Origin of the sequence: Providencia sp. SP181, assembly GCF_050446505.1 — a bacterium.
Taxonomy (GTDB): Bacteria; Pseudomonadota; Gammaproteobacteria; order Enterobacterales; family Enterobacteriaceae; genus Providencia; species Providencia vermicola.
The window spans coordinates 115,343-326,142 of sequence record NZ_JBBPXM010000006.1; the positions used below are offsets into that span (position 1 = coordinate 115,343).

The 210,800-nt window shown below is 40.5% G+C and carries 176 protein-coding genes, 1 tRNA gene and 2 pseudogenes (1 of these 179 cut by a window edge); 76 read left to right on the top strand and 103 right to left on the bottom strand.

Going from position 1 to position 210,800, the window contains the following annotated elements; all coding sequences use genetic code 11:
* The 3 genes in view from napA to napF are tightly spaced (each overlapping or abutting the next) and all read right to left on the bottom strand, a layout consistent with a single transcriptional unit that may run on beyond the window.
* On the bottom strand, window positions 1-1,406 hold the 5' portion of the coding sequence (napA, locus tag AABS66_RS12065; RefSeq protein WP_206082773.1) for a nitrate reductase catalytic subunit NapA. It extends 1,081 nt beyond the left edge of the window; 1,406 of the gene's 2,487 nt are visible here — the first part of the coding sequence; its start codon is at window positions 1,404-1,406; its stop codon lies off the left edge, out of view.
* A complete protein-coding gene (gene napD, locus AABS66_RS12070; protein ID WP_206082774.1) occupies window positions 1,387-1,665 on the bottom strand; it encodes a chaperone NapD in 279 nt (92 codons plus the stop codon). Before napD ends, napA begins: the two co-directional genes overlap by 20 nt.
* Entirely contained in the window at window positions 1,655-2,146 is a 492-nt protein-coding gene (gene napF, locus AABS66_RS12075) for a ferredoxin-type protein NapF (RefSeq protein ID WP_206082775.1), read from the bottom strand. Before napF ends, napD begins: the two co-directional genes overlap by 11 nt.
* 813 nt (window positions 2,147-2,959) lie before the next feature.
* On the opposite strand from napF, the gene nrfA reads away from it, so the two are divergent.
* From nrfA to AABS66_RS12110, 7 genes are all read left to right on the top strand, one after another.
* Entirely contained in the window at window positions 2,960-4,399 is a 1,440-nt protein-coding gene (nrfA, locus tag AABS66_RS12080) for an ammonia-forming nitrite reductase cytochrome c552 subunit (protein WP_206082776.1), read from the top strand.
* Between the two features lie 48 nt (window positions 4,400-4,447).
* The gene (gene nrfB / locus AABS66_RS12085; RefSeq protein WP_206082777.1) at window positions 4,448-5,017 is read left to right on the top strand and encodes a cytochrome c nitrite reductase pentaheme subunit; all 570 of its coding nucleotides are present in this window, start codon (window positions 4,448-4,450) and stop codon (window positions 5,015-5,017) included.
* Entirely contained in the window at window positions 5,014-5,685 is a 672-nt protein-coding gene (gene nrfC / locus AABS66_RS12090; protein ID WP_430224960.1) for a cytochrome c nitrite reductase Fe-S protein, read from the top strand. Before nrfB ends, nrfC begins: the two co-directional genes overlap by 4 nt.
* Entirely contained in the window at window positions 5,682-6,638 is a 957-nt protein-coding gene (gene nrfD, locus AABS66_RS12095; RefSeq protein WP_206082779.1) for a cytochrome c nitrite reductase subunit NrfD, read from the top strand. The genes nrfC and nrfD overlap by 4 nt, the downstream gene beginning before the upstream one ends.
* A gap of 24 nt (window positions 6,639-6,662) precedes the next feature.
* Window positions 6,663-8,522, top strand: coding sequence for a heme lyase CcmF/NrfE family subunit (locus AABS66_RS12100; RefSeq protein ID WP_206082780.1), 1,860 nt, complete (start codon window positions 6,663-6,665; stop codon window positions 8,520-8,522).
* Complete coding sequence (nrfF, locus tag AABS66_RS12105) at window positions 8,515-9,558, top strand: heme lyase NrfEFG subunit NrfF (protein ID WP_206082781.1); 1,044 nt, start codon at window positions 8,515-8,517, stop codon at window positions 9,556-9,558. The genes AABS66_RS12100 and nrfF overlap by 8 nt, the downstream gene beginning before the upstream one ends.
* Window positions 9,559-9,873: 315 nt before the next feature.
* Window positions 9,874-10,272, top strand: coding sequence for a hypothetical protein (locus AABS66_RS12110; protein ID WP_206082782.1), 399 nt, complete (start codon window positions 9,874-9,876; stop codon window positions 10,270-10,272).
* Window positions 10,273-10,421: 149 nt separating this feature from the next.
* Here AABS66_RS12110 and AABS66_RS12115 read toward each other — a convergent pair whose 3' ends face one another.
* Entirely contained in the window at window positions 10,422-10,688 is a 267-nt protein-coding gene (locus AABS66_RS12115; RefSeq protein WP_206082783.1) for a GDCCVxC domain-containing (seleno)protein, read from the bottom strand.
* Window positions 10,689-10,861: 173 nt separating this feature from the next.
* Between AABS66_RS12115 and yegD the strand changes: the two genes are divergently transcribed.
* Window positions 10,862-12,214 (top strand): molecular chaperone, encoded by a 1,353-nt coding sequence (yegD, locus tag AABS66_RS12120; protein WP_430224961.1) that lies wholly within the window; start codon window positions 10,862-10,864, stop codon window positions 12,212-12,214.
* Window positions 12,215-12,267: 53 nt separating this feature from the next.
* Here yegD and AABS66_RS12125 read toward each other — a convergent pair whose 3' ends face one another.
* Window positions 12,268-12,747, bottom strand: coding sequence for a DUF4822 domain-containing protein (locus AABS66_RS12125; RefSeq protein WP_206082785.1), 480 nt, complete (start codon window positions 12,745-12,747; stop codon window positions 12,268-12,270).
* A gap of 182 nt (window positions 12,748-12,929) precedes the next feature.
* Window positions 12,930-13,790: a LysR family transcriptional regulator gene (locus AABS66_RS12130; RefSeq protein ID WP_430224962.1), complete on the bottom strand. Its 861-nt coding sequence runs from the start codon at window positions 13,788-13,790 to the stop codon at window positions 12,930-12,932.
* A 110-nt stretch (window positions 13,791-13,900) separates the two neighbouring features.
* Between AABS66_RS12130 and AABS66_RS12135 the strand changes: the two genes are divergently transcribed.
* The 6 genes from AABS66_RS12135 to dmsD all read left to right on the top strand — a co-directional run bounded on the left by AABS66_RS12135 (window position 13,901) and on the right by dmsD (window position 20,424).
* Window positions 13,901-14,371, top strand: a complete 471-nt coding sequence (locus AABS66_RS12135) for a multidrug/biocide efflux PACE transporter (protein ID WP_206082787.1) — start codon at window positions 13,901-13,903, stop codon at window positions 14,369-14,371.
* A gap of 253 nt (window positions 14,372-14,624) precedes the next feature.
* Window positions 14,625-15,092 carry a hypothetical protein gene (locus tag AABS66_RS12140; protein ID WP_272681197.1) on the top strand — a complete coding sequence of 156 codons (468 nt, stop codon included), beginning with the start codon at window positions 14,625-14,627 and terminating at the stop codon, window positions 15,090-15,092.
* Between the two features lie 617 nt (window positions 15,093-15,709).
* A complete protein-coding gene (gene ynfF / locus AABS66_RS12145) occupies window positions 15,710-18,136 on the top strand; it encodes a selenate/tellurate reductase subunit YnfF (RefSeq protein WP_430224963.1) in 2,427 nt (808 codons plus the stop codon).
* Window positions 18,137-18,146: 10 nt separating this feature from the next.
* Window positions 18,147-18,764: a DMSO/selenate family reductase complex B subunit gene (locus AABS66_RS12150; protein ID WP_206082790.1), complete on the top strand. Its 618-nt coding sequence runs from the start codon at window positions 18,147-18,149 to the stop codon at window positions 18,762-18,764.
* A 1-nt stretch (window position 18,765) separates the two neighbouring features.
* Entirely contained in the window at window positions 18,766-19,623 is an 858-nt protein-coding gene (locus tag AABS66_RS12155; protein WP_206082791.1) for a DmsC/YnfH family molybdoenzyme membrane anchor subunit, read from the top strand.
* Window positions 19,624-19,806: 183 nt separating this feature from the next.
* Window positions 19,807-20,424, top strand: coding sequence for a Tat proofreading chaperone DmsD (dmsD, locus tag AABS66_RS12160; protein ID WP_430224964.1), 618 nt, complete (start codon window positions 19,807-19,809; stop codon window positions 20,422-20,424).
* 57 nt (window positions 20,425-20,481) lie between these two features.
* On the opposite strand, the gene AABS66_RS12165 is transcribed toward dmsD, so the two are convergent.
* From AABS66_RS12165 to AABS66_RS12185, 5 genes are all read right to left on the bottom strand, one after another.
* The gene (locus AABS66_RS12165) at window positions 20,482-20,742 is read right to left on the bottom strand and encodes a DUF3088 family protein (RefSeq protein ID WP_430224965.1); all 261 of its coding nucleotides are present in this window, start codon (window positions 20,740-20,742) and stop codon (window positions 20,482-20,484) included.
* Window positions 20,743-20,874: 132 nt separating this feature from the next.
* Window positions 20,875-22,014, bottom strand: a complete 1,140-nt coding sequence (locus AABS66_RS12170; RefSeq protein ID WP_206082794.1) for a trans-sulfuration enzyme family protein — start codon at window positions 22,012-22,014, stop codon at window positions 20,875-20,877.
* A gap of 26 nt (window positions 22,015-22,040) precedes the next feature.
* Window positions 22,041-23,036, bottom strand: coding sequence for a D-cysteine desulfhydrase (locus AABS66_RS12175; RefSeq protein ID WP_430224966.1), 996 nt, complete (start codon window positions 23,034-23,036; stop codon window positions 22,041-22,043).
* A 16-nt stretch (window positions 23,037-23,052) separates the two neighbouring features.
* Window positions 23,053-24,477 (bottom strand): Na+/H+ antiporter NhaC family protein, encoded by a 1,425-nt coding sequence (locus AABS66_RS12180; RefSeq protein ID WP_206082796.1) that lies wholly within the window; start codon window positions 24,475-24,477, stop codon window positions 23,053-23,055.
* Between the two features lie 36 nt (window positions 24,478-24,513).
* Window positions 24,514-25,659, bottom strand: coding sequence for a trans-sulfuration enzyme family protein (locus AABS66_RS12185; protein WP_206082797.1), 1,146 nt, complete (start codon window positions 25,657-25,659; stop codon window positions 24,514-24,516).
* Between the two features lie 1,339 nt (window positions 25,660-26,998).
* Between AABS66_RS12185 and AABS66_RS12190 the strand changes: the two genes are divergently transcribed.
* Both AABS66_RS12190 and AABS66_RS12195 read left to right on the top strand, forming a co-directional pair.
* Window positions 26,999-28,129: a M20 family metallopeptidase gene (locus AABS66_RS12190; protein ID WP_272539075.1), complete on the top strand. Its 1,131-nt coding sequence runs from the start codon at window positions 26,999-27,001 to the stop codon at window positions 28,127-28,129.
* Between the two features lie 24 nt (window positions 28,130-28,153).
* A complete protein-coding gene (locus AABS66_RS12195; RefSeq protein WP_206082799.1) occupies window positions 28,154-29,593 on the top strand; it encodes a YfcC family protein in 1,440 nt (479 codons plus the stop codon).
* 66 nt (window positions 29,594-29,659) lie between these two features.
* Here AABS66_RS12195 and AABS66_RS12200 read toward each other — a convergent pair whose 3' ends face one another.
* A complete protein-coding gene (locus AABS66_RS12200; protein WP_430224967.1) occupies window positions 29,660-30,151 on the bottom strand; it encodes a DUF7000 family protein in 492 nt (163 codons plus the stop codon).
* A 144-nt stretch (window positions 30,152-30,295) separates the two neighbouring features.
* Between AABS66_RS12200 and dbpA the strand changes: the two genes are divergently transcribed.
* From dbpA to cfa, 6 genes are all read left to right on the top strand, one after another.
* Window positions 30,296-31,669, top strand: coding sequence for an ATP-dependent RNA helicase DbpA (dbpA, locus tag AABS66_RS12205; protein ID WP_430224968.1), 1,374 nt, complete (start codon window positions 30,296-30,298; stop codon window positions 31,667-31,669).
* A gap of 165 nt (window positions 31,670-31,834) precedes the next feature.
* Entirely contained in the window at window positions 31,835-32,878 is a 1,044-nt protein-coding gene (locus AABS66_RS12210) for an ABC transporter substrate-binding protein (RefSeq protein WP_272539073.1), read from the top strand.
* Window positions 32,878-33,591 (top strand): substrate-binding domain-containing protein, encoded by a 714-nt coding sequence (locus AABS66_RS12215; RefSeq protein WP_272539072.1) that lies wholly within the window; start codon window positions 32,878-32,880, stop codon window positions 33,589-33,591. The genes AABS66_RS12210 and AABS66_RS12215 overlap by 1 nt, the downstream gene beginning before the upstream one ends.
* A gap of 134 nt (window positions 33,592-33,725) precedes the next feature.
* Window positions 33,726-34,973 (top strand): cytosine permease, encoded by a 1,248-nt coding sequence (gene codB, locus AABS66_RS12220; RefSeq protein WP_206082804.1) that lies wholly within the window; start codon window positions 33,726-33,728, stop codon window positions 34,971-34,973.
* A complete protein-coding gene (locus AABS66_RS12225; protein ID WP_430224969.1) occupies window positions 34,966-36,258 on the top strand; it encodes a cytosine deaminase in 1,293 nt (430 codons plus the stop codon). The genes codB and AABS66_RS12225 overlap by 8 nt, the downstream gene beginning before the upstream one ends.
* A gap of 445 nt (window positions 36,259-36,703) precedes the next feature.
* The gene (cfa, locus tag AABS66_RS12230; RefSeq protein ID WP_206082806.1) at window positions 36,704-37,867 is read left to right on the top strand and encodes a cyclopropane fatty acyl phospholipid synthase; all 1,164 of its coding nucleotides are present in this window, start codon (window positions 36,704-36,706) and stop codon (window positions 37,865-37,867) included.
* Window positions 37,868-37,925: 58 nt separating this feature from the next.
* Here the strand turns inward: cfa and torS are convergent, their stop codons facing one another.
* Window positions 37,926-40,688, bottom strand: coding sequence for a TMAO reductase system sensor histidine kinase/response regulator TorS (gene torS, locus AABS66_RS12235; RefSeq protein ID WP_430224970.1), 2,763 nt, complete (start codon window positions 40,686-40,688; stop codon window positions 37,926-37,928).
* An 84-nt stretch (window positions 40,689-40,772) separates the two neighbouring features.
* Between torS and torT the strand changes: the two genes are divergently transcribed.
* Window positions 40,773-41,804, top strand: coding sequence for a TMAO reductase system periplasmic protein TorT (torT, locus tag AABS66_RS12240; RefSeq protein ID WP_430225001.1), 1,032 nt, complete (start codon window positions 40,773-40,775; stop codon window positions 41,802-41,804).
* On the opposite strand, the gene torR is transcribed toward torT, so the two are convergent.
* Window positions 41,777-42,478, bottom strand: coding sequence for a two-component system response regulator TorR (gene torR / locus AABS66_RS12245; RefSeq protein ID WP_272539068.1), 702 nt, complete (start codon window positions 42,476-42,478; stop codon window positions 41,777-41,779). The two genes, torT and torR, sit on opposite strands and share 28 nt — an antisense overlap.
* A gap of 136 nt (window positions 42,479-42,614) precedes the next feature.
* On the opposite strand from torR, the gene torC reads away from it, so the two are divergent.
* From torC to AABS66_RS12265, 4 genes and pseudogenes are all read left to right on the top strand, one after another.
* The gene (gene torC, locus AABS66_RS12250) at window positions 42,615-43,784 is read left to right on the top strand and encodes a pentaheme c-type cytochrome TorC (protein WP_206082809.1); all 1,170 of its coding nucleotides are present in this window, start codon (window positions 42,615-42,617) and stop codon (window positions 43,782-43,784) included.
* Window positions 43,784-46,330 carry a trimethylamine-N-oxide reductase TorA gene (gene torA / locus AABS66_RS12255; RefSeq protein WP_371007049.1) on the top strand — a complete coding sequence of 849 codons (2,547 nt, stop codon included), beginning with the start codon at window positions 43,784-43,786 and terminating at the stop codon, window positions 46,328-46,330. The genes torC and torA overlap by 1 nt, the downstream gene beginning before the upstream one ends.
* The gene (gene torD / locus AABS66_RS12260) at window positions 46,327-46,944 is read left to right on the top strand and encodes a molecular chaperone TorD (RefSeq protein WP_349422148.1); all 618 of its coding nucleotides are present in this window, start codon (window positions 46,327-46,329) and stop codon (window positions 46,942-46,944) included. Before torA ends, torD begins: the two co-directional genes overlap by 4 nt.
* Window positions 46,945-47,110: 166 nt before the next feature.
* Window positions 47,111-47,404 (top strand): annotated as a pseudogene (locus tag AABS66_RS12265) (GNAT family N-acetyltransferase); the annotation flags it as partial.
* A gap of 24 nt (window positions 47,405-47,428) precedes the next feature.
* On the opposite strand, the gene AABS66_RS12270 reads toward AABS66_RS12265, so the two are convergent.
* From AABS66_RS12270 to AABS66_RS12290, 5 genes are all read right to left on the bottom strand, one after another.
* On the bottom strand, window positions 47,429-48,055 hold the full coding sequence (locus AABS66_RS12270) for an SDR family oxidoreductase (protein WP_206083031.1): 627 nt from the start codon (window positions 48,053-48,055) through the stop codon (window positions 47,429-47,431).
* A 319-nt stretch (window positions 48,056-48,374) separates the two neighbouring features.
* Window positions 48,375-49,550: an ROK family protein gene (locus AABS66_RS12275; RefSeq protein WP_430224971.1), complete on the bottom strand. Its 1,176-nt coding sequence runs from the start codon at window positions 49,548-49,550 to the stop codon at window positions 48,375-48,377.
* A gap of 318 nt (window positions 49,551-49,868) precedes the next feature.
* Entirely contained in the window at window positions 49,869-50,900 is a 1,032-nt protein-coding gene (locus AABS66_RS12280) for an N-acetylglucosamine-6-phosphate deacetylase (protein WP_206082815.1), read from the bottom strand.
* A 24-nt stretch (window positions 50,901-50,924) separates the two neighbouring features.
* Window positions 50,925-51,668: a glucosamine-6-phosphate deaminase gene (locus tag AABS66_RS12285; protein ID WP_430224972.1), complete on the bottom strand. Its 744-nt coding sequence runs from the start codon at window positions 51,666-51,668 to the stop codon at window positions 50,925-50,927.
* 41 nt (window positions 51,669-51,709) lie between these two features.
* A complete protein-coding gene (locus tag AABS66_RS12290; RefSeq protein WP_430224973.1) occupies window positions 51,710-53,047 on the bottom strand; it encodes an MFS transporter in 1,338 nt (445 codons plus the stop codon).
* Between the two features lie 427 nt (window positions 53,048-53,474).
* Here AABS66_RS12290 and AABS66_RS12295 point away from each other — a divergent pair, with 427 nt between their 5' ends.
* The 5 genes from AABS66_RS12295 (at window position 53,475) to AABS66_RS12315 (ending at window position 59,995) form a co-directional block, all read left to right on the top strand.
* Window positions 53,475-54,914 carry a mannitol dehydrogenase family protein gene (locus AABS66_RS12295; protein ID WP_430224974.1) on the top strand — a complete coding sequence of 480 codons (1,440 nt, stop codon included), beginning with the start codon at window positions 53,475-53,477 and terminating at the stop codon, window positions 54,912-54,914.
* A gap of 704 nt (window positions 54,915-55,618) precedes the next feature.
* Window positions 55,619-56,407 carry a DUF3100 domain-containing protein gene (locus AABS66_RS12300; RefSeq protein WP_206082819.1) on the top strand — a complete coding sequence of 263 codons (789 nt, stop codon included), beginning with the start codon at window positions 55,619-55,621 and terminating at the stop codon, window positions 56,405-56,407.
* 12 nt (window positions 56,408-56,419) lie between these two features.
* Complete coding sequence (locus AABS66_RS12305) at window positions 56,420-56,896, top strand: hypothetical protein (RefSeq protein ID WP_219246199.1); 477 nt, start codon at window positions 56,420-56,422, stop codon at window positions 56,894-56,896.
* Window positions 56,897-56,915: 19 nt separating this feature from the next.
* The gene (locus AABS66_RS12310) at window positions 56,916-58,241 is read left to right on the top strand and encodes an amidohydrolase (RefSeq protein WP_206082821.1); all 1,326 of its coding nucleotides are present in this window, start codon (window positions 56,916-56,918) and stop codon (window positions 58,239-58,241) included.
* A 575-nt stretch (window positions 58,242-58,816) separates the two neighbouring features.
* Window positions 58,817-59,995: a M20 metallopeptidase family protein gene (locus AABS66_RS12315; RefSeq protein ID WP_206082822.1), complete on the top strand. Its 1,179-nt coding sequence runs from the start codon at window positions 58,817-58,819 to the stop codon at window positions 59,993-59,995.
* Window positions 59,996-60,055: 60 nt separating this feature from the next.
* Here the strand turns inward: AABS66_RS12315 and AABS66_RS12320 are convergent, their stop codons facing one another.
* Window positions 60,056-61,033, bottom strand: coding sequence for a LysR substrate-binding domain-containing protein (locus AABS66_RS12320; RefSeq protein ID WP_206082823.1), 978 nt, complete (start codon window positions 61,031-61,033; stop codon window positions 60,056-60,058).
* A 227-nt stretch (window positions 61,034-61,260) separates the two neighbouring features.
* Between AABS66_RS12320 and focA the strand changes: the two genes are divergently transcribed.
* The gene (gene focA, locus AABS66_RS12325; protein WP_272539063.1) at window positions 61,261-62,118 is read left to right on the top strand and encodes a formate transporter FocA; all 858 of its coding nucleotides are present in this window, start codon (window positions 61,261-61,263) and stop codon (window positions 62,116-62,118) included.
* Between the two features lie 94 nt (window positions 62,119-62,212).
* On the opposite strand, the gene AABS66_RS12330 is transcribed toward focA, so the two are convergent.
* The 21 genes from AABS66_RS12330 to AABS66_RS12430 all read right to left on the bottom strand — a co-directional run bounded on the left by AABS66_RS12330 (window position 62,213) and on the right by AABS66_RS12430 (window position 83,987).
* Entirely contained in the window at window positions 62,213-62,953 is a 741-nt protein-coding gene (locus AABS66_RS12330) for an SDR family oxidoreductase (protein WP_206082825.1), read from the bottom strand.
* Window positions 62,954-63,205, bottom strand: coding sequence for an acyl carrier protein (locus AABS66_RS12335; RefSeq protein ID WP_206082826.1), 252 nt, complete (start codon window positions 63,203-63,205; stop codon window positions 62,954-62,956).
* A gap of 21 nt (window positions 63,206-63,226) precedes the next feature.
* Complete coding sequence (locus AABS66_RS12340) at window positions 63,227-64,033, bottom strand: protein dehydratase (RefSeq protein WP_430224975.1); 807 nt, start codon at window positions 64,031-64,033, stop codon at window positions 63,227-63,229.
* The gene (locus AABS66_RS12345; RefSeq protein ID WP_430224976.1) at window positions 64,030-65,283 is read right to left on the bottom strand and encodes a beta-ketoacyl-[acyl-carrier-protein] synthase family protein; all 1,254 of its coding nucleotides are present in this window, start codon (window positions 65,281-65,283) and stop codon (window positions 64,030-64,032) included. Before AABS66_RS12345 ends, AABS66_RS12340 begins: the two co-directional genes overlap by 4 nt.
* Window positions 65,280-66,710, bottom strand: a complete 1,431-nt coding sequence (locus AABS66_RS12350) for an efflux transporter outer membrane subunit (protein WP_206082829.1) — start codon at window positions 66,708-66,710, stop codon at window positions 65,280-65,282. Before AABS66_RS12350 ends, AABS66_RS12345 begins: the two co-directional genes overlap by 4 nt.
* Window positions 66,707-68,680 carry an ABC transporter permease gene (locus AABS66_RS12355; protein ID WP_430224977.1) on the bottom strand — a complete coding sequence of 658 codons (1,974 nt, stop codon included), beginning with the start codon at window positions 68,678-68,680 and terminating at the stop codon, window positions 66,707-66,709. The genes AABS66_RS12350 and AABS66_RS12355 overlap by 4 nt, the downstream gene beginning before the upstream one ends.
* Before the next feature lie 2 nt (window positions 68,681-68,682).
* A complete protein-coding gene (locus tag AABS66_RS12360) occupies window positions 68,683-69,861 on the bottom strand; it encodes an efflux RND transporter periplasmic adaptor subunit (RefSeq protein ID WP_430224978.1) in 1,179 nt (392 codons plus the stop codon).
* Between the two features lie 2 nt (window positions 69,862-69,863).
* Window positions 69,864-72,059, bottom strand: coding sequence for a peptidase domain-containing ABC transporter (locus AABS66_RS12365; protein WP_430224979.1), 2,196 nt, complete (start codon window positions 72,057-72,059; stop codon window positions 69,864-69,866).
* A gap of 5 nt (window positions 72,060-72,064) precedes the next feature.
* The gene (locus AABS66_RS12370; protein WP_430224980.1) at window positions 72,065-73,021 is read right to left on the bottom strand and encodes an ABC transporter; all 957 of its coding nucleotides are present in this window, start codon (window positions 73,019-73,021) and stop codon (window positions 72,065-72,067) included.
* Window positions 73,018-73,704 (bottom strand): DsbA family protein, encoded by a 687-nt coding sequence (locus AABS66_RS12375; protein ID WP_206082833.1) that lies wholly within the window; start codon window positions 73,702-73,704, stop codon window positions 73,018-73,020. Before AABS66_RS12375 ends, AABS66_RS12370 begins: the two co-directional genes overlap by 4 nt.
* A gap of 78 nt (window positions 73,705-73,782) precedes the next feature.
* Complete coding sequence (locus AABS66_RS12380; protein ID WP_206082834.1) at window positions 73,783-73,983, bottom strand: DUF4762 family protein; 201 nt, start codon at window positions 73,981-73,983, stop codon at window positions 73,783-73,785.
* A gap of 115 nt (window positions 73,984-74,098) precedes the next feature.
* Window positions 74,099-75,796, bottom strand: coding sequence for an O-antigen ligase family protein (locus AABS66_RS12385; RefSeq protein ID WP_430224981.1), 1,698 nt, complete (start codon window positions 75,794-75,796; stop codon window positions 74,099-74,101).
* A gap of 17 nt (window positions 75,797-75,813) precedes the next feature.
* Window positions 75,814-76,377, bottom strand: coding sequence for a fimbrial protein (locus AABS66_RS12390; RefSeq protein ID WP_430224982.1), 564 nt, complete (start codon window positions 76,375-76,377; stop codon window positions 75,814-75,816).
* Window positions 76,378-76,385: 8 nt separating this feature from the next.
* Window positions 76,386-77,507, bottom strand: a complete 1,122-nt coding sequence (locus AABS66_RS12395; protein WP_349415668.1) for a fimbrial protein — start codon at window positions 77,505-77,507, stop codon at window positions 76,386-76,388.
* Window positions 77,508-77,509: 2 nt separating this feature from the next.
* A complete protein-coding gene (locus AABS66_RS12400) occupies window positions 77,510-78,124 on the bottom strand; it encodes a fimbrial protein (RefSeq protein ID WP_206082838.1) in 615 nt (204 codons plus the stop codon).
* A 10-nt stretch (window positions 78,125-78,134) separates the two neighbouring features.
* A complete protein-coding gene (locus AABS66_RS12405) occupies window positions 78,135-78,842 on the bottom strand; it encodes a fimbrial biogenesis chaperone (protein WP_371007075.1) in 708 nt (235 codons plus the stop codon).
* Between the two features lie 87 nt (window positions 78,843-78,929).
* Window positions 78,930-81,398, bottom strand: a complete 2,469-nt coding sequence (locus AABS66_RS12410) for a fimbria/pilus outer membrane usher protein (RefSeq protein ID WP_371007061.1) — start codon at window positions 81,396-81,398, stop codon at window positions 78,930-78,932.
* Window positions 81,399-81,478: 80 nt separating this feature from the next.
* Complete coding sequence (locus AABS66_RS12415) at window positions 81,479-82,018, bottom strand: fimbrial protein (RefSeq protein WP_206082841.1); 540 nt, start codon at window positions 82,016-82,018, stop codon at window positions 81,479-81,481.
* 85 nt (window positions 82,019-82,103) lie between these two features.
* Complete coding sequence (locus AABS66_RS12420; RefSeq protein ID WP_206082842.1) at window positions 82,104-82,646, bottom strand: fimbrial protein; 543 nt, start codon at window positions 82,644-82,646, stop codon at window positions 82,104-82,106.
* 182 nt (window positions 82,647-82,828) lie between these two features.
* Window positions 82,829-83,149 (bottom strand): helix-turn-helix domain-containing protein, encoded by a 321-nt coding sequence (locus AABS66_RS12425; protein WP_206082843.1) that lies wholly within the window; start codon window positions 83,147-83,149, stop codon window positions 82,829-82,831.
* 520 nt (window positions 83,150-83,669) lie between these two features.
* The gene (locus tag AABS66_RS12430; protein ID WP_206082844.1) at window positions 83,670-83,987 is read right to left on the bottom strand and encodes an MGMT family protein; all 318 of its coding nucleotides are present in this window, start codon (window positions 83,985-83,987) and stop codon (window positions 83,670-83,672) included.
* Between the two features lie 226 nt (window positions 83,988-84,213).
* Between AABS66_RS12430 and AABS66_RS12435 the strand changes: the two genes are divergently transcribed.
* From AABS66_RS12435 to AABS66_RS12455, 5 genes are all read left to right on the top strand, one after another.
* On the top strand, window positions 84,214-84,885 hold the full coding sequence (locus AABS66_RS12435) for a heavy metal response regulator transcription factor (RefSeq protein ID WP_206082845.1): 672 nt from the start codon (window positions 84,214-84,216) through the stop codon (window positions 84,883-84,885).
* Window positions 84,882-86,246 carry a heavy metal sensor histidine kinase gene (locus tag AABS66_RS12440; protein WP_430224983.1) on the top strand — a complete coding sequence of 455 codons (1,365 nt, stop codon included), beginning with the start codon at window positions 84,882-84,884 and terminating at the stop codon, window positions 86,244-86,246. The genes AABS66_RS12435 and AABS66_RS12440 overlap by 4 nt, the downstream gene beginning before the upstream one ends.
* 89 nt (window positions 86,247-86,335) lie before the next feature.
* Entirely contained in the window at window positions 86,336-87,343 is a 1,008-nt protein-coding gene (msrP, locus tag AABS66_RS12445) for a protein-methionine-sulfoxide reductase catalytic subunit MsrP (RefSeq protein ID WP_206082847.1), read from the top strand.
* A complete protein-coding gene (locus AABS66_RS12450) occupies window positions 87,343-87,951 on the top strand; it encodes a sulfite oxidase heme-binding subunit YedZ (protein ID WP_206082848.1) in 609 nt (202 codons plus the stop codon). Before msrP ends, AABS66_RS12450 begins: the two co-directional genes overlap by 1 nt.
* 237 nt (window positions 87,952-88,188) lie before the next feature.
* Window positions 88,189-89,193: an FUSC family protein gene (locus AABS66_RS12455; protein ID WP_430224984.1), complete on the top strand. Its 1,005-nt coding sequence runs from the start codon at window positions 88,189-88,191 to the stop codon at window positions 89,191-89,193.
* 134 nt (window positions 89,194-89,327) lie between these two features.
* Here AABS66_RS12455 and AABS66_RS12460 read toward each other — a convergent pair whose 3' ends face one another.
* From AABS66_RS12460 to AABS66_RS12565, 22 genes are all read right to left on the bottom strand, one after another.
* The gene (locus AABS66_RS12460; protein WP_430224985.1) at window positions 89,328-89,561 is read right to left on the bottom strand and encodes a hypothetical protein; all 234 of its coding nucleotides are present in this window, start codon (window positions 89,559-89,561) and stop codon (window positions 89,328-89,330) included.
* A 48-nt stretch (window positions 89,562-89,609) separates the two neighbouring features.
* The gene (locus AABS66_RS12465) at window positions 89,610-89,987 is read right to left on the bottom strand and encodes a CrcB family protein (RefSeq protein ID WP_272539051.1); all 378 of its coding nucleotides are present in this window, start codon (window positions 89,985-89,987) and stop codon (window positions 89,610-89,612) included.
* A 12-nt stretch (window positions 89,988-89,999) separates the two neighbouring features.
* Window positions 90,000-90,380: a fluoride efflux transporter CrcB gene (gene crcB, locus AABS66_RS12470; protein ID WP_206082852.1), complete on the bottom strand. Its 381-nt coding sequence runs from the start codon at window positions 90,378-90,380 to the stop codon at window positions 90,000-90,002.
* A 146-nt stretch (window positions 90,381-90,526) separates the two neighbouring features.
* Complete coding sequence (locus tag AABS66_RS12475) at window positions 90,527-91,126, bottom strand: ATP-binding cassette domain-containing protein (protein WP_430224986.1); 600 nt, start codon at window positions 91,124-91,126, stop codon at window positions 90,527-90,529.
* An 18-nt stretch (window positions 91,127-91,144) separates the two neighbouring features.
* Window positions 91,145-92,380, bottom strand: a complete 1,236-nt coding sequence (locus tag AABS66_RS12480) for an SLC13 family permease (protein ID WP_272539050.1) — start codon at window positions 92,378-92,380, stop codon at window positions 91,145-91,147.
* Between the two features lie 100 nt (window positions 92,381-92,480).
* Window positions 92,481-93,656 (bottom strand): ion channel, encoded by a 1,176-nt coding sequence (locus AABS66_RS12485; protein WP_206082855.1) that lies wholly within the window; start codon window positions 93,654-93,656, stop codon window positions 92,481-92,483.
* A gap of 31 nt (window positions 93,657-93,687) precedes the next feature.
* Window positions 93,688-94,680 carry an urea transporter gene (gene yut, locus AABS66_RS12490; protein WP_206082856.1) on the bottom strand — a complete coding sequence of 331 codons (993 nt, stop codon included), beginning with the start codon at window positions 94,678-94,680 and terminating at the stop codon, window positions 93,688-93,690.
* A 167-nt stretch (window positions 94,681-94,847) separates the two neighbouring features.
* Complete coding sequence (locus AABS66_RS12495; RefSeq protein WP_206082857.1) at window positions 94,848-95,813, bottom strand: urease accessory protein UreD; 966 nt, start codon at window positions 95,811-95,813, stop codon at window positions 94,848-94,850.
* Window positions 95,814-95,815: 2 nt separating this feature from the next.
* Window positions 95,816-96,448 carry an urease accessory protein UreG gene (gene ureG, locus AABS66_RS12500; protein WP_225819749.1) on the bottom strand — a complete coding sequence of 211 codons (633 nt, stop codon included), beginning with the start codon at window positions 96,446-96,448 and terminating at the stop codon, window positions 95,816-95,818.
* Between the two features lie 29 nt (window positions 96,449-96,477).
* Window positions 96,478-97,164 carry an urease accessory protein UreF gene (locus AABS66_RS12505; RefSeq protein ID WP_206082859.1) on the bottom strand — a complete coding sequence of 229 codons (687 nt, stop codon included), beginning with the start codon at window positions 97,162-97,164 and terminating at the stop codon, window positions 96,478-96,480.
* Window positions 97,165-97,193: 29 nt separating this feature from the next.
* Window positions 97,194-97,856, bottom strand: coding sequence for an urease accessory protein UreE (gene ureE, locus AABS66_RS12510; protein WP_206082860.1), 663 nt, complete (start codon window positions 97,854-97,856; stop codon window positions 97,194-97,196).
* Window positions 97,857-97,918: 62 nt separating this feature from the next.
* The gene (locus AABS66_RS12515) at window positions 97,919-99,637 is read right to left on the bottom strand and encodes an urease subunit alpha (RefSeq protein ID WP_042848772.1); all 1,719 of its coding nucleotides are present in this window, start codon (window positions 99,635-99,637) and stop codon (window positions 97,919-97,921) included.
* Window positions 99,638-99,699: 62 nt separating this feature from the next.
* Entirely contained in the window at window positions 99,700-100,125 is a 426-nt protein-coding gene (locus AABS66_RS12520) for an urease subunit beta (protein WP_206082861.1), read from the bottom strand.
* Window positions 100,126-100,144: 19 nt separating this feature from the next.
* A complete protein-coding gene (locus tag AABS66_RS12525) occupies window positions 100,145-100,447 on the bottom strand; it encodes an urease subunit gamma (protein ID WP_206082862.1) in 303 nt (100 codons plus the stop codon).
* Between the two features lie 226 nt (window positions 100,448-100,673).
* A complete protein-coding gene (locus tag AABS66_RS12530; protein WP_206082863.1) occupies window positions 100,674-101,453 on the bottom strand; it encodes an ATP-binding cassette domain-containing protein in 780 nt (259 codons plus the stop codon).
* On the bottom strand, window positions 101,453-102,259 hold the full coding sequence (locus tag AABS66_RS12535) for an ABC transporter permease (protein ID WP_206082864.1): 807 nt from the start codon (window positions 102,257-102,259) through the stop codon (window positions 101,453-101,455). The genes AABS66_RS12530 and AABS66_RS12535 overlap by 1 nt, the downstream gene beginning before the upstream one ends.
* A complete protein-coding gene (locus AABS66_RS12540; RefSeq protein ID WP_430224987.1) occupies window positions 102,256-103,224 on the bottom strand; it encodes an ABC transporter permease in 969 nt (322 codons plus the stop codon). The genes AABS66_RS12535 and AABS66_RS12540 overlap by 4 nt, the downstream gene beginning before the upstream one ends.
* Window positions 103,224-104,813, bottom strand: coding sequence for an ABC transporter substrate-binding protein (locus tag AABS66_RS12545; RefSeq protein WP_430224988.1), 1,590 nt, complete (start codon window positions 104,811-104,813; stop codon window positions 103,224-103,226). Before AABS66_RS12545 ends, AABS66_RS12540 begins: the two co-directional genes overlap by 1 nt.
* 103 nt (window positions 104,814-104,916) lie before the next feature.
* Window positions 104,917-106,161 (bottom strand): ammonium transporter, encoded by a 1,245-nt coding sequence (locus AABS66_RS12550; protein WP_206082867.1) that lies wholly within the window; start codon window positions 106,159-106,161, stop codon window positions 104,917-104,919.
* An 858-nt stretch (window positions 106,162-107,019) separates the two neighbouring features.
* On the bottom strand, window positions 107,020-107,472 hold the full coding sequence (gene arsC / locus AABS66_RS12555; RefSeq protein ID WP_430224989.1) for a glutaredoxin-dependent arsenate reductase: 453 nt from the start codon (window positions 107,470-107,472) through the stop codon (window positions 107,020-107,022).
* A 10-nt stretch (window positions 107,473-107,482) separates the two neighbouring features.
* Window positions 107,483-108,772 (bottom strand): arsenic transporter, encoded by a 1,290-nt coding sequence (locus AABS66_RS12560; RefSeq protein WP_206082869.1) that lies wholly within the window; start codon window positions 108,770-108,772, stop codon window positions 107,483-107,485.
* A gap of 63 nt (window positions 108,773-108,835) precedes the next feature.
* Complete coding sequence (locus tag AABS66_RS12565; protein ID WP_206082870.1) at window positions 108,836-109,171, bottom strand: metalloregulator ArsR/SmtB family transcription factor; 336 nt, start codon at window positions 109,169-109,171, stop codon at window positions 108,836-108,838.
* Between the two features lie 363 nt (window positions 109,172-109,534).
* Between AABS66_RS12565 and AABS66_RS12570 the strand changes: the two genes are divergently transcribed.
* Complete coding sequence (locus tag AABS66_RS12570; protein ID WP_206082871.1) at window positions 109,535-110,071, top strand: MarR family winged helix-turn-helix transcriptional regulator; 537 nt, start codon at window positions 109,535-109,537, stop codon at window positions 110,069-110,071.
* 78 nt (window positions 110,072-110,149) lie between these two features.
* Here AABS66_RS12570 and AABS66_RS12575 read toward each other — a convergent pair whose 3' ends face one another.
* The gene (locus AABS66_RS12575) at window positions 110,150-111,082 is read right to left on the bottom strand and encodes a DMT family transporter (RefSeq protein ID WP_430224990.1); all 933 of its coding nucleotides are present in this window, start codon (window positions 111,080-111,082) and stop codon (window positions 110,150-110,152) included.
* A gap of 220 nt (window positions 111,083-111,302) precedes the next feature.
* Here AABS66_RS12575 and dcuC point away from each other — a divergent pair, with 220 nt between their 5' ends.
* The 3 genes from dcuC (at window position 111,303) to AABS66_RS12590 (ending at window position 115,090) form a co-directional block, all read left to right on the top strand.
* Entirely contained in the window at window positions 111,303-112,667 is a 1,365-nt protein-coding gene (gene dcuC, locus AABS66_RS12580; protein ID WP_206082873.1) for a C4-dicarboxylate transporter DcuC, read from the top strand.
* Window positions 112,668-112,693: 26 nt separating this feature from the next.
* Window positions 112,694-113,968, top strand: coding sequence for an amidohydrolase (locus AABS66_RS12585; protein WP_206082874.1), 1,275 nt, complete (start codon window positions 112,694-112,696; stop codon window positions 113,966-113,968).
* A gap of 72 nt (window positions 113,969-114,040) precedes the next feature.
* Window positions 114,041-115,090 carry an asparaginase gene (locus AABS66_RS12590; RefSeq protein ID WP_404462689.1) on the top strand — a complete coding sequence of 350 codons (1,050 nt, stop codon included), beginning with the start codon at window positions 114,041-114,043 and terminating at the stop codon, window positions 115,088-115,090.
* A gap of 181 nt (window positions 115,091-115,271) precedes the next feature.
* On the opposite strand, the gene AABS66_RS12595 is transcribed toward AABS66_RS12590, so the two are convergent.
* From AABS66_RS12595 to dpaL, 5 genes are all read right to left on the bottom strand, one after another.
* Complete coding sequence (locus tag AABS66_RS12595) at window positions 115,272-116,618, bottom strand: cytosine permease (protein WP_206082876.1); 1,347 nt, start codon at window positions 116,616-116,618, stop codon at window positions 115,272-115,274.
* Window positions 116,619-116,645: 27 nt separating this feature from the next.
* The gene (hydA, locus tag AABS66_RS12600; protein ID WP_404462686.1) at window positions 116,646-118,052 is read right to left on the bottom strand and encodes a dihydropyrimidinase; all 1,407 of its coding nucleotides are present in this window, start codon (window positions 118,050-118,052) and stop codon (window positions 116,646-116,648) included.
* A gap of 70 nt (window positions 118,053-118,122) precedes the next feature.
* Complete coding sequence (locus tag AABS66_RS12605) at window positions 118,123-119,721, bottom strand: N-acyl-D-amino-acid deacylase family protein (protein WP_430224991.1); 1,599 nt, start codon at window positions 119,719-119,721, stop codon at window positions 118,123-118,125.
* A 52-nt stretch (window positions 119,722-119,773) separates the two neighbouring features.
* Entirely contained in the window at window positions 119,774-120,964 is a 1,191-nt protein-coding gene (locus AABS66_RS12610) for a YgeY family selenium metabolism-linked hydrolase (protein ID WP_430224992.1), read from the bottom strand.
* Between the two features lie 14 nt (window positions 120,965-120,978).
* Window positions 120,979-122,196 carry a diaminopropionate ammonia-lyase gene (gene dpaL / locus AABS66_RS12615; RefSeq protein ID WP_272573367.1) on the bottom strand — a complete coding sequence of 406 codons (1,218 nt, stop codon included), beginning with the start codon at window positions 122,194-122,196 and terminating at the stop codon, window positions 120,979-120,981.
* A 347-nt stretch (window positions 122,197-122,543) separates the two neighbouring features.
* Here dpaL and AABS66_RS12620 point away from each other — a divergent pair, with 347 nt between their 5' ends.
* Both AABS66_RS12620 and AABS66_RS12625 read left to right on the top strand, forming a co-directional pair.
* Entirely contained in the window at window positions 122,544-124,298 is a 1,755-nt protein-coding gene (locus AABS66_RS12620; RefSeq protein ID WP_206082881.1) for a sigma 54-interacting transcriptional regulator, read from the top strand.
* Window positions 124,299-124,569: 271 nt separating this feature from the next.
* Window positions 124,570-125,910 (top strand): 2-carboxy-D-arabinitol-1-phosphatase, encoded by a 1,341-nt coding sequence (locus AABS66_RS12625; protein WP_349415657.1) that lies wholly within the window; start codon window positions 124,570-124,572, stop codon window positions 125,908-125,910.
* Window positions 125,911-125,991: 81 nt separating this feature from the next.
* Here AABS66_RS12625 and AABS66_RS12630 read toward each other — a convergent pair whose 3' ends face one another.
* The gene (locus tag AABS66_RS12630) at window positions 125,992-126,207 is read right to left on the bottom strand and encodes a YccJ family protein (RefSeq protein ID WP_047756975.1); all 216 of its coding nucleotides are present in this window, start codon (window positions 126,205-126,207) and stop codon (window positions 125,992-125,994) included.
* Window positions 126,208-126,389: 182 nt separating this feature from the next.
* Between AABS66_RS12630 and rhaB the strand changes: the two genes are divergently transcribed.
* The 6 genes from rhaB (at window position 126,390) to rhaM (ending at window position 132,591) form a co-directional block, all read left to right on the top strand.
* Window positions 126,390-127,838: a rhamnulokinase gene (rhaB, locus tag AABS66_RS12635; RefSeq protein ID WP_349422126.1), complete on the top strand. Its 1,449-nt coding sequence runs from the start codon at window positions 126,390-126,392 to the stop codon at window positions 127,836-127,838.
* Between the two features lie 44 nt (window positions 127,839-127,882).
* Entirely contained in the window at window positions 127,883-129,133 is a 1,251-nt protein-coding gene (locus AABS66_RS12640) for an L-rhamnose isomerase (RefSeq protein ID WP_272573365.1), read from the top strand.
* Between the two features lie 10 nt (window positions 129,134-129,143).
* Window positions 129,144-129,965: a rhamnulose-1-phosphate aldolase gene (rhaD, locus tag AABS66_RS12645; protein WP_206082885.1), complete on the top strand. Its 822-nt coding sequence runs from the start codon at window positions 129,144-129,146 to the stop codon at window positions 129,963-129,965.
* A gap of 74 nt (window positions 129,966-130,039) precedes the next feature.
* Complete coding sequence (gene rhaT / locus AABS66_RS12650) at window positions 130,040-131,074, top strand: L-rhamnose/proton symporter RhaT (protein ID WP_206082886.1); 1,035 nt, start codon at window positions 130,040-130,042, stop codon at window positions 131,072-131,074.
* A gap of 39 nt (window positions 131,075-131,113) precedes the next feature.
* Window positions 131,114-132,265 carry a lactaldehyde reductase gene (fucO, locus tag AABS66_RS12655; protein ID WP_349422124.1) on the top strand — a complete coding sequence of 384 codons (1,152 nt, stop codon included), beginning with the start codon at window positions 131,114-131,116 and terminating at the stop codon, window positions 132,263-132,265.
* An 11-nt stretch (window positions 132,266-132,276) separates the two neighbouring features.
* On the top strand, window positions 132,277-132,591 hold the full coding sequence (gene rhaM / locus AABS66_RS12660; RefSeq protein ID WP_206082888.1) for an L-rhamnose mutarotase: 315 nt from the start codon (window positions 132,277-132,279) through the stop codon (window positions 132,589-132,591).
* A gap of 33 nt (window positions 132,592-132,624) precedes the next feature.
* Here the strand turns inward: rhaM and AABS66_RS12665 are convergent, their stop codons facing one another.
* The 3 genes from AABS66_RS12665 to AABS66_RS12675 all read right to left on the bottom strand — a co-directional run bounded on the left by AABS66_RS12665 (window position 132,625) and on the right by AABS66_RS12675 (window position 136,361).
* Window positions 132,625-133,482, bottom strand: coding sequence for a helix-turn-helix domain-containing protein (locus tag AABS66_RS12665; protein WP_206082889.1), 858 nt, complete (start codon window positions 133,480-133,482; stop codon window positions 132,625-132,627).
* Between the two features lie 42 nt (window positions 133,483-133,524).
* Window positions 133,525-134,331, bottom strand: a complete 807-nt coding sequence (gene rhaS / locus AABS66_RS12670) for an HTH-type transcriptional activator RhaS (RefSeq protein ID WP_206082890.1) — start codon at window positions 134,329-134,331, stop codon at window positions 133,525-133,527.
* An 839-nt stretch (window positions 134,332-135,170) separates the two neighbouring features.
* The gene (locus tag AABS66_RS12675) at window positions 135,171-136,361 is read right to left on the bottom strand and encodes a hypothetical protein (protein ID WP_206082891.1); all 1,191 of its coding nucleotides are present in this window, start codon (window positions 136,359-136,361) and stop codon (window positions 135,171-135,173) included.
* 622 nt (window positions 136,362-136,983) lie between these two features.
* Between AABS66_RS12675 and AABS66_RS12680 the strand changes: the two are divergent.
* Window positions 136,984-137,181: pseudogene (locus AABS66_RS12680) on the top strand (tyrosine-type recombinase/integrase); the annotation flags it as partial.
* A 21-nt stretch (window positions 137,182-137,202) separates the two neighbouring features.
* Here AABS66_RS12680 and AABS66_RS12685 read toward each other — a convergent pair.
* Window positions 137,203-137,279 (bottom strand) — tRNA-Arg (locus AABS66_RS12685).
* A 187-nt stretch (window positions 137,280-137,466) separates the two neighbouring features.
* Between AABS66_RS12685 and folD the strand changes: the two genes are divergently transcribed.
* Both folD and ybcJ read left to right on the top strand, forming a co-directional pair.
* Entirely contained in the window at window positions 137,467-138,324 is an 858-nt protein-coding gene (gene folD, locus AABS66_RS12690) for a bifunctional methylenetetrahydrofolate dehydrogenase/methenyltetrahydrofolate cyclohydrolase FolD (RefSeq protein WP_206082892.1), read from the top strand.
* Between the two features lie 18 nt (window positions 138,325-138,342).
* Entirely contained in the window at window positions 138,343-138,555 is a 213-nt protein-coding gene (gene ybcJ, locus AABS66_RS12695; protein ID WP_206082893.1) for a ribosome-associated protein YbcJ, read from the top strand.
* Between the two features lie 47 nt (window positions 138,556-138,602).
* On the opposite strand, the gene AABS66_RS12700 is transcribed toward ybcJ, so the two are convergent.
* Together AABS66_RS12700 and cysS are read right to left on the bottom strand one after the other, a co-directional pair.
* Complete coding sequence (locus AABS66_RS12700) at window positions 138,603-139,352, bottom strand: hypothetical protein (RefSeq protein WP_430224993.1); 750 nt, start codon at window positions 139,350-139,352, stop codon at window positions 138,603-138,605.
* A 334-nt stretch (window positions 139,353-139,686) separates the two neighbouring features.
* Window positions 139,687-141,075, bottom strand: a complete 1,389-nt coding sequence (gene cysS / locus AABS66_RS12705) for a cysteine--tRNA ligase (RefSeq protein WP_206082895.1) — start codon at window positions 141,073-141,075, stop codon at window positions 139,687-139,689.
* Between the two features lie 268 nt (window positions 141,076-141,343).
* On the opposite strand from cysS, the gene ppiB reads away from it, so the two are divergent.
* From ppiB to AABS66_RS12730, 5 genes are all read left to right on the top strand, one after another.
* Entirely contained in the window at window positions 141,344-141,838 is a 495-nt protein-coding gene (ppiB, locus tag AABS66_RS12710; RefSeq protein WP_047756161.1) for a peptidylprolyl isomerase B, read from the top strand.
* A gap of 10 nt (window positions 141,839-141,848) precedes the next feature.
* A complete protein-coding gene (gene lpxH / locus AABS66_RS12715) occupies window positions 141,849-142,574 on the top strand; it encodes a UDP-2,3-diacylglucosamine diphosphatase (protein ID WP_430224994.1) in 726 nt (241 codons plus the stop codon).
* A 149-nt stretch (window positions 142,575-142,723) separates the two neighbouring features.
* Window positions 142,724-143,239 (top strand): 5-(carboxyamino)imidazole ribonucleotide mutase, encoded by a 516-nt coding sequence (purE, locus tag AABS66_RS12720; protein ID WP_206082897.1) that lies wholly within the window; start codon window positions 142,724-142,726, stop codon window positions 143,237-143,239.
* Window positions 143,239-144,321, top strand: a complete 1,083-nt coding sequence (purK, locus tag AABS66_RS12725; RefSeq protein ID WP_206082898.1) for a 5-(carboxyamino)imidazole ribonucleotide synthase — start codon at window positions 143,239-143,241, stop codon at window positions 144,319-144,321. Before purE ends, purK begins: the two co-directional genes overlap by 1 nt.
* Window positions 144,322-144,437: 116 nt before the next feature.
* On the top strand, window positions 144,438-145,676 hold the full coding sequence (locus AABS66_RS12730) for a CynX/NimT family MFS transporter (protein ID WP_430225002.1): 1,239 nt from the start codon (window positions 144,438-144,440) through the stop codon (window positions 145,674-145,676).
* Between the two features lie 128 nt (window positions 145,677-145,804).
* On the opposite strand, the gene AABS66_RS12735 is transcribed toward AABS66_RS12730, so the two are convergent.
* The 3 genes from AABS66_RS12735 to ybbA form a co-directional block, all read right to left on the bottom strand.
* On the bottom strand, window positions 145,805-147,187 hold the full coding sequence (locus AABS66_RS12735; protein WP_349415649.1) for an esterase-like activity of phytase family protein: 1,383 nt from the start codon (window positions 147,185-147,187) through the stop codon (window positions 145,805-145,807).
* A 140-nt stretch (window positions 147,188-147,327) separates the two neighbouring features.
* Window positions 147,328-149,775 carry a putative ABC transporter permease subunit YbbP gene (gene ybbP / locus AABS66_RS12740; RefSeq protein ID WP_272539451.1) on the bottom strand — a complete coding sequence of 816 codons (2,448 nt, stop codon included), beginning with the start codon at window positions 149,773-149,775 and terminating at the stop codon, window positions 147,328-147,330.
* A complete protein-coding gene (gene ybbA, locus AABS66_RS12745; protein ID WP_206082905.1) occupies window positions 149,772-150,458 on the bottom strand; it encodes a putative ABC transporter ATP-binding protein YbbA in 687 nt (228 codons plus the stop codon). The genes ybbP and ybbA overlap by 4 nt, the downstream gene beginning before the upstream one ends.
* Between ybbA and tesA the strand changes: the two genes are divergently transcribed.
* The 5 genes from tesA to AABS66_RS12770 all read left to right on the top strand — a co-directional run bounded on the left by tesA (window position 150,426) and on the right by AABS66_RS12770 (window position 154,293).
* The gene (gene tesA / locus AABS66_RS12750; protein WP_430224995.1) at window positions 150,426-151,067 is read left to right on the top strand and encodes a multifunctional acyl-CoA thioesterase I/protease I/lysophospholipase L1; all 642 of its coding nucleotides are present in this window, start codon (window positions 150,426-150,428) and stop codon (window positions 151,065-151,067) included. The two genes, ybbA and tesA, sit on opposite strands and share 33 nt — an antisense overlap.
* A 77-nt stretch (window positions 151,068-151,144) precedes the next feature.
* The gene (locus AABS66_RS12755; protein ID WP_272539452.1) at window positions 151,145-151,948 is read left to right on the top strand and encodes an SDR family oxidoreductase; all 804 of its coding nucleotides are present in this window, start codon (window positions 151,145-151,147) and stop codon (window positions 151,946-151,948) included.
* Between the two features lie 59 nt (window positions 151,949-152,007).
* Entirely contained in the window at window positions 152,008-152,868 is an 861-nt protein-coding gene (locus tag AABS66_RS12760; protein ID WP_206082908.1) for a co-chaperone YbbN, read from the top strand.
* A 13-nt stretch (window positions 152,869-152,881) separates the two neighbouring features.
* Entirely contained in the window at window positions 152,882-153,817 is a 936-nt protein-coding gene (locus AABS66_RS12765; RefSeq protein WP_206082909.1) for an SPFH domain-containing protein, read from the top strand.
* Window positions 153,814-154,293 (top strand): NfeD family protein, encoded by a 480-nt coding sequence (locus tag AABS66_RS12770; protein WP_272681247.1) that lies wholly within the window; start codon window positions 153,814-153,816, stop codon window positions 154,291-154,293. Before AABS66_RS12765 ends, AABS66_RS12770 begins: the two co-directional genes overlap by 4 nt.
* Here AABS66_RS12770 and cueR read toward each other — a convergent pair.
* Entirely contained in the window at window positions 154,247-154,657 is a 411-nt protein-coding gene (cueR, locus tag AABS66_RS12775; protein WP_206082911.1) for a Cu(I)-responsive transcriptional regulator, read from the bottom strand. The genes AABS66_RS12770 and cueR overlap by 47 nt on opposite strands.
* A 119-nt stretch (window positions 154,658-154,776) precedes the next feature.
* Here cueR and copA point away from each other — a divergent pair, with 119 nt between their 5' ends.
* Both copA and AABS66_RS12785 read left to right on the top strand, forming a co-directional pair.
* Window positions 154,777-157,710 carry a copper-exporting P-type ATPase CopA gene (copA, locus tag AABS66_RS12780; RefSeq protein ID WP_430224996.1) on the top strand — a complete coding sequence of 978 codons (2,934 nt, stop codon included), beginning with the start codon at window positions 154,777-154,779 and terminating at the stop codon, window positions 157,708-157,710.
* 344 nt (window positions 157,711-158,054) lie between these two features.
* The gene (locus AABS66_RS12785) at window positions 158,055-158,636 is read left to right on the top strand and encodes an HdeD family acid-resistance protein (RefSeq protein ID WP_206082913.1); all 582 of its coding nucleotides are present in this window, start codon (window positions 158,055-158,057) and stop codon (window positions 158,634-158,636) included.
* A gap of 32 nt (window positions 158,637-158,668) precedes the next feature.
* Here AABS66_RS12785 and AABS66_RS12790 read toward each other — a convergent pair whose 3' ends face one another.
* Window positions 158,669-161,461 (bottom strand): RHS repeat-associated core domain-containing protein, encoded by a 2,793-nt coding sequence (locus tag AABS66_RS12790; RefSeq protein ID WP_430224997.1) that lies wholly within the window; start codon window positions 161,459-161,461, stop codon window positions 158,669-158,671.
* A gap of 206 nt (window positions 161,462-161,667) precedes the next feature.
* Between AABS66_RS12790 and AABS66_RS12795 the strand changes: the two genes are divergently transcribed.
* On the top strand, window positions 161,668-162,483 hold the full coding sequence (locus tag AABS66_RS12795) for a TraB/GumN family protein (RefSeq protein ID WP_272539511.1): 816 nt from the start codon (window positions 161,668-161,670) through the stop codon (window positions 162,481-162,483).
* A gap of 11 nt (window positions 162,484-162,494) precedes the next feature.
* Window positions 162,495-162,968 (top strand): Cys-tRNA(Pro)/Cys-tRNA(Cys) deacylase YbaK, encoded by a 474-nt coding sequence (gene ybaK, locus AABS66_RS12800; RefSeq protein ID WP_206082916.1) that lies wholly within the window; start codon window positions 162,495-162,497, stop codon window positions 162,966-162,968.
* 59 nt (window positions 162,969-163,027) lie between these two features.
* Here the strand turns inward: ybaK and ushA are convergent, their stop codons facing one another.
* Window positions 163,028-164,698 carry a bifunctional UDP-sugar hydrolase/5'-nucleotidase UshA gene (gene ushA / locus AABS66_RS12805; protein ID WP_206082917.1) on the bottom strand — a complete coding sequence of 557 codons (1,671 nt, stop codon included), beginning with the start codon at window positions 164,696-164,698 and terminating at the stop codon, window positions 163,028-163,030.
* A 255-nt stretch (window positions 164,699-164,953) separates the two neighbouring features.
* Here ushA and AABS66_RS12810 point away from each other — a divergent pair, with 255 nt between their 5' ends.
* Window positions 164,954-166,177, top strand: coding sequence for an MFS transporter (locus AABS66_RS12810; RefSeq protein ID WP_241016788.1), 1,224 nt, complete (start codon window positions 164,954-164,956; stop codon window positions 166,175-166,177).
* Between the two features lie 286 nt (window positions 166,178-166,463).
* On the top strand, window positions 166,464-168,215 hold the full coding sequence (gene ybaL / locus AABS66_RS12815; protein ID WP_206082918.1) for a YbaL family putative K(+) efflux transporter: 1,752 nt from the start codon (window positions 166,464-166,466) through the stop codon (window positions 168,213-168,215).
* Between the two features lie 214 nt (window positions 168,216-168,429).
* On the opposite strand, the gene AABS66_RS12820 is transcribed toward ybaL, so the two are convergent.
* The 4 genes from AABS66_RS12820 to AABS66_RS12835 all read right to left on the bottom strand — a co-directional run bounded on the left by AABS66_RS12820 (window position 168,430) and on the right by AABS66_RS12835 (window position 172,323).
* Window positions 168,430-168,777 (bottom strand): DUF1937 family protein, encoded by a 348-nt coding sequence (locus AABS66_RS12820; RefSeq protein WP_206082919.1) that lies wholly within the window; start codon window positions 168,775-168,777, stop codon window positions 168,430-168,432.
* Between the two features lie 106 nt (window positions 168,778-168,883).
* Window positions 168,884-169,660: a DeoR/GlpR family DNA-binding transcription regulator gene (locus tag AABS66_RS12825; protein ID WP_206082920.1), complete on the bottom strand. Its 777-nt coding sequence runs from the start codon at window positions 169,658-169,660 to the stop codon at window positions 168,884-168,886.
* A gap of 36 nt (window positions 169,661-169,696) precedes the next feature.
* Window positions 169,697-170,926, bottom strand: a complete 1,230-nt coding sequence (locus tag AABS66_RS12830; RefSeq protein ID WP_430224998.1) for an NAD(P)/FAD-dependent oxidoreductase — start codon at window positions 170,924-170,926, stop codon at window positions 169,697-169,699.
* Complete coding sequence (locus tag AABS66_RS12835) at window positions 170,923-172,323, bottom strand: NAD(P)/FAD-dependent oxidoreductase (RefSeq protein WP_272681251.1); 1,401 nt, start codon at window positions 172,321-172,323, stop codon at window positions 170,923-170,925. The genes AABS66_RS12830 and AABS66_RS12835 overlap by 4 nt, the downstream gene beginning before the upstream one ends.
* Window positions 172,324-172,565: 242 nt before the next feature.
* On the opposite strand from AABS66_RS12835, the gene AABS66_RS12840 reads away from it, so the two are divergent.
* On the top strand, window positions 172,566-174,005 hold the full coding sequence (locus AABS66_RS12840; protein ID WP_206082923.1) for an FGGY family carbohydrate kinase: 1,440 nt from the start codon (window positions 172,566-172,568) through the stop codon (window positions 174,003-174,005).
* Window positions 174,006-174,027: 22 nt separating this feature from the next.
* Window positions 174,028-175,278, top strand: coding sequence for an ethanolamine utilization protein EutH (gene eutH / locus AABS66_RS12845; protein ID WP_206082924.1), 1,251 nt, complete (start codon window positions 174,028-174,030; stop codon window positions 175,276-175,278).
* A 319-nt stretch (window positions 175,279-175,597) separates the two neighbouring features.
* Here the strand turns inward: eutH and AABS66_RS12850 are convergent, their stop codons facing one another.
* From AABS66_RS12850 to apt, 9 genes are all read right to left on the bottom strand, one after another.
* On the bottom strand, window positions 175,598-176,911 hold the full coding sequence (locus AABS66_RS12850; protein WP_206082925.1) for an inosine/guanosine kinase: 1,314 nt from the start codon (window positions 176,909-176,911) through the stop codon (window positions 175,598-175,600).
* Window positions 176,912-177,019: 108 nt separating this feature from the next.
* Entirely contained in the window at window positions 177,020-178,138 is a 1,119-nt protein-coding gene (gene wzz(fepE), locus AABS66_RS12855; protein WP_241016789.1) for an LPS O-antigen length regulator Wzz(fepE), read from the bottom strand.
* A gap of 119 nt (window positions 178,139-178,257) precedes the next feature.
* A complete protein-coding gene (gene hemH / locus AABS66_RS12860) occupies window positions 178,258-179,226 on the bottom strand; it encodes a ferrochelatase (RefSeq protein WP_206082927.1) in 969 nt (322 codons plus the stop codon).
* Window positions 179,227-179,408: 182 nt separating this feature from the next.
* The gene (gene adk, locus AABS66_RS12865; RefSeq protein ID WP_206082928.1) at window positions 179,409-180,053 is read right to left on the bottom strand and encodes an adenylate kinase; all 645 of its coding nucleotides are present in this window, start codon (window positions 180,051-180,053) and stop codon (window positions 179,409-179,411) included.
* A gap of 192 nt (window positions 180,054-180,245) precedes the next feature.
* The gene (gene htpG, locus AABS66_RS12870; protein WP_206082929.1) at window positions 180,246-182,120 is read right to left on the bottom strand and encodes a molecular chaperone HtpG; all 1,875 of its coding nucleotides are present in this window, start codon (window positions 182,118-182,120) and stop codon (window positions 180,246-180,248) included.
* Window positions 182,121-182,667: 547 nt separating this feature from the next.
* Complete coding sequence (recR, locus tag AABS66_RS12875; protein WP_206082930.1) at window positions 182,668-183,267, bottom strand: recombination mediator RecR; 600 nt, start codon at window positions 183,265-183,267, stop codon at window positions 182,668-182,670.
* Window positions 183,267-183,596 carry a YbaB/EbfC family nucleoid-associated protein gene (locus AABS66_RS12880; protein ID WP_004260403.1) on the bottom strand — a complete coding sequence of 110 codons (330 nt, stop codon included), beginning with the start codon at window positions 183,594-183,596 and terminating at the stop codon, window positions 183,267-183,269. Before AABS66_RS12880 ends, recR begins: the two co-directional genes overlap by 1 nt.
* 47 nt (window positions 183,597-183,643) lie before the next feature.
* Window positions 183,644-185,575 carry a DNA polymerase III subunit gamma/tau gene (gene dnaX / locus AABS66_RS12885; protein ID WP_206082931.1) on the bottom strand — a complete coding sequence of 644 codons (1,932 nt, stop codon included), beginning with the start codon at window positions 185,573-185,575 and terminating at the stop codon, window positions 183,644-183,646.
* A 112-nt stretch (window positions 185,576-185,687) separates the two neighbouring features.
* Window positions 185,688-186,239: an adenine phosphoribosyltransferase gene (gene apt / locus AABS66_RS12890; RefSeq protein ID WP_206082932.1), complete on the bottom strand. Its 552-nt coding sequence runs from the start codon at window positions 186,237-186,239 to the stop codon at window positions 185,688-185,690.
* Between the two features lie 142 nt (window positions 186,240-186,381).
* On the opposite strand from apt, the gene priC reads away from it, so the two are divergent.
* Both priC and AABS66_RS12900 read left to right on the top strand, forming a co-directional pair.
* Window positions 186,382-186,930, top strand: coding sequence for a primosomal replication protein PriC (priC, locus tag AABS66_RS12895; protein ID WP_206082933.1), 549 nt, complete (start codon window positions 186,382-186,384; stop codon window positions 186,928-186,930).
* Between the two features lie 29 nt (window positions 186,931-186,959).
* Complete coding sequence (locus AABS66_RS12900) at window positions 186,960-187,139, top strand: DUF2496 domain-containing protein (RefSeq protein ID WP_206082934.1); 180 nt, start codon at window positions 186,960-186,962, stop codon at window positions 187,137-187,139.
* On the opposite strand, the gene mscK is transcribed toward AABS66_RS12900, so the two are convergent.
* From mscK to acrR, 3 genes are all read right to left on the bottom strand, one after another.
* Complete coding sequence (mscK, locus tag AABS66_RS12905; RefSeq protein ID WP_430225003.1) at window positions 187,140-190,538, bottom strand: mechanosensitive channel MscK; 3,399 nt, start codon at window positions 190,536-190,538, stop codon at window positions 187,140-187,142. It lies immediately after the preceding gene.
* A 118-nt stretch (window positions 190,539-190,656) separates the two neighbouring features.
* Window positions 190,657-191,010 carry a DsrE/DsrF/TusD sulfur relay family protein gene (locus tag AABS66_RS12910; protein WP_206082936.1) on the bottom strand — a complete coding sequence of 118 codons (354 nt, stop codon included), beginning with the start codon at window positions 191,008-191,010 and terminating at the stop codon, window positions 190,657-190,659.
* Between the two features lie 16 nt (window positions 191,011-191,026).
* Window positions 191,027-191,674: a multidrug efflux transporter transcriptional repressor AcrR gene (acrR, locus tag AABS66_RS12915; RefSeq protein ID WP_349415638.1), complete on the bottom strand. Its 648-nt coding sequence runs from the start codon at window positions 191,672-191,674 to the stop codon at window positions 191,027-191,029.
* 134 nt (window positions 191,675-191,808) lie between these two features.
* Between acrR and AABS66_RS12920 the strand changes: the two genes are divergently transcribed.
* The 3 genes from AABS66_RS12920 to AABS66_RS12930 all read left to right on the top strand — a co-directional run bounded on the left by AABS66_RS12920 (window position 191,809) and on the right by AABS66_RS12930 (window position 197,460).
* Window positions 191,809-192,996 carry an efflux RND transporter periplasmic adaptor subunit gene (locus AABS66_RS12920; RefSeq protein ID WP_430224999.1) on the top strand — a complete coding sequence of 396 codons (1,188 nt, stop codon included), beginning with the start codon at window positions 191,809-191,811 and terminating at the stop codon, window positions 192,994-192,996.
* Between the two features lie 15 nt (window positions 192,997-193,011).
* Complete coding sequence (locus AABS66_RS12925; RefSeq protein WP_206082939.1) at window positions 193,012-196,170, top strand: efflux RND transporter permease subunit; 3,159 nt, start codon at window positions 193,012-193,014, stop codon at window positions 196,168-196,170.
* Between the two features lie 351 nt (window positions 196,171-196,521).
* Window positions 196,522-197,460 carry a filamentous hemagglutinin N-terminal domain-containing protein gene (locus tag AABS66_RS12930; RefSeq protein ID WP_272681752.1) on the top strand — a complete coding sequence of 313 codons (939 nt, stop codon included), beginning with the start codon at window positions 196,522-196,524 and terminating at the stop codon, window positions 197,458-197,460.
* Window positions 197,461-197,526: 66 nt separating this feature from the next.
* Here the strand turns inward: AABS66_RS12930 and AABS66_RS12935 are convergent, their stop codons facing one another.
* The 5 genes from AABS66_RS12935 to mazG form a co-directional block, all read right to left on the bottom strand.
* Complete coding sequence (locus AABS66_RS12935) at window positions 197,527-198,912, bottom strand: SLC13 family permease (protein ID WP_206082941.1); 1,386 nt, start codon at window positions 198,910-198,912, stop codon at window positions 197,527-197,529.
* Window positions 198,913-199,263: 351 nt separating this feature from the next.
* Window positions 199,264-206,064, bottom strand: a complete 6,801-nt coding sequence (locus tag AABS66_RS12940; RefSeq protein ID WP_430225000.1) for a TcdA/TcdB pore-forming domain-containing protein — start codon at window positions 206,062-206,064, stop codon at window positions 199,264-199,266.
* Between the two features lie 220 nt (window positions 206,065-206,284).
* Window positions 206,285-207,586 carry a phosphopyruvate hydratase gene (eno, locus tag AABS66_RS12945; protein ID WP_206082943.1) on the bottom strand — a complete coding sequence of 434 codons (1,302 nt, stop codon included), beginning with the start codon at window positions 207,584-207,586 and terminating at the stop codon, window positions 206,285-206,287.
* A 65-nt stretch (window positions 207,587-207,651) separates the two neighbouring features.
* Window positions 207,652-209,289, bottom strand: coding sequence for a glutamine hydrolyzing CTP synthase (gene pyrG, locus AABS66_RS12950; protein WP_206082944.1), 1,638 nt, complete (start codon window positions 209,287-209,289; stop codon window positions 207,652-207,654).
* Window positions 209,290-209,857: 568 nt separating this feature from the next.
* Window positions 209,858-210,652 (bottom strand): nucleoside triphosphate pyrophosphohydrolase, encoded by a 795-nt coding sequence (gene mazG / locus AABS66_RS12955; protein WP_272574417.1) that lies wholly within the window; start codon window positions 210,650-210,652, stop codon window positions 209,858-209,860.
* Window positions 210,653-210,800 lie beyond the last annotated feature (148 nt).

Sequence of the window (210,800 nt, forward strand, 5' to 3'; positions counted from 1 at the left end):
TTTAAGGCGCGGTCTTGTGCAACGGCGTGTAAACCAACTTTTTCTGGGATGGTGCCCGCAGGTAATCCCCAAACACCTTCCACTTTTTCACGGTGTTTTTCGTTAGTGACCACCATGTCCGCAGGTAAGCGGTGTGAGAACGTCCCCACTTCACGCGCGGTACCACAGGCTGATGGCTGGCCTGTTAAGGAGAAAGGACCACAGCCTGGTTGAGAAATTTTGCCCGTTAATAAATGCAGATTGTACGCAAGATTATTTGCCCAAACTCCGCGGGTGTGCTGGTTAAAGCCCATAGTCCAGTAAGAAACTACTTTGGTTTTCGGGTCTGCATACAGCTTCGCTAACTCTTCTAACTGGTCTTTTGGTACCCCGGTCATTTCCGCGGTTTTATCTAAGGTATATTCCGCAACAAAGGCTTTATATTCGTCCCATGTCATTGGTTCAGAGGCATCAGAACCTGCATTTTTCGCGCTTTTTTCTAATGGGTGAGTTGGGCGTAAGCCATAACCGATATCTGTTGCACCGCGGCGTAGGTTAACGTGTTTATCCAGGAAGTCCTGATTAACTGCATTATTTTGAATAATATAATTCGCAATATAGTTCAGGATCACCAAATCAGACTGCGGCGTAAATACAATGCCGTTATCGGCAAGTTCAAAGCTACGGTGTTTAAACGTAGACAACACTGCAACACGTACATCTGGGTTAGATAAACGGCGGTTAGTAATGCGAGACCACAAAATAGGGTGCATTTCAGCCATGTTTGAACCCCACAGAACAAAAGCATCTGCGTGCTCAATATCATCATAACAACCCATCGGTTCATCCATACCAAAAGTACGCATAAAACCCACTACTGCTGACGCCATACAGTGACGCGCGTTCGGATCTAAGTTGTTAGAACGAAAACCACCTTTAAACAGTTTAGAAGCTGCATAACCTTCCCAAACAGTCCATTGGCCTGAACCGAACATGCCGATCCCTTCTGGCCCTTTTTCTTTTAAAGTGGTTTTGACTTTTTCTTCCATGACATCAAACGCTTGTTCCCACGTGATCGGTGTGAACTCACCATTTTTGTCATATTCGCCATCTTTCATGCGCAACATTGGCTGCGTTAAACGGTCTTTTCCGTACATGATTTTCGGTAAAAAATAGCCTTTGATGCAGTTCAGGCCACGGTTTACAGGGGCTTCAGGATCACCTTGGCTCGCAACAATACGGCCATTTTGAGTGCCAACAAGAACGCCACAACCTGTACCACAAAAACGGCAAGGGGCTTTGTCCCATTTAATACTTTCTTGTTGACCGACGACCGCTTTGGCAATACTGGGAGTGCCAATACCTGCCGCCGCAGCAGCGGCCGCTATCGCATTGGCTTTCATAAAGCTACGACGACTGAGTTTCATAATCTTCCTCACCTTGCTCATCCTGCTGGTGATACACCAGCGAAACATCTAGCACGCCTTCGATATCGCGTACTAAATCAATAGTATCTAACAACGTTTTACTGCCTTGCCCTTCAACAACGACAATCAGTTTTCCATTTTCAGGGGCGCTAATCGCCACTTCACAGTTCGGAAACTGATTTATTTTTTCGGTCACAGCAGACATTCGTTCGCTTTTTATTTGTACAATCAAACTGCACACTTGATATTTACTGTGCATGTTCATGCTCCACGGTAATGGCTGATACAGGGCAGCCTGCAACACAGGCACCACAGCCTGTACAGCCTTGTGTTTCTATTTTTGGCTGGTAAATACCTGCCAGTGACGGACGAAAAGAGATAACTTCAGGCTCACAACTGTCTTGGCAACGGCGACATTCGATAGATTTAAACGCAAGGCAGTTCTGACCGATAGAAACGGTGATATCCCAAGGTTGGGTTTGTTGTGGCAGAAAAATAGGTTCAGGGCAGGCGGTCGCACACGCGTAGCAAAAGGTGCATTCGCCACGTTTAAAATCGACAACAGGGTACCCACCTGCGCCAGCGTATAAAATTGTTGTTTCACAACTTTCTACACAAGCATTGCAGCGGGTACACTTTTCAATAAAGTGCGCTTCACTACCACTCCATGGCGGTCGAACCACTGGAGCGGCATTACGCCACGCACCAGTTAATACTCCCCGACGGGTGAGATCAACCATGTTGATTTCCTTTACATTGCCAACAAAATCGTAAAAAAGTACTGATAAACCGCAGTTTTTATATGTGTATTATTTATGAGAAATATTAACGATAGAGGTTAGAAAAATACATACTACCAAGTAGGTAAAAGGAGTAATAACACCACTTACAACGGAAAATCACCGCATTCGAATTCTTGATAACTTTTGAACATCAGAATGACTCAAAACAGGGAATACCGACAGTTTTTTAATTATTTTTTAACAATCATTCAATATAGATATTTAATTTAATCGTGAGTTTTAATGTTGCAAGTTTAAATTAACACCAAGAACTACCACTAAAGTGGTAGATACAATGTCATTTTAGAAAAAAATAATTGCAAGTTTTTTGATATTACGCACGATTTATTTCTTATTTTAATTTACGAAATATAAAAAGGATTACACCTAAAAATATTATTCTTAAAAATCAAATAACTAAATAAAACAAATTGTGTTGGTAAAAATAAGAATCATTACTAAATTATTATCCTAAGTGATCAGTTTAAAACCAGTCATTAATAACTATAGCAGTTTCTTTAATACTCCGTATTTATTATTTATCTGCATTCTATTTCTTTAATCCAAATTATATTTTGATCAAAAACAATATTTTTTGTGTGGTTTTTTGTTACACATATAAGTTGGCAATGTCTTGATAGCATCCATCTGCTTGCTATCAAACCTATATAACAAAAAATACCCAAAATCGTTCGAGCTGATATACCCCCCCTAAAATAGTCGCTCGAAAAATGAAGGGATGGTTGGCTCACATTACTCGAGGCCCTTTTTATGGCAAACATAAGAAATAATGTACTGTGCTTACTGAGTCTAGTGGCAGGAATATTTCTCTTTACCTCTGTTCATGCACAAACCCCTACTCCGACTAAGGATGGTACCTCCACAATAAATACACGAAATGAAACTTTCGAAGCCGCTCATCCAGACCAATATCACTCTTGGCGAGCAACTTCTGAACAAGCGAACCGCGAAGATGCCCTCGCAGAAGACCCGCGTTTAGTCGTTCTTTGGGCGGGATACCCATTCTCCCGTGACTATAACAAACCGCGGGGTCATGCGTATGCCATCATTGATGTACGCGAAACATTGCGCACAGGTGCACCAAAAGATGCACAAGATGGCCCATTACCAATGGCTTGCTGGAGCTGTAAAAGCCCCGATGTTGCAAGGCTTATCCAAGAACATGGTGAAGATGGCTATTTTGAAGGCAAATGGGCAAAAGGTGGCCCAGAAGTCGTTAACGTTCTCGGTTGCGGTGACTGCCACAAAACTGATTCTCCTGACTTTGCGAAAGGAAAACCCGAGCTAACTCTGACACGCCCTTATGCAGAGCGCGCGATGGAAACCATAGGCAAGCCTTTCGATAAAGCCAGTCGTTTCGACCAACAATCCATGGTGTGTGGTCAATGCCACGTTGAGTACTATTTCTCTGGCGATAAAAAAGCCGTTAAATTCCCATGGGATAACGGAACCAAAGTCGAAGAGATGGAAGTGTACTATGACAACATTGGTTTTTCTGATTGGACAAACACACTATCCAAAGCACCAATGTTAAAGGCACAGCACCCTGAATATGAAACCTGGAGTGCAGGTATTCATGGCAAAAATAATGTGACCTGTATTGATTGCCACATGCCGAAACTACAAAACGAAAAAGGCGAACTGTATACCAGTCATAAAATTGGTAATCCGTTCGATAATTTCGAGCAAACCTGTAGTAACTGCCACACACAAAGCAAACAACAGCTGCAAGATGTCGTCGCAGAGCGTAAACACGCTATCCAAGAAATGAAAATCAAAGTGGAAGATCAGTTAGTTCGTGCTCACTTTGAGGCGAAAGCCGCATGGGATGCAGGTGCAACCGAAGACGAAATGAAACCAATCTTAACCGACATTCGTCATGCACAATGGCGCTGGGACTTAGCGATTGCGTCTCACGGTATCCATATGCATGCGCCTGATGAAGGTTTGCGTATGTTAGGTGGCGCAATGGATAAAGCCGCTGATGCGCGTACCAAACTTGCTCGTTTGCTCGGTTCGAAAGGCATCACCCATGAAATTGCCATCCCAGACATTTCCACCAAAGAAAAAGCGCAACAAGCCATTGGTTTAGATATGCAAAAAATCAATGCTGAGAAACAAGAGTTCTTAAAAACTGTTGTACCTCAATGGGATGAACAAGCTCGTAAAAATGACCTATTAGCCAAATAACCGTCATTTGCCCCGATGATAAGGGGCAATACAACCAATGGAGTAATTATGAGCGTACTACGTTCGTTATTCACTGCTGGGGTGCTGGCAACAGGCTTATTATGGGCAACTGCCGCCTCCGCTACACCTCAACTTGCTGAGGAAAATGCTAATGGCCGTTGGGTTGTCACACAGCAACGCAGCGCTGATGGCGCATGCTTGGATTGCCACAAACCAGACAAAGAAGGCATGCACGGCACGCACTCAGAAGTGGTCAATCCAAACAATAACTTACCAGTGACTTGCACCAACTGCCACGGTAATCCTGGGCCTGATCACCGCGAAGGCGTAAAAGATGTTATGCGCTTCAACAACCCAATGTACACCGTGGAACAACAAAACAGCGTCTGTTTATCCTGTCACTTACCAGAGCAACTGCAAAAAGCGTTCTGGCCCCATGATGTCCACGTGACAAAAGTGGCCTGTGCCAGTTGCCATGACCTCCATCCAAAACAAGATACGATGAAGGTCCTGACCGATAAAGGCAAGGTGAAGATTTGTGTTGATTGCCACTCTGAGCAGCGCGATAACCCTGCTTTCAACCCAGCAGCGGTGAAATTGCGTAAGGAGCAGCCATGAGTTGTTCTCGTCGTCAATTCATTATTTATTCAGGAGCACTGGCGGCGGTAGGAGGAATAGCTGGCCAAACTCTAGCGAATACCATGAAAATAGACGGCGTTCGCTACGGCATGATCCACGATGAAAATTTGTGTATCGGCTGTACGGCATGCATGGATGCGTGCCGTGAGGTTAACCAAGTCCCAGAGGGAGTTTCACGGTTAACCATTATTCGTAGTGAACCCATCGGACAGTTCCCAGATATCAAATATCGCTTCTTTCGCCATTCATGCCAACACTGCGAAAGTGCACCTTGTGTTGACGTCTGCCCAACAGGCGCTTCTTTTATCGATAAAACGACAGGCATTGTTGATGTCAATCCTGACTTATGCGTGGGCTGCCAATACTGTATCGCGGCATGCCCTTACCGTGTGCGGTTTATTCATCCTATCAATAAAACAGCGGATAAATGCGATTTTTGTCGAAAAACCAATCTAAAAAATGGCAAGCAACCTGCTTGTGTTGAATCTTGCCCAACCAAAGCACTTACATTTGGTAATTTAGATGATCCTAAGAGTGATATTTCCTTGATGCTAAAGGAAAAACCCACTTATCGATTCAAAATCGCACTCGGTACTCACCCCAAAATGTACCGAGTCCCATTCAAATATGGGGAGGTTAGCCAATGACAACCGCTTCTGCTTTCCATTTTGAATCACTGGTTTGGGACTGGCCTATTGCGGTATACCTATTTTTAATCGGTATTTCTGCAGGTCTAGTTGTATTGGCCGTGTTACTGCGCCAGTACTACCCTAATGCTGCTGGTAGTAACAGTACTCTAATGCGTACTACGCTAATTTTAGCACCAACCACCATTGTACTGGGCTTGTTAATTTTGATTTTCCATTTAACACGTCCATGGACGTTTTGGAAATTGATGTTTCATTACAGTCCAACTTCCGTCATGTCGATGGGGGTAATGCTATTCCAAGTATATATGGCGGTCTTAGTGGTATGGCTGGCTAAAATCTATGAGACAGAACTGATTAGCCTGCAACAAAAATGGCTACCGAAACTCAGCATAATTCCTCGTGTACTCGCGATGCTTACTCAAGCTATGCGCTTTCTCGATATTATCATGCTGGTTTTAGCAGTATTACTGGGCGCCTATACGGGGTTCTTACTGTCTGCCTTAAAGTCCTATCCATTCTTAAACAATCCATTATTACCCGCTTTATTCCTATTTTCTGGAATATCGTCAGGAATTGCCGTGTCATTAATAGCATTAGCGTTACGCTACCGCAAAAATATTCATAATCCAGAATCAACCTTTTTACACCGTGTAGAAGGGTTTGTGATTTGGTTAGAGATATTCCTACTGGCGGCCTTTTTTGTCGGCTTAGCCTTAGGTGATGACGGTAAAATTCGTTCATTAATTGCTGCACTAGGCGGTGGTTTCTGGACATGGTGGTTCTGGATTGGTGTGGTTGGCTTCGGCTTTATTATCCCATTAGGCTTAAAAAAATGGGTAGATAAAAGCCATCGTGCAACAAGAATTTTGCTGGTCAGTGGTTCGAGTTTATTCGGCGTATTTTGCCTGCGTTTCTTTGTGCTATACGCAGGGCAATTAACGGTTGCATAATTTATTCAAGATTAAAGGTGATAATTGGAACTAATACTCCCAGAAGTGGGTTTCATCTGCCTTGTGCTGGCTCTGGGTCTCACCAGTTTTCAAGCACTATTTGGGTTTATTGGTCACTTCAGACACGTTCCGAGGCAAATGCCTCAGAACGTGTTTTGGACATCTTTGCAGTTTATCCTATTACTCAGTGCATATATTTGTTTAACCATCAGTTTTGTTAACAGTGATTTTTCGGTGGTTTATGTTGCTCAACATAGCCACCGACTCTCTCCGTTATCCATTAAAATTGCCGCCGTTTGGGGCGGGCACGAAGGGTCATTATTCCTCTGGTTATTGTTTATCTCAGCTTGGAGCACCTTATTTGCGTGGCGCTATCGCCAGCAAAAACACCCATTATTTTCATTAACACTCACCCTAATTGCGGTCATTAATGCGGCTTTATTGCTGTTTATCGTCCTGTACTCCGACCCTTTTGCTCGTATTTTTCCACCTGCAATTGAAGGGCGAGATCTCAACCCAATGCTGCAACATTGGGGGTTAATCTTGCATCCTCCGCTGCTTTATTTAGGTTATAGCGGTTTAATTATTGTTTGTGCTTTAGTCATTGGCTCACTGTTATCAGATGCATTTAATACAACAACAGCTTGGTTGTGCTGGCGCTTTCTAGTACCAAGTTGGTGCATACTCACTCTCGGTATCATTCTAGGTTCTTGGTGGGCTTATAGCGAATTAGGCTGGGGCGGGTGGTGGTTTTGGGACCCAGTCGAAAATGCTTCTTTACTACCGTGGCTCAGTGCCACCGCACTGCTTCATAGCTTAGCTGCATCACGAAAAAATGGGCTTTATCGCCACTGGTCTATGTTATTGGCAATCGCCACATTTATTCTCTCTTTATTAGGAACCCTGATTGTTCGTTCTGGTATTTTAATGTCTGTACATGCCTTCGCATTAGATAATGTGAGAGCCGTCCCCCTCTTTATATTATTCAGTTTTTTAAGCCTAACCTGCTTACTTATCTACGGATGGAAAGCCAAAACTACTGACAATGCAACACAAAGCAAAACACAGCGTGACGTTTATTTATTACTCACATTAATCCTATTTGTCGCTGTGTTATTTATTGTGCTTACAGGCACATTGTACCCGATGATTTATACGTTATTTGGTTGGGGGAAAATTTCGGTTGGTGCTCCTTACTTCAACCAGACCTTGTTGCCCTTTGGCATTTTAATGTTGCTGGTAATTACATTAAGTGCATTTAATCCAAATCCAAAAAAACGTCGTATTCTTTATATTGCATTTTTCGGCTTACTACTTGGCCTAGTTTTAGCGGCACATGGTATTATTATTGCTACGGCGTGTAGTTTATTAACTGTTGTTTTATTGGTTTTATGGTTAAAACCTTTCTACATTATCCGACAACAACTCCCTGCTTTATTAGCACATACTGGCGTAGTTATTTTTGCTGCGGGTATTGCATTTTCAATCGGTAGCCGCCAAGAAACTAGTGTTAATCTGGCGGTTGGACAAACTATCACATTAGCAGGCTATCAATTCAAATTTGCCGATTTACAACTCGCGGCACAGCCTAATTACACCACTGAAAAAGCTATTATTCACATTACTCAAGAGAGCCAATTTCAACATAATTTAATTACTGAACGCCGTTTTTATCTTGCTCGTCAGCAATTAATGATTGAACCAGGCATTAACTGGGGATGGTTACGTAATTGGTATGTGGTGCTTGGTGAAAAGACCGGTGATCAACATTATGCAATGCGCTTTTATGTGCAAGATGGCATTCAATGGATATGGGGCGGCGGCATATTAATGTGCCTAGGACTCTTATTTGGCTGGATACGAGGGCGAAAAAAATATGCTTAATCTCTTACGTGCCCTATTTTTATTATGTATTTCAACCGTAGCGAATGCGCAAATTGTCGATACATGGCAATTTAACAGTGCTGAGGAACAAGAGTATTCTTTACAGATTGCTGCACAACTACGCTGCCCTCAGTGTCAAAATCAAAACCTATTAGAGTCTAACGCCCCTACCGCCGTCAGTATGCGCCATCAAGTCTATAAAATGGTATCCGAAGGGAAAAACCAACCCCAAATAGTGCAATATATGAGAGAACGTTATGGCGATTTTGTTCTGTACAACCCACCCGTCAATTTTACTACCGCCATTCTTTGGTTATTGCCTTTTTTTGCATTTTGTCTGACTTCTTACTACCTGATACGCGCTCTCCGCACACAGAGAAAACAGGCGTCGACACAATCATCAATAACCCCATCAGAACAATTACTGACGATGCCTAAAATAAACCCAAACCTTAATACATGGAATCGTAAGCTCAATGCTTTACTCATCGTATTGGTCGTAGGGATCACCGCAAGCTATTTTTTATTACCCCGTTTTCAATTAGCTTATAATGAATATCAACGCATTTCAGATCCTATAAATGCCTTCACACCATTAGAACAAGAACAAAGTGACCTATTACGCTTACAAAATGATATTCGCCAATCACCTAAAAACGGTGAACTTTGGGCCGTACTTGGGGAGTATTATTTATACCAGAATAGTTATGACAATTCGTTAATTGCCTACCAGAGAGCACTAAAATACACGGGGGAAAATGCACAACTGTACTCCGCTATCGCCACTGTTTTATATTATCAAGCGGGCCAGCACCTCACTGATGAGACATTAGCCGTTATCAACAAGGCACTTAGCCTTGATAATAATGAAGTCACTGCGTTGATGTTAATTGCTTCCGATGCGTTTATGAATGCAAACTATGATAAAGCTATTCAAATTTGGCAAACTCTACTCGATAGTAATAGTCCACGAATTAATCGAGCACAACTTATTGAAGCAATTCAAATGGCAAATATCATGAATAATAAACAATAATAAATTTATTCTAATATTACTAACGCTAGGTATTAATACATGGCAATCTATCACTAAGTAAAATTGTCACTAGCAAAATAATGACAATCTATTTAAATATGTAATTTTTCGTTTCTTATTGATTGTCATTATTTCCTTTCTATATTACTTAAAAAAAATTTATGCTAGATTTAATAAAATCAGCATTTCTTAATACACATACGTACAAAACCGTAATTAATATAGTCATATAGCTACATATACTGCTTATATGCATTTTCCTGTTTGTGTGTTTATTAAGGATAATTAAAATAACTACATATAGAAATAAATACTATGAGAAATAAAATATTTTCATTTTTAGTCGTAGGCCTTATTGCTGGCGTCTCCTTTATTGGCGGCGTTGCGAGTAATTATACTCCTGATTTAGATATTGTCTCTAAATCACAAAAAGCAGTAGAGGACTTTTTAGCATTCCCGAAGACAGCAAAGTATAAAAACGTTAAATATCATGAAATAAGAGAAACACTAGATCATGGCATGCTCGGGTATGTTTGTGGTGAAGTTCTTATCTTCACGACCCAAAACTCATACAGTTTTAAGCGATTTATTGTCAAAACATACCTACATCAAGATGGACGTAATGTCGTTTCTATTCCATTAATCGATAGTGATGAAAAAGAATTTCCAAACGATGAATTTAATATCATTTGGAATAAATACTGCAATAGTTAACAAAACGTAAATATCTAATTCTATTTATTATAAATTTAACTTAAAAGAAAAAATGAAATAGATATAAATTAAATATAGGATTTATATCTAATGTCAATAACTGCACTTCATTTATATGATAGTTGATAACAAATTAGAGTCCCATATTTTCATATGGGCTTTTTATTGGTCAGCTTAACGGTTGAGCAACAACAAGAAGACGAGCCATTAATTTCGGCCTCTTGAATCGGTGGACACTTAACTGAACCATAAGAGCAAAAAACACAACAATCCCCTTTTAATGGCTTCAATAAAACACCACAGTGCTTGCATTCATAAAACCATTGGCATGCATTTGTTGGCATTTCTTCCGCTTCAGATTTCCTACACTCAGGGCACGTGATCACTGATATTAATTCTATCTGTTTATGACTCATTTTAGCTCCATAACATCCGCGTTTTATTTTCATAAGAATAGCCCTTCTTCATTACAAATTCCTTGAGCTAAGAACAGATCAAGCTAAAAACTACTATTCTGATAGTAATTCTAATCTGCTTGATATAAAGTCTTCCCCCTTTTTTCTTTGGTCACTTAATTTTTGGAGATGAGATGTTTATTGGTTTTGATTATGGAACATCCAACTGCGCTGTCGCGATAATGGAAAATGGCGTACCTAAATTGCTGCCTTTAGAAGGTGAGCAGGCTTATATTCCATCGACTCTTTGCGCGCCAACGAGAGAGTCCGTTTCTGAACATTTATTTCGCCATTGCAAGATTGCACCTTCCGATGATATTGGACAACAAATTTTAAGAAGATCAATGGCATTTAACCAAGAAGAAGGTGTTGAGTTAGTACCTGAAGACATTGTATTCGGTCAAGCTGCGTTAGATTTATATTTACGGGATCCTCGTGATGTCTATTACGTCAAATCACCAAAGTCATTTTTAGGGGCTTCTGGTTTACATGAAACACAAATAAGTTTTTTTGAAGATCTTGTCTGCGCCATGATGCGCAATATAAAAGACACCGCCGAAATAAGTACACACAATCCAATTACAGATACCGTTATTGGACGCCCTATTAACTTCCATGGCCGTGGTGGTGAAACAGCCAATCAACAAGCAGAAGCCATTTTATACCGCGCGGCAAAACGTGCAGGTTTTCATAATATTGCTTTTCAATTCGAACCCGTTGCGGCAGGTTTAGAATATGAGTCAACGTTAAATAATGACCAAATAATCTTAGTCGTTGATATCGGTGGCGGAACAACAGATTGCTCATTAATTCAAATGGGGCCAAGTTACCGTGGTTCAGAAGACAGAACCCAATCATTATTAGCTCACAGTGGCCAACGTGTCGGTGGGAATGATCTCGATATCTACCTCGCTTTAAAACAACTTATGCCGCTTTTTGGCATGGAGAGCCAATCATCATCCGGGTTAAAAATGCCATTTTTGCAATTTTGGAATCCCATAGCCATTAATAATGTCGAAGCACAAAAAGAATTTTATTCAAGACCGAACTTATTGGCACTTACGCGTTTAAAGCAAGATGCGAAAGAACCTAAAAAAATTGCGCGCTTGCTCGAAGTCTATAACCAAACATTGGGCTATAGCCTTGTTCGTAAAGCTGAAGAAGCCAAAATTGCCTTATCAAATAGCCCTGAGTATTTGGCTCAAATAGCCTTAATGAATGAAGCGTTAGAAGTGAATATTCAGCAAGATCAGATGGTTGAATCTATTGAATCACCAAAAAGTAAAATGATTGAACTAGTAAAAGAAGCCGTAATTCAAGGTGGCGTACAACCAAATGCTGTTTTTGTCACGGGAGGAAGTGCTCGTTCACCGATACTACACCAAGCTATTGCTCAGGAACTGCCAAATATTCCTATTGTAAAAGGTGACGATTTTGGCTCTGTCACGGCAGGATTAGCACGTTGGGCAGAAACCTGTTTTAAATAAAAAACGATAACTTGCCTAAAATTAATGCCGCATTAAGCGGCATTAATTAGAAACTATTTTTTTACTTTATGGACAATATCAAAGTACTTATCTTTGCTATCTTGTTCAGGGTAAATACGGTAAGTATATTCTTCTGGTGTTACTGTGACGTTTTCAACAACACGGGTAAATAATACTTCACCTTTATCATTTTTCGCCGTTAATGAGCGAGTTTTTCCATTTTCATCAAATGACCAATCCCCTTTCATTTTCGGTTTGCCATCGAAAGTGGTCATATTAAATGTGCCATCAGGGTAATACTCAGCTAAGCCAAAGAAATTAGCGACTTGCTTATCATCAGCACTTACTGCTTTTTTGTCTTGATCCAACGCTTCCGTGGTTGTCCAAACTTTACCGACCATTATTTCTTCATAAGCATTTAATTTATGCTCCGCGCTCTGAGCTTGGCTCACAGCTTGAGTTGTAGCGGCATGAATACCAAATGACATAGTAGATACAACAGCAAATAATGTAGGTACTAATAATTTTTTCATTTTCTTCCTCTCAATTAACGCTAACAACAGAACTTGTTTTATTTAGGTTAACGACATGAGTCTTATTATCAAAATAGTATTACGTTTATTTACATGAAAACATTTTGTTACATACAATATTTAGTTTTTTAATCTAAAAATGACATAAAAATTCCACAATAACAAAACTAAAAAATATTTATTTAAACCTTTTCCTCAAGTAGCTTATTGATTAACCAATAGCCTGCTTTTCCAGGTGGCGTATTTTTAGACCAAACTAAATCAACATCGATTTTTCGTGGCCACAAATCATAATTAAGGCTAACTAACACATCATGGCCAAATTGTTTAACTAACCATGTGGGTAAAATAGCCCAGCCAATACCTTGCTCCGCCATTTCCAATAACAATAAATAGTTAGGTGCTAACCAGTTTTTCTCGCTATTAATAATAATTTGACTACTGCTACTCAAACGTAACTGACGAGTCATCGTTAAATGTTGGTAAGTCACCTTTTTTACTAGCGCTAAAGGATGTGTTTTTAATACATATAATCCGAGCTCACCTTGAATAGGTAACCGTGAATATGAAATATCCGCGGGATATTCAGTTCTTGATTCTATCATTCCAACATGGGCCTGCTGATTTTGGATCATCTCAATAACCGCATTATTTTCTGCAATTAGAAATTCAAATTCGATATGCGGAAATTGTCTATTGAGTGTTGTGAGAATATGCTCAGCATGAGGTGGCTGATAAATATCCGAAAAAGCACAACTTAATTGTGGCTCAATATCTGGAGATAACTCGACTCTTAATGCTTGCAAGCACTCATCAGCTGATAATATATCTTCAACCAAGCTCAGCACTTTTTTCCCGGCCAACGTTAACGTCGATTCACGCCCTTGACGGTCAAATAATACAAAGCCCATATCATCCTCAAAACCACTGATTGTGCTACTAATCGTGGACTGACTTTTATTGAGCTTCCTTGCCGCCGCAGAAAATGATTTTAACGATGCCGCTTCTACAAAGGTACGTAATGTTTCAATGGAATAATTCATAAGGTATCGGTTTTATCGATGGCTGCCATTTTGTATATATAGTAAAAATCACCAATAATTGCACCTGTTTTTTTACTAATACATTATTTTGCTATAAGTTTGAGGTTGTTATGAGCAAGCATACAAAAACATTAACTGAACGAGTTTTTCACGCAGTTTCATTCGAAGTCATTGCAATAGCAATAACTGCACCGGTCAGTGCGTGGGTTTTAGGACGCTCAATTTTCCAAATGGGAACAGTGGCTATCGTACTTTCCACACTCGCCATGTTATTAAACCTATTTTATAACATGCTGTTTGACCATTTTTGGCCTTTATCAAAAGGACCAAGATCTACAAAAGTACGTATTGGCCACGCCGTTGGTTTTGAACTTAGTTTCGTTATCTTAGGTGTCCCAATGTTGGCTTTATTATTAAACATGACCCTATGGGATGCCTTTATTTTAGAAGTTGGCTTTTTTACTTTTTTCTTATTTTATACGTATGCATTTAATCTGGTATATGATGTTTTACGCGTACGTTGGTTTGAACATCAAGAAAAACACGCCAAAGCTGCTAATCCTATCGTAAAACGTACTTAATTCGCCCAGTAACACCGGATATCGATATATTCGGTGTTACCTGTGTTTTCTCTTCTATTTCCCCAAACTATCCATCTCTATAATTGCAAAAAAATTCCGTTTATTAATTAATAGATGCGTTTTTTGCATTCAACATTTGCAGAAATGTCAATTTTCCCTTTGCTTTTCATCACTTATATTTAGCGCATTAAAGAAACAAACACTTAAAGTCACAAGCCAATATTAGCTGGCTAAACTGTTTAAAGGTATTTAAATGAAAAAAATATTTATCTCATCAGCATTTTTTTTAATTTTTCACATGAGCGCACAAGCCGATATCCGCGCACATGAAAATGCAATTGTATCATTAAGCTTTAATGAAAATAACACATCTTATGCAAATGAAGCGGCAATCGCGGCCCATGCAAAGGCCGCAAATTTACCTAAAAGTGGCATCAATGGAGTGGCTAAGCCTTTTTCACAAATGAACATTCATGAAAAAGCCATAACCACATTAAATTCCACTGAAAATAATACGTCGCCCGCTATTTTGCATATTATCGAGTCGCATATTAAAGCAAGCCAACTACCTTCTAATAAAATTTCAGGGGTTAGCAAATCTCTTTCAGACATGGATTCCCATGAAAAAGCAGCTGTTGCATTAAGTTTTACCCACAACAACCAGTCCCCTTCAATGATTTATGCAATGGAACAACACTTAATCCGGAGCCAAACAAAATAAGAAAATTCGTTATTAACACACTATTTCGATTTATCACACACTAATCATGCTCAAGGCTTAGGAACTATTCTGAGCCTTTTTAGTTACCCCGCATCTCAAAAAACCTATTAGCCGATTAGCCTCACGAAAATTTTGGCACAATCATTTATACTGAATATTGAATTTAATTAATTTTAAAAATAAAACTCATTCCCATTAAACTTAATAATTACAAGCCAACTCACGAATAATAAATTCAATTAGAAACTTATGTTAAAATAATGAAAATATTTTTCATTAGATAAATCACATCATATAAATAAAGATAACTATTTTTTTCATCCACAGATAAAATATTTCTCTATTTCGCATTCAAGAATTAAAAATAGAGAAACATTTTTCATCTATCAGTTATTATTAACAAAATAATCGTACTCCCCCAACCAAGATTCAATTAAAATCATTTATTATCAATAGATTGGAAACTTAATATTTTTTAATGAAAATTAATTATTATCAATAAGTTACCAACCAATAAAATATTAATTCATTGATATGACGCAACAAATCATCTTAATCAAATAGTAAGATGATTTCCTGAAAACCATATATTTAGTATGGTCATAAAGGTCATCACAATGAAGATAAAAAATAAATTATTAAATAGCCCTATTTCAAGACGTAATGTCGTGAAATCAGGAGCTGCAAGCGGACTATTTGCAGCTGTGGGTGGTTTGTCTCTTCCTTTTAATGCAAAAGCAATGAATGCCTCCTCTTCAACAAACTTCTCTGAGGATAAAGTCGTTTGGAGTTCATGTACTGTAAACTGTGGAAGCCGCTGCTTACTTCGTTTACATGTCAAAGATGACGAAGTGTTTTGGGTTGAGTCTGATAACACGGGTAACGACGAATATGGTAACCATCAAGTACGTGCTTGTTTACGTGGCCGTTCAATTCGCCGTCGTATGAATCACCCTGACAGATTGAAATACCCAATGAAACGAGTGGGTAAAAGAGGTGAGGGTAAATTTACCCGAATTTCATGGGAAGAAGCACTCGATATCGTTGGCGATAGCTTACGTAACACATTGAAAAATTATGGTAATGAGGCTGTACACGTTTTATATGGAACGGGTGTTGATGGTGGCAACATCACCAACTCTAATGTCCCTTATCGCTTAATGAATTCATGTGGTGGTTTTTTAAGCCGCTATGGTAGTTATAGTACCGCTCAAATCCGTGCAGGTATGAACTACCTATATGGTTCTCAGGAAGCCAATAGCCCCGATGACATCGCAAATACTAAACTTGTCGTGATGTTTGGCAACAACCCAGCCGAAACTAGAATGAGTGGCGGCGGAGTTACCTATTATGTCGAGCAAGCTCGTGAGCGCTCAAATGCACGAATGATTGTTATTGATCCTCGTTATAACGACACCGCCGCAGGTCGTGAAGACGAGTGGTTACCAATACGTCCAGGTACTGACGGTGCTTTAGCAGCAGCATTAGCCTATGTCATTATCACAGAAGACATGGTTGACCAGGATTTTGTTGATAAATATTGCGTAGGCTACGATGAAAAAACATTGCCAGCTTCCGCTCCACGTAATGGTCATTATAAAGCCTATATTTTAGGGGATGGTGCTGATGGCATAGCTAAAACACCACAGTGGGCCTCGACTATTACAGGGATCCCCGCTGATAAAATTATCAAACTCGCACGTGAAATTGGGCAAGCCAAACCCGCTTATATCGTTCAAGGTTGGGGGCCTCAGCGCCATTCAAATGGAGAGCAAACTGTACGAGCCATTGCAATGCTCGCCATTATTACAGGTAATGTAGGGATTAGCGGAGGAAATTCAGGTTGCCGTGAAGGCACTTATGATTCAGGCGTTGAATGGTTCCCTATGCTTGATAATCCTGTAAAAACGCAAATTTCGGTGTTTACATGGACCGATGCGATTGAACGTGGAACTGAAATGACCGCCACTCGCGATGGCATTAAAGGAAAAGATAAACTGGATGTACCGATTAAATTCTTATGGTGCTATGCCAGTAATACGTTAATTAACCAACATAGCGAAATTGCACGCACTCATGAAATTTTACAAGATGACAGTAAATGCGAAATGATTGTCGGTATCGAACATTTTATGACCGCATCGGCAAAATATTGCGATATTTTATTGCCTGATTTAATGCCAACTGAACAAGAAGATTTAATTCCGAGTGAATCAGCTGGGAATATGTCCTATATGATTTTAGGGCAACCCGCCACCAGTGCTAAATTTGAGCGCAAACCAATTTATGAAATTTTATCTGAAATTGCAAAACGCTTAGGTCCAGATGTAGAAAAAACCTTTACAGAAGGTCGCACTCAGCATGAATGGGTTAAATACCTCTGCGAAAAAAGCCGCGAACGTTTCCCTGATATGCCAACTTATGAAGAGATGAAAACAGTGGGTATTTTCAAACACAAATGCCCTGATGAACATGTCATTGGTTTTAAAGAATTTCGTGATAACCCACAGGCCAACCCACTGAAAACGCCATCAGGAAAGATCGAGGTCTACTCGGAAGCTCTTGCTGAAATTTCAAAGAATTGGGAGCTATCCCCAGATGATATTATCGACCCATTGCCAATTTATGCCAAAGGGTTTGAAGGGCATCAAGATAAATTAAGCGAGAAATATCCACTCCAAATGACAGGTTTCCACTACAAAGCTAGAACACACTCAAGCTACGGTAATATTGATATTTTAAAACAAGCTTGTCGCCAAGAAATCTGGATTAACCCTATCGATGCTAAAGCTCGGGGCATTGAACAAGGTGATATTGTTAAAGTTTTTAATGACCGAGGGGAAGTGCATATTCCTGCCAAAGTCACACCGCGGATTATGCCTGGCGTAACTGCGATGGGGCAAGGTGCATGGTTAGATGCTGACATGTTTGGTGCAAAAGTCGACCAAGGCGGATGTATTAATGTTCTAACAACGCAGCGCCCATCACCGCTTGCGAAAGGAAATCCGCAACATACTAACTTAGTCGAAATCGCAAAACTGTAAGGAGCCCGATATGTCACAACAATATGGTTTTTATATTGATACACAACGATGTACGGGCTGTAAAACCTGTGAACTCGCTTGTAAAGACTTCAAAAATTTATCAACGGATGTTCACTTTCGCCGTATTTATGAGTATGCCGGTGGGGATTGGACTGAACAAAATGGTGCTTGGCAACAAAACGTTTTTTCCTACTATCTGTCCATCTCTTGTAATCATTGTGATGATCCTGCCTGCGCTAAAGTATGCCCAAGTGGCGCAATGCATAAACGTGAAGATGGTTTTGTTGTTGTCGATGAAAGTGTTTGTATTGGCTGCCGTTATTGCCATATGGCATGTCCATACGGTGCACCTCAATTTGATGCAGAAAAAGGTCACATGACCAAATGTGATGGCTGTTTTGAGCGAGTTGCTGAAGGTAAAAAACCGATTTGCGTTGAATCTTGCCCGTTACGCGCGTTGGATTTTGGCCCTATCGATGAATTGCGAGCAAAATACGGCAACATTAATGAAATTGCCCCTCTTCCACCTGCACATTACACCAAACCGAATATTGTTTTAAACCTTAATAATAATTGTCGCCCCGTTGGTGATACTACGGGCTATCTTGCAAATCCGGAGGAGGTATAAAATGGGTGCTGGCTTACATGAATATCCATTAATACTCTTTACTGTTATCGGACAAACCGTCGCTGGCGCTTTTATTTTAATGGCGCTTGTTTTACAACTTAAACCTTCCGCGCAACAGCATCACCAAATCGTGATGAGTATGTTCGGATTATGGTTATTAATGGGTATCGGCTTTTTATTATCCATGTTACATATGGGTTCACCCTTACGCGCTTTTAATTCGATGATACGTGTAGGACATTCTGCATTAAGTAATGAAATTGTCAGCGGCTCCCTCTTTTTTGCTTTAGGCGGGTTATATTGGCTTATTTCATTTTTCAAAAAAATGCCTCGATCACTTGGTCAAATTTGGTTAATGATCACCATGTTTGCTGCTGCATTTTTTATTTATGCAATTTCTCGCGTTTATCAAATTGAAACAGTACCAACCTGGTTTAATCAATATGGTAGTTTGCAATTTATTTTAACTAGCTTAATTGCAGGGCCTGTATTAGCTGCTTTTTTATTGCGTATAGCCAGCTATGACATTAGTCGGGTACGTTCTTTTGCGCTCATCAGTATTATCGGCATAATAGCTAGCTGTATTTTAGTCACGGCTCAAGGATATGAACTTGGTTCAATTCAAAGCTCTGTGCAAAAAGCCAGTCAACTAGTACCTGACTACGCATCATTAATGGGATGGAGAACTATCTGTTTATTCCTTGGTTTAGCTTTTTGGCTTTATCCTCATATTAAGATGAGAAATCCCTCAATTATCAGCTTATTCATTGCTGTTTTATTTGTAATGTTTGGTGAACTTATTGGTCGGGGTATTTTCTACGGATTACATATGACTGTTGGTATGGCAGTGGTAGGTTAAGTGCTCTTCATGAGGGGGATATCCCCCCCTTCTCGTCGACAAATATCTGATGATTCGTTACGATGGTTAAATCAATATGTTGATATTTCCATAAACAAGTACAATCGAAAACCACCCTTTATTTCATTTGAAACTCAAATGGTTAAAAATTTTTAGTAAAATTAAAAGACGAAGTGAATCAGTATGGAACAAAAACAATTAGATGACATGTTACTGTGCACCCAAACTTTAGGCGCGCTCTTTTCCTATGACCCTTCAGACCCTCGAGTTAGCAGACTCATTGAGCTATTTAGCACCAGTGAATGGTTAACCGAGTGGCCTCTCACCGCTCATTATGATTGCCAACGAATTAATCAGTTATTTCAAGGTGATACTAAGCAATCTGAAACGCTAAAAGAGGCCTATGAGCGATTATTTATTGGCCCTAATGCACTCCCTGCTCCGCCTTGGGGTTCTGTTTATCTCGATAAAGAAAATGTTTTATTTGGAATTTCTACCCTTGAGTTAAGAGCTTGGCTACGTAACAACCAAATTAATATTGAATTGAATGCCAATGAACCAGAAGACCATGTTGGCTTATTGTTCTTATTAACAGCGTGGGTTATCCAAAATAAGCCTGAATTGCTAAATGATTTATTGGAAATTCATTTCTTACCTTGGGTATATCGTTATTTGGAAAAAATGCAATTACAAAGCGGTAATAACTTTTATGAAGCTACTGCGTTATTAGCAATAGAAACCTTAAAATACTTGCAGAAAGAAGCTCAATTGACACCGGTGAATAAAGAGCTTTATCTATAGTTTCCATTATTTATTCAATGACAAGCACCCTAAAGAATATTAGGGTGCTTGTTTTTATTATGGATGCTGTTTAGGTATATGGTAAGTATCTACTAAAAACGCAATGATTTGGCTTAAGTCAGAAATATAAGACGTGTTTTTATACACTCCAGTTTGATAAGAAGACGTTATCCCCTCTGGTAATATTAAAGCAGGTAAAGATTGATTCTCCTCGCCACACATATCCACTAATTCTTCTCGTGGTTTCTCAAAAGGCAGATAACTTACATCAATGAAATTGGATAACCTCGGGTTTTTAGCGAGTATTCCCTCTAGCATTGTGCAGTCTGGGCAAAAAAAGTGTCATCTTGATAATTTTTATCTGAAAAACCCATATCTAAAAGATACAATTTACATTTCATTGTGATACCCATTTTTGTAAGGAATAAAGATGAAAAATAAGCTTTCAGGTTATAACGTTGATAGTGCGTTATCTAAATCAGCTAATAAGTCACTAATGTCTTCACAGCCAACTGAAAAACGTAGCAACCCATCCGTTACTCCCTGTGCAATGCGTTCCTCTTTAGGAATACAGGCATGGGACATAATCTTAGGATAAGAAATAATTGACTCAATTCCCCCTAAGCTAACAGCGACCAATGGGATACGAATCGCATCTAAAAATAATTTCACATTTTTTTCATTGCCTAAATCAAACGAAACGACCATTCCGCCATTTTTTGATTGCTGCATATGAACCTGGTGATTTGGGTGTGAAACCAAGCCTGGGTAAAACACCTTTTTTACTTTCGAATGCTGGTTAAGATATTCTGCAAGCTTCTGTGCATTTTCACTGGAACGCTCAACACGCATTGCCATTGATTTTAAACCGCGCATGGTCAGCCAACTATCAAATGGTGCAGCAATACTGCCTATAGCAACCGCTGATTTGTGTAACCATTTGGCATATTCGGCATTATTTGTTGCAACGGTTCCTAAAATAACGTCGCTGTGCCCATTAATAAATTTAGTGGCACTATTAATCGAGAAATCAATACCTAACGAAATCACATCCGACAATAACGGCGTCATAAATGTGTTATCACACACAGTGATTAAATTATTCTTTTTTGCCAAACCAATGACCGCATTTAAGTCTGTTACTTGCAATGTCGGATTCGATGGCGTTTCAATGTAAAATGCCTTAGTATTTTCTTGTATTGCATCTGCATAGTTTTTAGGATCTGTCGCATCAACAAATGTCACTGAAATACCGTAACGAGGTAAAAACTCAGTCATTAACTGAAAAGTGCCACCATAAATACTTTTACAGGCAACAATGTGATCTCCCTGGCTAAACCCTAATAAAACTGCACTAATAGCAGCCATGCCCGATGAAAAAACCTCAGCAAATTGTGCGTTTTCAATTGAGCAAATAGCTTCGCTTAGTGCATCACGGGTTGGGTTTGAAAAACGCGAATAAATATACGCGTAATTTTCTTCAATATTACTTTGCGAGTAAGTTGACGATTGATATAACGGAATAGATGAACTTCCCGTGTACTTATCCGTCATTGGATAACCGTGTATAACTTTAGTATTAATCTTCATAGGTACATCACATCTTTAATATAGTTTTAAATACTTGCCGCATTGATTTCAGGATAAGCAAATAAGGCAGGTGAACCGCCAGTATGAATAAATAAAAGCGGCTGACTGCCTTCAATAGTTTCTTTTAATACATTATCAATTAACCCTGCCATGGCTTTGCCAGTGTAAACAGGGTCGAGTAAAATCCCTTCTTTTTGTGCTAATAATTCAATTGCTTGTTGCCCCTTGCTATTCGGTGCACCATATGCAGGTGAAAAGTATTGATCCCATAATTGTACATTCGGAAAATCAGCAAGGTTTAATAATTCACTTATTTCATTTTGCAGCTTTTCAACTTTTGGCTGTTGTTGTTCAACCGTACGCGAGACTGTTACGCCAATAACAGGAGTTTGAGGTAAAACGACCTGTAACCCTATAGCTAAACCAGCATGGGTTCCCGCACTACCTGAAGCAACAATCACCGCAGCAAAATCAATATCTTTTGGCTTTTGTTGTGCAATCTCCAAAGCACAACTGACATACCCCAGTGAACCTAGAGCATTCGAACCACCGACAGGTACAACATACGCATTTTCTAACCCTAATGACTCAATTAATGCTTTCATTTGTTCATTAGGGTCACTTAATTCTTCACAAAAATAACAGCGAGTATTAAATAAATCTGTCAGCAGCTTATTGCCATTATTTAAAAATAGGGAATTCCCACTTTGCAGCGGGTTTTCCAATAAAGCCACACACTCTAAACCATACATTGCTGCAATAGCGGCTGTTTGGCGAACATGGTTAGATTGTATAGCGCCTGCAGTGACTAATACTTTAGCTTTTTTCTGTAGTGCATCCGCAATAATAAACTCTAACTTACGCAGTTTATTGCCCCCCATCGCAAGGGGGGTCATATCATCACGTTTAATATAAATTTCTCGACCAAGGTATTCAGATATATTATTCAATTTCACCAATGGCGTTGCGGTGTGCAATAAATTAATTTTCGCTATTGTTGAAAGCCTTTCTTGTATATTCATTTGAATATTATCCAGATTAATATGTGAAGCCTAAATAGAGGTAGACCATCAGAGCAAATGCAGCTGTCACAGTAGCATAAGGCATTTGTGTTCGGATATGTTCAATATGGTCACAATCTGTTGCCATGGAAGCCACAATCGCATCACTGGAAATTGGGGATGTCATATCGCCGTAAATAGACCCTGCGATAGCTGCACCAATCATATATTCCACTGGCATTCCCACTGAAATACCTAATTGCACACCGATAGGGATCATAATGGCAAACGTTCCCCACGATGTGCCTGTTGCCAATGACATTACAGCACTAATTAAGAAAATAAAACCGATTGAGAATGCAGGGGAAATAACACCAGAAGTCACTTCAGCAATATAAGCCCCAGTATTTAAATCTGAGGAAACTGTCCCCATTAAGAATGCTAATATCATGACTGAGCTGATTTTCACCATGCTAGCGTAACCGATATATAGTTCTTTAAAGAAACTCTCAATATTTAATACGCGACGCGCTAAGAACCAGACAAAAGAAACTAGCGTTCCAAACATGACCCCCCAATAAACAGATGTTGAGCCGCTGCCTTTACTAAAGTCACCATTACCAGTGATATATAAAGCCACTGGGACCATTAATACCGTTGATAAAATTGGGATAAAGAAATTTAAAGATGTATGGCAATTAGGATGTTCAATAATATCTTCATCATCTTGCTCAGTATTTTCCGCGGATAAGATGGTTAACGATTCTTCATGAGCTCGCAATTCTGCTTTTTTCATCGGCCCCCAAGAAAAATTGGAGAAGATATAAAATAAAACCGAAGCTAAAGAAAACCATGCCATGATATTAAATACCATCGAGCTGGCTAAAATTTCAAAAGGTTCACCCGTAATAAAACCTTTTGATATCTGCACGCCAATCACCCCCATCATTGCCGCACCCCAACCGTTTATCATCGCTGACGAGCACACCGACACACAGGATGTTTGCACGATATAAGACATTTTTTCTGGCGAAACACCATAATTCTTCGCGAGTGTTTTTGTTGACGCACCTGCAATTAACTGGTTAATTGAACTTTCAATAAAAATTAATGACGTAATAATCATTGCCATTAATTGAACTGCTTTTCTATTTTTAATCAACTTGGTTTTATTAGTCAATAATCTAACAAGTGACCTAACACCACCTGTAACCACAACAAGACGCATAATACCGCCTATCATGACCATAAATAGAATTGTTTTTGTATTTCCAGGTGAGGCAAAAGTATTAATAATTCCATCGAGTGTTCCGTTAACACCTAATAATATATTATGATCATTAATAACGGTAAACCCGACTAATATTCCCAATAATAAAGATAAAATAACTTGGCGTGTAAAAATGGCTAAAAGTATCGTGACCAGTGGAGTGACAATGGTCCAAATTCCATAATCATTCATGGGGTGCTCTCTTATTATATTTTATTGTGATTTTAATTAAGATAATGCTTTTTCTAAATCATTTAATAAGTCGTTAATATCTTCAATACCTACTGATAAACGCAATGTCGTATCGTAAACATGAATACTTTCTCTTTCTTCTTTAGTCATTGAACCATGGGACATGGTCGCTGAATGGTTTACCATACTTTCCACACCACCAAGAGACTCCGCCAATACAAAATAAGTCACCTTAGATAAAAATGTTTTTGTATCCTCAATATCACCTTTTAATTTAATCGTCACAACTGCCCCCCCGCTTCGCATTTGTGTTTTACATAGCTGATGTTGTGGGTGTGATGGTAAACCTGGGTAATAAACGTGCTCAATTTTCGGGTGTGTTGCTAGATATTCTGCGACTTTCTGCGCATTACTGCATTGTGCTGACATGCGTAATGCCAATGTTTTTAAGCCGCGTAATGCAAGGTAAGCATCAAAGGGAGAAGCAATTGCACCGAGGGTGGTTTTTAAAAAATCAAGTCGACTGGCAATATCTTCACGTTGTGTAATTACCGCACCACCAATTAAATCAGAATGACCACCGATATATTTACTGGCTGATAACATCACTAAATCGGCACCTAATTCTAATGGTTTTTGGTTCCATGCTGTTGCAAATGTATTATCCACGCAAGTCAAAATATCATGCATTTTTGCCAACGAACAAACCGCTTTAATATCCACTAACTCTAATAACGGATTAGTTGGACTTTCAATCCAAATTAAGCGGGTATTGTCTTTTATGTTAGCTTTGACCTCATCCAGATTATTTAAATCAACATAATCTATTTTGTGACCACAGTTTACGGTTGCAACACGCTCAAATAAGCGGAAAGTTCCACCATAAACGCCCTTCATTGCAATAATATGAGAGTCTTTTGGTAGTAAATTTAGCACTAAACTTGAAGCCGCAACACCTGAAGCAGTCGCTGTTGCGTAGATTCCACCTTCAATTTCCGCTAACAGTGTTTCATAGGCATAACGAGTTGGGTTACTGCAACGGGAATAACAATATTCTCCATGTTCAGTTAAGCTTTGTTGGACAAAAGTACTCGCGGTTGTGATTGCAGGGAAAATCGCATGATTGACAGTATCTTGCTGTTTTCCACCATGAATTAAAACAGTAGCAATATTCTTAGTCATTATTAAAACCCAATCATAGAAAGAGAAAAAAGTGTTTATTTATATTTGTTGCTGAAAGGAATATGCCATAGGGAAATAGAAAAATTTTTCTAAAAATCGATGACTTTATACAAATTTAGAGAAAAATTTTCTAAATTTAAATTAATAATCTTAAAATACAATAAGTTAATCAATAAACATGAAATGAGCGAGCCGTCACAATATCACTATTTAGTTTATCAATATCTACTTCACCAGTAGATAAAATTCATTAACCTATTAAAATTAAAGAATAATTGTATATTAAAAGTTAATTATATTACTAACCAATGTAATCAGGCCTAATGAAAACCATGATTAGCATCATAGTCCTATCCGAAATTTCACTTACCATCTCTACCGACTTACTCTTTAATGGTGCTATTGTAGAAACTTATTCTCTTTTGCCATCCTAACTATTCTCTCTTACAGATTGCTCAGCTATATCAGCTCATTTATTACCAACCACAAAGTGAAGAACAACAATTACCCTATCAAACCTCTGTAAGGTAGCTAAAAACGTAGCTTCATTTTATGTTTCTAATAATATCGCCAATTAACCAAGTCAGCATTTAGCACATTATTTAAACAAAGCAATACTAATTATTAATCTCAATTTAACCTACGAACAAAAATCACATAATTATACTTATTTAAAATCAAAAGCTATCCACAAAACAAAGTGTTCAATAATTGTTCGATTCAAATCCTAAAGACCATAAAGTTTATTATGTTTATTAAATTTAAATAAAAATATAAATTTTAATATTGGTTTATTTACACTCTAAATTATACTTTATATAAGCAAATTGAATAAAATCAAACAAAAAAACCATTACTGTAAAACAAAAATCCAAAATATAAAGCTCCTTAATTATTTATAGCGAATGATTAGATTTATTTGATTATTTTGTATTTTTCATTCAATTTCAATGCGTTAAATTAAAATAAAACAAAACTTGTATCCAAATTATTTAGTATGATAGAGTCAAAAAGTACCGACCGCTATCGGTATCCTGCATATTAACCTTTCACATAATAGTGAAGTTATATATCGAATCATCAAATTCGATTTAGTTAATCCGTGTCATAGAAACATAACAGAGACGATAAAAAATGCTTACAATAATTATTGAAAAATTTTAATCAAATAATTAAAACTGAGTACTTTATCAAGTGGTGCATATATTTATTTAATTTAAAGAAAAATGAAATTTCTTACATTGCACTTATTCTTATCTTTATTTTTCGATGTAATACCACATGCAGAACACAATAAAAACAGTCTCATTAACGACAAACACAATATTAGGAATCCATTATGACTAATCATTTTTTAGTGCACGAGCCCGCCATGTTAAAACTACTGGAACAGGTCGTGAATATCGAATCTGGTTCTTATGACAAGGCTGGCGTCGATAACCATGCTGCCGTGTGGTGCGAAAAATACCAAGCAATGGGATTTGAAGTTGAAGTCATTGAAAATGAATCATTAGGCAATAACTACCGTATTTATTACCCATCGGTAAAGGCCGATATCTTAATTTTACTGCACTTAGATACCGTTTTCCCAAAAGGCACTGTCGCAGAACGTCCATTTAGTATCAAAGGTGATAGAGCCTATGGTCCAGGTGTGATCGATATGAAAGGCAGTCATGTCATGGTGTATCAAGTCATGAAGCAACTGTACGACAACCAAGACTCTCGCTATAAAAATATCGAAATTTTACTTAACTGCGACGAAGAAATTGGCTCTATTTCATCCCGCGGTGTGATTGAAAAATGTGCATTAGGCAAGCGTTATGCCTTAGTTATGGAACCTGCACGTGCCAATGGCGCCATTGTTAGTGCACGCCGTGGCGTCGGCACTTATGTACTGAGCATCGAAGGGAAGGCTTCTCACTCGGGTATTGCCCCTGAAGCTGGTATCAGCGCTATTCAAGAGCTATCCCACAAAATCCAAAGCTTACATGCACTCTCTGCCCATGACCAAGGCTTATCCGTTAACGTTGGTCTCATTTCAGGTGGAACCTCAGTCAATACAGTGGCACCCAATGCGAGAGCAGAAATCGATGTACGAATTTCTTCTGAAGAACAAGGCGTAGAAATTGATAAAAAAGTCAGAGAAGTGTGCAGCAAACCGATATTAGATGGCATTAAACTGACGCTAACTGGGGGAATCAATCGCCCGCCAATGGCTAAAACGGATGAAAGTACAGTACTTATCGACATCATCAAGCAAGAAGCGACGAAATTAGATATCGAGTTAGTCGACGTTTCAACAGGCGGCGGCTCAGATGCTTCATTCACAGCAGGTGTCGGCACTGCTACTGTTGATGGCTTAGGCCCAATCGGCGGCTACCAACACAGTGATAAAGAATATTTAGAAATTCCATCATTAACTGAGCGAGCACAGTTATTTTTCAATGTATTACAACGTATTACACAATAAATAATAATCCAACAGGATAATAATATGGCAACAACGTCAACAAATACACCACCACCAGCGAAAAAACGTTCGGAAGGTTTGAACCCTTACGTTTTATTGTTCTTCATTTTAGTCATCGCAGGTATTGCTACTTGGATCGTTCCTGCGGGGCAATATGCATCAGAGACTAAAGTCATCACCATGGTCAAAGATGGCATTGAAACTAAAGTATCTAGCTCTTACACTATACCTGGTAGCTATGAGCGTTTACCTGAGCAACACGGTATTTTACCAGGGCAAATCTTCACGTCTATTGCCGATGGCTTAGTAAAAGCTGCACCAATTATCTTTTTAATTATTTTTACAGGTGGTGCGTTACATCTTCTTGAAGAAACCGGTGCCATAAAAAAGGTACTGAATAATATTTCGCGCAGTAAGAAGCTCAATGATTTTCTGTTAATCACAATTTTCTTTGTGGTGTTTTCTATTTTAGGCACTACTGGCATTGTCGTTAACTCAATCATTGCATTTGTTCCTATCGGCCTGCTAGTCGCAAAATCTGTTGGGATGGACGATAAATTTGGTGCCGCATTGGTCTATGTTGCTGCCTATGCTGGTTTTAATGCCTCAATCATGGCACCGATGACGGTTGGCTTATCACAAGGCTTAGCAGACGTTCCCCTGCTATCTGGCCTTGGTTTTCGAATGGTGATTTATATCGCTTTCGTCATCGCGGGTATCTTATTTTTAACTTTCTATACTAAAAAATGCCGTAAGCAAGGTATGGTTCGCCCAGAGATTGCTGTCGATGACGCTGATCACCAAACCTCAAAAATTTCGGCGCTACATATCATCACTTTGTCATATAGCGCATTCTGCTTAGTCGGCTTTATTTTTGGTGCTGTCGAATGGGGCTGGGGTGAAAAAGAGATGATGGCGATGTTTATCATCTTAGGGGTCGGTGTTGGTGTACTCAACCGTATGTCACCAAATAGCATTGCAACAGGCTTCTTAAAAGGCTGTGCGGGTATGGTTGGCGGTGCATTTATCGTTGGTATGGCACGTGCTATTGCGATTGTATTATCTGATGGCATGATTTTGGACACCATCGTCAATGCGATTATTTCGATGATGGATGGTTTGCCAAAAACCCTTTCTGCACTCTCTATGTTTGCAACTGCAGCGATTATGCACTTCTTTATTTCTTCTGGCTCAGGTGAGGCCGCTGTATTAGTGCCAATCTTTACTCCGATGGGCGACCTACTCGAAATTACCCGCCAAACTACCGTACAAACGGTTCTGTTAGGTGAAGGTGTGGTGAACTGCATTAACCCAACATCGGGGATCTTAATGGCCGTGCTGGCTACGGCGAAAATCCCATATACCACGTGGGTGAAATTTATTTGGCCATTAGTCTTCACATGGATTGCCATTTCTATTGTGGCTCTGGTTTATGCCGTCCTGACCAATTTAGGGCCGATTTAATCCCTAGTTAACAATAGAGAACACTGGCTCAAAGCTTCCTTTATAAGAAAGGAAGCTTTTTATGACTTACCTTTCTATTTTTTCAATAAAACACATCACGTCATTCATCAGTGGGAACAGCTGTTTTTCTATTCCAACAAATAGTGTACTTTTTTGCGTGAAATCAGGATGAGAAATTAGCATAGTCGCTAACACACTGTATTGCGGCATTTCAGTCAAATGTGTATTCCATGGACTGGATTTTAATTTTTGCCAATATACCTTTTGTATTGATGCATTTTGCCCCATCAACCATAATTCTAAACACAATTTACGGTGATTAAGCACAATACCAAAGCGCAGTTTTCGCTGTTTCAAAAATGTATTTACAATAGGAAAATATGAGTAATCTAGGTAACCTGGGGAGATATTTCCATATTCAAAACCACGTTCAGATTGATTTGCAAGATATTGCTTTGCTTGCATCATGGTTTTAATTAAATACTCATAGACAACGTTGAGTTCACTTTCTTGAATTTGTCGTTGATAATGATTGAGCCGCTGCTGCAAATTGTCCATTTAATTATCCTCCAGTCTGGTTTATCTAAAATCTTACCTGAACCCCACCTTTCCTACCTTAATTTGGAATTAAAAACAGACAGCATCATGCAGGGATAGTATCATTGGCGCCATTAGCTCCTTTTTATTATTTGAGATTTTATTGTGACTTCATTTGCTGATCTTAACGCGCTGAGCGCGGAACAACTGTCTAACCTACAAGAGTTAGGTTACCTCAGTATGACCCCGATCCAAGCGGCCGCCCTTCCTGCTATCCTGTCGGGGAAAGATGTTCGTGCGCAAGCCAAAACAGGCAGCGGTAAAACTGCTGCATTCGGTTTGGGGTTATTGCAACGTATTGATGCCAAATTATTTAAAACCCAATCATTGGTTTTGTGCCCTACTCGCGAACTCGCAGAACAAGTCGCTAACGAATTACGCCGCTTAGCCCGTGCAATTCCAAACATTAAAATTCTCACCTTGTGTGGCGGTGTACCTTTTAGCGTGCAGCGCGATTCCCTTGCTCATGCAGCCCATATAATTGTCGCGACGCCAGGCCGCTTACTTGATCACCTAAACCGCGAAACCGTTCAACTTGATGAATTGCAAACGTTAGTGCTGGATGAAGCGGACAGAATGCTAGATATGGGCTTTATGCCTGACATTGAAACCGTAATTAACTACGCACCAATAAGCCGACAAACTTTACTGTTTTCCGCTACTTGGCCAGATGAAATAGCACGCATTAGCCAACAAATTCAGCACGAGCCACAAACAATTGAAATCAATAGTGTTGATGAATTACCTGCGGTTGAGCAGCAATTTTATGAAGTCTCACGCCACGGTAAAATCGAATTATTACAAAAATTATTAAGCCGTGAACAACCCGCTTCTTGCGTCGTTTTTTGTAACACCAAAAAAGATTGCCAAGCGGTGTATGATGCACTAAATGACAGCAAGCAAAGTGTGTTAGTGCTACATGGCGACTTAGAACAACGTGACCGTGACCAAACCTTGGTGCGCTTTGCAAATGGGAGCAGCCGCGTGTTGGTTGCGACCGATGTCGCTTCCCGCGGACTCGATATTAAAGCCCTTGAAATGGTGATTAACTATGAATTATCGTGGGATCCTGAAGTTCATGTGCACCGTATCGGCCGTACTGCTCGTGCAGGTGAAAGCGGTTTAGCCATTAGCCTATGCGCCCCTGAAGAAGCACAACGCGCAAATGCCCTCGAAGAAATGCTGAATATGAAGCTAAACTGGCAACCCGAACCCGCAGGTCTTCGCATTACACCACTTGAAGCCACAATGGTGACGTTATGCCTTGATGGCGGCAAAAAAGCTAAAATACGCCCTGGTGACATTTTAGGGGCTCTCACTGGAGAGGTCGGCCTTGACGGCGCAGACATTGGTAAAATTGCCATTCACCCAACCCACGCCTATGTGGCAGTTAAGCGCTCCGTGGCTCAGCAAGCGTGGAAACACCTGCAACAAGGTAAAATCAAAGGTAAATCCGTTAAAGCGCGACTCTTAAAATAGCCTTTCTGTTGTGATTTAGCGTCTAAGCTTATTAGGCGCTAAATTTTTCTTTTTATTTCTTATTTAACATCAAGTTTAAACCCATTAATTCACCAAATGATAGTTGACCCTTGAAATCAATCGTTATATAAATCAATTTACATCGAAATACTAGGTTATATAACAATGAAAAAATATCTTATTGGCCTTTTGGCTTTATCTTGCTCATTCGCCAGCTTAGCTGAGCGAGAATTTACCGATCAATTAGGTCGAAAAGTTGTCATTGACGACCAGATTGAACGTGTCGCCGTTCTCCAACACCAAACATTAAATTTACTGGTTCAGTTGGATGCCACCGATAAAATCGTTGGCGTCATGGGGAATTGGCGTGAACAACTTGGGCAAAATTATGAAAGACTTGCTCCTGAATTGGTCAAAGTTCCCAATGTCGGTGACCTCAAAAGTGTTAACCTTGAAAGTTTAGTGCAATTAAAACCTCAAGTGGTATTTGTAACAAACTATGCCCCGCAAGAAATGATCGATAAAATATCCCAAGTGGGCATTCCTGTTGTGGCAATTTCATTGCAAAAAGAAAATAGTGGCAAAGCAAAAAACAATGTCAATCCTGAACTTATCAACGAAGAACAGGCATACAACGAAGGCTTAAAAGAAGGCATTGCGCTGATTGGGGATATCGTCAATAAACCCGACAACGCAAAAGCACTGATTAAAGAAACTTTTGATAGCCGCGACGTTGTAGCTCAACACTTAAAAAATATTCCTGAAAATCAACGTATTCGAGCCTACATGGCGAACCCTGAGCTCACCACTTATGGCTCTGGAAAATACACGGGTTTAATGATGCAACATGCAGGGGCGATGAACGTTGCCGCATCAACCATCAAAGGATACAAACAAGTTTCCTTAGAACAAGTGATTAGCTGGAACCCTGAAGTCATTTTCATTCAAGACCGATACCCAAGCGTAGTGGATGAAATCAACAATGACCCGCGCTGGCAAGTTATTGATGCTGTTAAAAATAAACGCGTCTTTTTAATGCCTGAATATGCGAAAGCATGGGGTTATCCAATGCCTGAAGCTATGGCGTTAGGTGAATTATGGATGGCGAGCAAGCTCTACCCCCAAAAATTTGCTGATGTTGATGTGGATGCAAAAGTGAATAATTGGTATCAAAAATTCTATCGTACTCAATATCAAGGCAACCATTAATGCATATTATGGCAGCGGGCAGTCTACGTGGCGCATTGACTGCCATTTTAACGCATTTTCCGCAAGCGGATGAGCATGCAATCACCTGTGAGTTTGGCCCCGCAGGTCTATTACGGCGAAAAATTGAGGCAGGTACATATTGTGATCTGTTTCTTTCTGCGGATAAAGCACATCCCCTAGTATTAATGCAACAAAATATCGCGTATGCCACTTTGCCCTTTATTACTAACCGCCTAGGAATCACCACAACGAAACTGCTTGCCCAAAAGTACCCAAACTGGCTGCAATTGCTTAGTGCACCAGATATTATTATTGGCACATCTACGCCCCACGATGACCCTTGTGGGGATTATGTTATCCAACTCTACGATAAAATTCGCCTGAATCATCCTCACCTTGCTAATGAGATTCAAGCTCGTACTCGCCACTTAGTCGGTGGGAAAAACTCTCCCGTGATCCCTTCTGGTCAATTAGCTTCCCAATGGTTAATAGAATCTCATCAGGCAGACTTATTTATTGGCTATCATCACTATCAACAAAAAATTGCAAAACTGCCAAACCTCACCACGCTCCCAATTCCAAATCACGATAATATCCAAGCGATTTACACCATGGCATTGATAACAAAAAAATCAGAAATTTTCGCAAATTACCTATTACAGATTGAATCACAACAACTTTTTACTGAATATGGATTTACCTCTCTGCAATAAATCACCTAAGAGCACACATTTCAAATCAATAAATTAAAAATATTGAACAATATACGAAAACGTTTGCTTTTTATTTTGATGGCTATAAAATGCGTCGGATTTTTTTGGCCTGAGAAAAATAACTGGAGACAATCGTGCCTGAAGATAAAAATTATAGCCATGGGCCCGTGCCCATATCCGCGCGAAAAGGCGGACTAGCATTAACCTTTGTGATGCTAGGTTTAACGTTCTTTTCAGCCAGTATGTGGACCGGAGGCGCTCTCGGTACCGGTCTTAATTTTCATGATTTCTTCCTCGCAGTTCTTATTGGTAATCTTCTTCTTGGTATCTACACCGCATTTCTTGGTTTTATCGGTTCAAAAACTGGCTTAACAACTCACCTCCTCGCGCGTTACTCCTTCGGTATTAAAGGCTCATGGCTCCCTTCATTCTTACTTGGCGGCACGCAAGTCGGCTGGTTTGGTGTGGGTGTTGCGATGTTTGCTATCCCTGTTGGTAAAGCCACAGGCTGGGACATTAACTGGTTGATTGGTATTTCAGGCATTTTAATGACCGTCACCGTATTTTTCGGTATTTCCGCATTAACCGTCCTTTCTATCGTCGCCGTTCCCGCGATTGCTATATTAGGGAGTTACTCTGTCTACCTCGCGATCACCGATATGGGGGGAATGAGCGCACTGCAAGCCGTTGTCCCTGCAAAACCGATTGATTTTAATTTGGCACTTGCCATGGTGGTCGGCTCATTCGTCAGCGCAGGCACCTTAACCGCAGATTTTGTTCGCTTTGGTCGCAAACCGAAAGTCGCCGTTTTAGTCGCACTCGTGGCTTTCTTCCTTGGTAACTCATTGATGTTTATCTTTGGTGCAGCTGGGGCCGCGTCACTCGGAATGGCTGATATCTCAGATGTCATGATTGCCCAAGGTTTGTTATTACCCGCAATTATCGTTTTGGGTTTAAACATTTGGACAACCAATGACAATGCCCTTTACGCTTCAGGTTTAGGCTTCGCCAACATTACTGGGTTATCCAGTAAAGCCTTATCCATTGTGAATGGGTTAGTTGGTACTTTGTGTGCATTATGGCTGTATAACAACTTTGTCGGCTGGCTAACCTTCTTATCTGCCGCCATTCCACCGATAGGTGGGATAATCATTGCTGACTACTTGATGTATCGCCATCGTTATGAAACATTCGATCGCAGTAAAATGCGTGATGTGAATGTCAGTGCGTTAATCGCTGTTGCAGCGGGTGTCATTGCGGGGCATTGGTTACCTGGAATTGTGCCTGTTAATGCCGTCCTTGGGGGCGCTTTGTGTTACGCTGTACTTAATCCTTTATTAAACCGCCGCCGTGCCACGGATTCGGAGCTAACTCGTGCATAATCAAACTATTAAACATATCCATAATGTCCGCTTACCTGAGCGTAATGGCTTATGGCGCATCGATATCGATAACCAAAAAATCACTGCAATTACCCCGCAAGTGGATGGCGAGATCTTGCCAGAAAGCTTAAATGGTGAAGGTGGGTTAGTTTCGGCTCCTTTTGTTGAGCCGCACATTCATTTAGATACAACCCAAACGGCGGGACAACCTAGCTGGAACCAGTCTGGTACCTTATTCGAAGGGATTGAACGTTGGGCAGAACGCAAAGCGATGCTCACACACGATGATGTGAAAAACCGCGCATGGCAGACCTTGAAATGGCAAATTGCGAATGGAATTCAACATGTTCGTACTCATGTTGATGTGTCTGATCCTACGTTAACGGCACTGAAAGCGATGCTTGAAGTGAAGCAAGAAGTGGCGCCATGGATCGATTTGCAAATTGTCGCCTTTCCACAAGAGGGCATTATGTCTTACCCAAATGGTGAAGAACTCCTTGAAGAAGCTCTACGCCTTGGTGCTGATGTCGTTGGTGCAATTCCTCACTTTGAATTTACCCGTGAATACGGTGTGGAATCACTCCATAAAACCTTTGCTTTAGCTGAAAAGTATGACCGTTTGATTGATGTTCACTGTGATGAAATTGATGACGAGCAATCGCGCTTTGTGGAAACTGTTGCCGCGTTAGCACACGCGAAAGGCATGGGCTCCCGTGTGACTGCGAGCCACACTACAGCGATGCACTCCTATAACGGTGCTTATACATCCCGTTTGTTCCGCTTGTTAAAAATGTCGAAAATCAACTTTGTTGCCAATCCGTTAGTGAACATTCACTTACAAGGCCGATTTGATACCTACCCAAAACGCCGTGGGATCACGCGAGTAAAAGAGATGCTGGCTGCGGATATTAATGTGTGCTTTGGGCATGATGACGTTTTTGACCCGTGGTATCCACTTGGCACAGCCAATATGTTGCAAGTCCTGCATATGGGGTTACATGTTTGCCAATTAATGGGTTATCAGCAAATCAATAATGGATTGAAACTGATTAGTGAATACAGCGCACGTACCTTGAACTTACAAGACTACGGTGTCAGTGAAGGTAAACGCGCAAGTCTGTTAATTTTGCCTGCTGAAAATGGTTTCGATGCGGTGCGCCGTCAAGTGCCAGTGAGTTACTCTATTCGTGATGGACAAATCATTGCCAATACCCAACCTGCGGTAACCCAAATTCACCTCGAAGAAACTGAAACCGTTCGTTACGGATATTCCCCACTCGTTTAATCATTGTTGATTAAACTGATTAATAGCGCTCAATAATTTATTGAGCGCTATTTTACCCACTAAGATTATCTGCAAACAAGAATAGCCATCTACACATCTGTAACTATCTAAACTTACTTATAAAAATAGTGTTCATCATTTTGTCACTCACTTAAGTCATACTAAAATATAATGGTATAAGGGCAATATCCCCTTAATTCACCTTGTTTTTTGGTGATAAGTGCCTTTTATGTTATTTAGTTGTAATTTTGATTGAAATTCACACTGAAGGTTTTATATTTTTTAGAGAGTTATCTGAAACTGGATTTGAGCTTTATTTATAGCAACAATAACGCTAATACACTGTCTGCCATACAGTGGTGGTCAATATTCCTGTTTTGCTGTACCGCGAATACGTCACAAATAAAGCTCTCTGAATCCCACTTTGCTAAAAATTGGAGATCAGATGAGTACTGAACATGCTGTTAATCAAAAAACCTCTGTCGACTCTTGGAAGCGCATTGTTAGTGAGTTATTAAGCGAAGCTGGCATTGAAATTAATGGCTCCCAACCTTTCGATATTCGTGTCCATAATGACCAATTTTATAAACATGTCTTACAACAAGGTTCCATTGCACTTGGTGAAAGTTATATGGCGGGTTGGTGGGATTGCGAACGTTTAGATATTTTTTTCCACCATGTACTCCGCCATGGTCTCGATAAAAAACTACCACATAATTTCAGCGATATACTGAAAATTGCGATTGCACGCATCCGTAATTTACAAACACCAAAACGCGCACGCATTGTAGGTGAAGAGCATTACGACCTTGGGAACGACCTATTCTCACGGATGCTTGACCCTTATATGCAATATTCCTGTGGTTATTGGAAAGGTTTAGATAATACCCCCGAGAACTTGCCGATAGCACAAGAACAAAAATTAAAACTGATTTGCGAAAAACTGCAATTAAAACCAGGAATGCGTTTACTTGATATCGGTTGTGGCTGGGGAGGCCTTGCAGCTTTTGCTGCAAAACATTTTTCAGTGTCGGTAACGGGTGTAACGATTTCGGCTGAGCAACAGAAATATGCACAAGCGCGATGTGCTGAACTTGATGTGCAAATTATGTTAGAAGATTACCGTAATCTTAATGCCCAATTTGACCGCATTGTTTCCGTTGGCATGTTTGAACATGTCGGCCCCAAAAATTATGCAACGTATTTTGATGTGGTAAAACGAAATTTAAAACCAGATGGGCTATTTTTATTGCACACGATTGGTTCCAATCGAAATAAGGTAAATGTTGACGCATGGATCAATAAATATATATTTCCAAATGGTTGTCTGCCTTCACTGCAAAATATTGGCGAAAGTAGCGAAAACAAATTAGTGATGGAAGATTGGCATAACTTTGGTGCTGACTATGATAAAACGCTTATGGCGTGGTATTCACGTTTCCAATCAGCTTGGCCTGAGCTAGAGCATAATTATACACCGCGCTTTAAACGGATGTTTTCTTATTACTTGAATGCCTGTGCTGGCGCTTTTCGAGCCCGTGATATCCAGTTATGGCAAATTTTATGGAGCCCGCAAGGGGTCGAAGGTGGCTTAAGAGTTGCAAGGTAAACAATGATGCCGTAAAAAGGCGATTAAATCGCCTTTTTCACAACATTTGAAACTTGAATCAATTCGATTGGTTTTCCAACCATTTCTCAATCACTTGTAACCCATCTTCTATTTCTTTTCTTAATTCAGTGGATTGTAAAGGTTCTTTTTCTAAAAGAACACACGTCGCCATCGCCATTTGTAGGCCTAAACTGGCGCAGCTGCTTTTTAATTGATGAGCCAACTTTTTTATACGTTCAGTATCATTATGTTGATAAGCAGCCTCAATATCAGCCAATAAGGGGAAAGAATGCTGTTTAAAAATAGCTACCCAGTCCTTGATTTTTGGGTAACCCATTAATTGTGCATCATTTTCCAATTGCACTAAATTAACTGACTGTATATTCTCAGGAATAATAGATGGAATTGAAATGCATTCCCCACCCGAAATATATTTAGTAATTAATTGATTTAGTGTATCCCTCGGAACAGGCTTTTGAATGATCCCACGGAAAATTTTATGAGTACGTTGTCGCAACGTTTCATCAATCACATGGGCACTAAAACCAATCAGGAGAAGCAACGGATATTGCTCTGATAACTGCTTCGCTAATGTAATCCCATCAATATCTGGCAAGCCAAAATCGACTAGTGCAGCAGTAAAGGAAGGTTGTTGCGAGAGTATTGCCAGCGCTTCTGCCGCTGACCCCGCGACTGTCACTTTCGCCCCACTTGAAATTAGCATTTCACTACTAATTTTTTGTGTCAACGGGTTATCTTCAATCAGCAATAAACTCACACCATGCATGTTAACAGGTAAATCAGAAGAATTATCAATGGGCTTTAACGCAGGGCAAAGGGGTAATGTTAAACGAAAACAGCTTCCAACACCCAACTCACTATTCACAGTAAGCTCTCCCCCCATGGCCTCAGCCAAGCTTGCACTGATGGTCAACCCAAGACCTGTTCCGCCTCGTTGGCTATCCACTTGCACAAACGGTTTGAAAATATCAGCTAGGCGCGAGCCTTCAATGCCACACCCAGTATCTTCTACCTCAATAAACCAGTATTTACCAAAACGACAACTGCGTAAGGTAATTTGCCCTGCCTGTGTAAAGCGCAGTGCATTGCTCAACAAATTAGTAATAATCTGTCTAATACGTAATGGGTCGCCCTGTAGTGCCACAGGCAAGTCATCCGCAATATCTGCCACCATTGTGATAGCGCGGTTTTTATTGCTCGCATTCATTAAATATAATGTGCTTTCTAGTAGCGGTTTTGGTAGAAAAGGTTCATCGCTGATAGAAACATTCTGCCCGCCTGCTTCAATGGCGGAGTAATCTAAAATATCATTTAAAATAGCCAGTAAAGACTCACCTGAATCTGTGATGGCGTGCAAATCTTCACGATATTGCTTAAGCGGTGGCTTTTCTAATAACAACTGCGCTGTGCCTAAAATACCATATAGCGGTGTGCGAATTTCATGACTCATGGCAGCCAAAAAGGCAGATTTTGCGTGGTTGGCCTTTTCCGCTTCGGCGCGTGCTTTTCGGTGCTCTACCACCAATACCCGTAATTCCGCAGTCCGTGCTTTGACCTGATCGGCGAGCTGTTCACGCTGACTATTCAGCGCATGAACACTTGAGCGAAACGCATCCATCAAACGACCGATGGTGTCTAATTCTTTCACCCCCGCTGTTTCAGGAAATGCGGAATCAATATCCCCCTCAAGTAACCGCTGGAGAGCTTGTGTTTGCTGCGCGAGTGGTTTAGTCACTAGCCGATAAACCACACGCCATAAAATCAAAATAAATGAAAAAAGTGACACAACACTGAGTAACAACAACCAGTTTTGCCCCCGTTCACTGGCTTGCTTGAGTTCGACAAGTGCTGTTTGATTACGTTGTTCAATCGTATCAACCAGTTGGGTAACTTCACTGCTAAAGCGTGCAAATTGGTCAATATTATTTTGCGATAAAATCTGTAAACGCGTGGTGATATCGTTTTCTTGGCGATATAGCGAAATCAACTCCACATAACGGCTAACGATGTCTAATGCATTTCCTACTTGGTGACGAACTGCAGGATCTTCAATGTATTTTTGCCGACGTTGGAGGATTTTCACTGCTTGGTTGAGTTGGTTATCTAACTCCACTGTATTTGGGGTTAATGGCAATGTACTTAAATTTAACACCATCTGTTGAACACGCATCGCACTGAGCCGTAATTCATTCATTTGACTGACATATTCAAGGTCAATATCAATTAAGCGATCAAGTGCCGCCTGCGCTGATGAAGTTCGTTTTTCTTCAATTAAATCATATAAACTAACTTGCGTTGCTCCTGCAGAGGTTGTGGCATTATTTGCCTGCCCATGAGCTAACTGCGCAATTTCCCCTGCCGCTGAAATAATTCGTTGGCGTAGTTGTCGCTGTGTATTACGCAACGTCAGCCGTTGGCCAACAAGCTCCCCCTGTTGGCTTAACGACTTGGCGATCTCTTTTTCTTGCTGTTCAATTGCTGATGTATCAAACCCTTGTTCACGAAGGGTTTTCAATAAGTTCGTAATTTTTAAGCTTTGTGCTGTTAGCATTCGGCCTTGGGCAAGCCAGCTGTTTTCATTATCTGCATTAGTCAAATTTTGTGCTGAAAAAAGCTCCCATGCGCTGGCTTCACTTAATTGGCGCGCCATATTCATGGTTGGAATTAGGGCTTGGGTGTTATCTTGCTCAACCTGACTAACAAAACGGAGGTTATACCAGCCCACTAGGGTACTGATGAACGTCAATGCGGCCATTAAGGCAAAGCCCATCCACAATCGTCGAGTTAGTGATAAATTCACAGTTTACGTACCTAGCGGTTAATAAAGGTTGAGTTCATATTACAAAAGCATTTAGGATAAAGGTTTATGACCAGTGAGGCTATCATGCGCGCATTTATTTTACTGTTCGTCACGTTTTACGCGGCACTCGGTTATGCTGCGGATAAAAACGAGTCGCTATTGCGTTGGCAAGATAATTTGTCTTTCAGTCATCAAAAACACCAAACGCCCCAAACCGACAAAGTTTGGAAGTTATGTGCCCTTTACCCAAGTTTAAAAGATTCTTATTGGTTATCCATCAATTATGGTATGCAAAAAGCAGCCCAGACTTACGGTGTCGATTTAAAAGTTTTGGAAGCGGGCGGTTATAATCAGCTAGCGACTCAGCAAAAACAAATTTCCCAATGCCAACAATGGGGAGCCGACGCGTTGTTGCTAGGCAGTAGCACCACATCATTTCCTAACTTAAGCCAACAAGTAGGTCATTTACCTGTTATTGAAGTGATAAATGCCACTCACAATAACATCATTAAAACTCGCGTGGGTGTACCTTGGTTCCAAATGGGCTATCAACCTGGTCGTTACCTTGTTCAATGGAGCAAAGGCAACCCATTAAAAGTATTACTGATGCCAGGCCCTCGTGATGCAGGTGGCAGTCAAGAAATGGAAGACGGTTTCCAACAAGCTATAGCTAAAAGCAATGTAACTATTCTTGATATTGCCCATGGTGATAACGACCTTGAAATTCAACGTAATTTGTTACATGAAATGCTAGAGCGTCACCCTGATGCCGATGTGGTGGTCGGTACGGCCATTGCCGCAGAGGCTGCGATGGGTGAAAAACGAAACCTTGCAAAACCACTCAATATTGTTTCTTTTTACTTGTCCCACCAAGTCTATCGTGGCTTAAAACGCGGCCGAATTATCATGGCAGCCAGCGACCAAATGGTTTGGCAAGGGGAACTCGTCATTGAACAAGCAATTAATGTGCTCAAAGGCCATGCCGTACCAGATAATATTAGCCCGCCCATTTTAGTATTAACCCAGAAAAATGCCGATAGTGAGCACTTACGTTGTTCACTTTCTCCTGGGGGATTTCGCCCTGTTTATCAATATACATCAGCCGCTAAAAAATAACCTTCACCATGCTGAGTAACCAATAAATCCGCCTTTAATTTATGACGCAAACGGCGGATCAGCACATCGACAGTACGCAAATCTGGGTTATCAACGCGGCGTGCTGATAACATACGTAATAACCGCTCACGACTTAGAATTTCCCTTGGATTCGTCACAAAAGCCACTAACATTTCATATTCAGCACGCGTTAATTTTATGGTTTCTTGGTTAAACTCTAACGTGTGCATAGACACATTGAGGCAATAACCTGCAAATTGGTAGCAATTTTCTTGGGAAATAGGTTGCGAGTGCGCTTGGTTCGCTAAGTCAATGCGCCATAAAAGATTTTTCACACGCACGACTAACTCCCGCAATTCCAGCGGCTTCGTCACATAGTCATCCGCTCCCATCTCTAAACCAACAATACGGTCAATTTGGTCGCAGCGCCCTGTCACTAAAATAATTCCTACCGTAAATCGCTCTCGCAGTGCCCTTGTGAGCATCAATCCGTTCTCATCAGGTAAATTAATATCTAATAAAATCAGGTCGACAGGCTGAAGCTCCATAATTTCACGCAGACCCGCACCACTCCCCGTGACCGAAACACGATACCCTTCTTGCTCAAAATAGGCTTGCAACCGTGCCTGAGTCACGGGTTCGTCTTCAACAACCACAATATGATGTGATGCCATCAATTTCTTCTCTTCTGTTCATATCTGTTCATATTTATTCACATCTTGCCGCATGCTGTTCATCCTGACCAGTACCGCTATTCATATTTGCTGAATAAGATCCTCTGTATTAAACCATATTATTTTAGGGGATATTATGCGGAAACTCTGGAGAGCGTTATTAAGGCCAAGTGCGCGCTGGTCAATGCTCACACTACTTATCGTCGGTATTGTTGTCGGCGTTGCACTCATCGTTGTTCCTCATGTGGGAATGAAAGTCACCAGTACAACGGAATTCTGCGTTAGCTGTCACAGCATGGAAACCGTTTATGAAGAATATAAACAATCTGTTCATTTCCAAAATGCTTCTGGTGTTCGTGCAGAGTGCCACGATTGTCATATACCAAATGACCTCCCTGGCATGATTAAACGTAAACTCGAAGCGAGCAATGATATTTATCAAACATTTATCGCACATTCGATCGATACCCCAGAAAAATTTGAAGCGAAACGTGCAGAACTTGCAGAACGCGAGTGGGCTCGCATGAAAGAAAATAATTCCGCGACATGCCGCTCCTGCCATGATTACGATTCAATGGATCACGCTAAGCAAAACCCAGAAGCGGCACGCCAAATGCAAATTGCAGCGAAAGATAACCAATCTTGCATCGATTGTCACAAAGGGATTGCCCACCAATTACCCGATATGAGCAGCGGTTTTCGTAAACAGTTCGATGAATTACGTTCCAAAGCAAATGACGATGGCAATACATTATATTCCCTTGATATCAAACCGCTTTATGCTCAAAAAGGCGATAAAGACCCAGCAGGCTCACTGTTACCAGCATCTGAAGTGAAAGTGTTAAAACGCGATGGTGATTGGCTACAAGTCGAAATTACGGGTTGGACAGAAACCGATGGCCGCCGCCGTGTACTTTCTGAGTTACCAGGCAAACGTATTTTCGTTGCGTCCATTCGTGGTGATGTTCAAGAAAATGTAAAAACCCTCGAAAGCACGACCGTTGAAGCCACTGATACCTCGTGGAGCAAATTGCAAGCCACTGCGTGGATGCAGCAAGGGGATATGGTCAACGATATCAAACCAATTTGGGCTTATGCAGACTCCCTGTACAACGGCTCATGCAACCAGTGCCACGGTGCACCTGACATCGCCCACTTCGACGCCAACGGCTGGATAGGCACCCTAAATGGCATGATTGGCTTTACCAGTTTAGATAAGCGCGAAGAACGTACCTTATTGAAATACCTGCAAATGAATGCATCTGATACAGGTGGTGCTGCACATGGTGACAACGGAGAAAAATAATGAAAAATAATCCGACATTTCAAGCTTCTCGTCGACGCTTTCTTGCCCAACTAGGCGGGCTAACGGTGGCAGGGATGCTAGGTCCTTCATTACTAACCCCACGAAAAGCCAGTGCAGCAACGGCAGCAGAACAAACCGCTGTTGTACAAGAAGGCATTTTAACGGGATCGCACTGGGGTGCGATTCGCGCCACCGTTGTTGATGGTCGATTTATCGAAGCGAAAGCATTTGAGCGCGACAAATTTCCATCCAAAATGATCGCTGGTTTACCTGACCACGTACATGGCACTGCACGCATTCGCTACCCAATGGTGCGGGTTGATTGGCTACGCAAGCGCCATTTAAGTGATACCACCCAACGGGGCGATAACCGATTTGTGCGTGTTTCGTGGGATGAAGCCCTAGATTTATTCTATCAAGAGCTTGAACGCATTCAGACAACTTATGGCCCAAGCGGGTTATTAACCGCAAGTGGCTGGCAATCAACGGGGATGTTCCATAATGCTTCTGGGATGCTTGCCCGCGCTATCGCCCTGCACGGTAACAGCGTCAGCACGGGTGGCGACTACTCCACGGGAGCTGCGCAGGTTATTTTACCTCGCGTAGTGGGTTCGATGGAGGTCTATGAGCAACAAACTTCTTGGCCACTGGTATTAGAAAATAGTAAAACCATCGTGTTATGGGGCTCTGATCTCATTAAAAACCAACAAGCTAACTGGTGGTGCCCAGACCACGACGTATATGCTTATTACGAGCAGCTAAAAGAAAAAGCAGCAAGTGGTGAGATAAAAGTAATTAGTGTCGACCCAATCATTACCTCTACTCATGATTATCTTGGACGCGACAATGTTCAACACATCGCCATCAATCCACAAGCCGATGTACCTTTACAACTCGCTTTAGCCCACACGCTATACACGGAAAATTTACACGATAAAAACTTCCTTAAAGATTACTGTGTTGGTTTTGAGCAATTCTTACCCTATTTACTGGGGGAAAAAGATGGGCAAGCCAAAGATGCAGAATGGGCAGCTAAAATTTGTGGTATTGATACTGAAACAATCCGCACACTTGCACGTCAAATGGCGGCAAACCGCACGCAAATTATTGCGGGTTGGTGTGTGCAGCGCATGCAGCATGGCGAACAATGGTCGTGGATGATTGTTGTGCTCGCCGCGATGTTAGGCCAAATTGGTTTACCTGGGGGTGGGTTTGGTTTCGGCTGGCACTATAACGGTGCAGGCACACCAAGCCGCCAAGGAATTATTTTAAGTGGCTTTTCTGGCTCAACCAAAGTCCCTCCAATCCACGACAGCAACGATTACAAGGGCTATAGCAGTACCATTCCAATCGCGCGTTTTATTGATGCGATTCTAGAGCCGGGTAAAACCATTAATTGGAACGGTAAATCCGTCAAACTACCGCCATTAAAAATGTGCGTGTTTGCGGGTACTAACCCGTTCCATCGCCACCAGCAAATTAACCGTATTATTGAGGGGTGGCGTAAGCTTGAAACGGTGGTTTCGATTGATAACCAATGGACATCTACCTGCCGTTTTGCCGATATTGTCTTGCCTGCCACAACGCAATTTGAGCGTAATGACCTCGACCAATACGGTAACCACTCTAATCGCGGCATTATTGCGATGAAACAGTTAGTTGAGCCGCAATTTGAATCGCGTAACGATTTTGATATTTTCCGTGACTTATGCCGCCGTTTTGGGCGTGAAGACGCATTCACCGAAGGCTTAGACCAAATGGGCTGGCTGAAACGTATTTGGCAAGAAGGCAGCCAGCAAGGAAAAGGCCGCGGGATCCATTTACCTGCTTTTGATGCGTTCTGGGAAAAAGACGGTTATGTGGAATTTGAACATCCACAAATGTTTGTTCGCCATCAAGCCTTTAGGGAAGATCCAGATTTAGAACCATTGGGCACACCAAGCGGCTTGATTGAGATTTACTCGAAAACCATCGCAGACATGCAGTACGATGACTGCCAAGGCCACCCAATGTGGTTTGAAAAAGTTGAGCGCTCCCATGGTGGCCCAGGCTCTAAACAATGGCCTTTGCATTTACAGTCTGCTCACCCTGATTTTCGCTTACACTCGCAATTATGTGAGTCCCCAGCACTACGCCAATATTATTCTGTCAGTGGCAAAGAGCCCGTATTTATCAGCCCTCAAGATGCCAAAGCTCGTGGAATTCATAACGGTGATGTGGTTCGGGTCTTTAATGACCGCGGGCAAGTTCTGGCTGGTGCTGTGGTTTCTGACTTGTATGCGCAAGGTGTTGCCCGTATTCACGAAGGTGCCTGGTATGATCCTACCAAAGGCGGTGAAATCAATGCACTTTGTAAATATGGCAACCCTAACGTATTAACGTTAGATATTGGTACATCACAACTCGCCCAGGCTACCAGCGCACATACCACCTTAGTGGAGATCGAGAAATTCACAGGGCAATTAGATAGCGTTAGTGCATTTGATGGGCCAATTGAAATGGTAGCACAATGTGAATATGTGCCTGCATCACAGGTGAACAAATGACCAAGAACAGCGTGTTAACCGGGGAACAGATAGCCTGTATTTATGCATGGCTAGCACAACTATTCTCACGTGAATTAGATAGCGCCCAATTGGCACAGCTTCAGTCCACCGATAGGGTGGACTGGTTTACCATTATCGAGCAAGAACCGAGATTAATTGCACCAACGCATGAATTACAGATAAAAATCGATGCCCTTACGCATCGACCTGACGCCCAATTAGAACTAGCTGCGGATTTTTGTAGCCTATTTTTAATGTCAGATAAACAATCTGCCTTACCTTATGCCTCGGTTTACCCAAGTAATGCGCCAAATAACGTACAAATTGCGAGTTTGTTATTCGAAGCAGGAATGGAAACCAGTGATGTATTTAATGAACCGTTAGACCATCTTTCCATCTTTTTGGAATTACTCAGTCACCTGCATTTTTCACTCAGTGAACCCCATATCGATCACGAAAAAATCAGGCAATTACGCCAACAAACCTTATCGTGCTTATTACAGTGGTTACCTACATTTAGCCACAATTGCCAACGTTATGATGAATTCGGTTTTTATGGTGCCTTGAGTCAATTATTACTCACATTAGTTCAGTTAGACGAACAAAATCAATAATGTTGTGACTCATAACTATTGGGTTGCGTGTGTTTACACGCGACCCAATTTAAAACAACCTAAATCCGAGCTTGAATTAAACTTGATTCGATTAAGTTTTCAAAGCGTGTTTGCTGACCCGTTGGTAAAACATGGCATAGCGTTTCTTTCCGCTTTTGTTGATCAAATAGTGATTCAATCAGCCAACCGACAAGGTATTGGGCGTGAATTGATGTCTATGACAAATACGATCATCAACAATTGCTACCAACTTGGCTTGCTGTCGGCCTCTGACGAAGGGTTCCATCTGTATCAATCCCTTGGTTGGAAAGTGTGGAAAGGCACCTTGTTTGAATTACGCCAAGGCGCCTACGTCCGCTCTGAAGGCTAAGAAGGCGGCGTGATGGGCTGGTCTAGAGATAATTCTGTTGAGTTTACTGAATCCCTGTACTGCGACTTTCGCGGTGGCGATCAATGGTAACAGGCTGATAACGATAATCTAGCCTTATTTACTGATAGTCAGGTTTGGCTGAATAAGGCTATAGATTTGATTTTTCAATTCTGTTTGACTCGCAAGTTGGTAAACCTGCGCAGCAACATCTGCCCGCATCACTAACCCATGCGCTTCAACAGTTTGCTGCAAAATGGACTTTCCTGTCGCATCCCCATGAAGTAACCCGCCTGGTCGCACAATCGCAAAATCAAGGGAACTGGTTTGTAACCATGATTCAGCCAGTGATTTTTCCCTTACGGCGTGTCCGAAAGCAGCTCTTGCCCGTAAAGAAAGATATTGCCATGAATCCCCGCATCCCAAAGATGTCACCAATACCATACGGGAGATCCCTTCTTGTTCCGCACAGTCAATCACTGTACGGTTCGCTAAATAATCTTGTGAGCCTCCCATGGTGGAAATCACCGTTGCATTGGTACCCGCCGCTTGGCATGCTGCGGTCACGATGGCCTTATCGCAAGCATCCCCCACAAATACGTTAACCCCCTGTAATGACAACTTTTCTGCGGCTTCAGTATTGCGTACCACTGCCACCACTTGCTGCTGATTTGTAATCGCCAGTTGGGCTATCATGTTCCCAACCCCTTTCCCACCTGCCCCAAAAAGTAGCCACTGCGCCATACATTCACCTTTGTTATTCACTGAAATTACCCACCACGCTACCAAACTAATTGAGATATAAATACCATTGATTTTGAAAATACCATCAACCAAGCTCACGTTTATTCCCTTTTTCTATCCAATAATATCCTCAAAATACGCTCGGGGCTTAAGTTCGCGATGATAATGGCAATGCTGTTATCAATGATGGTGGGGGAACGATGATGAAGTTTGTGATGAAACTGGCGCAGGGAAGCACAGTCAGTTAGGGCTTTTAATACTTAAGCGCTTTTAGCCCTTGATGATCACAGGGCTGAGAGTTGATGACTTATCGTTGAGTTTATTGAGCAAGTAATTCCAATAATGTTTGTTCCAAAACAGGCAAAGCAGCGCCATAAATGCGAGAGTTGCGGTTAATTTGGCTCATTGAAAGCTCTGGAAGAGTTTGTCCAAAAAATGCATTTTGCTGCTGAAAGTTTTCACAAAAAGTCGCCCAAACTTGTGGATTTTTCACAAATGGGCCTGAAACAATGAGGCGTGAAGGAAAAAACACCCGACATATATTTGATGCTGCATCCACCATATGAATAATTGCTTGCTGCATGACGGGGTTACTGGCTAAATCACAGCTTGCTAATATTTCAGCGATATTTTCCTCGTCATCATGTGCCTTGAATTTATTTCCAAGCACATCAGGCCCGATGGACCATAACGCGGCCACCGTTTCTAAACATCCCACTTGCCCACATTGGCAAGGTTTTATTTGCTGGGGAATATGCCAATGGCCTATCTCGCCAAACCCGTGCCCACCTACGTTAATCTGGTTATCTGCTGTACTAAATGCAACACCAACGCCATATCCCCAATGAAGTAATAAAGTACTTCTATTGCGTTCAAGAACATGAAGCATCAGTTCATCATCCAGCGTACGCGACAAAACGACACGATAATTCTCTGGAAACAATTTTTTGATATTCAGGTTATTCATTCGAGGCCATCGGGAAGCATGTATCCAATGGTAAGTTTGGCTATCGAAAATTCCCCCTAGAGAAAACACGCACCCAGCCACTTCGGCTGATTTCGGGATCTTTACCATAATTTTTTCATGGAGCTGGCTAAACTTATCGGCCAATGCCTGATTATCGCAATCTGGGGATGCCTCGAGTTGCTCATGAGCAATAACATTTGACACTAAATTGATAGCAAAAACGTGCAACGACAAGCTAATCACTTGAAAAACCAATGTAATTAACCGGTTAGGGTTAACAACTAAAACCATTGATGGCCTTCCCCGACCTGAATTTTGGCTAATGGTCTCAGTTAATAAGCGGCTATCAAGAAGTTGTGCAACATATTCAGACACTGTTGTCGAGCGAATATTCAACAACTTCACGGCTTCGCGGCGAGTTGTGATTTGCCCATTTAAAATAGCAAAAAATATACGCTCTTTATCGTGGGTTATGGGTTGCGTTATCGGTAGGTGAGAAAGAAAACCTGTCGTTTGTTTAAGTATCATAATAGTGAGATATAAAGCTGTTTAATCAATAGCTTACCCTAAAAACAATTGTCTTAAACGACTGGGAAAATACGCTATTTATCGGCAGCCTAGCCCTTATATGTGCGGAAAAATGGTGAATCACTATCAACAAAGTATGCCTTAAGGAATAGCAGTCAATCAATCCCTATCCACAAAAGAAAATACAAACAAAACATTAGAGAAGCGCAAGAGGCAAGAAGAAGGTTTAGGTATAAACACTTATTACACCTATAAGTAGCCAGAGCAAACCTTTAGCTCTAGCTACTGAGTTATTAACACATTCTATAGCTTATTATTTTAAAATACATATTCGCGCGCGATATCTTCTCCTAATACACAACTGACGACATTCATGTTTTCATCCCATTTCACCGCAGATATTTGAGGGACTATCCCATGGAAGTCGAACGCTGATTGCAAATAGCGTAATGGGTTCATCCTCGCCATCATGATTGCCTCATCAAATTTAGCCATTTTATGTGTCACAACATTACGAATGGCTTGATCTAACGTTAAACTAGACCCTGCTAAATTGACCTCTCCTGGTACCCGTACTGTGCCATCAGCCGCCCGCTCAATCGACATTGTTGCAAATTGGTAGACCCCAGCTTGATGACATCCCGCTGCGCTGACGGCATCAGTAACCAGTATTGACCTTGCTACCGTCTTTGTTCGCAATAAATTTTTTAACGCAGGAAATGGAATATGGATCCCATCTGCGATAAAACTTGCGCCAATCGCATCGCAACTTAATTGAGCTTGCAGCGTATTTTCCAATTTATGCAAATGTTGAGGGATCCCATTACCTAAATGGGTACTCATGCAAACCCCTGCGCTGGCTGCCGCTTCCATTTGGTTAAAGCTAACATTCGAGTGGCCCACTGCAATACATTTACCTTCCGCGACTAACTGCTTTGTAAATTGAAAATCGTCATCAAACTCAGGTGCATAAGTGATCAATAAGATTGGCTTAGTGATTTCCTGCTCTAACCGACTTATCAAGTGCACATCAGGTTTAATAATTTCGTTAGGTGGATGACATCCTGCATAGCCTATTGCTGAATTAATAAAAGGGCCTTCTAAATGATAGCCAGGCACCATCCATGGCCCTAAGCGACTTGTGGATACCGCCTTATCAAGCGCTCGAAAGCGCTTTATCAAAGATGATTCCGATGCTGTTATTAATGTTGGCAAACAGAGTGTGACGCCTGTTTTTAACATCGCCTCTAACGCATGATCCAATGCCTCTGCGGTGATTTTTTCGTCATTAAAATCAACACCCGCAAAACCATTGACTTGAATATCAAATAAGCCACCCGTCATTTTCATAATTTGTTCCTTCAATACTTTTCCTTAATCAACCTTTGATAACAATGACGCAGAATCTTTATCTAAAAATATTTGGCATTGGGCATGATTTTGAACAATAGATGCAGGCACACGAGGAGTGATTTCTCCTTCAAGTGTGTTTTTCACCGCCCTCGCTTTTCGTAAATCAGGAATACTCAGTATTAATGATTTTGAACGCATGATCTGTGGAATACTCATCGAGATAGCCTGTTTAGGCACCTCATCTAAACTCGCGAACCATTTTTCACCCAGTTGTTGTCGTCTACAATCTTCATCAAGATTAACAACAAGATATGCAGAGGTAGCATGAAAATCAGCGGGTGGATCATTAAATGCTAAGTGCGCATTTTCACCAATACCAACAAAACAGACATCAATTTCATACTGCGAGATAATCTCGTTAAGCCGTTGAATTTCCTTTCCAATATCAGCAGCAGAACCATTCACACCAATAAATTGGTGTAGCGTGGGTAATTTATCCACTAAACGTTCTTGCAAATAACGGCGAAAACTCGCTGGATGAGTCTCATCAAGGCCAATGTATTCATCTAGGTGAAAAATAGTCACCCTTGACCAATCAATATCTTCTTTGATTAAGCAATCCAACATTTCAAACTGACTGGCACCAGTGGCAACAATAATGGCAATTTCGCTTTTTTCACGCATTGCTTGTTTAATGGCCTGCACTCCAGCTTTACTGGCTTTTTCACCTAGTGCATGTTTCGTGTCGGAAATAGTAATATTCATACGAACCTCATATTTAAATATTGATACGACCACAAATGGCCTTATTGATGCTGTTTTAAATTTTTCGCCATTTGCACTGCGGCTAACGTCAGTACACAACAGAAAATCAGGTAATAAACAACATAGGTGGGTTTGCCATCACCAACGGTAACAAGGGCGGTCGCAATGACGGGAGTTGATCCTGCGAAAATCACACTGTTTAATTCTCGTGAAAGTGCAATACCTGAATAACGATATTGTGTTGGGAATAAATTGGCTAGGAATGCACCTTGTGCACCTGACGTAGCACCGTGTCCAATACCATACGCAATACACATACCGAGCGTTGCTAGTACTAAACTGCCACTCCCCAAAAACCAGAATAAAGGAAAAGCAAAAGCACCTAAGAAAATAGCGCCGAAAGAGAAAATGGTCGTAGTTCCGTATTTATCCGTTAAACGTCCCATGACAGGAGTCATTATTGTATTCACCAGCACAGCAACCATTAACGCCATCAATCCATCTGATTTTTCCATTACTAATGTATTGGTCAGATAGCTAATACTAAACACACTAAGAACATAACCATTTGCTTGGTGCCCCGCTAAACTGAAGAAGCCACACAATAAATTTTTTCGGCTATGTATAAAAAGCTCTTTAATTGGGATCTTTTGCTCTTTTTTCTCTTTCTCCGCTTTTTCAACGGATTTAACGTATTCAGGTGTTTCATCTAATTGCTTACGGATATAAATCGCAACAATAAATAAAACGATGGATAACAAGAAAGGTATCCGCCATCCCCAACTCATAAAAGCTTCATCGGGTAGCTGCGTCACGGCAAAAAATGCGGCTGTGGAGAGCAAAATTGCAATCCCCGTAGAAGCATTAATTAGCGATGTATAGAAGCCCCGCTGCTTCATGGGGACATATTCCGCCACAAAGGTTTGCGCACCTGCTAATTCAGCCCCTGATCCAAACCCTTGCATTAACCGAATAATAACCAGAGCAATCGTTGCCCAAATGCCGATATGGTAATACGTGGGTAATAACCCAAGCGCTAATGTCGCAATCCCCATTAAGACGATTGCAAAAATGAGTGCTGGTTTTCGCCCATAGCGGTCACCAATATGGGCAATGATCACACCACCGAGTGGTCGTGAAATAAAACCGACGGCAAAAGTTAAAAATGCAGCCAGCGTTGCAATTGTTGGTGATAAGTTTGGAAAATAAAGTTTGTTAATCACCAATCCTGCTGCTGCGCCATAGAGTGAATAGTCATACCATTCAATTACGGTGCCTGACACGCTTGCCATCATTACTTTTCTAATCGTTTTTTTATCTGCCGCGGGCTTATCAACCGCGGTATCTGTGGCTAATTGTTCTGAAATAGTGTCACTCATACTGCCCCCTACATTTTAGGAATACATTATTTGAGGTATGTTTTGTTCAAACAAAACGGACAAAAAGCGCGCACCATTGAAACTAACACTGAGACAATTATTTTAGAACATAATTGTTCTTAATTTATTTAAAAATGAGATCGAAATCAAATTTAATCGATAAAGCAGTACTATCATTTGAATAATTCAATTTTTCCTTCTACTCAACCATCGAATTACCAACTTTAAAAATAAATAAAAATACATATAAATCAATAAATTAAAATCATAACCAAATTATTTCTTTAATAAATATTTTAACGTTGTACACTTTTATTATTCATGACACTTTTTCTATTTTTATCTACAATTTAAAACAAAATTGTTTTTAAAATCAAAAATAGTAAAGTGTGCGTAGCGCATATTCTTTTTATGATAGGGAGTGATAATGGATAACAACAGGCATCAGTTAGTTCCTCGAATAGTACACCTTGGTTTCGGGGCATTTCATCGTGCTCATCAAGCACTTTATACACATCTATTAATTGAACAATCTCAATCTGATTGGGGGTATTGCGAAATAAACTTAATGTCGGCGCGCGGGGCAGAACTTATCCGTCAGCTAAAGAAACGCCACTGCACTTACGTACTATTAGAAAAAGATGAAGAAAGAACCACGCTAACACGGATTAATTCAATAAAAGAAGCGATGCACCCACGTATTGATGGGGTACATGCCGTGATTGAAAAAATGGCAGCGCCTGAGACTGCGATTATCTCTTTGACAATAACAGAAAAAGGCTATTGCACTGATCCTTCAACGAATAAACTCAATTTATCACATCCTGCAATACGCCACGATATCGCCTATCCTGAAACGCCAGAGTCTGTTTTAGGCTATATCCTTGCCGCTCTCAAAATACGCTTTCAACAAAATCTTCCCCCTGTGACCATACTTTCTTGCGACAATATTAGAAATAATGGTGAGGTTGCACGAAATGCTATTTTAAGTTTGGCTGCACAACAAGATAGTGAATTAGCATTGTGGATTAAGCGAAATATCACATTTCCAAGCACGATGGTGGATAGAATAGTCCCTGCGATGACCGAAGATTCTTTTGCTGAAATCAAGCAATTAACAGGTGAAGATGATCCTTGTGCGGTTATCAGTGAGCCATTTCGGCAATGGGTTATTGAAGATTGCTTTGCGAACGGCCGACCTGATTGGCACTATGTGGGAGCGCAATTTGTTAAGGATGTGGCACCTTATGAAATGATGAAGCTAAGAATGTTAAATGGCAGCCATTCATTCCTGGCTTATTTAGGCTATTTAGGCGGTTATGAGTTTATATCAGATGCCATGCAAAATCAGGATTACTACCAAATCGTACAACGCATAATGCTAGCCGAACAAAAACCGACTCTCAGCTTGCCTGATAATATTGATCTTAACCAATATGCCCAACAGTTATTAACTCGCTTTGCTAATCGAGCAATTAAACATAAAACAGCACAGATAGCCGTTGATGGTAGCCAAAAACTACCTCAGCGCCTACTCGACTCTATACTTTGGCACCAGAAAAAGGGGTCAGACTACCCATTACTTGCTTTAGGCGTTGCCGCCTGGATGAGATATGTCAGTGGTATCAATGAGGACGGAGAACCTATTCCCATCAAGGACCCACTTAGCGACGAGTTTTCGAAGATTTATCAACACCATGGTACATCTTTAGAAGCCGTTGATGCCCTATTAAAAATTGATGCAATATTTAGCCCAGAAATATCACAAAACAATGATATTGTTAATAAAATAAAAATCGCATACCAACAATTGTTGACACTTGGAGCACGACAGACTGTCAAATATTACTTAACAAAAATCGATTAATAATATTGAAATTCCACTCGGGTTAAGTCGCTCACTCTAGCCCGAGACACTTTGGTCTTATGATGCAGACCTACCTTCAAATTACTCCCCCATTATTGCTTTTCAATTAACAAATGTTCAATTTTGAGATCTTGATCAAAAACCCCTACCAATGTAGGTATATTTTAAATTATCAAATTTATTTTAGAAAAATGAATAAAATCAACACTAGATAATTATCCCTTAAATAATATTTAATACAGATTAAAATAGAAACAAAAGAACAAAAAATTCATTATTAATGCTATTTAAGATTCAATTTTCATCATTATATAAATAAATTTAAATTAGCTATTTTTTCAGAGTGAATAGAAAAACAAGAGCAAAATCACATTCTCCTATAAATTAACGGTTTTTTACTAAAATTCAGCAAGCAATCAAAAACACTTATGAAACAACATGTTAAAAAATTAACATAATTTTATATCTCGATGAAAAATAAAAGAATATTACCAAAAACACAATTGAGAATAATTCTCTTTATTTTAATTTATTAATAAATATTAATTTATGATTTTTAACCATGCCTTTTAGGCATGCCTGAGACTTTTTCGGAATATTGTCAGGAAAATAGTTTCGTGGATAGTATGAATACGCAAATAATGCTTTTTATTATAAATATATACGAATTACTCTTAAAAACATTTCCAATGAAAGGTAACACTATGGGTATATTAAAAGATAGTAAGTTGCTTTTGGTTAGCTTACTTATCATTCTTCTTTCAGAAGCAATAGGGCAAATTAAAATCAGTCTCGTGATGGTTTTTCCAATGCTTTATTCCATGTTGATGGGTGGTATTGTCAGTTTCCCAAAATTCAAAATTCTTAATGAACAAAACATGGCACGTGCTAGCTCAATTATGAGTGTCGCGTTAGTTATCTTAATTGCAAAATTAAGCACCTCTGTTGGTGCATCTTGGGAAAAAATTATTCAGGCAGGTGGCGCGCTGATCCTTCAGGAAGTTGGCCACTTTATCGGTACTATTCTGCTCGGTTTACCGCTCGCCATTATGTTAGGTATGGGACGTGAAGCCGTCGGAGCAACCTATTCGATAGGTCGCGAACCAAACATCGCCATCATCGAAGCGAAATACGGTTTAAGTTCGCCAGAAGGCCGCGGCGTCATGGCAATGTACATTTGCGGTACATTATATGGTGCAGTTTGGATGGGGATTATTGCCAGTGTTATTGCAGGACTCGATATTATGAGCCCACTTGCATTAGCCATGGGCGCTGGTGTTGGTAGTGGTTCGATGTTAGCTGCATCTGTTGCACCGCTACTCGAACTTTACCCTCAACATGCAGCGGATATCCAAGCATTTTCATCATCCGCAAACTTGATGTCTTCCGTTTTAGGTCTGTACATCTACATTTTCTTCTCCTTACCTTTTGCCTCTTTCTTGTACAACAAACTGAAAAGAAAACGTGCAATGGCATCAGCGGATACAGAATAAGGATACGAAATCATGAAAAAGATGGCAGAAATTGCAATAATCATCGTATTAGTTATCATCTTCACTTCATTGGGTGATGCACTCGGCGGTTCAATCTATGGCCGGGGTAGTTTTGGCGCAGTCTTTAGCGACTCGCTAATCGCGATGGCGCTTTTAGGTGGTATGTCATTTGTGGCGTACTTAATCGCACAAATCCCACCATTAGGTAAATTACCCGTTATTTTCTGGGTATCCCTCATTGCTGCGGGTCTGTGTTCACCATTATTCCCTTACGATAAAGAAATGATCGCAATGACAGGCAAAATTTCACTTGCTGTTATTAGTACCACGGTACTGGCATTTGCAGGTCTTTCACTCGGTAAAGATATCGAAAAATTTAAAGCCATCTCTTGGCGGATTATTCCAGTTTCACTGGCGGTATTCACGGGAACATTCTTATTCGCTGCACTTATTGGTCAAGTGACTCTTTCATGGAGTGGCGTTATCTAAATAGAGGAAAATATTAACCATGACAATGACCAAAGACCAATTGAAAGCCAAAGTATGTGAAGCTATTGCGTCTAACAAAGACATAATCAAAAAGCTAGCAGACGATATTTGGGCAGAGCCTGAACTGGGTTATAAAGAAACCAAAACAGCAAAAAAAGTTGAAGCCGCATTTTCCGCTTTAGGCGTAAACTACCGCAATCAACTTGCCCTAACAGGTGTTAAAGCACGCTTAAAAGGTGGCAAAGGAAGCAAGCACAGTATTGCCGTGATTGGCGAGTTAGATGCCATCATTTGTGCTGAGCACCCTGATGCCGATGACCTCACAGGCGCGGCTCATTGCTGTGGGCACAATGCGCAAATTGCCAATATGATGGCGGTGACAATTGGTCTGGTTAAGTCAGGTGCAATGGAATACCTCGCGGGGGACGTGGTTCCCTTCGCGGTTCCCGCTGAGGAATATGTCGAGCTTGCCTACCGCAATAAATTGATTGAACAAGGAAAAATCAATTATATCGGTGGCAAGCCCGAATTAATCTCCCTTGGTGAGTTTGATGATGTGGATATGGCGATGCAAATCCACTTAACCAGTGTTAAGCCTGAGCGTGATATCGGTTTTATCGAGATGTCGACAACCACCAATGGGTTTATTGGCAAACTGATTAACTACAAAGGTAAATCTTCCCATGCCGCAGCGGCACCCCATTTAGGTGTGAACGCACTGAATGCGGCCATGATGGGCATTATGGGGGTAAATGCGATTCGCGAAACCTTCCAAGAAAAAGATTATATCCGTTTCCACCCAATCATTACCCAAGGTGGCGATTTAGTAAATGTCACGCCAAGTGATGTGCGGATGGAAAGTTATGTCAGAGCCTCAAATGTCCCTGCGATGGTTGATGCTAATGAGCGGATCACTCGTGCACTGGTTGCTGGGGCAATGTCTGTTGGCGCTGAAGTGGAGGTAAAAGATTTACCAGGTTATTTGCCACTTTATAACAACGACACACTCAATGACTTACTACAGCACAATGCTCATGACTTAATTGGTGAAGACAATGTCTGGGTTGCAGAACATATGACAGGTAGCACAGATACTGGCGATCTTTCCCACATCATGCCAGTGAGCCACCCATGGATTGGTGCAATTCGCGGTGGATTACATGGTAAAGATTACGTGGTATTTGATGATGATATGGCCTATATCCGTCCTGCTCAAATGATGGCAATGACCATTATTGACCTGTTGTTTGATGATGCTGCTGGCGCTGATGCTCTTATGGATAATTACAAGCCATTGATGAGCAAAGAAGAATACCTCGCATTTATCAGCTCCTTTAAAAATTAATTTGTCCCCCTAAATATGTTGCTAAAAGCTACATATTTAGGAGGTATTTCTTATGCACTCCTCCTCACCTTCCTTTTATTTATCGTTATCAACGATTATTTTTAAATATATTTAATTTTATTGAGCATTCTTTATTTATCAAATCAATTAACTTATTTTAAATAACGTTTTTAAATCATAAAAACCTAACGAAAATCCATCTAAAAAATATAAAGAAACACTAAAACCCATACAACAAAACCACAAAACACACTGATATATAATACATTTTTAATTAAATTTATTTTTCTACTTTATTTCTTTTGCTTACCATCTAAATTCTTCATGAGCCATGAAATACTGATATGATATAAATACGATCCCCATCACGCATACTTTCTGAATATTAACGTTAAAATCTAGCTAACCAATAATAATCAATAATAACCACTAACAGATATTTTCTGAAATTTGGCTTATTTTGAAAATAAATGACAATGATGTTATGTCATTGTAGCACCAAGAATTGAACACGCTTACACCAGGGCCCCTTTTAACAGCATGAAAATTGCTTTCTGTATACGGGAAATAATGTAATGACCAATAAGTACAATATTAGTGAAAAACTCTTTTCGCTTGAGACATTTAGCAAAAAAACGCGCCAAGACTTACATAAAATCCCTGAACTCTCAGGTCAAGAATTCAAAACATCGCAATACTGCCGCGAGCTGATGCAAAGTTTTGGCTACAGCATTCGTCTATTTGAAGGTTATACCGGTTTTACCGCTGATCTGATTATTGACCCTGCTAAGCGTTTAATTGCTTATCGTACCGATATCGATGGCCTTGAAATGCCTGATTTAACCTGTAACGAACACAGTTCTGTTCATGAAGGTTGTGCCCACAACTGTGGTCACGATACCCATATGACCATCGCACTGACCGCGGCAAAATACCTGAGTGAAAACCGCGATGAACTGACCCATAACGTTCGTTTTATCTTCCAGATGGCAGAAGAAGACATGCGTGTTCCTGGCGCCAATAAAATGGTTGAAATGGGCTGTATGGATGGCGTTGATGAGGTTTATGGCTTACACAATGATGCGGCATTTGAAACAGGCAACATCAAATTTAACGCTGGCGTGATGTCCTCTTATGGTTCAGCTTGGACACTGGATGTACACGGTGTTTCCGCACATGGCTCAACACCGCATAAAGGGCTAGATGCCATTCGCGAAGCAACACGTATTATCGATTACATGGATTATATTGTTGCGAAAAAAACCGATCCTTTTAGCCCTGCAGTCTTTGGCTGCGGCATGATCAACGGCGGAACTATTCCAAATGCATTGGCCGATCATGTCCAAGCACGTGGAACCATTCGTTCAATGGATGAGGAAACCGACAAAATCTTAAAAGCAAGCTTTAAAGAAATTGTTGAACGTAGTGAAGCTGGCGGTTTCAAAACGACACTTGAGTGCAGTGGTTACCCTGCAGTCGTAAACCACCCACAAGCCGCTAAAGTGATTTACGATGCAGCGGCGGCATTCTTACCCATTGAAAACATTGAGTCAAATGGCAAGCCAATGACAGGAAGCGAAGACTTCAGTTTTATGGTCAATGCCACAAAAGATAAACTTGGCGCCATGTACTTTTTAGGTAGCGGTAACCAAGCAAAAGGCATCAATAACTATCTGCACGCCAATCCCTATTTTGTCGACGATGACTGTCTGTTAATTGGCGCTCAGATTTTTATTAATATCGCGACACGTTAAAACTAAAATAATACACACAGTAATCTAAAGCCGAATAATCTAAATTATTCGGCTTTTTTCTTAGAGTTCAGGTAGTGAGCGATAGAGCTCGTCACGCTCGTTTTTATCCGTTGGAACCCATTGCGCAGATTGGTGAATATAATTTAAATCAAGGTGAGGGGCATAGCTGGAAATAAAGTCATACATATAGTCTTTCAGGTGCATATGTCGACTAATACAAACATGTGTATAACTTGGCTTCACTAAATTACTAATATCAATGCAACGTAATGTCTCGCTGTCTTCTTCAGGGTCAAAAGCAACGGTCGAAATAATACCAACCCCTGCTCCGTGCTTCACATAGTATTTAATAATTTCTGTATCAACTGCCGTTAATACAACATTTGGCGTTAATTTATTTTGATAGAAAACTTGGTCGAGCTTTGATTGACCTGTAAAACCAAACACATAGGTAATTAGTGGGTATTGAGCAAGTTCCTCAATCGTTAATTTTTCACACTGTGCAAGTGGGTGATCATGGGGAACGATAACGCTACGTGACCACTGGTAGCAAGGCAAGGCTAATAAGTCATCGTAAAGGTGCATCGATTCTGTTGCGATAGCAAAATCCACATCCCCATTGTTAACCATTTCTGCTAACTGCGCTGGCGCACCTTGATGAAAATGCAGGGAAATATTGGGGTAACGTGCATTAAAGCGCTCAATCACCTTTGGCAATTTATAGCGGATTTGTGTATGTGTCGTGGCAATATGCAGATTTTGTTTAATCGTCGTGTCTTCGTGGGAAACAATATTTTTAATTTTATCAAACTGCGCCAAAATATCGCAGGCCACTTGGTGAACTTGTTCTCCAATCGGGCTTAATGAAAGTAAGTTATTATTTTTCCGATTAAATAAAGAAACATTCAGCTCATCTTCCAATAGTTTAAGCTGCTTACTCACTGTAGGTTGCGAGGTATACATTTTCTCAGCGGCATTAGTGATATTAAAATCACTTCTTACCACCTCAACAAAACTTTTTAGCTGACTAATGTTCATTGCTGATTTATCCAGTTTAAATGGATCAAAATAAGAATTAAAAGAGACAATTTTTTATACAACATACACCATGTTGTGCGCAATAATTGTATCACAAAAAGATAAGCCCACTAAATTAATGGCTACTCATTATTCTTTTCTAATGATAAAACTCGTTCAACCTTGGCATAGGTTATGCATTTATTTTGTAATGACCTCTATTCATAGCACTATCCAAGGAGCATCTCATGAAAGACAATAATATCTTTGACTTACGTCTCCCTGCGGAAATGGCTAAAGTCGCAGAGCAAGCAGGCCTTTATAAAGTCAGCAAAAAAAAGGATATTAGCTTTTTTTTAGCGATTATGGCTGGTATTTTTATTTCTATCGCATTTACGTTCTATATCACGGTTACGACAGGCGCCGTTCCCGCAAATTCACTCACTAAATTAGCAGGAGGGCTTTGCTTCTCATTAGGGCTGATTTTAGTGGTGGTATGTGGAGCCGATCTTTTCACCTCAACAGTCCTCACCGTTATGGCAAAAGCCAGCAATTTAATTACGTATAAGCAATTGATTGGTAATTGGATATTGGTTTATCTTGGTAACTTTGTTGGCGCAATTTTCTTTGTCGCGCTTATCTGGTTTTCAGGCCAATTAATGAACAGTAATGGCCTGTGGGGACTGAATGTTTTGCAAACGGCTGACCATAAAATGCACCATACGTTTGTTGAGGCCGTTTGCCTTGGCACACTGTGCAACTTGATGGTCTGTCTTGCGGTTTGGTTAAGTTATTCTGGTCACTCTTTGACCGACAAAATTGTCGCTTTGACGCTGCCGATCGGCATGTTTGTCGCCAGTGGCTTTGAGCACAGCATCGCCAATATGTTTCTTATTCCCTTAGCCATTGTCATACGCAACTTTGCTCCCGACACATTTTGGAATGCAATCCACAGTTCCGCTGATAGCTTCCCTGCTTTAACCGTCAACAATTTTATTACCGACAACCTTATCCCTGTCACCATTGGCAATATTATTGGTGGTGGCGTACTCGTGGGGATTACCTACTGGTGGATTTATTTGAAAAATCAAAAAAGTGAGCATTAATAAAATTAAAAATAACACCAACACACATTCACTATCTATGGTTGAATTAATACAGAGAGTTAATTTTATAGTATATCCATTAACTCTCTGTTAATTATGCAGTTAGGCCGCCATCAAGCACCAATGTTTGCCCTGTCAAATATTGGCTATTGTCACCAATCAGAAACTCTACCATTTTGGCAACTTCTTGTGGCTGGCCTAAGCGGCGTAACGGAATATTTTTACACATCGATTTTAATTTCGCTTCAGGCATCGCTCGCGTCATATCACTCTCAATCAACCCTGGCGCAAGGCAATTTACCCGTAAACCAAACCGCCCAACTTCATGCGCTAAAGAGCGAGCCATCCCCATCATCGCCGCCTTACTTGCTGCATAAGCCGTTTGCCCAACATTCCCTTTTAACCCAGTAACCGATGACATCAATACAATAGAACCTGAATTCGTCATTAACATCGCAGGTACCAATTTGCGGTTCCAATTCACAATGCAAATCAAGTTATTATCTAAAACATCTCGCCAAATATCCCCATCCTGATGAATATGCAATGCATCTCGAGTAATACCTGCGTTATGTATAATGGCGGCTGGGGCGCCAAATTTATCCAATAAAGATTGAGACAACACATCGACTTGCTGCCCATCTTTACCATCACATTGAAACCCTTTTATCCATCTATTTGGACGTCTATTTTCGAGTAAAGAAAGCGTACTCGCTATACTTTCAGTACTACGTCCAGTGAAGATAACATTCCAGTTATGTGATAATTCAGCGACTAATGCCTGACCAATTCCCCGGCTTCCACCAGTGACTAACACCCACTTATGGTTTTCCATTTAGGATTCAGACTCCTTATCAATATGTTCACAAAGTTCTTTAATTGAAAGATTTGGATGCTGAATGAAAAAATCAGCGTCTAACGCAACATTAAAATCACGTTTTACCAGTACCATTAATTCAACATAATCGAGGCTATCAAATTCTAATTGAACTAATGTGAGGTTCTCATTCACCTCTTCGCTTTCTAAATCTTTTGCATCGCAGATCATTTCGCTAATTTTGTTATAAATTGTTTGATATTGGCTCATTTTTTTATCCTTCCACTGTTATCAATTTAACGCATTCACTTTTAACGTTATTAAATTACTGATTAATTTATTGTCATAACGACCAATAATATTGATATTAATTAATAGCCCACCATCTAAATCCCCCATCACTAATGCAGGTAGAATGTGTATCTGCATCGGCTTAGGTTCCTTTATCGGAGACCACTTCTTAAGAAGATCTCTATCAAAAATCACTTCCTGATGTGTTTGTACGATGGGGTAGCGGGAAAAAATATCTTTTAGGGTTGCTCCTTCGGATAACCATTTCGAGATATCTTTTTGTTTTAATAATGAATTATCATGTATCAAATATTGAAATAAAATTGCATCTATAAATTGCCACTCATACATCTCTGTTGGATAAAGCGGAAAAGATAGCTGTAATTTCGCCATCTCCTCTGAAGAAATATGCGCCCCCCAATCCAACACGTTAGTGTTTAAGCCATCAACTGGGGATAATTGACAAGTTAGGCAATTTTGCTGCTCTTCTGTAGATAAAATAGCGACTGAACCCGCTTTATTACGCGCGACTAAATCATAGGATTTATCATTCCATAATGGACTTCTTAGCCGTACCGCACATTTAACAAACGCTGATTTTGTTCTCTGCTGAGCATCTTGTGAGCCGTGAAGAAATCGCTCACTTGCAAATTGTTTCGCATCAAGCAATGCCCGCATTCCATGGACGCTTAATTGTTCCCCACCAGCCGATTGCACCCACTTAAGATCAAAATGAATCGGGTTATAGTCTCCAGAAAATTTCGCCCACCCAGCTGCATCAGCTAATGTGTAATACAACGCTCTCATTTCGCGCTCTCCAATATCAGCGCCGCATTTGCACCGCCAAAACCAAAACTGAGATTCAACGCCCTTTCTACTTTTTTGAAACGGTGGTCATTCGGAATATAATCAAGATCGCATTGTGGATCAGGGGTATGGAGGTTTGCGGTTGCGGGCATCACGTCATGTTCCATCGCTTGTAAGCAAATGATAGTTTCAAAACTCCCCGCTGCCGCGATTAAGTGCCCACTATATGATTTAGTGCTGGATATTGGGATATCGTAAGCGGCTGCCCCTAAGGCTTTTTTAAGCGATTCCGTTTCATTCAAATCATTCAACGTCGTCGAGGTACCATGGGCATTGATATAATCTAATGACGCAGGCGAGATCTTCGCTTGCTGTAACGCCATTTCTATCGTTTTAACGCGAGCTACGCAGTCCTCTGCAGGTGAGGTAAAATCAAATGCATCTGAATAATTTGCATACCCAGTAATTTCACCCAATATCACCGCCCCTCGGGCAATTGCACTGTCACGCTCTTCTAAGCATACGACCGCAGCACCTTCAGATAATACGAACCCGCTGCGCTCTGCACTAAATGGGCAACTGGCACGCGTAGGGTCTGTTTTCTCTCGTGTTAAAGCACCTAACACGTCAATATTCCACACAGCGCAATCTGTACGTAATGATTCCCCCGCCCCCGCTAACATCATGGAAGCCCTACCATTGCGGATCACTTCAAACGCATCCCCAATCGCGATAGTCCCTGTGGCACATGCGGCTATTGTCGTATTTTGATATCCTCGTAAATTCCAAAATTGGCTGCATGCCGCTGTTGTGACATTTGGCATCGCATAAAAACAGTTGAATGGCGATGTCATGCCTGTCGCATCAAACTCACTCACCGACATATAACTTTCATCTAAACCTGCCCATCCAGTTCCCATAATCACACCACACATGAGAGGGTCATAAAATTCTGATGGTGAATTCCCTGAAAATGCCATTTCCATGGCTTCTCGAGCTGCACCTAATGCTAGGCGGGTATGCCGTGGTAACCGACGGCGAATGGCGGCAGGAACACCTTTTAAATTGGGTTCATTATCAATTAATCCCAAAAAGTGGCTGTGAATATTTTTATCCGTTTTATCCACGTAACGGTATCCTAATTGCTTATCCATGATAGCTTGCCAACATACTTGCGCGGTTCCACCAAGGGGAGTGACAGCGCCATATCCTGTCACAACAACGCGTTTTAATTGGGTCTTTTGGTTCATGATTGGTTGTCCTCGTGATGAACGCTACCACCACCTTGTGCTAGCCAAAGTTGCAACGTTGCATAAAGATAATCGTATTGGTTTTGCGCTAATGAGTTTTCGATGGATAACAAATCATCCTGCGCATTAAGTAGTGTTTGATAGTCAACAGCGCCAGCGCGATAACGGTTTCCCGTGAGCTTTAATCTTTGCTGGCTAAGGGATAATGACTGCTGTAACTGTGTCCGTATTTCATCTGCAGTAAAACGCGCCTCCATGGCATTATCAATTTCAGCGAGTGCGCTATAAGCTGTGCTTCGAAATGACACTGCCGCTTGTTGCACCTGCAAATCTGACTGTTCAATAGTTAGTTTTACGGTATTCCATTGAATAAAGGGGAGAGAGATGCTGCTGCCAATAACTCGAGAGGGGTCACTAAACCATTGAGAAAATAACTGGCTTCCTGCGTTAAGCGCACCTTGAAGAGATAGCGTAGGATAGAAACTCAACTTCGCAGCATCTGAATCAGCAAGTGCAGAGCGCAAACGTGACTCTGCGGCTTGAATATCTGGGCGTTGTGCTAATACCGCCAAAGGGGTCATTCCCTGAATCTCAACTCGCAGGTCACTATTAAGAGAAGATAATTCACTCACATGCTGCTCTGCAGGGCGATTTAACAACAGTGCTAAGGCATTACGTGAGTTCTCACGTTCCTTGATAAGCTGACGTAATTCATTCTTACGACTAATTAGCGTTTGTTCTGATTGCAATAAATCTAATTGGCTTACTTTCCCAGCTAAATACCAAGACTGAATGAGTTGCTGGCTTTTCTGTGCAATTTCCTGACTTGCCGTTAGGTTTTTTATCTGTTGATTTAATAGCGCAATATTCCAATAGAGCTGTGCCGTTGTGTTGATTATCACAAGTGTCGTTGCATGGTAATCTTGTTCAGTAGCGACGGCCTCCCATGCATTTTTCTCACGAACACGTGCTAATTTACCCCATAAATCAATCTCATAACTTAATGTTAAGTCTGCACTATAACTTTCTTGTGATGAGTTGCCATGGCGAATTGATTTTGAGTTACTCGCAGATCCCCCTAATGAAAAATCAGGCGTTATATTGGTATTTGCTAAACCTGCCGTATTGCGAGCCAGCTTTAATTTAATTGCGGCTAATGCTAAATCATTGTTATTTTCTAAAACTTGATTAATCAATTGGGATAGCTTGGGATCATTAAAATTCTCCCACCAACGCCCTACTGTATTTCTCTGCAGGTCAGATGGCATAACATCATTCGCACTTGATGAACGCTGAATTTTATCATCCCATTGCTGAGGTAGAATAAGTTCAGGACGTTGGTACTCGGAGCGGGTAAAGTTCCCACACCCACTGAGTAAACAGATAAAAAGTACCACTGAACCAAAATAAGGCGATTTTATTTTCATTCCCGTGCTAATGCCTCCGTTGGGTTAAGCTTGGCTGCCCTACGTGCTGGGAAATAACCAAAAACTAAGCCAATTAGCGCAGAGAAACCACAAGCAAATAACACGGGTAACAGTGTGAATACCATGGTAAATTCAGTCGTGATGTACGCAAAAATGCCACCTGCTAACCACGAGCCTATAATCCCAATGAGCCCTCCTAACGCACAGATCATGACGGCTTCAATTAGAAATTGGTTCATGATATCCGCAGGTCTCGCTCCCACTGAAAGGCGGATACCTATTTCGTGAGTTCGCTCTGTAACTGAAACCAGCATAATATTCATAACACCCACCCCTCCCACTAATAAGGAGATGGCTGCAATCGACGTGATCAGTAATGACATGGAATCAGAGGTTTTTTGTAGCGCGCTAGCCAGTTGGTCATCAGACTGAATAAAAAAGTCTTTTTTTCCATGTTCACGCAGTAAATGCTTTTCGACCTGCACTTCTACTTGTTTAGCGGCTAACATTTCGGGAAAACGTAATGTGATATATTCAATAGGTTTATCACCGAGAACTCGCTGCTGAAGAGCCGAGTAAGGAGCCCATCCCATAACATATCCGCTGGACATTTTCGGGCCTGGTTTACGCGCAATTCCAATGATCCGCCAAGGTGAACTACCAATTTGGACAATTTGGCCTAAAGGCTCTTCATCGGGTGCAAATAAAATATCCCGACTAGCATCATCCAGCACAATAACAGGCTCACTGTCATTCACATCTAACACACTAAATTGATTTCCAGACAACATTTGAATACCTTGAGCTGCAAAGTATTCATCAGAAACACCATTTAGCATGATGGAGTAATCGAGCCCTTTATTGATAGCTACTGTCATGCTGCTGACAACTGGCGAAATAGACTCAATCCATGAGAGCTGTTTTAGGCTTTTAATATCATTTAATGATAACGCGCGTTCCATATCTGGCCGCTTTGCCCCCCATCCAGTACCTGGGCGAATTTCAAGCGTTGTGCTGCCTAACTTACCAATTTCATCCATAATGGCACGTCTTGCGCCTTCACCGACCGCCATTGATGACACAACAGAAGAGATGCCAATAATAATGCCCAGCATTGATAAAAAAGCGCGCATTCGGTGCCCTAATAATGCCCGCCAAGCCATACGAATCGACTCATAAATACCACGCCAAAGTGATGCCCGACCATTATCTTTAACAGAAGGAAGATTATGCTTAGCACGTGCCTGCGCTTGTGAAAGGTTTTGATTATCGGCGACAATTTTCCCATCACTGATTTCGATAATACGTTGAGTTTGCTCAGCAATATTTCTATCGTGGGTCACAATCACCACGGTATGGCCGTCTTGATGAAGTTGATGCAAAATATTCATTAATGCATGCCCACTCGAGCTATCCAAAGCGCCCGTTGGTTCATCCGCTAAAATGACTTGTGCGCCATTAATTAATGCACGGCACACACTGACCCGTTGTTGTTGCCCTCCAGATAATTGATATGGCTTATGGTTCAAACGAGATTGTAAACCGAGCTTATCAGCTAAAAGTTGAATTCGCTGCACACGCTCATCTTCAGGCATTGCGGTGTACAGCGCTGGAATGGCAATGTTTTCTTCAGCACTGAGATAAGGCATCAAATGATATCGCTGGAAAATAAACCCAAGATATTGGCTACGCAGCTCAGCAAGCTGCTCACTGGTCGCCTCATGAACAGGGATACCATTGATAAAAACTTCGCCACGAGACGGTTTATCTAAACAGCCAATAATATTCATCAAAGTTGATTTACCAGAGCCAGAGGCTCCAATAATGGCAACCATTTCCCCTTGATTTATCGATAGTGTTATATCATTCAATACAGGGATGATTTGTGTTCCAGCCGAAAACTCACGATAAACATGGTGAAGTTCAATTAGAGGGCGAGATGAAGATAACGTTGGTGATATTATCTTCATGATTAACTCGCTATTTTCTCTTGTTGAACAACAACTTGCTCACCTTCAGCGATACCCTCCAGAATCTCAACAAAATGGCGATCATTTATACCTACTTTGACGGTTCGAGCTTCTGTTATTTCATTTTTGATAACAATGACTTCATATTGGTTAAGACCCAGAGAACGACCTAACGCACTCACGGGTAAACGCAGCGCATTTTTAGCTTGGGCAACACGAATAAAAACCTGTGCGGTCATCGACGTTTTTAATGCGCGGTCGGTGTTATCAACCTCAAATGTTCCATTATAATAAATCGCGCTATTTTGCTGACCAGCTGAATTATTATTCCGCTCATCAAGGGCTTCGGGCGGAATAGGTTGCACGTACCCCATGGTGCTTTCGTATTGTTTCTCAGGATTTGCAATTACATAGAATGTCAGTGGCTGACCAGGTTGAATTTTTTGAATATCCGCTTCTGAAATGCGGGTTTGTACTTGCATCTTATCTAAATTAGCCAGCACCAAGATCGTAGGTGCCGTTTGTGAGGAAACGATGGTTTGCCCCTCATTTGCAACAATACCCAGTACTTCTCCATTAATTGGAGCCATAATGCGGGTAAAGTTCAAGTTAGCCTGAGCCGTTTGCACATCCATTTCTGATTGTGTGATTAACGCTTCATTAACGCTAACTTGCTGTAATTGTGCTTCATATTGCGCTTGCGCTTGCTCATATTCACTGCGAATGCCAGAACCGTCGCGCTGCATGATTATCTGGCGCTGATAAGCTTTAATGTATTGAATTAACGTTGCTTCTGCTGCGCGCTTTTGCGCTTGTGCGCTCAATAGGCGTGCAGTCGCATTTTTAAGCTCAGATTGCTGAATTGTTGGGTCTATTTCGGCTAATAACTGCCCTTTTCTGACTCTATCACCTTGCTTTACAAATAATTCTTTAATTTGCCCATTAACCTGAGCCCCCACATTCACTTGAATAGACGGTTTTAGTGTGCCAGTCACCATGACCACTTTTTCAATATCCCCCCGATCAACCGAAAGAATGACTCTACTTTGTGCGGGTTCTGTCGGTGCTTGCCAAGCAAGGCTCGTCAACACAATGACAAGTAACAATGCAATGAGACCAATCCAAACACGAGCTCGCATAAATAAGTGTAAAAATGTCGGCTTAATGCGGGGAGAAGTCATAATCAAAGCTCTCCTATGCTAGCAAGCAAAGACGTTGTAGGCTGAGGTGCGTCCTCACGATTACCACCATCATTTCTGATTGATACTTTTTTATGTAATTCACCCGCAGTAATTCGATAAATTGAATCAAATCTTGTCGTGATTTCCTCACTATGTGTCACAACAATGAGGGTTTTCCCTGTTTTTAGGCAATGTTCCTGAATTGTTTCTATAACGATTTTTGCCGTTTCTTCATCTAAGTTTGCGGTAGGTTCATCCAGTAAAAGAATTGGGCGAGAACTATAAAGTGAACGAGCTAGCAACAAACGTTGGCGTTGCCCAAGAGAAAGTGCAGAATGGCTTTCCCTAATCAACGCATTTAAACTGCCTGGTAACTGGCTTACCACTGTGCCTAACGCCAGTTTATTGAGTAGGTTTTCGACCGTTTTTCGGTCTTTTTCGCGGAAGTTAGGGTCAAACAACGTGATGTTATCTAACACAGTTGCATTGAATAAAATATCCTCTTGGCTTTGTAAACAAACAAGTTGCGTAAGCTGTTGTACACTTAAAACCTCTTCATTTGACAAACATTTTCCTTTCTGAGCTCTAAATAGCCCTGCAATAATTCTCAACAAGGTACTTTTACCCGCCCCAGACTCACCCACAATGGCGACTTGAGCACCTGATGGCAAATCTAGCGAGATATCATTTAATATTGGCTTCGATGGGTCATAGCTAAAATGAATGTTTTCGAAGGTAAGGTTCGGGGCTACTCTACCTGCTGGTGATATTGTTTGAGGTGAGACCGTGCTTTCCTCACTTTTTTGAGGAAATAAAGAGTGAGCGCGTGTATCAATAATATGCAGCTGAGATTTGTGGATAATCGCATAAAAAATTCGAGTAACATAGGTAGTGAAAATTTGACGTAAAAAGCTATAAGCAAAAAAATCACCTAAGGAAATCAGGTCATTAGCAACCATCGGCAGCACAACCAACATAAAAATAACCATTTCGAGGCTACCTGTTAGCTGGTAAATACCATCTTTAATTTGTTGGTACACATTTCGACGCTGCATGCAGGTAAACAATTCACGGCTTAGCCACGCAAATTGCGCCTTACGTTGCTCTTCGATACCTGCTGTTTTTATGGTCAAAATACCCTGTAAGGTTTCCATAAAAAAGTCATTAAGCTCAGCAGCTTTAAGCTGTAATTGCTGGGTGTACCAACGATCGCGAATAATTGCCCATACACTAATGAGCCCCATCACGGTCACCCCTGCCGCTGAAATAACGGCAAGAACAGGAGCAATCCAAAACATCACACCCAATGCAATGGCGCAAATAATCCAATCAGTTCTAAGCCCATTATCAAGCTCAATTTTCTCAGTTAATGCGCCCTGCCAAGCAACAAAACGACTGAAAATATCCCCTGGTGCACGTTTTTCAAAAAATCGCAAAGGGTTACTCATTAACCGCGAAAAACCCACCCCACTGTTAATTAACACAAAGTGTTTAACAAACCGTTCGCTTATCATACGAACACCAAGCGCAAGTAGCGTGGCAACAACAAACGCGACAATAAACCAACCATAAGGAAACACTGCATTTTTAGCATCTGAAAATGCTTGGTTGATTGCATTACTCACCATTGCAGGCATTAAAAACAATGTTAGCGAAACGAGGAAAACAAAGGTCATTAACCAATAAATACCTCGCACCTTAGCGGTTTCTTTCAAACTCATCGCATGAGGTACTTTCTGTGTGGAGGCCTTGTTTGTAGCCTGTTCAGAGGAAAGTGATTCGACTTTTTTCAATGCCGTATCTGGCTCTAAAATCAGCGCATAACCGCTAATTTCAGCTTTTAGTGCAGAAAAAGGCAACCATTGCTGCCCTATCGCAGGGTTCATTACACAAACATTATTTCCCTTACGATAAGCAAGTAAGACAAAATGATTTGCGCCATAATGCAAAATCGCAGGAAGCGGCAGGCTACTTAATTCGTCATGCTCAAATAAGACAGGCGTAGTTGAAATGCCATAATTTACTAAAATTGAGGAAAGATCGATCAATGAAGTTCCATGATCAGAAGCTGGGTGAACTTCCCTCAATGCATTAAGGGAAAGCGAAAGGCCTTGAGTTTGGGCCAACATCGCAATGCATGCCAAACCACATTCATTCGTTTCTTCTTGAGCGACAAAATTTGGAATAGTATTTTTCATTATTATTAGTGACTAATAAAATAAAGTGAATGGCTATGCCATAAAAGCCAGTCATTGGGATATTCGCGAATTGAATTTTCGATAATAACGGGCATTTGAGCTGCAACATCCTTTGCAGCAATAGGTGGATATATCTTGATTTTTAAGCCATTTTGATAATACAGATGATAAAAAATGACCTGCGCTGAAATCGCATTAGATAAACGTACAACCCCATTATGTAATTTCGCTGCTCGACCAAATAACTGACACGATAATTTACTCGACATCCCTTCTTCAGTTTGAATGGTGTAATCTGGCGTGATATCTGGAAATACAATCATATTTTTTTGGCCCGTCGCAGTTTCTGTCATTAAAGTCATTAATTGAGTCGCTAATGACTTATTGTCTTGATGAATTGAACAATACGACAAATTTACTTGGCCTAATTCACGGGCAGAGGCATTGTATTTTTGTTGCTCCGCACTGGATGAAACCACTACCGTAGCGTTGCCTGGAGTAACTCCAGAGCCGACTATCGTAGCCAGCACATCAGAAACCATATGTAATGGCGCCAAAACAATCGGTTTTTTTTGCTGATGCAAAGGTGCAACAACACTATCAAGGGCAAGAATACAGGCTTGTAATTGCGCCATAATTTGGCGGTTTTGCCCCCATGTAGCCGCTTCTTCCAAAATAAAGCGCTGTACTGCGGCCCATCTCGCATCGACGTTGCCATTCGTCTCCACTAAACTGCGATAATTTTGCGTTGCAACTTTGTTTTGATTACGGTATTTACGACCGAATACCCCAATTCGGCAACCCAGTTTAGCGATTAGCAGAACTGGGACAATATAACCTCGACGCAAAAGAAAGCGAAAAGAAGAGATTCCATAGTGGCTGAGATTTTCATATCCTTTTTTAAACGGTATTAAGCAGCTTTTTACACTGAACACCGTCCAAACAATTAAAAACCGGATCACTGTGACGCCTTATTGCTTTTTTCCAATAATTCCAACATATAAGCTGAAAATTCAGGGAAATCACGATCTTGATAAACTACATATCGTTTATTAATAATAAATGCAGGGGTGCCTGTGATTTGGTAATACTGGGTAATATCAGCCATATATTTAATACGTTCTTTAACTGCGCTGGTTTGGCTAATTTCATGATATTTTACTGAGTCAATGTCATGCTGCTTTAACCATACATCTAAAATATCTTTCTTGGTTAAGTCCAGTTTTTCGTTGATAACTGAGTTATAAAGTGCCTGACGTAATTCGGCTTCTACCCCCATTTCTTCAAGGGTTGCAAAAATAGGCGCGTATGCAGCAAGCCCTACGCTATTATCCATTGCTAAATGAATGGCTTTAAACGTAACACCCTCTGGAAGCTCCTTTTCAAATTTGGCCATATTGTCATTGCTTAACGCACAATAATGACAACCATAAGAAAATATTTCTATGATGCTATTATCTTCCTTTATTGGGCTTGATAAAACTTGTGCAGTATTAAACTCGACAAAAGAAGAATCATCTAAGTTACTATTTGAAAAAGTATTAAAGATGAAAATATGGTAGAACAAAACCGTCATGAGTGAAGAAATCACAGCAACGAATATTGTGTAAATTGTGATGGTTATTGGTTTAAAATGCATATTCATAACAGCCGTTCCAATTTAAAGTAAAATATACATGGGGGTCCATCCCCATGTATTAATTAAAGGTAGTTAAATTAAATCTTATGGTTTAACAGCACCTGAACAGTTTGCAGCGTCAACATTTTTAGCTTTGTATGTTTTATTTCCATGCTTGTCAGTACAAGTTGTAATTAATTTACAAGATGAAACACCACCAACAATGATACTTTCATAAGAATCAGTACAAACTTGTTTAGTTCCACCAACTACAGCAGCAGCTTCGATAGCATTTAATGTTTTCATGTTATTTCCTTTTAAGATAAATATTAATTAATAAAACACATATCTGTTGATGATTTTTCACCAACAAATTCTTTAGAATTTTTTATTTTTAGAAAAGAAGAACAATAATAACCAACTAAAAATTCAATTGATTTAACCTTTCATTTTCGCCAAACAAATAACTCGCCTTATATCTAACGTCTCTTGCTTTATCCTTTTCACCTAGCTCATTTAAAACCAGAATCCAAGAAATATAAACATTAATGTCAGGAGATGAATTTGATGCGTCCATGGCCCAATCATTAAATAAATTAAGGTACTTAATATCCTGCGTTTCGTTATAGCGCAATAAATACCCCATATTCAAATCAAACTGATAACGGTCATACATCAATAAATAGTTCCAATTATGGTAAAGAGGCTTTTCTATTGATAACAACATTTGCTGTCCCGTTTTTTCTATATAGGTTAAATATTGTTGTGCTTGTAATGTCATGTATAACAGAATGACTGACAAGGCTGAGCCAAATATAATAATTCCTTTTGAAAAGTAGTTCACCATCTTATTTAGTTTATATTTTTTATTTGGTGAATCAGCACAGCGTAATAACAATATTAAAACTATCCCATGAGGTATCGATAACCACAAAGGAAATTCTGTCATCATATGGAATATGATAGGCAAAGCCGCTACCCAATAAATGTAATTTTCATTTTTATTTTTAAATGTAGATAGCAATAAAGCTACACCACCGATAATAATTAAAACTGTCGCAATAAGCCCAACAAAACCACCTTCGACCATCCAACGTAATATTTCATTATGTGGATGTGACATTATTCTTTCATTAGTCTCTAGTAAACCACCACCAAATCGCTCTAAAAATACTGACTCAAAACTTCCTACGCCCCATCCCAATAATGGTTTTTCGCTGAAAAGATATAAACTATGCTGCCATAAAACCCATCGAATTCGTGATGTATTTAATTTACTTTCAGTCGCATCTATAATATTAAGACCATTCTTAATTCCATAGCCAATTATTAAACCAAGAATAACAACCAGAAATAAAAATAAAATTTTCTTACGATGATACTTTGCAATTAAATAAAAAACAATAAAAATTAAAATTAAATTTAAATAACCTGTTAATGATTGAGACAAAGGTACTGTTGCACTCATTAAAAGCAAAGCAGTAGCAATAAAGCCAACTAAATACCATTTAGCATTCTTTATTTTGATCAACAAACTTACTGCACTTGCTATTCCTACGCAAATGAAACTAGAAAAAACATTAACCTGTTGAAATACACCATATGGCCTATCTCCATTTAATGGCGGATAAGGTAGACCTATTAATGGCAATAGATTAAAAACTTGAAGCATCGCCAATATACTTTCTATAATAGCAGCAACAAGTATTCCATAAAGTATAATTTCACGGACTACATTTGAAATATTAAATTGAACTAAAACCTGATAACATATCAATATCCCTAATAACCAATAAGCTGTTAAGTAAGCATTGTAACGATAGTTCTCAGGCGAAAAAAAACATAGCACCATTAAGATAATTAAGCCTAATGAAATAAAATTACTTGCTAATGAATAAGTTATACTTATCTTTTTTATTTGAAAAAAAATCGCCACCACTAAAAATAAAGCCAGAAAAAAGGCACTAACGATATTTAATGGTAGTGAAAATCCTGCCCCACCTAAATTAGGTAGATAGATGTGAAATATAATTCCAAAGCACACAATCACACTACCGATAACAACCCAATTACTCTGACTATATAAATATAAATTATTTGATTTTTTTATTACACTCATCGTATTTATTTTACTTATCACTGATAATTTAATGTGTAATATGCAGTGCTATAAAATAGCCCATATGTAATAGTCTGATTAGTTCGAGCTTCTGGTTCAGCTTCAACATAAGCTTTAAATTGAAGCTCAGTATTATTATCCGCCAGATTTTGCGCCAATGATGGAACATTTAACTCTATCGGTGTTTCATTTAAATTTAATAGCCCAATCCCGATTCCATTCGCTTCGCTTTTGTCATTAATCGCTAAATGATCAGGGAGATTAGTGTTTTCTATTCCATTAAATGTTACTGTTACCGCGTTAAATACAGACGTATTACAGTTTATTAAATGAATCGAAAATAATAAAGGTTTCGATTTTCCTGTTGAATAAAGCTCTTTTACTGAAACCTCTTTAAAGTCTACTGGCACCTTTTCACTACCTGGTGCAATTTGGCAAGGTGTAACCATCACATTACCCCTAAAAGAATAACTCCCCATATTAGTATGAGTAATATCTGCAACAGCCTGATTTGAACCAAATAAAAAAAGGTAACATACCGATAAATAAATTGTGTTTAATATTTGATTATTATTTTGCATTGTTAACCTCATTGGAATTCAGCGAGGATCGTGCCTGTCGCTGTAAATTCACCATCGTCCACTGTGCTACCTGGAGCTGCAATTGGTGCCGCAGTTAAATTCCAAGTACCTTGGTTATTAAAAAAATTAGGTACAGTATAAGCTTGGTTAGGTTTAACTAATGCTCCCGTCAAATTCTCTTTAATAACAATGCCAAGGTTTGTTCGCTTCACGCCATTTTTTAATGTTCCGTAATAATCCGCATTAAAATCGGCTTGACCTGAAGCACCTGGGAGTAAAGATAACTTGATGTTCAGATCCCCTGTCGTAAAGCTTCCACCTCTACATTTCACTGGGATATTAAAAGGTTCTGCATAATTAATTCCATTTAATTGTTCACTTGTATTTGCAACATCTTTAAAGTCAATATTAATTGGATTTCCATCATTTATCGTACATTCATCAGCAACTGTAATAATTCCCGCAGCCAGTACAACACGTGTTGATGGAATTGGTGCATAAGACGTTAATCCATTAGTCGCGGTTCCTTTTTTAGCAAATACTTGAACTAATTCTGCTTGGTTTATGGTAATTCCATTAATAATCGGTTTTTTTAACCTAAACGTTACTGTTCCGCTAGAGCCTGTTCGAAGCGTTACTGCATAAGGACGGCTATTTGTACTCGTCGGCCTACACTCCATTGGATCAGACCCCCCATTCCACAAGTTCGATGCCGGAACAGCCACTTTCCTAGGCTGCGTCCCGCCAAGCTGGATTTCAACTTTCACATCGAAATACTCATTTAAGGTCAAATAACCCGGATTTTGCATTGATTGGGGTATTGTTGACATAAAATCAAAGGTCATTCCAGAATCGGGATTGTTGTTACCTGGCCCACCAGGCTGCATATAAGTTTGACAATAAATATCAAAATAAGGCCAGTCTGTAACATCAAAATTAAATACCGTCTCTGCGTCTTTTTCATTTATCAAAAGCTGGTTATTCATTCTTGCTTCGAATGTATAGGTCCCTCCATCGGGTATTACAGCCCCATGTGGATACCCAAATACTGACAGAGGTAACAATGCCACTACCGCCAAACTAGTCGCGATCACTATATCTTTTAATATTTTATTGTTGGATATAGACATTGTTATAAATACTCCAGTTTTAACCTAACTAATCCGCTAAAATTACCTGCTGAAACAACTTGGCTTGTTGCTTCTAAAGATGCGTTTAAGGTAATGTTATTATCCCCTGGCTTAAGCACCCATGAGCCTTTAGGTTGGTTAAGCATTAAATTCTCATGGTCTTGGCTGAAAATACGCAATCCCGCACCTTTAACACCACCACTAACTCTCACTAAATCTGAATTATAGAAATCAGAATCCCCCGCAATACTCAACGAAACCGCGCTTTCACCTGTTAGGTAATAACGCTTACCATTTTGCGTTGCTTCTCCCGCCGAATTTACAAAGGATCTAGATGCACCACGCTGGCAATCTTTAAGCCTCACGCTAAAAGTCACTGGTGTACTTCTATCGCCAATACGATGAAATGACCGCGCACTTACCTCACCTAAATCAACATATTGTTCCTGAGTATTTAATTCAAGAACGCAAGGCGATGCATACACACTCCCTTGAAAATGCACAGTGCTGTGTACATCCAATAAGGTTTGACGCGAGGTTTTATCATCAGCCATTTCCGCAACCGCAGAAAAACTGCCGACCCCTAGTAACACAAACCCTAAGCATTTAATTTTCATTCGAATACTCCTAGCGTGGCTGTTGCTCCGGTGGTAGTGCTTTACAGACATTTCCATTACAGCTGTATTTTAGTTCTGGATGGCCGCCGTAATCGTTCACATACATCATGGTAAAGCTTTCACCTGCTCCATTAACCTTAATATCTAGATGAGATTTAGGCGCTACCATTACCCCTGGAAAATCCGTTAATTTTTTCCCGCCCTCTGTAATCAACTTATTATTTAAACTAATAATAGTGACAAAATAAGGTGTCGGGTTTTCAGCTCGCCAGTTATTTCCTTGCTTATAAAATGTCACTTGGTCTTGCCAAATTGCACTTTTTGACGTGGGAATAATTGCCGTTGGTCGATAAAATAATTTGATGCGCGATTGCATCGCTAATTGTAAAACATTTGGTTTATCTGGCTTTGGTGGCACTTCCCTAACATTTAAATAAAATAAACTTTCGCGATCTTGAGGAAGTTTATCTATTTCCGCTGTTTTTGAGACTCGAGCAACACCTTTTTGTCCGCCATTAATTCTCTGTAATGGGGGTAATACAACTAATGGAGATGTAATTTTTTTCCCATTTGCATCTTCAACCCAAGATTGCGCTAAAAAGGGAATACTTGAACTGGTGTTTGATAAATTAGCACTCGAAGAGGTTTCCGCACCGGTAATAATCAACCGAGTTCTATCTAGTGATATTCCTGCATATGATTGGCTTACTCCAGCCATAATTACCAGTAAACCACCCACCCATTTTTTTATACAAATCGCCATTTTTTATACCTTATTTAAAAACTTGTTCTGATTGTCATTTCATTATTGGCAAGGCAGTAAAACTGACATACCAGGATTAATTTTTTCAGGTAATTGAATTTTGCATTGCGCTTTCCCACCCCAAGAGACCGTTAATGTTTCTTTAGGATTTACAGCCATCAAATACGCCAATCCATCTTCCATCAACATTGCAACATTAATACCGTCAGCGTTGGTCACATCCGCCCCAAACGGAGGAACTGTATTATTAAAGCGAATTGTGGCAATCAGTTTTTCACCTTGGGCAACAGCAAATCGCTGGTAACCAATCGCCCCTTCCGTCAGTGTTGACGTTGCGATCGCTTTGTTGGTATCAACATCACTATTTAGCTTATCGACATCAATACGGGTATCGAAGCTGTAATAACTCACGATATCTGGTACCACTGAAATACCCGCCCAGTTTGTTCGTGTTTTTTCATGGTTAAATGGCACACCACTAATCCCATTGGTATCGACCATAATCCTGGCTGTATCAGTTGTTGCGCTACTATTATGTAGTGCGGCACCATAGGCTGTTGCGGTAAAGCCGCCGCGCAATGTCCCATTGATGGATGCAGTTTGTCTTTCTTGATAGCTGACGTTGGTATTTACATCAGCAAGTTGAGTGCGCTTTTGATAATAACCGTCAAATTGCACACGATCATCACCACTACGCCCAGCTCTTACTCGCCATAAGTTATTGAAATCTCTATTATCGCTATACGACAACATATGACTTGTTTTACTTCCGCTATTTTGTAAGTCATATCCCGCCCAACGGCTATCACCAACAGGCACAGAGACAGAAAGGGAGACACTATCGTCACGTCTTCCTCGATAATCTGAACGATAAGCGGCAATATTCGTAGAAACCCCATCGATGCCCATTAATCGGAATGTTCGACCAACAGACAAGCCATACCTATCTTGAGATGTTTGATCCCAAAAAGTTTGATGCGTGTAAGTTAAAAATAGTGTTGTTCGCCAATCAGGCTCATCTGCCCAAAACGTTTTATTCGCGGTGATGGTGTACATCTCTTTCTGGCGACCTATACCTAAATAACGGTTTTCACGTTCATCTAAATATTGTGATAGTGTGCGGAACTTATCTTGTGAGAAGCGATATCCCGCAAATGTGATCGTACTGTTTATTTCATCAAAAGATTTTGAATAACTCAGACGAAAAGAAGACCCCGTTTCTGTATTTTCACCAGGAATTCGGCTAACTGATTGTGTCACATCCGCAGACAAAGCTCCGAATACAGATAAGTCACGGCCTAACCCTGCTGAAAGTGCGGTATAATCCCGGCCAGCAAATAAGATCCCTCCAATTAACGACCAGTTATTACTCAGCCCCCAAGAGAAATCTCCTGTCGCAAACATTGGCCCTTCTGGCTTATGGTTAAAGCGAGAAGGCTTACCCATTGAGACGTTATAACGAACATAACCAGGTCGAGTTAAATAAGGGATATTGGCGGTATCAATCTGAAAAGTGGATACATCACCGTCATCACCTTCAACTCTAACATCCAAAGTTCCTCGAATTGAGCTTTGCAAATCTTGAATACTAAATGGCCCCGCAGGTACTGTCGTTTCATAAACAACACGCCCTGCTTGGCTCACTATCACCTTTGAATTACTTTTAGCAATGCCATTAATTTGCGGCGCATATCCCCTTAAATTTGGTGGTAACATACGCTCATCGCTGGCTAAGTTAAGTCCTGTATATCGAATAGTATCGAAAATTTGCGAATTTAAATAAATTTCACCCAGAGTTAATTTAGCCGCAATATGAATTAAAGGGCGGTATGCATAAAACTGATTCCAATCGAATTTTCTGTCACCACGCTCATTGTAATTTGCTTGGTAATCAGCTCTAAAACGCCATGCACCTAAATTCACTCCAGCTTGGCCATAAGCAGATAAAGAATGTCTACTTGTATGCCTGACTAAAGAACGTGAAATCGAACCATTTAGGTTATAATCGAACAATAAACCTGAAACACCTGTATCCCAACGCTCAGGCGGTACCCAGCTTGGGTCTGAATACTTCATCCAAGCTTGCGGCATTGTGATATCAAGCTTACCTTCGAAGTTATTAATTTTGACACCTGATATAGGTAAAATATTCGAGCATCCTGGTGAGATCGCCTGAATTTTCTTTAATGCATCTTCTTTAAGTGCCAGCATATCAATTTGTTCAGGCGTAAAACAAACGAGCGTTTTTTCGCTATCCTGAGGGTCAATGATATAAGTAACTTTTTGCTGCGATAATGATTGCCCATTAATATAAACATCTAATAGATAAGTACCAGGAAATACAAAGTTGTCTTTTGAAAAGCGAGTTAAGTCAATATTATTACGATCCCCGACATCTAATACATCTGTATTAAATTCAACAATATCGTTAGCTAACATATTAGGTGAGTAACAAAGCATTGCAATATATATTGCAAATATTTTTTTTATATTCCCACTGAAAATAATCATTTTAATTCACTCTGAATTCACTAGCTATTCTAAAAGACCAATCCGATTCTTAATAAAATCGCAAATATTTTTATATTTATTCAAAAATAATCCATTCTAAATCTCAATACACCTGCAAATTCACCCGCCTTAATGTATTTTTGATAAGCGACTAAAGTTGCAGTAAACTCCAAACTGTTTCGTCCCTCGAGCAATGTATAATCAGGTAGCTTTGTATTGAATTTTAGTATTTCTCCATGAGAATTTTTTAATTGAATACCAAAACCTTCTGAATCGCCATTAACTTGAAGTAACTGACCGCGGTCCACAGTGCTTCCCATCATTGTTATTTGAGCTCTTGATGCACTACCTTTATCTTCGGAAGGAAGCGTACAACCGACTAGCTTTATATTAAAATTTTTACTTAAAAGTAAATTAGCATCAGGCGTGATTTCACGTGCACTCACTTCCCCGAAATTAATCCAAAGCTCTCGACTATCAGGATCGATATTACAAGAAGCCTCAATTAACTCGCCTTGCATAACAATATCACCTGGGGTGTTATTTACAGCACTTCCCCAGCTTAATAAGGGCCATAATAAACTAGAGCTTAATGCTATTTTTTTAACTCGAATTATCATGGGTAACACCGCTTTAATTATATTTCTAGGCTCAGTATTGCGGAGTATTTAATACTCCGCATACAATCACTAAATTAATTCCAAATTATTGGTAATCGATTTGGAAGTTAATTGTAGAATCGAAGTTACCTGGAGTAACAGCATTAGATGCGTTATCTGATTTCAGGTATGCAACAAATGGAATTGTTGTTTTACCATTAGTTAAGTTAACCGCTGTAGAAGCCTGGCCCCATACAACATCTTGATTTCCATTATCTCTTAAACCAATACCAGCACCGCTTGCTGTTCCTGAAGTAAATGCAGCTAATGCGCTATCATTCGGGTTTACTGTAGATGGCGTGTAAGTAACAGTTGCAGTTTGAGCTACTGTAGTATCACAGCCTTGCAGAACGATATCTTTTTTAACATTACCTGCACGCTCACCATTTTTTAAATTTGATACAGGGATTTGGTAAAAATTAACTTTTACAGGGCTTGACTCTTCGCTTAAACCACAAGCAGAATTAACAAGCTCACCTGTAATTTCAATTGTACCGTTAGTTGGGGTACCTGTATAAGCGGCCATAGCTGCAAATGAAGCAAAACCTGATGCTAATACTGCGCCGACTACAAATTTATTTAATTTCATATTAATTTAATCCTGTATGATTTATATTTTGCTATAATAGTTGTTCATAACAACTTTAGATAAAAATAATCATTAATCCATATAATGATTATTTTTAATAAAGTTATCACCTTGACAAGTTAAATTTATTTATTTGTATTATCTGTTTATCATGCCTTGTTCTTAATTGTCATGAGCAAAAATTATCGCCACATTTTTTTTGTGTCTTTATCTAAGATCGAATAATAGTTTTTTTCATTCATTACAATGCATTTTAATCTTTCGTTATCATGCTTATCTATTACATGATTAAAAAAATCTCGCCATGACTTATTAAATAGTGCTAAGATGGTGTCCATCATTTCAAACGTTAATTTCGTTTTTCCCGTTTCATAGCGAGAAATTTGTTGTTGACTCACATTTAACTTTTTTGCCAGTTCGCTTCCTGTTAAGTTTTGCTCTTTCCTTATCCCTCGCAAATACTGTCCTATTTCTATATTTATCCCTTTAGAAAAATAAGCCATCTTTATTTAACCTTTATATTAAATAATAAATTTTAGACACTTTGTTAAATTTAGAATGATTATATGTCTGAATATTTAGTTTGTATAATTGATAGTGCAAATCTATTTTTATTAAAAAAAAACACCGCCCTATTAAAATAAGCATTTGTTACAAAAAAATGAAACTTAAAGCAAATAACCATTGAATAACAAAGAGTTACCTTTTGGGTAGTGAAAATACTTAGTTAAATATTTACAAATTGATACAATTGAAAATATCAATATATACTTTTAACCCGCCCTATGTTTATTTAGGTTAAAATTTAACCACTAAAGTTAATGAAATAAAATTTTTCCACTCGTATTTTGGGTTTAATTTTATCTTAAATATTTTTTTAAGACTTATCTTAGTCTGTTAAAAAATGAAGTGTTTAGCTCACTAAGCGTAAAGGGGATTTTTAGAATCATATTTATGTGGTTTTAGAATCATAGTGAGAGGATTCATCAGTGAGGTCGAGAATTGAAGTTCGAAATTTCCCTTCTAGCTGAGCCCTTCCCACAAATATTGTTTCAGCTTTATCTTATCATTTGAATCAAAAATAATGCCTTCACTGATAAGTGCTTTTTTATGTCGCGTATAGCTCTCCCCTTTCACAGACAATTTCCCTTGCCCATTTATAATGCGATGGCACGGCAAAGTACTGTCTGCGGGGATCGTGCGGATCACTTGGCATACTTGTCGTACATAAGTAGAGTAACCCGCCATTTTGGCCAGCGTGCCATAAGTCACGACTCGGCCTTCAGGGATACTACCGATTAAGTGATAAATTATATCTTGAAAAGAGGGAGTGCTATTCATAATAAATTACTTATATTCAATATGTTACTTAACTTAGTAACGTTATTAAGTAGGCCTATATTTAATATAGAAAGCCCATGATACGTCTAAAATCAGAGCAGACAATAGAATGTATTATCACTCTAAATCGCCTTCACAGCCACGACCCTATGATTTTTAATTGTTAAACACACCTAAGTTTCTTTAATATAAAATAAAGTCAAATTGAGGTTACCGTTCGAATTTCATGAAAATACTCTTAATTGAAGATCATACAAAAACCCAACATTGGGTTAAAAATGGCTTAGAAGAAGCAGGTTTTCTTGTGGATACTGCCCAAGATGGCCGTGATGGTCTCTATTTTGCCTTAGAGAATAACTACCAGTTAGTTATTCTCGATATTATGCTCCCTGGCATGGATGGCTGGGACATTTTGAAAATTTTAAGGACATCTAAAAATGTTCCTGTAATTTGCCTCACCGCTCGCGATGCAGTAGACGACCGAATTAAAGGATTAGAGCTCGGTGCAAATGACTATCTCGTTAAACCATTTTCATTCTCAGAATTACTCGCTCGGGTTAAAAATCTCTTAAAAGTTCATCAACCCACATCTACAAATATGGCGGTTGCGGATTTAAAAATAGACCTTACTCGCCATGAAGTTGAACGTGGTGGTATAAAAATCACCTTAACCCGTCAAGAATTTTCTCTTTTACTGTTTTTTGTACTGCATTGTGATGAAATCTTGCCGAGAGCATTAATTGCAAGTGAAGTTTGGGGGATTGATTTTGACAGCGATACCAATGTTATTGATGTCGCTATTCGCCGGCTAAGAAAGAAAATCGATGATAATTTTGACGTTAAACTCATCGAAACGATTCGTGGTATGGGATATCGCTTAAATAGGCCAGAAAAATGAAAAAAAAATCGCTACGCTTTAAGCTTATTTCATTATTTATTGCTTTGATGATTGTAAATGCAGGTATGGTGACGTGGGTTTTGTATCACTCACTTAAAAATGAGCTCGTTGAACAAGATAACAACTTACTCATTAACCGAGCCCACCAGCTCGCCAAGTTAATTTCCAGTGGTATTGATATCAAAACGCTTCCCATGTATTTCCAAAGCATGATGGATATGCGCCAAGATATTATCCAAATCTCGGATGACGCTGGGCGCGTATTAGTTTCGACAAATAATGCGCAACTTGATACCCAACAACTCAAATTAGTGCCACAAAAACAATTAAATCTCAATGTTATCAACCATGGGAAAACAGCGCAGGGGATCCCCTTTTCCTCCGTATATTTCGTTTCAAACTCCCCACAAGGGCCCTTACAAGTTGTTCTCGGCAAAATATCGGTCGACCGCAGTGGCATCTTAGCCCAATATTTAACCCAAAGTATGCTGGTTTCAGCATTTTCAATATTACTCATGGGGATACTCAGTATATGGCTCTTGAAAAAAGGACTGTCAGATATTCAATCGCTTAGCAAAATCACAGCAAAAACAGATATTTATACATTAAAGAACCCTATCGATATTGAGCAGTTGCCGCAAGAGCTTAAAGAGCTGGGTAAATCAATGAATACCATGCGCCAACGATTGAAGCATGATTTTGTTAAACTCACCCAATTGGCTGATGACTTAGCCCATGAGTTAAGAACCCCAATTAATGCTATTCGTGTGCAGAATGAGGTTACATTGCAGCGGCCTCGTAGTGTTGCCGAATATGAAACGATGATCGTCAGTAATATCGAAGAGTTGGATAAACTGGCTAAAATGATCCAAAACACCCTATTTATTGCCCGTGCTGAAAATAAGAACATTACGTTGAATCGCGAAAACATCGTTTTATTTCAAGTTATTGATGAGGTGTATGAGCTATTTTCCGCCTATGCACAAGAAAAACAAATCGAGCTATCATGTGAGCCATCGTCATTAACCCTTTATGCTGACCCTACACTACTCACTCGAGTTTTCATTAACATTTTCTCAAATGCAATTAAATTTTCTCACGCACAAACTCGCGTACTCACTGAAATCACTACATATCCAAACCACCAAGAAATTAAAATCACTAACCAAGGCGATCTGCTGCAAGATAATGAAGAAATTTTCACTCGTTTTTGGCGGGGGGATAATGCTCGTTCAACAGAAGGCTCTGGTTTAGGATTAGCAATTGTTAAAGCAATTGTTGAATTGCATGGTGGGTCAGTAAGCTTTGAACACTGCTCAGGTACCAGTACAATTACCCTCCGATTCCCTACAATCAAGTAAGATGACAAATTTGTCATCTTACTGTCAGCTTTATTTTTTGCGCGTTTGATATAACAGATTTAATCCACCTTATTACTCTGGAGCGCACAATGAAAAAAACACCAAAAATTCCGACGTCTCAAATCACAGATGAGTCGATTTTTTTTATGAAACGCCGACAACTTCTTAAAGCCTTGGGTATCGGAGCCGCAGGATTAACCCTTGCATCTACGGCAAATGCAGGTTTATTTTCTTGGTTTAGTGACGATACCCCCGCGACTCCAACCGTGCCTAGAAAATCGCTGATATTTATTCAACCTCAGGAATACCAATCATCACTTATTCTGACACCAGAAGATAAAGTGACTGGGTATAATAACTTTTATGAGTTTGGACTCGGTAAGTCAGATCCCGCCGATAATGCTCATACATTAGTCACTGACGAATGGACTGTCACGATTGAGGGTGAAGTTAGCCATCCAATGACTCTCAATTTAGATGACATCAACACTAAGTTTCCCTTAGAAGAACGTATTTATCGAATGCGCTGCGTAGAAGCGTGGTCGATGGTTATTCCATGGGTTGGTTTTCCACTTGCGAAGTTATTAGCGCTAGTGGAACCTACGAGCAAAGCTAAATATGTCGCCTTTGAAACACGTTACGCCCCCGAACAAATGCCTGGGCAAAAAAGTCGTTATGTTGGTGGCGGGTTAGCCTATCCCTATGTGGAAGGATTACGCTTAGATGAAGCAATGAATCCACTCACTTTATTGGCCACTGGCGTATATGGAAAAAGCTTACCCAACCAAAATGGCGCACCTATCCGACTAGTCGTTCCTTGGAAATACGGCTTTAAAGGCATTAAGTCTATCGTGAAAATCCGCCTAACTGAGCAAATGCCCGAAACAACGTGGAACCTTTCTGCACCAGACGAATATGGTTTTTATGCCAATGTAAATCCTCACGTAAACCACCCCCGCTGGTCACAAGCAACTGAACGTTTTATTGGTGCAGGTGGCTTAGGCCAAGTAACTCGGCAACCCACGTTGCTCTTTAATGGATATGCCGACCAAGTGGCAAGCTTATACCAAGGAATGGACTTGCGGAGATACTATTAATGTCCCAAGAAAATAAACTAACAGTATGGTTAACCAAAGGGAGTATTCACCTTGTTGCTCTACTCCCTTTGTTGTGGTTAATTTTTTTAATAGATACCCAGCAACTTGGCGCCGATCCCACTAAAGATATACAACATTTTACAGGGATCACTGTGTTACGTTTATTAGTTCTGATTGCGTGCATCCCACTTATTGCTCAATTATTACGATTTACCACATTGTTTCAAACACGCAAAGCACTTGGGCTCTGGTGTTTTTTTTGGGCAGCTCTACATTTAAGCAGTTATCTGTTACTTGAAATCGGTATAAATAATTTGGGGTTATTTTTTGAAGAAATTTATTCGCGAGTTTATTTAGTTATTGGCGCTATCGCTTGGCTATGTTTATTTCTGATGGCTATTAGCTCATTAAACTGTATACGTAGTTGGTTAGGTACATGGTGGAAAAGAGTCCATATGCTACTTTACCCTACCCTCTTACTTGTACTTTGCCATTACATTTTGTCACTCAAAACACTCACACCTGAACCTTTTATCTATTTAGGGCTAGTTGGATGTGCATTTTTTTATCGTATAAAGAATCAATGGAAAATGTCTATTTCATCATAAATATAAATTGAAATGAATAAAACCTATCGTTTATTTTTCTATATCTTTTTATGATATGTTTAAACATAATTCGAATACTTTTAAACACCTCTAAAAAATACATGCCAACAAAAATAATTTTATATTTTCAATGTATATTCAGAGTTATCACATACTAAAACAATTCTTTAATTTACGATATAACTCGACTAAGATAGATGGTGAAAATAACTAAAAAAGATAGAGTGAGTAGTTAACATGAAAGATATTAATAAAGAAAACAAATATATTAGCTTTAGAAATAATGGAGTTTTTTTGATTACTGCCATAGTCAATTCAACTATTTGTTTTTCTTTATTTGGCTTCATAGGTGGGACATTTGGTCTTTTAACAACACTATTCTCTAATGTCGTTTATGATACAAAGCCTGATAGTAGTAATATTTTTTATGTATTTTTTTTATTATGTTTAGTTATCGTTGGTGGGGGGATTGGTTTTATACTAAAGCTAACAATTTATTTTCATATTTACTTATTTATCCTCTCCTATTGCTATTACCTATTTTACAAAAAAGATGATTACTTAGATCGTACATTTCCATTTTTGATTATCTTTTCTTGTATGGGAACAACACTTGACTCTATTAGCTTTGACTTGCCGATGGCCTTTATCTCAGGGGTTGCTATTAGTCTGCTTACATTTAGCTTACTTAGACATAAAAATTTTGAAAGTCATGCATTTAAAAATGGATTATTTTCAAAGGAAATATATCATAGTGATGAAAAAGTATATATACGCGCTTTCTTATTCAGTTTTTTTCTATTTTTAAGTCTTTCAATACCTGACTATCTAAATTTATATAAACCTTATTGGGCGCCTCTAACATTCATTATGTTACTCCATCCAAAAGAAATGCACATAATAAAGGTTACCTTACTTAGGTTTTTAGGAAGTCTATTGGCAGCCGTTTTTGTTATTGCCATGTTTAGCATAACCAAATCACAGGAAACTTATATTTACTTAGCAGTTTTAGCTTTAATCATATTTTTCATGCCAACACTTTTCCGTTTAAATTATCTACTAAAAACATTTTCTATTACTGTTTTTGTTCTACTTCTTCTTGAAGAAACTCAATTTTTACATAACCCAAGTTACTTACTACCGATATCAAGAGCATATGAGACATTTATCGGTGGTGCTGTTGCAATTCTTGCAAGCTTAGTTTTAAATATTTTTATGATCCTAAAAAAAGAAAAATCATAAATTAAAATTTATAGTAATAAAAATAAGGAAGCCTTCTTTAAGTAAATGTTGAAGCTTCCTCTATATTTAGACTGCCATTGAAGAAAACCATAACAAAAAAAATAACTACACTCTTATAAAAGTTTTCATACATATTATTTATTTTTACTTCTATTACAATACCAGCTGCTAAACCAACGTGTAATGTAAATATAAACTAAAATAATTAATGTAATAGTGAAAATATCCATATTTAATGTTTTTGTGTCAAAACCAATTATGCTGATAAATATCACAGGTGATAATACCAAAAGTATTAAATCAAAAAACAATTGTAATCTATAAGGCTCTGAAGTAATTCCATGCCATATTGATTTAGCTATTTTCATTTCAAAGCTCCTTGTTCTATTATAAACTTAAAAATATCAGTATCATATTTAACTATATTGCTTATTACTCACTGAGTATCCAATATAGATAGCAGCAAACCCGATAACGACACTTAAAATCAAGTAACTAACTGCCACTAAGAAAGCCCCTGGATACTTCATTATCTCAACGGCGCCATAGACAAAACTAGAAAATGTTGATAATCCACCCATTACACCTGTGGCAAAAAATGCATTCATCCCTTGGCCTATTTTCTTCCTCATTAATAGTCCAGCGACAATACCCAGCAATAATGATGCGAGAATATTTGCTATAAATATGTCAAGGGGAAAGTGATCATTCATGGTAGGAACAGACACCATCAGTAATTCTCGGGAAATTGCGCCAATTGCACCACCAATAAAAACTAAGATCATAATATTCATTTTTAGCCCCTGTTAGTTTGCTAACCAAGCACCAATAAATGCCGCAGCTAACCCAAATAAAACCGAAATTAATAAGTAAAAGAGTGCGAGTAATTTTTGTTTAGTTTGAGTCAACTTCAAGGCATCAAGCTGCATGCTACTGAATGTTGTATACCCCCCCAGTAACCCTGTTAAAATAGCTGATTGTAGAAATGTCCCATAGCGGTCATCCCAATCAATAGAAAAATAACGGCTTAAAAAACCAATAACAAATGCGCCAGAAATATTAATGATGAACGTTGATAATGGAAATTTCCCGTGATAACTCTCGCCCACTAGGCGACCAATCCACCAACGCAGTAGTGAACCAATACCTCCACCAGCTCCAACTAATAAAATATCAATAGCTACCATTGCAGCATCCTCTATTTGATATCATAGATATAAAAACATCGTTTCTAGAATTTAAATTAAATACATTAATGGAATATCAAAAATTAACAGTCATTAAATGAGCATAATTAAATAGCCAGTGAATACTTTTGATAATTTAAAATAGTTCACTCTGATATTGTTACATTCCAAATCGATGTACATACCTTTTCTAATAGGAATTTATTGTGGCTAAAAACAATCATCGATAATGGTCTTTCTTCCGAGAGCTGAATTAAAAACTGCCATATATCTTTCTGTAAGTGAGCATCTAATTGTGCAGTGATTTCATCTGCAATTAAGGTTTTTGTTCTTGGGTCTAATGCTCTTAATAAGGCAATTCGAGCAAGCTCTCCGCCCGACAGTTCATTTGGTCTTCTAGCCAACCACTCTGATTTAATAAACAAACGTTCAAGGTAGTATGGAGCAGGCTCCCAAGCATCCTTCACACTTTCACCGACTGTCCGATAAGGGTTAAAGCACTTTTCAGGATGTTGAGGAACGAGCTGAACAGGGCAATATTCGTTTTGAGACAATTTTTTTCCATTAAATAGCACATCTCCTTGCGCAGGTATTTGCCATTGGGCTAATACACGGCCTAATGTTGTTTTACCAAAACCACTTGGTGCTGAAATCCCTAGGCGCTCATTTTTATTCAGTGAAAATGACAGTGAATCCCATAATGTACGGTTATCTTGCTTTATACATAAGTTTTTGACTTCTAACATGTTGAAACTCTCTATAAACTAATAGATGGATAACCAAACAACAGCAATAAAAATACAAATAATGGAAATAATACCGCCTGATTTTGTAAACTCTAAAAACGATATTTTAATACCATGCGCAGAGGATTGCTCAACAGCAATAATCCCTGCAATACTACCAAATATAAATATATTACCCGCAAAACAGGCCCCTAAAATTAACGCAGCACCTAACAAATCGACATTGCCATGAGGGTAAACAAACTGGATCAATAAAATCACCGTTGGTGTCGTCCCTACAAAAATACTCATTACGATGGTGACCAAAAATAACGTAATAGGGCTATTTAGGTCGATACCTTTGCCCAATAGATAATGCAATATCTCCTGAGGGATACCAGTATTAGAAAATGCGGTATTAATAATAAATAACCCCATCATTAAAAGAATTAAGTCTCCATCAACATGCTTTAACATGTCACTGGACGCTATTTTTCTGTTTAACAATAAAAAACAGGCTGCTGACAATGCAACAAGCTCACGAGGTAAATCACTAAATAAAAAAGCGAGAATAACCGCAAATAAAACCGTAGCGGCTTTTATCGTTTCCCACCAATTGAATTCAATAATCGAAGGTTCGCCATTGGACAATGTTGACTTTTTATCGTCAGATAAATACCAACGATTACGGTAAAGCAAAGTGATCACACACCATACAATGGGAATTGAAAATAAGACTGGAATAGCCGTAATATTGAGTATGCCAATAAAAGATAAATCCAATCCTTGTGCCACAACCATATTTTTAGGGCTGCCAATTAAAGAACCTGCGGCACCGTTATTGGCCGCAAAGCAAAAGCCAAGTAAAAATGGAATTGGGTTAAGACCACGAGATAATGTAACGGAAACCAATAAAGGCGTCATCGCCACCACAACAATATCGTTTGTAAGTACCGAGGCAAGAAGTGCGCCAACAATAATGAAAACAGCCATTAATTTAGGTGGGCTAATATTTAAGCTCGCCACTTTTTGTGCCGCTTGGTGATAAAATCCTGATACTGTAAATGATGCAGATACCACCATTAAGCCAAATAGTAATCCAATCGCACTGTAATCAATTGCATTCCAAGATACTTTGGGCGAGATAATCCCAAACCCTATCATGGCCAATGCCCCCGCTACAGATGCACCAGTACGGTCAATTTTAATCCCAGGGAAAGTCCCAAAAGCCATTGCGACATACACTAGAATAAAAATAATAACGGTTAGATCCATAATAAACTCTCTATCTCTTATCTATATTTTTATTTCTTCGTATAAATGATAAAGCTGCAGATACTCCACAGCAGCAATTTTCTATTGGGACTCCAGCATATTATGATTCTAATATGTTGTTTGAAAAAATAATATTTTCCATCACTTGGTTATTAATGTTTTCACCAAAGATCATTTTAATCAGAACTTCACTTCCTAAAGATGAAAGCGAAATGAGTAAATCCGCATGTAGTAGCTGCATGTTTTCGTAGTTTTTGTCATCATTTACAGCAATAACACTTTTAATATTTCCACCAACAATTTCTTTCGCAGCCAACATAGAAATGGTGTTTTCAGAATCAGAGTCACCTAAAATAAATAACGCTTTTGCCTGATCTAAGTTAGCACTATTTAATGTATGTTTATTAATTTGCGCTGTGACAATAACTTGCGCATTATCTGGATAGCTCTTTTTTTGATCTTCATGACAAAGCACCATGACATCTAAGTCGCGCTTTCTTAATCCGTGGTAGGTGTTTAAAGCTAGGGGGCTTGCGCCAACAATAATATAGTGGTTTTTCATACGGAATAATCTCTTCTTAACAATTTCCTGTGTACTTTTTGCAAATACCCCTAAAAAATAAACAATAGAGGTTGTGAAAATTGTAATACCTAAAATTACAATCGAAATGGTGAACAGTCTTGCCTCAACGCTAATTGGAATAATGTCACCAAATCCCACCGTCGTCATACATACCAGAGCAAAGTAAAATGCTGATGAAATATCAGTAACATGGGGTTGAAATTGTTCGCCTAAATACAAAGTTCCAAATACAGAATAACCCAATAATACGCTTAAGCTCATGAAAGCAACAAAGCCTGCACCAGATAAGCTATGGCGATTAAATGCTTTCCAATTTGCAACAGCAATAATCAGTACTATCAGTGAAAAAGTTCCAGTCAGGACATTTTCCCTTGCTAATACCAAGTTAATTAACATAATAATAAACAGCATAAAGCAGCTAAATAACCAACCGATCCGCAGGCCTAAATATGTAGGAATAGCAAGGATAATGAGTACAACTCCAATAGCAAATCTTGGAATATCTAATAACTTAACTAATCCTAAAGATTGTAGCCAATCAACAAAACCTAGATGCTGAGGGTATAAATGAAAATCATAAGTTGAGATGATGGGGATAATAATCAATATCCCATCTACAAGTATTAATAATGAGAGCACTAAGCGTAGCATTCTCATATTTTGAATATATTTATATATTGCATTTTTTTTCATAATTGAATACCAAAAAGTTTTAGTGCAAATATTACTGCCGATGCTTAGGCATAATATCTTGATTCGGTACTAGAAATAGCCATGATGCTAGAACAAATGGCATCGTTAAGGTCGGGATACCAAATGGTTCAAGAATAATATCGAGTGCCCCTTGAACAAATACGGTAAATATCACACCAACGATGGCATAAACGACCACTCGATAGCTCGGTTTATTAAAGGTAGAACCTAAAGCAATCGCAGTTAATACAGCGCTAAATGAATATAAACCAGTATGAATACTCGAAAAGTCACCTTTTAAAAGGGTTGCAACAATAAAAGCAAGAAGAGAACCAAATACGGCAAATATCGCTGCCCATATAGAGCTAACCGCAAGACCAATGACAAAAAGAATGCCGACAATCATGCTACTGAGTAAAAATACTTCCGAGACACCACGGAAAATATCAGCAACCAGATCGCTATGAGGAATTAACCCAATGGGTTCAATAAGTTGTTTAGGTAATGCGGGGGTCGGCAATGCAACACCTTCAATACCTAAGAAATTGTAACTCGCGAGTAAAATGATCCATGATACTAAAACAAAAGGGGCTGTTAATGCTGCAACTTTCCAGTTTTTTAGAAAATCCATTAAAGAGATAGTCGCTATAACAGAAACGATACTCCCTAATACGATTGTTACCCAAACAAATGGGGTATTCTCTAAGAAAGTAGGAAGAGCAACCCCAACTAAGCAACCATTGTATCCATAAAGCCCCGAGCGCAGTGATTCAGTATCTAATTTACTAATATAAGCGGTAAGTGTAGCCACAATGGTACCTAACAAACAACCTAAAGCGACTTGCGGCATGCCTTCTAAAAACGCACCGATGAAAATGGCAATAAAAAATAGAAGTCCGGTGAGTGCGTTATTTTGAAACATAACTTGAGCACAGCCACGCAAGACGATATCAATAAATTGTATCGCTATATTTTTGCTGGCTAACTTATTCCAAGCATTCTGATTTATTATTTTTTCCATCATGAAATTCCTTGATAGGAATATCAGTAGAGAAATCATAAAAATTACTCTACTGATAATATATTAATAAATTACTTTGATAACCTAACCGGTTATTTCAGTCACTTTATGACAACCATTACTATTTTGTATTAAATGCAATAATAAACATTTAATGTAATAAACCGCATTTAACGCCATAAAAAAGGTTCTTGTAGCGAAATACCTAATATCTCTTCTCTCGCTATTTGCCAAAAATATCTGACAGCATCCTTCACTTTTGGACTATCAACCCCCAATGCTTTAAATATTAATCCACAGTCATTCGGTAATTGAGTTGCACCAAAAGCAATTTCATTTTTCGGGTCATATATCGCATCTAGACGTTCTAAAATACGCTCATGATGAATTTTAGGTGTCAGTAAAATAACATTGCCAAAAGTATCAAAGCTATCCATAACCGCTTTAAGATTTAACGGTGATTTTTTTGGCTCTAAAATGTATTTCTCAACAAATAATTCTTTATTGAACGATGATTCTGCTCGAATATGGGATGAAAAAACATCAAATCCAAACTGTTCATCTGGGTGGTGATATTTCCTGCCCGACATGAGTATTTCGGAATAAATCATTGTCGCACTTGGATGAATATTAATCCGCGTGTCAGTAATAAACCGAGAATTACGGTGAGGAATTATAGGATCGGGTAAATACTCTAAATACCCATCTTCCTCAACGATAATATTCTGGTACTGTGTGGCATAGTTGGCTTCCATCATATGAACCTTGGTCGCAGATTGCGTTGTCACATGAGCACAAGCACCTTTTTCAACTATAATATCAAGGGCTTGCCTATCACCTTGCAGTAAACTACCAGAGGTAGAGATCATAGTGACGCAGGGTAGATGGGGCATCAACTCATCCCAATACAGCGCTTTTTGCACTAAAGAAGGAACGCGACGCTCCATTTCCACCAGCTCACTACGATACTCTCCTTGAGCAAACCTTAATTTTAAGTAACCACTTTTACCAACAGCACCACTTTGCATTTGCTTCGGTTCATCTTGATATGCGGCGAGTTCAGGTGCATTGCTGCCTAAAATATGAGCTTTAACACGCGTTGGAGTATTTGCTATATCTGCCCTGAAATTCGTCATCTTTACCCCCTTGGTACTTGGTGCGTAAAGAGGAATTTATCCATGATCATATCAACCAACTCAATAACCCCTTCCCCCGTTTTACAGTTAGTCAGTATATAAGGGCGGTCGCCACGAACAATTTTGGTATCATGTTCCATCACTTCAAGACTGGCACCAACATAAGGCGCTAAGTCAATTTTGTTGATAACTAAAATATCGGCTTGAACTAAACCTGGACCATTTTTACGTGGAATTTTTTCACCTTCAGCTACATCAATAACATAGATGTAAAAGTCAGCAAGTGCAGGGCTAAAGGTTAAAGTTAAATTATCACCGCCACTTTCGATCATAATCACATCGCTATCAGGGAAGCGTTCTTCCATATCTTCAACTGCAGCAATGTTCATACTTGGGTCTTCACGTACTGCAGTGTGAGGACATGCCCCTGTTTCAACACCTAAAATTTTCTCTTCATCAAGAATGCCTTTCAAGGTGCGTTTTACTTGTTTTGCATCTTCAGTCGTCACAATGTCATTCGTGATGATTAGCGGTTTAATACCTCTTTCAATGAGGATCGGGGTGATCACTTCAATAATTGCTGTTTTTCCTGAACCTACTGGTCCACCAATTCCGATCCGAGTCATTTTTTTCATCATTTTTCCCCAAAATTTTTAGTTGTTCGTTAGTTCATAAACAAACGGACAAACGATTTAGTATGTACCGCAGCTAAGACATCAATCACAGGAACATATGAGGACATTTGCTCTATGTCACCATTAGCTGCGATGTCACAAAAAACCTTAATTTCTTCATTTAATTCAAAAAGAATATGCTGTGTTTCATAATGTGTGATACGCATTAGCCGCATCGCAGCACTCAAAATGGTCATGGCAATACCATATTGGTGCATCACAACAACATCTCTTTCCGCGATCCCTTGAACAGCCATAACAATGGCTTGTGTTACTGGCTGAGTCCCTGGAACCTCATTAGCTTTGATTTTCGCAAGCCACCCACTCACTTGTGGGTTCTCAAAAATATGGACTGAGATTTCAGCGAGTTTTTTTCCCATTCGGGTTGTCATTATGCGTGCTTCTTCATTCAATTTACGGTTATGTACCGCCCAATCAACCTTCGCTAATGTGTCGTTATCTTGAGCAATAGCAGCACGATGAGCCGCCACAATGGCGATACAATCTGAATGAGCTGCGACACTCAAAGACGTATGAACAAAAGATTTCAGCGTTTCTTTGTCGTGGACAACACCTTTTTGAATGGCGGATTCAACCCCATTTGAAAATGTAAATGCACCAATTGGTAGTGCTGAATCACCAAACTGCATAATTCTAATTAGGTCAGATGCTTCCATATCACTTTCCTTACTCATGAACACGAACGTTATTTGTGTGTATGAGTGTGCCCATGGTCATGATGGTGATCATGACTGTGATCGTGGCTGTGTGCATGATCATGACTGTGACTGTGCCCGTGGATCTGCCCTAATTCCACATGAACATGCGTATCTGTTTCCTCTGCACCACCAAATAATAAACGCGCTTCAGAGTGGCTCAATTCAGGTAAAATGCTTTCACCTTTCACAAAGGCAAATGTTTCTTCACCAAAACCATGTGTGCGCATGACCGAACCCATGACTTTTTCACTTACCGTCAGTGGTACGTAAACAAGATCACCCTTTAAAACGGCTTTCCAGTGCTGGTTACCTAATGCATGCCCTAATTCGAAACTAATACGAATATGCTCTTCAGTACTTAGGTTTTTCAGGTGGGATAAATTGACCATCATGACGTCACGTAAAGAGATCTGAACTATCGTCATTGTATTGGTTGTTTCATCAAATAGCAGAACATCACCATCCGACAACAAGACTTTTCTGTCCAGCGCAATACCTAAGTCTTGGCCTTTTTCAGTATTTTTACGACAGCGGCTTTTCTGTGCTTCTCGTTGATCAAGGATCAACGTATCAACGTCAGCATTTTTCTGGCGCGCTTGCCACACTGGGTCTTTTTTAACATTGCCAAGAATATGTTCAATAATGATCATAATATTACCTTTTATGTTAATTCTGCCTGCCACTGGCAGGCAGATAATCCAAACATGTACAATTAGCTAAAGAAATAACGTTGATTCATTGCGGCTTCGCTAATCGGCTGGCAAGTTGCATGTTCACCATTTACTTTTACAGCAAAGGTTTCAGGGTCAACTTCAATATTTGGTGTCTCACCGTTACGCACTAAATCACGCTTTCCAATCGCTCGGCAGTTATTGACAGCAACCACTTGCCGCTCAAGGTCTGCTTTTTCTTTAATGCCATCATCTAAAGCAGCTTGTGAAACGAAAGTCACACAAGTGTCGTTAACGGTTTTACCCATTGCACCAAACATTGGACGATAGAACACTGGCTGTGGTGTTGGCAGGGAAGCATTCGGATCGCCCATTGCTGCCCAGTTGATCATGCCACCTTTAATAACCAGTTTAGGTTTAGCACCAAACATACGTGGGTCCCATAATACGAGATCAGCCATTTTGCCGACCTCAATGGAGCCTAGAATATGGCTGATACCCTGAGCAATCGCTGGGTTGATGGTGATTTTTGCCACGTAACGTAGGACACGGAAGTTATCATTGCCTGGCGCATCTTCAGGCAGCTTGCCACGAGACGCTTTCATCGCGTTGGCTGTCTGAACAATACGTAACCAGTTTTCACCCACACGCCCCATCGCTTGTGAATCACTTGAGAACATCGAAATAGCGCCCATATCATGTAGCACGTTTTCTGCTGCAATGGTTTCAGGGCGAACACGGCTCTCTGCAAATGAAACATCCGACGGGATATTTGGATTCAAGTTATGACATACCATGATCATGTCAAATAACTCTGACTGGCTGTTAACACCGAACGGTAAGGTTGGGTTTGTTGAGCTTGGTAATACGTTAGGCTGGCTAACAACTTTTATAATATCAGGGGCATGTCCACCACCAGCACCTTCTGTATGGTAGGTGTGGATAGTTCTACCTTCAAAGGCTTCGATGGTGTCTTCAACATAACCACCTTCATTTAGGCTGTCTGTATGCACTGAGATTTGCACATCAAATTCATCAGCAATACGTAACGCATGGCGAATCGCATTTCCTGTTGCGCCCCAGTCTTCGTGAACTTTTAGGCCAGCAGCCCCCGCAACCAGCTGTTCTATCAGTGGTTCACGAGTATAAGAGTTGCCTTTACCTAAAATACCTACGTTAATTGGTAAACCTTCGATAGCGCGTAGCATGGAGCGCATGTTCCAAGGGCCTGCCGTTACTGTCGTACCGTTAGTTCCATCGGTTGGGCCAATACCGCCACCAAAGAAGGTTGTCACACCGTTTGATAACGCCGCATAAGCTTGTTGCGGCGAAATTAAGTGAATATGAGTATCAATACCCGCTGCCGTTAGAATTAAGTGTTCACCGGAGATAGCATCCGTTGATACCCCAACAACCATACCTGGCGTGATGTTATCTTGAATATTTGGGTTACCGCTTTTACCAACACCAACAATTTTGCCTGCTTTAATCCCCACGTCGGCTTTGATCACACCTAAACGCGCATCGACGATGGTGACGTTAGTAATCACTAAATCTAAAACACCGTTATCACTCGTGAAAGTATTATTCGCGCCCATACCATCGCGTAAAGATTTACCACCACCATAGACAGACTCCTCGCCATATCCACGTAAATCTTTTTCGATTTCAATATATAAATCGGTATCGCCTAAACGAATTTTATCGCCAACTGTTGGTCCGAATAAACCGTTGTATTCTTGTCTAGAAATTTTTGGCATGTTATTTACCTTTAACGTTAAGAAGGTGCATTGTTATTTATCATTACTGACATCTAACGCGCTTACTGTTCCTTATGCTTAAAACCACGAGCAATTGCTTTATTTAAAGCGATTGCTTTAGCAGGACGCTCAGTAGCGGCAACGTTGTCACCCGCCCAACCATCAACAAGGTTATTAAACCCATAGACACTTTGCTTTCCACCATAAGGGATCAGAGAAACTTCCACTTCATCACCTGGCTCAAAACGAATTGCCGTTGTAGAAGCAATATTTAAACGCTTACCGTAAGCCGCTGCACGGTCGAACTCTAATGCGTGGTTAACTTCAAAAAAATGAAAGTGGGAGCCAATTTGCACAGGTCTATCACCTGTATTACGAACTTTAATTTTTGTTTCAGGTTTGCCTACGTTGAACTCAATAGGCTCATCTGCAAAAATAACACCACCTAAAGGAGTCGGGGCTTTAATGCTTGTTTTTGAATTACTCATATTTCACCTCACCCTTCATTTATTTAATCGGATTGTGGACAGTTACTAAGCGAGTACCATCAGTAAAAATCGCTTCAACCTGAACATTTGGAATTAAGTCATCCACACCATCCATAACGTCTTTTTTCGTTAAAACAGTTGCCGCTTCTTTCATCACATCTTCAACGGTTTTACCATCACGTGCACCTTCAAGTGCGGTAACCGTAATAATGGCAACAGCTTCTGGGTAATTTAATTTCACACCACGCGCACGGCGTTTTTCAGCTACGTCTGCGAGTGTGTAAACCATCAATTTTTCAATTTCTCTTGGGGTTAACTGCATAACGCCTCCTCAATTGATAAAGCTTAGTATTGTTAATACTGATAAGTATTCATTTTACGAACCAATAACTCATTTTCATTTGTAAAATATAAATTGAGTTAAATATCCAATAACGACGAGTTAAATAAATAAAATCCTTCTCAATAAACATTCCAATTTAATTAATCCAAATAAGACTGGATACGTATTGGCTATTTATTAAATTCAATTTTTAAATCATATTTATTCACTGGGTCCAATTTATAAATTGTTGTTCGGGCAAAGAATTCCACAGAGATTGAAAACACTTCCCTCCTCCGCCTCGCTTTAATATTTCACTACTGAGTACTTCTTCTAAAACACCATTACGTAATAGCGCAATGCGATCAGCAAAACGCACAGCCATTGCAAGGTCGTGGGTCACCCACAAAACACCTTTACCATCAAAGCAAAGAGATTTGATATGTTGTAGAAGTTGCATCGCATGTTCATCGTCTAGCCAAGATGAAATTTCATCTGCAAGAATATATTCAGCTTGAGAGAGTGTCGCGCTACAAGCGAGTACACGTTTTGCCATTCCCCCAGAAAGCTTATTGGGATAACTATGGATTAAATCTGCTTGTAAATTATATTGTTGTAAGTGCAACGCGACGTCATGCATTTTAATATGCTGTCCACTTAATACAGCGGCACGTTCAAGTTGAGGGCCTATCTTAATGAGAGGATTTAATGCACTAATCCCTTGAGGGATATAGCACAGTGAATTACCACGATATTGCTGTTTAGATTTTTCTGTTAACTGGCATCCATTTAATACAATATCACCACGACAGCGCATATTTTCAGGTAATAGACCTAAACTACTTTGTAGTAATAAGCTTTTCCCTTCTCCGCTTCCACCTACCAATGCAACCATTTCACCTGGAGCCACATCCAATGAAATATCTTGTAAAAGCGGTGACCACTGTTTTTTGCCTAACCAGCGGAATTTCGCAACATCAATCGTAAGGTTATCAAAACTTAACATCAATCGCTCCTCAACCATAATTGTTGTACCGCTTTAGCAAACTGATCAAATAACAGCACTAACCCAACTAATGCAATGCCTGGAAACACAGCTAACCACCATGCACCTGTACTTAAGTAACGCAATGCATCTGATAGCAAAATACCTAACGATGCTTCATGTGGAGACAAACCAAAACCCAAAAAACTCAGTGCCGCACTATGTAATATCGCATGTGGAAACATTAATAATGACCCCACTAACCATTGTGAAAGGATCATCGGTAAATAGTCATATCGGCATCGGTAGAGCGCACTATTTCCAATCCGTTTCGATAACATGATGTAATCTGTTTGCTGCACTCGGAGCAATTCGGAACGTAAGATCAACGTCAACTTTGGCCAGTGTGTCAACGCAACCGCCCAAATTACCCCCACTTTGCCGCCACCTAATGTAAAGCAAATCAATATCAACAATAACAAGTGTGGCAACGCTAACAACGAATCAATACATCCACGAATAACATAATCCATCGTCTTACTAAAAGAGGATAAACTTGCCATCACTAGCGCTATCACTCCGCTCGATAATGCTGCGATGGTACCAATTTGTAAGCTGGTCGCTATTCCTTGGAATACTCTGTCCCACAAGTCTCGACCTAAATTATCAGTACCAAATAAATGAACCAACGATGGCGCTTGTCGGCGGTCGAGTAAATTCACTTCTACATCAGTTTGGGAAAGCCATGCTGCATAAGCCCCTAAAGCAAATAAGCACAATAAGGAAATAACTAACTTAATTAAGGCCTTATTTGGATTATAAGTCATGGCTCTCGGAGTACTCCTTTGTTCACGCTCTTGAGCAACCTATCAGAGATACTATTACTAAAGAAAATCACTACCGCACATAGCATCACGACCCCCATTAATAAAGGGATGTCACCCCGTAAACCCGCATCAATGGTCGCTTGCCCTAATCCTGGGTAAGCAAACACTTTTTCAGCTAGCAATGCACCACTGAGCAATTCCCCCATTGAGGCAAACTGTAAACATATTGCAGGGGTAATCGCATGTTTTACGACATGAAAGCTGATCATCGGCCATCCTTTATCCCCTTGAGCTTTTGCATAATGGATAAACTCACTGTTCATTACTTCAGCAACTTTAGAACGCGTATGCAGTGCGATATTACCAATACCTAACATCCCTAAAGCCACTACAGGTAACACAAGGTGATGCACTTTTTGTGACAATGTTGATGTTTGTTCATCTAAGCCTATCGGCCAAGCGCAACAAATTGGCGCCCACTGTAATGAAACAGCAAAAAGTGACAATAAAAGTAAACCAACCCAAAAAACAGGAATTGAAGCCAATAAATAAGATAGCGTTGAGATGATTTTATCTGGCCATCTATTTAGGTATCTCCCTGCTATCAACCCAAGTCCAAAACCAATCGCTCCAGAAAATAGCCATGCCGATAATAACAAGGCTAATGAAGGTGCTAACCTATCAGCAATCACTTGTGAAACAGGGGTGTTATAGAGCATGGAATACCCCATATCACCTTGTAATATCTGTGAAAACCAACGCCAGAACTGCATCCATAAAGGCTGATCAAGCCCCCAACGAGCTGCAATCAATGAATATTGCTCAGGGGGAACATGCATTAAATCATTACCAATGTAGGCTTTAATTGGGTCTATTGGTGAATAGCTTAGGAGAATAAAAACCCCAAATGCTGTCACCAATAATAAACAGATAAACCGCAATAAAAGCCCGATGGTTGTCCGCATTACTTGCAGGTCCAAGCCCAGTCATCTACATTATTCAACACTGACCACGAGCCGTGAATTTCAGGTGCGCCCTTTCCTAGCTCGACACAATTATTCAATAAATAAAGATGTTGTACGTTCATTAACCAAGCCCAAGCAGCATCACCTTGAATACCTGTTCCTGTTTTGCCATCCCAATCCACTTTCTGCCAAAATGGAATAGCCGCATCTTGGTCTGGTTGGCGAAGTGCCTCTTCTATCACCTTATCAACAGCTGGATTTTTATAGTAACCCGCATTATAGAACCCTACGCCAGCAGCCTTGCTGCTGTAGTTATGAACCAGTTCCATCGGGTCAAGGCTACCCCAACCAAACAATGTTGGGTTGGCATGCATATATTTTTCAACGGTTTCCCAGCTGCCTGATTTTAAATCCATTTCAATGCCAATTGGCTTTAAGCTTGCTCTCACGGCCTGAGCTAAATCACGACGAGTGCTGTCGCCGCTGGCGTACCAAAGCGTTAGTTTTGCCACTTTGCCATCTTTTTCTCTTAAGCCGTCTTTATTCAGTTTCCAGCCAGCATCATCAAGAATAGTTTTCGCTTTTTCGACATCCCCATCTTTAAATGAAGATTGAGGATTATTCCAAGGCAAGCCTTCAACGCCTGTATATGCAGGGATCGCAAAACCTTCTAACACCGCATCCGCCAATAGCTTACGGTCAATGGCGTAGTTGATCGCTTTACGGATAGCGACATCTGAAGTAATGTCATTTCCAATTGGGTCACCTGCCGCATTTTTCTCTCCCGCAGGTGGAATTGGGAAGGAAATCCCTCGGTTTTCAACACTGTGGCGCTCAATCAACTTCATTCTTTTCACATCTTTTGCATTATTCGCAACGGCTGCAGGAATACGAACAATGTCTAATTCACCACTTTGAGCTGCGGCAAAAGCGCCATCTTCATTCAAGAAGACAAAAACCATTTTATCGAAATCGTTTTTGGGCCCCGCATAAAATGGGTTTCTTTCAACAATTAATTGCTGGCCTGGCTGGAAGTTCACTAAGCGATAAGGGCCTGCCCCGATAGGATTATGTGCGTATTTTTTCGCATCATATTTATCCGCAGAAACAATCCCTAATGAACCTAATACATTAATAAAGGTACTTTGCGGAGCAGATAACGTCATTTTAACGGTAGATGGGTTAACTTCCTCTGCTTTAGCAAAGTTCCCCATATCGACTTTTCCACCACTTGCTGCGGCATTGTTATAGGTAAAAACAACATCTTTTGCGGTTAATGGGGAACCATCGGAGAATTTAAGCCCGTCTTTTAATTTTAATGTCCACTCTTTACCGTCATCTGAATGTTCATATTTTTCAAGCATGTAGCTATGCCATGATAAATCAGCTTTTTGTTTTAATAATGGACTATGCAAAAGTAAATAGCTGCCGTGGCTCCAACCTAACATTGGATCAAACCCCTCGGTTGGCTCAGAGCCTATCGCTAAGCGCAAAGTTTGCGGTTTCTGAGTATCAGTCGCAGCATTTACACTCATCGATAGCCCCATAAAAAAAATAGCCTGAATAGCTATTGCTACTTTCTTTTTCATATACCCATCCTAAATTACCAGCTGTATTTAGCAGCTATCCCAACCAGTGGTTCAAATAAACCTACCAATTAGGATAAACTGCAAGAAATAATATATTTGATAACTAATCTGCTTTTTCTCGATATGCGTCTTCATCAAATTCAACGGTATCTAAATTGTCACCAACCGCACTTTGGTCAACTCTGACTGGTGTAAATTTATTGATTATCCAAAGAATTAAGATTGTAAAAACAAAGGACCAAATACTGGTAAAGACAACTGCCACAGTTTGCTTCACAATTTGCATCCCGTTACCTTCAATTAACCCAGCAGGACCTTTCGCATTCCAAACCGTTGATGCAAACACGCCGACTAAAATAGAGCCAGTAATACCACCGACACCGTGCACACCGAATACATCTAATGCATCATCTAAATGACGCCTGACTAAGAAAACACAGGTGTAACAAACGATACTCGCAATAATCCCAATAATTGCCGCAGAACCAATTGAAACATAACCTGAGGCAGGCGTAATAGTGGCTAATCCCGCTACAGCCCCCGTTAAAAAACCAACAAGTTTAGGTTTACCTGTATGGAAACGTTCAATGATAAACCAAGTAATTGCTGCAAATGCCGCGGCAATATCGGTAGTAATAAACGCTGAAACGGTTACGGTATTGACTTGCAGTTCAGAACCCGCGTTAAAACCATACCAACCAAACCACAATAAAGCCGCGCCAAGTGCAATATAAGGAATATTGTGAGTACCATCTGACTTAATGACTCTTTTACCTACATATAATGCTGAAGCAATTGCAGCAAACCCTGCAGTTGCGTGAACGACAATACCACCCGCAAAGTCAACAACCCCCCATTTAGCAAAAATACCATCTGGGCTCCAGACCATATGAACGAATGGTGCATAGACAAATAATGTCCATAAGGTTAAAAAGATGAGATAAGCAGGGAAATTAACTCTATTTGCGAAAGCCCCTGTAATTAAGGCGGGCGTAATAATCGCAAACATCATTTGATATCCAAAATGAACCAGTATTGGCAAACCACCATCATTACCGGTATACATCGTCTGAGGATCAATGTTATTCAAGAATGCATAATAAAGTGGGTCGCCAACAATCCCATTAATTGTAGGACCGAACGATAATGAATACCCAACCGCAAACCAAATAATTGCCACCCACCCCATAGAAAAGAAACTCTGGGACATAATGGTAATAATACTTTTACGCGAAACTAATCCACCATAGAAAAAAGCAAGCCCAGGAGTCATTAGCATAACAAGACTAGTACAAAGCAGCATAAATGCTGTATTTGGGACATCCAAAACTGACAATACATTTTCCATGGATACTCCTAAATTAACATAATGATATTTAAAATTTAGAGATATTTATTACTTCATTAAATGACTAGAATGATTATCACAATTGAAATTACATTCATAATAGAGTGATCACTAAGATAATCAATAAAAAAAAACAAATTAGATAATAAAAAATAATTCATACGTTTTTTAATAATCGATAAATGATTAACCATAAATGACTAATTAACATCGAAAAATAAAAAATCATTTTAGCCAGTGAAACATTCATAATTTTCAATCAAAAACAAGGCATCTCCTTAATTAATAACAATCAGATTTAAAAACATATTTTTTACATTTTCCCGCATTCTTAATTTTAATAGGTATAAAAATAAATCCATCCTCCGAAATCATTCATCAACATTACACTTTCATTACTATTAAATTGAAAAATAGCGTAATTAATTCAGTATACTCAGTTAAAAAACAGAAACCTACACAGCACTAATCAAATAAACTGCAAAAACCATTAGCAACCATAAATACAAAAATAAAACCCCGTAAATTCCTTAAAAGAAAATAAATTACATAATATTAATTAAAAGAAACCCTACTTAATAAAAAATTCATCATGGTAATTCCAATACCTATAAAGTTAGTATGGTTTTATTACACTTATTTTTAAAAATATAAGAAGGGTTTATTTTTCTTTTCATTATTCAGTGTACTCATTTCATTTTCCACAAATGTACTTATTCTTGATATCTTAAGGTTACTTCAAGGCATAAGTGCCGCAGCCGCATTTTCTGGGGCAATATCTCATATTTTATTTAATTAACAGCATAAACACATACAGAGTGTTGAAGTTGCCAACAACACCCAATCCCATTTATCTTCTTAAGGTTTATACTTACTAGCCTCTTCATTTGCATTTTGTACATCGTGACGACCAATCACTATTTGACCATCTTCCTTGATAAATTCACTTTGTTGCTGGTTAGGCAATATATCTAACACTACCTCTGAAGGTCGACACAACTTTACGCCTAGCGGAGTGACGACAATCGGCCTATTAATCAGTAGCGGATACTGCAACATCACATCAATGAGTTGGTCATCTGTATAGCTATCTTTTTCTAAGTTTAATTGCTCATAGGGTTCAACATTTTTTCGTAGTAACGCCCTTACCGTGATTTTCATATCAGCAATAAGTTGCACTAACACATCTTTAGCCAGCGGCGTTTCTAGATAATAAATAATCGTTGGCTCAATACCACTATTGCGGATCATCACAAGCGTATTGCGTGAAGTGCCGCAGTTTGGATTGTGGTAGATAGTGATCTCATTCATGGGGCTACCTTTAATTTAACAGTGAAAGTCGAAGTACTAAAGCAACGAGTGTGACAATGAGCACAGGGATCGTCATGATAATCCCTGTTTTAAAATAGTAGCCCCATGTAATGGTCATGTTTTTTTGCGATAAAACATGCAACCACAGCAATGTAGCCAAACTACCAATCGGTGTAATTTTAGGCCCCAAATCGGCACCAATCACATTGGCATAAACCATGGCTTGCTGAATTAATCCTGTCGCTTCACTCCCTTCAATGGATAAAGCACCAATTAATACCGTTGGCATATTATTCATAATTGATGATAAAAATGCGGTAATAAACCCAGTACCCAGAGTTGCTACCCATAACCCTTTGTCTGCAAGGTAATTGAGCGCTTCAGAAAGATAATCGGTTAACCCTGCATTTCTTAAACCATAAACCACCAAGTACATACCTAAAGAGAAAATGACGATTTGCCACGGTGCACTACGTAACACTTTTTTGGTATTAATCGTATGGCCTCTGGCTGCAATCACCCAAAGAATTAAGGCGCCAATTGCCGCAATAGCGCTAACAGGAATACCTAATGGTTCTAAGACAAAAAAACCGATGAGCAACAACACCAATACCAGCCAACCTGCTCTAAACGTTGTCATGTCCTTAATGGCTAAAGTCGGTTCACTCAGTTTAGTGATATCATACTGCTTAGGAATATCTTTGCGGAAAAACCAATGCAGCATCGCTAATGTTACAATAATTGCTGCAATATCCACTGGCACCATAATCGATGCATATTCAGTAAATCCAATATTAAAGAAGTCCGCAGAAACGATATTCACGAGGTTTGAGACAATAAGTGGCAAGCTCGCTGTATCTGCAATAAAACCCGCTGCCATGACAAATGCTAATGTCGTGCCTTTGTTAAAACCAAGTGCCAGTAACATCGCAATTACAATGGGCGTTAATATCAAGGCTGCGCCATCGTTGGCAAATAAAGCAGCAACCATTGCACCAAGTAATACAATATAACTAAATAGCAGTCTTCCTTTACCCCCGCCCCACTTAGCAACATGCAATGCAGCCCATTCAAAGAAACCGCTTTCATCTAAAAGCAGGCTAATAATAATTACTGCAACAAATGTCGCAGTGGCATTCCAAACAATATTCCAAACAATCGGAATATCTTGAAAACTGATCACACCAAAGATCAGTGCCAATACCGCTCCTGCCGATGCACTCCAGCCTATACCCAACCCTTTGGGCTGCCATATAACAAACGTAATCGTCAAAACAAAAATTAATGCCGCAATAAACATAACAACCTCGTACTTATTACACTCACAACACATATGTTTTTTCATATATTTTTATTTAAAAAATTATCTTGCGCAATTACCCATCGAATGTGTTTTCGCTATAGCTGAGAGTAAGTTTGATACCCTCTTTTTTTCTGTTAAATACGTTATATCAATGATATTTTTTACCCACGGTAGTAATGCCGGAGATAATCGATAATGAACCCATTTACCATGTTTTGAATCGAGCAAAAGACCCGATTCTCTTAGCATTGCTAAGTGTCGAGAAGTCTTTGGTTGCGATAAATTTAAGGCCGTATAGATATCACAGACACATAGCTCACCAGATGCTTTCAAAAGCAACACGATATCGAGCCTTGTTTGATCACCTAAAATTTTAAACAGTTGTAGTGGTTCCATATATTCTCCTGAATGCTCTATGGGCATTCTACCCCCTAGAAACATATATGCAAAATCAAATATAATAATAAATACTAAAAAGAATTTTTAAGCTGAAGGATCGCGAGTTAATTTGAAGACCTAATTAGTCGTGTTTCTATAAAACAGTGACTAAGACTAGATTACAAAAAATATACTCGAAAAATCAAATAGTAAGCTAAATATAAAAATAGCGTTTCTACTTCCCCCGCTATTAGTTCTATATCTTGAATAGGGGTAAGTGTGTGAAAAGATCCTTTTTCATGATAAACTTACATTGAAAATATAAAGAGTTAGGTTGATTCAGACTTAGTATAAAAGTAAGCTTAAAACTGGATTTTAGTCATGAAAGAAATCAAAAAAATGTCAGATAAAGACTTTGTTGATACACTAATACAAGAATGGCTGGAAACCGTCCCTACATTGGATTTGAGTGGTTTACCCATTATCGCCCGCATAGTACGTATGAGCCATTATATCTCGCAATTTGTTGATGCGAATTTGGCCCGATACAATCTAAATGTGGGGGAGTTTGAAGTGCTAGCAGCACTTGCTAGAAACCCTGACCGTCAACTTTCCCCCAAAGAACTGCAAAAGAAAATTCTTATTTCCTCTGGTGGATTATCTAACCGAATTAATCGATTAGAAGAAAAGAAATTCATTGTTAGAATTCCAGATCCTGCTGATCGACGTGGTGTTATTGTAAAAATAACACCAGAGGGACGAAAATTGACGCTTGAAGCAGTAGAAACTCACGTAGCGATTGAAAAATCATTAATTCAAGGCTTAGATGCTGAAAATAAAGATCAACTCGCTATGCTACTGAAAAAACTTATTCAATCACAAAAATCTGAGCTCAACGAGAAAAATGGAGCTGAATAAAAAAACACCCCAAAGTTGGAGTAAACTTTAGGGTGCAGCTCACATTGAGCTATTTTCATTCTGACGTAATCATTTCAGCTAAGCTTTTTGCTGGCTCTCAGACTTTAAAACTAACCATAGACCAGCCAAAATCAAACATAATCCTATTACAGCCAGCATATTGACGTTTTCATGTGCAACAACAATCGCAAGGAAAAACGCCACAATGGGCTCAATTAAACCCAACGCCACACCTGTAGGAGCACTGATATGTTTCAATGCTTGGGTATATAACAGATAAGCCACGCCAGTTGTTAATAATCCGAGGTAAAATATCACTGCAATGCTCACCCAACTGACCGTTGGTGTTCCTGCTAATATCCAAGCAATCGGAACCGCAATAAATATAGCAATGCTAAATGTATGCTTAGTAATCGTTAATGGAGAATCAATACTGACCAATTTCTTACTCATCAATGTATAAAGTGCATAGCAAAAACCCGCACTCAAACAAATAAGTAAACCACCTGTATTAATTTGCCAACTACTACTTTGAGAAAGAACCATCCATGTTCCTCCTGCCGTTGCACAAAAAGTTCCAAGCCACCAAAGCAAAGACGGTGATTTCTTCAGAAGAATCGCCTGCATTAAGCCAGCCCAAATAGGGGCACTACCAATCGTTGTAGCCGTTCCTATTGCTATTCCAGTCGCCTTAATACCTGCAAAAAAAGTTAAGTTATATAACCCCATACAGATACCTGCGATAATGATATATCGCCAATATGTCATTGACCCCTTGGCAGAATTATCTGTTTGTTGTTGCTCATTTACGTTTAGTGCTTGGCGGTTTGTAATTCGATAAAAAAACAACAAATGAAAGAATAAACACGCAACAAGCAACCTAAATGCACCAATCCAGTAAGGTGCTGTTGCACCTTGTACAAAACTTTGAGCGGTCCCCGCAGTTCCCCATAAAAAAGCCGCACAAAGCGCCAGCGAGATCCCAATTAAAGATACTTTTTTCATCGTCATTGAATTTTTACCACCATTTCAATAAAAATATATCTTCACACTAAGATACTTAACATGAAGATACAAGGGGATTGAAATTAAAGAAGACAAAATAGTAATCATTTATGACAAAAGTCAATAATTGTACGTTTTGTGATTGATATTAAAACACCAATTATTAATATTGATATATCTTCTCGTGAAGATACTTCCAATAAAGAAATAATAATGAGAGGCAGCTATGACTGTTATAATTATCAGTGTAATAGTGTTGATACTAGCGGGTTATGCAATTGCGAAGAACTACGAGGCAAAAATTGTATTATTCACCGCAGGTATTGCGCTGATGCTCAGCGCAGCAATGTTAGGAATGCCTATTTTAGATATAAAACAAAGTACAGGGAATATCTGGCTTGACCCACTAAAACAAATACAACTAGGATTTATCAAACAATTTGGTGGCGCAGGGATCATAATCATGGTCCTATTCGGCTTTTCTTCTTATATGTCACGCATTGGTGCAAACGATGCCGCTGTTCATTTAGTTGCAAAGCCTATTTCAAAAATTCGCTCTCCTTATATTCTAGTTCCAATTGTTTTTTGGCTCGGAAACTTACTGTCGTTAGTGATCCCCAGTGCCGCGTCATTAGCCGTTATTTTAATGGCGACTCTGTACCCCATATTAAGGGCTGCAAAAATGTCATCAATGACAGCGGCGGGGATTATTGCGACCACAGCAACAATTATGCCAACACCATTAGGGGGCGATAATGTTGTTGCAGCTCGCTTACTCGGTTTTGAGCATGTTGTCGACTACGTCACTTTACATCATGCCGTTATCTCTCTCCCCGTTTTATTATTAATGGGTTTTGCCCATTATTTTTGGCAAAAGTATATGGATAAACGGCAAGGCGCATCAGCATTTACTGAAGTTGATGAAAGTAAAATCGAGGGTAATAAAGAGCTACCTCCCTCCTATTACGCCTTATTTCCGCTTGTTCCACTTATTCTAATTATCGTTTTAGGGCTGTGTTTTCGAGAAATCAAAGTAGGGCTTGTTGAAATCACACTATTCTCATTTGTGCTCGCATTTGCCACAGAACTTATTCGTAAAGGCAACCCGAAAGAACAAATGGTTCAAGCAGGACTCTTTTTTAAAGGAATGGGTGAAGGATTTTCTCAAGTCGTTGTCCTGATTGTTGCCGCAGGCACACTAGTAGCAGGTCTTAATGCTATTGGCATCATCGATATGATTTCAGGTGTTGTTAAGAACGTAAATAATGCAGGCGTTGGATTAATGTTTATTTTCTCTGGCTTAACAGCGTTAATCACCTTTATTAGCGGTAGTGGTAACGCGGTGTTCTATTCATTTATTGAATTAATTCCATCTATTGCAAATCAAGCCCATGTTGACCCGATTATGGTTGCTCTTCCAATGCAATTTACGTCTAACTTAGTCCGAGCCATCTCTCCAGTTTCTGCTGTCGTTATTATTGTCGCATCGGTTATCAAAGTGAGTCCTGTTGAAGTAGTAAAAAGAACCTCAGTACCTTTAGCGGTAGGCACGATAGCAACGTTAATTTATGCATATTTTCTGTATGCGTAGAATGGGTTATTAAAAGGAAAACCAAAATGACTACAATAAATAATGCCTCATTAGTTGCATGGCGACGTGAATTTCACCGTTACCCAGAAACGGGTTGGGGGGAATTTTACACCACTGCCACCTTGATTAAACTACTGGAAGAAATGGGACACCACGTATTAACAGGCGAACAGATTATCAACCCTAGTTTTATTCGTGGACGTAACCCATCAATAGTTGAAAAAGCCAAACGCGCAGCCAAAGAGCGTGGCGTAGATGATTCACTACTCGCAAGAATCGGTGACTATACAGGTTGCGCGGTGATCTTCGATACAGGGCGCCCTGGCCCAACGGTTGCATTTCGTTTTGATATTGACTGCGTCAATGTGCAAGAAACTGATACGGCAGAACATATTCCAAACCAAGAAGGCTTTAATTCTACCAACCCAGGTTATATGCACGCTTGCGGCCACGATGGGCACATGGCTATCGGTCTCGGAGTCGCAAAATGGTTGATTGAAAATAAAGATAGCCCACTGAAAGGCGTGATTAAACTTATTTTCCAACCCGCAGAAGAAGGCGTACGAGGGGCAAAACCTATCGCCGAAAGTGGTATTCTCGATGATGTTGATTATTTTGCTTGTGGTCATCTTGGTTGTGATGTCCCGAGTGGCGTAATTGTCGCTGCACCTGAACGTTATCTTTCTACATTAAAAATGGATCTGCGCTTTAAAGGTAAAGCCGCGCACGCAGGAATGGAGCCACATGCAGGCAAAAATGCGTTACTCGCCGCCTGTAACGCAACAATTCAAATTCTAAGCCTACCAACTCACGGCGAAGGAATGACTCGCGCTAATGTCGGAGTATTAAATGCAGGAGAAGGCCGCAATGTGATCCCTTCATACGCGCAAATGCAAATTGAAGTACGTGGCGAAAATGAAAAAATCAACAATTACATGACAGAAGAGGCTTTAAGACGTGCCCGCGGAGTTGCACTCAGTTTTGATGTTGAACTCGAAACTGAGGTCATGGGGGAAGCCGTTGATTTCATTCCTGACGATGAAATGACTGACTATATAACCGAAGTAGCCCAAACCATCCCAGCGGTAGAAAAAGTACAACGTACAATGAATTTTAATGGCAGTGATGATGCCACTCTATTGATTAAACGCGTACAAGCCCATGGTGGAAAGGCGGCTTATTTTGTGATTGGCTCAGACATCAAAGCTGGCCACCATCAAGCCAAATTTGATATTGATGAAAATCAGCTATTCACTGGCTTTTCAATCTTTACAGGGTTACTACAACGCTTATCCGTATAAAAACAGCAAATCAATATAAGCCAATTATAAAACCTTATAGCGGATGATGTTATAAGGTTTTTTTAAGGAAATATGATGAAAAAGACATTATTAAATACATTACTTTCTAGTTTGATTTTATATACCTCTGTTTCACTAGCTGCTGGTGCTATTAAACCCAACGTTACCATTTTAGCCACTGGGGGAACCATCGCAGGAAGCTCAAAATCCAACCTTGATACCACCGACTATAAAGCGGGCTCACTGGGTATTGATGTGTTAATCAATGCTGTGCCGGAGATCAATGATGTTGCTATCGTCAAAGGTGAACAAATTTCTAACACTATCAGTGGCAATATCAGCAGCGAAATCCTATTAAACCTCAGTAAACGCGTTAATCATTTACTAAATGAAGGAAAACAACAAGGCATCGTTATCACTCATGGGACTGATACAATTGAAGAAACAGCCTTCTTCTTAGATTTAACCACTCAAAATGAGCAGCCTATCGTTATTGTCGGAGCCATGAGACCAGCAACTGCTATCAGTGCGGATGGCCCAATGAATCTGCTTGAAGGTGTTGTACTTGCTGCGGATAAGAAAGCTAAAAATCGCGGCGTCATGGTCGTTTTAAATGATCGTATTGGTTCTGCTTTTTATACCACCAAAGCAAACTCAACTACCCCTGATGCATTTAAATCTTATGAACCTGGCTATCTTGGTGTCTTTGTCAGCGGAAAACCTAAATTTTACTATACCCCTGCCCAACCCGTTGATCGTACTTTTTTCGATGTCAGTAAGGTAGATAAACTCCCTAATGTCGAAATTATTTATGCATACCAAGACCAGACCCCCGCTATGCTTGATGCTGCTATCAACAACGGAGCAAAAGGAATTATTGTTGCGGGAAGTGGTAATGGAAATGTATCGAGTAACATGGAGGAGGCAATTAAGCAGCTCAGTGATAAAGGTATTCCTGTTGTGATGGCAACTCGAACAGGCTCTGGCTATGTGAGTAGTAAATCATTTGCCATAGGATCTGGCTTTTTGAATCCACAAAAGTCTCGCATTCTATTGCAGCTCGCACTTGCAACTGGTGCCGACCTTAAGCAAATATCGAATTACTTTGATAGCCAGCGTTAAAACCATTACTATTTTACGATTAATAGGCGCCTCTAATATAGGCGCCTTTTTATTTATTAATAACTTTAATTCTTAATTAAATTAAATTAAATTAAATGTAAAAATTAAAACATAACTCACCAGCCATTTAATTAAATGGATATTAATTTGATTATTAGAAATACGTTTTCTATCTAAATTTTTAAAGACTTTCTTTTTTTGCTAATAGGTAGTAAATAATTGCTGTAATCGGAAATGCAATAAAGAATGCAAAATTATAGCCTATCATACCTGAGATCAATCCAATCACTAGCGCAGTAATCCCTGGTTTTCGCCAGTTAGGAATATCATCACTGTATAGATTCTCTAAATTAAGATGGCATTTACGAATAAGGTAATAATGCACTAACATAATCGCCAATATAGGGGCGAGTATTGCAGAGAAAATCATTTGTACGTAATCAAGATAACTTAATAATAACCATGGCATCATTAGAATACTAATCAACCCAACTAGCCATGTCGCTTTCGCAAAAGTTAATTTAGGAAAAAAATTAAGCATGATCAATGTTGCGGGGAAAATATTCGCACAAGTATTTACTGTCCATTGCGCAAACACAATAATAATACAACTAACAATTAATATACTCGAGTTATCAGCAAAAGCAATTTGCAACATACCAATTGGATTGTCACTTTTCGTAAGATAAGCACTAATTAATCCTGCGAGAGTCAATAATAACCCCGTACCAACGAATCCGAGTCCAAAGCAAAATATAGTGCGCTTATTACGTGAAAAGAAGCTGTTTGAACTTGTGTTTTCAGGTAGTTTTAACTTTCTGGTTAAGTCACTACCATTTAGTGCTTCAGATAACCATCCTCCACTAAATATAGCGATAACAGTAACAAAGCTAAACCCAGTCCCTTCTAATGGTGAAGCGGTTATAACCTCTGGTAACGAAATTTGATGTTCTTGCAATAACCAAACGACTAACGACACCAATCCACATGCAAGAATAGGTACTGCTAATGTTCCAAACTTACTCATGCTATCCACATTACGACTTGCATTAAATAACTGCAAAGACGCATAAGTAATAAATATCACCCAGAACATTGAAATTCCTGTGACAATTTCAATAATCGCATTAATCGCTTGTGTTCCTAAAAATAAAATCACACCACACCATGTTAAACAGACAATGGCTCGACATATCGCCCCAATTTTCGCCCCTTGTTTTCCTAAACAGTCGCGAATAAAAATAGTGAAAGGAACGCCATAGCGTGTTCCGATATCACCCGTTAACGTAATTAAAATAGTGACTAATAAAAACCCCAAAAAACATGCCATCAATACTTCTATTGGGGAATATCCTCCTCTTAAAAGTACTTGAGCGGGGATCACTAAGCCAACAACATTAATCACCATTGACGAGCAAAGTACGAGTAAATCACGTGTTTTTAAGGTTCTATCCTTTTCCTGTGTTGGCAAGAGTTCTTCATTGGCTTTAGCAAGCAATTCCTGTGAAATATTCTGTCCATTATTCATGAGTTTAGCCTCATCTTTATTGTCGTTTTAGTTTAATTTCAAAATACGTTTAATAAATTTCCCTTGTCCTTTACTTCCCATAAAGGTGTTGTTATCCATAATAATTTCACCACGTAAAAGGGTTGTTTTTACCTTTCCTTTCGCTTTATATCCTTCATGTAGGCTATAGCCAGCACCACTGTGTAAGTTATTGGCTGAAATAATCCATTCCTCATTCGGATCAAAAATGACAATATCAGCATCAGCTCCTGGCAATAGCGTCCCTTTTTGTGGATAGCACCCCATGGTTTTCGCAATGTTAGTGCTGCATAATGCAACAGCGTGGTTCATCGTGATTTTTCCACTTGCCACCCCCTCAGTTACCATCAAGTTAAATCGGATTTCGAGACCAGATAACCCATTAACAACTTTAGTAAAATCAGGAATGATTTTGCCGTTTTCATCACGCTGTAAAGCCTTTTCTTTTTCCTCTCGAGTAAAAGTACAATCATCGGAGCCTATCAAGGTGATCGTACCGTTCTTAATGCCATCCCAAAGTTCATCCCGCTCTTTACGAGTACGCAATGGAGGCGAGCAAATCGCTAAATGTCCATTGTCAACATCATCATAAAGTTCATCGAAAAGTGTCAGATAATGAGGACCCGTTTCGATATACAGCTTTTGACCGCGCTCTTGTGCTTGCTGTGCAATATCAAGACAAGGGCCATTTGTGGTATGAACAATAAGAAGAGGAACTCCAACTGATTCAGCAAGTTTAGCCACACGACCAAAAGCTTCTGTTTCACAAATAACGGGTTTACTATTGGCAAAATCACGCCAAGTCAGTGTGTTATTTTTGATGCACTCATCCACCGCGGTTTCTGCTATCGCATTACTTTCCGCATGGATCAATGGCATACAATTATTTTCTTTTGCGCGTTTGAAGACCTGCATCAGTGTCATATCATCTGCCATCACACCTTCTTTACGGTAGGTCATAAATAACTTAAATGTTGGGCACCCTTTTGCTGCAAGATGTGGGATCTCATCTAATAACTGTTCGTTCGCTTCAACAAATTTGCCATGAACACTAAAATCAATTGCAGATTCAGTCATTTCCTCAATACGGTCATCTAGAGCCTGAAGGACACTTGAACCTTTCCAAGTATTGGTAAAATCCATATAAGTGGTAACACCCGCAAACGCGGCACAAATACTTTGCTGATAAAAAGTTAGTTGCGGGGAAATCCCTTGAAATGGAGCCTGTGTGTGCATATGAGCATCAATTAAACCTGGTAGAACTAACCGACCTTGCGCGTCAATTTCTTTTTGGCATTCAGCGTACTCATCAGGGCCAAGTAACGCTGCAATTTTGCCATTTTTAATTGCCAGATCGGCACGGACAGTACCCTCTTCAAGAACCAATTGCCCATTTCTAATAATTGTGTCAAACATAACTATCTCCAACGATTCTTATGTCACAACACAGCGAAAAAGAGGCTGTGTTGCAGCTATTATTGATTGATCAACTCAGCGTTCCTTTCCGTAAAACTTGCCCACTACAGGCATAACTTTCAATATGATTAAACAGCGCAATTCGGCCATTAACCATCACAAGCTCGATACCATCAGGGTATTGATTAGGTTCAACAAAAGTACCTTTATCTGTAATGCTCTGTGGGTCTAACATCACGATATCGGCTTGGTAACCTTCTTTAAGTAATCCCCTGTCGGTTAAGCCTAAAACCTCTGCAGGTTTACCCGTCATTTTGCGAATGGCAGCTTCCCAAGTTAAGCAAGCTTCTTCTCGTACATACTTTCCAAGTACTCTAGGGAATGCCCCAAAAACATGAGGATGGGGTTTACCCGCCCCCATTAAGCCGTCTGTACAAACATTCTGCTCGGGCCGACACAGAAATTTAATCACATGCTCTTCTGTCCCATAAAAGTCCACCATACCAACTGCATTATCTTCCTCATATAACAGGTCAAAAGTGGCGTTATAAGGGTCTTTACCGCGTAATTCACCTAGCTGAACTAAGTTTAAGCCCACTGCATCTTGGTTTTTTTGTTGCTTCACACTGGTAATGAAAATTTGATCTAACCCTGCGAAATCAATGAAGTTATCCCACCCCGGGATCCCTTTTTCTATATCGTCAATCATGCGTTGGCGTAATTCAGAAGATTTCAGGCGTTCGAGTAGTTTTTCCGTGCCACCTGCATGCACCCACGGTGGTAAAATCACCCCTAGCATGGTGCTACCTGCAACATAAGGGTATTGGTCGAAAGAAATACGGATCCCTTCTTGCTGTGCTTTTTCAAGCATCGATAGCATTTCATCGATCAGCGGCCAGTTTTTCTTACCACACACTTTCATATGGGAAATATGGAGCCAAACTCCAGATGCATGAGCAATATCAATAAGTTCTTGAGTAGACTGAATGATGTCATCCGCTTCACTACGCTGATGAACCACAAAAATACCATTATATTTGGCTGTCACTTTGCAAAGTTCGGTAATCTCAGCGGTATCGCCAAATGCACAAGGCATATAGATAAGGCCAGTGGATAGTCCATAAGCTCCCGCTTGTAACTCTCGTTCAAGAATCTGGCACATTTTGGCGACATCTTCCTGCGTCGATGCCTTACCATCCAATCCCATCGCTTCCATACGAATATTACCGTGGGGAACAAGGTAAGCGAGGTTCGTGGCACTTCCTCGCGACTCTAACATGTTGAGATACCCCTCAGTATTCTTGAAATGCCAGTCTATCTCATCAGAGTCACCATCAAGACCAGCAATATTTTTACGCCACGCTGAAATATATTGTTCAGGCAAAGGTGCCAATGCGACGCCGTCTTGTCCCAACAGCTCAGTCGTGATCCCTTGGCGAATTTTGGCGGAAACTGCGGGGTTTAATAACACCGATAAATCAGAGTGAGTGTGTGTATCAATAAAACCAGGGCAAATAATTTTCCCAGATGCATCAATAACTTGGTCCTGAGTGTTGGCGCAAATATCGCCGATTTGAATAATTTTACCTTCATTAACAAGTAAGTCGCCGTGATACTGGCTTTCCCCCGTACCGTCAATGATGGTGGCATTTTTAAATAATGTTTTCATTGTTCTCTTCCTTTATTGATGCCTTAGTAATCACAAAGGCATCAACTGGTAACTATTTGTTATTATTGTAAATATTTGAAATTATGCTGTAGTAACCTTTGGCTGAGCCTGTTAATTGATCTATCTCGATATATTCATCAATGGTATGCGCCAAATTCTCTCTCGAAGGCCCAAAACCAATCGTTGGAATATTAGCTTCCCCCGCATAATGGCTACCATTAGTGCAGAATGAATATTGTGTAACTGTTGGGTCGAGGCCGACTTTTTTGAGGCCTAATAATGCATGCTGAACAAAGTTATTCGATTCGTCTAAGACCCAGCCTGGGAAGAAACGCTCTCCCTCAATCGTATTGCCGGTATAACAAGATTCTGTTCCATAGGCATAAGATACTCGCGCCTTAAACTCAGGATCAGACTGTGTTATTTCATCTAACGCTTTTTGGATAGGTTGGAGCACACTCTCTTTGCTCTCACCGACTAATAACCTGCGGTCATAAGTCGCACGGCAATATTCAGGAACAACTGATGCCCCTGGATATGGAGACGATTTAATGTCTGTTAATTCAAGTATTCCTAACCCAAGAACTGGGTGAATGGTAGGGGGAAGCATTCTAATTTTTTCAATCAATGTAGCCATTTTATAGACCGCATTAATACCCGCTTGTGGGTTTGCAGAATGAGCAGGTTTCCCAAATGTTTCTAACACGACTTCAGCTCGGCCACGTTGACCTATTTTCAAATTAAGTTCTGAGGCCTCACCGATAACTACATAATCAGGATGATATTTATCAGTAACTAGCCGTGCAGCAACGCCTTCAAAGCACTCCTCATGTACAATACAAGCAACATAAATTTTCCCTGCAAACTCACGCAGATGGTCTTGACCAAAAAAGCCAACCGCTGAAATCATAGCAGCAACCGCACCTTTCATATCGGTCGTACCACGGCCATAAATTTTGCCGTCTTTGATTTCTCCGCCAAATGGATCTTGCGTCCATTGGCTTTCATCGACTGGAACAGTATCAATATGTCCATCAAAAACCAGCGTTTTCCCAGGGTATTTCCCTACAATCCCACCAATAATATTGCCGTATCTATCAATATGAATGTCATCAAATTCATACTCTTCCATCATGGATTTAATAACGTTGACAACATTACCCTCTTCACCGGAGTAACTTTTTTCGCGAACTAAAGCCTGACAGTTTGTGATGACTTCGTTAAAACGACTTTCTGAAAACATATTTTTCACCCCGACTAAAATTGACCAAAACTTGGGAACTCACCATCCCAAACAATATCCCGATAACGTTGAATATCCGTGTCGCCCTCAGTACTGATCACCAAAATGCGTGAATTTTCATTCAGCTCCAGTTCGTTGCGCACATCAGCATAATTTTCAGACTGCATTAGAATAGAAAGTAACCCTGTCGTGACCGCACCTGACTCACCCGAAACAATTGGAGGATCAGTCGGTAATGGATTGCCTAATATCCGCATCCCTCGCGTTGCGACAAAATCGGGGCAAGAGAAGAAAGCATCAGCGTAGTCTCGTAATAATTGCCAACCGGTAATATTGGCTTCACCACATGCCAACCCAGCCATAACTGTTTGTAAATCACCGCCAACAGGGATCGCATCTTCATTTTCAGCAACCGCTGAACGGTAAAGGCAATCCGCAATTTGAGCCTCAGCAATAATTACTTTTGGTCTATCTTCTCCATAAAGCGCCGTTAACATCCCCTGCACCATGCCAGCAAATGAGCCAACACCTGCTTGAACAAAAACGTGAGTCGGTTTCACTTTATGTAACTGGGACAAAGCTTCAAACATTAGCGTGCTGTAGCCTTGCATAATCCACTGAGGGATCTTTTCATAGCCAGCCCAAGCGGTATCTTGCACCACCACCCAGCCATATTTCTCTGCCATTTCGGCAGTCATACGTACCGCATCGTCATAATTCATATCGACAATTTCTGCTGTCGCACCTTCATTCAAAATGGCATCTAAGCGTTCCTGAGAAGAACCTTTAGGCATATAAACCACTGATTTTTGTTTAAGTTGGCGTGCCATCCACGCCACACCTCGCCCATGGTTGCCATCCGTCGTAGTGGCGAATGTAATGCCATTTAATTGTTCTCTAACCTCATTGCTGACCATGACGTTATAAGGAAGCTCAGAGATATCTTTCCCCAACTCTTCGGCAATATGGCAGGCCATTGCATAGGAGCCACCTAATGCCTTGAATGCCTTGAGGCCAAAGCGTTGAGACTCATCTTTTAAGTAAATCTGTCCAACTTTTAATGACTTGGCGAGCACAGGTAAATGATAGAGTGGTGTTGGTGCATACTCAGGAATTGAGCGGTGAAATTGCCACGCTTTATGTAATTCAGCTTCCGAAAAAGAGGCAAGGTTCGCCGTCGGTTTCTGCTTAAAACGGCTGTGATTAATGTAGTATTTTAATTGCTCCTGCATGGAAAACCTCATGAACTTATTATTAATAAACAAGACAATTAAGTCTTAATAAAAAATAGGTTTACAACTTAGGTAGCAATACACATGCCAAGATCGCCATTTACGTATAATTATAATGAGGGAATAATGTAATTAGTTGATACAAAACATAATTTAAAATAAACAATATAGAATTATTTTTAATAAATTTGAGATCATTGATTTACCTCATTGATAAATTATCAAATATGATAAATAGTGTGATGGCGGTATATAAATAATTTAATACATTGATTTATAAATATATTAATAATTATCACTTCAATTAAATTTATTAATATTTATCAATCTTGATAATAAGGAAAAAAATGACATCCATTCTGAGTACTATCCAAAATGAAATTTGCCATTATGCAGAAGCCATTTCTGGCGTGACTGGAACAGATGTCGAAATTATTGATGAATATCTGATCCGTATTGCAGGAACAGGTTATTACAAACACATGCTTAATCAAAACGTTTCACGTAACGGCTACATTTATCGTCATGTTTTACGAGTACAAGAAACCGTATTAATTAAAGATCCAGGGGAAAATAACCTCTGTCATCTATGTGAAAATCGAGAAACTTGTACGGAAGAATTAGACCTTAACGCACCGATTTTTTTAAATGGCAAAGTCATCGGGGTCATTGGTATTATTTGCTCGACTAAACAACAGCGAGCCGTATTACTTCAGCAACTCAATAAATTCATCACATTCATCGAACAGATTGCTGAAATGATATCGAGTAAGGTCTTTGAGTGTCTTGAACGCTTGAGAGCCCAAGAATCTTTACATGCATTTCGACGATTGATTGATGCCATGGATAGAGGCGTGATAGCAATTGATAGCCAACAAAAAATTTGGCATACCAACCGCTCTGCATCCCGCTTTTTTAATAAAGATATTATAGGCCTGTCACTGTCCTTTGAGCTAACAGGGGATATTTTATATGGTGATGAAGAAGCATGGCTAGAATTAGAAGGCCAGCGCTATCATGTACTCTGCCGTAATGTCACTTTTACTTCACTGGAAAATGATACGTTAACCATGATCATTTTTCAGGATGCCCGTGATTATATTACTCATGTCAATCAATCATCCGTTGAAATCAGCGAAGTCCCTTCCCAGTTAATCGGTAATTCATTAACCATGATGAACCTTAAACAAACCATCAAGAAGGTTGCTATCAGCCATGCAAACGTGCTGATCACGGGAGAAAGTGGCTCAGGAAAAGAAGTTGTCGCTTATGCTCTACATGCACAAAGTGCTCGACATGATCAGCCCTTTGTCACCATAAACTGTGCTGCAATACCAGAGCAACTCCTAGAAAGCGAACTCTTTGGCTATATCAGAGGCGCATTCACTGGAGCGGATCCCAAAGGGCGTATAGGTAAGTTTGAATTAGCTCATGGGGGAAGCCTATTCCTCGATGAAATTGGTGATATGCCTTTGTTATTACAGGCTAAATTACTGCGCGTTTTACAAGATAAAACCATCACCCGAGTTGGCTCAAATAACCAAATACCTACCGATGTCCGCATTATTGCAGCCACAAACAAAAATTTATTAGAGATGGTCGAGAACAAAACGTTTAGAGAAGACCTATATTACCGATTAAACGTTGTGCCAATCCCTGTTCCTGCATTGCGGGAGCATCGTGAAGATATTGCTGATTTAGCAAAGTATTTTTCTGACCAATTTTCAATACAATATGATAGAGAAAAGCAAAAGATCCCTGATACAGTAATGAATTATTTATATGGCTATCATTGGCCAGGTAACATACGTGAACTGCGCAATGTCATCGAGTATATTTATGTCATGCAAGGCGATCTGCCTGAAATGAACCATAGCCATTTGCCTGAGTATATTACAAAAACAAATTCATCTGTAGAATCATTAGGCTACATCACAAAAACCGCCGCAGTACCTACACACCATTATGAAAAAGAGACCATACAACACGTACTTGAAAAAACGGGTTACTCCATGAACGGAAAGAAAGAAGCGGCACAAATATTAGGTTTAAGTATTGCAACACTATATCGCCGATTAAAAAAATACGATATCACCAGCTGATATTCATTTTGGGTGCGCATGTTGCCTTCTTCACCTTTACGCCAATCTGTTTCTCTTATCTAAAAACAATCACAAAATGAACAGTCTTTTTGTGATGACCATCTTACCCACTTTGGTTTTTTCGCCAATTTCAAGAATATCTGGCTAAAAAATACAATTAATCCTAATTCATTTTACTTAGATTAGGAGCGCCAATTTATTTTTAATCAATTGGTAGACAGGTTAATTATGCCACTAAGAATGGCATCATAAATAAATTATAGGTGCAAACATGAAAAGAATTAAAACTAAGATTCTCTTGTTATTTTATATACTTATTTCAATAACCTCCACCAGTGCTTTAGCCACATCAGATAACGATGCCCTTTATTTTTACCTTGTTAGACATGGGCAAACTTATTCAAATATTAAAGAAATGACCATTGGCGGAGGTGGTAATGCTCAGCTCACAGCCAAAGGACGCTATGATGCACGTAGCCTTGGTTTAGGTCTAGAAGATGTCAATTTTATTGCTGGATATAGCAGTACATTAGGTCGAGCCCATGAAACTGCCAGTAATATTTTAACTGGCCGTAATATGGATATTATTGAGATTGAGAACCTAAAAGATATATCTTGGGGTAACGCTGAAGGTGGTAGAATTGATGACTTAACGAGCCAATACGGCCATTCTGGTAATGAATTTGAATACTATTTTGGTCACTATAAGGACAAAAACTTCAAATCTATCGTCAACACTGAAAACATGTATGATTTTTCTCAACGCTTCGAGTCTGCATTATTGGATATTGCTAATCGCCATAAAAATGAAACAGGTAATATTTTAGCCGTTGGCCACTCATCGATGGCATTTTATTTGCAAAAATACCGTCAAGATCAACCATTATCAGGGTTAAGCAATACTGCCGTTTCGGTATTAAAATATAAAGATGGGCAATTTACTCTTCTCGACTTTAATAATACGGATTATTTAAAATCAGGTTATGCAAAACAAGAGAAACTTCCGCCTCTTGAAATCTCGATTGTCATCAACCCAATGACTATTTTAAATGATGCCAATATAATGGAAGGTACCTCAGACTCCGATCTCAGTAAATCAGGTGTTGCGGCGGTTAATCAATTGAAACAACACATTAACCCTACTGACTATTTTGCGGTTTATAGCAGCACATTAAATAGAGCCAAATATACTGCAAACCACTTATTTGAAAATAGTCCCCTACCAATCCAAATTAATCGTAATTTAGATGAAATTTTCCTTGGCCTTTGGGAAGCAGAGAAAATCAGCACATTAGAAAAAGAACCTGAAGGCCAGTTTGCCAAGCTACATTCAGGGACAAATGTGTTGAGCTTTGAATCCCCAGTCGATGGTGAAACTGGGGCTATTGCAGCCTACCGATTAGAAAGCTTACTCAGAGATATTGGTATCCAAAATGAATTCCATACAGGAAAAGTGATGGTGGTTACTCACCCGATTATTTTCAGTGCATTTTTAAATAAAGTTCAGCCAGAGTACCAATTCATCCCTAAAAAAGACTTACAACTGATTACCCTGCAATATAAAAATGAAAAATTCAGTGTCAAAAATATCCAGTCTTTTAATGGTAAATAAGAGAAATTAACACCTTATAATCGCCAATAAAAAACCTCGCCATTGCGAGGTTTTTATCTCTTCAGAAAAGCTCAAAACGAATTATACATTTTTCCTTTCGATAGTTTCTTCCCCCCAATATAGCCTATCCGCGGTGGTCTTCGAAAAGGCAAGAGGTAAAACCTCATCAGAGCCTTCTTCCCAAATTTGTTCCGCTAGCACTTCATCATTATTCGCTAATTCAAAAATAGCTTGAGCAATTTCAATTGAGGTTTCTCTAACTTTAGCCCATTCGGCTATATGGTGAGGATCTTTCATTATTCGCTCCTGATTCAATGGTTCTGATAAAAATACTCATATATTTCAACTCTGTGAATAAGATCACTGTGACTTTAAATATATTGCCATTTTTCCTTTTTAGTGGCGCTCCATTAAACGCGCTCATTGTTCACTCTCTCTAGTATATGACTATAAGTTAAGTAATAGAGATAAAAAAAGTCATGAATATTCGCCATGTTGTTGCTATTGATTTAGGCGCATCTAGCGGTCGTGTCATGTTGGCTTGCTATGATGTGCATAATAAAAAATTATCGTTAGATGAAATTCATCGTTTTACAAACCATTTGATCACTGAAGGTGAACACTGTTATTGGGATCTGGATGATCTTGAGGCTCAGATACTGATTGGCTTACATCGTGTAGAGCAATCTGGTATCAATATTGACAGCATTGGCATCGACACTTGGGGGGTTGATTATGTCCTCCTTGACCGTGATGGGGCTACCGTTGGTCGTCATTTTTCCTACCGTGATAACCGTACTCAAGGTGTCATGGAACAAGTTCAAGCCGATCTAGGTGTGCAGAACATCTACCAAAAAACTGGGATCCAATTCCTCCCTTTCAATACTTTATACCAATTGAAGTCCTTACAACAATCACACCCTCAATGGCTGGAACAAGCACATCATTTATTGTTGATCCCTGATTATTTGTCATACCGCTTAACTGGGAAAATCAACCATGAATATACCAATATCTCCACCAGCCAAATGATTAACCTGCAAACGGGCGATTGGGATGATGAATTAGTCGAGTATTTACAGTTGCCACGCCGTTTATTAGGTGAAATCAAGCAACCAGGTAATACCATTGGCTATTGGCACACACCCAAAGGCCAAAAAATCCCCGTGATTGCTGTGGCAAGCCATGACACTGCCAGCGCTGTCATTGCGGCACCGATAACCGATAGCCATGGTGCCTATTTAAGTTCAGGAACATGGTCATTAATGGGCCTCGAGCGCACATCCCCTTGTACTTGTGAAAACGCATTTTCTGCCAACATTACCAATGAAGGTGGGATTAATGGTCACTACCGTGTTCTAAAAAATATTATGGGGCTATGGTTATTCCAACGCATTTGCCTTGAGCACAATGTGCAAGATATTTGCAGTCTCATTACCTCGGCAGAAGCAATTCCAGCATTCACGTATCTGATCAACCCCAACGATAACCGGTTCTTGAACCCAGAGTCGATGAGCCAAGCCATTAAAGAGGCTTGTCGGGAAAACCAACAACCCGTCCCAAATACTGTCGCTGAGCTAGCTCGCTGTATTTTCGACAGTTTAGCGCTGCTTTATCGTCAAGTATTTCTTGAATTACAACAGGTTAATCATTCCCCATTACAACAGCTGCATATCGTCGGTGGTGGCAGCCAAAATGCTCTACTTAACCAATTATGCGCCAACACTTGCGGAGTTCCTGTGAGTGCAGGACCGGTTGAAGCCTCCACCTTAGGCAATATTGGGTATCAGTTGATTGCCCTAAACACCATTCCAGATGTCCCCACTCTGCGCTCCATTATTGCGCAAAATACTGAACTTTGTTGGTTTCAACCTCAAAGCATCGCACTGGATGAACCTTGGAAACGATTTAAAACCATTACGGGCTAACTCAGGTTATTAACCGTATATCGATAAGTTATAAGGAAAATTTCATGTCTAATTACAAAGAAAGTTATCTTATTGCCAAACAACGTTTTGCTGACCTTGGTATCGATACTGAACTAGCGATGCAAGCTATGGCTGACTTGCCTGTATCGATGCATTGCTGGCAGGGAGATGACGTAGCCGGCTTTGAAAAATCAGCAACCGCTTTAAGCGGCGGTATTCAAGCTACAGGTAATTACCCTGGCAAAGCGACTAATGCGATTGAATTACGTGCAGATATGGATAAAGCAATGAGCTTAATTCCAGGCCCTAAACGCGTTAACTTGCATGCTCTTTATCTCGAAGCAGATACTGCCGTTGAACGTAATGAAATTGAACCTCGCCATTTTGCCAATTGGGTTGATTGGGCGAAAAAAAACCATATCGCACTCGATTTTAACCCTTCTTACTTTTCCCATCCACTCAGTAGCGAAGCAACTCTTACTCATAGCAATAAAGAAATTAGAGACTACTGGATTGGCCACGGGCAAGCTTGCCGCCGTATTTCTGCATATTTTGGTGAGTCATTAAACAGCGCTTCCGTGATGAATATTTGGATCCCTGACGGCATGAAAGATCTCCCTATTGACCGCTACGCCCCTCGTCAACGCTTAGTCGAGTCATTGGATGAAATTATCAGTGAAAAAATTGATATTAAATATCATATCGATGCCGTCGAAAGTAAATTATTCGGTATTGGCGCAGAATCTTACACCGCAGGCTCCAGTGAGTTTTATCTGGGCTATGCCATCACACGTAAAACCGCTTTATGTTTAGATGCAGGGCACTTCCATCCAACCGAAGTCATTTCGGATAAAATTTCAGCGGTCATTCCTTATGTTGAACGTCTACTGCTGCACGTCAGTCGCCCTGTACGTTGGGACAGTGACCACGTCATTTTGTTAGATGATGAGACTCAAGCCATTGCCAATGAAATCATTCGCCATAACTTAAAAAATCGTGTGCATATTGGCCTCGATTTCTTTGATGCATCGATTAACCGTATTGCCGCTTGGGTCATTGGGACTCGAAATATGAAAAAAGCGTTACTACGAGCCTTACTTGAGCCAACAGCAAGACTACGCCAACTCGAAATTGAAGGGGACTTCACGGCTCGTCTTGCGCTATTAGAAGAACAAAAATGCCTGCCATGGCAAGCGGTTTGGGATGAATATTGCGAACGCAACAATGTTCCTGTCGGCGAAAAATGGTTAGATGAAGTTAAACAATACGAAAAATCAACATTATTAACACGTTAAGGTGAATTGTATGCAAGATATTCTGACATCTTGGTTTGTTCAAGGAATGATAAAAGCCACCAGCGATATGTGGCTCAAAGGCTGGGATGAACGTAATGGCGGTAATGTGAGCTTACGACTCACCGAAGACGATGTTTCGCCATTTAAACACACTTTTCACGCTGACCCACGTTATATCGAAGCGACAGAGCCAGTTAAAGAGCTCGCAAACCAATATTTTATTGTTACAGGCTCCGGTAAGTTTTTCCGTAACGTTGCCTTAGACCCCGCAGATAACTTAGGTCTGGTTCGTATCGATAGCGAAGGCCAGGGTTACCACATTGTTTGGGGCTTTGTGAATGGTGCAATACCAACCTCTGAATTTGCTGCACACTTTCAATCGCATATCACACGTATGCAAGCCACTAATGGCACTAACCGCGTCATCATGCACTGTCATGCAACCAACATCATTGCATTAAGTTATGTTTTACCGCTCGATAGTGCATCCATCACTCGTCATTTATGGGAAATGAGTACCGAATGTTTGGTAGTTTTCCCTGATGGTATTGGTGTGCTGCCATGGATGGTCCCCGGCACAGATGGTATCGGTTTAGAAACAGCGGAACAAATGAAACAACATGGCTTAGTACTTTGGCCATTCCACGGTATTTTTGGCTCTGGCCCAACTTTAGATGATGCTTTTGGTTTAATTGATACCGCAGAAAAATCTGCGGAGATATTGGTAAAAGTTCTCTCCATGGGTGGTAAAAAACAAACTATTTCAACAGAAAATCTGATTGCGCTTGCCAAGCGATTTAATGTCACACCAATGTCTGATGCATTGAAATAAAACCTGTTTCTCTGTGGATACCCCTTTCCTTCCACAGAGAAATTAAAACGATAATAAACAGAGAGGAATAGTTCATGGGCAGTGGAATTTTACTCGGTATTTTTTGGCATTTTGTCGGCGCAGCTTCAGCTGCCTGCTTTTACGCACCATTAAAGAAAGTTAAAAACTGGTCATGGGAAACGATGTGGTCCATTGCCGGTATTTTTTCGTGGATTATTTTACCTTGGACCATCAGTTATATTTTACTTCCTGACTTTTGGGCCTATTACAACTCTTTCAGTGCAAGTATTCTGATCCCTGTATTTTTATTTGGCGCCATGTGGGGGGTTGGTAATATTGGTTATGGCTTGACCATGCGCTATTTAGGTATGTCAATGGGGATTGGGATTGCCATTGGTATTACACTCATCGTTGGTACCTTGATGACCCCTATTATTCAAGGCACATTTGGCGAGTTGATTGCCTCGACTGGCGGAAAACTAACGATTCTTGGTGTCTTAGTGGCTGTTCTAGGGGTTGCTATCGTTTCCTATGCTGGGTTACTGAAAGAAAAGGCGACCGGAGTGCAAGCTGAAGAGTTTAACCTGAAAAAAGGCTTATTACTGGCAGTCATGTGCGGTATTTTCTCAGCCGGTATGTCATTCGCCATGAGTGCAGCCGTCCCTATGCACGAAGCTTCCGCTGCCCTCGGAGTTTCTTCTCTTTATGTCGCATTACCAAGTTACGTCATCATCATGGGCGGCGGCGCATTAATCAACTTAGGCTATTGTTTTATTAGGCTTATTTACCGCCAAGATATCTCTTTCAAATCAGATATCTCTGTCCCCAAAGCCCTACTCGTCAGCAATATTTTATTTGCCATTTTGGGTGGTGGTATGTGGTACTTCCAATTCTTCTTCTACGCATGGGGACACGCCAATATCCCATCACAATACGGCTTTATGAGCTGGATGCTACATATGAGTTTTTATGTTCTGTGTGGCGGTATTGTGGGGTTAGCCCTAAAAGAATGGAAAGGCACTGGCAGAAAACCTGTCCGAATTTTATGTTTAGGCTGCTTAGTGATTATCTTAGCTGCAAACATTGTTGGCTTGGGAATGGCAGCATAACGTAACGACTTTTTATTTTAATCGATCGGGAGGTCAGCGATGACCCATAGAATGATACTCAATGAAACCTCATACTTTGGCGAGGGAGCTATTAATCACCTTGTAGAGGAAATTCAAAAACGCCAATTTAACAAAGCACTGATTGTTACGGATGCGGATCTGGTTAAATTTAATGTTGTCAGTAAAGTCACCCAATTATTAGATAACGCTAAATTCGACTACGCCATTTATGATGCCGTTATTCCTAACCCAACCATCGATACGGTCCAACAAGGACTAGAATACTTCAAACAATCTAATGCAGATTATCTTATCGCTATCGGTGGTGGTTCTCCACAAGACACCGCCAAAGCGATTGGGATTATTATCAATAATCCACAATATGAAGATGTGGTGAGCTTAGAAGGTGTCGCTCCTACCCAAAACCCAGCGGTTCCAATTATCGCCATCCCAACTACCGCTGGAACCGCAGCGGAAGTCACCATTAACTATGTCATCACGGACAACAAACTGTGCCGTAAATTTGTGTGTGTTGACCCCCATTGTATCCCTGTGGTTGCGATTATTGACCCTTCAATGATGGCATCTATGCCCGCTAGCCTAAAAGCCGCTACTGGGGTTGATGCCCTCACTCATGCCATTGAAGGCTATATCACGAAAGGAGCTTGGGCACTTACCGATGCTCTGCATCTTAAATCCATAGAGTTGATCAGCAATTCGTTACGGCAATCCGTTAAGGGCGACCCGCACGGCGTTGAAACAATGGCTCTCGCACAATATATGGCTGGAATGGGCTTCTCTAACGTTGGATTAGGGTTGGTTCATGGTATGGCTCACCCACTTGGGGCGTTTTACAATACACCTCATGGCGTCGCCAATGCCATTTTATTGCCCCATATCATGGCGTATAACGCAAATTATACAGGGGAAAAATACCGCGATATCGCCCGTGCAATGGGCGTAAAAAATATAGACTCCCTACCACTTCAAAAAGCCAGAGATACCGCCATTGCAGCTGTCTTTGCGCTAAACAAAGACGTTGGTATTCCTGAAAAACTGCGTGAAATCGGCATGAAACCAGAAGATATTCCCTCCCTTGCTCAAGCCGCCTTTGATGATGTGTGTACTGGGGGTAATCCACGTGACGCAACATTAGAGGATATCGCTGAATTATATCAAGCAATTTATTAGAGGACAGTATCATGATAAAAAAAGCATTTGTGATGCAAGTTGCTCCTAACGCCCACCAAGAATACCAGCGCCGACACGATGAAATTTGGCCTGAATTAGTGCTTACACTCAAAGAACACGGTGCACATCACTATTCTATTTTCTTAGATAACAAGCGAAATTTATTGTTCGCCTATGTGGAAATTGAATCACAAGAACGCTGGGATAGCGTTGCACAAACGGAAGTATGCCAAAAATGGTGGAAATATATGTCGGATATTATGCCATCAAATCCTGACAACAGCCCTATCAGTGATGAGTTAAGAACGGTATTTTATTTAGACTAATCCCCCCAGACAGTGCTAGCCTTTGGCTAGCACTTACCTCAATTTATTTTTCTGTAAAAAACAGCGTCGATATGCACTTGCGGTCATATTCATTTTTCTATGGAAAACACTCGAAAAATAATTACTATCCTCATAACCACATTGCCCAGCGATTTCACTGATCGACAATGAAGTACTACGTAATAATAATGCCGCTTGGCATAAACGTAGTTGTTGCAGATATTCCATTACCGTCATTCCTGTTTTCGACTTGAATAAACGCTGTAATGAACGAGCAGACACCTGATTTTCCTGAGCAAACTTATCTAATGAAAATGGCGTATTGATACTTAGATTTAAACGGTTTATTAACTGATCCAGTTGATGTAATAAGCTTATTGGCACTTGGTCTGGCTGATACCGTAAACGATAAATATAAATTGCCAGTTGTAAGAATAACCCTTCGCAAAGATGAATGGATGGGATATCAGGTTTTTGGCACTCTAATGCCATTTTTTCAATAATTGGCGTTAAAGTCGATAAACTTGAAGGCGGTAATTTCCAATGCCGAGATATTATCGGCTCATGGCTTAATGGTACATACTGTTCGATAGATTGTTTTATGAGAAACTCATTAGGCTTGTATAATATATTAACTAGCTTTAAATTATTTACAGAGTGATAGCCATGATAATCCTCCGCATTAATATAAAACAGATCTCCACAAGTAATTGGGTAATCAGAACCATTCCAATGATGTAAACCATTTCCTGAAAAAACAATAACAAACTCATTAAAATCATGACGATGAATAATAAAATCTTCCTGAGAATCTCGCTTTTCTATCGTCACAGTATTTTCAGGCCGAATAAAATAATCACCGCTGTTGAGAGACAGAATTTTTTGTATCATGGCCACCTCAGAAAAGAATATGGATGATCATGACGATCTTTGTTAATTGCTACAATGACGCAAGTCACGAGGTGTGAAATTATACTCGCTTTTAAAACACGTCGAAAAATACGCACTATCATTAAAACCATTTTCCAACGCAATATCCGTAATGGTTTTATCCGAAAAACGGATTTGATAATAAGCTTCTGATAACCGCAATTTTATTAAGTAATTTTGTGGCGATATACCTAAGTTATTTTTCATATAGCGATGAAAAGTCCGCAACGAGACCGAAAACTGAGTCGTTAAACTTTCCCAATCAATTTCTTCCGTAAAGTTTGCATTCAACCAGCGTAGCATTTGGATAATCCGTTGTTCATTATTCCCTTCACCTACATAGTTATAACGCCCCTCTTGCAGATTAACAATTAACTGCAAAAAAAGGCTCTCAGTATACGCAAGGTCAGAATCACTTTCATGGAGTTTAACGATGATCTGTTGCGCTCTATTGTAATGCTCTTTATTTAATAGCCAATGGGAAATGTTTTTTTCAGTATCCGCAGGGAAAAAATGACTGATATTATTTAAATAAGTAAAGCTGGAGTCTGAACGATATAACACGTTAGTTAAATTGAGGTTAGAGACATTATCAAATAAGTGATAATCGCTGGATTTAATATAACACACCATACCTGGGCATAATGTATAAGGCCGCCCATTAAGTATATGTAGACCAATGCCCTGAGTTACCAAAAAAATCTCACTAAAATCATGTGTATGTTCAGGAAAAATAGGCTGAGGCACTCTTGGTTCAACCGTAATGTGCTGCTGTGGTGTGATAAAAAAATCTTCGCTATAGAGTTTCATGAAAGATCTCCGAGTAAACACTCCTCCCCCGTAGAACCTACCATGGACTTACTTATCATTCATTAGCCCATCGTAAATACCCTTATATCCCTATTCTAGCGTTCTCATCTAAAATCACCTTGAAATTACTACCAAGCAATCACAAGTTATTGGCTATATTTTCAAGAGTTCATCAAATAAATGTGCAAAATGTGACCTTGAATACACAAAGGCGACTTCATCTAAGATCGCAGTTTTGCAAAAGGGGACAATCACCAGCTAGTTAACTATCTGACTTATCAAAATAGGATTGGTTATCAATAAGCTGTAATCACATGAAAACATAACATTGTGTTTTCACTTTTCGAAATGGTGGCCTATGGCTTAGAAGAGTGTAGAATTAATACTTTATAATCAGTCAATTACAGTCTACCTCAGTGTTCAAAAGCTACAAAGAAGATAAAGTAATTCAAAGTTGTTTAAAGTCGTTCAATCATATTCAAACTTGAACGTCACAACCACGTCCTATCATTCCCCTCTCATTTTTTGTATCACAATTTCGGCATAGCTCGTCACAGTAAATTAAACCTAGTAGTTAACAACGTACATATACTTAATTGATGATATATTAAATATCCCTTTAACTTCTAAAATATTGTCGTTACGTATCACTGCATCACCAAACCCGCCGAATCTAATATCAATTGCAATTGAGCACATCGTCCCCCTTCACCACAGGCAGCACATCGAAATTTGTCGTGTTTACTGGTGAAAAAATTTCGCACTTCATCTGGTATTTCTGGTATTTAAACCAAAAACAGCCACTAAGGACTGTTTTAGTTTTATGTCATAGGCCGTGGTTACTCAATAAGAAAATTGACATCTAAACTTCCTCTATAACCCCCTGGTGCTATTTCCCCATTAACACATAAAGCAAAGTTTAGCCCTTGAATAAAATTTTTCCCTACCGTGCTATAAACTTGCTTGCTCTCTGTATATTTAATGGCCTGCGACGAGTCGGTAGTACAAACTTCATTACCTTTTGCTGCCGTTCCTACTGATGTAGCGATATAGGGCAAATCACCAGAATGGCCATCTAACGATTCTAACACCATGCCCGTTTGATTTCCGCTCACCAAAGCGTTATTTGGCTTAACAGACATGAAGTATTTACCTGTATTTGGGCAGCTGACATTAATTTGAGCAAGGGCATTTGCTAAATTTTTCGGGCTTGGATAGGTCCCCGCTAGCTGAGAACCAAAATTAATTTTAGTATTTGTAATTGGAGCAACTTTACATGTATCTACTGCAAATACACCTAAATCTTGATACTCATTAATGAATGTAGCATTCGATTGATTAACTGAAAAACCATCACCAGGGCCATCACGATGCGCCATGATTAACCTATCATCTGCAAAATAACGACCTTTTTTTAGTGGTTGAGGTGCATACGCAGAATAGCTCGTAATAATGCCTGTGAACTGCATAGGAGCAACTGAAGAATCTTGAATCCTATTAGCTAAATAGCCACTCACTCCGCTTTGAGGTTCCAGTCCAAAATTTAATGGATTTGGAAGCGAAGAACCAATAGGTACATGATACATTCTATCTGATGATGTCATTTTTGAGTTTTTCAGCGTAAAGGAAGCGCCTTCCCACATATAACCTGAATTTGCGTCACCAATAACTTTATACCGCAAATATTTCACACTAAATGTGCCATTTATCAGCAAGATTATTCTATTATTTTTGTCAAATTCATTAACTAGCGTAACGCCATATGCCCCTTCAGGTGGATAATAGGTGTATTCCCAGTTAGGGCTTCCTCCCTTCTTCCATGTTATCAATTCAATAAATGGGAAATTTGGATTGATCCTACTTGTTCCTGCTCGCTCTTGAAAATTAACCACCCTCAAAGGCGGTGAAACCTCTCCCAGATAACCTGTAGCTCCAACAGAAACGCGCAAATTATCTCCATACGAAACAGGAGCAAGCGCACTCATAGCGAGTACAGTCACACACACAAAATAACGTATTATCTTATTCATACCTTGCACCATAATTTTTAATCATTTTAAGTTGCATTAATCATATAACCCTTTTATTTATCTGAGTATGAAATACACGCATAAATTGTAACCAGAAATTACTCACACTAAGAGTTTAAAAGGAATTAAATGTCATCAATTGATTAAAAGTAGTGCATGTACTAAAAATAACAACTCTAATAAATAAATCTAACTTAACTCTCTTACCCATTAATAGACTGTGGGTATACACAGTAATACCTACTTAGTACGCATTGATACCTAAAAAACACCTATCTAGAATGAGAGTTTTTGAGGATAGGTGGCATGGAAAGAAAATATAAGCATCCGCAGACCAACCTCAGATTACTAACTGATTTAAAAGATAAAATTTAAGATTTAGCTGAATGTAATAATCGGTCAGCAAATCAAAAAAATGGTCACAGCTATCGAATATTGGATATTGCGTCATTCTCATATTGAAGTTTTAACGATTTCCGATGCGGCTGAACTCATATTCCAACTTGAACGAGAGATGGAAGTCGTTAAGGAAAAATTAGGGATTAAGAAGTAGTCCCCACTATTGAGGGCTTTCTCTCACTCACGATAGTATTGATTTTTACGTCATTTGCGGCACACATGAGCGAGTTGGCTAATTCAGTCTGGCGTCCTACTTTCAGTTCTGCAAGAAATGGGCGGCTGGGAATCAGTTGATATGGTGAGAAGATATGCTCACTTAGCACCTAATCATTTAATTGAACACGCTAAGCAAATAGACACTATTTTTGGCACTTGCGTCCCAAATACGTCCCAGTTAGCAAAAGTGGAGAGTTTTAAATGATGGTAAGTGGTTGAAAATTAATGGTACGCCCTACAGGATTCGAACCTGTGACCTACGGCTTAGAAGGCCGTTGCTCTATCCAACTGAGCTAAGGGCGCATTGTTAATGCAGGCAGCCTATCTGGCTGATGGCGTTGAATTATACGGTTGCTGAGCGCTGAGTCAATGGCTTTTCGCTACTAAAATAGCTATATGCTCATTTTATGTAACAGTTTGAACTGACAATGACGTTAACTTCTGACAAAATAGAGCCATCACCGTGTCTCATATATGGATTAAGTTACAGATGTTAGCAAAAATTATTGATGGGAAAACGATTGCGCAGACAATTAGGCAGGAAGTTGCCCAAAAAGTACAGTTACGTTTAGAACAAGGAAAACGTGCTCCAGGTCTCGCCGTCATTTTAGTTGGTGCGAACCCTGCTTCCCAAATTTACGTCGGCAGTAAACGCCGTGCTTGTGAAGAAGTAGGCTTTATTTCACGCTCTTATGATTTACCCGACACCACCACAGAAGCTGAACTTCTGAAACTGATTGACGATTTAAATCAAGATGTTGAAATTGATGGCATTTTAGTCCAGTTACCCTTACCTGCTGGTATTGATAATGTTAAAGTGATTGAACGTATTCATCCAGATAAAGACGTTGATGGCTTCCACCCTTATAATGTAGGCCGGTTGTGCCAACGTGCGCCTCGTTTGCGCCCTTGTACACCACGTGGGATTGTCACACTGCTTGAACGCTATGACATCAATACTTATGGCCTCAATGCCGTCATTATTGGTGCATCAAATATTGTCGGACGCCCAATGAGCCTTGAATTATTATTAGCGGGCTGTACAACAACTGTTACCCATCGATTTACTAAAGACTTAGAACAGCATGTACGCAATGCGGACTTGCTGGTTGTCGCTGTCGGTAAACCTAATTTTATTCCTGGAGAATGGATTAAACCTGGTGCAATTGTCGTTGATGTGGGTATTAACCGCTTAGAAAATGGCAAAGTGACAGGCGATGTGGACTTTGATGAAGCATCAAAACGCGCTGCGTGGATCACCCCTGTTCCAGGTGGTGTAGGCCCAATGACTGTAGCAACACTGATTCAAAACACGCTGCAAGCGTGTGAAGAGTATCACGATATTTAATGTATTTTGGAGTAATTAATGGAAATTTTCAATCTTGAAGGGCACCCACACGTTGAACTGTGTGATTTGCTAAAAATTCAAGGCTGGGCAGAAAGCGGCGCAATGGCTAAAGCCATGATCGCTGAAGGTTTAGTACAGGTTGACGGTGTGGTAGAAACCCGTAAACGCTGTAAAATTTTGGCAGGTAAAGTTGTCTCCATGGGCGACGAAAAAGTCAAAATCGCTGAGTAAGATTTTGGGTAAATAGGTTAGCCTATTTACCCATCTTTCAATCAAGCTTATCCCCTTGATTGACCTAGTTTATTATCAACTCGAATACTATCAAATAAATCCTTCGGCACCCTTTCCCCAAAAGCAAACTGTGAGATACCACCAGCCACTTTATCTGACTGATTTTGGTAATTGTTTCTATTTGGGTATGAACTCAAGGTACTCCGCAGATCCATTAATTCAAACATACGGTTAGTCAGCCCTGCTTTTTCATTTGGCTGCAATTTAATTTCTTCAGACCAATTCGTTACATACATGACTGGTACTGAGTATTGTTGATTATTATGGGTAATTGTTAGGTTATAACAATCCAGATTCAAGTTCCCAATGCACTTCGTCACTGCAGTTTTAAATGAACGTGTTTTCAAATCACCAAACTGTTGCTCTTTAACCCCCTCAGAAAATAGTGTTTTTCCTTGTTTTTCTTGCTGCTGCGCTGATGACCAAACAATAACCACTTGGGGTTTATTTTGTCTAATTTCATAGATAAATTGTTCAACGGGTGGCGCTTTGGGCTTGCTTGATTCAATCTCTGCGACAACGACCTTTTGATCGTTTTTTATCGGAACTTGGCTTGTATTACTAGACGCTATAGTACTCTCAGAGAGTATCTTACTTGAAATATACCAAGTTGCAGTGGGGATATTCGCTGGTTGCCTTTTAATCCCTACTAGTTTTTGTAAAAAGTTGATAACACTTTTTTTAATCGATGTTGGAGACCATAAACTTCTAACTGAGGTGCTGATTGGTGATGACATAATTATTCCCCTTATTTCAAATAATAGTGCCACCGTATTGTGCGTACTTTGATGGCTGCTGTTGTTCATTAATTGAACTTATTATTTGATGAAAAAAATAATTATTTCTTGCAAATTTAGCCACTAAATAGAAAAACGGCCAGATATTGTATCAATCAATACCTAGCCGTTTAATTTTATCAAACTCTAACTTTTTAACGCACCAATACGCTAAATAGTTCGTGTTGTAGCTAGGCGCCGAACGCGGATAGCTTGGGGAGCATACACTAGTATGTGACCCAAGTAGCCAAGTGATGGCAACACCGCCACAGCGCGAAATATGACGCGTAGGTGTTTATTTACGGCGCCACGTTGTCCCCGCAGATGAATCCTCCAGCACAATCCCCATCGCTGTCAGCTCATCACGTGCAGCATCGGCTTGTGCCCAATCTTTATTTTGACGTGCATCTAATCGCTGTTGAATTAACGCTTCGATTTTTGCGACTTCCGCATCATCTTCACCTTGAGCGCCGCCTTTTAGGAAGTTTTCTGGATCTTGTTCTAGTAAACCGAGCACACCTGCTAGTTCACGCAGTTCTGCAGCCATCCCATTAGCAGCGGCCATATCTTCCGCTTTCAACCGATTGATTTCACGTACCATGTCAAATAGCACAGAATAGGCTTCTGGTGTATTAAAATCATCGTTCATGGCTTCAACGAAACGGGCTTTAAAGGCTTCTCCGCCCGCTGGTTTTGCAGATTTTTCTGTGCCACGTAATGCAGTGTACATACGCTCTAACGCGGTGCGCGCTTGCTTCAGGTTTTCTTCCGTATAATTCAGTTGGCTACGATAATGGCCTGAAAGCAGGAAATAACGCACGGTTTCGGCATCGTAATACTCAAGCACATCACGAATGGTGAAGAAGTTATTGAGAGACTTCGACATTTTCTCTCTGTCTACCATGACCATGCCTGAGTGCATCCAATAGTTCACATACGGGCCATCATGCGCACAAGTGGATTGAGCAATCTCATTTTCATGATGCGGGAACATTAAATCTGAGCCGCCGCCGTGAATATCAAAATGATTACCCAATGTTTTGCTGTTCATCGCCGAACATTCAATGTGCCAGCCTGGACGACCTAAACCCCAAGGTGATTCCCAGCTTGGCTCACCTTCTTTGGACATTTTCCAAAGCACGAAGTCCATTGGATTGCGTTTAACATCCGCCACTTCAACACGCGCACCCGCTTGAAGTTGTTCTAAATCTTGGCGAGATAGCAAGCCGTAATTTGGGTCAGTTTTCACTTCGAACATCACATCGCCGTTATCTGCCACGTAAGCATGACCACGTTCAATTAAGCTTTCAGTCAGCTCAATAATTTCGCTGATATGCCGCGTTGCACGTGGCTCGCTATCAGGGCGAAGAATATTCAACGCATCGAAATCTTTGTGCATTTCCGCTAACATGCGAGTGGTGAGTTCTTCAACACTTTCCTTATTTTCCGCGGCACGTTTAATGATTTTGTCATCAATATCCGTGACGTTACGGACATAATTCAAATCATAGCCCAAATAGCGCAAATAGCGGCTAATTGCATCAAATGCCACAAATGTCCGGCCATGGCCGATATGACACAAGTCGTAGATAGTGATGCCACACACATACATCCCAATCTTTCCTGCGTGGATGGGCTTAAACTCTTCTTTTTGACGACTTAGTGTATTAAAAATTTGTAGCATCTGGACTTTTCCATGTAAGTGAAAAATGATTATCGATTTCTATCGGTAAAATACCATGTTATTGAACCCCGATCACCTTAAGAATGCAAGGGTTTACCCTGCCTTTTATTGTTGGATTCAATAGGCATTTAATACACACCTATTATGCTATAAACCACCTGCAAAACGCACTGTCGCTTCAAGTCAGGTTTTATCTGTGATATAAACGTGCAGATCTCAACGCTTTCGCAAGATAGCGCACAAAAAACAATTATTCAGGATAGCTATTATGGTTACATTTCATACCAATCACGGCGACATTGTTATCAAAACATTTGACGATAAAGCGCCAGTCACAGTCGAAAACTTTTTAACTTACTGCCGTGAAGGTTTCTACAATAATACCATTTTCCACCGTGTTATTAACGGCTTCATGATCCAAGGCGGTGGTTTTGAGCCAGGCATGGAACAAAAAAACACGAAAGCGCCTATTAAAAACGAAGCAAACAACGGTGTAAAAAATACCCGTGGCACACTAGCAATGGCTCGTACTAACGACCCACACTCTGCTACTGCACAATTCTTTATCAACGTCGTTGATAATGACTTCTTAAACTTCCGTTCAGAGCGCCCAGATGGTTGGGGTTACTGCGTATTTGCTGAAGTTGTTGAAGGTATGGACGTGGTTGATAAAATCAAAGGCGTTTCAACTGGCCGTAGCGGTTTCCACCAAGACGTTCCTCGTGAAGATGTGGTGATCGAAAAAGTGACTGTCAGCGAGTAATCCTGTCTCTATGTCTACTTACATCATTGCAGATCTGCATTTGAGTGAAAATGAACCGGCGATCACCGCCGGTTTTATCAATTTTATTCAACAACGAGCCATCCACGCCGATAGCCTGTATATCCTCGGTGATTTTTTCAATTATTGGGTGGGCGATGATGATGATAACCCGCTTCATCAGCGCGTTGCGAACGAGCTAAAACAACTCACAGCCAAAGGTATTCCTTGTTACTTTATACATGGCAACCGTGATTTTTTAATTGGTAAACGCTATGCCAAGCAGTGTGGAATGACGATTTTACCCCAAGAAACTGTTCTCGATATTTATGATAAGCGCATTTTAATTCTACACGGTGATACCTTATGCACTGATGATATGGCTTATCAAAACTACCGTAAAAAAGTTCACACGCCTTGGATACAACGTATTTTTCTCACGCTCCCTCTGTTTATTCGCCGCCGAATAGCACAGAAAATGCGTAAAAATAGCCAGTACGTCAGTAGCATGAAAACCGAGTCTATCATGGATGTTAATCCACAAGCGGTTGTTAATGCGCTACAAAGACACCAAGCGCAGTGGATGATTCATGGCCATACCCACCGCCCAGCCATTCATGAAATCAATATTGATGGCAGGCTACATTTCCGAGGTGTATTAGGTGCATGGCATCATGAAGGCTCAGCCTTTGTGATTAATGAACACGGTATTGAACTGATTTTCTTTCCCTTTGAATAATACCCATGAAAGTTCTTGCTCGTAAACGCGACTGTTTGCTTACTTATTAATCACGCAAACGTTTTCCTTGCTGCTTTGTCATGATATGATCGACTCAATTCAATTCTCCACCTTCGGGTGACGTTTTTTTCAATACAGGAAAGCACCAAATGACTGCCCAAGCTTCTGCTCAATCTGCGGCAAAAATCGCCATTGTTATGGGTTCGAAAAGTGATTGGACGACCATGCAGCACGCTGCTGATGTATTAACCGAACTCCAAATTCCTTTTCACGTCGAAATTGTTTCTGCACACCGTACACCCGATAAACTGTTTTCGTTTGCCGAAACCGCCAAAGAAAATGGTTTTGATGTGATCATTGCAGGTGCAGGTGGTGCAGCCCACCTACCAGGTATGATAGCGGCCAAAACCTTAGTGCCTGTTTTTGGTGTTCCTGTACAAAGCGCGGCACTCAGTGGTGTTGATAGCTTATATTCCATCGTTCAGATGCCAAAAGGCATCCCAGTGGGTACGCTTGCCATTGGCAAAGCTGGTGCAGCAAATGCCGCGCTGTTAGCGGCGCAAGTATTAGCCATTGCAGATACCGCTGTTTTTAATCGCTTATCCACTTGGCGTGAAATACAAACTAACGACGTACTCAATAACCCAGACCCGAGGGATGCGTAATGAAACCCGTTTGCGTACTGGGCAACGGTCAACTGGGTCGCATGCTGCGCCAAGCTGGCGAACCATTAGGTATCGCCGTTTTCCCTGTCGGATTGGATGCAGAGCCTGAAGCAGTTCCTTATCAACAAAGCGTGATCACCGCTGAAATCGAGCGTTGGCCTGAAACGCCTTTGACTAAAGAGTTAGCTAGGCACAATGCCTTTATTAACCGCGATATTTTCCCGCGTTTAGCTGACCGCTTCCCACAAAAAAGCCTGTTTGATAGCTTACATTTGTCAACCGCCCCTTGGGTACTGCTCGAATCCCCTGAGCAATGGCCTGAATTGTTTGACTCACTGGGTGATTTTCTGATAGTCAAACGCCGAACAGGCGGCTATGACGGGCGCGGCCAATGGCGTGTACGCCCAGGTGACGAACTCAGTTTACCCGCTGAAGTTTACGGTGAGTGCATTGTAGAGCAAGGCATCCCTTTTGATGCTGAAGTCTCGGTGATTGGTGCTCGTAATGCTGCTGGGGAGTCAGTTTTTTACCCTATCACCCACAATCTACACCAAGAAGGTATCCTGCGCACCAGTGTCGCTTTTCCGAAATCCACCAATCCTCAGCAAGATCAAGCGCAAGCGATGTTAAGCGCTGTAATGGATGAGCTCGGCTATATTGGTGTGATGGCGATGGAATGCTTTGTTGTGGGCGATAAACTGCTGATCAACGAAATTGCCCCTCGCGTACATAACAGCGGACATTGGACCCAAAACGGTGCATCAATCAGCCAATTTGAGTTACATTTGCGTGCCATATTGAATCTACCAATGCCATCCCCTGAAGTATACAGCCCTGCGGTAATGGTGAACTTAATCGGCACTGATGTGAATATCGATTGGCTCAATTTGCCACTAGTTCACTTGCATTGGTATGAAAAAGAGGTGCGTCCAGCACGTAAAGTTGGCCATTTAAACCTCTCCCACAGTGACTGTAATCAGCTAACCGAAACGCTCAGTGCACTTATCCCACTCTTACCAAATGAGTATAAAAGTGGCATTGAGTGGGCAAATGAAAAATTAGACTGGTACTCTCACCAATAAATAGGGAAAATAGCCTTAATCGATGCCCGAACTTGTTTTCGGGCATTTTGCTATTTTCGCCGTCATCCAGATGATAATTCTCCTGACTAAAGGTGTGCGGCATGACTGGAGTTACTATGTCCTCGCAGCATTTTAGTCCGTTTTATCAGTGGTGTATTTTAATTCTATTAGGGTTAGTTTATTTTTTAGCCACAGCCACGACTTTCACCTCTTTAGGCGTTGTATTGCCAGAAATGATCAGCGAGCTAAAATGGAGCTGGAGTGAAGCGGGTTTTGGCTTTACCTTATTGGGCTTGACCTGTGGGCTTGCCAGTTTCTTACCCTCTTTGCTGATCCGTAAAGTTGGCGTGCGAGCCACATTACTGCTGGGTACCTTAGTCTTTGTCGCTGGGTTTTATAGCCTGTATTCCACCAACACCATCAGTACATATTTCTTAGGTACAGCCTTGATTGGTATCGGTTTTACCTTATTAGCCACGGTGCCTGGCACTTACGTGCTTTCCCGATTATTTGAAAAACAGTCCCTCGCTTTTGGCTTGTATTTCACCATTGGTGGGCTCGGCGGAGTTGCAGGGCCATGGATTTATTTCTATGCTTCAAACCAATTGGGCTCATGGCGCATGCACTGGGTTTTGTGTGCGATTTACCTCAGCATCATCACGTTAATCACTATCTTTATGTTACGTGAAGGCAAACAAGAGCAAGAACATGCCAAGAAAGTGATGCAAAAACAAGTCAGTGATGCAAGTAAACCCATTTATCGTACAGCTGAAGTGTGGACAGTTGGACGCGCACTGCGCACATGGCAGTTCTATTTAATTGCAGCGACCTATACCTCTTTTCTATGGTGTGGTATTACCGTTAACAGTTTTGCTGTTGCCCATATCGAAGAACGTGGTTTTGGTATGACCGTTGCAGTTTCATTACTTAGTACAATGGCTTTTGTTAATGCATTTTCACGATTTATTGGCGGCGCAGCTGGAGAATGGTTGGAGCCAAAAAAACTGCTGATTGGCAGCTTAATTATCATGGTGCTTGGTGTTATCTTCCTCAGTATCGCAAGCTCTTGGTTCTGGTTAATTTTATTTGTTTTGTGCGTAGGAATTGGTTACGGCATGACGTTCTTAGCATCAAGTGTTTTGTTATCAAACTACTTTGGTCGTGGCCCCTATTTGGAGCTATTTTCTGTGGTTAACTTGATTTCAACTATCGCCTGTTTAGCGCCATTTATCGCAGGTGAGATCAAGGACTACACAGGTAGCTTCACCCCTGCATTTTTAGTCATTGCCGCCCCTGTGGTGGTTATCCTCGGCTTAACATTAATGATGAAACCGCCCGCACTCCATACCAAATAAAAAATCCCGAGCACAGGCTCGGGAAAGATTGAAACCAAGGGAAAAATAATCAGAAGACCAGATATTGGATCAAAACATGCGTTTCACATTGTGCCACGACAAACTGGAATGAGGTGGCACAAATTCAATCAAGGCTTTAACAATTCAGGGACTTTCAACAGAATAAATTCATTATCATCGGCTTGATTTGGCTCACGGCTGGATGAGAACGGGTAGTTATTGTCATTCCCGACAATGATATGTTCACCGTCGACCACATCCACATTCTCAATCGTAAAGAATGGAAAGGTAAATACCCCGTCATTCAGTGGCTTTCTTGCTTGACTATTTGGGTCTTTAATATTCATTAAATCAATGTACGCCTGCTTATCAACCGCTTCACCGACGTTTTTATCTGAAAACTCAATACGGTATACACGCTTAAATTTCGCTAAATTACTAAAGCAATTTTCCGTGTTCGTACTGCCTGCAGCACAGGCTTTATCCGATGTCCCCTCGCCATTATCACGCTCGATGATTAGGCCATGAGTGTCATCGATTAAATTAAAATCGCCGATAGCATTTTGGTTATCTTCGAACACATATAGCCAGCTTCTGCCTGTCCAATCTTGTTTTTTTACATCAAACTCAAGAATGCGTGCAGCGCGTTTACCATCCACATTTTCATAATCTTGTTTTTCATCAACCCAAATTGCCCCTTCAAGCATTGGGTACAGTTTTGAACCGTCTGGTGAGGAAGCCATACCTTCAAACCCTTTTGAGCGATTCACTTGGAAGGTGACTTTATCTGTTGGTTTTCCTGGTGTGGTGACTTGATAATGGTCTGGAGAAACCACTTTTTTGCCATCGACCTGCGTTTCAAACAAGGCTAATACTTTGCCATCCAAATCCATTTTTATCAGATATGGGCCAAATTCATCCCCTACCCATAATGCACCATTAGCAAACTGAAAACTTTCTGGGTCGAAGTCGCTGCCCGTTAAGTAACGTTCCTTTGTGCTCTCATTAATAATGTGAAAAGGAATGATTCTGTCGGGGTCATGGAAAAAAACCGTTTTGAGTGGTGTTGTTTTGCCTGATTTAAAATCAATATCGTATTGCGTCACATACAGCATAGAGTCTGGTGAATTCACTTTATTACCAAACCCATTATCCGTTAACACCCAATAGGTGCCATCCCCCATCCGTTTAATTCCTGAATGGCCTTGCAATGGCTGCCCTTTGATTGGAATGTGTTTCCCCGTTGGACGATCAGCGGATTTTCCTTCGACTTTGCCGAGAGTGTCAACGCGTGTGCCAGTGGTGAATTTTCCGCTCACTTGAAGGTCTGCAGGCGCATTTTGTGGCGCTGAAACGGTGGAATCAACGGAAAGAATGGAATGCCCCATTAATGTGGCAGGCACTTCTTGTTGAGCAAACCCTGAGAAGCTAAATGAAATCAAACTTGCCAGTAAAGAAAATGAACCCAACGTCTGTTTAATTGGGTGTGTAATTGAATTTTTATGCTGCATGGTTATGTTTCCATTTTAAGGCTATCAATAATCGACGGCGGAATCATAACCTGAGTAAATGACGATTTTGTGAAGGATTCAAGACAGTTATTTTAATTGGGCGTAAATAATTTCACGCCCAATTATTCCCTATAAATTAATCATCCATTGGGTAATCGACGGTGCTGGCTGCCTGTTCCTAATAAGCGAAGACCTAGCCATCCCCCACAAATCGACAACAAAATAGCTGCGCACAGTGGTAATAATAGCCACATACGCCATTCAGGTTGCCATGGAAAATCAAACACTTTACTTTGCAATAACCACAAGGCAATTTCAGCACCAAAGGCCGCAGCAAGGCCTGCCATTAAGCCAAGTAATGCAAACTCGCTCCATAATGTTCTGCGCATCAGCTTTCTGCTCGCACCTAAGGTGCGATAGACCACCAGTTCGCGCTCACGTTGGCTCATTCCCACTTGAATCTGTGCCAACAATAACAGCAAGCCACAGAAAATCACTAAGACGACCATCACTTCAAGAGCTTGGCTGACTTGCTGAAGGATTTGCTGAATCTGTGTAATGATCGCCCCTGTATCCAGCACATTTATGGTTGGGTAATGGCGGCTAAGTTGCGTCAATAACTGGCCGTCCCCCTCATAATGGAAACTACTCAGCCATGTTGCTGGCATTTTCGACAAGCTTTCTTCCGAAAAAATAAAATAAAAATTCGGTCGTAAACTTTCCCAATCCACAGTGCGGATGCTGCTTACCGTCGCCGTAAAAACTTGAGCTCCTGCGTTAAATGTCAGTTTATCCCCCAGTTTTAACCCTAGCTCTTTCACCACGGTTTGTTCAATGGAAACCTCCCCCGCTTTCGGCGGCCACGTGCCTTCATTCACGATATTCGCAGGGGCCAATTGAGATTGCCACGTTAAGCTTAATTCACGCCGTACCGTATTATTATTTGGGTCACGTTTATCGGCCCATTCAATCGCTGACTGGTCATTAATATCGGTTAAACGCGCTAAAACCACAGGATTGAATTCCGTTGGCTTCACTTGATACTGTGCCAGTAACTCAGTCACAGGTTTAAGCTGTGATTGGTTCATGTTAATCAAGAAATAGTTCGGGCTATCTGCTGGCAATTGCTGCTGCCAGCGGTCAAGTAAATCACCCCGAACTAAAATTAATAATGCCAGTAACATAAACGAGAGCGAAAAGGCGCTCATTTGGGTGATAGTTTGCAACGGTTGGCGCAACAAGCGGCTGACCGAAAGGCGTAAACTCAGCTGGCGAAATTTAATATGGCGCAGCCCCCAAAGCCCGACCCAACCAATTAAAGCCAATAGAATCGCCACGACAACAATCCCTGCAAGAATCGACCATAACAGGGGGTTTACTCCCGCAAAAATAAATAACCCGCCCACGACAATTAATATAACCACAGGGAGATAATAATGCAGCGGCCATACTGGGGATTTTGCATCTTCACGTAACACACGAGAAGGTTGGGTCGCCATCAATTGGTAATAAGGACGGCTGCCTACAATAATGGCAATGATAAACAATGTCCCTATCGCCCAGACCCAAGGCATTAGGCTAGCAGGAGGCAATTCTTTTGGCAGCATTGCGCCTAGAATTTGCATCAAAATGCCTTCAAAGGCTAGCCCTAATAACGAACCTAATAACGCCGCTGCCACTAAAATGACCAACCACTGGCCAATGATCCATTTACGCAGCGCACTGCGCCCAGCCCCAAGTGTTTTTAGAACCGCAATAAGCTGGTGGCGGCTACGGCAATAGTGGGTCATAGAAACCACAACAGCTGCAATCGCCAGTAATAAGGTTAATAATACGGATAACAACAAAAATTGCTGAGCACGTTGGAAAGTTTTCCCCACCGCGCCATTGTCTTCACTTAAGGTATACCATCGCTGGTCATTGCGCAGTTCTTTATCAAACTTTTGCTTAAATGCATCAATAACTTGGCTATCACCCGCGAACATATCGCGATAGGTTAAACGGCTACCTAACTGAATCGCCCCCGTTAACGGTGCATCTTCAATCGCAATTAATACTCGAGGGGCAATTTGGAATGGATTGAAGCCACTATCGGGCTCTTGGAGTAATTTCCCCGAAACCTTTAACGTCGCATCGCCGATATCAATATTATCGCCAATATTCAGGTTCAATAACTCTAATAAGCGAGGTGCCACTAACACCTCCCCTTGGTTTGGTACTAACCCTTCAGGTTCTGTAACTAACTCGCCATACAGCGGATAAGCCTTGTCGGCGGCTTTGACTAACACCAGCTGTGGGCGGGCATCTTCATCTTCCGTTGCATAGGCCATCGTCGAAAATGATATCTGCTGGCTCAGTTTTAACCCGTCTTTTTGTGCCTCTTGCAACCAAGCGGGCTCGCTCGGGTGTGAGGAACGCAGAACCAGATCCCCTGCAAGTAGCTCACGGCTTTGGTAGCTCATGCTGTTTTCGATACGATCACTAATGCGCCCTAACGCTAAAACACAGGCAACGGCGAGAGTGAGTGCTAACCAGACAATCAATAATGACGGCGTTTTCCATTCACGCCAAAACCAACGCCAAATCATGCTTCTTCCCTCAGTTGTCCATCAACCAAGCGTAAGCGACGCTGACAACGTGCAGCGAGTTCGTTATCGTGTGTAACTAAAATCAGCGTAGTACCATGTTCTTTGTTCATGGCAAACAGCAAGTCCGCTATTTTATCCCCAGTCTGTCTATCAAGGTTACCTGTCGGCTCATCGGCAAATAAAATTTGTGGACGACCGTTAAATGCGCGTGCCAGTGCCACACGCTGTTGTTCGCCACCAGAAAGTTGTGGCGGCATATGCTTCATGCGATCTTTCAAGCCTAAATCAGTCAGTAATTCAGCGGCATGTTGGTGGCTAGATGACTCTGGCTCTCCACGCAACAAGGAAGGTAGCTGCACGTTTTCAATCGCATTTAATGTAGGGATTAACATAAACGATTGGAACACAAACCCCACGCTTTGCGCGCGCAAACGAGCTCGTTCCTCTTCATCCATGCGGGTCAGGTCTTGCCCCAATAAATTGACCGAGCCACACGTACCGTCATCTAAGCCCGCAATGATCCCAAGCAGAGTTGATTTCCCCGATCCTGACTCGCCAATTAAAGCAATTGTTTGACCAGACTCGACAATTAGCTCAACACCTTGCAATATAGTCAGTTCATGTTCACCTTGACCAACACGTTTAATGAGATGATGAACTTCAAGAATATTATTCGCCGACATATATTGGTTTTTCTCCTGTTACTGACTGCAAGTGGACACGCCCTTGCGTCAACTAAGCTATTGATCTTAGGTGATAGCCTAAGTGCAGGCTACCGTTTACCCGCTGAGCAGGCGTGGGCTTCTTTGCTTGCCAACCGCTGGCAGAAACTGTCTCCGCCTATTGAGGTGGTCAATGGCAGCATTAGTGGCAATACATCAGCACAAGGGCTGGAACGCCTTTCTACCTTATTGGAACAAAATAAACCGAGCTGGGTGCTGATCGAGTTAGGTGCTAACGATGGTCTGCAAGGCTTACCTGTCGAACAACTGGAAACTAATTTACAGCAAATAATCGACCAAATCGTGCAATCGGGTGCAAAACCGCTCTTAATGCAAATTCGTATTCCACCAAATTATGGAAAACGTTATACAACAAGCTTTGAAAAAGTGTACCCGAAACTGGCGGATAGCAATCAAATTCCGTTACTGCCTTTTTACATGGAAACCGTTATCACTAAGCCTGAGTGGATACAACAAGATGGGATTCACCCGACGGTTGAAGCACAGTCATCCATTGCTGACTTTATGGAAAAACAACTTTCCACACATATTTTACCCTCAAACAAGTAAAATAGACGGTAAACAAACGCGATAAAGGGCTCTTTATACGCGAAATAAATTCAGTTGCATGAAATGAAGGTAAAGTTATGCAAACATCCGCACGAAACGGAAAATCGGTTCTGATCACTGGAGCATCAAGCGGTATAGGCTTTTGTGCTGCCCAAACTCTGCGCCAACGGGGCTACCATGTGATTGTCGCCTGTCGCAAAGAGAGCGATATCTTCCGCTTAAGAGACCTTGGCTTTGATACAGTTGCTCTCGACCTTGATGATAAGAATAGCATAGATACAGCGGCAAAAGAGGTGTTAACACTCTGTAATCACCGACTTTTCGGATTATTCAACAATGCGGGTTTTGGGGTTTATGGGCCATTGAACAGTGTTAGTCGGGAACAACTCGAAGCCCAGTTTTCCACAAACTTTTTCGGCGTGCACCAATTGACCTTCCAACTGCTACCCGCCATGCTAGCACACCATGAAGGGCGCATTGTGCAAACCAGTTCGGTGATGGGCATTATCTCTACCCCAGGTCGTGGTGCTTATGCCGCGAGCAAATATGCCTTGGAAGGTTGGTCAGATGCCTTACGGTTAGAGCTAAAAGGCAGTGGTGTTTTCGTGAGTTTGATTGAGCCAGGGCCAATTCACACGGCATTCACTCAAAATGTTGAACAAACTCAAAAAGATAAACCTGTTAAAAACCCAGGGATCGCCTCGCGCTTTACCTTAACCCCAGAGCATGTGGTGGAAAAGCTTATCCATGCGTTAGAAAGCCCACGCCCACGCGTGCGTTATTCTGTCACGCTTTTAACAGTGGCAGTCCGAGTGCTTAAACGTGTTTTACCTGACAAACTGATGGATAGAATACTGGCAAATCAGGGAAAAAAGGCTTGAAAAAAGCAAATTAAGCCCCACTCTACTATTAATGCTAACTCATTCAAAAGAGATACCCTATGTTTGCGAATAACGCACAAATTATTGATATTAACGAAACTAATCTTCATCAAGTCATTGAACAATCAATGAACTTACCCGTCATGTTTTACTTTTGGTCACCTCGTAGCCCTCATTGCCAAGAGTTTGGCTCAATGTTGGAAAAAATTGCCAACGACTACGCAGGTTTATATATCTTAGCTAAAGTTAACTGTGACGAAGAACAAATGATTGCCAGCCAGTTTGGCTTAAAAGCCATCCCAACGGTATATGTCCTGCAAAATGGCCGACCCGTTGATGGCTTTGAAGGGCCGCAACCGGAAGAGGTCGTGTTAGAGATTTTATCTCGTGTTCTACCAAGCCCTGAAGAGTTGAAAGCGGCACAAGCGGCTGAATTAATAGCGGAAGGTAAAACACAAGAAGCGTTGCCTCTGCTGAAAGAAGCTCATCAACTAAACCCGAAAAATAGCGATATCACGCTGTTATTGGCAGAAACGCAAATTAACCTAAAACTCGTCGATGATGCACAAACCACCTTAGATGTGGTGCCATTACAAGACAAAGACAGTCGTTATCAAGGGCTGATTGCACAAATTGAGTTGTTAAAACAAGCAGCGGATACCCCTGAAATTCAACAATTACAGGACGAATTTAATCAAGATCCGCAAAATACCACGTTAGCCGTTCAATTAGCACTAAAATTACATGAAGTGAACCGTAATGAAGAAGCCCTTGAAATGTTATTTAGCTTCTTACGTAAAGATTTAGGTGCGGGTGACGGTGCTGTGAAAAAAACCATGATGGATATTATGTCCGCCATGGGTACTGGCGATGCGATTGCGAGTAAATATCGCCGCCAAATGTATTCATTACTTTATTAATTAAGGGTTAGATATGGACTTGTTCGCCTTTGGTGCCATTCCGATTATTATTTTTGTAGCCATCGTTATTGTTTTCACCTGCGTTAAAACAGTACCGCAGGGTTTTCAATGGACAGTTGAACGTTTTGGGCGTTACACCCGTACATTACAACCTGGGCTGCATATCATTGTGCCATTTATGGACAAAATCGGCCGTCGTATCAATATGATGGAACAAGTCCTTGATATCCCATCACAAGAAGTTATTTCACGGGATAACGCCAACGTCACTATTGATGCCGTGTGCTTTATTCAAGTGGTTGACCCTGTTCGTGCTGCTTATGAAGTCAGTAATTTAGAACTGTCCGTGCTTAATCTGACAATGACCAATATTCGTACCGTGTTAGGGTCTATGGAACTTGATGAAATGCTGTCTCAACGAGATTCGATCAACTCCCGCTTATTGCATGTGGTGGATGAAGCAACTAACCCATGGGGTGTGAAAATCACCCGTATTGAAATTCGTGATGTGAAACCGCCAAAAGAACTTATCAGCGCGATGAATGCGCAGATGAAAGCGGAACGAACAAAACGTGCCGATATTTTAGAAGCGGAAGGTATTCGTCAAGCGGCAATCCTTAAAGCGGAAGGTGAAAAACAATCACAAATTTTAAAAGCCGAAGGGGAAAGACAATCTGCTTTCTTACAAGCTGAAGCGCGTGAAAGGGCTGCAGAAGCTGAAGCGAGAGCAACCCAAATGGTATCTGAAGCAATTGCCGCTGGGGATATGCAAGCCATTAACTACTTCGTGGCACAGAAATACACAGATGCGTTAACCAGTATTGGCTCGGCTCAAAATAGCAAAGTGATTATGATGCCATTAGAAGCCAGCAATTTAATGGGCGCGATCGGCGGTATTACCGAACTCATTAGCGAAAGCAAAAAAACAACACAAAAGGCGAAAGAATGATAGAGCTTATCAGCGCTCAACCCGCATGGTTTTGGCTGTGCCTCGGTGGGCTATTGCTGATTGCTGAGTTACTCGGCACAGGTGGCTATTTGCTTTGGTCGGGGATTGCCGCTGTCGCCGTCGGTTTATTGACTTGGGCTTTACCCTTCCTAAATTGGGAGTGGCAAGGGATTTTATTTGCCGTCTTTACCCTTGTTTCTGCCGTGTTATGGCGCAAATGGTTAAGCGGCCGTAAAAAAAGCAAAGCTGACGATGTCAATCAAATCAGCCACCAGCTTGTGGGGGTTAAAGCGCGTTTGTTAACGGATACCGAAGAAGGCTTTAGCCGTGTTCGCCTTGCTGATGGCAGCTGGCGGGTTTTCAGCGATGTCCCACTTCTTGCTAATACTGAAGTAGTGGTCATCGCCGTTGATGGCATTACATTACAAGTTAAACCTTCTGGTGATGGCAACAGCCACGTGCCAGGTGGTCAATAATTGGGCAGTTAGCGCCATCATCCCCTGGGCACACATCCACCAGCTCCTGTAATGTATCGCGGATTGCAGACAGTTTAAAAATTGTCTGCTCTATTTCATTTATCTTAGCAATGGTCGTGCTTTTCACATCAGCACTGTGTCTGGTTGGATTACGAAACAGCCCAAGCAGTTCACCGCATTCATCCAAGGTAAAGCCAACATCCTTCGCTTGTTTTAGCAATATCAATTCGTTTAAATGCCGTTCTTGGTAATAGCGGTAGCTATTCTCCCCTCTTTCAGGTGGCGTAATCAGCCCTTTATCTTCATAAAAACGGATTGCTTTTGCAGTTAGGCCTGTTTTTTTGGCAATTTCACTAATATTCATAATAACCCCTTGACCTTAACCTTGCTGGAAGGTGTAACCTTTGCTCATTGTCGAATTATAGACCTAATTGTCGATAAAGTTATAGACCCAATTCATCGAACGGGTTCGGAGGCTGCAAAATGAGTAACAAAACTATCCTAAAATTACAGGGACTAAGCTGCATGCACTGTGTCGGCTCAGTCACTAAAGCATTAGAAGCTCGCGGTGATGTGATAAATTTAAACGTCACTATCGATTATGCGACATTAGAAAGTGATACCAATGTTGCTGATATCATCAACACGATTACTGAAGCTGGCTATGAAGCCGAAGTTGCATCAACACCTGATGTCGAATTGCAGCTTTCGGGTTTAAATTGCATGAAATGTGCAGGCAAAACCCAAAAAGCCCTTGAAGAGGTTGAAGGTGTTGCCGCTGCGGTTGTTAGCACAACTCAGGCAAAAGTGTATGGCTCTGCTGATGCACAAACCTTAATCGCTGCGGTTGAACAAGCAGGCTTTAAGGCCCAGTTGCCGCAGCCCAATGAGGTGACGTTATCCCTTTCAGGATTAAGCTGCATGAAATGTGCGGCGAAAACCCAACAAGCACTCGAAGCTGTTGACGGTGTAGAAAGCGCACAAGTGGATACAACGTCTGCGGTTGTACAAGGTTCTGCATCAGTTTCGGCATTGATTGCTGCCGTCGAAGCCGCTGGCTACCAAGCTACAGAAGGTGAATCTCACCCAAAAACTGAGCCGCTGACCACCCAAACTGAACAGCCGGATGCTGATTCAGCGGCAATTTGTGACATTCCGGCACAAGAGTCAGATTTAGGTGAACAGCCTGACATCCCCCCAACGGATGACAGTGTGCAGTTACTGCTTGATGGCATGACCTGTGCCAGCTGTGTGAATAAAGTACAAAAAGCACTCAGCGGCGTCCCCGGTGTGGAAAACGCACGCGTTAATTTAGCCGAGCGTAGCGCATTAGTCACAGGAACTGCAGATCCCAATGACCTGATTAATGCCGTGGTTAAAGCGGGTTATGGTGCTGAAATCATTCAAGATGAAGCCAAACGCCGTGAACGCCAGCAAGAAGTTGCTCAAGCCAATATGCGCCGTTTCCGTTGGCAATCAGCCTTAGCCTTAGCCCTTGGTATCCCTGTCATGGTATGGGGAATGATGGGCGATAATATGGTGCTGACTGAGCAAAATCACACCACATGGCTTACCATTGGGGTATTAACCTTCCTAGTAATGGTGTTCGCAGGTGGGCATTTTTATCGCAGTGCATGGCAAAGTTTAAAAAATGGCAGTGCCACTATGGATACCTTGGTTGCACTGGGTACAGGAGCTGCATGGCTCTACTCTATCGTCGTTAATATTTGGCCTGAATGGTTCCCTGACCAAGCTCGCCACCTTTATTACGAAGCCAGTGCGATGATCATCGGTCTGATTAACCTTGGCCACGCTTTAGAGCAACGGGCACGCCAACGTTCCTCCAAAGCCCTTGAAAGGTTGTTAGATTTAACACCGCCAACTGCACGTGTTGTGACGGAACAAGGCGAAGTTGACATGCCATTGGAGCAGGTTAAAAAAGGCATGATCTTACGCTTAGCGACGGGTGACCGCGTACCTGTCGATGGGGAAATCATCGAAGGGGAAGTTTGGCTAGACGAAGCGATGCTGACAGGTGAACCTATCCCGCAACAAAAAAGTAAAGGTGACCCTGTACATGCAGGTACTGTCGTGCAAGATGGTACGGTACTCTTTCGCGCCGCGGCAGTGGGAAGCCAAACCACATTAGCGCGAATTATTCACCTTGTTCGTCAAGCACAAAGTAGTAAACCGCAAATTGGCCAAATGGCGGATAAAATTTCGGCAGTATTTGTCCCTGTAGTTGTTGCTATTGCATTGATTTCGGGGGCTATCTGGTACTTTATTGGCCCTGCGCCACAAATTACTTATGCCTTGGTTATCACCACAACTGTGTTAATCATTGCCTGTCCATGTGCTTTAGGATTAGCAACGCCGATGTCGATAATTTCAGGTGTCGGTCGTGCAGCTGAGTTCGGGGTGTTAGTCCGTGATGCGGATGCCCTTCAGCAAGCTAGCGAACTGGACACTATCGTCTTTGATAAAACAGGTACATTGACCGAAGGTATGCCTCAAGTTACCGACATCCACGTATTTAATGGTTTTGATCAGGACGGCGCATTGCAGCTCGCAGCATCGTTGGAAAATGGTTCAAACCACCCATTAGCGCGTGCTGTCTTAGCAAAAGCGAAAGGCTTAACCTTACCCGCTAATGAGCAATTTAGAACATTAGCAGGCTTAGGTGTAAGCGCAATTATTGATGGTAAAACCATTTTGTTAGGTAACCAAAAGCTGTTAGCGCAAAGCAGTGTGGATACCACAGATGTCGACGGTATTCTGCATCAGCAAGCCTCTCAAGGGGTGACCCCTGTACTGTTGGCCGTTGAAGGGAAAGTCGCTGCGTTGTTATCTATTCGTGACCCATTGCGTGAAGACAGCATCAGTGCTCTTGCTCGCTTACATAAACAAGGCTTCCGCTTGGTGATGTTAACAGGGGATAATCCAGTCACCGCCAATGCTATCGCTAAAGAAGCGGGTATTGATGAAGTGATTGCTGGCGTCATGCCTGATGGTAAATCAGCCGCAATTGAAGCCCTGCAAGCGAAAGGTCATAAAGTAGCGATGGTCGGTGATGGCATCAATGATGCCCCTGCACTTGCCCGTGCTGATGTGGGTATTGCGATGGGCGGCGGTAGTGATATCGCCATTGAAACAGCATCTATCACCTTGATGCGTCAAAGCTTACACGGGGTTGCTGATGCGGTTTCTATCTCAAAAGGGACGCTGCGCAATATGAAGCAAAACCTATTTGGTGCCTTTATATATAACACGCTGGGGATCCCAATTGCTGCTGGTATTTTATACCCACTCACAGGGACTTTACTTAACCCAGTAGTTGCAGGAGCAGCAATGGCGCTCTCCTCTATCACTGTAGTGAGTAACGCAAACCGTCTATTACGTTTTAAGCCTGAAAAATAACCTTTAAAAAAGGGTGGGGGCCTCTCTCACCCTTGAGGTTGTTGACAAAGCAGGATAAAAGCGTGGTTTTTCCTGCTTTGTGTTATCAGCCGAAAATCAATGAATTGATTTTCCTCGACTATTTTCAAAACCAATCCAACCTGCAGTCAAACCTAATCGGTTTGTCAGCAGTCTGAAGGGTGAGAGCCTCTCTCACCCTTTCTCGTCTTATTTCAATCATCAAAATATGCTAAGTATTTGCCTTCCAAGATTTTATTATTTAAATCGCACGATCTTTGATGCCCTTTCTCGTCGGCTAGGTCTATACTATTAAATAATTAGCTACTTAATATTTGGAGCGCAAAATGCTTAATATTGATCGTGAAAAACTTGCCAAACTCGCTGGTGAGGAATTTAAAAAACAGCGAACTTTTTTATTAATTTTGTCCTTTTTGCTGTTGGCTGGCGGTATTTTTTGTATTGTTAACCCAATGATTTCAGGCATTGCGGTCAGTACGGTATTAGGCGTTTTACTGATTATTGGTGGTGTCGGTGCCATTGTTAGCATACTTAGCACGGTAATTTATACGGGATGGTCGCGCTTATTTGGTTTTGTGATTGGGCTAATCTATATTATTGTCGGCTATTCCTTTATTAAAGACCCACTACAAAGCTTAATCGCTCTCGCGATTTTAGTCGCCGCACTATTTATTGTCGGCGGTGTCATTCGCTTATATGTGGGTTTTCAACAAATAAAATCCCCAAGCGGTTGGCTGCAAATTCTTATCGGGTTATTAGATTTCTTTATTGCCTTTTTGCTTGTTGGCAATGGGCCATTAACGTCGATTACGCTATTAACCACGTTAATTGGTATCGAAATGGTGTTTAGCTCATTCAGCTTATTTGCGTTGCTAAGTGTGTTTAAAAACATTACTAAAAACAGTTAATTCAATTTGCCCCCTATTTGGGGGCAATCACTTCATCGATGACGACGACTGGTACTGGGTTGATTTTTATCAAACTGATGGCCACGACCTCCTGAGCTTTTGGGGGGTTTAGGGGGAAATGACTTTTTGACTCCCTTTCCGATAGGAAGACTCCCAAACACACGTTCAAACTCATTGGCATACATTGTATAGAGTGTTTTATCCATCCCTCCCCAGAAATTCCCCATTCCAACCTGAAACTCTATACCTTTATAGTCGTATAATGTGAAACTCGTTTTCCCTACCGCCACTCCAGCAGAATATGAAGAGTTTTTATAGCGAGTTCGTGACTGCCCATGTTGTATGGCTGCAAGAGGTAAATCACCATCTCGAAGAATCATCGTTGTGAAGCGACGTTTAGGCATTGATTGTCGAAAAGTATACATGGCATTTTCACAACTTGAACATAATTTAGCCTTTTGGGATATGATTAAATTACTTATGTTAAAACTATCATGAGCCGTTAATGTTCTTATTAATGCCTGCTCCGCATGATTAACCGTTTCCCAGCCAGGCTCACGCTGGCGAGAAGTATTTTGATAGCTTAATTTATTTGTCGCCCATGTCTTAAACTCCTCACTTTGCGAGTCCATCTCCAAAAATTCATATAAATTAATAGCATATGTAAATTTAGATGTTTTATCTTTGTAAAATAATTGCGCCATACTAATGACTCGGTTGCGAATTAATGATGGATTTTTCGCAATTCTTTCAATTTTAGAGGATGCATTAAGCAGCTTTAATACTGTTTGCTGGAAATCAGCAAACATATCATCCTGTGTATCAAAAAGTCGAGGTGCTAACCCATGTTCATCCTGATAGGTCAATGGGTTGTTACGTACCATCCGATACAGATTTAAACCATCAATAGTTCCCGCGGGATCTGCGCTTAACCAACGCCCCACCCAAGGCTGATAATAACGACGACCATAATAATAAAGCCCTGTAATATCACGCTCTTGCCCTGAATAGCGCCGTGTTTTGTAGTTTACTTCCAATGCGCTACTTACCGCCCAAACAGCCGTTCCACCAAAGGGATAAAACTCCTCTTGGCTAATCAAGTTTCCATCCATATCGAGTTCTAAACCGCTATTGCTGGCATGCCCATTAATACTATAACGAACGGTATTATTTACCATTTTATCTGGTAGCCCAATTTCCCAATGCAATACTTGTGCTTGTACCTCACTGTCTTCCCCGATACAGATCACATGGTATTTTTCATTATGTTCAATTTGCCTAATCTCTAGGTTCGGTAAATAAACAACCTTGCTTTGTTTTTGATTATATTGTGTTATTTTTAATGCCCGCTGGCTGTCGCCATCGTAGCGGTAAAACTCATTCCCGCCAGCACCATTAACACTTTGCAGTTCTTGCCTTGATGTCCACGTTAAATTTTTTCCTTGCAAAAGCTGTTTTTGCTGTCCACTTGGCGTGAATAATGGTTCCACTTGATGAGGAAACTCAGCTAAATCTGCCAGTACTGCATGGTTACTTCGGCTGCTCGTTGTCATTTTGATTGTATAAGCTTGCTGCATCGCAGGGGCACGGTGGTGAATTTGAATTAAATTCCCGCCTTTATCATAAGAATAGGCACGGAAATACCGTGTATATACCGAATTATCAATTGATGAATGGTGAGGAAGGTAGTGACTTTGCTGGCTAATACCCGCTATTTCTCGCCCTGTCGCATGGACTAATTGATAAAGCGTGTCATATTGATATCGATGCTTGGGTTCGACTTTTTGATTCCGCCAAAAAACCTTTTTTTCTGCACTATTATAAATTGCAATCACATTGCCGACAGGATCGTAGTCGTAATGTAAACTCTGAAATAATTTATAACCCAATGAGTGATTTACTGGCCTATAGGTCTGAATAAGGATTAAGCGCTGTGTCTGCGCCTCGTATACATACTCAGTCACGGCACCATTACCATAGATCTCTCGTACTTTCTGACCGACTGCCGAATATTCAATGATCTGAGTTATTGGCTGCGTATCTTGCCCTTTAACTGTGAATGTCGTTCTGATTAACTGACCTGTAATATCATATTCTCGCTGTTGTTTATGGCCTTTTGCATCAATAATAGAAAGGCAAGCACCTGCAGCATCAAAATGTGTTTGGTGAGAAAATTTTTCGGGTGATAATGCTGTTAAATGACTATTTCCTTGCCAATCAACATTAAACTCAGCATTATCAACTTGTTGAATAAACTGCCGAGTCAATAAAGTCGGTTCCCCTTGCAGTGATACTTCCTGTGTTTGCAATAACCCTGCAGTATCAAAGTGACTAATACATTGCCCAGCTAAATTTGCCAATTGTTCGGTATGCGAATTACCTGCATATTGAAAACGCTCGCTGACTCGCCAGTTCCCTCCCTCTATTTTCTCACTGACACTTTCGAGGCGACCTAATGAATCATTAGCCTCATAGCAACACCATTTAAACGTTTTATTTGCGTCAATGCTTACCATAAGCCGCTGTTCAATATCATTCAGTTGGTAAATTTCACCGCTATCAACACCTTTGTTTAATAACGAGAACCCCATTAAATCCGCATGATAATAAAAGTTATCTTGCCCACTTTCAGACAAACGTGCATCTGCATTTTTCTGTAAAAAACCATAAATATTAAAATAATGAAATTCAAGACGCTCCTGTACATCCTGTTGAATATTAGGCTGTCGATAGTATTGAAGTGTACGAACCGTAAAGTGACGGTTATCGAATGCCGTTATTGTTGGTGTGCCCGCATGAATATTTGAAATTTGAGGCGTTATCATGTTATCTCCAATTAAGGCTAACAAAATGATAACACCATCTTGTTAACGTATTGCTTCATATCGTGAAACCATAATTGAAGTGTGCCTAAATTGTCATTGTCCATTTTTATCAGGACAGACGAAAAATGCGTAATTGACGTACAACATTCGCAAATTCGCGAGAGATTGTTTACCCTATTAACCCAAGAAGAATGCAGGGTAAAATGATGGGAAAACTATTTGAAAGCTTTAAAAATTGGCTCCATATGGAAACGGCGCTGGTATACCCCTATCCTGCGATTGATGTTCGCTTATCAAAAGGCCTTAAATTGCACATTGTAGGCAGTATTCATATGGGAACAGAAAATATGTTTCCGTTATCTGCCATATTGCTCGATAAACTGAATCAAGCGGATGCATTAATTGTTGAAGCGGATATAACCCAAGCTCAATCCCCTTTCCCTCATGAAGTTGATGAGCAGCGCCCTGTTCAGCAACGTTTGAGCGAAGAACAATACGCCTTATTTTTGCAATGTTGCCAAGAAATTCACCAGTCACCCGAAAAGTTTGATAGTCTCCCTTCATGGCAAATCGCCTTGATCCTACAGGCCACTCAAGCACAAGGGCTTGGCTTGCGCGGCCACTATGGCATCGATTATCAGCTTATTCGCAACGCTCAGACCCAACTTAAACCGATCATTGAACTTGAAGGCACTGCATCCCAAGTTGAATTGCTGCTTTCCTTACCTAATAATGGGTTAGCGCTCTTACAAGACTCATTAGTCCATTGGCGCGCAAATGCACGTTCACTGCAAACCATGATTGGTTGGTGGCTTGATTATCAACCCAATAACCACATGACTTTACCTAATACTTTCAGTAAAGATGTCTATCAAGTACTAATGGATAAACGTAATGCAGTTTGGAGTGAACAACTTAAGGCGCTTCCAGATGGCAATTATGTGGTTGCTGTTGGTGCATTACACCTATTTGGTGAAGGCAGTCTTGTTGAGTATCTGCGCCATTGTGTCAGAGATAAATAAAAGGTAAAAAAATGACTCCTGCTGTTAAATTACTTGAAAAACAAAAAATTAACTTCACATTGCACCCTTATGATCATGACCCAAATGAGAGCAACTTTGGTGATGAGGCAGTACGTAAATTAGGCTTAGATGCCAAACAAGTGTTTAAAACGTTATTAGTGGCATTAAATGGTGACCAAAAAACATTAGCTGTTGCCGTCACCCCTGTCTCAGGGCAGCTTGACTTAAAACTGGTCGCAAAAGTGTTCAAAGTGAAAAAAGTGGAAATGGCCGATCCCCAAATCGCGCAAAAGACCACTGGCTATTTATTAGGTGGCATCAGCCCATTGGGCCAAAAGAAGCGATTACCCACGGTAATCGATGACCAAGCCCAGCAATATGCAACAATGTTTATTTCAGGGGGAAAACGCGGGTTGGATATTGAATTAGCGCCAGCTGATTTAGGTAACGTACTCAATGCTACTTTTGCTGAAATTCGCAAGTAAATACGCGCATTGATAAAAAAAGCCTCATCGATATGAGGCTTTTCATATTATAAAATGAATTATTTATTGTTATAAATAATCTCACCTTTTGGTTCGTAATCTGCAGCTTTTAGTGGAGAATGTTTCTCGATATAACCTTTGAGCACTTCCGCATCCACAAAACCTGTATTCACATAGTTAGGGTGATTATCAATTTTCGGATAACCATCACCACCAATCGCATTAAAATTCAATGTTGCCATACGATAAGTTTTTGATGTATCAACAGGTTTACCATCGATTTTCACATCGCTAATCGTACCATCTTTATTCAACGTCAAGTTTACATTATAGAATTGACCATATGCCCCTGCATCGGGTTTCATATTCGCGACCGCAGTCAGGTAAGGAATGACTTCATCCCCTTTAAAATCAACGTACACTAATTCATTCGCAAAGGGTTGAACTTTCAGCACATCTTTATACGTGATATCACCGCTTTCGATAGAATCACGGACCCCCCCCCCACTCATGATGGCAAAATCAGCGCCTGCGCGCTCTTTTTGAGCTGCTAACAGAAGGTGCCCCATATTGGTTTGCACAAAGCGCACTTTGCTACGATCGCCTTCCAGTTTGCCTTCAACAGAACCCACTTTGACGCTTAATTGCTTATCACCTTTCTCTTGGTATGGCGTCAGTAATTTCATCATATCTGGGTTGTGGGCGATTTCTTGTGTGTAATAAACACGCTCACTGGTACCATCTTCTTTGGTCACTTTTTTCTTCAAGTTAATTGGAATTAACTGGTAGTGTTTTAAGGTAAATTTGCCATTTTTGAATTCAAAATCAGCACGTCCTACATATTTACCCCACTCATGGGCTTGAACAATCCATGTACCATTTTGATTATCTGGCGCACAAGGAGTCCCTGGTACATAGTCCGCTTGTTTGTAGTCTTTGTTTTCTTGGGACATACAAACGGGGTCTTGTGAGTGACCACCCACTATCATATCTAAGTAACCCGCAGGTAAACTGCGTGCCATTTCGACGTCACCTGGTGCGTTTGAACCATGTTTGCCGTCATCATAGTGCCCCATGTGGGTTGCGGCGATGATAATGTCAGGTTTTTCAGTCTGGCGCAGTTCTTCAACCACTTTTTTCGCTTCATCCGCAGGTACGCGGAATTCGACATCAGGGAAATTTGCTGGGTTACCAATACGTACAGTATCGTCTGTAGTCAGCCCCATCACTGCAATTTTTACACCTTGTTTATCAAATATTTGATAAGGTTTAAACAGACGTTTACCTGTGCTGGTTTGGTAAATATTAGCGGATAAGAATGGGAAGGTTGCCCATTTTTCTTGCTGACGTAGCGTTTCAAGCGGATTATCGAACTCATGGTTACCCAATGCCATTGCATCGTACCCGACTAAATTCATCCCTTTGAAATCAGGCTCCGCGTCTTGTAAATCAGATTCTGGAACCCCTGTATTGATATCACCACCAGAGAGTAGCAACACACTGCCACCTTGCTTCGCCACTTCATTGCGAATTTCATCAACGACGGTTTTTTGCGCTGCTAAACCGTATTCGCCGTGGTCGTTATGCCAAAAGTGACCATGGTGGTCATTTGTATGCAAAATAGTGATATTGTAGGTTTTGTCTTTTTCCCACGCGTTTGCCATCGTCGCGGGTATTAACGCTAACGATACTGTTAATGCACATGCGGATGCTTTAAATGCAAACTTCATACACTTCTCCCTGCTGGTATAGGAATTTTTATTCGTTAATATTAGATTATAGTTTGTCACTGCCCGCAGATTTATAGCATAAAAATATGAGCAAGATTTGATACCTCTTGCAGAATAAGAAATTCGTTTCATAAAAATGAGATCACCATCAAATAATTCACTGATATTATTTTTCATGTGACTTATTTATTCATTTCAATAAATTGTATTTCAGTTATATTGATAACAATTATGTAACACAGAAAGTTGATAATTATGAGTGAGCAAACCACAACCCCTAATAACGCAAATCCATCAAAACCCGTGAATAAAACAGGGAAAACCGTCTTCAGTATTCTGACAGCAATTAGTGTCTCCCATTTATTAAACGACATGATCCAATCGCTTATCTTAGCGATTTATCCTTTATTACAATCTGATTTCTCGCTGAGCTTCGCGCAAATTGGGATGATCACCCTAACGTATCAGATTACCGCATCCCTACTGCAGCCTGTTATTGGCTACTACACGGATAAACACCCTCAGCCATACTCATTACCAATTGGCATGAGCTTTACATTGACTGGGTTAATTTTATTGGCGATGGCAGAAACCTTCCCAATGATTTTATTTGCAGCCGCTTTAGTCGGGACGGGTTCTTCAGTCTTCCACCCAGAATCATCTCGTGTAGCTCGAATGGCTTCAGGTGGTCGTCACGGCCTTGCTCAGTCATTTTTCCAAGTAGGCGGTAACTTAGGGGCATCACTAGGGCCGTTGCTTGCCGCATTAATTATTGAACCTTATGGAAAAGGCAACTTAGGTTGGTTCTCCCTTGCGGCTTTGTTAGCGATTGTGATTTTACTGCAAGTCAGTAACTGGTATAAGCAGCAACATCGCGCTGCCAGTAAAAAAACCATTTCCACTGGCAACATTAAAATCTTACCTCGCAAGGCGGTTATTGGTTCGTTAGCGGTCTTACTAGTTTTGATTTTTTCTAAATACTTCTATTTGGCTAGCATTAGCAGTTATTACACCTTTTATCTTATAGAGAAGTTTGGTGTTTCTGTGCAAAATGCCCAGATTCACCTATTTGTTTTCTTATTCGCTGTTGCCGCAGGGACAATGATTGGCGGCCCTATTGGGGATAAAATAGGTCGTAAATATGTTATTTGGTTCTCAATCCTCGGTGTCGCCCCCTTTACCCTCATTTTACCGTATGCTTCGCTGTACTGGACGGGCGTGCTAACTGTAATCATTGGGATGATTTTAGCCTCTGCGTTCTCAGCTATTTTGGTGTATGCACAGGAGCTGATCCCCGGTAAAACCGGCATGGTATCAGGATTGTTCTTCGGTCTTGCATTCGGAATGGGCGGTGTTGGGGCAGCAGTTTTAGGCCATATTGCTGACCAAACCAGTATTGAGCAAGTTTATCATTATTGTGCTTTCTTGCCATTACTTGGGATTTTTACAGTATTGTTACCAAATATCGGTCATAAATAGATTTATTTTCTTATTTTACCCACACTTAATTAAAAATAAGTGTGGGTCTTTCCTACCATATTTCCTAAAAATTTCAGCTAAAAATCGCCTGATCCTAAAGTTTGTAACGATTTAGCACCTTTAGTCTGTCTTTTTTTTAAAAACATTTCATTTTTTTAAGGAAATATTTCTCAAAAAAAGTTAAAATAGAAAAACATGCAAATTGGCATTTTAAAATGAAGGCCTCATTTTAAAAGTCAACGGCATGTACCCACCTTATATTTTCATACTAACCAGAGGAGACTAAATGGAGCATTCAACGCCCTTAATCACAACCATTGTTGGTGGTCTCGCCCTTGCATATTTGTTAGGTATGATCGCACAGCGATTAAAAATCTCCCCACTTGTGGGCTACCTTGCAGCAGGTGTCCTTGCAGGCCCATTTACCCCAGGGTTTGTGGCAGATGCAGCGCTTGCACCTGAATTAGCTGAAATCGGCGTTATCTTGCTGATGTTTGGCGTGGGTTTACACTTTTCACTCAAAGATTTACTAGCCGTTAAAGCCATTGCTATTCCTGGTGCAATTGCACAAATTGCGGTAGCAACCCTATTAGGTCTCGGCCTGTCGATGTTATTTGGCTGGGGCATTTTTACTGGTATTGTCTTTGGTTTATGTCTTTCAACCGCCAGTACCGTGGTTTTATTACGCGCATTAGAAGAACGGCAACTCATTGAAAGCCAACGCGGGCAAATTGCCATTGGCTGGCTAATTGTGGAAGACTTAGCCATGGTTCTTACCCTGGTACTGCTTCCTGCCGCAGCTGCTATCATGAATACAGATGATGCAAGCTTTAGTGAGCTCGCATTAGGCCTTGCCTGGACAATTGGTAAAGTTGTTTTATTCATATTCATTATGATTGTGGTCGGTCGTAAAGTCATTCCATGGATTTTATCTCGTACCGCCTCAACAGGTTCTCGTGAGCTGTTCACCTTAGCTGTTCTCGCCCTTGCGTTAGGTATCGCTTATGCCGCTGTAGCTATCTTTGATGCTTCCTTTGCGCTGGGGGCGTTCTTCGCGGGTATGGTTCTGAACGAGTCTGAGCTGAGCCACCGTGCAGCACAAGACACCTTACCACTGCGTGATGCATTTGCGGTTCTGTTCTTCGTTTCCGTTGGTATGCTTTTCGATCCGATGGTTCTGATCCAGCAACCTCTCGGTATCTTGGCTGTTCTGGCTATCATTATTATTGGTAAGTCCGCTGCGGCCCTGGTTCTGGTCAGAATGTTTGGGCACTCACGGCGAACCGCATTAACCATCTCCGTCAGCCTTGCGCAAATTGGTGAGTTTGCGTTTATCTTAGCGGGTATGGGCCTCACCCTCGGCGTGATGGATAAAGACGCACAAAACTTGGTGTTAGCGGGTGCTATTGTCTCTATTATGCTTAACCCAGTATTATTTAGTTTGTTAGATAAATACCTTGAAAGAACAGAAACGATTGAAGAGCAACTTCTGGAAGAAACGCTGGAAGAAGAAACACAAGTACCTGTCGATATCTGTGGTCACGCCATCATCGTCGGTTATGGTCGTGTCGGAGGTATGTTAGCGGACAAACTGCGTAGACGAGAAATCCCTGTTGTCGTCGTGGAAGACACCCGTGCTCGCTTTGAGGAGCTGGCTGAAAATGGCTTCAGTGCAATCCTCGGTAATGGAGCGAATAAAGAAATCATCAGCCTTGCCCGCATTGAATGTGCTAAAACGTTATTATTAACCATTCCAAATGGTTATGAAGCAGGTGAAATCGTCGCAACCGCGAAAGAGATGAACCCTGACGTTACCGTTATTGTTCGTGCCCACTATGATGATGAAGTCAGCTTTATTAAAGAGCGCGGCGCTGATCATATCATTATAGGTGAACATGAAATTGCCAAATCCATGGCGACACTCATGTGTAATGATGTGGAAGAGTTTGGCTGTTCTATCGATGATATGCTTGATGGCGGCAACGATAAAAAAGGTGAAGGCAAAAGTTTAGATGATTATCTAAAACCGGCTCACTAACCTCCTCTCTCTATAAATACAAAAAGGAAGCCATGGCTTCCTTTTTTATCTTTTGCCTTCTTTCATCTCAGCATTTGTCTTTTACCTTCCATCCCTTATCACTCACTCTAAATAATTCCCGTTGAGGCTAGGCGGCAAGTAAACGAATCCTTAGGAGAATACATAAGTATGTGACTGAGGTGAACGCACGCAGCCAACAACGCATCAGCGTGAATTATGACGAGTGAGCGATAAATTCATCACTGGTCCAAACTGGCAACCCTTTATCTTTAAAAAACTGAATTTCAGCTGCAACACCACCACTCTTTTCCCAACCTGGTAGCGTCAGTACAATTAGCCCATCACAACGTTTTAAGAATTCCATATCAATGGATGACCATGCTACTTTTTTCCCTTCAGCGGCCAAATATTGATTAATTGGGTGCGTCATGGTGATTTGGCTATAGGTCGCAATTCCTTTTAGCGCAAGTTCTGCTGCAAATTTAGTACATTCAGCAAAACGCATTTCTACAATATTGCTATCGGGATCAGAGTAAGGGCAAGCTATAAAATAAAGGCTCATAATAATTCCTGATGTTAGTGTGTTCAAATTTTAGATACAGTTATCCCGTGAAAAATAAGTGATTATTTTCCAAGGGATAGGTTTAAATAGGTGCTACGTTAAAAACTTATTCAATATCAGCAACAATGATTTTGGTTTTTGGTCGCTTTTTATTTTCGGGTAACTTAAATTCTTTACTGGTTGTCACCAGATAATCAATATTATCCCAATTAGTGACAAAGTTAATGGCGTGCTTATTGGCCTTAGTGCCATCCGCCAGCACAATCAGTTTGTCACTGTTTTCCATCATTTTTTGGGCTATTGCTGCCTCATCCACATGCTGATCCATCACGCCATGTAATGCATGGATAGCCCCTGCACCAATCACTGCATAATCTGCAAAAAACTCGGCAATATTTTTTAACGCTATTGCGCCTAAACAGGCATTTTGCGCCGCATTAAACTGCCCTCCAATTAAAATGGTTTCAATGGATGGGTTTTCTTGCAGTGTGGTCGCTAATAATGGCGAATTAGTAATTACCGTTAAATTATCAATCAATTTAATACGTTGACTAAATTCAAACGTCGTCGTACCAAAATCAATAAATAAGGTATCGCCAGGTTTAATCAGTTCAGCTGCCTTGATGGCAATCGCTTTTTTCTCATCCACAGCAGCTTGGGCACGTTCAGTAAAATTACGTTCAAATTTTGACTGAATATTCACCGCCCCACCATGGACTTTCTTTAATAACTTTTGTGATTCCAGCTTACTGAGATCTCGACGGATTGTTTCCTGCGCGACATTAAAATGCTTTGCGAGCTCCTGCACGTACACCTGACCTTGAGTCGACAATAACTCAATGATGGTTTGATGCCGTACTTTTGAAGAGCGCCCTTCACACATAGTTTAATCCTTCTTGACCATTTAACATTTCCAGCACTATACAACAGTGATACGAATTTCAGTAGCGTCTGGTTGTATTTTTGTTAAATCGATATTTTTCAATAAAATGCGTCTTGTTGGTAAACAACGGTGCTTTTTCTCATACAAAACCGTATTCCCCGCCATGACTTTGATTGTGCCTTGCAACGCTTGTTCAACTTTAATATTGAAGTCGATACATCCTTGGGATAGCGCGTCCATATTTATACAAGCAGGAACGCTAAAGCTGATATTTGAATCTCTGCTCACAGGGATGCGCTGTACAGGCTGAATTTGCGGCTGATGGTGATTGGCTAATAAATCATTCGCAATATTCTCCCCTGTCAATAAACCTTCTTGGTAGCACTGATCCCCCATATCCGCAGGGTGCAACATATTCCCCGCCGCATAATATGCCCCATCCGAGCAGCGACTAAATTGGTCTGTTACAGGCTTCCCTGTGCTCGCATCAAATTCAAGGTGACTTTTGCGGATTAATGTATTTTCCCCCACAAATTGCCCCGTAAAAATGACCGAATCACACTCAATTTTGTGGTTTTTTCCGTTGGTTTCCACCATCACATACTCTACACGGTCAAGGCCACCAATTTCAGTGATTTTACTGTTTAAATAAACGGGTGTTCCCATCGCTTTGGCAAATAAGGTCGCGGGTTTAAATGCCAGAATGCGCTCCCCACCTTCCACCATTGCCTGCGCTTTTACACCTGCATTTTTTAATGTCCACAGGGCAGAAAAACTGACTAACTCACTTCCCACAATGACTGGGTTTCGGCACGGTTTTTTACCATTAAGGTAAACAAACTGCTGCAATGCCCCTGCGGTTAAAACACCTTGCGGGCGAAGGCCTGATACCAAACGTGGGTGACGCGGTGTTTCACGAACCCCTGTCGCTACCAAGATGCGCTTAGCGTGCATCTCAACTAACCCCTCTGCGGTAGAGACCGTCAGTTTTCCATTTGGGTGAAGCTGCGTCACGGTGCTGCGGGTAAAAATTGGGGTATCACCGAGGCTTTCCACAATTTTCGCTGCAAATTTATTACCTTTCATCGGCCGCTTAAATACCAACAAACCAAATGTTGGGTGTTGGCAATGACGAGGAACACCGCCTGCATGGGCTTCTCGCTCAAGAATAGCGATATTCTTAATGCCACGACGGCGTAGAGTATGAGCTGCGGCAACACCAGTTGGCCCTGAGCCAATGATAATCACATCATAATATAAACTCATTTTACCGCCTCCACTGCCAGTGTATGGTCAAAACGACCATTAATAATTTCCGCCACCTGACTACTGCAATAAAAGCCATTACAACGCCCCATCATAACCCGCGTTCTACGGCGCAAAGCCCCCAAGCATTCAGGCGGAATATCAGAGTCAAATGTCGCTTCGATTTCCCGTTGTGTTACCAATTCACAATGGCACACAATGCCGCCATTGCTTTTACATTGGTAATCACGTTGATGATATTCAGAAATCGAGGGCATATTCGGCCAAATAAGTTCTTCTGGCGGCAATAATTCAAATAATGGCGTGAAGTTTTCTTGGTATAACTTACCCAAGTGATTTGCGACACCCAGTGCTGATGTTAAGCCTGTAGAACGTATCCCCCCTGCACAAATCCATTGTTTTTCAGGGTAACCATTGATACGGTAATATTTTTCTTCTGTTGCAGGACGTAAGCCCGCATAAGTCGCCGTCACACTGTAATTCTGTAAAGACGGTAACATGCGAGAACCTTGGGCGATTAAATCTTCCATCACCTCTTGTTTGACTTCCGCTTTCCAACGGTCATCCTGTTCTTCGGCTGTTGGCCCTAACAGCAAATTACCGAAAATAGTTTTTGATAACAAAACACCCTTTGTGATGGCGGTTGGTACAGGTAAAATAATCGCATTGATATCCGCAGCTGCCGCTTTGTCATATACCAAAAATTGCCCTTTGCGCGGTTTTATTTGGAATGGTGATGGATGGCAAATCGACTCAACAATATCCCCGTTAATCCCTGCACAGTTAATCACTAAACGGGCAGAAAACTCACCTTTTGTTGTGGTTAAATGCCACAGTCCCGCCTTTAGCTCACCGCCTTTGACTTCACAATGAAAATGGTATTGTGCTCCGTGTTTCACGGCTTGGGTTAAATAAGATAACGGTGTACTCCACGGGTCAATCACAGCTTCACCTGGAACCGAAACCGCCGCTAAAGCACCATCTGCTAAGTGAGGTTCACGGCGGTATAATTCGTCTTTATCAATAATTGCCACATCTAATACATTATTAGTATGTGCTTGTTCAACAATGCCTGGCAGCTTACTCAGTTGTTCTTCATTCCACGCAACAACCAATGCCCCCGTTTCGAGGATCGGCAAATTCATTTTTTCTCTGATTTCAAGGAATTCGCGATACCCATCTTGCATACATTCCAGTTCTAGACTCCCTGGTGTGGCGTCAAAACCTGTATGTAATAGTGCGCTGTTGGCCTTACTCGCCCCTGACAAGATGTCACCACCTCGTTCTAGCAGCAAAGTATTTGCCCCCATCAGTGTGAATTTACGTGTCACTGCACAGCCAATGACACCACCGCCTATGACAATGACATCCCAAATTTTTTTATTATTAATATCCATGGCTGAGATCCTTTACTTAAAACTTGCACACATAAAACCACATAATTCCCACAATCACAATAATTAAAACAACATAAAGTACAACAACAAACCAAAAACTACTCACATTGTTACTTTATTGTGAGTTTTGTCACATCAGTGAAACTTATTGTGAGTTTTTTGTGGACTTTCCTTCCGATTAAACGATAGTAGGCAAAAAAAACAGACCTATTTACAACATTTATAACACTGGGAATACTGTGATGCTCAACCAACGTTATGCCGCAATCGATCAGGGAACAACGGGAACCCGAGTCGTGGTCTTCGAAGAAGGCGGGCACTATTACTCCCCGATGAGTATTCCTCATAAACAAATCACATTGAATAGTGGTTGGGTTGAACACGACCCAGAGGAAATACTCGCTAATATTATTAAGTGCTTGAATAGCTGCGAAGTCGTCGATGCTATTGGTTTATGCCATCAAGGTGAGAGCATTGTCGCTTGGGATGCTGACAGCAAACGCCCACTTTACAATGCGATCGTTTGGCAGGATTTACGGACTGAAAAAACGATTTCTCATCTCAAAGAAGCAGGATTAGAACCCGTGGTTCAGTCCAAATCAGGCTTACCACTCGACCCTTATTTCTCCGCCAGTAAAATGGGTTGGATCATGGAAAATGTGGTGGGTGCGAAAACTTTAGCAGATAAAAACAAATTACGTATTGGCACCATGGATGCCTTTTTTCTAGACCGCTTATGTGGCGTGTTTGTGACTGACTATAATTCAGCCTCTCGCACCTCTTTGCTCAATATTCACACATTAAAGTGGGATAAAGAACTGTGTGACATATTTGGCGTGCCAATTCATTGTCTTCCACCAATTAAAGACAATATTGGCGATTTTGGCGCTATCAACCTTGACGGCCACTTAACCCCTGTTACAGCGGTGATTGTTGACCAATTTGCTGGCACATTCGGTCACGGTTGCCGTGAAAAAGGCGATGCCAAAATAACCTTTGGTACAGGTGCCTTTTTGCAAGCACTCACAGGGTTTGAGATCCCACAAACTCATGAAAGTGGCTTGTTACCCACTCTGTGTTGGAAATTCCCTAATGAAGCCCCCGTTTTTGGCTTAGATGGCGGTGTGTATAACGCAGCATCCGCCATTAACTGGGCAAGAAAAATTGGGCTATTTGATCAATTCGATGAACTCAGTGATTTCAGAGCAGAACCTGCCATTAAACGCGGTTTAGCGTTTGTTCCCGCATTATCTGGCTTAGGCTGCCCATATTGGGATCGTAGCGCTGCTGGATTGTGGGCAGGCCTTTCATTAGATACCGACAAAAAAGACATGATGCAATCGGTGTTGGAGGGGATTGCCGCTCGCTCTGCCGAAGTCATTTTTGCAATGGAAAAAATTTCACCACTGGGACAATCAATCTCTGTCGATGGAGGGCTTTCTTCAAATCAGTACTTTAAGCAATTTTTAGCCAATTTATTACAAAAAAATATTGAAGCACCAGCAAACCGTGAAGTGACTGCACTTGGCGCTGCCTTATTGGCACGCAAAGGGTTAGGGCTGACTCACGATATGGCAGTTAGGCGCAATGCAACCATAACACACCCCGATGGCACCAACATGCAAGGTGTAATGGAACAGTACCGCGACATCATTGCCCGTTCCCGCCAATTAAGACACTAAAATAATAAAAGGAAACCCTACCATGGCTGAATTCGGAAATTACATTATTTATTTAATCATGTGCGGTGCCATTATTGGTGCTGTCGCCTCTATCGTTAAACCGACCAGTGATCTGGGCAAAGAATTTGTTAACGGGATTTTCTCCATTGGCCCTGTATTTCTTGCTCAAGCAGGGATCATGGCTGCCGTACCACTGCTTTCTCAGTTAATTTCTTATGTTTTAGGGCCTATATTCTCTTCTGTGGGCTCCGATGTCTCTATCGCCGCATTGTCGATCATTGCTGTTGATATGGGGGGCTACCAGCTTGCAGATGCGTTAACCACGAACCGTGATATGTGGATCACTGCGATGTTAATCGGCTATACCTCAGGCGCGACGATTGTGTATCTCATCCCTGTTGGCTTAACTATGTTAAATCGCAAAGATCACAAATACCTCGCACTCGGCGCAATGGCAGGGTTAATCTCCATTCCATTTGGTGTACTGGCTTCACTGCTATTAATCACATTCAATAATATTCCCGTTCGCGATATTATTTCAACCAATTCCCCCGCAGCACATCAACTCACCCTTGATTTTATGACCATGCTGCAATATTTGATGCCACTGTTTGTTTTCTGTTTCTTATTGGCCGCGGGCTTGAAATATCGCCCAATGCTGATGGTTACAGGCTTCTTAATCTTCGGTAAGATTATGGATGCCTTTGTCAAACTGGTTCTGGCTTTCTCGATTGTCGAGCACTTTACTGGCGTATTTACCAAAGTTTTCGGTGCGTGGGGCTTTGACCCGCTCTTTGCAGACCAAAATGAGCTGTTCCGTGCCATTGAAATAGCAGGTTATATTGGCATCATGTTGGCAGGGACATTCCCAATTTGTTACCTATTCCAACGTTATTGCAAACCGTTAGTCCGTGCATTAAGCAACCGTTTGAAACTGAGTGATACTGGGTCGTTAGGTTTTATCATGGTGATGGCAAACATTATTGCAACTTATCATTTATTCAAAGATATGCGTGCAAGAGATAAAGTTCTGTGTGTCGCATTCGGTGTCTGTGCACAAGCCACCATCGGCGATCACTTAGCCTTTACCGCCAACTTCCAACCAACGCTCGTTCTGCCTATTTTATTAGGAAAACTGGTTGGGGGCTTCTTAGCGGTATTTATCGCAATTAAAATTTCGGTTCCACAGGCATTGCGTTATGAAGAGGAAGACCAAAAAGCAGTGGATGCCGTTAAAGGTGATGCTGAGTTAGCGGTTGCCAAACAAAGTTAAATATAATTAATATTAAACAATTTAATAACTGCATTCGAAATATTGCAATTAAATAATATCGAATGCAGTTTTTTATTATTCGTCATCATCAGTGATATTATTTACGACAAATTTTGATAGTTAATTTCTGCCTATTTGTCTATGTTTTTTTACTATCGATATTAATTATTAATTTACTTATAAATTAAGCTTTATTCTTTTATTAACTTATTAATTAAATACCCATAATGGAGTATATAAAAACACATTAATGCTCTTTCTGATATTAATGTGTTTTTATATTAAACATATCCAAACTGGACGAATTATAACCTAATCATTAACGTTCCCAATAAGACTCTTCTAAACTGTCTTCTTTTTCAGGAAGCCCACGAGTTAGCCGAGGGGAATGCTGGGTTAACACTTGATAACTAACCCGATTTGCATACTTACAAACTTGAGCCAATGAGGAATAGGTTAAATATTGGCGCTCATGTTTGCTGGAATTAGGCACATTTGAACGATGGTAAGAATTCGCTGTAATATCATGCAGTAATGCAGATAAAGCCCCGTCTCCAGCACCATTCGTGTTCATAATTTTCTCAGGGCCACCCATATACGGTTCAATATGCGAAAATATACGCAGTGGTACTTTGCAATCTTGCTGGCGCATTGCACGGCTAAATTCATATAAATTGAATTCTGCAATCGCACCAGGCAACAATGGGTGCTGAGTCGTCCGTTTGTAGCTCTCTTCTGTATATCCTGCCATATATAGCCCTGATGGGCCCGCCGTGCAGAGCACCAAATCAACCCAGTCTAGAGCCATATTAGAGGCTAATAACGGGTCACTTAGACCTGTCAACTCTTGCGCTTCATCTTCATTCATCGCAACGACCGAAATATGCTCAGCAAGGAAGTCACGCCAAAATTGCGGATCTTGAGCAATCACAAATTTAGTTCCCAATGTGAGCACCACAGGAACATTGTGTTTTTTCGCATAGGCTATGGCTTGCATTGTGGCATCAGGCATGGTTTCACCGGGTTTGCAACGCACCAAATACGCCGTTAAAACTAACGCAGACGCCCCAGCGATAATCTCTTCAGGAATACTCATTGGATGCAGGCGATTCATATGCCCAGGGCTAATGGCAAATGTCCGTTCACCATTTTCGGTAATCAATGTGAAACAACGACCAATTGGACCATCAACACCTTGCAGATAGTTCAGATCCATACGGCTTGAGGTATGGCACAGGTAGCGATAAGCATAACTTCCTATTTGGATATTATTACACATCGTCCCTAATAATACCGACCTATCATCTGCTAACACTGAGTAGTTATGCAGCGTGTTACCGATGGTGCCACCCGCAAATTCATGCGTAATCAACGCATTGTCAGTCAACTCTTTATACAACGCCTCAGCAGCATCATCTTCAATAACCAATGAATGCCCTTTACTGAGCTGATAACGTTGAATAAAATCATCATCTACTTTCGCTTCAATATCGACGAGAGTTTGATCTATCCCCACAATATAGGATTTACAATTCTCATCATCAGCCAACGTCTCTTTTAATGGCTGTAAAAGTGGATCTCTGAGACTAACAGGGAAATAATGTTTTGACTTGCGTTGACCGGGGAATTTCATAAGTAAGAAGATTAACAATGGAACATCACGCTATTCTAGCACGATAAAATAAAGCCATCACCTTCAAAGAAAGTACTGGCCTCATTGTTTGTCTTTTGTAAGGTTAGCTTATTGATTTTGCATTTTATAATCGCGATAAAGCTCACGGCTTAATACAAATGCACAACTTAAAATTAAGCCTAAAATGGCGCTTAACGCCACAATCAATGCTGATTTAGGTGATTCTTTATTCAATGGCAAATCAGGTTGTAATATAAAAGTGACTGGCGTAAAAGCCAATTCCTTACTCTTCAATTCAGTGATTTCATTGATATAAATCTGGCGATTTTGCAAATTTTCACTCATCAAGGCTAAATCACGGTTTTGTGTCTCAATCAGTAATTTCTTTTCTAACGCCTCAGCTCCCAACGCAATAGGATAGTCTGGGTCATCATTAATCGCTTGAGAATCACTGGCTATAGGCTTTTCAATCCCTGCTGCTTTAGCAATATCCACTGCACGTTTTAACCTTTCAACTTTAACGTCATACTCAGTTTGAATTTTGCTCACTTCACGCTTAAGTGATTCAGTGGCAAAAATAAGTTGCTGTGAGATCGTATTATCAATTTCGTTTTTAATCTGACTTCTCACTTTAGATGCGCTATAGCGGATATAGCCATCCAATAAATCTTGGGCTTCTGTTGGCTGTGATGCCGTAAATTTTAAAATAATATCGTTAGAGGTACTGTTTTTCTCTTTAGATTGGTCTTGAATTTGAATATCGTTATTGATGATTTGATTCACTAAACGTTGCTGTGCCACCACATCATCTTTAGGATCAACATTTTGTGCAAGTTTATGATAGTACTGGGTACTTCTAACATAGTCGCTTTGATTAACTTTAGAACGATATTGGTCTATAAAGGCATTAAAAATACGTTGAGAAGTTAAATCGATAGGTATTTCAAGTACATCCAGTTGAGCTTTTAGTGCATTAACTTCTTTCATGCTTTCGGAGGTTGGCGGAATGACAATGGCCGTGCTGCTCCACTTTTGAGGTAAAAGCTTGACAATCCCAGCACTCAACGCAATACATAAAGCCGTAAAAATGGTAATCAATAATTTATTTTTTAATAAAACACTCAATAATGCCATGAGATCAATTTCATCACTCTGCTGAATATGAAATTGATGAGCAGAATTTGACTTCTGCTCAATACTTTTTCGTGGCGGCTGCTCATTGCTCATATTAATTCCAAAAGACATAACATTTCTTTAATAGTTTTTAATTTAAGATAAGTTATTATAGTCTATATTTGAAATTTTGATATATCGATTAATGAACTTTTTAGTATCAATTTAAGCGATCACTGATTTAATTCATCTTGAATAATTAAATTAATCATGCGAATACTATTTAGATTATCATTTAACGCCGCTATGTAATTATATTTACTACCCCCACTACTGATAAAGAATTCTTTATTTTGTTCGCTAATTTCTTCTAATGTTTCCAAACAATCAACAGAGAAGCCAGGGCAAATGACCTGAACAGAGTTTACCCCTTGTGATGGTAATTCATGCATGGTTTTATCCATGTATGGCATCAACCAAGGTTCACGACCAAAACGTGACTGATAAGTGAGCAACACTTTTTCACTTGGGTAATTCAGCGCCTCTCGAAGCGCCTGAGCCGTTTGTTCGCATTCTTGCTGATAGATATCCCCTGTATCACAATAACGCTGTGGGATACCGTGGAACGACAATACCAGCCTATCAGGTTCACCATGTACTGCAAAGCTCTCTTCAATTGATGCTACTAATGCTTGAATATAAGCAGGGTGAGTTGCATAACTGCGAATAAAACGGACTGACGGAATGGTACGCCTACCTTGAAAAGCTCTCGTTACAGCATCATACACAGCAGCAGTTGTTGTGCAGGAGTATTGTGGATATAACGGTAAAACAACTAAATCATTAACGCCTTGCTCCATTAAACTATCAACAGCACTTTTAATGGAAGGCGAACCATAGCTCATCCCTATTTCTACGGGGGTGTTTGGCATCAACTCTGCCAGCTTTTGTTTTTGACGCAATGAATACACCAATAAAGGTGAGCCATCATCAAGCCAAATTGACTGATAGAGCTTAGCCACTTTAGATGAGCGCAGCGGTAGAATGGCTCCATGTAAAATGGGTTTCCAAATCAAACGAGGTACATCAATAACGCGCTTATCACTAAGAAACTCGGCTAAATAACGTCTAACAGCTGAAGTTGTTGGGGCATCAGGGGTTCCTAAGTTCGCTAACAGAATGCCGGTTTTTTTTTCTGACATGAAACAGCTCCTAATTGATAATCATTCCCAACTTTATCACAATTAAATAACGATTTTTGTCACCAAGTGGTATAAAAAAGAAAGGCAGCGATATTCGCTGCCTTCATATAATACATTCATACTCTAAATAATTCGAATTACAGTTATCAATACTGTAATTTAGCGCATGATACGTACAAATATTAACCTAAAATTTTCGCTAACTCTGCGCTAACTTCTGCGACTTTACGAGTACCGTCTAATTTAAAGTATTTAGTGTTACCCGCTTTCGCTTCGTTTTGATAATAAGCAATCAATGGCGCAGTGAGTGCATGGTATTCAACCAGACGCTTACGAACCGTGTCTTCTTGGTCATCTTTACGGATAGTCAGCTCTTCACCTGTCACGTCATCTTTGCCTTCCACTTTTGGTGGATTGAAGTTGACGTGGTAAACACGACCTGATGGTGCGTGAACACGGCGACCGATAATACGCTCAACAATGATTTCGTCTGGTACGTCAAACTCAAGTACGTTATCAACAGTAATGCCCGCTTCTTTCATCGCATCCGCTTGTGGAATTGTGCGAGGGAACCCATCCAACAAGAAGCCGTTACGGCAGTCATCTTGTTTGATGCGCTCATTAACCAGTGCGATAACAAGTTCATCCGTCACTAATTTGCCGTTATCCATCAGCTCTTTAGCTTGTAAACCTAACTCGCTCCCTGATTTAACAGCTGCACGTAACATGTCACCTGTTGAAATTTGTGGGATCCCAAACTTCTCCATAATAAATTGAGCTTGAGTGCCCTTACCAGCGCCCGGAGCGCCCAGCAGAATGATACGCATTGCGTAAACCCCTTGCTATTTAGTTTTTTATAATTTGAAAAGAAAACACGCTACCATACCATTAGCATGGCGCTTTACTCAAGAACACACGTAAACGTTTTCGCATTTATCTTTTTTCGCAAAAGAAAAAAACCACGCTAAAGCACAAGCAAAAGCGCGGTTTATGTTCAGAAACGAAAATACAATTTCACATTACTTTAGAAGTAATTCATTGATTTTTCGTATAAATAGATTTGGATCTTCTAACGTCCCGCGTTCTGCCAATAAGGCTTGATCCAGCAGGACATCTACCCAGTCAGCAAAAACAGACTCATCTGAGACTTCAGACGCTTTTTTCACCAGTGGGTGTGCAGGGTTTAGCTCAAAGTTATATTTCACCTCTGGTGCTGCTTGCCCCGCCGCCGCAAATAATTTCGCCATTTGCGTACTCATTTCATCCGCGTTGGTGGTAACAATCGCTGGAGTGTCGGTTAAGCGGTGCGTTAATTTCACCTCTTTAACACGCTCACCTAAGAAGGTTTTCACGCGCTCAACAAATGGTTCAAGCTGTTTGTCTGCTTCTTCTTGTTCTGCTTTGTTTTCATCGGCAAGTTTATCCAATGATTCATCTGCTTTACTGACTGATTGGAACTGTTTACCGTCAAACTCAGACAAGTAGTTCATCATCCATTCGTCAATGCGGTCGGATAACAGCAGGACTTCGATACCTTTTTTGCGGAACAATTCCAGATGTGGGCTACCTTTCGCTGCTGCGTAGCTGTCTGCGGTGATGTAATAAATTTTGTCCTGACCTTCCACCATACGGCTAACATACTCTTCCAACGACACGTTTTGTTCGCTGCTATCGGTATGTGTTGTGGCAAAACGCAGAAGTTTCGCGATTATTTCGCTGTTCGCCATATCTTCAGCAGGGCCTTCTTTCATCACAAGACCAAATTGCTGCCAGAAGGTTTGATATTTTTCTGTATCTGATTTTGCCAGTTTTTCGAGCATTTGCAGAACGCGTTTCGTTAATGCACTGCGTAAACTGCGAGTCAGCGCGCTATCTTGTAAGATTTCACGCGATACGTTCAGTGGCAAATCATTGGAGTCCAAGACACCGCGGACAAAACGCAGATAATTAGGCATAAACTGCTCTGCATCATCCATAATGAATACACGCTGAACGTACAGTTTTAAGCCATGTTGTTGGTCACGATTCCACAAATCAAACGGCGCTTGAGAAGGCACATACAGCAAACTGGTGTACTCTTGCTTACCTTCAACACGGTTGTGAGTCCACGTTAGTGGATCAGCATAATCGTGGGAAATATGTTTATAGAATTCAACATATTCCTCGTCTGATATTTCAGATTTGCTACGTGTCCATAGGGCTTTCGCTTGGTTGATTTTTTCCCAAGTGACTGTGCCGTCTTCTTCGTTTTTATCTTCGATTTCAACAGGCAAGGCAATATGGTCTGAATATTTACTGATAACTGACCGTAAGCGCCAGTTATCGAGGAATTCTTTTTCGTCATCGCGTAGATGTAAGGTGATTTCAGTCCCACGCTCCGCTTTTTCAATATCCGCGATGGTGTATTCACCCTCACCCGCGGATTCCCAGAAAACGCCTTCATCAGCTGGCGCACCCGCAGCACGGCTGCGTACAGTGACTTTATCCGCCACAATAAACGCGGAGTAGAAGCCCACACCAAACTGGCCAATCATTTGGCTGTCTTTGGCTTGGTCGCTACCGAGAGTTTCTAGGAATGCTTTTGTACCCGATTTTGCGATTGTCCCAAGGTTGTCAATCACCTCGTCACGGCTCATCCCGATACCGTTGTCGCTGATAGTTAGCGTGCCTTTATCTTTATCGGCGCTGATGCGTACACGTAATTCACCCTCATTTTCGTACAGCTCTGGCTTAGATAGCGCACGAAAACGCAGTTTATCTGCCGCATCAGATGCGTTAGAGATAAGCTCACGCAGGAAAATTTCTTTATTGGAATAAAGAGAGTGGATCATTAATTGGAGGAGTTGTTTAACTTCTGATTGGAAACCACGCGTTTCCTGTCCTTTCATACTCATTAATCGCCTCTATTTCATCAATCTAATTGGATAGGTTTGACTTACCGATGCAGATTAGTTGGGGGCGAAAAACAGAAATTCAAGCGAAAAAGACAAAAATTTTTATCAAATAAAAACCTAAAACCAATGATTAAAAAGGAAATAATAACAACATAAATTATTTTGAAGGAAACCAAGAAGGAGATCTTTTTACCACCTCCCAGTATATCCTCTAAATAATTTGTGCTGTAGCTAGGCGTCGAATGCGTTAATCCCTAGGAGCATACACCAGTTGTGCCCTGAATCGTCCCCTCTCCAGTTATATCCTTTAAATAGTTCAAACTGTAGGTAGGCGGCAAATGAGGAGATTTCGGAGAGCATATATGAGTATGTGGCCCCAGTCGCCGAAAGCAGACTCCTACAGCTTACCCTCTCCAGTTATATCCTCTAAATAGTTCAAACTGTAGGTAGGCGGCAAATGAGAAGATCTCGGGGAGCATACTTGAGTATGTGACCCGAGTCGCCGAGTGCAGCCAACACCCCTACAGATTGAAATATGACGAGGATATCAAAGTTTAAGGCGGCCGGAGAGCGAATGGGATAACGTCGTACTATCTACAAGCTCCAACTCCCCCCCCACTGGAACCCCGTGGGCGATACGGCTCGCCGTCACCCCATATTGCGCGCACATTTGCCCAATATAGTTTGCCGTTGCTTCGCCTTCCACCGTCGGATTGGTGGCTAAAATCACCTCGACGATTGATTCGGCGGCTAAGCGCTCTTCAAGCCGATCCAAGCCGATATCCATCGGGCCAATACCATCTAGCGGTGATAAATGCCCCATCAGAACGAAATAACGCCCTGAAAATTGCCCCGTTTGCTCAATAGCGTAGATATCCGCAGGGCTTTCCACCACACAGATCAAGCCATTTTGTTGGCGGCGGGGGTTATCACAAATATTGCATACATCTTGTTCAGTAAATGTTCTGCAATCACGGCAATGGCCAATTTCAGACATCGCACGTGTTAACGACTGCGCTAAACGCATCCCACCACTACGGTCACGTTGTAGTAGTTGGAAAGCCATTCGCTGCGCTGACTTTGGCCCAACACCAGGGAGACAGCGCAGAGCTTCCATTAATGATTCAAGAAGCGGACTAGTTTGCATTAGAATGGCATCTTAAAGCCTGGTGGTAATTGCATACCACTAGAAACACTCGCCATTTTTTCTTTTTGCGTCTCTTCGATACGACGTGCTGCATCATTAAATGCCGCAGCAATTAAATCTTCCAGCATTTCTTTGTCGTCTTCGAGCAGACTAGGGTCAATTTCTACGCGACGACAGTTGTGTGAGCCATTGATAGTGACTTTAACCAGACCCGCGCCAGATTCGCCTGTAGCTTCTAGTTGAGCGATTTCTTCCTGAACCTTTTGCATTTTGTCTTGCATTTGCTGGGCCTGTTTCATCAGGTTACCCAATCCACCTTTACCGAACATAGTTTTCTCTCACAACTGAGGCTACAGCTAAATATAAGACTGTAGCGTTAAACGGGGCGAATACTCTCTTCGTCCAACTGCGCATCAAACATTGAGCGCAGTTTTTGAATCGTCTTATCCGCAATAATAGACTGGCGAGCTTGTGCCAGTTTCTCTTCATAAATCGCCTGTCGCCATTCCAGCGGGGTTTTCACCTCACTATTATCATCGTGAACGATTTTCAGTTCAACAGTACGACCATACAGTTCACTCAGAGCCTCTTCCAATGCTCTATGGGCAGAGGGTTTATCAAGGTGTTTCTGAGCGGGACGCAAATGCAAAGCAATTTGCGACTCACTTAATTCTTCTATATATGAATTCAAAGCTAATTGTTCAACTAGCTTGGGAATATTTAATTTTGCAATTTGACCTGACCAGCTATCTCGTTCACGCCCTTCTTCGATAATTTTTACTGCTAATTCAGGGGTTTTCTCATATTCGAGCGCCTCTTTAATCTCCGTTGGCGTGGTGACCGCCTCTTTCGAGTTCATAACGGCTTCGTTTTGTGGCTTCCACTGATACTGCTTCGGTTTCTCTGGTTTTGCAGACCCCGATGCTTTGTTTTCCACATTTTGTTGATGTTTGCTGGTCACGGCGGCCAGCCTTTCCAGTGCTGATACCGCCGGCTTTGCCCTTTCAGACATCACCGGTTTAGCCTTTTTTGGGCTAGGATCCTCACTTTGTGGCACTTGCAGCGCCTGCCTTGCTTTGAGCAATTGCGCTGTCGGGCTATTTTCAGGCAAATTTTCTGAACGAGGCATCGAAGGTGCAACACGTTGCTGAGTAACGGGCTGGTTCACAACTGCCGCTTGCTGCACTATTCTTGGGGGCGGTTCAATCTCTTCAATCACGCTCTTTGGGTGAAAAGCTAACGCCCGCAATAGCGTCATTTCAACCCCCATACGCCGCTCTGGTGCATAAGGCAGCTCTTTTCTGCCCACCAAAAGAGTTTGGTAAAAAAGTTGCAAATCCGCAGGGGAAACCACCCTAGCCACTTGCCGTAAACGCCCCTCTGTTGAAGATGGGTCGGTTTCTTGTTCCGCAGGCAGTAATTGGATCATCGCGATGCGGTGCAGTTGCGATAGAATTTCCACTAATAAGTTTTCCCAATCAGCACCGCGACTTGCCGCGTGCTCCACTTGGGTCATAACCGCAATGCTATCTGCTCTAACGAGGGCTTCGATAATGGCTAAAGGTTGCTCATCATCCAACGTTCCTAACATTTGACTGACTATGTCTGCGGTGACTTTACCTTGCCCCATAGCAATGGCTTGGTCAGTTAAACTTAATGCATCACGCAAGCTGCCATCCGCAGCACGAGCAATTAATTGACGTGCACGTTGGTCGTGCTCAATATTTTCTGCATTGAGAATAACCTCGAGCTGTTCACTGATTTGCGTGACATCCAACGCTTTAAGATGGAACTGTAAGCAACGCGATAAAATCGTCACTGGCAATTTTTGTGGATCCGTCGTTGCCAATAAAAACTTGACGTGCTCAGGCGGTTCTTCGAGGGTTTTTAATAGCGCATTGAAGCTGTGCCGTGAAAGCATGTGAACTTCATCGATGAGGTACACTTTAAAGCGCCCTCTCGCAGGTGCATATTGCACGTTGTCTAGCAATTCACGCGTATCTTCGACCTTCGTTCGCGAAGCGGCATCAATTTCAATGAGGTCAACAAAACGACCTTGCTCAATTTCAAGACAGTTTGCACATTGGCCACAAGGCGTTGCTGTGATCCCTGTTTCGCAATTGAGCCCTTTAGCAAAAAGGCGTGCGATTGTGGTTTTCCCAACACCGCGAGTCCCCGAGAAAAGATAGGCGTGATGAAGCCGCTGGTGCTCCAGCCCATTAGCAAGTGCAGTCAAGACATGTTGTTGGCCAACAACGTCTGAAAATTTTTGAGGTCGCCACTTACGGGCAAGTACCTGATAGCTCATGGATCCCACAGTAATTTAATAATGGTGTGTGAATAAAGGTAATCATAGTACATGCTACCACAGCCTCAACCTCTGCGGCGAGACTGTGATAAAAATAGAGGAAAAATAAAGATTAATGGCCAGGGAATTCAACCAAGCTGTATGAAGAAACGCCTTCTTTTTGTAAGCGTTCAACGCCACCTAAGTCAGGTAGGCTAATGATAAATGCAGCCTCAACTACATTTGCGCCAAGTTGCTTGATCATTTTCACGGTCGCTTCAACTGTTCCGCCTGTTGCCAGCAGATCGTCAACCACCAGCACATTATCTTCTGGACGAATGCTGTCTTTGTGGATCTCAAGGGTATCAGTGCCGTATTCAAGATCATAAGTCATACTTAATACTTCGCGCGGTAATTTTCCTTTTTTACGAACAGGAACGAAACCCACGCCTAAACGTAATGCGACTGGTGCGCCGAATAGAAAACCTCGCGCTTCAGTTCCTACAATCTTAGTGACGCCTTTATTTTGATAATGCTCAACTAACATATCAATCGTTGCTTGGTATGCAGCAGGGTTATTTAACAAAGTTGTAATGTCACGGAAGATCACACCTTCGATTGGATAATCTTGAATGGATGCGATACTTTCTTTAATCAATTGCAGTTGTTGCTCTTTAGCGGTCATAATAAAAGCCATGTAGTAAACACGAAAGTGTAGAATCTATGTAAAGTACCATAAAAATGCAATAAGCAGCCGTCTATTTGCGGTGAGTTTTGTTGCTGAATATCAATTTTACGCGATTTTTCACATTTAATGGGAACAAAAAATGAAAATACAAGCTCTGTTGGATGCGTTAAAAAAGCAAATTGACGAGTTAGAAACCCGTGTCGCTCCCATTAAAGATAACGAGTTTTCCCACTCACGTTTTGATATGCAACTGTTTAGCCATAAATCGACGCGCTTAGGGGATTGCCAAAAAGAGTTAAATAATCTTTATCAGCAGTTGTGCAACAGTGTCACACTGAACCATACCGAACAAGTGAATTTTCTCACCGAAAAAATTGTGCATCAAATGCAGGCTATTTCCCGCGAAATTTCAACGCAATCGTTGCGTGAAAAAGAATCATCCTTTACCAAGAAAAAGGAACAGGTTGATTTATATGAACGTTTATCACAACATCAAGATTATGAGCGCCGCTTACAAGCGATGGTCAGTGAAAAAGAACTTCAATTATCAGGGCTAACAGACCACCGCTTACAGCACCAATGCCAAAAAGAGCTCGCAACATTAGCAGGCCGTTTGTACCGTTGCCGCCAAGCTCTTTTACGTATTGAAAAGGCCATAGAGCACCAAGAAAATCAGTATTTTGAATAATACGACACACCGCAATATAAGGAATACGAATGGACTCACTCAAAGATGCCTCCCTCGAAATACAGCTTGCCGTTGATTTGATTTACTTGTTAGAAACGTCAGATATTGAAACCGATATTGTTCTTAAAGCCCTAGATATTGTTAAAAATGATTATATTTTAAAACAACAAAAGCAAACGGCAGAAACAGCCTGCTTTGAAGAGCTTTAATTATTTCCCGCTATCTTCGCCATTTTCTTTAGAGGAACGTTGCACTTCCTGTACTTCCTCCCCTTTATTATTGTGCAGATGAACTTCCAGCTGATTAAAGGCGATATCAATGTCGTTTTCTCTGCACAGTTTATCAATCGCTCGATTCACTTCATCACTGGTCACGCTGCGATCGCCTATTTGGCGGACGTAGAAGCGCAGTTCGTGGTCTAACGTGCTCGCACCAAACGTGGTGAAATAAACGCTCGGTGCGGGCTCTGTCATCACTTTGGCATTACTGGTGGCCGCAGAGAGTAATACACGCTTCACTTTGTCCAGATCCGATCCGTACGCTACGCCCAGTGAAATCGTGATCCGCGTAACTGTATCTGACAACGACCAGTTGATCAGCCGTTCAGTGACAAACGCTTTATTAGGAATGATCACTTCTTTGCGATCGAAATCAACAATGGTGGTCGCACGAATACGAATTTTGCTCACCGTGCCTGAATAGGTCCCGATGGTGACAGTGTCGCCAATACGGATCGGTCTTTCGAATAAGAGGATGATCCCCGAAACAAAGTTCGCAAAAATTTCTTGTAAACCAAACCCCAACCCGACGGTTAAAGCGGCAGCTAACCATTGTAATTTGTTCCATGTCACGCCAATCATGCCCAGAGACGCAATCGCACCGATCCCCACAATGATATACGTTAATATCGTCGTTATGGCATAAGTTGACCCTTGTCTCAATTTTAAGCGTGATAAAACAAGGACCTCTAATAGCCCAGGCAAGTTGCGGGTCATCACCCACGCAACAATAATAATCACCACCGCTAAAATGAGATTGGCGAGTGTCACGGACTGAAGAATATTCGTACCTTCAGGAGAAACATCGGTATAGCGCCACAGTTCCACACTATCAAAAAACGAGAAAATGGTAATAAAATCAGACCAAATACCATAAAACGCCAACGCAAAGATGATAAACAACACCATGGTTGTTAAACGCAAAGATTGCTGGCTAATCAGTTCAATGGTCATTGGCGGCTCTTTAATTGGCTCATTTTCCGCATCTTCCTGCGGTTCCTGCCTTTCTAGCCTTAATGCTTCACGACGTTCGACTGCACGTTGATAAGCCAGCTTGCGCGCCACCAGCGTCAAGCCCCTTAAACAGGCGTTATAGGTGATATACCAAAGCAACAACAAATACAAACTATCAAGCCAACGGTTTGCCAAACGTAGCGTGGTGTAATAGTAACCCGCCATCATCAGCCCCACTAAAATAAGCGGGGAAAACGTCAATAATGTGATGACAATCGTCCGCGTTAAATGGCTGCCTTTCTCTTGCCAGACTTGTTTGCAAAATGGCACGGTAAAAATACACAACAGCAGTAGCGAAACTAAAACTATCAATTGCCCAATCACATCTTCTGATACTTTTAGTGGGTTAATCACGCCATAAGTTGAAAAGAAGATTAATGGGATCAGCGGGATAGATAACCGTGACATACGGCGACGAGTACGTGAGATAGTGCCTTGGTCTATCCCAAAATGCTTCTGTGCAATGCCTTGTGGCTTCAATATGCGGAATGTCAGCTCAAACAACGCCCAAAAAATGGCAAGTTGTTGGCAAAACTGCCAAAAGAACGGCCCTTGGACATTACCTGTTTTTAAGAACCAATAACCTATCGCCAATAATAATAAAGAGATAGGCAGGGTTTGCATCAATGTCAGTAAGAGCGCTATTGGCGTGCTCAAAACACTGTCATTCCGTAGGCTCGATAAGCGTTGGTCAATCTCTTGTAAACGTCGGTTAATTTTGCGATGAAACCAAATAAAAATCACCGCAATCAATACCAGCGGGATCACCACTAACAACGAGTTTGTTATCCCGCGCTGAATACTGCGAGACGATAAACTGAAATCAAAACTGCTGATTTGGGCTGCCGCAGCTTCTGGGAAGGTTTTAATCCACTCCAAATCCATCGGTTTATTGCTGTTCACCCAAAATATTTGCTGAGCTAATGTATTTTCAAGGGAGCTTACCACACTCAATAATTGGTTTTGGTCGAGCTGCAAGTTAATTGCTTGGGAAATTTGCCCGCCCAGTTGCTGGTTAAGCTCATCTAACAAGCCACGCCTGACATCTAAAAGCTTGGTCAATGCGGCCTTATCATCTGTTGATAGCAATGATCCGCTGCTCTGTTCTTCACCTGTTTTGACGGCCAGTTGGCTCTCTAAACCAGAGATGTAGTCATTAGGTTGATACAACGCATCACGCTGCTGATTAATATCAAACTGTTCAAGACGTAAATCCGCAATCGTCACAGGCAAGTTTTTAGTTAAAATATCTGGCGGTAAATCGATTTGCTGTTGGAATAAGATACGAGATAGCAATAAGCTCCCGCGTAAAACGTTAATTTGCTCTTTCAAATTACGTTCTGACTGCGTTGCCCTTTCTAACCACGCTTTAACACGGATACCGTTTTGTACCAGTTTATTGCTTTCCTCGGTCACTTGGATCAATCGGTCACTGAGCGCATTATTAATAGCGACTTCTTTTTGAATAACGGGGTTTTGCTGTGCTTGAATATCCGCTTCAGAAGTATTTAAAGCTTCACGCACAGTTGATTGGGAATCATCTAGACGGCGATTACTGATAGCCGCTTGTAGCTGTTGAACCTGATCCTCAAGCTGCACAATATACGCTGCGGTATAATCACGTTGCTTTTGCAGAACATCTTGCAATTGCGTGTTAGTTTGCAAAATCCGTTTTTGGTATTCATTTTGTTGCTGCAAGAGATACTGCTCGACTTGTAGCATATCAACCTGAGAAGGCCGCAAGCTCACTGAGTCATTAAGTGTACTGTTTAATTCATTACGAATTTCTTGTAATCGCCGCGCATTATCTAACATCAACGCCTGCGCACGTTCTGGTTGAGTTTGTAAACCGATAAGTTGGCTATTATAGGTTGCTAGGTCGTTTTGTTCAGACTGTAAGTTTTCTAAGTAGGTCGATTGTAGGGTTTCTAATTGAGAAAGTGAGCTACTTTTTATCTTTTCAGCGAATTGGGAGGCTTGTCGTTCGCTTTCATTTCTAATTTGTTGCAAACCTTGAATAGCAATTCTTGATTCTTCACTTGTTCGATTAAGTTTTTTTTGCAGTTCTTCCGTTCGTTGCTCAAGTTTATCCAATTCATTATAAAAATCAGATGTTTTTTCTAAGTCCCCACGCACCAATTTTTCTTCTTCACTTAAGCTACTTTTTTTACTTAACGCAGTGAGCGAATTTTTAATGTCGTTTTTACTAGGCAGGTTATTGGGAGCTAAAGCAGATGCGGAGTAAGAAAAAAATATCATTGCGAGTAACAACACAGCGCTAATAAAATACCGCTCTATTCTTTGTTGTTTTATCATCATAATATTCTTATACCCGCTCATATTCTTTCTTTTGTTCCAGCTTTATCCAGAAAAGTAAAGTGCCAGTAATACATTACCAGCACATACGATTAGGCTAACATTTTAAACCAACAAATTAGAATGTTAAGACTTTATCTGATGTTAATGTCCAGCTAGCCAATTCCACTAGTGTGCCAACTTCAACACCATCCGCTAAAGTTAACTCACTGATACCACGGGCATCGGTACATGTCTTACATAATTTAACAGGCACCCCTTGAGCCGTTAAAATCTCTAACATTTGCTGAAGGTTATAACCTTCTTTCGGCTTTTGAGCAGCTAAACCTGCACAAACCGCATCTGACATTAAAAAAATTTTTAAATCTAAATCTGAATTTTGCTCTTTTAGCGTGATAGCAAGACGCAGGGAGTTGAATAAAGTTTCACTACCATATGGCGCGCCATTGGCGATAATCAGAATAGAGGCCATCTGTTACTCCAGTTTATTATATTTGAGTGGGTTTAAGTCGTATTGCTGGGTTACACTTTAATGTCTCTAATAGTGTCTCAACCAACGTTATCGTGTGTTGATTTATATTAAAGTTCTCAGGTTGTAATAGCCAGTTTTCTAACAAACCCGACATTAATGAACGGATCATGATGGCAGCGCATTCAATATCAAGGTCAGCAGGTAATTGCCCAGCATCGATACAATCTTGCAAATTACCGACAATACGACACTGGCTAGCCACATAATTAGCCCGTTTAAAATCGACTAATTCAGCCATCTCACCAACTAATTCGCATTTTAAAAAGAAAATTTCCATCAACGCACGGTTTTTGGGATTGTCGATAAAATCGGTCAAAATAAAAACTAATAATTCTCTTAGTATTGAAAGTGGATCATTGGTATATTTAGAACGATAATATTCTTCAGCTTGGATTATTTGGTTATCACCAAACTCACAGGCCTGAAAAAAGAGATCAACTTTATTTTTAAAATGCCAATATATTGCACCTCGGGTTACCCCCGCTGCTTTTGCAATATCGGCTAATGATGTGGCTGAAACCCCTCGCTCAGAGAATGTTTTGATGGCAGCATCTAGTATTTCCTGGCGGGTTTCTTCAGCCTGTTGTTTAGTTTTTCGTGCCATTGTGACCCGTTTCTATCGAAAGCTGATTTACATACATTCGTGTATGTTTGTACTATAGCACAGTGATAAATCATATTGTTTACCATTTTTCTTATTTTTGTTTTGAACTCATATTGATTAATTGAGGTTAACTTATGCGAAAAAACAGAGGGGTGTTACCTCTGGCTCTGTTGGTTCTTTCAGGTGGCTTAGCTTTATCAGGTTGTAACGATGAACAACAAGGTGGCGGAGAACGCCCGGCGCCTGAAGTAGGAATTGTTACGCTGAAAGCCGAACCTCTGACTCTCAAAACCGAGTTACCAGGCCGTACATCTGCATTCCGTGTTGCCGAGGTTCGCCCACAAGTGAGCGGCATCATTTTAAAACGTAACTATAAAGAAGGTAGCGACGTAGAAGCTGGAACATCTTTGTATCAAATTGATCCTGCTCCTTTCCAAGCAACCTACGACAGTGCAAAAGCAGAACTTGCAAAAGCGCAAGCGAATGCAAATATCGCGGCTCTGACGGTTAAGCGTTATAAACCATTATTAGGGACGAATTACATTAGTCAGCAAGAATACGACCAAGCGACTTCAACTTATGCCCAAGCGCTTGCTGCCGTCAAAGCAGCCGAAGCAGCTGTTGAGACTGCGCGTATCAACCTGAACTATACCAAAGTGACCGCACCAATCAGTGGCCGTACTGGCAAATCGAATGTGACTGAAGGGGCGTTGGTCTCCACAGGACAAGCAACTGAATTAATGCGAGTTCAGCAACTTGACCCTATCTACGTTGATGTGACGCAATCGAGCGATGATTTTCTGCGTCTAAAAAATGAGATAGCACAAGGCGCTGTGCAAAAAGAGTCTGGTCAGGCACCTGTTAGTTTAATTAATAACAATGGCCAAGAATACGCACAAAAAGGTGTTCTCGAGTTCTCTGATGTCACCGTGGATGAAACCACAGGTTCCATTACTATGAGAGCCATTTTCCCTAACCCGAACAAAGAGTTACTTCCGGGAATGTTTGTCCGTGCAATTTTAGAAGATGGCGTTGTTGAAAATGCAATTTTGATTCCTCAACAAGGTTTATCGCGTACTGCTCAAGGTACCTCTCAAGTCATGGTTGTTGGCGCAGAGAATAAAATTGAAGTCAGGACGGTTAAAGCAGGACAAGCGGTTGGCAACAAATGGCTGATTAAAGACGGTTTAAAAGCAGGTGATCGTGTTGTCGTCATTGGCTTACAAAAAATCAAACCAGGAATTGTTGTGAATCCTAAGGAAGCAAACTTAGAAACGCAATCCATAGACAATCAGGCTAAACCTGAAGAAAAGTCTAAATAAGGGAGCGGCTGATTAATGCCTAAGTTTTTTATAGAAAGACCAATTTTTGCGTGGGTAATTGCGATTATCACCATGCTTGCTGGTCTGTTGGCAATTATCCAGTTACCTGTTTCTCAGTACCCGACCATCGCACCTCCAGCTGTTTCTATTTCAGCTAACTATCCAGGAGCGGATGCTGAGACGGTACAAAACACAGTAACGCAGGTTATCGAACAGAATATGAACGGTATCGATAACTTGGTATATATGTCATCGAGCAGTGACTCATCAGGTTCTGCTAGCATTACGCTTACCTTTGAAGCAGGAACTGATGGTGATATCGCGCAAGTACAGGTGCAAAACAAATTGCAACTGGCGATGCCATTGCTGCCACAAGAAGTTCAACAGCAAGGTATTAGTGTCGATAAATCAACAAGTTCGTTCTTAATGGTTGCAGGTTTCGTGTCCAACGATGGGTCGATGGGCCAATATGACATTGCTGACTACGTAGGTTCGAATATTAAAGACCCATTAAGCCGTGTAAATGGTGTGGGTGAAACACAGTTGTTTGGTACCCAATATGCCATGCGTATTTGGTTAAAACCAGAGCAACTCGTTAAATACAATATGACGACGACCGATGTCATTAATGCAATCAAGGTTCAAAATAACCAAGTTGCAGCAGGACAGCTCGGTGGCTCGCCGTCAATTGCAAACCAACGTTTAAACGTTTCAATCATTGCACAGACACGTTTAAACAATGCAGAAGAGTTTTCTAATATCTTACTGCGTGTTAACCAGGATGGTTCGCAAGTTCGTATTAAAGATGTTGCGGATGTTCAATTAGGTGCGGAAAACTACAGTACCGTAGCGCGCTTTAACGGAAAACCTGCTGCAGGTATCGGTATTAAACTAGCGACAGGTGCGAATGCGTTAGATACCTCTAACAACGTACGTGCTGCGCTGGAAGAGATGAAACCGTTCTTCCCGCAAGGGTTAGAAATCGTTTATCCATACGATACAACACCATTCGTTAAAATCTCGATTAACGAAGTTGTTAAAACATTAGTTGAAGCAATCATGTTGGTTGTCGTGGTTATGTATTTGTTCCTCCAGAACATTCGTGCCACATTGATCCCAACAATTGCCGTTCCTGTTGTATTGTTGGGGACATTTGCCATCCTATCGGCATTTGGTTACTCAATAAACACCTTGACCATGTTCGCGATGGTACTCGCCATCGGTCTACTCGTCGATGATGCCATCGTTGTTGTAGAGAACGTTGAACGTGTTATGCAAGAAGAAGGCTTATCACCGAAGGAAGCGACCAAAAAATCAATGGGTCAAATCCAAGGTGCGTTAGTCGGTATTGCAATGGTGCTGTCTGCGGTATTTATCCCAATGGCCTTCTTTGGTGGGTCAACAGGGGCAATTTACCGTCAGTTCTCAATTACCATTGTTTCATCCATGATCCTCTCAGTTCTGGTGGCGATGATTTTAACACCAGCACTGTGTGCCACGATGTTAAAGCCAATTGAAAAAGGCAGCCATGGTAGCCAAAAAGGGTTCTTTGGATGGTTTAACAGAACGTTTGAAAAACAAGCTCACCACTACACAGACAGCGTAAGCCGCATGCTTAACGGCACAGGTCGTTACCTGGTGATTTACCTGATTTTAGTGGCAGGCATGGCATTCATGTTTGTTCGTTTACCGTCGTCCTTCTTACCAGCAGAAGACCAAGGTGTATTCCTGTCAATGGTTCAATTACCACCTGGATCAACACAAGAACAAACTCAAGCTGTATTAGATGAAGTCAACAATTACTACCATACTGACGAAAAAGACAATGTTGAATCTGTCTTTACCGTTGGAGGCTTTAGCTTTGCGGGTCAAGGTCAAAATATGGGTCTCGCCTTCGTCGTTCTGAAAAATTGGAGCGAACGTAAAGGTGATGAAAACCACGTTGATGCGATTGTACAACGCGCGAATATTGCGATGTCCAAGAAACAAGAGGCACTGATTTACGCCTTTAACCTACCCGCAATTGTTGAGTTAGGTACCGCAGACGGTTTTGACTTCGAGTTAGTGGATAAGGGTAACTTAGGGCATGACAAACTGATGCAAGCACGTAACCAATTACTTGGTTTAGCGGCTCAACATCCAGAAATGCTCCAAGGTGTTCGTCCAAATGGTCAGGATGATACGTCACAATATCGTATCTACATTGACCAACAAAAAGCGCAGGCACAAGGTGTCGCAATCAGCGATATTAACGCAACACTCAGCTCCGTCTTTGGTGGAAGCTATGTAAACGACTTTATCGACCGCGGTCGTGTTAAGAAAGTTTACGTACAAGGTGATGCAGAAAGTCGTATGTTGCCATCGGATATTAGCAACCTGTATGTTCGTAATAACCAAGGCAAAATGGTTCCATTCTCGGCATTCTTAGATGAATCCAAAGACCCTTGGAAATTTGGTTCACCACGCTTAGAACGTTATAACGGTGTGCCAGCAATGAATATTCAAGGCCAAGCAGCACCAGGAAAAAGTACGGGTGATGCGATGCTATTAATGGAAAAACTCACGACTGAAAACCTGCCAGAAGGTATTGGTTATGAGTGGACAGGTATGTCCTATCAAGAACGCTTAGCGGGTAACCAAGCTCCTGCTTTATATGCGATTTCCTTGATAGTGGTATTCCTCTGTCTGGCTGCTCTTTATGAAAGCTGGTCAGTGCCATTCTCCGTTATGTTAGTGGTTCCATTGGGTATTATCGGTGCATTACTCTTCACCAGTATTCGCGGTTTAGATAATGACGTTTACTTTAAGGTTGGCTTATTAACAACCATTGGGCTCTCAGCGAAAAACGCAATCTTGATTGTTGAATTCGCCAAAGACCTAATGGAAAAAGAAGGTAAAGGGTTAGTTGAAGCAACGCTAAATGCCGTTAAGATGCGTTTACGACCAATCCTGATGACATCACTGGCATTTATGCTGGGGGTTATCCCGCTAGTGTTTAGTAATGGTGCAGGTTCAGCTTCTCAGAACTCAGTAGGTACAGGTGTTCTGGGTGGTATGTTTGCTGCTACCTCTCTGGCTATCTTCTTTGTTCCTGTATTCTTCGTGGTGATCCGTCGCCGCTTCTCTAAGAAGTCTGAAGATATTGAACACAGTCATCCACCTGCAGCACACTAATTGCTGATAAGTAACATATTAATAAGAGCCACTGAAATGTGGCTCTTAGTTTGTTGACAAAGCAGGATAAAAGCGTGGTTTTTCCTGCTTTGTGTTATCAGCCGAAAATCAATAAACTGATTTTCCTGATTTATTTTCAAAACCTATCCAACCTGCAGTCAAACCTAATCGGTTTGTCAGCAGTCTGAGAGCCACTGAAATGTGGCTCTTATTTTCTTCTTAACTCAATATAATTACCCCCTTTTACCTGTTTCTATCAATCCCATACTATTTTTTGATTGCTTTGAAAAATGCATTCCCCCTTATACTCCTTAGCGATTAAGGGATTTTTTAATAGCAGGGAGCTGATAAATGAAATCAATAACGACACAAACTATCACTGTCTTTTTCTTATTTTCGCCATTCATTACTAATGCAAATGAGCTCAGTATTGATAAAGCCAAAATCATCAATATCAATGCACCTCTAAAAAACCATATTTCATTCAATACGTTCGAGACCTTATCTTCAAATGAACATGGTTTGATTTTTAATAATGATGTAGCGAGCAATAATAACTTGGGTGATAAGGCAGCAAAGTTAATACTCGCAGAAGTGACAGGTACCGAAGAAACTCAGATTCAAGGGGTATTAGGTATCAAGGGACAACGAGCAAACCTTGTTATTGCAAACCCAAATGGTATTTCTTGGAAAAAAGGCACGATAAATAATATCAATAGCCTGTCTTTAATTGCAGGGAAATTAGAACAGCAATACGTTAGAAATAAAGAAAATAAGAAGCAACTTGAACCTAAAAAAAAGGAGGATTACAGTAATCTTAAATTTTCAACCCACCCGGCTGGGCTAATCAGCATAAGCCAACAACAAGGCAATCCTATTCAGTTATCTAAAATGAATATATTTGCCGATCAAATAAAACTGCAAAATAACCTCAATATCAATGCTGCCTTGCAAAACTACATAAGTACGTCAGGTAGTGGAACACTTTCACCAAGTGAAGGTGTGATAAAACATAACACTAAATTCAAAACAGATATCCCATATTTTCAAGGAAATCACTTTGAATTAAGTGAACAAGCGAAATTAACAGGGCATACTGTGATGTTAGAGAGTCATCAATATCAATGCAGTAATGATTTTCTTTGCCCTCAAAACAAAATCGATATTCATGGGACAATTAAAGCACTGAATTTCTCATTACGTGGTAACAGTGAAATAACATTTTCAAATACAGGAGTTCTTCAGATAGGGAAGAGTCAACAAGCACTCGTCGCACGCCCCCCTCAATAATATCGAAATGCAAAACAACAATGTAAAGCGGCCTCAAAAGAAGAGGCCGTAAGGTAGATTTTTGAATTACATCCAGAAGAACCAAGCAAATAATGAAATCACAATGATACAAGCGACATTCAGTACAGCTCCAACTCTCACCATTTCTATTTGGCGTATATAACCCGAACCAAACACAATCGCATTAGGTGGTGTTGCTACAGGTAACATAAAGGCACACGATGCACCGATACCAATAATCATGGTTAGCACAATGACAGGCATACCCAACGCTTCAGCCACTGTTGCAAAAATAGGAACTAATAACGCAGCACTTGCCGTATTACTGGTAAATTCTGTCAGAATGATAATAAAGGTCGTGACCGCTAAAATAATGACAAACCAATGACTTTGGCCAAATGTTAGCTGCATCCAATCCGCCATAATTTTACTTGCGCCAGAAGAGCTCAAAATTGCACTCAGTGTTAAACCACCACCGAATAACATCAATACGCCCCACTCTGTATTTTTTTGAATCTGAGACCAATTTGCGACGCCCGTGACACAAATTAGAATTGCGGCGCTCATCGCTATGATGGTGTCTAAATCTTTCACACCACCGAATGCATCGCTGATAAAAGTACTAGTGATCCAACAGACTACCGCTAACAAAAATATTATCATTGCAGTAATACGTTTACTGTTCCATTCAACATGTTCTAATTCAATTTCAAAGCGATGTTTAAGGTTTGGACGCAACATCATGTACATTAAAACAAACATCATCGGCAATAACACAACCATAATTGGAATGCCGTATTTCATCCAAGAAAGGAAGTCTAAGCCTAAAGCAGAAGCCGCAATGGCATTTGGAGGGCTACCAACGATCGTCCCTAATCCGCCAATACTTGCACTGTAAGCCACACCAAGCAAGACAAACACAAATGTATTACGTTCATGACGGACATCAAGATTGGACAAAATACCGAGCACAAGCGGTAACATCATTGCTGCTGTTGCCGTGTTACTGATCCACATTGACAAGCCCGCCGTTACACCAAATAACAGCAATACAGCAACTGAGAGACGCCCACGCGCAGCCATTAATAAGCGATTCGCGATAAGCCTGTCTAAACCTTGAATATGCAAGGCTGTGGCTAATGCAAACCCACCAAAGAATAAGAAAATAATGGGGTTCGCAAAAGATTTAAGCGCATCCCCAGTATTCATTAGCCCAAGTCCCACGGCTAAAATAGGAATGCATAGCGCTGTCACTGTAACGTGTATAGCTTCAGTAAGCCAAAGCACGCCAATGAAAACCATCATCGCTAACCCTGCATTCGCTTTCTCATCAAAAGGTAGGTATTTCAAAAGTAAAACCAACAGCACAATATCAATTGCTAAAATAATCCAACCACGCTTATTGGCGGGAGTTGGACTTACTGCCGGCGTCAAAGATTCAGAAGCATCCATGTAAGACTCCATAGCTCGGAAGCAAATTGTTTTCGAGTATTATTGTTAATATTTATTTACAAGGTCTGAAATATAGAGTTAATTGAATGGAATGAAAATGTGGAGTAACCAAAAGTGCGATCTATGCCGTGTAATTTGCTAATCTTTACCATGAACTCCAAAAAACCGAGCTATTGCATCGCAAAAATCGAAGAATTAAAAACCATCATATGAAAAGTGTGCAATATAAATCTCTTTTTATTCCCTTGGGTAAGAATAAACATAACTTGCTGATTTTTATATAATAAAACAACTTATTCCATTGGTTAATTTATTGCTATAAAAACCAGCTATGAAATCAATCAGTTAAATCTATGAGTAAGGTGATAAAAGTGGTGGTATCAAACTTAATGCACGTTCTGATGGAAAATAAGCACCAGTGTCTTGCTGTGATAAATCAAGGTCAAAATTAAACATCACTGCTTTTTCAATAAGTAGTTGAGTTTGATGTTCACTTATTGCGCTAAAATCACCTTGTTGTGCATTAAATAAACTTTCTGTATGTATTGTATCACGAGTAAATTCACTCAGACTCATAGAGTATGATTGATTGTGTATTCGGATCTTTAAATGATTATGTGTTTTAGCGTTTTGACCAAACACCTGCCTAATAACTAATGATGTTGATGAATTTATATCAAAAATAACTAAGTCATCATCCCGACGAAACGTCATAAGTGAACGGCGATTTAATGCAGGCAAAATGAGAAGATCCTCTTTTTCATCATAGCTATCATTATCAATAATAATCGTTTGGTAATTCAGCCATGATTCTTGGCTGATTAAATAACTATCTTGTCCTTCTCCGCCACTTAAAATAATATTTTTCACGTTTTTGATTATTGATGGGCTAAGAATATCATGCTCTTTTCCACCTTGAATAATCAAAGAAGAACTTAAATGATTAGCACTAAATTCATTATTTGACTGGCTGTTTAATAAACCAACATAAAGTATTTCTCCATTTTCAGCGGAAATTAATAAACCTTCATCTACTCGTTCTACTTTATTAATTTGAAAGCCAGAGTAAAGGTCAATTATAGCAGGTAAATCAGTTGGGTTATTGAGTACTGAGCCTTCAGAAAATGCAGCCATTAATTCTTTTTCTGTTGCGAAGTGTTGTTCATACAATTTTTTTTGCTTTCTATCAAAAATTACCCCTCCAGAACACGTTGCGTTCAGACCTAAAAATTGCAGTTCATTTTCTGAAGAAAGTTGATGTGCAATGATGACTTTCCCTTGAACACTCCATGCTGGAAGTATTTTGCTATTATCAACACTTCTAATACCAAGTAATGGAAGAACCGTTTTATCCCGATAATCAGATTCTAAGTCCCGCCACCAATATGCATGCTCTCGAAGCCATTTATCAGTCAATGCAACTGTAGATGAAGACCTATTAACATTTAACTGGCTAACAACACCAATGCTATCAACAAGTAGTAAATTTCCTTTCCATGTAAATACACGCTCTAAATTAGGCATGAACATAAACCAGGCTGAAGGTTTTATTACATTTAATACATCTTGCCCCGCACCTCTTTGTTGATATAGTGATTTTTCCTTATCACTATAAAAGTAAAAGACTTCAGTCCCATCGTTATCAAATAATGATGAGACTAAATGTAAATCCTCAGGGATTGCCCAATGACTTTGCCTCAAAGTACGATCGACGGGAAAATGACCAAACCCTAACGAAGCAGATAGGTTAGGCTTAATCAGTTTATTATCTTTGAGTCTAATCCAGTAGCGGTGCTGAGCTTGATTGTAGTCACTTCCAGATATCATCACCAAACTGGCTAAGCTGGAGTATTTCAATTGTGACATTCTAAAATTATTTTTATTATCAATTAAGTAACGCTGTAAAATTTCTTCAGGTTCAGTACTTCCTAACTGAGTATGAGTGTTAGCTAAATCGACTAACAGTTCAGGTGCTGAAACAAGACTCACCAATTCAATGTTGTTTTCTACAATTTGGTAATTTGCTACCTCGAGTGAATCTTGATAGCGACAAGAAAAATAAATAATATCTTCTTCTGACCATACTTTTAAAACGTCTAAATTACGTGCCATTTTGTTTTCTAATCGGTATTCAGAAAGAACCTTTCCACTATTAAGGTCTGTCACCCAAATCAGAGGCGAGCCTACTGAATAAAAAATAGCCTTATCTTTTCTAACCCACGCTAACAGTGCATTTTTTTTCTCTGCATCAATTGAGTCTGTAAATAGTATTTTTTCCGTTTTCACATCAAAATAAGCACGGCCTACATTGTTTCCATTATGCTGATAATTTTCAATAATAACATACTGTTGATGTGTTCTATGTTCCAAGGCTAGAGTGTGTAAATATGCATCAAAACCTTTTATGTTATTTTTCCATACTGTTTCATCAATACTCACAACTGTCATCGATTTTGTTTTGAAATTTATTTCGTTTACTTCATTCTCATTTCCAATAATATAATATTTACTTCCTGGATTTTTATTCTTGATAAAAAAATCAACCTCCCCAACGCTTACTCGATCATCAAATATTTTTATATTATTATTATTATCTTTTGAGTTAATTATCCATTGAGAAGAGTTCTGGCAGCTTGAGCAATCTGATAATAATACATTGACTCCTTCATTAATATTAATGGTATATTTTCCCCCACACCCTTCTAGATCATAACTAACAAATCCGTGCCACTCTTTTGGTAAATTAGGCATAATTAGATTACGTTTTTTATTGTCTAACCTAACACTTATTGGGGTATTAACATACTCATGGTAAATATGAGTAATTGTATTTTCGCTTGGGAAAATATAAAAATCATAGTCAAATTTATCAGTCCGCTCTAGCCTACGAATAACATCAAAACCATTGTCGTGCCTTGTTGTTGCCCCAGGCCATAAATTATAGTCATACTTTATATATGATTTTGGTGTCACTGGTAAAAAAACATTCTCTTGTGAAGCGAAATCCACAGTATGGTACCTACTTACATAGCCTATTCCTGTACGAATATTAATTGCTTGTTGTCTATCATGTACCATAGTTGGAAAATTACCCGCCCAAAAAATATAATTTTTTCGCCCCCCGCCAGAGGATTTCTCACTCGTGCGATAAATATATTGACTATCAAATTCGATTTTATCCGCTTGTAAGTCGATAGTTTTAAATACAGCACCATATTTAGGTATTAAAGTTTTATTATCTTTCGAATATTCATAACCGTTACCTTGGTATGCTTTATCCAGTGCGCTAAAATACAAACCAACCGCTTTGGCATCCTCACCTATGATGGCAAAATTACGCGCAAGTGCTGTGAAACCAATCCCAAGCCCAGAAACAATGACCCCCATTCCACCGAAAGAGGCTGATGCAGTCGTGTAACCAAAAGCATCAGCACCTATAGCCACAGTATTAGCTAAAAAACTTGCAGAATCAAAAACGAGTTGAGTACTAAAAGTGATTGTCTGTGGCTCATTTTCAGCTTGTGTTATTTCATAAATATCAAACCCAATCAATGCACCATTAAATAATGTCGATAGCCCCTCATTAGCAACTTTAGCGAGTGATGATGAAAAGAGATTCATTGAGGGAGATACTGCTTTTGTTTGGTAACTTAATGCGGTTTTAGCTAATTGCGTTATATGAGCAATATCTTTTACTGTGCTCTGGGTGATTAATGCATAATTTACATAGGTATGAATTTTTAAAGCCATAGCTAAATTTGATGTATTCGAAGTCTTTGTATTTTCAATCCGGTTTCTGTCTTCTACCCATTGGATGATTGATTGAATCACAACCCCCGCATTTAAACCATCAATAGAAATACCTTCTACAGTTAGGCTTTTTTGTCTGAACTCTTCTTCAATAAAATGATAATCGCGCCCAAACTCCGTCATTTTTTCAAGGCTATATTGGTGAAAATCTTTAAATGTTTTATCGGTTGTTTCAACCCATTGAGTTAAATCTGTGTTATCTAAGTGAATAAATTGAATACGATAATGCCCCTCTTTCTCTTCTTCTATATTAGAAAACAAGGGAAGCCATCGATCATCAAGGTTATTTTCTACAGATAATTTAACGCTTGCTTCATGAATTTTTTCTGCCCACTGGTTTGCATCCAAGATGGATAGTGAACATTTTAATTGTAAATCTTCTTGGTATATTTCATTTTGGCCTCTTAATATTAATCTTGCTTTATTCTGCCTCGCTTCTATTGTGCTAATCTCATTTTCATCGCTTAAATTTTCAACGGTAAGCTGGTTACCTATCGAAACCCCACTCATTTTATGAGTATCGATATAAACCAGATTAAAAGCCGGCTTTCCATCTACGTCAAATGCAGAGTAATAAGGTGCAAATTTTTTCTCAATAAAGAACTTTGTTATTGCATTAAATAAACTTTGGCTATTATCAAATACAAAAATACCAAAGTTAGGATCATAAAAATAGTAGTTACTCTTACCATTTTCCACTTTTTTCCCTAACATCATTGAATGACTATTAGTATTTAATGCAAACATCATTGTGTCATCACGAACAGTTAATAACTCATGGATCTTGTTTAAGCTCATTTTCCCATAGGAAAAAGAAGATTCAACAGCACCGGTATTTGAGTGTAGGTTATTCAACCCCTTCTTTAATAAAATGGAATTTTCATCATCTGGATTTGCAGCAGCGACATAGAGTTTATCTATGAGCTTATCAGCACTATTTTGTCCCCCTTTTGCCAATGCAACAGACATCGCCCTAACCAGTGGATAACAGCGTCCACCAGATTCACTTTTAATAATTGATAAGTAAAAGTCCTGGGGGATCAACCTATTTCTTTTACTACCATTTTCATAAAAAAACTCACTGATCTTACCCGTTTCAATAAGAATTTTATCGATATACTCCGCATAATCAGCATCTTGAATCAATCGATATAATGCACCTCTTTCTTTTGCGGAAATCTCCGCTAATACATACTGTTTTTTTAATTGCCAAGACGTTGCATTACTATTAATTTCTTTAATTACAATATTATTATAATTTTTCATTCCTTCATTAAATTCATTTCTAAAATCAATATTCTTTGATGTTCTATGTAAATACAATAAATTTTCATAGCGCTCGATTATTGTTAGCCGACTACGTTCATCTGCTTTAGATGATGAAGACCCTGAGTTTATTCCTCGAACCACAAAGTCCATACCTTTATTCTGTTTAAGTGTTTGCAAATAAAAAGCATATTCAACCTCAAGCAAGCTCGAGTATATCTCATTAAATTGTTCGTTTTTTATTCTATCTAAAACCTGATTAACATCTATCGTTGCTTGCATATCAGAAATAATATCTTCATCATTAATTCTCTTTAAATTTAGTTCTATATTTCTAATTCTATTTTTTAACTCATCTGAACTCGCTTGGACTTTTCTTTTTACTTCATTAGCTAAATTTAACCAATGAGTAGAGTTAACTTTTTTTTCATCTGTGACTGAATACTCTTCAGCTGTAGAAAAATAGACGTCTAGTTTTTTTGCAAAAAGATTCAACTTTTCGTGTACATTTTTTCTGTAAAGATTAAATTCCGTTTTTTTTTCATCTAAAAAATAACTCTCTGCTGATTTAATTTTTACATTATCAGGCAAAAAGTGTAATCCATCCTGATTCGTTCTATCTTGAAAAACCAACTTCCAATTTTCATCATCAAAATATAAAAAAATAAAGGGACTATCATGCTCCCTATTTTTATAATCCCGCTCATCTATAGCCATGGTAACATTATCATAAAGTAAAGAACTGTTATAACGGCTATCATAGAAAACTCTATATTTTTCTGAATCTAACTCTGTGACAATAACAGAGCCTTTATTAACCTTACTTAAAAATAAAAATTTATTTTCTGGAGATGTTTTTTCTATATCAATATAATTAGAAAAGTCTTTATCTGCCCCTTTTGAGTTAGTATCTAAAAAATAACTCTCTAGTGCATAAGCAGGATTTGAATGATAAGTATCATCAACATACTTTATTTCATATTCAGATTTTTCATTACGGTAAAATACAAATTTCCCACTTACTGGTATTTCGTCTATATCATTGAGATAACCTGCATTAACTTTATATGAGTAGCAAAATTGCTCGGGGTTTAATACAAATTGTTGTATATCTCGACTTGGATCAGTAGTACCTAACTCTAAATTTGAACCATTCAGCCCTGTTTTCAAAAACCTATCTTTAATCGTTTGAGAAATAAGCGCAGGGTCTTTAGGATCATAGCCAAAACGTTGTAATGTTCTTGGTAATGTGTTTATTAACCTTTCACCTGTTAATAACGATTCAGTGACTGCCTTGGCCATAATCACTGCCCTTGATTCACCATAGCTACTAGATTGCCCCTCTACCGTTTCAGAATAAGAGATCCCAGTCATTAGCCTTTTCATACCAACGGGCGTATGTTCAATAAGTGCATCTGGTGGTAGCAGTGATTTTAATTGCTGGCTAACTTCTTTAGCAGACACAGAACTCGCCTCTGCAAGGTAAATAACGGCTTGATCGGTTCTGTTACCTAATTTTCTTGGCCCCATAATTTTTGATTGAAAGACATTTTTTTGCGGATCATTGTCATATAACTTAATCAAAGCATTTGCTAAATCAATGTAATTTTTCTTATTAACATTAACCGTTAATCGAGCCATTAATTTGGATCTACTCAAATAACGTTGACGGTAATCTTTTGGTAAAATACGATAAGCACTTGCATTCAATTGTTGTTCTGAACTTAATTTAAAAAAAGATTCTTCATTTTGCCCTTGGACTCTAATACTGACTTTATCCCTAACCTCTGAATTTAGAAGAGTTTTGAACTCATCAAAAAATAAATTTCTTTCTTCAAGATTTAACCTACTTGATTCTGCCGGGATATCATTACTATATAATTGATAAATAATGTCAGTTATTTTATCTTCAATATAATTCTTTTTTTCTATTAGTGTCGAATCCCAATTAAAACTATTATTTTTATAACCAACTTTAATCTCTTTAATTAAATCGATAATTTCCTGAGCAGTTCTTGCTTTATCTCTGCCTTCCCTTGAAATGGCAAGTAACGACTCATAACCTTCCTTTTCCATATTCCACCATTTAATATCAAAATTAATTTATTTTAAAGACTTATTTCTATCACAGAAAATAAATATTATTGAATTCGTTTTAATAAAATAGGTAAATTTAAGATTAACTTTAATATGGAAAAAATGATTTTTTTATCGTTTTTTAAAATATCATTTATTTTAAGCATAAAAAACGGGAAGCCGATGCCTCCCGTTGCAATCAATTAGCTTAGCAATTAAATTATGCTTGGCCTTTAACTTCTTTTAAACCGTTGAATGGTGCACTGTTACCCAGAGCTTCTTCAATACGGATTAATTGGTTGTATTTAGCAACACGGTCAGAACGGCTCATAGAACCTGTTTTGATTTGCCCCGCTGCAGTACCCACTGCTAAGTCCGCAATAGTTGCATCTTCAGTTTCGCCTGAACGGTGAGAAATAACAGCAGTATAGCCTGCATCTTTCGCCATTTTAATTGCAGCCAAAGTTTCAGTTAACGAACCGATTTGGTTGAATTTAATTAGGATTGAGTTAGCGATACCTTTGTCGATACCTTCTTTCAGGATCTTAGTATTAGTTACAAACAGGTCGTCACCAACCAATTGGATTTTGTCACCAAGAACTTTAGTTTGGTATGCAAAACCATCCCAGTCAGATTCGTTCAGACCATCTTCGATAGATACGATTGGGTACTGTTTAGTCAGCTCTTCTAAGTAATGAGTGAACTCTTGAGACGTAAAGGTTTTACCTTCGCCTTTCAGTTCATAATTACCTGTTTCAGCGTTGAAGAACTCAGATGCTGCACAGTCCATCGCTAACGTTACGTCTTTACCTAATACATAACCTGCTTGTTCAACCGCTTCTTTGATAGCGGCTAACGCTGCTGCGTTAGATTCTAAGTTAGGTGCATAACCACCTTCATCACCTACAGCCGTGTTCATACCTTTAGATTTCAGTACTTTTGCTAAGTGATGAAAAATCTCAGAACCCATGCGAACCGCTTCTTTCAGCGTTGGTGCGCCAACAGGCTGGATCATGAATTCTTGGATATCAACGTTGTTATCTGCGTGCTCACCACCGTTGATGATATTCATCATTGGCAGAGGCATTGAATATTGACCGTGAGTCCCATTCAGATCAGAAATATGCTCATACAGAGGCATACCTTTTGCCGCTGCTGCTGCTTTTGCGTTTGCTAAAGAAACAGCCAGAATTGCGTTCGCACCAAATTTAGATTTGTTTTCAGTGCCATCAAGGTCAATCATGATTTTATCGATATTTGCTTGATCTTTTGCATCTTTACCGATCAGGGCTTCTGCGATTGGGCCATTAACTGCACCAACAGCTTTCAGAACACCTTTACCCAGGAAACGTGCTTTATCACCGTCACGCAGTTCCAGAGCTTCACGAGAACCTGTCGATGCACCTGATGGTGCAGCTGCTAAACCAACGAAGCCACCTTCTAAGTGAACTTCAGCTTCAACAGTTGGGTTACCACGAGAGTCAATGATTTCACGGCCGATCACTTTAACAATTTTGGACATTAGGTTTTCCTCAGTACAAGTTAAATTTCGGGAAGTTGGTGCCAATGCGCCGACTTCCCCATATCTTATTTCAACTCACCTTTCTGGTACTTACCAGCGGCTTTAACAAAACCTGCAAATAATGGGTGACCATCTCTTGGGGTCGAAGTGAACTCTGGGTGGAATTGGCAAGCCACAAACCAAGGGTGATTTGGGTTTTCAATAATTTCTACCAGTTTGTTATCTACTGAGCGGCCTGCGATTTTTAGGCCCGCATCTTCGATGCGTTTCAGTAATAAGTTATTCACTTCATAACGATGACGGTGACGTTCAACGATGGTTTCAGCACCATACATATCACGCACTAAGCTACCATTCACTAAATGGCATGGCTGCCCGCCAACACGCATTGTACCGCCAAGGTCGCTCTCTTCAGAACGCACTTCAACGTTACCCTCTTCATCACGCCATTCTGTAATCAGCGCAACAACTGGATATTTACAATCTGCTTTGAATTCTGTTGAGTTTGCATCTGCCATATTGGCAACGTTACGTGCAAATTCAATCAGGGCAACTTGCATACCCAAACAAATACCTAAATAAGGGATTTTATTCTCACGTGCGTATTGCGCTGTCAGAATTTTCCCTTCTACACCACGCTCACCAAAACCGCCTGGAACTAAAATTGCATCAAGCCCTTTCAGTAATTCAACACCACGGGTTTCGATATCTTGCGAGTCGATTAGCTTAATATTCACGGTTAAACGATTTTTCAAGCCGCCGTGTTTCAGTGCTTCGATAACTGATTTATACGCATCTGGTAACTCAACGTATTTACCCACCATTCCGATAGTTACTTCCCCAGCAGGATTGGCTTCTTCGTAAATAACTTGTTCCCACTCAGAAAGATTCGCTTCAGGCACATCGATACGGAAACGGCTACAGATGTATTCATCCAAACCTTGGGATTTTAACAAGGCTGGGATTTTATAAATAGAATCAACGTCTTTTAGTGAGATAACTGCTTTTTCTGGCACATTACAGAATAACGCGATTTTCGCGCGCTCGTTTGCAGGAATCACACGGTCTGAACGGCAAATTAATACGTCAGGTTGAATACCAATGGACAGCAATTCTTTCACAGAATGTTGCGTTGGTTTGGTTTTTACTTCACCCGCAGCTGCAAGATATGGCACTAAGGTTAAGTGCAAATATAGTGTGCGTTCACGACCCACTTCCGCCGCCATTTGACGAATAGCTTCTAAGAATGGCAGAGATTCGATATCACCGACAGTTCCGCCAACTTCAACGAGAACAACATCATGGCCTTCACCACCACGGATGATACGGTCTTTGATTTCATTCGTAATATGCGGGATAACTTGGATGGTAGCGCCTAAGTAGTCGCCACGGCGCTCTTTGCGCAGAACTTCAGAGTAGACACGGCCTGTCGTAAAGTTATTACGACGTGTCATTTTGGTACGGATGAAACGCTCATAATGACCCAAATCCAAGTCAGTTTCAGCGCCGTCTTCTGTAACGAAAACTTCCCCGTGTTGGGTTGGGCTCATTGTACCTGGATCTACGTTAATGTAGGGATCCAGTTTCATAATCGTTACATTGAGTCCACGGGCTTCGAGTATAGCCGCCAACGAGGCTGCGGCAATGCCTTTACCCAGAGAGGATACGACCCCGCCGGTCACAAAAATATAGTTAGTTTTCATGCTGAACCTGAAAGTTTAGGTTTAAAAGATGATGGATATAACAGGACGGGAAAACAGTATACCCGAACCTTAATTTCGCTACAAATGTTCTAAGCATAATAAGGCTAAATTTCATCAACACTCTAATATTATCAGCAAGTTAAAAACGAAAATTATTTATCGCTTCAAAAATAGTCATCTGCGTCTGTTTTTATACATTAACACAGTTTAAAGGCAAAAGCTAAATCCTTTCAGCTCATTCTATAGCGTAAAAAATGCAATTCTGCACTAAGTTTGATTTTGAATAACTATTTACTCTATCACTCGCTATTTGACGCCTAAAAATGCCATTCTATTCATTGTTTTTGAAGCTTTATTTGGGAATATTAAATAAATTACTTTTAGAATAAACCAACAACATCCAAATCTTAAAACGACAAATAGTTTCAATACTTACATGTAATGGCTCTAAATAGTTCGCATTACAGCTAGGCGGCAAGAGAGGATATCTCGGGGAGCATACATAAGTATGTGACCCATGTGCCGAACGCAGCCAACAACGCTGTAGTGTGAAATATGACGAGACATTTTATTCTTGGCTTTTAACCTGCAGCCAAAGTGCCTCCATCTCTTCAAGTGTAGCACCTTCTACAGACTTACCACTTTCGGATAAGCTTTTCTCGATTTTCCTAAAACGTCGTTCAAATTTATTACAGGCTTTTTGCAGTGCAATTTCGGGCTTATGGCCTAGGTGACGAGACAAATTTACTGTCGCAAACAACAAGTCTCCAATTTCTTCTTCTAAGCGGTTTTGATCTACAACCACCTGAGTGGCTTCTTCCATGACTTCTTCAAGTTCTTCATGCACTTTTCCAACCACTGGGCCAAGCGTATCCCAATCAAAACCGACAGAAGCACAACGTTTTTGAATTTTATAGGCTTTCATCAGTGCAGGGAGTGAGTTTGGAATATCATCAAGTACAGAAAATTGAGACTTTTCAGCACGTTCTTTTGCCTTACGCTTTTCCCATCCCTCAATCACTTCGGAACTTGAAAGTTGGTTGTTCGCATCAAAGATATGTGGGTGACGATGCTCAAGTTTGTCACTCACCGCTTGGCAGATATCATTAAAATCGAAAAGTGATTTTTCATTCGCCATTTGTGCATAAAAAACGACTTGGAATAATAAATCACCCAATTCGCCTTTTAGATCAGAAAAGTCCTCACGCTCTATCGCATCAAGTACCTCATAGGTTTCTTCAAGTGTGTAAGGTGCGATGGTTTTAAATGTTTGTACTTTATCCCAAGGGCACCCCGTTTTTGGGTCGCGCAGCTGTGCCATGATGGATAGTAAGCGTTCAATTTGGTGATTTTGCTGACTCATTGTATTACCCTTTGATTTTCTTTTGTTTCTACATTGCTACCTTTATTTCAAACTTACCAGATATAAAGGCTAATCAACAAAGAAAACTTGAAAAGGATCATTTCAAAATAGTTTGAGTTGTAGGTAAGCGGCAAGATTAGCTATCTCG

Coding starts and splice junctions, on each gene's coding strand:
- AABS66_RS12375 (WP_206082833.1), bottom strand. CDS start 73,704: ATGAATATGCATTTTAAACCAATAACCATCACAATTTACACAATATTC.
- AABS66_RS12820 (WP_206082919.1), bottom strand. CDS start 168,777: ATGAGCCTTTATTTTATAGCTTGCCCTTACTCTGATCCCGATAGCAAT.
- msrP (WP_206082847.1), top strand. CDS start 86,336: ATGAAAAAAACACCAAAAATTCCGACGTCTCAAATCACAGATGAGTCG.
- AABS66_RS12920 (WP_430224999.1), top strand. CDS start 191,809: ATGCGAAAAAACAGAGGGGTGTTACCTCTGGCTCTGTTGGTTCTTTCA.
- AABS66_RS12110 (WP_206082782.1), top strand. CDS start 9,874: ATGAGAAATAAAATATTTTCATTTTTAGTCGTAGGCCTTATTGCTGGC.
- AABS66_RS12430 (WP_206082844.1), bottom strand. CDS start 83,987: ATGAATAGCACTCCCTCTTTTCAAGATATAATTTATCACTTAATCGGT.
- AABS66_RS12620 (WP_206082881.1), top strand. CDS start 122,544: ATGACATCCATTCTGAGTACTATCCAAAATGAAATTTGCCATTATGCA.
- AABS66_RS12380 (WP_206082834.1), bottom strand. CDS start 73,983: ATGAAAACATTAAATGCTATCGAAGCTGCTGCTGTAGTTGGTGGAACT.
- AABS66_RS12605 (WP_430224991.1), bottom strand. CDS start 119,721: ATGAAAACATTATTTAAAAATGCCACCATCATTGACGGTACGGGGGAA.
- AABS66_RS12570 (WP_206082871.1), top strand. CDS start 109,535: ATGAAAGAAATCAAAAAAATGTCAGATAAAGACTTTGTTGATACACTA.
- AABS66_RS12300 (WP_206082819.1), top strand. CDS start 55,619: ATGGGTATATTAAAAGATAGTAAGTTGCTTTTGGTTAGCTTACTTATC.
- AABS66_RS12280 (WP_206082815.1), bottom strand. CDS start 50,900: ATGAAAATGACGGGTGGCTTATTTGATATTCAAGTCAATGGTTTTGCG.
- hydA (WP_404462686.1), bottom strand. CDS start 118,052: ATGTTTGACACAATTATTAGAAATGGGCAATTGGTTCTTGAAGAGGGT.
- AABS66_RS12830 (WP_430224998.1), bottom strand. CDS start 170,926: ATGAGTTTATATTATGATGTGATTATCATTGGCTCAGGGCCAACTGGT.
- AABS66_RS12395 (WP_349415668.1), bottom strand. CDS start 77,507: ATGTCTATATCCAACAATAAAATATTAAAAGATATAGTGATCGCGACT.
- eutH (WP_206082924.1), top strand. CDS start 174,028: ATGGCTGAATTCGGAAATTACATTATTTATTTAATCATGTGCGGTGCC.
- apt (WP_206082932.1), bottom strand. CDS start 186,239: ATGACCGCTAAAGAGCAACAACTGCAATTGATTAAAGAAAGTATCGCA.
- AABS66_RS12835 (WP_272681251.1), bottom strand. CDS start 172,323: ATGGATATTAATAATAAAAAAATTTGGGATGTCATTGTCATAGGCGGT.
- AABS66_RS12560 (WP_206082869.1), bottom strand. CDS start 108,772: ATGTTTATTGCGGCATTAATTTTTGTTTTGACGATTACGTTTGTTATA.
- AABS66_RS12765 (WP_206082909.1), top strand. CDS start 152,882: ATGGACTTGTTCGCCTTTGGTGCCATTCCGATTATTATTTTTGTAGCC.
- AABS66_RS12170 (WP_206082794.1), bottom strand. CDS start 22,014: ATGAAGATTAATACTAAAGTTATACACGGTTATCCAATGACGGATAAG.
- AABS66_RS12460 (WP_430224985.1), bottom strand. CDS start 89,561: ATGAAAATAGCTAAATCAATATGGCATGGAATTACTTCAGAGCCTTAT.
- rhaS (WP_206082890.1), bottom strand. CDS start 134,331: ATGAAACTCTATAGCGAAGATTTTTTTATCACACCACAGCAGCACATT.
- AABS66_RS12180 (WP_206082796.1), bottom strand. CDS start 24,477: ATGAATGATTATGGAATTTGGACCATTGTCACTCCACTGGTCACGATA.
- AABS66_RS12355 (WP_430224977.1), bottom strand. CDS start 68,680: ATGAAGATAATATCACCAACGTTATCTTCATCTCGCCCTCTAATTGAA.
- torD (WP_349422148.1), top strand. CDS start 46,327: ATGACCAAGAACAGCGTGTTAACCGGGGAACAGATAGCCTGTATTTAT.
- rhaD (WP_206082885.1), top strand. CDS start 129,144: ATGCAAGATATTCTGACATCTTGGTTTGTTCAAGGAATGATAAAAGCC.
- AABS66_RS12810 (WP_241016788.1), top strand. CDS start 164,954: ATGAGTGAGCAAACCACAACCCCTAATAACGCAAATCCATCAAAACCC.
- adk (WP_206082928.1), bottom strand. CDS start 180,053: ATGCGTATCATTCTGCTGGGCGCTCCGGGCGCTGGTAAGGGCACTCAA.
- AABS66_RS12910 (WP_206082936.1), bottom strand. CDS start 191,010: ATGGCCTCTATTCTGATTATCGCCAATGGCGCGCCATATGGTAGTGAA.
- AABS66_RS12585 (WP_206082874.1), top strand. CDS start 112,694: ATGACTACAATAAATAATGCCTCATTAGTTGCATGGCGACGTGAATTT.
- AABS66_RS12285 (WP_430224972.1), bottom strand. CDS start 51,668: ATGAATATTACTATTTCCGACACGAAACATGCACTAGGTGAAAAAGCC.
- AABS66_RS12350 (WP_206082829.1), bottom strand. CDS start 66,710: ATGAAAATAAAATCGCCTTATTTTGGTTCAGTGGTACTTTTTATCTGT.
- AABS66_RS12200 (WP_430224967.1), bottom strand. CDS start 30,151: ATGGACAATTTGCAGCAGCGGCTCAATCATTATCAACGACAAATTCAA.
- AABS66_RS12275 (WP_430224971.1), bottom strand. CDS start 49,550: ATGATACTTAAACAAACGACAGGTTTTCTTTCTCACCTACCGATAACG.
- cueR (WP_206082911.1), bottom strand. CDS start 154,657: ATGAATATTAGTGAAATTGCCAAAAAAACAGGCCTAACTGCAAAAGCA.
- AABS66_RS12785 (WP_206082913.1), top strand. CDS start 158,055: ATGCTTAATATTGATCGTGAAAAACTTGCCAAACTCGCTGGTGAGGAA.
- AABS66_RS12115 (WP_206082783.1), bottom strand. CDS start 10,688: ATGAGTCATAAACAGATAGAATTAATATCAGTGATCACGTGCCCTGAG.
- eno (WP_206082943.1), bottom strand. CDS start 207,586: ATGTCCAAAATTGTTAAAGTGATCGGCCGTGAAATCATTGACTCTCGT.
- AABS66_RS12480 (WP_272539050.1), bottom strand. CDS start 92,380: ATGGATCTAACCGTTATTATTTTTATTCTAGTGTATGTCGCAATGGCT.
- AABS66_RS12730 (WP_430225002.1), top strand. CDS start 144,438: ATGTCCTCGCAGCATTTTAGTCCGTTTTATCAGTGGTGTATTTTAATT.
- AABS66_RS12150 (WP_206082790.1), top strand. CDS start 18,147: ATGTCACAACAATATGGTTTTTATATTGATACACAACGATGTACGGGC.
- AABS66_RS12565 (WP_206082870.1), bottom strand. CDS start 109,171: ATGGAACCACTACAACTGTTTAAAATTTTAGGTGATCAAACAAGGCTC.
- nrfC (WP_430224960.1), top strand. CDS start 5,014: ATGAGTTGTTCTCGTCGTCAATTCATTATTTATTCAGGAGCACTGGCG.
- AABS66_RS12495 (WP_206082857.1), bottom strand. CDS start 95,813: ATGACGAATTTCAGGGCAGATATAGCAAATACTCCAACGCGTGTTAAA.
- AABS66_RS12295 (WP_430224974.1), top strand. CDS start 53,475: ATGGATAACAACAGGCATCAGTTAGTTCCTCGAATAGTACACCTTGGT.
- AABS66_RS12210 (WP_272539073.1), top strand. CDS start 31,835: ATGAAAAAATATCTTATTGGCCTTTTGGCTTTATCTTGCTCATTCGCC.
- AABS66_RS12530 (WP_206082863.1), bottom strand. CDS start 101,453: ATGTTAAGTTTTGATAACCTTACGATTGATGTTGCGAAATTCCGCTGG.
- mscK (WP_430225003.1), bottom strand. CDS start 190,538: ATGATAAAACAACAAAGAATAGAGCGGTATTTTATTAGCGCTGTGTTG.
- AABS66_RS12320 (WP_206082823.1), bottom strand. CDS start 61,033: ATGAACATTAGTCAGCTAAAAAGTTTTGTTGAGGTGGTAAGAAGTGAT.
- AABS66_RS12270 (WP_206083031.1), bottom strand. CDS start 48,055: ATGGCGCAGTGGCTACTTTTTGGGGCAGGTGGGAAAGGGGTTGGGAAC.
- dmsD (WP_430224964.1), top strand. CDS start 19,807: ATGGAACAAAAACAATTAGATGACATGTTACTGTGCACCCAAACTTTA.
- AABS66_RS12610 (WP_430224992.1), bottom strand. CDS start 120,964: ATGTTTTCAGAAAGTCGTTTTAACGAAGTCATCACAAACTGTCAGGCT.
- ybbP (WP_272539451.1), bottom strand. CDS start 149,775: ATGATTTGGCGTTGGTTTTGGCGTGAATGGAAAACGCCGTCATTATTG.
- AABS66_RS12840 (WP_206082923.1), top strand. CDS start 172,566: ATGCTCAACCAACGTTATGCCGCAATCGATCAGGGAACAACGGGAACC.
- ppiB (WP_047756161.1), top strand. CDS start 141,344: ATGGTTACATTTCATACCAATCACGGCGACATTGTTATCAAAACATTT.
- htpG (WP_206082929.1), bottom strand. CDS start 182,120: ATGAGTATGAAAGGACAGGAAACGCGTGGTTTCCAATCAGAAGTTAAA.
- napD (WP_206082774.1), bottom strand. CDS start 1,665: ATGCACAGTAAATATCAAGTGTGCAGTTTGATTGTACAAATAAAAAGC.
- dpaL (WP_272573367.1), bottom strand. CDS start 122,196: ATGCAGGAGCAATTAAAATACTACATTAATCACAGCCGTTTTAAGCAG.
- nrfA (WP_206082776.1), top strand. CDS start 2,960: ATGGCAAACATAAGAAATAATGTACTGTGCTTACTGAGTCTAGTGGCA.
- AABS66_RS12640 (WP_272573365.1), top strand. CDS start 127,883: ATGTCTAATTACAAAGAAAGTTATCTTATTGCCAAACAACGTTTTGCT.
- lpxH (WP_430224994.1), top strand. CDS start 141,849: ATGTCTACTTACATCATTGCAGATCTGCATTTGAGTGAAAATGAACCG.
- AABS66_RS12790 (WP_430224997.1), bottom strand. CDS start 161,461: ATGATAACGCCTCAAATTTCAAATATTCATGCGGGCACACCAACAATA.
- AABS66_RS12165 (WP_430224965.1), bottom strand. CDS start 20,742: ATGCTAGAGGGAATACTCGCTAAAAACCCGAGGTTATCCAATTTCATT.
- AABS66_RS12135 (WP_206082787.1), top strand. CDS start 13,901: ATGAGCAAGCATACAAAAACATTAACTGAACGAGTTTTTCACGCAGTT.
- yegD (WP_430224961.1), top strand. CDS start 10,862: ATGTTTATTGGTTTTGATTATGGAACATCCAACTGCGCTGTCGCGATA.
- dcuC (WP_206082873.1), top strand. CDS start 111,303: ATGACTGTTATAATTATCAGTGTAATAGTGTTGATACTAGCGGGTTAT.
- AABS66_RS12665 (WP_206082889.1), bottom strand. CDS start 133,482: ATGATACAAAAAATTCTGTCTCTCAACAGCGGTGATTATTTTATTCGG.
- AABS66_RS12410 (WP_371007061.1), bottom strand. CDS start 81,398: ATGATTATTTTCAGTGGGAATATAAAAAAAATATTTGCAATATATATT.
- AABS66_RS12515 (WP_042848772.1), bottom strand. CDS start 99,637: ATGCCAAAAATTTCTAGACAAGAATACAACGGTTTATTCGGACCAACA.
- purK (WP_206082898.1), top strand. CDS start 143,239: ATGAAACCCGTTTGCGTACTGGGCAACGGTCAACTGGGTCGCATGCTG.
- AABS66_RS12485 (WP_206082855.1), bottom strand. CDS start 93,656: ATGAAAAAAAATGCAATATATAAATATATTCAAAATATGAGAATGCTA.
- cfa (WP_206082806.1), top strand. CDS start 36,704: ATGAGTACTGAACATGCTGTTAATCAAAAAACCTCTGTCGACTCTTGG.
- AABS66_RS12770 (WP_272681247.1), top strand. CDS start 153,814: ATGATAGAGCTTATCAGCGCTCAACCCGCATGGTTTTGGCTGTGCCTC.
- AABS66_RS12795 (WP_272539511.1), top strand. CDS start 161,668: ATGGGAAAACTATTTGAAAGCTTTAAAAATTGGCTCCATATGGAAACG.
- AABS66_RS12155 (WP_206082791.1), top strand. CDS start 18,766: ATGGGTGCTGGCTTACATGAATATCCATTAATACTCTTTACTGTTATC.
- torA (WP_371007049.1), top strand. CDS start 43,784: ATGAAAAATAATCCGACATTTCAAGCTTCTCGTCGACGCTTTCTTGCC.
- AABS66_RS12900 (WP_206082934.1), top strand. CDS start 186,960: ATGGACTCACTCAAAGATGCCTCCCTCGAAATACAGCTTGCCGTTGAT.
- nrfD (WP_206082779.1), top strand. CDS start 5,682: ATGACAACCGCTTCTGCTTTCCATTTTGAATCACTGGTTTGGGACTGG.
- napF (WP_206082775.1), bottom strand. CDS start 2,146: ATGGTTGATCTCACCCGTCGGGGAGTATTAACTGGTGCGTGGCGTAAT.
- AABS66_RS12335 (WP_206082826.1), bottom strand. CDS start 63,205: ATGAGCCAATATCAAACAATTTATAACAAAATTAGCGAAATGATCTGC.
- crcB (WP_206082852.1), bottom strand. CDS start 90,380: ATGGTAGCTATTGATATTTTATTAGTTGGAGCTGGTGGAGGTATTGGT.
- ynfF (WP_430224963.1), top strand. CDS start 15,710: ATGAAGATAAAAAATAAATTATTAAATAGCCCTATTTCAAGACGTAAT.
- mazG (WP_272574417.1), bottom strand. CDS start 210,652: ATGAGTCAGCAAAATCACCAAATTGAACGCTTACTATCCATCATGGCA.
- AABS66_RS12625 (WP_349415657.1), top strand. CDS start 124,570: ATGAAAAGAATTAAAACTAAGATTCTCTTGTTATTTTATATACTTATT.
- AABS66_RS12140 (WP_272681197.1), top strand. CDS start 14,625: ATGAAAAAAATATTTATCTCATCAGCATTTTTTTTAATTTTTCACATG.
- torC (WP_206082809.1), top strand. CDS start 42,615: ATGCGGAAACTCTGGAGAGCGTTATTAAGGCCAAGTGCGCGCTGGTCA.
- AABS66_RS12475 (WP_430224986.1), bottom strand. CDS start 91,126: ATGTTAGAAGTCAAAAACTTATGTATAAAGCAAGATAACCGTACATTA.
- AABS66_RS12405 (WP_371007075.1), bottom strand. CDS start 78,842: ATGGCTGGAGTAAGCCAATCATATGCAGGAATATCACTAGATAGAACT.
- AABS66_RS12215 (WP_272539072.1), top strand. CDS start 32,878: ATGCATATTATGGCAGCGGGCAGTCTACGTGGCGCATTGACTGCCATT.
- AABS66_RS12450 (WP_206082848.1), top strand. CDS start 87,343: ATGTCCCAAGAAAATAAACTAACAGTATGGTTAACCAAAGGGAGTATT.
- recR (WP_206082930.1), bottom strand. CDS start 183,267: ATGCAAACTAGTCCGCTTCTTGAATCATTAATGGAAGCTCTGCGCTGT.
- AABS66_RS12465 (WP_272539051.1), bottom strand. CDS start 89,987: ATGAATATTATGATCTTAGTTTTTATTGGTGGTGCAATTGGCGCAATT.
- AABS66_RS12130 (WP_430224962.1), bottom strand. CDS start 13,790: ATGAATTATTCCATTGAAACATTACGTACCTTTGTAGAAGCGGCATCG.
- ureE (WP_206082860.1), bottom strand. CDS start 97,856: ATGATCATTATTGAACATATTCTTGGCAATGTTAAAAAAGACCCAGTG.
- AABS66_RS12455 (WP_430224984.1), top strand. CDS start 88,189: ATGAAAGATATTAATAAAGAAAACAAATATATTAGCTTTAGAAATAAT.
- AABS66_RS12175 (WP_430224966.1), bottom strand. CDS start 23,036: ATGAATATACAAGAAAGGCTTTCAACAATAGCGAAAATTAATTTATTG.
- AABS66_RS12185 (WP_206082797.1), bottom strand. CDS start 25,659: ATGACTAAGAATATTGCTACTGTTTTAATTCATGGTGGAAAACAGCAA.
- AABS66_RS12675 (WP_206082891.1), bottom strand. CDS start 136,361: ATGAATAAGATAATACGTTATTTTGTGTGTGTGACTGTACTCGCTATG.
- AABS66_RS12595 (WP_206082876.1), bottom strand. CDS start 116,618: ATGAATAATGGACAGAATATTTCACAGGAATTGCTTGCTAAAGCCAAT.
- ureG (WP_225819749.1), bottom strand. CDS start 96,448: ATGAAAAAAATGACTCGGATCGGAATTGGTGGACCAGTAGGTTCAGGA.
- ybaK (WP_206082916.1), top strand. CDS start 162,495: ATGACTCCTGCTGTTAAATTACTTGAAAAACAAAAAATTAACTTCACA.
- copA (WP_430224996.1), top strand. CDS start 154,777: ATGAGTAACAAAACTATCCTAAAATTACAGGGACTAAGCTGCATGCAC.
- AABS66_RS12420 (WP_206082842.1), bottom strand. CDS start 82,646: ATGAAATTAAATAAATTTGTAGTCGGCGCAGTATTAGCATCAGGTTTT.
- focA (WP_272539063.1), top strand. CDS start 61,261: ATGAAAGACAATAATATCTTTGACTTACGTCTCCCTGCGGAAATGGCT.
- folD (WP_206082892.1), top strand. CDS start 137,467: ATGTTAGCAAAAATTATTGATGGGAAAACGATTGCGCAGACAATTAGG.
- tesA (WP_430224995.1), top strand. CDS start 150,426: ATGATGAACTTCAAGAATATTATTCGCCGACATATATTGGTTTTTCTC.
- AABS66_RS12415 (WP_206082841.1), bottom strand. CDS start 82,018: ATGATAATTCGAGTTAAAAAAATAGCATTAAGCTCTAGTTTATTATGG.
- AABS66_RS12935 (WP_206082941.1), bottom strand. CDS start 198,912: ATGGATGCTTCTGAATCTTTGACGCCGGCAGTAAGTCCAACTCCCGCC.
- fucO (WP_349422124.1), top strand. CDS start 131,114: ATGACCCATAGAATGATACTCAATGAAACCTCATACTTTGGCGAGGGA.
- AABS66_RS12930 (WP_272681752.1), top strand. CDS start 196,522: ATGAAATCAATAACGACACAAACTATCACTGTCTTTTTCTTATTTTCG.
- AABS66_RS12440 (WP_430224983.1), top strand. CDS start 84,882: ATGAAAAAAAAATCGCTACGCTTTAAGCTTATTTCATTATTTATTGCT.
- AABS66_RS12340 (WP_430224975.1), bottom strand. CDS start 64,033: ATGAGAGCGTTGTATTACACATTAGCTGATGCAGCTGGGTGGGCGAAA.
- AABS66_RS12630 (WP_047756975.1), bottom strand. CDS start 126,207: ATGAAAGATCCTCACCATATAGCCGAATGGGCTAAAGTTAGAGAAACC.
- ybaL (WP_206082918.1), top strand. CDS start 166,464: ATGGAGCATTCAACGCCCTTAATCACAACCATTGTTGGTGGTCTCGCC.
- AABS66_RS12940 (WP_430225000.1), bottom strand. CDS start 206,064: ATGGAAAAGGAAGGTTATGAGTCGTTACTTGCCATTTCAAGGGAAGGC.
- AABS66_RS12305 (WP_219246199.1), top strand. CDS start 56,420: ATGAAAAAGATGGCAGAAATTGCAATAATCATCGTATTAGTTATCATC.
- rhaM (WP_206082888.1), top strand. CDS start 132,277: ATGATAAAAAAAGCATTTGTGATGCAAGTTGCTCCTAACGCCCACCAA.
- yut (WP_206082856.1), bottom strand. CDS start 94,680: ATGATGGAAAAAATAATAAATCAGAATGCTTGGAATAAGTTAGCCAGC.
- ushA (WP_206082917.1), bottom strand. CDS start 164,698: ATGAAGTTTGCATTTAAAGCATCCGCATGTGCATTAACAGTATCGTTA.
- AABS66_RS12575 (WP_430224990.1), bottom strand. CDS start 111,082: ATGACGATGAAAAAAGTATCTTTAATTGGGATCTCGCTGGCGCTTTGT.
- AABS66_RS12540 (WP_430224987.1), bottom strand. CDS start 103,224: ATGCGGACAACCATCGGGCTTTTATTGCGGTTTATCTGTTTATTATTG.
- AABS66_RS12195 (WP_206082799.1), top strand. CDS start 28,154: ATGGCAACAACGTCAACAAATACACCACCACCAGCGAAAAAACGTTCG.
- AABS66_RS12755 (WP_272539452.1), top strand. CDS start 151,145: ATGCAAACATCCGCACGAAACGGAAAATCGGTTCTGATCACTGGAGCA.
- arsC (WP_430224989.1), bottom strand. CDS start 107,472: ATGAATGAGATCACTATCTACCACAATCCAAACTGCGGCACTTCACGC.
- AABS66_RS12525 (WP_206082862.1), bottom strand. CDS start 100,447: ATGCAGTTAACCCCAAGAGAAATTGAAAAATTGATGGTTTACACACTC.
- torT (WP_430225001.1), top strand. CDS start 40,773: ATGCGCGCATTTATTTTACTGTTCGTCACGTTTTACGCGGCACTCGGT.
- AABS66_RS12545 (WP_430224988.1), bottom strand. CDS start 104,813: ATGAAAAAGAAAGTAGCAATAGCTATTCAGGCTATTTTTTTTATGGGG.
- AABS66_RS12425 (WP_206082843.1), bottom strand. CDS start 83,149: ATGGCTTATTTTTCTAAAGGGATAAATATAGAAATAGGACAGTATTTG.
- AABS66_RS12310 (WP_206082821.1), top strand. CDS start 56,916: ATGACAATGACCAAAGACCAATTGAAAGCCAAAGTATGTGAAGCTATT.
- AABS66_RS12520 (WP_206082861.1), bottom strand. CDS start 100,125: ATGAGTAATTCAAAAACAAGCATTAAAGCCCCGACTCCTTTAGGTGGT.
- dnaX (WP_206082931.1), bottom strand. CDS start 185,575: ATGAGCTATCAGGTACTTGCCCGTAAGTGGCGACCTCAAAAATTTTCA.
- pyrG (WP_206082944.1), bottom strand. CDS start 209,289: ATGAAAACTAACTATATTTTTGTGACCGGCGGGGTCGTATCCTCTCTG.
- AABS66_RS12330 (WP_206082825.1), bottom strand. CDS start 62,953: ATGGAAAACCATAAGTGGGTGTTAGTCACTGGTGGAAGCCGGGGAATT.
- AABS66_RS12290 (WP_430224973.1), bottom strand. CDS start 53,047: ATGAGTGACACTATTTCAGAACAATTAGCCACAGATACCGCGGTTGAT.
- AABS66_RS12735 (WP_349415649.1), bottom strand. CDS start 147,187: ATGCAGCATAAAAATTCAATTACACACCCAATTAAACAGACGTTGGGT.
- AABS66_RS12400 (WP_206082838.1), bottom strand. CDS start 78,124: ATGAAAATTAAATGCTTAGGGTTTGTGTTACTAGGGGTCGGCAGTTTT.
- purE (WP_206082897.1), top strand. CDS start 142,724: ATGACTGCCCAAGCTTCTGCTCAATCTGCGGCAAAAATCGCCATTGTT.
- AABS66_RS12435 (WP_206082845.1), top strand. CDS start 84,214: ATGAAAATACTCTTAATTGAAGATCATACAAAAACCCAACATTGGGTT.
- ybcJ (WP_206082893.1), top strand. CDS start 138,343: ATGGAAATTTTCAATCTTGAAGGGCACCCACACGTTGAACTGTGTGAT.
- AABS66_RS12535 (WP_206082864.1), bottom strand. CDS start 102,259: ATGACTTATAATCCAAATAAGGCCTTAATTAAGTTAGTTATTTCCTTA.
- AABS66_RS12590 (WP_404462689.1), top strand. CDS start 114,041: ATGATGAAAAAGACATTATTAAATACATTACTTTCTAGTTTGATTTTA.
- acrR (WP_349415638.1), bottom strand. CDS start 191,674: ATGGCACGAAAAACTAAACAACAGGCTGAAGAAACCCGCCAGGAAATA.
- AABS66_RS12850 (WP_206082925.1), bottom strand. CDS start 176,911: ATGAAATTCCCCGGTCAACGCAAGTCAAAACATTATTTCCCTGTTAGT.
- AABS66_RS12505 (WP_206082859.1), bottom strand. CDS start 97,164: ATGGAAGCATCTGACCTAATTAGAATTATGCAGTTTGGTGATTCAGCA.
- ybbA (WP_206082905.1), bottom strand. CDS start 150,458: ATGTCGGCGAATAATATTCTTGAAGTTCATCATCTCATTAAACGTGTT.
- AABS66_RS12825 (WP_206082920.1), bottom strand. CDS start 169,660: ATGTGTGAAGGGCGCTCTTCAAAAGTACGGCATCAAACCATCATTGAG.
- AABS66_RS12365 (WP_430224979.1), bottom strand. CDS start 72,059: ATGAAAAATACTATTCCAAATTTTGTCGCTCAAGAAGAAACGAATGAA.
- torR (WP_272539068.1), bottom strand. CDS start 42,478: ATGGCATCACATCATATTGTGGTTGTTGAAGACGAACCCGTGACTCAG.
- nrfB (WP_206082777.1), top strand. CDS start 4,448: ATGAGCGTACTACGTTCGTTATTCACTGCTGGGGTGCTGGCAACAGGC.
- AABS66_RS12700 (WP_430224993.1), bottom strand. CDS start 139,352: ATGTCATCACCAATCAGCACCTCAGTTAGAAGTTTATGGTCTCCAACA.
- AABS66_RS12925 (WP_206082939.1), top strand. CDS start 193,012: ATGCCTAAGTTTTTTATAGAAAGACCAATTTTTGCGTGGGTAATTGCG.
- priC (WP_206082933.1), top strand. CDS start 186,382: ATGAAAATACAAGCTCTGTTGGATGCGTTAAAAAAGCAAATTGACGAG.
- AABS66_RS12390 (WP_430224982.1), bottom strand. CDS start 76,377: ATGCAAAATAATAATCAAATATTAAACACAATTTATTTATCGGTATGT.
- rhaB (WP_349422126.1), top strand. CDS start 126,390: ATGAATATTCGCCATGTTGTTGCTATTGATTTAGGCGCATCTAGCGGT.
- AABS66_RS12550 (WP_206082867.1), bottom strand. CDS start 106,161: ATGGAAAATGTATTGTCAGTTTTGGATGTCCCAAATACAGCATTTATG.
- nrfF (WP_206082781.1), top strand. CDS start 8,515: ATGCTTAATCTCTTACGTGCCCTATTTTTATTATGTATTTCAACCGTA.
- rhaT (WP_206082886.1), top strand. CDS start 130,040: ATGGGCAGTGGAATTTTACTCGGTATTTTTTGGCATTTTGTCGGCGCA.
- AABS66_RS12360 (WP_430224978.1), bottom strand. CDS start 69,861: ATGACTTCTCCCCGCATTAAGCCGACATTTTTACACTTATTTATGCGA.
- hemH (WP_206082927.1), bottom strand. CDS start 179,226: ATGTCAGAAAAAAAAACCGGCATTCTGTTAGCGAACTTAGGAACCCCT.
- AABS66_RS12760 (WP_206082908.1), top strand. CDS start 152,008: ATGTTTGCGAATAACGCACAAATTATTGATATTAACGAAACTAATCTT.
- AABS66_RS12315 (WP_206082822.1), top strand. CDS start 58,817: ATGACCAATAAGTACAATATTAGTGAAAAACTCTTTTCGCTTGAGACA.
- AABS66_RS12125 (WP_206082785.1), bottom strand. CDS start 12,747: ATGAAAAAATTATTAGTACCTACATTATTTGCTGTTGTATCTACTATG.
- AABS66_RS12880 (WP_004260403.1), bottom strand. CDS start 183,596: ATGTTCGGTAAAGGTGGATTGGGTAACCTGATGAAACAGGCCCAGCAA.
- AABS66_RS12345 (WP_430224976.1), bottom strand. CDS start 65,283: ATGAACCAAAAGACCCAATTAAAACGCGTTGTTGTGACAGGATATGGC.
- AABS66_RS12190 (WP_272539075.1), top strand. CDS start 26,999: ATGACTAATCATTTTTTAGTGCACGAGCCCGCCATGTTAAAACTACTG.
- cysS (WP_206082895.1), bottom strand. CDS start 141,075: ATGCTACAAATTTTTAATACACTAAGTCGTCAAAAAGAAGAGTTTAAG.
- AABS66_RS12385 (WP_430224981.1), bottom strand. CDS start 75,796: ATGAGTGTAATAAAAAAATCAAATAATTTATATTTATATAGTCAGAGT.